The 210,983-nt window shown below is 62.3% G+C and carries 186 protein-coding genes and 2 tRNA genes (1 of these 188 only partly in view); 71 read left to right on the top strand and 117 right to left on the bottom strand.

The annotated features are described in order from the left end of the window. The 4 genes from FHR70_RS23760 to FHR70_RS15385 form a co-directional block, all read left to right on the top strand. Window positions 1-207 (top strand): hypothetical protein (locus FHR70_RS23760; RefSeq protein WP_210277619.1); only part of this gene is annotated, 207 nt, incomplete at its 5' end. A 675-nt stretch (window positions 208-882) separates the two neighbouring features. Beyond that, window positions 883-2,409 (top strand): PAS domain-containing sensor histidine kinase, encoded by a 1,527-nt coding sequence (locus tag FHR70_RS15395; RefSeq protein ID WP_246408211.1) that lies wholly within the window; start codon window positions 883-885, stop codon window positions 2,407-2,409. After that, window positions 2,399-3,010, top strand: coding sequence for a response regulator FixJ (fixJ, locus tag FHR70_RS15390; RefSeq protein ID WP_183451603.1), 612 nt, complete (start codon window positions 2,399-2,401; stop codon window positions 3,008-3,010). The genes FHR70_RS15395 and fixJ overlap by 11 nt, the downstream gene beginning before the upstream one ends. Before the next feature lie 111 nt (window positions 3,011-3,121). Further along, the gene (locus FHR70_RS15385; RefSeq protein WP_183451601.1) at window positions 3,122-3,490 is read left to right on the top strand and encodes a response regulator transcription factor; all 369 of its coding nucleotides are present in this window, start codon (window positions 3,122-3,124) and stop codon (window positions 3,488-3,490) included. A 171-nt stretch (window positions 3,491-3,661) separates the two neighbouring features. On the opposite strand, the gene FHR70_RS15380 is transcribed toward FHR70_RS15385, so the two are convergent. The 10 genes from FHR70_RS15380 to ccoN form a co-directional block, all read right to left on the bottom strand. Then, window positions 3,662-4,348: a helix-turn-helix domain-containing protein gene (locus tag FHR70_RS15380; RefSeq protein ID WP_183451598.1), complete on the bottom strand. Its 687-nt coding sequence runs from the start codon at window positions 4,346-4,348 to the stop codon at window positions 3,662-3,664. 138 nt (window positions 4,349-4,486) lie between these two features. After that, window positions 4,487-5,602 carry a hypothetical protein gene (locus FHR70_RS15375; protein WP_183451597.1) on the bottom strand — a complete coding sequence of 372 codons (1,116 nt, stop codon included), beginning with the start codon at window positions 5,600-5,602 and terminating at the stop codon, window positions 4,487-4,489. Continuing rightward, entirely contained in the window at window positions 5,599-5,748 is a 150-nt protein-coding gene (ccoS, locus tag FHR70_RS15370; protein WP_183451595.1) for a cbb3-type cytochrome oxidase assembly protein CcoS, read from the bottom strand. The genes FHR70_RS15375 and ccoS overlap by 4 nt, the downstream gene beginning before the upstream one ends. Window positions 5,749-5,752: 4 nt before the next feature. Continuing rightward, on the bottom strand, window positions 5,753-7,993 hold the full coding sequence (locus FHR70_RS15365; protein ID WP_183451594.1) for a heavy metal translocating P-type ATPase: 2,241 nt from the start codon (window positions 7,991-7,993) through the stop codon (window positions 5,753-5,755). Window positions 7,994-8,006: 13 nt separating this feature from the next. Then, a complete protein-coding gene (locus FHR70_RS15360) occupies window positions 8,007-8,504 on the bottom strand; it encodes a FixH family protein (protein WP_183451593.1) in 498 nt (165 codons plus the stop codon). An 11-nt stretch (window positions 8,505-8,515) separates the two neighbouring features. After that, window positions 8,516-9,979 (bottom strand): cytochrome c oxidase accessory protein CcoG, encoded by a 1,464-nt coding sequence (gene ccoG, locus FHR70_RS15355; RefSeq protein ID WP_183451591.1) that lies wholly within the window; start codon window positions 9,977-9,979, stop codon window positions 8,516-8,518. 134 nt (window positions 9,980-10,113) lie between these two features. After that, on the bottom strand, window positions 10,114-10,998 hold the full coding sequence (gene ccoP, locus FHR70_RS15350) for a cytochrome-c oxidase, cbb3-type subunit III (RefSeq protein WP_183451590.1): 885 nt from the start codon (window positions 10,996-10,998) through the stop codon (window positions 10,114-10,116). 4 nt (window positions 10,999-11,002) lie between these two features. After that, the gene (locus tag FHR70_RS15345) at window positions 11,003-11,158 is read right to left on the bottom strand and encodes a cbb3-type cytochrome c oxidase subunit 3 (protein WP_183451587.1); all 156 of its coding nucleotides are present in this window, start codon (window positions 11,156-11,158) and stop codon (window positions 11,003-11,005) included. Window positions 11,159-11,170: 12 nt separating this feature from the next. After that, window positions 11,171-11,905, bottom strand: coding sequence for a cytochrome-c oxidase, cbb3-type subunit II (gene ccoO, locus FHR70_RS15340; protein ID WP_183451585.1), 735 nt, complete (start codon window positions 11,903-11,905; stop codon window positions 11,171-11,173). An 11-nt stretch (window positions 11,906-11,916) separates the two neighbouring features. Then, complete coding sequence (ccoN, locus tag FHR70_RS15335) at window positions 11,917-13,551, bottom strand: cytochrome-c oxidase, cbb3-type subunit I (protein WP_425487870.1); 1,635 nt, start codon at window positions 13,549-13,551, stop codon at window positions 11,917-11,919. Window positions 13,552-13,810: 259 nt separating this feature from the next. Between ccoN and FHR70_RS15330 the strand changes: the two genes are divergently transcribed. Further along, on the top strand, window positions 13,811-14,659 hold the full coding sequence (locus tag FHR70_RS15330; protein WP_183451581.1) for a 3-oxoadipate:acetyl-CoA acetyltransferase: 849 nt from the start codon (window positions 13,811-13,813) through the stop codon (window positions 14,657-14,659). Here the strand turns inward: FHR70_RS15330 and FHR70_RS15325 are convergent. Beyond that, window positions 14,647-15,429 carry an IclR family transcriptional regulator gene (locus FHR70_RS15325; protein WP_183451579.1) on the bottom strand — a complete coding sequence of 261 codons (783 nt, stop codon included), beginning with the start codon at window positions 15,427-15,429 and terminating at the stop codon, window positions 14,647-14,649. The two genes, FHR70_RS15330 and FHR70_RS15325, sit on opposite strands and share 13 nt — an antisense overlap. Before the next feature lie 216 nt (window positions 15,430-15,645). Here FHR70_RS15325 and pcaD point away from each other — a divergent pair, with 216 nt between their 5' ends. The 8 genes from pcaD to FHR70_RS15285 are packed head-to-tail and all read left to right on the top strand — an operon-like array spanning window position 15,646 to window position 22,190. Continuing rightward, a complete protein-coding gene (gene pcaD, locus FHR70_RS15320) occupies window positions 15,646-16,440 on the top strand; it encodes a 3-oxoadipate enol-lactonase (protein ID WP_183451577.1) in 795 nt (264 codons plus the stop codon). 31 nt (window positions 16,441-16,471) lie between these two features. After that, entirely contained in the window at window positions 16,472-16,840 is a 369-nt protein-coding gene (gene pcaC, locus FHR70_RS15315) for a 4-carboxymuconolactone decarboxylase (protein WP_183451708.1), read from the top strand. 53 nt (window positions 16,841-16,893) lie between these two features. After that, window positions 16,894-17,619 (top strand): protocatechuate 3,4-dioxygenase subunit beta, encoded by a 726-nt coding sequence (gene pcaH / locus FHR70_RS15310; RefSeq protein ID WP_246408175.1) that lies wholly within the window; start codon window positions 16,894-16,896, stop codon window positions 17,617-17,619. Beyond that, on the top strand, window positions 17,619-18,245 hold the full coding sequence (gene pcaG / locus FHR70_RS15305; RefSeq protein ID WP_183451573.1) for a protocatechuate 3,4-dioxygenase subunit alpha: 627 nt from the start codon (window positions 17,619-17,621) through the stop codon (window positions 18,243-18,245). The genes pcaH and pcaG overlap by 1 nt, the downstream gene beginning before the upstream one ends. 22 nt (window positions 18,246-18,267) lie before the next feature. Further along, on the top strand, window positions 18,268-19,113 hold the full coding sequence (locus FHR70_RS15300; protein ID WP_183451571.1) for a CoA transferase subunit A: 846 nt from the start codon (window positions 18,268-18,270) through the stop codon (window positions 19,111-19,113). Between the two features lie 2 nt (window positions 19,114-19,115). After that, window positions 19,116-19,904, top strand: coding sequence for a CoA-transferase subunit beta (locus tag FHR70_RS15295; protein ID WP_183451569.1), 789 nt, complete (start codon window positions 19,116-19,118; stop codon window positions 19,902-19,904). A gap of 1 nt (window position 19,905) precedes the next feature. After that, the gene (gene pcaF, locus FHR70_RS15290; protein ID WP_183451567.1) at window positions 19,906-21,111 is read left to right on the top strand and encodes a 3-oxoadipyl-CoA thiolase; all 1,206 of its coding nucleotides are present in this window, start codon (window positions 19,906-19,908) and stop codon (window positions 21,109-21,111) included. 11 nt (window positions 21,112-21,122) lie between these two features. Continuing rightward, window positions 21,123-22,190 carry a 3-carboxy-cis,cis-muconate cycloisomerase gene (locus FHR70_RS15285; RefSeq protein ID WP_425487867.1) on the top strand — a complete coding sequence of 356 codons (1,068 nt, stop codon included), beginning with the start codon at window positions 21,123-21,125 and terminating at the stop codon, window positions 22,188-22,190. A gap of 218 nt (window positions 22,191-22,408) precedes the next feature. On the opposite strand, the gene FHR70_RS15280 is transcribed toward FHR70_RS15285, so the two are convergent. Continuing rightward, window positions 22,409-23,314 (bottom strand): helix-turn-helix domain-containing protein, encoded by a 906-nt coding sequence (locus FHR70_RS15280; protein ID WP_183451565.1) that lies wholly within the window; start codon window positions 23,312-23,314, stop codon window positions 22,409-22,411. 140 nt (window positions 23,315-23,454) lie between these two features. Between FHR70_RS15280 and pobA the strand changes: the two genes are divergently transcribed. The 5 genes from pobA to FHR70_RS15255 all read left to right on the top strand — a co-directional run bounded on the left by pobA (window position 23,455) and on the right by FHR70_RS15255 (window position 30,351). Further along, complete coding sequence (pobA, locus tag FHR70_RS15275) at window positions 23,455-24,624, top strand: 4-hydroxybenzoate 3-monooxygenase (protein ID WP_183451563.1); 1,170 nt, start codon at window positions 23,455-23,457, stop codon at window positions 24,622-24,624. A gap of 285 nt (window positions 24,625-24,909) precedes the next feature. After that, the gene (locus FHR70_RS15270) at window positions 24,910-26,994 is read left to right on the top strand and encodes a TonB-dependent siderophore receptor (protein ID WP_183451561.1); all 2,085 of its coding nucleotides are present in this window, start codon (window positions 24,910-24,912) and stop codon (window positions 26,992-26,994) included. 8 nt (window positions 26,995-27,002) lie between these two features. Continuing rightward, window positions 27,003-28,277: an MFS transporter gene (locus FHR70_RS15265; protein WP_183451559.1), complete on the top strand. Its 1,275-nt coding sequence runs from the start codon at window positions 27,003-27,005 to the stop codon at window positions 28,275-28,277. Next, window positions 28,274-28,987: a siderophore-iron reductase FhuF gene (gene fhuF / locus FHR70_RS15260; protein WP_183451556.1), complete on the top strand. Its 714-nt coding sequence runs from the start codon at window positions 28,274-28,276 to the stop codon at window positions 28,985-28,987. The genes FHR70_RS15265 and fhuF overlap by 4 nt, the downstream gene beginning before the upstream one ends. 68 nt (window positions 28,988-29,055) lie before the next feature. Further along, on the top strand, window positions 29,056-30,351 hold the full coding sequence (locus FHR70_RS15255) for an NAD(P)/FAD-dependent oxidoreductase (RefSeq protein WP_183451554.1): 1,296 nt from the start codon (window positions 29,056-29,058) through the stop codon (window positions 30,349-30,351). A gap of 62 nt (window positions 30,352-30,413) precedes the next feature. On the opposite strand, the gene FHR70_RS15250 is transcribed toward FHR70_RS15255, so the two are convergent. From FHR70_RS15250 to FHR70_RS15240, 3 genes are all read right to left on the bottom strand, one after another. Then, on the bottom strand, window positions 30,414-31,526 hold the full coding sequence (locus tag FHR70_RS15250) for an amino acid ABC transporter permease (protein ID WP_183451552.1): 1,113 nt from the start codon (window positions 31,524-31,526) through the stop codon (window positions 30,414-30,416). 3 nt (window positions 31,527-31,529) lie between these two features. Then, on the bottom strand, window positions 31,530-32,702 hold the full coding sequence (locus FHR70_RS15245; RefSeq protein WP_183451550.1) for an amino acid ABC transporter permease: 1,173 nt from the start codon (window positions 32,700-32,702) through the stop codon (window positions 31,530-31,532). A gap of 66 nt (window positions 32,703-32,768) precedes the next feature. Then, window positions 32,769-33,806: an amino acid ABC transporter substrate-binding protein gene (locus tag FHR70_RS15240; protein WP_183451548.1), complete on the bottom strand. Its 1,038-nt coding sequence runs from the start codon at window positions 33,804-33,806 to the stop codon at window positions 32,769-32,771. 191 nt (window positions 33,807-33,997) lie between these two features. Between FHR70_RS15240 and FHR70_RS15235 the strand changes: the two genes are divergently transcribed. Then, window positions 33,998-35,635: an amidohydrolase gene (locus FHR70_RS15235; RefSeq protein ID WP_183451546.1), complete on the top strand. Its 1,638-nt coding sequence runs from the start codon at window positions 33,998-34,000 to the stop codon at window positions 35,633-35,635. Between the two features lie 118 nt (window positions 35,636-35,753). Here the strand turns inward: FHR70_RS15235 and FHR70_RS15230 are convergent, their stop codons facing one another. The 4 genes from FHR70_RS15230 to hydA form a co-directional block, all read right to left on the bottom strand. Beyond that, on the bottom strand, window positions 35,754-37,205 hold the full coding sequence (locus FHR70_RS15230; RefSeq protein ID WP_183451544.1) for an amidohydrolase family protein: 1,452 nt from the start codon (window positions 37,203-37,205) through the stop codon (window positions 35,754-35,756). 16 nt (window positions 37,206-37,221) lie between these two features. Further along, a complete protein-coding gene (locus FHR70_RS15225) occupies window positions 37,222-37,893 on the bottom strand; it encodes an aspartate/glutamate racemase family protein (RefSeq protein ID WP_183451542.1) in 672 nt (223 codons plus the stop codon). 7 nt (window positions 37,894-37,900) lie between these two features. Then, window positions 37,901-39,349 carry an amidohydrolase family protein gene (locus FHR70_RS15220; RefSeq protein WP_183451540.1) on the bottom strand — a complete coding sequence of 483 codons (1,449 nt, stop codon included), beginning with the start codon at window positions 39,347-39,349 and terminating at the stop codon, window positions 37,901-37,903. Window positions 39,350-39,422: 73 nt separating this feature from the next. Next, window positions 39,423-40,880 carry a dihydropyrimidinase gene (gene hydA / locus FHR70_RS15215; RefSeq protein ID WP_183451538.1) on the bottom strand — a complete coding sequence of 486 codons (1,458 nt, stop codon included), beginning with the start codon at window positions 40,878-40,880 and terminating at the stop codon, window positions 39,423-39,425. Window positions 40,881-41,605: 725 nt separating this feature from the next. Here hydA and FHR70_RS15210 point away from each other — a divergent pair. Genes FHR70_RS15210 through FHR70_RS15200 form a run of 3 tightly spaced genes read left to right on the top strand, consistent with a single transcriptional unit; the run spans window position 41,606 to window position 44,533 of the window. Further along, a complete protein-coding gene (locus tag FHR70_RS15210) occupies window positions 41,606-42,004 on the top strand; it encodes a HigA family addiction module antitoxin (RefSeq protein WP_183451536.1) in 399 nt (132 codons plus the stop codon). Next, window positions 41,946-43,442 carry an ATPase domain-containing protein gene (locus tag FHR70_RS15205; protein WP_183451534.1) on the top strand — a complete coding sequence of 499 codons (1,497 nt, stop codon included), beginning with the start codon at window positions 41,946-41,948 and terminating at the stop codon, window positions 43,440-43,442. The genes FHR70_RS15210 and FHR70_RS15205 overlap by 59 nt, the downstream gene beginning before the upstream one ends. After that, window positions 43,439-44,533 (top strand): sensor histidine kinase, encoded by a 1,095-nt coding sequence (locus FHR70_RS15200; RefSeq protein WP_183451532.1) that lies wholly within the window; start codon window positions 43,439-43,441, stop codon window positions 44,531-44,533. The genes FHR70_RS15205 and FHR70_RS15200 overlap by 4 nt, the downstream gene beginning before the upstream one ends. A gap of 71 nt (window positions 44,534-44,604) precedes the next feature. Here the strand turns inward: FHR70_RS15200 and FHR70_RS15195 are convergent. Then, a tRNA-Ser gene (locus tag FHR70_RS15195) sits at window positions 44,605-44,694 on the bottom strand. Window positions 44,695-45,208: 514 nt separating this feature from the next. On the opposite strand from FHR70_RS15195, the gene FHR70_RS15190 reads away from it, so the two are divergent. The 9 genes from FHR70_RS15190 to FHR70_RS15150 all read left to right on the top strand — a co-directional run bounded on the left by FHR70_RS15190 (window position 45,209) and on the right by FHR70_RS15150 (window position 54,379). After that, window positions 45,209-46,225, top strand: coding sequence for a septal ring lytic transglycosylase RlpA family protein (locus FHR70_RS15190; RefSeq protein WP_183451530.1), 1,017 nt, complete (start codon window positions 45,209-45,211; stop codon window positions 46,223-46,225). A 126-nt stretch (window positions 46,226-46,351) separates the two neighbouring features. Further along, window positions 46,352-47,563 carry a D-alanyl-D-alanine carboxypeptidase family protein gene (locus FHR70_RS15185; protein ID WP_183451528.1) on the top strand — a complete coding sequence of 404 codons (1,212 nt, stop codon included), beginning with the start codon at window positions 46,352-46,354 and terminating at the stop codon, window positions 47,561-47,563. Next, complete coding sequence (gene tmk / locus FHR70_RS15180; RefSeq protein WP_183451526.1) at window positions 47,563-48,252, top strand: dTMP kinase; 690 nt, start codon at window positions 47,563-47,565, stop codon at window positions 48,250-48,252. Before FHR70_RS15185 ends, tmk begins: the two co-directional genes overlap by 1 nt. Beyond that, window positions 48,242-49,306: a DNA polymerase III subunit delta' gene (locus FHR70_RS15175; RefSeq protein WP_183451524.1), complete on the top strand. Its 1,065-nt coding sequence runs from the start codon at window positions 48,242-48,244 to the stop codon at window positions 49,304-49,306. Before tmk ends, FHR70_RS15175 begins: the two co-directional genes overlap by 11 nt. A gap of 58 nt (window positions 49,307-49,364) precedes the next feature. Beyond that, a complete protein-coding gene (metG, locus tag FHR70_RS15170) occupies window positions 49,365-50,915 on the top strand; it encodes a methionine--tRNA ligase (RefSeq protein WP_183451522.1) in 1,551 nt (516 codons plus the stop codon). Window positions 50,916-50,962: 47 nt separating this feature from the next. Then, the gene (locus FHR70_RS15165; RefSeq protein ID WP_183451520.1) at window positions 50,963-52,294 is read left to right on the top strand and encodes a family 1 glycosylhydrolase; all 1,332 of its coding nucleotides are present in this window, start codon (window positions 50,963-50,965) and stop codon (window positions 52,292-52,294) included. Window positions 52,295-52,357: 63 nt separating this feature from the next. Continuing rightward, the gene (locus FHR70_RS15160) at window positions 52,358-53,164 is read left to right on the top strand and encodes a TatD family hydrolase (protein WP_183451518.1); all 807 of its coding nucleotides are present in this window, start codon (window positions 52,358-52,360) and stop codon (window positions 53,162-53,164) included. Then, a complete protein-coding gene (locus FHR70_RS15155) occupies window positions 53,164-53,964 on the top strand; it encodes an MBL fold metallo-hydrolase (protein WP_183451516.1) in 801 nt (266 codons plus the stop codon). Before FHR70_RS15160 ends, FHR70_RS15155 begins: the two co-directional genes overlap by 1 nt. Before the next feature lie 64 nt (window positions 53,965-54,028). Next, on the top strand, window positions 54,029-54,379 hold the full coding sequence (locus FHR70_RS15150; protein WP_183451514.1) for a hypothetical protein: 351 nt from the start codon (window positions 54,029-54,031) through the stop codon (window positions 54,377-54,379). A 232-nt stretch (window positions 54,380-54,611) separates the two neighbouring features. On the opposite strand, the gene FHR70_RS15145 is transcribed toward FHR70_RS15150, so the two are convergent. Continuing rightward, the gene (locus tag FHR70_RS15145) at window positions 54,612-55,052 is read right to left on the bottom strand and encodes an OsmC family protein (RefSeq protein WP_183451512.1); all 441 of its coding nucleotides are present in this window, start codon (window positions 55,050-55,052) and stop codon (window positions 54,612-54,614) included. A gap of 134 nt (window positions 55,053-55,186) precedes the next feature. On the opposite strand from FHR70_RS15145, the gene mazG reads away from it, so the two are divergent. Continuing rightward, window positions 55,187-56,032, top strand: coding sequence for a nucleoside triphosphate pyrophosphohydrolase (gene mazG / locus FHR70_RS15140; protein WP_183451510.1), 846 nt, complete (start codon window positions 55,187-55,189; stop codon window positions 56,030-56,032). On the opposite strand, the gene hflX is transcribed toward mazG, so the two are convergent. The 7 genes from hflX to dusB form a co-directional block, all read right to left on the bottom strand. Next, window positions 56,027-57,421: a GTPase HflX gene (gene hflX, locus FHR70_RS15135; RefSeq protein WP_183451508.1), complete on the bottom strand. Its 1,395-nt coding sequence runs from the start codon at window positions 57,419-57,421 to the stop codon at window positions 56,027-56,029. The genes mazG and hflX overlap by 6 nt on opposite strands. A gap of 1 nt (window position 57,422) precedes the next feature. Then, window positions 57,423-57,677, bottom strand: coding sequence for an RNA chaperone Hfq (gene hfq / locus FHR70_RS15130; RefSeq protein WP_009491222.1), 255 nt, complete (start codon window positions 57,675-57,677; stop codon window positions 57,423-57,425). Window positions 57,678-57,912: 235 nt separating this feature from the next. Further along, complete coding sequence (gene ntrX / locus FHR70_RS15125) at window positions 57,913-59,283, bottom strand: nitrogen assimilation response regulator NtrX (RefSeq protein WP_183451506.1); 1,371 nt, start codon at window positions 59,281-59,283, stop codon at window positions 57,913-57,915. Further along, on the bottom strand, window positions 59,280-61,532 hold the full coding sequence (locus FHR70_RS15120) for a sensor histidine kinase NtrY-like (protein WP_183451504.1): 2,253 nt from the start codon (window positions 61,530-61,532) through the stop codon (window positions 59,280-59,282). Before FHR70_RS15120 ends, ntrX begins: the two co-directional genes overlap by 4 nt. A 100-nt stretch (window positions 61,533-61,632) precedes the next feature. Beyond that, the gene (gene ntrC / locus FHR70_RS15115) at window positions 61,633-63,099 is read right to left on the bottom strand and encodes a nitrogen regulation protein NR(I) (RefSeq protein ID WP_183451502.1); all 1,467 of its coding nucleotides are present in this window, start codon (window positions 63,097-63,099) and stop codon (window positions 61,633-61,635) included. Between the two features lie 9 nt (window positions 63,100-63,108). After that, on the bottom strand, window positions 63,109-64,212 hold the full coding sequence (locus FHR70_RS15110) for a two-component system sensor histidine kinase NtrB (RefSeq protein WP_183451500.1): 1,104 nt from the start codon (window positions 64,210-64,212) through the stop codon (window positions 63,109-63,111). Beyond that, window positions 64,209-65,228, bottom strand: coding sequence for a tRNA dihydrouridine synthase DusB (gene dusB / locus FHR70_RS15105; protein WP_183451498.1), 1,020 nt, complete (start codon window positions 65,226-65,228; stop codon window positions 64,209-64,211). Before dusB ends, FHR70_RS15110 begins: the two co-directional genes overlap by 4 nt. 110 nt (window positions 65,229-65,338) lie before the next feature. Here dusB and FHR70_RS15100 point away from each other — a divergent pair, with 110 nt between their 5' ends. Both FHR70_RS15100 and FHR70_RS15095 read left to right on the top strand, forming a co-directional pair. Then, the gene (locus FHR70_RS15100; RefSeq protein ID WP_183451496.1) at window positions 65,339-66,532 is read left to right on the top strand and encodes a bifunctional 2-C-methyl-D-erythritol 4-phosphate cytidylyltransferase/2-C-methyl-D-erythritol 2,4-cyclodiphosphate synthase; all 1,194 of its coding nucleotides are present in this window, start codon (window positions 65,339-65,341) and stop codon (window positions 66,530-66,532) included. Further along, entirely contained in the window at window positions 66,529-67,017 is a 489-nt protein-coding gene (locus FHR70_RS15095) for a CinA family protein (RefSeq protein WP_183451494.1), read from the top strand. The genes FHR70_RS15100 and FHR70_RS15095 overlap by 4 nt, the downstream gene beginning before the upstream one ends. Here FHR70_RS15095 and FHR70_RS15090 read toward each other — a convergent pair whose 3' ends face one another. Genes FHR70_RS15090 through lipA form a run of 3 tightly spaced genes read right to left on the bottom strand, consistent with a single transcriptional unit; the run spans window position 67,018 to window position 68,988 of the window. Further along, a complete protein-coding gene (locus tag FHR70_RS15090) occupies window positions 67,018-67,485 on the bottom strand; it encodes a type II toxin-antitoxin system RatA family toxin (RefSeq protein ID WP_183451492.1) in 468 nt (155 codons plus the stop codon). 3 nt (window positions 67,486-67,488) lie between these two features. After that, window positions 67,489-68,013, bottom strand: coding sequence for a P-loop NTPase family protein (locus tag FHR70_RS15085; RefSeq protein ID WP_183451490.1), 525 nt, complete (start codon window positions 68,011-68,013; stop codon window positions 67,489-67,491). 15 nt (window positions 68,014-68,028) lie between these two features. After that, window positions 68,029-68,988, bottom strand: a complete 960-nt coding sequence (gene lipA, locus FHR70_RS15080) for a lipoyl synthase (RefSeq protein WP_183451488.1) — start codon at window positions 68,986-68,988, stop codon at window positions 68,029-68,031. Window positions 68,989-69,226: 238 nt separating this feature from the next. Between lipA and FHR70_RS15075 the strand changes: the two genes are divergently transcribed. Then, window positions 69,227-71,200 carry a sensor histidine kinase gene (locus FHR70_RS15075; RefSeq protein WP_343058820.1) on the top strand — a complete coding sequence of 658 codons (1,974 nt, stop codon included), beginning with the start codon at window positions 69,227-69,229 and terminating at the stop codon, window positions 71,198-71,200. A 31-nt stretch (window positions 71,201-71,231) separates the two neighbouring features. Here the strand turns inward: FHR70_RS15075 and FHR70_RS15070 are convergent, their stop codons facing one another. The 9 genes from FHR70_RS15070 to eno form a co-directional block, all read right to left on the bottom strand. Beyond that, window positions 71,232-71,687, bottom strand: coding sequence for a GFA family protein (locus FHR70_RS15070; RefSeq protein WP_183451484.1), 456 nt, complete (start codon window positions 71,685-71,687; stop codon window positions 71,232-71,234). A 97-nt stretch (window positions 71,688-71,784) separates the two neighbouring features. Beyond that, window positions 71,785-73,119 (bottom strand): dicarboxylate/amino acid:cation symporter, encoded by a 1,335-nt coding sequence (locus FHR70_RS15065; protein ID WP_183451482.1) that lies wholly within the window; start codon window positions 73,117-73,119, stop codon window positions 71,785-71,787. A 138-nt stretch (window positions 73,120-73,257) separates the two neighbouring features. After that, the gene (gene lpdA, locus FHR70_RS15060) at window positions 73,258-74,697 is read right to left on the bottom strand and encodes a dihydrolipoyl dehydrogenase (protein WP_183451480.1); all 1,440 of its coding nucleotides are present in this window, start codon (window positions 74,695-74,697) and stop codon (window positions 73,258-73,260) included. Window positions 74,698-74,803: 106 nt separating this feature from the next. Further along, window positions 74,804-76,237 (bottom strand): pyruvate dehydrogenase complex dihydrolipoamide acetyltransferase, encoded by a 1,434-nt coding sequence (locus FHR70_RS15055; RefSeq protein ID WP_183451478.1) that lies wholly within the window; start codon window positions 76,235-76,237, stop codon window positions 74,804-74,806. A gap of 30 nt (window positions 76,238-76,267) precedes the next feature. Continuing rightward, window positions 76,268-76,564, bottom strand: coding sequence for a DUF5076 domain-containing protein (locus FHR70_RS15050; RefSeq protein WP_183451476.1), 297 nt, complete (start codon window positions 76,562-76,564; stop codon window positions 76,268-76,270). A gap of 4 nt (window positions 76,565-76,568) precedes the next feature. Continuing rightward, a complete protein-coding gene (locus FHR70_RS15045) occupies window positions 76,569-78,020 on the bottom strand; it encodes a pyruvate dehydrogenase complex E1 component subunit beta (RefSeq protein ID WP_183451474.1) in 1,452 nt (483 codons plus the stop codon). A gap of 63 nt (window positions 78,021-78,083) precedes the next feature. Further along, the gene (pdhA, locus tag FHR70_RS15040; protein WP_183451472.1) at window positions 78,084-79,145 is read right to left on the bottom strand and encodes a pyruvate dehydrogenase (acetyl-transferring) E1 component subunit alpha; all 1,062 of its coding nucleotides are present in this window, start codon (window positions 79,143-79,145) and stop codon (window positions 78,084-78,086) included. Window positions 79,146-79,317: 172 nt separating this feature from the next. Further along, window positions 79,318-79,632 carry an FtsB family cell division protein gene (locus FHR70_RS15035; RefSeq protein WP_183451470.1) on the bottom strand — a complete coding sequence of 105 codons (315 nt, stop codon included), beginning with the start codon at window positions 79,630-79,632 and terminating at the stop codon, window positions 79,318-79,320. 184 nt (window positions 79,633-79,816) lie between these two features. Continuing rightward, a complete protein-coding gene (gene eno / locus FHR70_RS15030) occupies window positions 79,817-81,100 on the bottom strand; it encodes a phosphopyruvate hydratase (protein WP_183451468.1) in 1,284 nt (427 codons plus the stop codon). 144 nt (window positions 81,101-81,244) lie between these two features. Here eno and queF point away from each other — a divergent pair, with 144 nt between their 5' ends. Continuing rightward, window positions 81,245-81,694, top strand: a complete 450-nt coding sequence (gene queF / locus FHR70_RS15025) for a preQ(1) synthase (protein ID WP_183451466.1) — start codon at window positions 81,245-81,247, stop codon at window positions 81,692-81,694. Here queF and FHR70_RS15020 read toward each other — a convergent pair. Beyond that, the gene (locus FHR70_RS15020; RefSeq protein WP_183451464.1) at window positions 81,679-82,848 is read right to left on the bottom strand and encodes an MFS transporter; all 1,170 of its coding nucleotides are present in this window, start codon (window positions 82,846-82,848) and stop codon (window positions 81,679-81,681) included. The two genes, queF and FHR70_RS15020, sit on opposite strands and share 16 nt — an antisense overlap. 109 nt (window positions 82,849-82,957) lie before the next feature. Beyond that, window positions 82,958-83,806 (bottom strand): 3-deoxy-8-phosphooctulonate synthase, encoded by an 849-nt coding sequence (gene kdsA, locus FHR70_RS15015; protein WP_183451462.1) that lies wholly within the window; start codon window positions 83,804-83,806, stop codon window positions 82,958-82,960. Window positions 83,807-84,016: 210 nt separating this feature from the next. On the opposite strand from kdsA, the gene FHR70_RS15010 reads away from it, so the two are divergent. Further along, window positions 84,017-84,286, top strand: a complete 270-nt coding sequence (locus FHR70_RS15010) for a transcriptional regulator (protein ID WP_183451460.1) — start codon at window positions 84,017-84,019, stop codon at window positions 84,284-84,286. Between the two features lie 30 nt (window positions 84,287-84,316). On the opposite strand, the gene FHR70_RS15005 is transcribed toward FHR70_RS15010, so the two are convergent. The 5 genes from FHR70_RS15005 to tpiA all read right to left on the bottom strand — a co-directional run bounded on the left by FHR70_RS15005 (window position 84,317) and on the right by tpiA (window position 88,855). After that, window positions 84,317-84,718 carry a DUF350 domain-containing protein gene (locus FHR70_RS15005; RefSeq protein ID WP_183451458.1) on the bottom strand — a complete coding sequence of 134 codons (402 nt, stop codon included), beginning with the start codon at window positions 84,716-84,718 and terminating at the stop codon, window positions 84,317-84,319. 56 nt (window positions 84,719-84,774) lie between these two features. Beyond that, complete coding sequence (locus FHR70_RS15000; protein ID WP_183451456.1) at window positions 84,775-85,638, bottom strand: VOC family protein; 864 nt, start codon at window positions 85,636-85,638, stop codon at window positions 84,775-84,777. Between the two features lie 192 nt (window positions 85,639-85,830). After that, complete coding sequence (gene pyrG / locus FHR70_RS14995; RefSeq protein ID WP_183451454.1) at window positions 85,831-87,459, bottom strand: CTP synthase; 1,629 nt, start codon at window positions 87,457-87,459, stop codon at window positions 85,831-85,833. Between the two features lie 105 nt (window positions 87,460-87,564). After that, entirely contained in the window at window positions 87,565-87,969 is a 405-nt protein-coding gene (secG, locus tag FHR70_RS14990; protein ID WP_183451452.1) for a preprotein translocase subunit SecG, read from the bottom strand. Between the two features lie 118 nt (window positions 87,970-88,087). After that, window positions 88,088-88,855 (bottom strand): triose-phosphate isomerase, encoded by a 768-nt coding sequence (gene tpiA / locus FHR70_RS14985; RefSeq protein ID WP_183451450.1) that lies wholly within the window; start codon window positions 88,853-88,855, stop codon window positions 88,088-88,090. 136 nt (window positions 88,856-88,991) lie between these two features. Here tpiA and FHR70_RS14980 point away from each other — a divergent pair, with 136 nt between their 5' ends. From FHR70_RS14980 to FHR70_RS24365, 8 genes are all read left to right on the top strand, one after another. Then, window positions 88,992-90,887 (top strand): SurA N-terminal domain-containing protein, encoded by a 1,896-nt coding sequence (locus FHR70_RS14980; protein ID WP_183451448.1) that lies wholly within the window; start codon window positions 88,992-88,994, stop codon window positions 90,885-90,887. 3 nt (window positions 90,888-90,890) lie between these two features. Next, the gene (gene trpE / locus FHR70_RS14975; protein WP_183451446.1) at window positions 90,891-92,411 is read left to right on the top strand and encodes an anthranilate synthase component I; all 1,521 of its coding nucleotides are present in this window, start codon (window positions 90,891-90,893) and stop codon (window positions 92,409-92,411) included. 58 nt (window positions 92,412-92,469) lie between these two features. After that, window positions 92,470-93,099: an anthranilate synthase component II gene (locus tag FHR70_RS14970; RefSeq protein WP_183451444.1), complete on the top strand. Its 630-nt coding sequence runs from the start codon at window positions 92,470-92,472 to the stop codon at window positions 93,097-93,099. Window positions 93,100-93,104: 5 nt separating this feature from the next. Then, entirely contained in the window at window positions 93,105-94,118 is a 1,014-nt protein-coding gene (trpD, locus tag FHR70_RS14965) for an anthranilate phosphoribosyltransferase (protein WP_183451441.1), read from the top strand. Window positions 94,119-94,125: 7 nt separating this feature from the next. Then, entirely contained in the window at window positions 94,126-94,926 is an 801-nt protein-coding gene (gene trpC, locus FHR70_RS14960; protein ID WP_183451439.1) for an indole-3-glycerol phosphate synthase TrpC, read from the top strand. Further along, window positions 94,923-95,399 carry a cyclic pyranopterin monophosphate synthase MoaC gene (gene moaC / locus FHR70_RS14955; protein ID WP_183451437.1) on the top strand — a complete coding sequence of 159 codons (477 nt, stop codon included), beginning with the start codon at window positions 94,923-94,925 and terminating at the stop codon, window positions 95,397-95,399. The genes trpC and moaC overlap by 4 nt, the downstream gene beginning before the upstream one ends. Beyond that, window positions 95,396-96,652: a molybdopterin molybdotransferase MoeA gene (locus FHR70_RS14950; RefSeq protein WP_183451436.1), complete on the top strand. Its 1,257-nt coding sequence runs from the start codon at window positions 95,396-95,398 to the stop codon at window positions 96,650-96,652. The genes moaC and FHR70_RS14950 overlap by 4 nt, the downstream gene beginning before the upstream one ends. A gap of 205 nt (window positions 96,653-96,857) precedes the next feature. Further along, on the top strand, window positions 96,858-98,165 hold the full coding sequence (locus tag FHR70_RS24365) for a calcium-binding protein (RefSeq protein ID WP_183451434.1): 1,308 nt from the start codon (window positions 96,858-96,860) through the stop codon (window positions 98,163-98,165). A gap of 320 nt (window positions 98,166-98,485) precedes the next feature. Here FHR70_RS24365 and FHR70_RS14940 read toward each other — a convergent pair whose 3' ends face one another. The 3 genes from FHR70_RS14940 to FHR70_RS14895 all read right to left on the bottom strand — a co-directional run bounded on the left by FHR70_RS14940 (window position 98,486) and on the right by FHR70_RS14895 (window position 110,785). After that, entirely contained in the window at window positions 98,486-102,166 is a 3,681-nt protein-coding gene (locus FHR70_RS14940) for a cadherin domain-containing protein (protein WP_183451432.1), read from the bottom strand. A gap of 92 nt (window positions 102,167-102,258) precedes the next feature. Further along, window positions 102,259-108,792, bottom strand: coding sequence for a hypothetical protein (locus FHR70_RS24085; RefSeq protein WP_246408172.1), 6,534 nt, complete (start codon window positions 108,790-108,792; stop codon window positions 102,259-102,261). Window positions 108,793-109,432: 640 nt separating this feature from the next. After that, window positions 109,433-110,785, bottom strand: a complete 1,353-nt coding sequence (locus FHR70_RS14895; protein ID WP_183451430.1) for a calcium-binding protein — start codon at window positions 110,783-110,785, stop codon at window positions 109,433-109,435. 336 nt (window positions 110,786-111,121) lie between these two features. Here FHR70_RS14895 and lexA point away from each other — a divergent pair, with 336 nt between their 5' ends. Then, complete coding sequence (gene lexA, locus FHR70_RS14890; RefSeq protein ID WP_183451428.1) at window positions 111,122-111,826, top strand: transcriptional repressor LexA; 705 nt, start codon at window positions 111,122-111,124, stop codon at window positions 111,824-111,826. Here lexA and FHR70_RS14885 read toward each other — a convergent pair. Beyond that, entirely contained in the window at window positions 111,804-114,056 is a 2,253-nt protein-coding gene (locus tag FHR70_RS14885) for a ComEC/Rec2 family competence protein (protein WP_183451426.1), read from the bottom strand. The two genes, lexA and FHR70_RS14885, sit on opposite strands and share 23 nt — an antisense overlap. A gap of 164 nt (window positions 114,057-114,220) precedes the next feature. Here FHR70_RS14885 and gltX point away from each other — a divergent pair, with 164 nt between their 5' ends. Both gltX and gltA read left to right on the top strand, forming a co-directional pair. Beyond that, entirely contained in the window at window positions 114,221-115,651 is a 1,431-nt protein-coding gene (gltX, locus tag FHR70_RS14880) for a glutamate--tRNA ligase (protein ID WP_183451424.1), read from the top strand. A gap of 169 nt (window positions 115,652-115,820) precedes the next feature. Beyond that, complete coding sequence (gene gltA, locus FHR70_RS14875; protein ID WP_183451422.1) at window positions 115,821-117,113, top strand: citrate synthase; 1,293 nt, start codon at window positions 115,821-115,823, stop codon at window positions 117,111-117,113. A gap of 97 nt (window positions 117,114-117,210) precedes the next feature. On the opposite strand, the gene lpxB is transcribed toward gltA, so the two are convergent. From lpxB to FHR70_RS14695, 36 genes are all read right to left on the bottom strand, one after another. Further along, window positions 117,211-118,383: a lipid-A-disaccharide synthase gene (gene lpxB, locus FHR70_RS14870; protein WP_183451420.1), complete on the bottom strand. Its 1,173-nt coding sequence runs from the start codon at window positions 118,381-118,383 to the stop codon at window positions 117,211-117,213. Then, on the bottom strand, window positions 118,376-119,242 hold the full coding sequence (locus FHR70_RS14865) for an LpxI family protein (protein ID WP_343058818.1): 867 nt from the start codon (window positions 119,240-119,242) through the stop codon (window positions 118,376-118,378). The genes lpxB and FHR70_RS14865 overlap by 8 nt, the downstream gene beginning before the upstream one ends. After that, the gene (gene lpxA, locus FHR70_RS14860; protein ID WP_183451699.1) at window positions 119,239-120,051 is read right to left on the bottom strand and encodes an acyl-ACP--UDP-N-acetylglucosamine O-acyltransferase; all 813 of its coding nucleotides are present in this window, start codon (window positions 120,049-120,051) and stop codon (window positions 119,239-119,241) included. The genes FHR70_RS14865 and lpxA overlap by 4 nt, the downstream gene beginning before the upstream one ends. Then, window positions 120,048-120,512 (bottom strand): 3-hydroxyacyl-ACP dehydratase FabZ, encoded by a 465-nt coding sequence (gene fabZ / locus FHR70_RS14855; RefSeq protein ID WP_183451418.1) that lies wholly within the window; start codon window positions 120,510-120,512, stop codon window positions 120,048-120,050. The genes lpxA and fabZ overlap by 4 nt, the downstream gene beginning before the upstream one ends. Before the next feature lie 40 nt (window positions 120,513-120,552). Continuing rightward, on the bottom strand, window positions 120,553-121,617 hold the full coding sequence (gene lpxD, locus FHR70_RS14850) for a UDP-3-O-(3-hydroxymyristoyl)glucosamine N-acyltransferase (protein ID WP_183451416.1): 1,065 nt from the start codon (window positions 121,615-121,617) through the stop codon (window positions 120,553-120,555). 38 nt (window positions 121,618-121,655) lie between these two features. Next, on the bottom strand, window positions 121,656-123,950 hold the full coding sequence (bamA, locus tag FHR70_RS14845) for an outer membrane protein assembly factor BamA (RefSeq protein WP_183451414.1): 2,295 nt from the start codon (window positions 123,948-123,950) through the stop codon (window positions 121,656-121,658). Window positions 123,951-124,117: 167 nt separating this feature from the next. Further along, entirely contained in the window at window positions 124,118-125,281 is a 1,164-nt protein-coding gene (gene rseP / locus FHR70_RS14840) for an RIP metalloprotease RseP (protein ID WP_183451411.1), read from the bottom strand. A gap of 18 nt (window positions 125,282-125,299) precedes the next feature. Further along, window positions 125,300-126,484, bottom strand: a complete 1,185-nt coding sequence (dxr, locus tag FHR70_RS14835; RefSeq protein WP_183451409.1) for a 1-deoxy-D-xylulose-5-phosphate reductoisomerase — start codon at window positions 126,482-126,484, stop codon at window positions 125,300-125,302. A gap of 6 nt (window positions 126,485-126,490) precedes the next feature. Then, complete coding sequence (locus tag FHR70_RS14830; RefSeq protein ID WP_183451407.1) at window positions 126,491-127,345, bottom strand: phosphatidate cytidylyltransferase; 855 nt, start codon at window positions 127,343-127,345, stop codon at window positions 126,491-126,493. 2 nt (window positions 127,346-127,347) lie between these two features. Further along, window positions 127,348-128,055 (bottom strand): isoprenyl transferase, encoded by a 708-nt coding sequence (locus FHR70_RS14825; RefSeq protein WP_246408169.1) that lies wholly within the window; start codon window positions 128,053-128,055, stop codon window positions 127,348-127,350. A 90-nt stretch (window positions 128,056-128,145) separates the two neighbouring features. Further along, window positions 128,146-128,706: a ribosome recycling factor gene (frr, locus tag FHR70_RS14820; RefSeq protein WP_183451402.1), complete on the bottom strand. Its 561-nt coding sequence runs from the start codon at window positions 128,704-128,706 to the stop codon at window positions 128,146-128,148. A 70-nt stretch (window positions 128,707-128,776) separates the two neighbouring features. Further along, entirely contained in the window at window positions 128,777-129,490 is a 714-nt protein-coding gene (pyrH, locus tag FHR70_RS14815; protein WP_425487866.1) for a UMP kinase, read from the bottom strand. A gap of 72 nt (window positions 129,491-129,562) precedes the next feature. Next, window positions 129,563-130,492 (bottom strand): translation elongation factor Ts, encoded by a 930-nt coding sequence (tsf, locus tag FHR70_RS14810; protein WP_183451400.1) that lies wholly within the window; start codon window positions 130,490-130,492, stop codon window positions 129,563-129,565. A gap of 105 nt (window positions 130,493-130,597) precedes the next feature. Beyond that, window positions 130,598-131,620, bottom strand: coding sequence for a 30S ribosomal protein S2 (locus tag FHR70_RS14805; protein WP_183451398.1), 1,023 nt, complete (start codon window positions 131,618-131,620; stop codon window positions 130,598-130,600). A gap of 732 nt (window positions 131,621-132,352) precedes the next feature. Further along, window positions 132,353-135,826, bottom strand: a complete 3,474-nt coding sequence (gene dnaE, locus FHR70_RS14800; protein WP_183451396.1) for a DNA polymerase III subunit alpha — start codon at window positions 135,824-135,826, stop codon at window positions 132,353-132,355. 392 nt (window positions 135,827-136,218) lie between these two features. Continuing rightward, on the bottom strand, window positions 136,219-136,914 hold the full coding sequence (locus FHR70_RS14795) for an ABC transporter ATP-binding protein (RefSeq protein ID WP_183451394.1): 696 nt from the start codon (window positions 136,912-136,914) through the stop codon (window positions 136,219-136,221). A gap of 2 nt (window positions 136,915-136,916) precedes the next feature. Next, complete coding sequence (locus tag FHR70_RS14790) at window positions 136,917-138,206, bottom strand: lipoprotein-releasing ABC transporter permease subunit (RefSeq protein ID WP_183451392.1); 1,290 nt, start codon at window positions 138,204-138,206, stop codon at window positions 136,917-136,919. A gap of 6 nt (window positions 138,207-138,212) precedes the next feature. Further along, window positions 138,213-139,541 carry a proline--tRNA ligase gene (gene proS / locus FHR70_RS14785; RefSeq protein ID WP_183451390.1) on the bottom strand — a complete coding sequence of 443 codons (1,329 nt, stop codon included), beginning with the start codon at window positions 139,539-139,541 and terminating at the stop codon, window positions 138,213-138,215. Window positions 139,542-140,038: 497 nt separating this feature from the next. Continuing rightward, window positions 140,039-140,374 (bottom strand): DUF1467 family protein, encoded by a 336-nt coding sequence (locus FHR70_RS14780; protein ID WP_246408167.1) that lies wholly within the window; start codon window positions 140,372-140,374, stop codon window positions 140,039-140,041. 10 nt (window positions 140,375-140,384) lie between these two features. After that, window positions 140,385-140,789: a methylmalonyl-CoA epimerase gene (mce, locus tag FHR70_RS14775; RefSeq protein WP_183451693.1), complete on the bottom strand. Its 405-nt coding sequence runs from the start codon at window positions 140,787-140,789 to the stop codon at window positions 140,385-140,387. 28 nt (window positions 140,790-140,817) lie between these two features. Next, the gene (locus FHR70_RS14770) at window positions 140,818-142,491 is read right to left on the bottom strand and encodes a ribonuclease J (RefSeq protein ID WP_183451388.1); all 1,674 of its coding nucleotides are present in this window, start codon (window positions 142,489-142,491) and stop codon (window positions 140,818-140,820) included. Next, window positions 142,491-143,318, bottom strand: coding sequence for a biotin--[acetyl-CoA-carboxylase] ligase (locus tag FHR70_RS14765; protein WP_343058817.1), 828 nt, complete (start codon window positions 143,316-143,318; stop codon window positions 142,491-142,493). The genes FHR70_RS14770 and FHR70_RS14765 overlap by 1 nt, the downstream gene beginning before the upstream one ends. 2 nt (window positions 143,319-143,320) lie before the next feature. Continuing rightward, on the bottom strand, window positions 143,321-144,760 hold the full coding sequence (nuoN, locus tag FHR70_RS14760; protein WP_183451386.1) for an NADH-quinone oxidoreductase subunit NuoN: 1,440 nt from the start codon (window positions 144,758-144,760) through the stop codon (window positions 143,321-143,323). A gap of 7 nt (window positions 144,761-144,767) precedes the next feature. Further along, window positions 144,768-146,279 (bottom strand): NADH-quinone oxidoreductase subunit M, encoded by a 1,512-nt coding sequence (locus FHR70_RS14755; RefSeq protein WP_183451384.1) that lies wholly within the window; start codon window positions 146,277-146,279, stop codon window positions 144,768-144,770. Next, entirely contained in the window at window positions 146,279-148,315 is a 2,037-nt protein-coding gene (gene nuoL, locus FHR70_RS14750) for an NADH-quinone oxidoreductase subunit L (protein ID WP_183451382.1), read from the bottom strand. Before nuoL ends, FHR70_RS14755 begins: the two co-directional genes overlap by 1 nt. A gap of 25 nt (window positions 148,316-148,340) precedes the next feature. Next, entirely contained in the window at window positions 148,341-148,649 is a 309-nt protein-coding gene (gene nuoK / locus FHR70_RS14745) for an NADH-quinone oxidoreductase subunit NuoK (RefSeq protein WP_027316571.1), read from the bottom strand. A gap of 11 nt (window positions 148,650-148,660) precedes the next feature. After that, a complete protein-coding gene (locus FHR70_RS14740) occupies window positions 148,661-149,275 on the bottom strand; it encodes an NADH-quinone oxidoreductase subunit J (protein ID WP_183451380.1) in 615 nt (204 codons plus the stop codon). A 138-nt stretch (window positions 149,276-149,413) separates the two neighbouring features. Continuing rightward, on the bottom strand, window positions 149,414-149,902 hold the full coding sequence (nuoI, locus tag FHR70_RS14735) for an NADH-quinone oxidoreductase subunit NuoI (protein WP_183451378.1): 489 nt from the start codon (window positions 149,900-149,902) through the stop codon (window positions 149,414-149,416). 12 nt (window positions 149,903-149,914) lie between these two features. Further along, window positions 149,915-150,940 (bottom strand): NADH-quinone oxidoreductase subunit NuoH, encoded by a 1,026-nt coding sequence (gene nuoH / locus FHR70_RS14730; protein ID WP_009491123.1) that lies wholly within the window; start codon window positions 150,938-150,940, stop codon window positions 149,915-149,917. 12 nt (window positions 150,941-150,952) lie between these two features. Further along, a complete protein-coding gene (nuoG, locus tag FHR70_RS14725) occupies window positions 150,953-153,031 on the bottom strand; it encodes an NADH-quinone oxidoreductase subunit NuoG (protein WP_183451376.1) in 2,079 nt (692 codons plus the stop codon). 8 nt (window positions 153,032-153,039) lie between these two features. After that, window positions 153,040-154,341, bottom strand: a complete 1,302-nt coding sequence (gene nuoF / locus FHR70_RS14720) for an NADH-quinone oxidoreductase subunit NuoF (protein WP_183451374.1) — start codon at window positions 154,339-154,341, stop codon at window positions 153,040-153,042. A gap of 14 nt (window positions 154,342-154,355) precedes the next feature. After that, the gene (gene nuoE / locus FHR70_RS14715; protein WP_183451372.1) at window positions 154,356-155,414 is read right to left on the bottom strand and encodes an NADH-quinone oxidoreductase subunit NuoE; all 1,059 of its coding nucleotides are present in this window, start codon (window positions 155,412-155,414) and stop codon (window positions 154,356-154,358) included. 114 nt (window positions 155,415-155,528) lie between these two features. Continuing rightward, window positions 155,529-156,719 carry an NADH-quinone oxidoreductase subunit D gene (locus tag FHR70_RS14710; protein WP_183451370.1) on the bottom strand — a complete coding sequence of 397 codons (1,191 nt, stop codon included), beginning with the start codon at window positions 156,717-156,719 and terminating at the stop codon, window positions 155,529-155,531. 20 nt (window positions 156,720-156,739) lie between these two features. Continuing rightward, the gene (locus FHR70_RS14705) at window positions 156,740-157,342 is read right to left on the bottom strand and encodes an NADH-quinone oxidoreductase subunit C (protein WP_183451368.1); all 603 of its coding nucleotides are present in this window, start codon (window positions 157,340-157,342) and stop codon (window positions 156,740-156,742) included. Window positions 157,343-157,356: 14 nt separating this feature from the next. Next, complete coding sequence (locus FHR70_RS14700) at window positions 157,357-157,941, bottom strand: NuoB/complex I 20 kDa subunit family protein (RefSeq protein WP_183451367.1); 585 nt, start codon at window positions 157,939-157,941, stop codon at window positions 157,357-157,359. Next, window positions 157,932-158,297 carry an NADH-quinone oxidoreductase subunit A gene (locus tag FHR70_RS14695; protein ID WP_183451365.1) on the bottom strand — a complete coding sequence of 122 codons (366 nt, stop codon included), beginning with the start codon at window positions 158,295-158,297 and terminating at the stop codon, window positions 157,932-157,934. Before FHR70_RS14695 ends, FHR70_RS14700 begins: the two co-directional genes overlap by 10 nt. 346 nt (window positions 158,298-158,643) lie before the next feature. Here FHR70_RS14695 and FHR70_RS14690 point away from each other — a divergent pair, with 346 nt between their 5' ends. Further along, window positions 158,644-159,546 carry a hypothetical protein gene (locus tag FHR70_RS14690; RefSeq protein ID WP_183451363.1) on the top strand — a complete coding sequence of 301 codons (903 nt, stop codon included), beginning with the start codon at window positions 158,644-158,646 and terminating at the stop codon, window positions 159,544-159,546. Window positions 159,547-159,575: 29 nt separating this feature from the next. Here FHR70_RS14690 and FHR70_RS14685 read toward each other — a convergent pair whose 3' ends face one another. The 8 genes from FHR70_RS14685 to FHR70_RS14650 form a co-directional block, all read right to left on the bottom strand. Beyond that, window positions 159,576-160,004 carry a low affinity iron permease family protein gene (locus FHR70_RS14685; RefSeq protein ID WP_183451690.1) on the bottom strand — a complete coding sequence of 143 codons (429 nt, stop codon included), beginning with the start codon at window positions 160,002-160,004 and terminating at the stop codon, window positions 159,576-159,578. Window positions 160,005-160,190: 186 nt separating this feature from the next. Then, window positions 160,191-160,267, bottom strand: a tRNA-Asp gene (locus FHR70_RS14680). A 153-nt stretch (window positions 160,268-160,420) separates the two neighbouring features. Further along, complete coding sequence (locus tag FHR70_RS14675; RefSeq protein WP_183451688.1) at window positions 160,421-160,921, bottom strand: MerR family transcriptional regulator; 501 nt, start codon at window positions 160,919-160,921, stop codon at window positions 160,421-160,423. Window positions 160,922-160,941: 20 nt separating this feature from the next. Next, window positions 160,942-161,253, bottom strand: a complete 312-nt coding sequence (locus FHR70_RS14670) for an integration host factor subunit alpha (protein WP_152709275.1) — start codon at window positions 161,251-161,253, stop codon at window positions 160,942-160,944. Between the two features lie 125 nt (window positions 161,254-161,378). Then, window positions 161,379-162,356: a beta-ketoacyl-ACP synthase III gene (locus FHR70_RS14665; RefSeq protein ID WP_183451361.1), complete on the bottom strand. Its 978-nt coding sequence runs from the start codon at window positions 162,354-162,356 to the stop codon at window positions 161,379-161,381. 92 nt (window positions 162,357-162,448) lie between these two features. Beyond that, window positions 162,449-163,483: a phosphate acyltransferase PlsX gene (plsX, locus tag FHR70_RS14660; RefSeq protein ID WP_183451358.1), complete on the bottom strand. Its 1,035-nt coding sequence runs from the start codon at window positions 163,481-163,483 to the stop codon at window positions 162,449-162,451. A gap of 142 nt (window positions 163,484-163,625) precedes the next feature. Continuing rightward, window positions 163,626-164,141, bottom strand: a complete 516-nt coding sequence (locus FHR70_RS14655; protein WP_183451356.1) for a YceD family protein — start codon at window positions 164,139-164,141, stop codon at window positions 163,626-163,628. Continuing rightward, complete coding sequence (locus FHR70_RS14650) at window positions 164,141-164,743, bottom strand: ubiquinol-cytochrome C chaperone family protein (RefSeq protein WP_210277618.1); 603 nt, start codon at window positions 164,741-164,743, stop codon at window positions 164,141-164,143. The genes FHR70_RS14655 and FHR70_RS14650 overlap by 1 nt, the downstream gene beginning before the upstream one ends. A gap of 43 nt (window positions 164,744-164,786) precedes the next feature. On the opposite strand from FHR70_RS14650, the gene FHR70_RS14645 reads away from it, so the two are divergent. After that, entirely contained in the window at window positions 164,787-165,245 is a 459-nt protein-coding gene (locus FHR70_RS14645) for an outer membrane protein assembly factor BamE (protein WP_183451354.1), read from the top strand. A 125-nt stretch (window positions 165,246-165,370) separates the two neighbouring features. Here FHR70_RS14645 and FHR70_RS14640 read toward each other — a convergent pair whose 3' ends face one another. The 12 genes from FHR70_RS14640 to FHR70_RS14585 all read right to left on the bottom strand — a co-directional run bounded on the left by FHR70_RS14640 (window position 165,371) and on the right by FHR70_RS14585 (window position 177,860). Beyond that, window positions 165,371-167,497 (bottom strand): sodium-translocating pyrophosphatase, encoded by a 2,127-nt coding sequence (locus tag FHR70_RS14640; protein WP_183451352.1) that lies wholly within the window; start codon window positions 167,495-167,497, stop codon window positions 165,371-165,373. 149 nt (window positions 167,498-167,646) lie between these two features. Further along, window positions 167,647-168,885 (bottom strand): MFS transporter, encoded by a 1,239-nt coding sequence (locus FHR70_RS14635; RefSeq protein WP_183451350.1) that lies wholly within the window; start codon window positions 168,883-168,885, stop codon window positions 167,647-167,649. Next, window positions 168,860-169,849: a thiamine-phosphate kinase gene (gene thiL / locus FHR70_RS14630; protein ID WP_183451348.1), complete on the bottom strand. Its 990-nt coding sequence runs from the start codon at window positions 169,847-169,849 to the stop codon at window positions 168,860-168,862. The genes FHR70_RS14635 and thiL overlap by 26 nt, the downstream gene beginning before the upstream one ends. A gap of 23 nt (window positions 169,850-169,872) precedes the next feature. After that, window positions 169,873-170,352 (bottom strand): transcription antitermination factor NusB, encoded by a 480-nt coding sequence (nusB, locus tag FHR70_RS14625; protein WP_183451346.1) that lies wholly within the window; start codon window positions 170,350-170,352, stop codon window positions 169,873-169,875. 2 nt (window positions 170,353-170,354) lie between these two features. Then, complete coding sequence (gene ribH / locus FHR70_RS14620; protein WP_183451344.1) at window positions 170,355-170,843, bottom strand: 6,7-dimethyl-8-ribityllumazine synthase; 489 nt, start codon at window positions 170,841-170,843, stop codon at window positions 170,355-170,357. Window positions 170,844-171,019: 176 nt separating this feature from the next. Continuing rightward, entirely contained in the window at window positions 171,020-171,655 is a 636-nt protein-coding gene (locus FHR70_RS14615) for a riboflavin synthase (RefSeq protein ID WP_183451342.1), read from the bottom strand. Beyond that, entirely contained in the window at window positions 171,655-172,803 is a 1,149-nt protein-coding gene (ribD, locus tag FHR70_RS14610) for a bifunctional diaminohydroxyphosphoribosylaminopyrimidine deaminase/5-amino-6-(5-phosphoribosylamino)uracil reductase RibD (protein WP_183451340.1), read from the bottom strand. Before ribD ends, FHR70_RS14615 begins: the two co-directional genes overlap by 1 nt. Beyond that, on the bottom strand, window positions 172,800-173,309 hold the full coding sequence (nrdR, locus tag FHR70_RS14605; RefSeq protein WP_183451338.1) for a transcriptional regulator NrdR: 510 nt from the start codon (window positions 173,307-173,309) through the stop codon (window positions 172,800-172,802). Before nrdR ends, ribD begins: the two co-directional genes overlap by 4 nt. 15 nt (window positions 173,310-173,324) lie before the next feature. Beyond that, entirely contained in the window at window positions 173,325-174,629 is a 1,305-nt protein-coding gene (glyA, locus tag FHR70_RS14600; protein WP_183451336.1) for a serine hydroxymethyltransferase, read from the bottom strand. 179 nt (window positions 174,630-174,808) lie between these two features. Beyond that, window positions 174,809-176,080: a L,D-transpeptidase family protein gene (locus tag FHR70_RS14595; protein WP_183451334.1), complete on the bottom strand. Its 1,272-nt coding sequence runs from the start codon at window positions 176,078-176,080 to the stop codon at window positions 174,809-174,811. A 269-nt stretch (window positions 176,081-176,349) separates the two neighbouring features. After that, a complete protein-coding gene (locus FHR70_RS14590) occupies window positions 176,350-176,808 on the bottom strand; it encodes a DUF6163 family protein (protein ID WP_183451332.1) in 459 nt (152 codons plus the stop codon). Beyond that, the gene (locus FHR70_RS14585) at window positions 176,808-177,860 is read right to left on the bottom strand and encodes an enoyl-CoA hydratase/isomerase family protein (protein WP_183451330.1); all 1,053 of its coding nucleotides are present in this window, start codon (window positions 177,858-177,860) and stop codon (window positions 176,808-176,810) included. Before FHR70_RS14585 ends, FHR70_RS14590 begins: the two co-directional genes overlap by 1 nt. A gap of 249 nt (window positions 177,861-178,109) precedes the next feature. Between FHR70_RS14585 and hemB the strand changes: the two genes are divergently transcribed. The 5 genes from hemB to FHR70_RS14560 all read left to right on the top strand — a co-directional run bounded on the left by hemB (window position 178,110) and on the right by FHR70_RS14560 (window position 183,437). Next, window positions 178,110-179,153 carry a porphobilinogen synthase gene (gene hemB / locus FHR70_RS14580; RefSeq protein ID WP_183451328.1) on the top strand — a complete coding sequence of 348 codons (1,044 nt, stop codon included), beginning with the start codon at window positions 178,110-178,112 and terminating at the stop codon, window positions 179,151-179,153. A gap of 89 nt (window positions 179,154-179,242) precedes the next feature. Then, entirely contained in the window at window positions 179,243-180,535 is a 1,293-nt protein-coding gene (locus tag FHR70_RS14575; protein WP_183451326.1) for a branched-chain amino acid ABC transporter permease, read from the top strand. A gap of 142 nt (window positions 180,536-180,677) precedes the next feature. Next, a complete protein-coding gene (locus tag FHR70_RS14570; protein WP_183451324.1) occupies window positions 180,678-181,919 on the top strand; it encodes a threonine ammonia-lyase in 1,242 nt (413 codons plus the stop codon). A 10-nt stretch (window positions 181,920-181,929) separates the two neighbouring features. Continuing rightward, the gene (locus FHR70_RS14565; RefSeq protein ID WP_183451322.1) at window positions 181,930-182,409 is read left to right on the top strand and encodes an RDD family protein; all 480 of its coding nucleotides are present in this window, start codon (window positions 181,930-181,932) and stop codon (window positions 182,407-182,409) included. A 281-nt stretch (window positions 182,410-182,690) separates the two neighbouring features. After that, window positions 182,691-183,437, top strand: a complete 747-nt coding sequence (locus FHR70_RS14560) for an arginyltransferase (RefSeq protein WP_183451320.1) — start codon at window positions 182,691-182,693, stop codon at window positions 183,435-183,437. Window positions 183,438-183,539: 102 nt separating this feature from the next. Here the strand turns inward: FHR70_RS14560 and parC are convergent, their stop codons facing one another. Next, a complete protein-coding gene (gene parC / locus FHR70_RS14555) occupies window positions 183,540-185,786 on the bottom strand; it encodes a DNA topoisomerase IV subunit A (RefSeq protein ID WP_183451318.1) in 2,247 nt (748 codons plus the stop codon). A gap of 66 nt (window positions 185,787-185,852) precedes the next feature. Beyond that, window positions 185,853-186,584, bottom strand: a complete 732-nt coding sequence (recO, locus tag FHR70_RS14550; RefSeq protein WP_183451316.1) for a DNA repair protein RecO — start codon at window positions 186,582-186,584, stop codon at window positions 185,853-185,855. 195 nt (window positions 186,585-186,779) lie between these two features. Here recO and FHR70_RS24080 point away from each other — a divergent pair, with 195 nt between their 5' ends. Further along, window positions 186,780-188,648, top strand: a complete 1,869-nt coding sequence (locus FHR70_RS24080) for an OmpA family protein (RefSeq protein ID WP_246408165.1) — start codon at window positions 186,780-186,782, stop codon at window positions 188,646-188,648. A gap of 48 nt (window positions 188,649-188,696) precedes the next feature. Here FHR70_RS24080 and FHR70_RS14540 read toward each other — a convergent pair whose 3' ends face one another. Next, complete coding sequence (locus tag FHR70_RS14540; RefSeq protein WP_183451314.1) at window positions 188,697-190,472, bottom strand: adenylate/guanylate cyclase domain-containing protein; 1,776 nt, start codon at window positions 190,470-190,472, stop codon at window positions 188,697-188,699. Between the two features lie 317 nt (window positions 190,473-190,789). On the opposite strand from FHR70_RS14540, the gene FHR70_RS14535 reads away from it, so the two are divergent. Then, the gene (locus FHR70_RS14535) at window positions 190,790-192,538 is read left to right on the top strand and encodes a methyl-accepting chemotaxis protein (protein WP_183451312.1); all 1,749 of its coding nucleotides are present in this window, start codon (window positions 190,790-190,792) and stop codon (window positions 192,536-192,538) included. Here FHR70_RS14535 and era read toward each other — a convergent pair. From era to FHR70_RS14510, 5 genes are all read right to left on the bottom strand, one after another. After that, entirely contained in the window at window positions 192,535-193,449 is a 915-nt protein-coding gene (gene era / locus FHR70_RS14530; RefSeq protein WP_183451310.1) for a GTPase Era, read from the bottom strand. The two genes, FHR70_RS14535 and era, sit on opposite strands and share 4 nt — an antisense overlap. Next, entirely contained in the window at window positions 193,436-194,146 is a 711-nt protein-coding gene (gene rnc / locus FHR70_RS14525) for a ribonuclease III (protein WP_183451308.1), read from the bottom strand. The genes era and rnc overlap by 14 nt, the downstream gene beginning before the upstream one ends. Before the next feature lie 3 nt (window positions 194,147-194,149). Further along, window positions 194,150-194,890 carry a signal peptidase I gene (gene lepB, locus FHR70_RS14520; protein ID WP_343058815.1) on the bottom strand — a complete coding sequence of 247 codons (741 nt, stop codon included), beginning with the start codon at window positions 194,888-194,890 and terminating at the stop codon, window positions 194,150-194,152. 236 nt (window positions 194,891-195,126) lie between these two features. Next, a complete protein-coding gene (gene acpS / locus FHR70_RS14515) occupies window positions 195,127-195,525 on the bottom strand; it encodes a holo-ACP synthase (RefSeq protein WP_183451306.1) in 399 nt (132 codons plus the stop codon). Continuing rightward, entirely contained in the window at window positions 195,522-196,280 is a 759-nt protein-coding gene (locus FHR70_RS14510; RefSeq protein ID WP_183451304.1) for a pyridoxine 5'-phosphate synthase, read from the bottom strand. The genes acpS and FHR70_RS14510 overlap by 4 nt, the downstream gene beginning before the upstream one ends. Before the next feature lie 136 nt (window positions 196,281-196,416). On the opposite strand from FHR70_RS14510, the gene FHR70_RS14505 reads away from it, so the two are divergent. Further along, window positions 196,417-196,692, top strand: coding sequence for a hypothetical protein (locus FHR70_RS14505; RefSeq protein WP_183451302.1), 276 nt, complete (start codon window positions 196,417-196,419; stop codon window positions 196,690-196,692). A gap of 43 nt (window positions 196,693-196,735) precedes the next feature. Here FHR70_RS14505 and FHR70_RS14500 read toward each other — a convergent pair whose 3' ends face one another. After that, complete coding sequence (locus tag FHR70_RS14500) at window positions 196,736-196,924, bottom strand: hypothetical protein (protein WP_183451300.1); 189 nt, start codon at window positions 196,922-196,924, stop codon at window positions 196,736-196,738. A gap of 32 nt (window positions 196,925-196,956) precedes the next feature. Here FHR70_RS14500 and rpsF point away from each other — a divergent pair, with 32 nt between their 5' ends. The 13 genes from rpsF (at window position 196,957) to FHR70_RS14435 (ending at window position 210,119) form a co-directional block, all read left to right on the top strand. Next, complete coding sequence (gene rpsF, locus FHR70_RS14495) at window positions 196,957-197,361, top strand: 30S ribosomal protein S6 (protein ID WP_183451298.1); 405 nt, start codon at window positions 196,957-196,959, stop codon at window positions 197,359-197,361. Window positions 197,362-197,363: 2 nt separating this feature from the next. Further along, entirely contained in the window at window positions 197,364-197,624 is a 261-nt protein-coding gene (gene rpsR / locus FHR70_RS14490) for a 30S ribosomal protein S18 (RefSeq protein ID WP_036353512.1), read from the top strand. Between the two features lie 130 nt (window positions 197,625-197,754). Next, window positions 197,755-198,720: a DUF2232 domain-containing protein gene (locus FHR70_RS14485; RefSeq protein WP_183451296.1), complete on the top strand. Its 966-nt coding sequence runs from the start codon at window positions 197,755-197,757 to the stop codon at window positions 198,718-198,720. Between the two features lie 23 nt (window positions 198,721-198,743). Further along, window positions 198,744-199,310 (top strand): 50S ribosomal protein L9, encoded by a 567-nt coding sequence (gene rplI, locus FHR70_RS14480; protein WP_183451294.1) that lies wholly within the window; start codon window positions 198,744-198,746, stop codon window positions 199,308-199,310. 257 nt (window positions 199,311-199,567) lie between these two features. Further along, the gene (locus FHR70_RS14475) at window positions 199,568-201,061 is read left to right on the top strand and encodes a replicative DNA helicase (RefSeq protein WP_183451292.1); all 1,494 of its coding nucleotides are present in this window, start codon (window positions 199,568-199,570) and stop codon (window positions 201,059-201,061) included. Next, window positions 201,058-202,224, top strand: a complete 1,167-nt coding sequence (gene alr, locus FHR70_RS14470) for an alanine racemase (RefSeq protein WP_246408163.1) — start codon at window positions 201,058-201,060, stop codon at window positions 202,222-202,224. Before FHR70_RS14475 ends, alr begins: the two co-directional genes overlap by 4 nt. After that, a complete protein-coding gene (gene radA / locus FHR70_RS14465; protein ID WP_183451290.1) occupies window positions 202,224-203,636 on the top strand; it encodes a DNA repair protein RadA in 1,413 nt (470 codons plus the stop codon). The genes alr and radA overlap by 1 nt, the downstream gene beginning before the upstream one ends. A 144-nt stretch (window positions 203,637-203,780) precedes the next feature. Next, a complete protein-coding gene (locus FHR70_RS24360; RefSeq protein ID WP_281381345.1) occupies window positions 203,781-205,007 on the top strand; it encodes a cadherin domain-containing protein in 1,227 nt (408 codons plus the stop codon). Window positions 205,008-205,188: 181 nt separating this feature from the next. Then, window positions 205,189-206,205 carry an NADP-dependent oxidoreductase gene (locus FHR70_RS14455; protein WP_343058814.1) on the top strand — a complete coding sequence of 339 codons (1,017 nt, stop codon included), beginning with the start codon at window positions 205,189-205,191 and terminating at the stop codon, window positions 206,203-206,205. A gap of 149 nt (window positions 206,206-206,354) precedes the next feature. Beyond that, on the top strand, window positions 206,355-206,960 hold the full coding sequence (locus tag FHR70_RS14450) for a CvpA family protein (protein WP_183451286.1): 606 nt from the start codon (window positions 206,355-206,357) through the stop codon (window positions 206,958-206,960). 130 nt (window positions 206,961-207,090) lie between these two features. Beyond that, window positions 207,091-208,578 carry an amidophosphoribosyltransferase gene (purF, locus tag FHR70_RS14445; protein WP_183451284.1) on the top strand — a complete coding sequence of 496 codons (1,488 nt, stop codon included), beginning with the start codon at window positions 207,091-207,093 and terminating at the stop codon, window positions 208,576-208,578. A 6-nt stretch (window positions 208,579-208,584) separates the two neighbouring features. Further along, window positions 208,585-209,328, top strand: coding sequence for an SDR family NAD(P)-dependent oxidoreductase (locus FHR70_RS14440; protein ID WP_183451282.1), 744 nt, complete (start codon window positions 208,585-208,587; stop codon window positions 209,326-209,328). Between the two features lie 17 nt (window positions 209,329-209,345). After that, on the top strand, window positions 209,346-210,119 hold the full coding sequence (locus FHR70_RS14435) for an SDR family oxidoreductase (protein WP_183451280.1): 774 nt from the start codon (window positions 209,346-209,348) through the stop codon (window positions 210,117-210,119). On the opposite strand, the gene FHR70_RS14430 is transcribed toward FHR70_RS14435, so the two are convergent. Beyond that, on the bottom strand, window positions 210,120-210,983 hold the 3' portion of the coding sequence (locus tag FHR70_RS14430; RefSeq protein WP_183451278.1) for an NAD(P)H-dependent oxidoreductase. Its footprint extends 447 nt past the window's final position; only the last 864 of its 1,311 coding nucleotides appear in the window; the start codon falls outside the window, past its right edge; it ends in the stop codon at window positions 210,120-210,122.

Here is a 210,983-nt window from a genome sequence, read left to right as displayed (position 1 = left end):
GATCAGGTCGGTATCTATTCACCCGGCTCCAAAGAACCGGCGCAAGGACACCGCCGCCTACGCTTCTCTTCCCCTCTCAACAATGTCAAAGAGCAAAATTCCCCGCCACAAGACGAAGAAGAGAACCTCAAACCATCCCAGTCGCCCAAAGCGCTCAGGATCCTCAAGGCCCCGTCAGGCCAGCCACTCAGTGGCCGCCGTCGATGAAGATGTTCTAGTCCAAGGCCCGGCCGCTGTCAACAGCATTCGAAAAGAATTCCGAAGTTCTTTTCGAGAGAATGCTGTGGCCGCACAAGTACAGATACAGTCTTCCCGTTCACAGAAATGAGATCATTTCTGCGCTGACCTTGCTGCCAGGCCAAAACCCGCAGCCCATGCCGGACAAGAACCGCCAGAGGAGCCACACCAGCGCGCCCGACCCCGTCGAACCGCCAAAGCTCTTGGACAAACCCGGATGAAACCCAGGCCCACCCCGCACAGCACACCCGGCCCGAAGCGCAAAGCCCCAGACCCACCATGCCCGCCATGCAGGAGAAAGCCCCTCAGACCCCAATCAGCCCAAAGGAAGCGCCGATATAAACACCCCACCACACTTTGCAAGGACTTTGTGAAAATACAGAGGAAGGAGCCAAAGGGCAGGACGTGAGCGCTTGGGAGTTCCGGTTGAACCCCTAAAGGGATATGGTGTTTCTCTGTGTACATGTAGGGTTTGCCTCAACGCCTGATCCACTCCTCGGAGTGCGTTCGAGTAGGAGCATGATGAGGTTCTGTCGTGCGGGAGATGTCGTGCTGGAGGTATGCTATAGAGCGAACCGCTCGCCGCCTTTCGGGACACAGCCAAGCAACTACGCCCCGCACGGATGATATGAGGTTTCATTGACGCTGCCACCCGCCACTCAATCTTATCCCAACGATGTAACTGCCGAGCTCATCGTCGATGCGGTCACGGACATAGCTCTTGTTACCCTGAATGCTCATGGAATGATTGCCACGTGGAACCGGGGAGCGGAGCTCATCTATGGCTGGACCAAAGGTGAGATGGTCGGGCAACCGATCACCCTTCTTTATGGAAATGAAGCTCCATCGCCTGACAGGCTGCTCCAGGAACTCCAGGTGATCCGGGAAAGAGGACGCTACGAGGCTCAAGGGTTAAGATCACGCAAGGACGGCTCCACCTTCATGGCAAGGGTTACGCTCACTCCGGTAACAGGGCGCGACGCCGCGAGCGGCGGCTTTGCCATGGTCACCCGCGACATAACGGAGTGGATCACGGCCGAGGAGGCTCTGAGGACGCGAGAAGCTCATCTACGTTCGATCCTGGAGACGGTTCCGGACGCCATGGTCGTGATTGATGAGCAGGCTCGCATCCAATCGTTCAGCGCGACGGCGGTTCGCCTCTTCGGCTACGAACCGGAGGAGGTGATTGGCGAAAACATCAAGATCCTCATGCCGGATCCTTATCGGGAACAGCACGACGGCTACATGCATCGATATCTGAGCACGGGGGAAAGACGGATCATCGGGATCGGGCGTGTCGTGGTCGGGCAACGCAAGGACGGCTCTACCTTTCCCATGGAATTGGCCGTGGGGGAGATGCGATCCGGAGGCATCCGCTACTTTACGGGCTTCATTCGGGATTTGACCGAGCGGCAGCAGACAGAAACGCGGCTGCAGGAGCTTCAATCCGAACTTGTCCATATGTCACGCTTTACCGCACTGGGCGAGATGGCTTCTACGCTGGCCCACGAAATCAATCAGCCACTGACGGCAATTACCAACTATCTCAAAGGCTGCCGCCGGATCCTGGAGCGGATGGACGGGGACGCGGTTCCCATGCTTCGTGATGCGGTCAACGAAGCCGGCGAACAGGCGTTAAGAGCGGGGCAGGTGATCCGTCATCTGCGCGAGTTCGTCGCTCGAGGCGAGAGTGAGCGCCATGTCGAGAATTTGCCCAAGCTCATCGAGGAAGCCAGCGCATTATCCCTCGTCGGGGCCAAGGAGCAGGGTGTGCGGGTCGTCTTCCAGCTCGACCCGGAGGCTCCCTACGTCCTGGCAGATCGAATTCAAGTTCAGCAGGTTCTGCTCAACTTGATCCGGAATGCCATCGAGGCCATGCAGGAGAGCGCGCGGCGGGAGCTGAGGATTGCGACGGCTTTGGTCGATGATAATCACGTCGAGCTGATTGTGGGGGATACAGGGCCAGGGCTTGCTCCTGAGGTTGCCGCGCAGTTGTTTCAGCCCTTTGTGACCACAAAGAAGCACGGCATGGGCGTCGGGCTCTCGATCTGCCGGACCATCGTGGAGTCGCATGGTGGGAAGATCTGGGCGGATTCGAAACAGGGTGAGGGAACGACGTTTCACTTTACTCTCAGGATGATCAAGCGAGAGGAGATGACGAATGCCGAGTGATGTGGCCGTGCATGTGGTTGATGATGACGTTGCGGTACGTAAGTCGCTCGCCTTCCTGCTGGCATCAGAAGGCCTTCCTGTGCGCCTTTATGAATCGGCATCGGCCTTCCTTGACGAGGTTGCAGGCGCAGAGGCAGGTTGCATCGTCACGGACGTCCGAATGCCCGGCCTTGATGGCATCCAGCTGATCAGGCACCTGAAGGAACGAGCCATTGCGTTGCCGGTCATCGTGATCACAGGGCACGCTGACGTGCCGATGGCGGTCGAAGCCATGAAGGAAGGAGCAATCGACTTTCTTGAAAAGCCTTTCGGTGACGATATCTTTCTGGCCACCGTGCGTGAGGCCCTCTCACGTTATGAGAAGAACAGCCACCAAGGCGCTCAGACAGCCGAGATCCAATCCCGGTTTGAGGCCCTCTCGGAGCGAGAACGGCAGGTTCTAGACGGGCTTGTCGCTGGCAAGGCCAATAAGGTCATTGCCTACGATCTCGGCATCAGCCCCAGGACGGTGGAAATTTACCGCGCCAACGTTATGGCAAAGATGCAGGCCAGAAGCCTCTCCGAACTGGTCCGCCTGGCTATGCTCATAGATGTGGCTTAAGCCCTTAAGGGATATTCCTGAATAGAGAATTGGTCCACTTCGTACATAATACGGATGTGGCAGGTTGCGCTCGGCTCTGTCCACATTCGAGGATCAGTCAGGCTCTTAACGATGTCCCAGCTCACGGGACCGGTCATCGTCGTAGACGACGATGCCGCGGTCCGAAACTCATTGAAGTTTGCCCTGGAGCTAGAGGGCCTGTCCGTCCGCCTGTTCAAGGACGGCGCCGAACTCCTGGCTGCGACCGATCTGCCGCAGAACGGGTGCTTTGTCATCGATTACAACATGCCGGGAATGACTGGAATCGAGCTCGTCGCGAGGCTGCGGCAGCGCCACATTGACAGCCCGGCGATCCTCATCGCATCCCAAGTCAGCGATGATCTTCATGGCCGGGCGGAGAAGTCCGGCTTTCGCAGGGTTATCGAGAAACCCCTCCACGACAGCGATCTGCTCGACAGCATTCATGCTGCCCTAGCGTGACTTCAAGAAGCAAGCCTGAGACTTTCCTGGCCTGCTCGAGTGGGCAAGGATGGCCCAGCACGTAAAATCGAACTGCTATGACAACACGTAAGCCCTGCAGCATTCTAGCGGCTGCAGGGCTCTTGATATTGTTGGTGTCATCAGAGTTGGAAAAGAAACGCGCCTCTCGGGCTATGCGTTCAGACGCTCCAAGGCCGCCTTGTTGCTCAGCACGACGTGGCGTGCGGAGGGAAGATCGATGATCCCCTGGCGCTCCAGCTGCGTAAACGAGCGTGAGACGGTCTCGATCGTCAGGCCCAAATGGTCGGCAATGTCGGTGCGTGACATGGGTAGGTCAAGGGCATCATCGCCGGATGTGCGTTCAACCATTTCGAGAAGGAACGTCGCGATCTTCTCGATAGCCGACTTGCGGCCCAGCAGAAGCATGTGATTCTGGGCCCGGACGAGAGAGCGCATCATCCCTATCGTAATTTCCTGCGCAAGCTGCGCATCATTGCCCATCGTTGCACTGAGATTGTTGCGACGGTAAGCGATGACGACGCACTCACCGACCGCCTCGGCACAGAAGCGGTACTCGTCACCGGCCTCAATGCCGAAGATATCGCCCGCCAAGTGGAAGGCATCGATCTGACGGCGGCCATCGCTCAGGAGCTTGGAGGTGCGAACGACACCTGAGAGCACCTTGTAGACATAAGCGGCGCGGTCACCCTCGGCGAAAATCTCCTCCTCCTTGGCATAGGAATGGACCGAGCCAACGGCCGGAGTGGCGGCATCGCCAGCCTTGCGAAACTGCGGAGCCTCCAGGGTGAAGAGCGGAAGGGCCGAAGAGGAAGCCTTGGTGAGGAGCGCAGTCTGCATCGAACCCTCGTGATCTCGTGTAGTGACGTTGGATCATGGGTACTGCTGAACAGGCTGGGCTAAAATTCAGGTCTGATACCTAAGGGGTTTACCGGAGGTGAGGTCTTGAGGCCTTCGGGCCTCCTTTACTTCAAAAGATCATGCCAAAGCGCTGGCCGCGAAAGCACCTAGAACTGCTCCTGCCAGGAGTGTGCCGTCATGGGCGCCAAGGAGCCAGCGGGGGACGGGACCATGGCCGTTCACCCAGAGCGTGGTGCCGAGCATGATCAAAGACCACCCGGCTCCAACCAGAGCGGCTGAGGCCGAGAAGCCGCCGACTGAACTCGAAAAGGCAAAGGCGATGGCGCCGACTGCCAGAAGAAGGCAGCCTCCCGCGGACAGGGGAACAGGCCGGGCAGCCCGGGGAAGAAAGGTTAGACACAGGGACGGTGCGTACATGGCCATGACATGCCATGCTACAGTGCCGACCACAGCCTCCGAGGGAGCGCAGCCGATCACCGCGATGGGAGTGGCGCCCATCAAGGCTGTCATGGCAAACCATCCGATGCTACCGATTGCGGTAGGAAGAAGGATCGAGCGGCAGCCCAACTGGACAGCAGCCTCAGTCTTCTGCTCCCGTCGGCTTTGATAGGGCAGAGCTGCGGTCGCCGCGAGAGAAGCGACATGGGCCAATGCCGCTGCCGCGGCTGTGCCGGCGAAAGTCCGAGAAAGGCCTGCTGCTTCGGCCAAGCCAGCGACGCTGGGAGCCGCTAGGCCAGCCAGGGTTGCCGCTCCGAAGACGATCAGGAGCGCAGTGACACCCCGGCTTCCGACTGGCACGGCCGCGTGGCGGTAGAAGAGGCTGAAGCCACCTGCAATTCCAAGCCAGAAGGCGCCAAGCACCAGGGCGCCGAAATGCATGGAGACGAGTGCCCAGACAAGCACCAGGCCACCGGCAGCTCCGAGGCTTGCACCCAGCGAGAATGCGGCGCGGCGGCCGAAGGAGTCCAGGAGGAGAGAGGCGGGGAGGCTCGCCAGGGCGGCCCCGATATAGAAGGCAGCGTAGGGCAGGCTCGCCAAACCCTGGCTGGGAGCCAGCGACAGGCCCGCCAGAGGCAGGATGCTGAGGGTCAGGACCTGGGCGAGCACGGAGAAGGCGAAGCCGGTCGCCAGAAGCAGCGTGCCCCGGCGGTCCATAGCATTCTCACCCAAGGCTCCGGGTTCGCAGATGCATTCGAGCTGCCCCGCCCGGGGCATGGCGGCCAGGGAGTTCATTTCCGGACATCGTCATCCGACAGGACGCGCAGGGCCGCACCCTGCACATCGTCATACTGACCATTCTTGAGCGACCACATGAAGGCCGCGAGCCCTGTCAGTCCGAGCAGCAGGGCCATGGGAACGAGGTAAATCAGAACGTCCATGGGATCAGGCTCCTTGGGGCGCCGGAACGGCATCGGCAGGGTTAGTTTGCTCAGCCGGGGCAGCAGGCGTGCGGCCCCTGGCTCGAAGTGCGTTGAGGGTCACAAGAGTCGAGGACCCGGACATGGCAAGTGCCGCCACGAGGGGAGTGACGTAACCGAAGAAGGCGAGCGGCACCGCGATAAGGTTGTAGACGAGCGCGATCCCCAGATTTTGTCGCATTAGGCTGTGGGCACGGCGGGAGATCTCAATGGTCTCCTGTACTGGCTTGAGCCTGTCGCCGAGGAACACCGCGTCGGCCTGAGCCTGGGTCAGATCGGCAGCGCTGATCGGGGACAGCGACACATGGGCGGCGGCCAGGGCCGGAGCATCATTCAGGCCATCGCCGACCATGAGCACCTTGCGACCTTCCCCCTTCAGGGCTTCAAGCGCCTCGATCTTCTCGGCGGGTTTGCAGCCCCCGTTCCACATCGTGATGCCGAGAGCCGCTGCGATAGGAGCCACGGCTTCGGGTCTGTCGCCGGAGAGAATACGGCAATCGAAACCGCGCTGGCGCAGTTCCGTGACGACGGCAATTGCATCGGGTCGCAGGGCTTGGCGAACCAGCAGCACGGCGCGCTGATCTCCCCAAGAGAAGGCGATGGCAGAAGCGGTAGGATCGGCCTCGGCGGCTTCCTTTGCCACACCCTCGGCGTCACAGAAGACGGGGCTGCCGAGGCGCATCTCGACTTCACCGACGATGGCTCGAACACCCTGACCGGGCTCCTCTACGGCGGCATCATAAGGGCGCCGATCCTGAGCCATCTGCGCCACGGCCGCGGCCAGCGGATGGTGGCTCGAAAGGGCCAGGCGACTTGCGGCCTGCAGGAGAGCGGGCTCCAGGTCCCCCACATTCACCACACTCATGGTCGGGAGGGTCAGGGTGCCGGTCTTGTCGAACACGATGGTATCGACCTTCGCCAGCCGCTCGAAAGCATCGCCCGCATTGAGGAACACGCCAGCGCGGAAGAGAGCCCCTGAGGCCACCACCTGGACCACAGGCACGGCAAGGGCGAGGGCGCAGGGGCAGGTGATGATGAGCACCGATATCGCGATGATCAGTGAATCGTGCACCGAAGCGCCGCTCGAGATCCACGCGATGGCGGTGAGAACCGCCGCCGTATGCACGACAGGGGCATAGACCTTGGCCACGCGGTCCGCGAGCTGCACGTAACGGGATTTCGCCGCGGCCGCGTTCTCAAGTAGGCGCTCGACCTCGTCGAGAAGGGTGCCCTTGCCCGAAGCAGTCACGCGCAGGGTCAGGGTGCCGTTGTAGTTCATACTCCCAGCATAAACCTGGCTCTCGGCCCTAACCGCCCGATGGGCCGTTTCGCCGGTCACGAGGCTCTCGTCGATCTCAGAGGAGCCGGAGATGACGACGCCGTCGACGGCGATGCGCTCGCCCGGACGGACGAGAACCCGGTTGCCGGTCTTGAGCGCGGCTGTGGGAACCAGGACGACCTCGCCATTATCTTCAATCCTGTGCGCGACCTCGGCTCTGTAAGCGGCGAGATTGCCTGCTACGGCACGGGTCTTGCGGCGCATGGCCTGATCGAGATAGCGGCCGCACAGCAGGAAGAACAGGAGCATGACCACCGAGTCGAAATAGGTGTGCTCGGCGGAGTTAATGGTCTCAACCACGGACATACCGAGCGCCAGCAGGATGCCGATGACGATCGGCACGTCCATGTTGGTCCGGCCGTTGCGCAGGGCCCCCATCGCGCTTTGAAAGAAGGGCTGCCCCGCATAGGCCACCGCCGGCAGGGCGATGAGAGCCGCAAGCCAGTGGAAGAAGTCCCGGATCTCGGGCGTGATGTCCGTGACGTTTCCGGACCAGACCGACACTGCCAGCAGCATGATGTTCATGGAGGCAAAGCCCGCCACCGCCAGGCACTTCAGCAACCACTTGGCGCGGCGGGTCTCCTCTTCCTCAACGAGACGGGACTGGAACGGGTGAGCCCGATAGCCGAGCCGGTGCAACTCCTCAACCACAGCAGCGGGAGACAGCTCTCCATCCCGCCATTCCACGGCAAGGCGGTGATTGGTGTAGTTCAAGCGTGCTTCGACCACACCGGGCAGTCGGCACAGCCCGCCCTCGATTTCATCGATGCAAGCGGCGCAGTCGATCCCCTCGATGGCGAGATCGAGGTGGGATGTGCCGTCGTCCTGGCGCTTGACATAGATGGAAAGATCGAGGGTTTCGGTCATCGGGAAGGGATCCTTAGAGCGAGACACGGCTCTTCGAGCGGAAGACCGTTTCCGTTTCGCGCCTGAGGCCGATAACAAGATCCCACGGGCCATTCGGCATGGGGCTGAGGCTCTTGAACTGGCCGGGTGTCAGCTCCACGAGCTCCACCATCAGGTCGCGACGTTTATCGGTAGGATGAGCAAGGCGCACCTCGGCGGTCAGACCCGCCAGCGCCTGTCCCTGGGCATCGCGCGCGGTGATAATCACACCCGGATTGTCGCCGCGCTGAAGGTTAGCTTCGACCGACCAATGGCGGGCATCCTGGGCCTGAGCGGCGGCGATGTCGTTCTTGAAGGAAAGCCCGGCTTTGTAGGAGCTTTCAGTCTCGACGCCGCTGAAGCTCGATACGGCGACCCGCACCATGTAGAAATTCATGGCGAAGACGATGCCGAAGAAGCTGAGGAAGTAGATCAGGACGGTGCGTCCGGTGATCGGCCTAGAAGCCCGAGTTGTGGTGGCAATGGAGGACATGGCGTCAATCCTTAGGGAGCCTTGAAGTGATCGCTCGTGGCGGCTTTGTCGCCGTTGGAGAGATCGGTCAGGATGAATTCGAGATCGGTCGATGAAGAGGCTACTGAAGCCGTATCCGTGACGAGCACCCGTGCCTCCAAGGTCTGATCCGGTCCGACGGTGACGATGGCACGCCCCTGCTGATCAACCTCGCCGCCCACCACGTCGACCTTAGCATCCGTCAGCCCCCTGACCGTGAGGGCATAGCGGCGCTCGTCGAGATGCTTGTTGGCGACGCGGACCGTGAAGCCGTTGCGGATCGCGCCATCCGAGAGGCGCACGAAGAGCGGATTCCGATCGTGCATCACGCTCAGATAGATGTTCTGCCGCATGGCAAGCGATGTGATCATGATGGCACCAACCACGGCAATGAGCCCGGCATAGAAGAGGGTGCGGGGACGCACGATGCGGCGCACCTCCGGCCGGCCCTCCATGCGGGCCTGGACATTCATGTCCGTGTCGTAGGCGATCAGCCCCTGCGGACGGCCGATCTTGACCATCACATTGTCGCAGGCATCCATGCACAGGCCGCACTGGATGCAGTCGAGCTGAAGGCCCTTGCGGATATCGACGCCGGTGGGGCAGACATTGACGCATTGGTTGCAGTCGATGCAGTCACCCGCAGGCAGCCCCTGCAGCTTCAGAACCTCATTTTTCTTGACCGAACCGCGAGGCTCGCCCCGGTCGTAGCGATAGGTGACGTTCAGGGCGTACTCGTCCGTGAGTGCAGCCTGGATGCGGGGCCAGGGGCACATATAGGTGCAGACCTGTTCGCGCATGAATCCAGCGAGTGTGTAGGTCGTGAAGGTGAGGATCCCAATCCAGACATAGGCGACGACCGACGCCTGAAGCGTCGCCAGTTCATAGACGAGCGTCGGAGCATCGGCGAAGTAAAGTACCCAGGCGCCGCCGGTCCACCAGGCGATCATGAGCCAGATGAAGTGCTTCAGGCCTTTCTGGCTGGCGGTCTTGAGGGTGAGCTTCTGCTGGTCTTTGCGCATACGTTCGCGGCGATCGCCTTCGATCCAGCGCTCCACCGCATAGAACAGATCCGTCCAGACGGTCTGAGGGCAAAGATAGCCGCACCAGACCCGGCCAGCGACGGCATTCATCAGGAAGAGCGTGAGCGCGGCCAGAACCAGGAGGCCTGTTATGTAATAGACTTCCTGCGGCCAGATTTCGATGAAGAAGAAGTAGAAACGGCCGTTGGCCAGATCGACCAGGATAGCTTGGTCCGGGGCGTTAGGACCACGATCCCAGCGGATGAAGGGCAGGAAGTAATAGATGCCGAGGGTGATGGCGAGCACGACCCACTTGATCGTGCGGTAACGGCCCTTCACGGCCTGCGGATAGATCTGCTTGCGAGGAGCATAGAGCGGCGCGTCCACGTCAGAGGCCACAGCTCCAAGAGGATGGGGAAGAAGGGCGTCAGCCATCGAATCCGTCGCGATCACCAAAATATTGATGACGCTGGGATACGATGGCACCGCCAAGGCCGCCTTGATTCAAATCAAGCTGCGGCCGGAGGTTGCCCCCCGGCCGCCTGTCCATTCAGCAGTACCTGGACTTCTCAGGGGCGCTGATCTCCCCCCAGAGAATGGACGTAGAGGGTCAGGGCCTTGATGGTCGTGTCGTCGAGGCGACCGTGCCAGGTCGGCATCACGCCGCCGCGGCCATTGTGCAGCCCTTCCATGATCGTGGCCTTATCCGCGCCGAACAGCCAGATCTTGTCCGACAGGTTGGGAGCACCGAGTTCCTGCATGCCTTGACCCTTGTCGCCATGGCAGGCGGCGCAGTTGTCGGCATAGACCTTGGCGCCGGCGTTCAGGTCGGCTGTCTTGTCAGTCGGTAGGCCCGACAGGGAGCGGACGTAGTCCGCCACATGGGAGATTTCCTCCCGCTTGAGCATGCCGTCACGGCCGAAGGCCGGCATGGTGCCGGAATGGCCTTGGTCGCTGGTGGAGCGGGCGCCGTAGCGGATCGTGTGCTCGATCTGGGCAAGCGAACCGCCCCAGAGCCAATCGTCGTCGTTCAGGTTCGGGTAGCCCTTGGCACCTGCACCGCCTGCGCCGTGGCAGGGCGCGCAGTTGTCGCCGAAGGAAGCCTTGCCCTGAGCCCGCGCGAAGGCGAACATCTCGGGATCCTGCTTGATCTCGTCCAGCGAGCTCGCGGCAAGCTTTGCCGTCATGCCGGAGCGCTGTTCTTTCAAGGCCGCGAGATCCACCTCAACGGCCTCTCGCGACTGCCACCCGAGTACGCCCTTGGTGTAGGTCGACACCATGGGGATCGCCGGATAGGCGATGGCGTATAGCACGGACCAGAAGATGGTCAGGTAGAAGGTCCACAGCCACCAGCGTGGCAATGGGTTGTTGAGCTCCTGGATGTCATCCCAGGTATGGCCGGTTGTGGTGACGCCTGTGACGGCGTCCACCTGTTCATGTGTCTCATGGGCCATGGGATCAGTCCTCCTGGAGAGGCATGCGGGAGGCCGCGTCGAAACGGTCCTTCCGTGAGGGGGCGAGGGCGTAGATCAGCACTGTCAGGAAGACCCCCACGAAGTACAGGAGCCCCCAGGTCTGGGCGAATTCAGCAAAGAACTTGTATGCGGCTGGCATGATCGTCGGTCCTCAGCGCACGTTGGCCTTGTTGTCGTAGAGCTTGAAGTCGACCTGCGTGCCGAGCATCTGCAGGTAGGCAATCAGGGCGTCCGCTTCGGTGACCTTCTGCGGATTTCCGTCGAAATTGCGCGACTGAGCGTTCGGATAGCGCTGGGCGAGATCGGTCGTGTTCGGATCATCCGCGTTGGCTTGAGTGCGGATGTCGCTCTCGGCCTTCTTCAGCATGTCCTCGGAGTAGGGAACGCCGAGGGTCGCCTGAACCTTCAAATCCTGCGCGATGGCCTTTGCATCAAGCTCGTTCTGCTCGAGCCAAGGATAGCTCGGCATGATGGAACCCGGAACCACGGCGCGTGGATCCTTCAGGTGATCCCGGTGCCAGTCGTCGGAATACTTGTTCCCGAGACGGGCGAGATCCGGGCCGGTGCGCTTGGAGCCCCATTGGAACGGCCGGTCGTACATGCTCTCGGCCGCGAGCGAATAGTGGCCGTAGCGCTCGACCTCGTCACGCAGAGGACGAACCATCTGGCTGTGGCAGTTGTAGCAGCCTTCGCGCACATAGATGTTGCGTCCGGCCAGCTCGAGTGGGGTGTAGGGCCTGACGCCCTCCACCTTCTCGATGGTGCTCTTCAGGTAGAAGAGGGGCACGATCTCCACGAGACCGCCGATCGAGATGACGATCAGCACGCCGAGGACGAGGATAATCGAGTTGGTCTCGAAGATTTTATGACGGGACCAGAAAGACATGGTCGTTTCCTTTACTCCGCAGCGATCAGCGCGGGCTGTGTGGCGTGCGACAATTCCTCAGCTTCTTGCCCGGCCGAGATCGTCTTCCAGACGTTCCAGGCCATGATCAGAGAGCCGGCCACGAAGAGCGCGCCGCCGAGTGCACGGATGACATAGAAGGGATGCATCGCCTCGACCGTCTCGATGAACGAGTACTCAAGGAAGCCAAGGCCGGTATAGGCGCGCCACATAAGGCCCTGAAGGATGCCGGCGACCCACATCGACGAGATGTACAGGACGATGCCGAGGGTCGAGATCCAGAAATGCCAGGAGACGGCCTTCATGGAGTAGAGCTCCTTCTTGTTCCACAGCCACGGAACGAGGCAGTAAATCGCCCCGAAGGACACGTAGGCCACCCAACCGAGAGCGCCGGAGTGAACGTGGCCGATGGTCCAGTCGGTGTAGTGCGACAGGGAGTTCACGGCCTTCACCGACATGAGCGGGCCTTCGAAGGTCGACATGCCGTAGAAGGCGACCGACACGACCATCAGGCGGAGTACGGGATCCGTACGGAGCTTGTCCCAGGCACCCGAGAGGGTCATGAGGCCGTTGATCATGCCGCCCCAGGAGGGCATCCACAGCATGACTGAAAACACCATGCCGAGCGTCTGAGCCCAGTCGGGCAGGGCGGTGTAGTGCAGGTGGTGAGGACCTGCCCAGATGTACATGAAGATCAGCGACCAGAAGTGAATGATGGAGAGGCGGTAGGAATAGACCGGCCGCTCGGCCCGCTTCGGGATAAAGTAGTACATGATGGCCAGGAAGCCCGCGGTGAGGAAGAAGCCGACCGCATTATGGCCGTACCACCATTGCACGAGGGCATCCTGCACGCCCGACCAGACGATGTAGCTCTTGGGCGAGAAGATCGAAACCGGGATGGTCGCGTTGTTGCCCAGGTGCAGGACAGCGATGGTCAGGATAAAGGCAAGATAGAACCAGTTGGCCACATAGATGTGGGGTTCCTTGCGGCGCATGATCGTGCCGAGGAAGACCAGGAGGTATGCAACCCAGACGATTGTCAGCCACAGGTCGGCATACCACTCGGGCTCGGCATATTCCTTGCCCTGGGTGATGCCGAGCAGGTACCCCGTGCCCGCGATCACGATGAAGAAGTTGTAGCCCAGCACTACGAACCAGGGGGCGATGTCGCCGACCATGCGGGCGCGGCAGGTGCGCTGAACGACGTAAAAGGAGCTGGCGATCAGCACGTTGCCGCCGAAGGCGAAGATCACCGCCGAGGTGTGCAGCGGTCGCATCCGGCCGAAGGACAGCCACGACGTGTCGAAGTTGAGAGCCGGAAACGCCAATTGGAGGGCGATCAGGAGGCCGATGGTGAAGCCGGCGACTCCCCAGATCACGGACGCGATGGTCGCGAACTTGACCGGCCCCATATTGTAGTTCGGCTTGCCGCCAATGGTCTGCGGAGGCAATTGAGCGGGACGTTCATAGTACCGGTTCACGATCGCGAAAACGGACGCGACGCTGGCCGCTGCGAAAAGATAGGCATGGAAGGCGTATTCAGGCGTATAGGCCTTCGCCGCGATGATGATGCTGAGAAGTGCCAATCCGGCGAAGGCAAGGGCTGAGCCCGCTTCGCCGAAGGTCATTCCCTTTGAGGGTGCTACCGCTTGAGCCATAGGCTTCGACCTTTTGAGATTATCGGCAAAGCCGTGAGCTTTACCGTCAGTAGACTCCTTTAGGAGGGGGGGCGGTAGGGAGCATTGATGCAGATCAAACCGGTCATCTGCCCCAAGGCGATGATCTGCAGGGATAGATCTGACCCTACTGGCGGGAGACTGTTCTCCTTGGGCTTCCGTGCTCTATGTCTCCTGATGGGGTATTGGAACTTGAGGTCGGAGAAAGGGCGTGAAACCTGTCGTCATTGCCATCGCGATCACGGGATCGGTTCCGCGCAAGAAGGACAACCCGGCCGTGCCGATCACGCCGGCCGAGCAGATCGAATCGACGCGGCAGGCCTATGAGGTCGGTGCCACGCTCGTCCATATCCATGTGCGCAACGACGACGAGACGCCCTCTTCCGATCCCGAGCGTTTCGCAGCCGTTCAGGCCGGAATCGCCGAGCGGTGCCCTGGCATGATCGTTCAATTCTCAACCGGCGGGCGGGGGCGGGATCCGAGCCAGCGCAGCAGTGCGCTTCATCTGCGCCCGGACATGGCTTCCCTGTCCACCGGCTCCGTCAACTTCCCGACCATCGTCTACGAGAACCACACGAGCCTCGTTGAGGACATGGCCGGCAAGATGAAAGATCTCGGGATTCGGCCGGAGATCGAGATTTTCGACCTTTCCCACCTCCACGCGGCACGGCGCCTCGCCGACAAGGGGCTCATGGACGAGCAGCCGCATATCCAGTTCGTCATGGGCGTGCAGAATGCACTGCCCGCCGAGGAACGACTGCTCGATATTCTCCTGAAGGAGGCCAAACACCTTTTCCCAACCTGCACTTGGACGGCCGCGGGCATCGGCCGGCACCAAGCCAAGGTGATGGATTGGGCTCTTGCCCGTAGCGCCGATGCGGTCCGCACCGGCCTCGAAGACAACATTCGCATCACCAAGGACCGCCTTGCGGTGAGCAATGCCGAACTGGTGGAACATGCGGTGCTCGCTGTTGAGAGGCATGGGCACCGCGCCGCCACGCCCGACGAGGCGCGGATGCTCCTGGCATGCCGCCCGATCGCTGCGGCTCAGAGCATGTAGCGCAGCGTCTCGCTGGCGGATCTGAGAAGAGGCAGGAACCGCTCCTCCATCTCCTCGGCCGAGATACGCCCGGCCTGGGCGCTGAGATTGAGCGCGATGGTCACCTTGCCGTTCCTTTGAACGACCGGCACCGCGATGGAGCGAAGCCCATACTCAAGCTCCTCGTTCACCACGGCATACCCCTGGGCGCGGGTTTCTTCGAGGAGGGCCTGAAACTCGGCCTTGTCCGTAACGGTTTTGGGCGTGCGAGCTTCGAGGTGAACACGATGCAGATAGGCACCGAGCACGTCGCCCGGCTGGTGAGCCAAGATCGCGCGGCCCAGAGCGGTGCAGTAGGCGGGGAGCCGGCTTCCCACCCCGAGCCCGATCGACATGATCCGGCGCGTGGCCGAGCGGGCGATGTAGACGATGTCATCGCCATCAAGGATCGCTGCCGAGCTGGATTCTCCTGTCTCTTCGGATATCCGCTCCAAAAAAGGCTGGACTTGCATTGAGAGCGAGGCGGAGGAGAGGTAGGCATAACCGAGGCGTAGAATGCGTGGGGTCAGGCTGAAGTAGCGACCGTCGGATTCGGCATAGTTCAGCTTGGTAAGGGTCAAGAGATAGCGCCGGGCAGCCGCGCGGGTCATGCCGGTCAGCTTGGCGACATCGGACAGGGTGAGCCGCGGCCGGGCGGCATCGAAGGCCTCGATCACGAGCAGTCCCTTCTCGAGACTTGCAACGAAATCCCGGTCCGCACCAGCCTGAACATCAATCGAAAAGTCCTGCATTCACTCTCCAAATGCGGCGGCTGGACTTTGGTAGCCTTGACAGCCTGTCTTAGGATCGTACTACATGTGCGATATGATATTCAATGTTCGCATGGCGCACACAACCTTGAACTTTTGGGTGAGGTTCCAATCCCTGATAGGGTTGAACCGTGTTGTGCTGAAGGGTTGTGTACAGACTGGCTTCGCTACGCGTCGGCTCGTTGCATGAGGTGAGAAATGGCATTCGCACGCGTCAACGGCATCGTTCTTCACTACCAAGTGTTCGGACCGTCCCATGGACCGGCTCTCGCCTTCATCAATTCTCTCGGAAGTGACCTGCGGATCTGGCAGGAGGTCGTTCCGGCTTTCACGGATCGGTTCAGGGTCGTTCTCTACGATAAGCGAGGACACGGTCTCTCCGATGCGCCGCCGGCGCCTTACACCATCGACGATCACACGAACGATCTCCTCGCGCTCCTCGACCACCTTCAAATCGCTAAGGCATCTCTCGTCGGGCTCTCCGTCGGGGGTATGATCGCACAGCGCATGGCCGTGCGGGTGCCCGACAGGGTGCAGTCCATCGCCCTCTGCTGCACGGCGGCCAAGATCGGCACAGCCGAACTCTGGGCCGACCGGATCGGCGCCGTCGAAGCGGGCGGTATCGAGCCGATTGCCCACGCCGTCCTCCAGCGTTGGTTCACCCCATTGTTCCACGAGACACGGGCGGATGACATCGCCGGGTGGCACAACATGCTGGTCCGCACCCCGGCCCACGGCTATGCGGGCACCTGCGCGGCAATCCGCGATGCGGATCTGAGGTCGGATGCTGGACGGATTGCAGTGCCGACGCTGTGCGTGGCAGGGGATCAGGACGGTTCGACGCCGGCAGACGTCGTCAAAGGAACCGCCGATCTGATTTCCGACGCGCGGTTCGCCCTCATCAAGGGGGCGGGACACATTCCCTGCGTCGAGAAGCCTGCTGAACTCTCAAGGCTCATCAAACAGCATCTTCAGGAGGCCGGACTTGTCTGAGAAGAACGAGAGCGAGCGCTACAAGGCCGGCATGGCCGTTCGCCGCCAGGTGCTGGGCGATGCCCATGTGAATCGGGCGACGGCCCAGATGACGGACTTCGACTCCGACTTCCAAACCTTCATCACCGAGGGGGCTTGGGGCTCGGTCTGGTCGCGGCCGCACTTCACCAAGCGGGAGCGCTCCATTGTGACCATCGCGCTCCTGGCCGCTCTCGGGCAGGACGATGAAGTTGCGATGCATGTCCGCGCCACGCGCAATACGGGCGCGACGAAGGACGACATCAAAGAGGCATTGATGCACGTAGCCGTCTATGCGGGCGTGCCCGCGGCCAACCACGCCATCAAAATTGTCAAGAAAACCTACGCGGAAATGGAATCAGATTCCGATCACCGGGAATAACGGGTCGGGTCGGTGGCGTTGTGCCTTGCTGGCGCAGCATGGGAGAGCCAGGAATGTCGGATCAGGGATCATTCTATCAGCGCGATCGGAGCTGGCATCCGGCCGCGTTCACGCCTCAGTACAAGACGTCGGTGCTGCGCTCGCCGCAATACCCCCTGCTGTCGCTGGACAACACCATCTCGGAAATGACTGGGCCGCGGTTCGGGCACAACAAAATTGGGCCGCTCGATAACGACCTCATCCGCAACTTCGCGAAGACGGGTGACCCCATCGGGCAGCGCATCATCGTCTATGGCCGCGTGCTGGACGAAAATGCCCGCCCGGTTCCAGGCGCATTGGTGGAGTTCTGGCAAGCCAATGCCGGAGGGCGCTACCGTCACAAGAAGGAAACCTATCTGGCCGCCATCGATCCGAATTTCGGCGGCTGCGGGCGTGCCATCACTGATGAGGAAGGTCGCTATTGGTTCCGGACCATCAAGCCCGGTGCCTATCCCTGGCCGAACGGGGTCAATGACTGGCGCCCGGCGCATATCCACTTCTCGATCTTCGGCCATGCCTTCGCCCAACGTCTCATCACACAGATGTATTTCGAAGGCGATCCGATGATCTGGCAGTGCCCGATCGTCTCGACCATTCCCGACAAGGCAGGCATTGAACAGCTCATCGCCGCGCTCGACCGCAATACGACACTGCCCATGGACTCGCTTGCCTACAAGTTCGACATCGTACTGCGCGGACGCCGCTCGACCATGTTCGAGAACCGGATGGAGGGGAACTGATGGTTCAAAAGCTCACGACGCTGAGGGAATCCCCTTCGCAGACCGCAGGTCCCTACATCCATATCGGCGCCACCCCGAACTGGGTCGAGATCACAGGCGTCTGGGAGGAGGACCTTGGGCTCATGATCGTCGGCCCGGACACGAAGGGTGAACGGGTCATCATCAAGGGACGTGTGTTCGACGGCAGCGGAACGCCGCTCAAGGACGCCCTGATCGAAATCTGGCAGGCGGATACCGATGGGCTCTACAACAGCCCGGAGGAGAGGCGCGGCAAGGCTGATCCCAATTTCGTCGGATGGGGGCGGCAGCCGACGGACGGCGTCACGGGCGAATACCGCTTCGAGACGATCAAGCCCGGTCTTGTACCTTACAAGGACGGGCGCCCGATGGCGCCGCATATCACCTTCTGGATCGTCGCTCGCGGCATCAACATCGGCCTGCACACCCGGATGTATTTCAGCGACGAGGAGGCGGCGAACGCGCAATGCCCGGTTCTCGCCCGCATCGAGCACAAGCATCGGGTACAGACCCTGATCGCCACCCGCAGCGAGGAGAACGGGCTGCCGACCTACACCTTCGACATCCACCTGCAGGGTGAGAAGGAAACCGTGTTCTTCGACATCTGACCATCGATCCCGAAAGCTCATCATGGCCAAATTTCAGAGCCTCCGCGAGGCTGTTACTGAGAACCTGCGCGACGGTGATACCGTCGCGTTCGAGGGTTTCACCCATCTCATTCCTCATGCCGCCGCCCATGAGGTGATCCGACAGGGGATCAAGGATCTCACCCTGATCCGCATGACCCCCGACATCATCTATGACCAGATGATCGGCATGGGCTTGGCCAAGAAGGTGATCTTCTCCTACGCGGGAAATCCGGGTGTCGGCCTCCTGCGCCGGATGCGTGATGCCATCGAGAACAGCTGGCCCCGCGCCATCGGAACCGAGGAGCATAGCCACGCAGCTATGGCTAACGCCTATGAGGCGGGCGCAGCAGGGCTGCCCTGCGCCGTCTTCCGCGGCTATCGCGGGGCGGGCCTGAAGGAGGTCAATCCCTCGATCAAGAGCATCACTTGTCCGTTCACCGGCGAAGAACTCGCGGTGGTGCCGGCCCATCGGCCCGATGTCGCAATCATTCACGCCCAGAAGGCCAACCGGCGCGGCGACGTGCTGATTGAGGGCATCATCGGCGTGCAGAAGGAAGCCGTGCTGGCCTCCAAGCGTTCGGTGGTTACGGTCGAGGAGATCGTGGAAGATTTCGACGACCTCCACCCGAACCTCTGCGTGCTGCCGCACTGGACCGTATCGTCCATTGCTCATGTTCCAGGCGGCGCCCATCCATCCTACACGCACGGCTATTACGACCGCGACAACGCGGCCTACCTCGAGTGGGACAAGATCTCCGCCGACCGTGACCTCTTTACGGCTTGGATGAAGGAGAACGTGCTGGAAGTTGGGCCCGAGGCCTTCGCGAACCGGGTGAAGGGATTGTAATAATGACGAACCTCTCCGGCTTCACCCCCAACGAGATGATGACGATTGCTGCGGCGCGCGCCCTGTCGAACGACGACGTGTGCTTCGTCGGCATCGGCGCTCCGTCGGCCGCCTGCAACGTGGCGCGGCTCACCCATGCGCCGGACATCACCCTGATCTATGAAAGCGGTACTATAGGCACAGCGCCCAACGTGCTGCCGCTCTCCATCGGCGACGGCGAACTCTGCGAAACGGCGATCACCACCGTGTCTGTGCCCGAGATGTTCCGGTACTGGCTCCAGGGTGGGCGCATTTCCATCGGCTTCCTGGGAGCCGCCCAGCTCGACCGCTTCGGCAACATCAACACCACGGTCATCGGCGACTATCATAAGCCGAAGGTGCGCCTGCCCGGTGGCGGTGGGGCCCCTGAGATCGCCACCTCCTGCAAAGAGGTCTTCATCACCATGAAGCAGACGACCCGCGGGATGGTCGACAAGATCGAGTTCTACACCTCCTTCGGCCATGGCGAGGGTGGCAATCATCGCGAGCGCCTGGGCATCACCACGAAAGGGCCGACGCTCCTGATCACGGATCTAGCCATCTGGAAGCCGGACCCGGAGACGAAGGAGTTCACGGTCGCGTCGATGCATCGCGGCGTGACCCGCGATATCGTCCAGGAGACCTGCGGCTGGAAGGTGCGCTTCTCCGAGCGCCTTGAGGAGACACCTCCACCCTCCGAACTCGAACTCACCACCTTGCGCGAGCTTCAGGCCAGAACCGAGCGGGCGCATGGGCGCAAGAAGGGAGCTTAAGATGCGTGAAGCCTATATCTGCGCCTATGTGCGCACGCCGATCGGTCGTTATGGTGGTGCCCTGTCGAGCGTGCGGGCCGACGACCTCGCCGCGGTGCCCCTGAAGGCACTGCTGGAGCGCCATCCGAAACTCGACTTCGAGGCGGTCGACGATGTGATTTATGGCTGCGCCAACCAAGCTGGCGAGGACAACCGCAACGTGGCCCGCATGGCGGTGCTGCTCGCGGGGCTTCCTGGCTCCATCGGCGGCACGACCATGAACCGTCTCTGCGGCTCGGGCATGGATGCCGTCATTGCCGCGGCCCGCGCGATCAAGGCGGGTGAGGCCGAAATCATGATCGCCGGCGGCGTCGAATCCATGTCGCGGGCGCCATTCGTGATGCCCAAGGCGGATACGGCTTTCTCCCGTAATGCCGAGATTTTCGACACCACCATCGGCTGGCGCTTCGTTAATCCGCTTATGAAGCAGCAATACGGCATCGATTCCATGCCGGAGACCGGCGAGAACGTGGCGGCGGATTTCGGCATCTCGCGCGAGGATCAGGATGCGTTCGCCCTGCGCTCGCAAAAGAAGGCTGCAGCGGCCCAGACCAATGGACGCCTGGCGCAGGAGATCGTGCCGGTCACAATCCCAAGGCGGAAAGGCGACCCGGTTGTGATCGACAAGGACGAGCATCCCCGCGGCGACACCACCCTGGAGCAGTTGGCGAAACTCCCCACTCCGTTCCGCAAGGAAGGATCGGTGACGGCCGGCAATGCCTCCGGAGTCAATGACGGTGCGGCAGCCCTGATCGTCGCCTCCGAGGAGGCGGTGAGGAAGTTCGGTCTTGAGCCGATTGCCCGCGTGGTCGGCGGAGCGACGGCCGGTGTGCCGCCGCGGATCATGGGCATCGGACCGGCACCGTCCACGAAGAAACTCTGCGCCCGCCTGGGCCTCAAGCCGACGGACTTCGACGTGGTTGAGCTGAACGAAGCTTTCGCCAGCCAAGGCCTTGCGGTTCTTCGCGAACTTGGCATCCCGGAGGACGCCGAGCATGTGAACCCGAACGGCGGCGCCATAGCCCTAGGACATCCGCTCGGCATGTCGGGCGCCCGCATCACCGGCACGGCCGCGCTCGAACTGAAGCTCAGAGGCAAGAAGCGCGCTCTGGCCACCATGTGCGTTGGCGTAGGGCAGGGCATTTCCATCGCCCTCGAGGCTGTTTAAGCTTCCACATCATGATGGCAACGACGCTCCCATACCCCTTGCTGCAGGCTCTCGTCGGTGACGAGGAGGTGGGGGCGTTGTTTTCTAATGAGGCCGAGCTCTCGGCGATGCTGCGCGTCGAGTCTGCTCTTGCTCAGGCCGAGGCGCAGGCCGGATTGATCAGCGATGAAGCGGCAAGGCGAATTGCAGAAGTCTGCGGCTCCTTTCAAGCCGATTGGCCTGCGTTGGCTGCAGGTCTGGCACAGGACGGAGTGATTGTTCCGGCCTTCGTCAGGCAGCTTCGAGCCGCTGTCGGCGAGACTCACGCCAAGGCCGTGCACCTGGGAGCGACGAGCCAGGATATCATCGACACGGCTCTCATGCTCCGATTTAAACGGGTGATCGAGATCTTCGGGCTTCGGCTCGATGTGTTGATTCATTCCCTTCGGGGGCTGAAGGATCGTGATGGTGCGACCTTCCTGATGGCGCATACCCGTATGCAGCAGGCACTTCCGTTTACCGCCGCCGACAAGCTCGAAACTTGGCTCCATCCGCTGGAACGGCACCGGGATGCCCTTGAGGCGCTTGCGCTACGGTTTCTGGCGATTCAACTCGGCGGGCCTGTCGGCACCCGCGCTGAGTTGAAGGGACATGGCGATGCCGTTGCAGACGTAATGGCTGAGATCCTCGATCTACGCTCGGCGCCATCCTGGCACTCTCAACGCGATCGGATCGGCGAATTCGCGTCCCTCATCTCACTCCTGTCCGGAACCCTGGGGAAGATCGGACAGGACATTGCCTTGATGGCGCAAAATGAGGTGGGCGAGGTGCGTCTCGCAACGGGCGGCGGCTCCTCGGCGATGCCGCACAAGTCCAATCCCGTTCTGGCAGAGGTACTCGTGACCCTGGCCCGATTCAATGCAGGCCTTCTCGGCACCCTGCATCAGGCTCTCGTCCATGAGAACGAGCGGTCCGGCGCCTCCTGGACTCTCGAATGGATGGTTCTGCCGCAGATGGTTGTTACGGCGGCCGCAGGCTTGAGAAACGCCCAAGCAGTGGTCCGCTCAATGAGCTTCTCCGCCTCGAAGGCCAAGAACTGACGGCCTTCAAGCATCGCCCACGATAGCGATAATCCGACCTGAACCGCCGCAATCCAGACAGGACTTCTCACCCTGGCGACCGGATCCGCTGCAGCTCGGGCAGATGTTTTCTCCCGTCTGCTTCGTGCCCGGCGCATCCTCATCCCCGGGGTTCTTTCGATCTGTATCGGACATGGGCACCTCCTCGCGGAGGTAACGTCATTTGGCTCCGGGGGTTTCTACCGGGTAGGCGCCTCAGCCGTCGTGTTCTGCTGCATTGACCGGAACGCCAAAGGCGAAACGCCTGTCTGCCGTTTGAAGAAGCGCGTGAAATAAGCAGGGTCCTCGAAGCCGAGTGCAAGTGCGATCTCCTTAGCAGTCAAGGTCGTGAAGGTGAGGTAGCGCTTGGCCTCAAGGATAAGCCGCTGGTGAATCATGCCCAGCGCCGTGTCACCGAAATGCTCGCGGCAGATCCTGTTGAGGTGAGGCGGGGTCAGGCCCAGCCTGATGGCATAAACCTCCACGCGCTGATGGCTGCGGTAGTTCTTCTCAATGAGTTCGCGGAAACGCCAAGCATGTCCACGAGCCCTCTGACCCGGCCCATAAAGGGTACCCTGACCTGAACCTTGGATCCGATGCAAGGCGATAAGAATGAGCAGTAGTCGTGCCTCGATCGCTTCCAGGCGTCCAGAGGCTCGACCTGCAAATTCCGCCGCGAGAGATGCCATATCGGCTGCCAAGGCTTGCGCAAGGTGCTCATGTTCGTGAAGACGGATCAGTTGCACCGACCGAAAGATGTCCCGGACGCCGCTCATGTCGGCGAGGATCTGCGATAGGCGGCTTTCGAAGAGTGTCACAACCGTGCCGCTGACGTCGGGCGAGAACGCATAGCCATGCACAGCCATCGGCGGCAGGGTGATGGCGAAGGGGCCGCTGAGTTCGGTGCTCCGACCGTCGATGAGGATCTCGGCCATGCCGCCTGTGAGATGAAGGATCTGGAATAGCTGCTCGTGCCGGTGAGGCTGAATCCTGTAATTGTGCAAGTGACTGCGGGTCTGAATCGCCTCGCAATGGACCCACTCGGCACTAGGATCGTCACCAGGTTCTCCATAGAGAGCATAGCTTGGAATGGTGCCGCTGGCCACGAACGTTCGCTCCGTCAAGTTCCGCCGTATGTTCGAAATGTCCAACCCTATGCGTGCTTTGTCTATTGGCCAATGGACTGTAGAGGTTCATCCTGAACTAACAGAAATGGATGTTTCAGTGACCCGCAGGGGAGATTGCCATGCGTACGAAGGTTGCCATTATCGGCTCGGGCCCGGCCGGGCTCCTGCTGGGAAGGCTTCTGGAGAATGCCGGGATCGAAACTGTCATCCTAGAGCGCCGCAGTCAGGAATATGTCCTGGGTCGCATCCGGGCCGGCGTTCTGGAACAGGGCACGGTCGAACTCCTGGATAGGGCAGGGGTCGGCGACAAGCTGCATGCGGAAGGTCTCGTCCACGACGGCGTCGAGTTCTGCTTCGATGGCAACCGGCACCGCTTCAACTTCCGGGAACTGATCGGCCGCACGGTCACCGTCTACGGACAGACAGAGGTCACCCGCGACCTTATGCAGGCCCGTGATAGCTCGGGCCTGACGACCATCTATGAAGCGGAGAACGTCTCTCTGCATGCCTTCGATGGAGACGCGCCGAAGCTACGGTACGTCAAGGATGGTGTCGAGCATCAGCTTGCCTGCGATTTCATTGCTGGCTGTGATGGATACCATGGGGTCTCCCGCGCCAGTGTTCCTCAGGACGCGCTGCGAACGTTTGAACGAGTCTATCCCTTTGGCTGGCTCGGGATTCTCGTCGACAGGCCGCCAGTTGCCGATGAACTGATCTATGCCCATCACGAGCGCGGCTTTGCCCTCTGCTCCATGAGGTCCCCCTCCCGCAGCCGCTACTACATTCAGGTACCGTCCAGCGACAGGGTCGAGGAATGGTCGGACCAGCGCTTCTTTGACGAACTGCGACGGCGCGTTAACGAAGAAACGGCCGATAAGCTCCTGACAGGTCCGTCAATCGAAAAATCCATTGCACCTTTGAGAAGCTTCGTGGCCGAGCCCTTGCGTTTCGGCCGCCTTTTCCTTGCAGGGGACGCAGCTCATATCGTGCCGCCGACGGGAGCCAAAGGCTTGAACCTCGCCGCCAGTGATGTTGCCGCTTTAGCCGAGGCCCTGATCGAGGTCTACACTGAGCGATCCTCAGCCGGAATCGATAGCTATTCCGCCCGTGTGCTGTCACGGATTTGGAAGGCTGAACGGTTCTCCTGGTGGATGACATCCATTCTCCACACCTTTCCGGATACGGATGCCTTTGGCAGGCGCATTCAAAGAGCGGAGTTCGAGTACCTCAGAAGCTCCACGGCTGCGTCACGCTCGCTGGCCGAGAACTACACTGGGCTGCCCCTCTGAGCCCGCTTGACTAGTGGGTCGTCGCTCATCAGTCGGCCTAAAAATCTTTGTGTATTTCTTCCTGATGTTTGAATGCCGCTCTCTTTAGAAACAGCACTGAGTTGGCGGTTGGACCGTTTAAGGGTATGCGGCCAGATCGCTAGAATATAGAACCCTTCTAATTTAAATTTAGAATGTGTATAAATTTGATATCTCAAGTTATAATAATTAAAAACTAAAGTATTTGACTCATATTAACTGTCACTGCTAGGCGGAAACTATCGTTGTGTAATGAAGGTTTCCACTGTGAAGCTCCCTTTTGTGCTCCTTGCATCCACTGCCCTTGCATTTATCCCAGAAAAGACGCTCGCTCAGACCAGTGAGCAGCGGGTCATCCAGCTCGAGGAGGTGACTGTCGAGGGAAAGAGAGAAGGTGAGGGCGGCCCGATCACGGCCAGCGGCTATGTCGCCACGTCATCGCGCAGCGCAACAAAAACCGACACACCGCTTCTTGAGACGCCGCAATCCATCTCAACCGTCACCCAGCAGCAGATCGAGGATCGCAAGCCGCAGACACTGTTGGATGCTGTCTCCTATACGCCAGGAACGCGGGTTGGAAATTACGGGTTCGACCCGCGATATGATGCGTTTTCCATTCGCGGCGTCGATGTCACCTACACCGGCGTGTTCCGCGATGGTCTGCGCCAAGTCAACAGCCCTAACGGCCTGTTTCGTCTCGAGCCCTACGGCCTTGAGGGGATTACGATCCTGAGAGGTCCTGCCGCCTCAATCTATGGGGCAAGCAGTACGGGCGGAATTGTGGATCTGATCTCGAAGCGTCCCACCTTCCTGCCGTTCCGGGAGGTCGAAATTCAGACCGGATCATATGATCGCCTGCAGGGCAGCTTCGATCTCTCCGGCCCGGTCGCATCCGACAATACTCTCCTGTACCGGCTGACAGGTCTCGTCCGGCATGCTGGAACCGAAATCGCTGCCGTTCCCGATGATCGCGTCTTCATTGCCCCAGCCTTCACTTGGCGACCGAGCGACGCAACGACCCTGACTATCCTCGGCGAGTACATGGACTCGAACACGGGCGGTACTGCAGCCTACATTAACAACTATGCGACGGATGCGTCCGGCAATCCTACCAGCCTCTCGATCGGAGCGACCAGGGTTTACGCTGGCGACCGTCGCTACAACGACTTCCGGCAGCAGCAAGGTCGGATTGGTTACGAGTTCGAGCATCGCTTCAGCGACATGTTCACTCTGCGCCAGCGCACACGTTTCTCGGCACTCGGCACAAATCAGGAATACGTCTATGGAGGCTCGGGACTGACCCGCGAGAACAACTGGGGCATCGTCAGTGATACCCATCTCGAAAGCCACCTGAGGACCGGAGAGATCGATCATACGATCCTGACTGGCTTGGACATCAGCCGCCTAAGCTATATCTCCAAGCAGGGTTTCGATGCCACCATTCCGATTGGAGTGGACCCGGCTCTCTCCTATCGGGAAGAGCAAACACAGACCCTAACCGGGATCTACATCCAGGATCAGCTCAAGTGGCGGAAGTGGCGCCTGACCCTCGGCGGTCGTCACGATTGGCTGACGAGCGAGTATGACACTGCCGGATTTGAGTATGACCGGAGCGATGCGAAATTCACCGGCCGAGCCGCCCTCGGCTATGTGACGGACTTCGGCCTTGCTCCCTATGTGAGCTATGGAACCTCATTCACGCCCAATCCCGGCACCGTCCTCAACGGCGGCGTCGCCGAGCCGACAACTGGCGAACAGATTGAAGCCGGCGTGAAGTATGACATCCCTGGCATGAACGCATCCCTTCGCGCTGCGATCTTCGATCTTCGCCAAGATAATGCAGTGATCTATCAGGTCGTTGACGCAACCAACCAGCAGGTTCAGCTCGATCTGCGCTCCCGGGGATTCGAACTTGAAGGCGTCGCCACTCTGGCTGAAGGTCTGAGCGTCCAAGCCTCATACTCCTATACGGACGCACGCATCCTGAGGCTCACTCCTGAAACGGAGGGAAATCAGCTGACGAGCGTGCCCTATCACATGGCTTCGCTCTGGCTTGATTATACGGTTCAGGACGGGTCAGCGAGGGGGCTCGGTATCGCTGGTGGCATCCGCTACGTCGGCGAGAGCTTTGGCGACAATCTCAATCGTCCTGTGATCGAAAATGATGCCCGTGCCTATCTCGACGCGGCCATCCGCTACGATCTGGAGAACATCAATCCCAGCCTCAAGGGGCTGCGGTTCCAGGTGAACGCCACCAACCTCCTCGATGAGGATGGGCAGGTCTGCACGTCGAACTACTGCTATTTCGACGAAGGCCGCAAGTTCATCGCGAGCTTGCGTTACCGGTGGTGAGCAGAGTCATGTCTCAGAACGCCAGAGGGCGAGGTCTCGCATCACCCGCAGCAATCGTCTTGGCTGTCGGTGGGCTGTATGTCGGGCAGAGCATCATCAGCGGAGTGACGTTCACCGCGCTCCCGAGTGTTCTTCGTGAGCAAGGAGTATCTCTCGACGACATCGGCATGACCTATCTTGCGGTCCTGCCCTGGGTTCTGAAGTTTTCGTGGGCACCCGCGCTTGAGCGCTTTCGCCTGCCGGAAAACGGCCCAAGCCGTTCGCGGTCGATTGTGCTGATTGGCGGGCTGATCTCCGCATCCGGTCTCGTCCTGGCCGGCCTGATCAGCCCGACGAATATCTGGCCGATCATGGCAACCTTCATGGTGATTGCCTTCGCGGCTTCGACCGTCGACATCGCCTGTGACGGTCATGCCGTCGAGAGCCTCCATCAGCGGCACCACGGTTGGGCTAACTCCGCGCAAGTTGGAGGAGCCTATCTTGGTGCGGCAATCGGATCGGGATTGTTCCTCCTGCTCGTTGCACAGGTGGAGTGGGCCTGGGCGATGATCTCCATGGCTGTGCTCCTCAGCTTGCTCGGCTTGCCATTCCTGCTGTCACCTTCTTCGAAGCCAGAAGCTGCGCGTCTGCAACGACCATCAGTTACGAACGCCCTCAGGCGTGTCGAGATGCGCAAGGGCCTCGTTCTTGCCGCCTTTTATGCTGCATCGCAGAAATGGGGGCTCTTCATGCTCGGACCCTTTCTTATCGATGCAGGTGTCGATCTGGGGTCGCTTGGAACGATCAATGGAGCAGGCGGCATGATCGTCGGTTTCGGTTGCGCGATTGCGGGAGGTGCCTGTGTCAGAGCGTGGGGCTCACGGGGGATCATGATCCTGGCGCTCATCTTGCAGACAGTTGCTTTGTCAGGTCTCGGATTGGCGGCATGGACGGGCAATACGACGCAATCGCTCCTGATCCCACTGGCCCTGGCAAGTTCATCCGGGATCATGGCAATTGGCTTCGTTGGGCTCTACGCTAGGTTTATGGAGCTCTCCGATCCACGCCAAGGGGGCGTCGACTTTACGCTCTTTCAATGTACGGACGCTCTCGTCAGCATGATAGGCGGCGTCGGATCGGGATGGATCGCACAGCATTTCGGCTATGGTGCCTGTTTCGGAGCCGCAGCAGCCTTTACGGCATTGACTCTTCCCGTCGTTGTCTTGCTAGGCCAGCGACCTCCTTCTCTCTCTGAGGAAAATGGGATCAGCCACTCTTCAGGGGCAGTGGCGCGACAGCTATGATTCCTTCGCTTGCACCATGCTTCACCGGAATTTTCGTTCACTACAAGGATGCCTTGGCTCTTCCGGGAGAGCATAGCTCCGTCATCTCTGGCCGCGACCTGCTCGACCAAAGCATCTCAGAAAACCTTCTCGCTCGATTTGCGGAGGTTCACGTGGGAGGTGACCGTCGGGCAATCGTGTCCATGTGGACACAATGGCATTTTGGGGCTCTCATCATCCCAACGACCGCAGCTATGCTATTGCTGGGTCGCGGTCTACAAGTGGAACTGGACCGGATCAGCCTTGCCGTAGACGAAAAAGGGAAGACCGCAGCCATCGTTCTCCCCAATGCGGAACCCTCAGAAATCCTTGACTCCGATGGCTGCTTCTCAAGTCTCTTTCAGAGCCATGTTGAACCTCTGATCCGGAACTTCGCCGGGCTGTTCAGAGTGTCGCCCCGCCTTTTATGGAACAATGCAGCCGACATCTTCGAGTGGGCCCTCGACCAGGCGGAGGCGATTGGCATTACCCGCTCTGACGCCCTGCAGGAGGGGCGTTCACTGTTGTCCAATCGCCTGGATAGAAATGGTCAGGCCAATCCCATGTACGGTCTGGTGCGGTACCTGCCGCAGGATAATGACACAGTCCGGCAACGAAAACTCTGCTGCCTTCGCTACCTTCTGCCAGGAGTTGCATGTTGCGGGAGCATATGCCCTTCGCCGCCGGATTAAGCCATTCTAAGTTCATCAAGATTAGGCTAGGATTATAAATAGGAGATCAGAACAATCAGGGGCCTTTCATGACCGGGTACGGGGATACCTACTACGCTCGAACCCTGACGGATACGTCACAGCGCTCATCCCTCAATGGAACGGTGAATGCTGATGTGGTCGTTGTGGGGGGAGGGCTCGCAGGGCTCACAGCTGCTCTCGAGTTGTCGCGATCCGGTCGCTCTGTTGTAGTGCTGGAGGCTGAGCGGGTCGGCTGGGGAGCGTCCGGTCGCAATGGCGGGTTCGTCGGTCCCGGCTATGCAACGAGCCTTGCTAACATCACTCGCATGGTGGGTGCCGAAAGGGCTCAGTCCTTATACCGTCTTTCGATGGAAGGTGCCCGTATCGTCGAGGAGAACATCAACAGTCTTGCCATGACCGACAATCCGCGGGTCTACGGCAAGATAAGTGTGCTTCGATATGACGATCCGGATGGCCTCAGGCGGCAGTGCGAGACAATGCAGAGGGAGTTCGGCTATCGCCTCGAAGTGATGCAGACCGATGCCGTGCGAACTGTTCTCCAATCTACGAAGTATTATCAGGCGGTTTATGACCCTGCGAGCTTTCACTTCCACCCCCTCAACTACGCACGCTCACTCGCACAGGCTATCGAAGCCCAAGGTGGGCAGATATTCGAGAAGTCCCGCGTCCTAGGATGCGATCTGGATCGGCCAGGGAAGATCGTCAGAACTGCCCAAGGTGAGGTCAGGGCGCAAGACGTGATCTTGGCAGGGGGAGGGTACACAGATGGCTTGTTGCCTCGCCTGCGCCGCAGCATCTTGCCGATCGCGACCTATGTGCTCTTGACGGAGGCGGCACCTGAGAGGATCGCGGAGGCGGTACGCACGCCTATGGCGATCAGCGACAATCGTCGTGCGGGGGACTATTACCGCCTTGTCGACGAAGGAAGGCGCCTGCTCTGGGGCGGGCGTATCACAACACGGACAACGGAACCGCGCCGTCTTGCGGAGATGATGCAAAGGACGATGGTCGCCACCTATCCGCAGCTCAAAGATGTGCGTGTGGAAACGGCATGGTCGGGCCTCATGGCTTATGCACGCCATTTGATGCCTCTTATCGGACAGCTCCAACCGGGGGTTTGGTATGTGTTCGGTTTCGGCGGGCGTGGCATGAACACGACGGCTATCGGAGGGCGCGTGATCGCAGAGGGAATCCTCGGATCGAGTGACCGTTACCGTCTCTACGAACCTTTTGGTCTCACATGGAGTGGTGGTCCATTTGGCATTGCCGCAGCACAGCTCACTTACTGGACCTACCAAGCCATGGATTTTGCCAAGGAGCATCGCGCGGCACGCGCTTCCTGACGCAGAGTGTCGCCCGCAAGCTCTGCATTCTGGGCACCTCGATCAGAGGTCCCTTGAATGGTTCAATCGTGCCCGAGGCGCATACGACGCTCCAGGAATCGGCTGTAGGAGCCCATTCCATAGGAGAAGACCAGGAACACGACAGCTGCGAAGACGTAGCCTTCCAGCACGGCGATGCCTACCCAGTTCGGATCCGTCATCGCCGTACGCACGGTGGAGAGGAAATCGAGAAGTCCGATGATCGTAACCAGGGTCGTATCCTGGAAGAAGCCGATGGAAATGTTCACCAGCGGCGGGATTGCGATCTTCAGCGCCTGAGGCAGAACAACGAGGCGCATGGACTGCCAGTAATGCAACCCCATGGCACTGGCCGCTTCGTGCTGTCCTCGCGGGATCGCCTGCAGTCCTCCGCGGACAGCTTCTGCGATATAGGCGGCTGCGAAGATGATGATTGCGATTTGCGCGCGCAGCAGCTTGTCGACCGTGATCCCGCTAGGCATGAAGAGCGGCAGCATGACCGAGGCCATGAACAGGATGCTGATGAGCGGCACGCCTCGGATCACCTCGATGAAGACGATGGCGATCACCCGGATGGCAGGAAGCTTCGAAGAGCGGGCCAATGCCAGCACGACCCCCAGGGGAAAGCCGAGTGCCAGCCCGACGGCCGAGAGAAGGAACGAAAGCGGCAGGCCGCTCCATTGCGTCGTAGGCACATAAGAGAGGCCGAGGACACCGCCCCCGATCAGCACTCCCGTGGCCACAATCGTGATGGCCCAGAGCATGAGGAGTTTTCGATTCCAAAAGCGCGGGATCATCGTAACGGCGATCGCGCCCAGGAACAGGACCATGGCGAGTGCAACGCGCCAATGCTCATCGTAAGGATAGACCCCAAAGACCATGAAGCGAAGTTTGGCTTCGTAATAGGGCCAGCACGCACCTTGCCCCACCTTACAGGCCTGCGCGCCTCCCTCGGTGACCGCACGGGTCACGAGCCAGCCATAGGCACCCTTGACTCCAAGCCACATGATCCACAAGCAGACCAGGGTGATCACCGCGTTGAGCGGAGTCCCGATGAGGGGCTTGAGGGTGCGATGAAGCAGGCGGCGACCCACATCCGGGTCGCGCCGGACCGGCATCTTCAGTTGGGCTTCGGCTATGTCGGTTGCTGTCGTCATGTCCTAGCGCTCCTTCAGAGCAACGCGACTGTTGTACCAGTTCATGAACAGCGAGATCGCAATCGACAGCCCAAGATAGACAAGCATGAAGATTGCGATGCCTTCGATCGCCTGCCCCGTCTGGTTCATGGTGGTGTTTGAAACCATTACGAGATCCGGGTATCCAATTGCGATCGCGAGCGACGAGTTCTTGAAGAGGCTCAAATAGCTGCTTGTGAGCGGAGGGATGATGACCCGCAATGCTTGGGGAAGAACGACGAGCCGCATGGCCTGCCCGTCTCTCAGACCCAGGGCCCGCGATGCTTCCCACTGGCCCTTGCGAACCGACAGAATGCCGCTTCGCACGATCTCGGCAATGCCGGCAGAGGCGGAGAGGGCGAGGCCGACGAGCAGAGCTGTGAATTCCGGAGTGAGTTGTGAGCCGCCGGTCAGGCGGAAACGTCCCTTTTCGGGAAGACTGACTGTGAAATCTGGCTGGAGAATCAAAATCGCGAGGGCTGGCGGGATCAGGAGAGCAAGGCCGATCAAGGGCCAGGAGGTCCGCTCCTTGCCGGTTGTGATGCGCTCAGCTGTCATGCGGCGGCGAATGGCAAATGCCAGAACTGCTCCGAGAACCAGCGCGCCGATGATGATCGTATAATCACTGGTCCAGACAAGGGATGGAACCGTCAATCCACTGTTGCTCAGGAACACATGGGGTAGCACTTCCCACGCTTCCCTGACGGCCGGCAGGCCGGTGACGATCAGAGCATACCATAGGAAGAGATAGAGCAGGAGAGGGACGTTCCGCAGTGCCTCCACGTAGAGGAAGGCGAGAAGAGCGAGCAAGGGATTGCGCGACAGGCGCGCGATGCCGACGACAAGACCGAGAACGGTCGCAAGCACGACACCCCAGGCCGAAACCCAGACAGTGTTGGCGATACCGGCCAGGATGGCCCGGCCGTAGGTATAAGTCGGCTTATAGTCGATCAGGCTCTGGCTGATGACGAATCCGGCCTCGCGGCTCAAGTATCCGAAACCCGTCGCGATGTTCTGCTCTGCCAGCTTCTGGGAGACGTTCGTGAAAAGATACCACCCTAGAAGGACAATGCTCCCGACGGCGAGCACTTGGTAAAGGATCGCCCGGAAGCGAAGGTTGTAGAGGAGGCTCGTTCCACTCAACGCATCGATGCGCATGATGATCCTTTCCGGAGAATGCCGAGGATGGAACGGGCGGCCTTGCGGCCGCCCGCTGATCTCAGACTACCGGAAAGGTGGTGCGTAGAGCAGGCCGCCCTTGGTCCAGAGCTCGTTGGGGCCTCTCGACAGGCCCAGACGGGTCTTGGGTCCGAGATTGCGATCGAAGACCTCAGCGTAGTTTCCGACGGACTTGATGATGTTGTAGCCCCACTTGTTGTCGAGGCCGAGCATCTTGCCGAAGTCGCCATTCACGCCCAGCATGCGCTGAACCTCAGGATCCTCGCTCTTAAGATACTCATCCACGTTCGCCTGGGTGATACCCTTCTCCTCGGCGCCGATGAGGAGATAGACGGACCAGTTCAGGATATCGCGCCAATTGGGATCGTTCTGGCGGATCGTGGGCGCTAGCGGCTCCTTCGAGATCGTTTCCGGGAGCACCACATACTGTGCAGGATCATTGGCGATGGCACGCACGGAGGCGAGATCCGAGCGATCAGTCGTGATGGCATCGCAGCGTCCGTTGAAGAACGCATTGCGCCACTCGTCGGAATTCTCGAACACCACAGACTCGTACTTGATGTTCTTAGGCCGGAAAAAATCTTCCAAATTCTGGAGCGTCGTCGTGCCCGGCAGCAGGCAGATCGCTGCATCTGCAAGTTCGCTTGCGCTCTTCACGTTGAGCTTAGCGGGAGCCATGAGACCTTGCCCGTCGTAGAACACCACAGGTCCGAAATCGAGGCCGAGGGACGCATCGCGCGAGAAGCTCCATGTGTTCTGGCGAGACAGGATATCGACTTCGCCGGACTGAACGGCTTGGAAGCGAACATTAGTATTGAGCGGAACAAACTCGACCTTATCAGGATCGGCGAAGATCGCCGCCGAAACGGCACGGCAGATATCGACGTCGAAGCCACGTCGGACACCCTTGTCGTCGGCATAGGAGAATCCGGGAGCGACAGGTGAGACGCCGCAGAGAATCTTGCCGCGTTTCTTGACGGTATCGAGTGTTGCCTGGGCAGAGGCCGGTGCGGCCGACACGGCGGCAACACCGGCGATAAGGCCCATCGCAAGCCAGCGGGTCAAAGATCTGGATTGTGTCATTGTATTCCCTCTTTCCGTGCGCCTTATGTGGCCGCTACCCGGTAAAGCTAGACCTGAAACAACTGGAGTTTCAAGGGCGGATTTTCCCACGGATAAGCGTCTGAGAACTTGATGACTAACTAAAAGGTATGCAAACCTGCCTCTCCTCAACGCATCCGTTGCCGCAACTCCGCTCTTTGTGAGAGACGCTTATGCCCATCCTCCCCACAGCCGACATCGTCCTCACGAACGGGCGCGTCTTTCGAGGCTTCAGCGAACAGGTGACGGAGGCCGTAGCTTTGTGGGCCGGGCAGGTCTTAGCCGCCGGGTCGGCAGGGGACATGGAACCTCTCATCGGTCCGAAGACCCGTGTGATCGATCTCGCCGGACGGCTTGCTACCCCGGGGCTGTGCGACTCGCACATGCATCTTCTCCCATATGGCGTGATTATGGGCCATGTGGACGTGCGACCTGCTTCTGCGCCAACACTTGCGGCATTGCTCGAAAGAGTTCGGCAACGCGCAGTGGTCACGCCTCCGGGCCAATGGATCCAGGGACGCGGATATGACCAGTTCGAGCTTGATGTCCGTCGCCACCCTCTTCGGGAAGAACTGGACGCGGCTGCCCCCGATCATCCGGTCGCCATCGTGAGAGCCTGCGGGCATGTAACGATCTGCAATTCCAAGGCCCTGGAGCTGGCAGGCATCAATGAGACGACGCCCATTCCACAGGGAGGCTCCATCGAGCAGCGGGACGGGCGGCTGACAGGCCTGCTGGCCGAGACCGGGCGCGATCGATTGAAGGCGGTTCTGCCGGAGCCGACGGATCAGGAACTGGTTCAGGCCATCGATGATGCCGGCCGAGCATGCCTGTCCTATGGGATCACCAGCGTGATGGATGCAGGCGTCGGCATGAGGGCCGGCTACCGCGAGGTGGCGGCCTACCGCACTGCCCAACGTCTCGACCGCTTACCTGTGCGGACGACCCAGTGCCTGCTCGGGGGACCGGGAGGCATCGTGGAACAGGCCTATGCGGACGGGGTGGTGACGGGCGTGGGTGACTCCATGCTTCGCGTCGGCCCCGTGAAGATTTTCACCGACGGCAGCGCCGGCGGCCGGACGGCAGCCATGAGCGAGCCCTATGTCGGGGAACCGAAGACCACCGGTTTGATGCTCCTGCACGACAACGAGATGAACGAACTTGTGCATGATTACCATGCGAAAGGCTATCAACTGGCAGTGCACGCCATCGGCGATGCGGCCATCGAGCAGACACTGAATGCCTTTGAGCGCGCTCTCGAGGCGATGCCGGATCCTGACCGCCGCCACCGAATCGAACACGCCGGCTATGCAAGACCCGACCAGAACACCCGTATGAGGCGTCTCGGCGTTCAGCCGGTGCCGCAGCCCGTGTTCATATACGATTTCGGTGACCTGTACGTTTCCGTTGTGGGCGAAAAGCGGGCAAAGCCCTCCTATCCACTCAAAACCTGGATCGATCTCGGTTTCAAGCCAGCAGCCGGCAGCGATGCCCCTGTCTGCGACATCAATCCCTTCCCGAACTTCTTCTCGATGCTCACCCGCAAGACCTCCCATGGCACCGTCATGGATGAGCGGGAGGTGGTGTCCATCGAGGAGGCCATCACGGCCTTCACGGAATTCGGGGCTTACGTGAACAAGGCCGAGCACGAATGGGGCCGCCTTGTTCCAGGCATGGCAGCGGACGTTGCGGTCTTCTCCCGTGATCTCCTGACAGCCTCTCCCGAGGAAATCCTCCATGACACCCGCTGCGATCTCACGATCCGTGGCGGTGATGTCGTCTTCGACCGCCACGGGGAGACGGGCCGCTGATCCTGGTTACGCTGAGGACAGGAGCGCCCGACAATAGGCAGGACCCAAGGGTTGGCCTCGGGTCCTTCACATCTCATGGATAAACGGCAGGGAAGGTGGGGCCGGTCTCACCCGCCCGTCAGCTGCGGATAGGGAATACGCGCGGGCTCAGTTGCTCAAGAGTGCGGCCTGCCCAGTCCCGCTGAGGCGCTGCGGCAATCGCTTCGGCCTGACCGCGACGCAGCATCTCGATGTCATCGCTGATGTCGAAGTCCAGCACCTCCCCGTCACGGACAACTTGGCGGCCGTCGACATAGACGTCCTTGATGGCCCTGTCGTTGGCCGAGTAGACGAGGCTGCGAATGGGCTCGTAGTCGGGCTGCATATAGGGGTCGCTCATGTCAACGACCGAGAAATCCGCTTTGCAGCCCGGAGCAAGACGCCCCAGATCCGGCCGGCGGATCATGTCGGCGCCGACGGCCGTCGCTGCCATGAACGCATCCCTTGTGGTCGATGCCGTGAAACTCCCGGCGATGATGCGGCCCGCATAGCAGGCCATGCGGAGTTCATCGAGCATGTTATGGGGGAAGCTGTCCGTGCCTATGCCGACACGGATGCCCGCATTCACATAGCGGCTCAGGGTGTTCAAGGCGATGCCACGCCGGGCGAAGACAACCGGGCAGTGGGCGACCTGAGCCCCGCTGTCGCGCAGGCGCTCGAAATCGTTGGCATGCGGCCAATGCAGCCAGGGGTGGTCGTTCAGGAAGATGCAGTGGCCGATGATCGTGTCAGGCCCAAGGGCTCCGATCTTATCCAGCCATTCGATGGGCGTGCAACCGTAACGGCGCATGATCTCCTGGAACTCCACGATGCTCTGGGCTGCGTGGATCTGGATCGGCTGGTTCCGCTCGCGGGCCGCGTCCAGCGCATCGCGGATCTGGCCCTCCGTACAGGTATCGATCTGGGCAGGACCGATATAGCCGGTGATGCGCCCACTGGGATGCTTCGAGGCAACATCGGCGATCTCGATGGCCTCACGCAGCAAACGGTCGCCGGTCGCCGGATCGAGGTTGTATTCCACCGAATGGCCATTGGTGGTTTTCCAGGGGCCGGACCGGAACATTCCCCACAGGACGGCGCGGATGCCGGTTTCTGCATATTCGTCGGCCCAGGTCTCGCGCGGCCTGCCGAGATCGCAGATGGTGGTGACACCGCTCTTCAAGAGCTCCGATGCGGCGACACGCAAGGCCGGACGGGTGTATTCCGGGCCGATCTGGAAGACCGGCATGAACTCGTAGAGCGAGCTTTGGCCAAGACGCGGGCTGCCCAATTCCTCCAGCATGCCCTTCCAGCCGGGCTCATGGCCGGGATGGCTGTGGATATCCACGAAGCCCGGGATGATCATCATCCGGCTGGCATCAACCTCCACATCCGCCTGGCCGGTATAGCCGCCCCCGACATGGACGATGTCAGCGCCCCGGATCACGAAATCCGAGTTGCGGAGATAGACATGGGACCGGGCCGTCTCGTCCCAGGCGACAATCCAGTCGCAGTTCCGAAACAGAGTCGTCTTGGCGGCATCAGAGGTCATTTCGGGCTCCGAAAACTTAATAAGTGGCGGGTGCAGAGAGGCGAACATGGCCGACTGCCATGGCAACGGCCGCCTGGGTCGGCTCGACGACCGGGATCCCAACGGCTTCTTCCAGGGCAGCGCGATAGCGAGCCATGCCGGCACATCCCATGACAAGGACATCGGCTCCATGGGCTGCTTTCAGCGTATGCCCGACCTCAACCATGCGAGTGAACGTTCGTGTCTCATCGGAGAGCTCCGCAACCCCGAGCCCGATCGGCAGATCGGCCGCAAAGCGCTCCATGACGCCCATCGCGCCGAAGTAACGGAGATGTCTTGGAACAGAGGTCGGCAGGATGGCGATTACCCCAAATCGCTGTCCGAGAGTGAGCGCCGTCAGCACACCACACTCGGCAATCCCAAACACACGACGGCGGCTCTGTTCCCGCAGGGCGTGAAGTCCTGGATCGGAGAAGCATGCAATGACGAACGCCCCTGCGCGGTCTTCCAACTCGGATGCCTTGCGCAGCATCGGCATGATCACCCCGTCTACATCCCGTTGGGATTGAATCCCGGGCGGTCCCTCATCCAGGGACATGCAGACGATGTCCGGCCCATCAGCACTTCTCAGGGGGACGACCGCCTTGTCGATGGCCGCCGTAACGACCTGTGAGGAGTTCGGGTTGATCACATAAACCGCGGGTCCCATGGTCGTCTCACTCCTGAGCCGCTAAAGGGAGCGAGTAGGGTGCCAAGACGGAGAGAGGGCGCCCCTGCGGATCGCCCTTTTCAGCCCGCCGACAGGCATGCTTCTGGGCATCCTGCAACTCGCGAACCGCTCCCTCGTAATCCAGATTGACGATACGGTGGCCCTTCACGACAGACCGGCCGTCCACGTAGACATCGCGAATAGCGCGCTCCGCCGCGCAATGGATCAGATTGCGTAGCGGATCATGAACCGGCTGCATGGCCGGGTGGCTCAGATCCACGAGGGATAGGTCCGCTTTGGCACCCGGTGCCAGCCGCCCGATGTCGCTGCGACCGAGAGCCGTTGCGCCGCCAACCGTTGCTGCTGAAAACAGGCCTCCCGTGTCGAGGTCGAAGACGCTGCGTCCGGCGACCCGTGAGCAGATCAGAGCCTCGCGCAGCTCTTCGAGCATGTTGAAGGGATAGCTGTCGGTACCAATACCGACATTCACGCCCGCTCGCTGATAGGCGCCGAGGCTTTCAAGCGTCATTCCGCTGCGCGCGAAGGTGACGGGGCAGTGAGCGACCGACGTGCCGCTTCGGGCAAGACGGACGAGATCATCCCGGCTGCGCTGACGTGTCCAGGAATGGTGGTCGAGGAAGATGCAATGCCCTAGGATCAGATCCGGACCGAGGACGCCGAGGCGCTCCAGCATGGCGGGGGCCGTTTCCCCCGTCCGCCGAAGAAGCTCCTCGTGTTCAGCCATGGTTTGCGCCGCGTGAATGGTGATCCGCATCCTGCGGCTGCGTGCCTGAGCGACAGCCTCCTGGATCAGCTCCTCCGAACACGTTTCGATCTGGGAGGGCGCAATCACGCCGTCGATTCGGCCGCTTGAATGCGCACGTGCTTGGTCCACGAAGGCAAGGGCTTCAGCATACCGCTCTCGCCCTCGCGCCTCGTTCCATTCGAAGTCGAGGCGGTGACTGCCCGCCATCCGCCATTGTGCTTCGCGGAAGCCGGGAGCGAGATAGGCCCGCATTCCGCTCTCCGCAGCCAACGAGAGCCATTTGGAATGGGGCGATGCGATGTCGAGATGCGTTGTGACACCACTGCGCATCAGATCGCCCAGCATCACTGTCTGGCAGGCGGCTTTGGCATCATCATCGGCGTCGATGAGAGCTGAATACTCGTAAAGGGCATTACCCCAGAGAGTCGCGGTGCCGACATCCTCGAACAGACCCTTGGCGATTGGCTCATCCCCTGAGTGACAGTGGATGTTCACCAGACCAGGCATGACCATGAGCGCGCTGCCGTCGATCTCCTCATCTGCCTGACCCGCATAGGTCGAGCCTATGGAGAGAATGCCGGTTCCCGAGAAGGCGACATCGACGTCCTGTCGATAGACGTGCCGGGCAGAGGCCTCGTCCCAGGCAACCACCCATGCGGCTTTTCGAACAACCGTTACTCTGTCAGTCATGATGTGCCGCACCGCTGAAAAATATGGTGAGGATCGGGAGGCCATGCGGCCGGTGGGATCTGGGAGTTGGAGCTCACAGCAATTGAGCGCCGAAGTTGACGCTCGGGTCGAATTCCGGGCTCAGCCTCCCGGTCGGCCGCATGGAGGCGGAGCAGCCCCGCAGTTGCAGCTGGCCTGACCCGGGCCGGGCTTGAAGCTCTCCATCGGCAACGATCACTTCCCCCCGGCGAAGAACAAGTTCGGGCCATCCCCGGATCTTCCGTCCTGCGTACGGATTGTAGCCGACATTGTCGTGCAGCCCATCCTCAGTGAGGGTGACCTCACGGTCAGGGTCCCAGATTGCAATATCTGCATCCGCGCCGACCGCGATCGCACCTTTGCGCGGATGAAGCCCGTAGATCTTCGCCGGGGCCGTTGCAGTCAGTTCGACAAACTTCTCCAGGCTCGACCGGCCTTGGCTCACCATGGCGTCGAACATAAGCGGCAGCCGGGTCTCAAGCCCTGGCAGGCCGTTGGCGATCTGCTTGAAATCCGGATTGGGACCTGCCGAGAGCTTGCCGCGTTCATCGTACCGATAAGGCGCGTGATCGGAGGAGATGACCTGAAGGTCGCCGAGTTCGAGCGCTCGCCACAATGCCTCCTGGTCCGCCACCGAGCGTGGAGGCGGACTGCACATCCACTTGGCGCCCTCAAGACCGGGCCGGTCCAGATCCTGCGCCGTCAGGAACAGATATTGAGGGCAGGCTTCGGCAAAGACCTTGATGCCCTCGCCCCGAGCCCGGCGAATGGCGGCCGCCCCTTCAGCAGTCGACACATGGAACAGCATGATCGGCTGGTCGAGAAGCTGAGAAAAGCGGATGAGGCGCTCAAAGGCTTCGATCTCGCACACCCTTGGGTGACTGACGCCGTGGAATTTCGGTTCGACGTAGCCCCGGGACACGAGCCTGTCGGCCATCCATTTGATCATCCCGTGGTTTTCGGCATGGGCACAGACCAGGGCACCATATCTGCGGGCCACCATCATCACGTCCAGAACCTGCTCGTCGAGAAGGCGGACCCGATCATAGGTCATGAAGATCTTGATAGACCGGTGCCCGCGCTCGATCAGTTCGGGCAGGTCACGCTCCAGCGTTTCCGGCGTCGGATCGGATATCCAAAGATGAAAGGCGTAGTCCGTCACCGCGCCGGTCGCAGCAAGATGCGAGTAGTTCTCCACGACCTGACGAAGGCTGTCTCCGCGATGCTGCGCTGCAAAAGAGATGACGGTTGTCGTCCCCCCAAATGCAGCCGAACGGGTGGCTGTCTCGAATGTATCGGCATTCATCAACCCGCCGCCGGAGAGCTGCTGAATATGACAATGAGCGTCCACACCGCCTGGAATTACGAATCTTCCCGTGGCATCGATGGTGCGGCGGGCTGAAAGGTTCAGACCCAGCGCGGCAATCACACCATCCTGAATCGCCACATCCATGGGCGAGACGCTTTCAGTGGTTACGACATTCCCACCTTTGATGACGATATCGTATTCCACCGGTTGGCTTTCCTACCTCTCAGGAGACTGAGCTGATTCAGCGTCAGGGCATTGTGCAATGTATGCAGATGGCACAAAGCTCAGCAAGGAGAAGTTGATCGTAGCGACGAACGCAGAGTTCAGCCCGTTCAGGTCCCGATTCTGGGGAGCAGCTTCCTCAGCTGGAAACGCTTACCCTCGTGGAAAGCTGGGTCGAGAAAGATCAGTCTTCGCCCGGTACAGCGACGGCCTATAACATCGAAACGAACACGCTCAGCGACTGCGGAGCATGCCGGCCTGCCTCTATCCGTCATAGCGAAGTACAATGGCTCCGGAGTTCATAACTGCGTCGAGAACTTCACCTGCGAGAAGCGTTCTGATCCACTCGCGTTTGACCTTAAACCTTAATGTGTGTCTAAGCGGGCCGCCCTGAGCCACAGCTCTCTGCAGCTTTGTACGATGGCAGCGCACCTGAGACGTAAGCGCTTGGGGCACTCAAGTACCAACGCTCGTGAAGCCGTCGGAACGTGAAATTTTGACCCGGAGCTGGCATTTTACAGCGCCCCCTTGGCGGCATGCCGCCGATCAGCCTGGCATGCCCACTTCAGGTCCAGCCATTCGAACCTGCCCTTAGAGGCCTGCGGCACCTGCATTCCCAGGAAACTGCCCAGCCGAGCACGGCCACCTCTTGTTTTCCGGACACTGTCATCCATAACGCTACAGTCAGATTTACCGAAAGCAGGATCATGGCTTCCACGCACGATGCCTGCCCTCAGGCCCCGCTCCATCCCGGTGCGATGCTGCGCGATCAGGTGCTGCCTGGCCTCGGCCTTTCCGTGAGCCAGGCCGCCCGCGATCTTCGCATCGCTCGGCAGACCCTCCACCGCGTTCTCGCCGGCACGGCGGCGGTCAGCCCCGAGATGGCCGCCCGCCTGGCCCGCCTGTCGGGAACTACCCCGCAGTTCTGGCTCGATCTCCAGCAGCGCTATGATCTCTGGCACGCCGAGCAGGCGCTGGCCGGGGTGTTGACGCTGATCCCGCCCCACATTCTGCCTCCGGCCGTTCAGGCCGAGATTGGACTGTTGCATGACCTCACAATCCAAGCCCCTCCCCAAAGCGCAGACCGGGGTAGAAGGGCTCGATGACATTCTCGTCGGGGGGCTTGCTCCCGGCCATGTCTACCTCCTGGAGGGCAGCCCCGGCACCGGCAAGACCACCATCGCGCTCCAGTTCCTGCTGGAAGGCGCCAAGGCGGGCGAGACAGGCCTCTACATCACCATGTCGGAGACCGAGCGCGAGCTGCGCGAGGGGGCAGCCTCCCACGGCTGGTCCTTGGACGATGCCATCCATGTGTTCGAGCTCGTGCCGCCCGAGAGCCTGCTCGACGAGGAACACCAGCAGAGCCTGCTCTACTCCTCCGACTTGGAACTCGGCGAGACCACCAAGGCGGTATTCGAGGCCATCGACCGGGCCAAGCCGGTGCGGATCGTCCTCGACAGCCTGTCCGAGATCCGCCTGCTGGCCCAAAGCTCCCTGCGCTATCGCCGCCAGATCCTGGCGATGAAGCACTACTTCGCCCAGCAGGGGGCCACCGTCCTGATGCTGGATGACCTGACCACCGACACCAACGATAAGACCGTGCACAGCATCGCCCATGGAGTGATCCGGTTGGAGGAGATGACCCCGACCTATGGCGCTGAGCGCCGCCGCTTGCGGGTGATCAAGTACCGCGGCCAGAGCTTCCGGGGTGGCTTTCACGACTTCATCATTGCCGAGGGTGGGGTCCAGGTGTTCCCGCGCCTGATCTCCAGCGAGCACAAGACCGGCTTTGCCCGCACCGTGCTGGCCAGCGGGATCCGGGAACTCGATGCTCTGCTGGGCGGGGGCATCGAGCAGGGCTCTAGCACCCTGGTGATGGGGCCGGCTGGCACCGGCAAGTCGCTTCTCGCGGTTCAGTTCGCGGTTTCCGCCGTTCAGCGGGGTGAAAAGGCGGCCTTGTTCGTCTTCGACGAGGAGCTCGGCCTGCTACTCGACCGCACCCGGCTGATGGGCATTGACCTGGAGACGCTGTGCGCGGCCGGAAACCTGTTCATCGAGCAGGTCGACGCTGCCGAACTCTCGCCGGGTGAGTTTACGCACAAAGTGCGTACCAGGGTTGATAGTCATGGCGTCAAGACCGTCGTGATCGACAGCCTCAACGGCTATCAGGCGGCCATGCCGGAGGAGCAGTTTCTGGTGCTGCACATGCATGAGCTGCTGCAATACCTGAACCGGCAGGGTGCCTCGACGTTCCTACTCGTCGCCCAGCATGGCCTTGTCGGCGACATGAAGGCTCCAGTCGATGTGACCTATCTGGCCGATACGGTGATCCTGCTGCGCTACTTCGAGGCCTTCGGGCAGGTGCGGCGGGCCCTGTCCGTCGTCAAGAAGCGGTTCGGCTCGCATGAGAACACCATCCGCGAGATCCGGGTCGACAGCAGCGGGATTGCTGTCGGCGAGCCGCTCAGGGGCTTCCAGGGAATCTTGCGCGGTGTGCCGGTGATGGCCGCCGAGGATCGCGCCTCTCTGCTGGAAGACCGATGAGCATTGATGCCTTGTCCCATCCCCACGCAATGCGAGCCGTCATCCTGGCGCCGCACGGGCGGGATGCCGCTGTCGCTGCCGACATTCTGCACACGGTCGGGATCATCGCTGAGGTCTGCCCGAACCTGCTGGCTTTGGTCCAGGAGCTTGAAAGAGGGGCTGGCTTTGCGCTCATCACGGACGAGGCTCTCCGCACTGCCGACTTGAGCGATCTGTCCCGCTGGCTGGCGGACCAGCCTCCCTGGTCTGACTTTGCCTTCGTGCTGCTGACCCAGCGGGGCGGCGGGGTCGAGCGCAATCCTGCCTTGGCGCGTCTGACCGAGATCCTGGGCAAAGTGACCTTCCTGGAACGCCCCTTCCACGCCGGAACCCTGGTCAGCGTGGCCCGCACGGCCCTGCGCGGGCGGGAGCGGCAATACGAGGCCCGGGCTCGCCTGACCGAAATGCACACGGCGGAAAAGCGTCTGACGGCCGCGCTTGACCAGGCCAAGCGCGCCGCCGAGCACCAGCAGTTGCTCATTGGCGAACTGAACCACCGCGTGAAGAACACTCTGGCCACCGTACAGTCCATCGTGACGCAAACCCTGCGCACGAATGCTGCCTCGGAGGATGCGAAAGAGGCGGTTCAGATGCGGCTGCTTGCCCTGTCACGAGCGCACGATGTGCTCACCCGCGAGAGCTGGGAGGGGGCCGACCTGGTCGAGGTCGTCACGCGAGCGCTCGAGCCATACCAGACCTCGAACGAAAACCGGCTGCACATTGCCGGGCCGCATGTGCGGCTCACGCCACGCATGTCTTTAGCCCTTGCCATGGCATTGCATGAACTGGCCACCAACGCGGTCAAGTATGGGGCTTTGTCCAACAAGGTCGGCATCGTTGATGTGTCGTGGACGGTGCAGAACGGGGCAGCGCCGCCCCGGCTGCGCCTGCGCTGGACGGAAAGCGGCGGTCCGTCCGTGAAGGCGCCGTCTCGCCGCGGCTTCGGCTCGCGTCTCATCGAGCGCAGCCTGGCGCAAGACCTCGACGGTCAGGTGGAGATCGCTTTCGCGCCGACAGGGGTTGTGTGCGAGGTCGATGCCCCAGTCGCGTAGGGCGTAGCGCCATCTCGGCTAGCGATCTTCAGCGACGTCGCGAAGTGGCACGAGACTTCAACTGAAAGAAATGGCGGAAGGGGTGGGATTCGAACCCACGGTGGGCTTGCACCCACGGCGGTTTTCAAGACCGCTGCCTTAAACCACTCGGCCACCCTTCCTGATCGCCCGAGGCAGGCTCGGAACTGCGCCAATCTCTAAGGCTGCAAACCCGAAGTCGTCAACTCGGATCGTCTCCCTTGCAGCAGGGCCGATTCAAAGAAGGTGGCGGACGCAGCACTCATTCATTAACCATGATCGATTCTGCCGTCCGCAGATTGCGCGATTGGCACGGCTAATCGGATCCATAAGGACCAGCTGGCCCCGGAGGAAGGTCGTCGAACTAAACAACTGAAACTTCACTGGATTTTCCTCACCCGACCCCGGACCATATCTCAGATTCGCGGAGTTCTCATAGAGAACGCTCCTTGGATCCAGATTCCCAGGAAGTTGCAAGCGGATGAAATGATTGTGTTTTCACGCTCTTATGATACTTAGTATCAAATCCATTAGCTTTGCCATTGACAAGCGCGGCCGTTTAACTTTCCTTTAAGGGCTGAAAAGCACTTTGGCTTGATGTCCGGGGCAAACGGGGACTGAGCCATGCTCCGTGCTGACAACAGGATGCGAGACGACATGCGTTGCAACCGCGCTGAAGCGATCACCGGGCTGAGGGAAATCCTTCCTTCCTTCACTCAACGGACTCTGCTCCGCGTTGCTGGCGTCACAGCCATCGCCCTGATGGCTGCTAACTGCTCCTCGAACGTCAGGGGCGGGATTGATCCGAAATACGGCGTCGCTCCGAGCCCGAAGGTGGTCGCCGATGGGCAACCTGTGCCGAAGGGCGGCGGACGGGAGATGGTCGGCAAGCCCTATACGGTTGCTGGCCGCACCTATGTTCCCGATGCCACCCCGCGCCCGACCGAAGGCCTTGCCTCCTGGTATGGGGCGAATTTCCATGGCCGCATGACGGCGAATGGCGAGGTCTTCGACCGGGCCTCCATCGCAGCCGCCCATACCACGATGCCGCTGCCGAGCTATGCCCGTGTGACGAACCTCCAGAACGGTCACTCCATGATCGTTCGCGTCAACGATCGCGGGCCGTTCCATGGCAACCGGGTGATCGACGTCTCCGAACGCGCCGCCATGGCTCTCGGCTTCAAGCAGCAGGGCACGGCACGGGTGAGGGTGGAGTATGTGGGTCGAGCCTCCACCAACGGAAGCGACGATCGCATCCTGATGGCCAGCCTCAGAACTGACGGCCAGCCCGCCAGCCTCACCAACACGGCTCCGACCATGATCGCCCAGGCAGCTCAGCAGCCGAACGCGCCGCGCCAAGCTATCGCTCTGCGCAGCTTCCAGCCTGACAGTGAGGCCTATCAGACTCCCGCTCGGTCCGCTCAGCCTTCGGCGATGCCTAGCGCTGTCGCCAGCAATGTTCCGCTGCCACCCGAGCGCCCCTTCGACCTGGGAACGATTCCGGGTGCGGCAAGCCCTGTAGCCAGGGTCAGTTCGGCAGCTCCGAGCCAAGTGGGGGCGTCGCGCCCGGTGGTTGCCAGCCTATATGAGACACCTGCAAGCATGACGCCCTCCGGATTCGAGCGGAACGGCTCATCTGCTGTTCCCTCTGCGCAGAAGTTCGTTCTCCGCTAGGCTGGGACATCGTCTTTCCTCAGCCTCGCGCCTCCGCACACAGTCCAGCGTAGCTGGATGTTGATTTGCTGTTGACGCGCCACAGATTTGGGATCTCCTAGGGGAAGAGCCTGGAGATTGTGAGCTATGCGTCAGCCTCGAGCCGCCCGAGTCCTTGCGGCCTTTGCCTTTATGGTCAGTGGTTTGTTCCTTGCGTCTCAGGTGACGCAGGAGGCGCGAGCCCAGGGATTCCAGACGGCGGCTCCGACAGCCATCCTGATGGATGCCGGAAGCCATGCGGTTCTCTTCGAAAAGAGCGCGGATGAACCGACGGCGCCAGCCAGCATGGCAAAAGTCATGACGGCCGAGGTCGTGTTCAATGAGATCAAGAACGGCCGCTTGAACTTCGATAGCGAGTTCATGCTGTCGGAGAATGCTTGGCGGAAGGGGGGAGGTGGCTCCGGCGGCTCTTCCATGTTCGCCAAGGTGAATACCCCTGTCCGCCTTGAAGACCTCCTGCGCGGCCTGATCGTTCAATCGGGCAACGATGCCGCCATCGCCCTTGCTGAAGGGATCGCCGGAACCGAGGAAAACTTCGCCCGCATGATGAACGAGCGGGCCAAGCAGATTGGCCTCACCAAGTCCACCTTCCGAAACGCCACCGGCTACGGGCATCCTGAGCAGAAGGTCACGGTTCGTGACTTGGCCAAGCTCGCGCTGTACGTCATCGAGACCTATCCGGATCTCTATAAGATCTTCGGTGAGCGCGAATTCACCTGGAACAAGATCCGTCAGCAGAACCGGAACCCTCTGCTGTTTGCCGATATCGGGGCGGATGGGCTGAAAACAGGAAATATCGATGAATCCGGCTACGGGCTGATCGGCTCTGCCGTTCAGAACGACCAGCGTCTGATCGTCGTCGTGAATGGCCTGAAGACAGCCAAAGACCGGGCGGCGGAATCCAGAAAACTCCTGGATTGGGGCTTCCGGGCGTTTGAGACCCAGCAGCTCTTTACGGAAGGGCAGGTTGTTGGTGAGGCTCAGGTTTTCGGTGGAAACATGCGCTCTCTTCCCCTTGTCGCGAAGAAGCCTGTTCGTGTACTTGTCCCGCGAGGAGACGGCGAGCGGGTGACCGCCCGCATCGTCTACACCGGTCCGCTCAAAGCTCCTATCCAGAAAGGAGCCGAGGTGGCCCGGCTTCAGGTCAGCCGTGGTGACATGCAGGCTCTCGACATGCCGCTCTACGCCAATGAGGACGTCCAGCAAGGCACGCTCAGCCAGCGGGCGCTCGATGGCTTGCTGGAATTCAGCACGGGCTGGGTTCGCCGTGCATTCTCGAGCCTCGTCGAAAGCATTTGATGGCAGGTTGCTTTATCACCTTCGAAGGCGGGGAGGGCGCAGGCAAGTCGACCCAGATCGAGCGGCTCAGGCAACGGCTGGGTGGCCTCGCTCAACCGACCCTGGTGACACGTGAGCCAGGCGGATCGCCTCATGCGGAGGAGATCCGCGCCTTCATCCTGGGCGGGCACGCCAAGCACCTCGGGCCTTTCGCAGAGGCCCTTCTATTCGCCGCAGCCCGCATCGACCACCTGGACAAGACGATCGTGCCGGCTCTCAATCGCGGCACTCATGTCCTCTGCGACCGTTTCGCGGACTCGACCAGAGCCTATCAGGGTTCGGCTGGAAACATCGACGAGGCGCTTATCGACCAGCTCGAGCGGGTGACGCTTCGTGGCGTCAAACCCGACCTGACCTTCATCCTTGACCTGCCGGCTGAAACCGGCCTCGCCAGGGCTCGGGAACGCCAAGCGGGCAAGGGGGAGGGTGCGGACCGGTTCGAGGGGGAGGATGCCTCCTTCCATCATTCCCTGCGCCAAGCGTTCCTGTCGATCGCTCGCAGCGAACCAAGACGGTGTGTGGTGATCAATGCCGATCAGGAGCCCGACGAGGTCGAGGCTGCCATATGGGCTGCCTTGCGCGAAAGGCTGCCTCAGCTCGCCGAGAATCGCTTGCCGGACAACGCCGTGAGGCCGCTCGATGTCGCGTGACGGTCAGGACGTGATCGAGCCCGACGGGTTCGAGGGCGCGCCGCATCCGCGGGAGCAGTTCGCCTTCTTCGGTCACCGGGAAGGCGAGGAGGCTTTTCTGGAGGGGCTCCGCAGCGGCCGCCTGCACCATGCCTGGCTGATCGGCGGTGCTCAGGGCATCGGCAAGGCCACGCTCGCCTACCGGGTCGCCCGAGCCGTCCTCGACCCTCAGAAAGCGGGCGACAGGTCCCTGACCAGCTTGGACGTGCCGACCGAATCCCAGGTGGCCCGTCAGGTCGCAGCCCTGTCCCATCCCAATCTGGCCGTGCTCAGACGGTCCCCGCCCACGGACAAGAAGGCGGCTTCGACGACGATTCCCGTGGATGCGGTGCGCCGGGCGCTGAACATGTTCGGCTCGACGGCCGCCAATGGCGGCTACCGGGTCTGCATCGTCGATAGCGCCGAGGATCTCACCATCTCGAGCGCCAATGCGCTGCTCAAGGTGATCGAGGAGCCGCCCCCGCGCTCGCTTTTCCTGATCGTGAGCCATGCTCCGCAGCGGGTTCTGCCCACCATCCGCTCCCGATGCCGGCGTCTGCTGCTGCGTCCCCTGGGAGACCAGGAGATCAGGGCAACCATTGGCTCGCTTGGCTCTCCCTGGTCCGACATTCCGCGGGACTTGGTCGATCAGGCGCTCCGCTATGGCGAAGGATCGGTCCGCCGCACCCTAGAGCTGCTCGATGCCGAGAAGGTCGCCTTCATCGATCAGGTCACGAAGCTCCTCGACGGGCTGCCGAGGACCGACACGAAGCAGATCCTCGCTCTGGCGGAGGCGCTCGCCCGTCGCGATGCGGACGACAGTTACGAGCTAACTCTGGAAACCGTGCAACGCTGGGTCTCCGAGCGTCTGCACGACCGGGCAGGGCTCGGCGCCTCCCGCCTTGCGCCTTTGGTGGAGGTGTGTGAGAAGATCGGCCGTTCGGCGCGCGAGATCGACGTGTTCAACCTCGACCGCCGGCCCTTCATCCTGACGATGTTCGACGATCTTGCCGACGCTGTTCGGCGAGCGGCCTGAAGCCTCCGCCGTCCGCAGGAGCCGAAGGGTTTTTGAAGTTCAGGATCAGGGATTCGACATGGCCGACAAGCAAAAATTCTACATCACCACGGCTATTTCGTACCCGAATGGGGCTCCCCATATCGGTCATGCCTACGAGGTCGTCGCCTCCGATGCGATCGCACGCTTCAAGCGCATCGACGGCTATGACGTGTTCTTCATGACCGGCACGGACGAGCACGGCCTGAAGATCCAGCAGACGGCGGATAAGAACGGCACCACGCCAAAGGACTTCGTCGACCAGATGGCCGCCAAGTTCCAGGCCATGGCCGACCGGCTGGACTGCTCCTATGACCGGTTCATCCGTACGACGGACGCCGACCACCTGCCCTCGACCCAGGAACTCTGGCGCCGGATGCAGGAAAAGGGTGACATCTACCTCTCAAAGTATTCCGGCTGGTACTCGGTCCGTGACGAAGCCTATTACGACGAGGCCGAGCTGACCAAGCAGCCCGACGGCAGCTGGCGCGCGCCCACCGGCACTCCGGTCGAATGGATCGAGGAGGAGAGCTACTTCTTCCGCCTCTCCGCCTATCAGGACCGGCTGCTGGCCCACTACGAGGCCTATCCGGACTTCATCAGCCCGGAAACCCGCCGGAACGAGATCGTGAGCTTCGTCCGCTCCGGCCTGCAGGACCTCTCGATCAGCCGCACCACCTTCAACTGGGGCCTCCCGGTGCCGGGTGATCCGAAGCACGTCATGTATGTGTGGATCGATGCCCTGAACAATTATGTGACTGGGTGTGGCTTCCCGAACGAGAACGATCCGCGCTGGCATTACTGGCCGGCCGACGTCCACATCATCGGCAAGGACATCGTTCGCTTCCACACGGTCTATTGGCCTGCCTTCCTGATGTCGGCCGAGCTGCCGCTGCCCAAGCGCGTCTTCGGGCACGGCTTCCTGCTCAACAAGGGCGAGAAGATGTCGAAGTCGGTGGGCAACGTGGTCGATCCGTTCGACCTTGCCGACACCTATGGCGTTGACCAGATCCGCTACTTCTTCATGCGGGAGGTACCTTTCGGACAAGATGGCAACTACTCCCACGAAGCTATCGTCAACCGCATCAACGCAGATCTGGCCAACGATCTCGGCAACCTGGCGCAGCGCTCCCTGTCGATGATCGCCAAGAACTGCGACGCTTCCGTGCCGCAGCCGGGCGAGCTCACCCAGGCCGACCAGGACATGCTCTGGCTGGCCGATGCCCTGCCGGCGAAGACGAGGGCAGCCATGAAGGATTTCGCCCTTCATACGACGCTGGCCGAAATCTGGGCCGTAGTGGCCGAGGCCAACCGCTATTTCGCCTCCCAGGAGCCCTGGGTGCTGCGCAAGACCAATCCTGAGCGCATGAACACCGTGCTTTACGTAACGGCCGAGGTTCTGCGCGCGGTCGGCATCCTGGCACAGCCCTTCGTGCCGACGGCTGCGGCCAAGCTGCTCGATCTTCTGGCTGTTGCACCGGAGGGCAGGGGGCTTGCAGAGGTTGGGCCGGAGCATCGTCTGGCAGCCGGCACGGCCCTGCCGCAACCGGCTCCGATTTTCCCGCGTTATCTCGAAGCGGAGGTGTCCTGACGCGTCCGCTTCGATCGGCCCGAAAGGGCCCTCAGCGGAAGCGTAATATGTACACCACCTTCATGTTCGCCACCGGGATTGAGAACAGCATCCCGACCATCAACAATAGCCGCACCCGCATCGATCAGATGGAGAAGTGCGGCCACTACAAGTACTGGCGGACGGACTTCGACCTCCTCGAAGAGCTCGATATTCAGGTCCTGCGCTATGGGCCGCCGCTTCACACCAGCTTTCTGGGTCCCGGCCGCTACGACTGGTCCTTTGCGGACATGACCTTCGAGGAAATCCAGCGCCGTAACCTCATTCCCATCGTCGATCTCTGCCATTTCGGCGTTCCCGACTGGATCGGCAATTTCCAGAACCCGGATTTCCCTGATCTTTTCGCAGCTTATGCGGAAGACTTCGCGCGACGTTTTCCCTGGGTTCAGCTCTATACCCCCATCAACGAGATGTTCATCTGCGCCCAATTCTCAGCCGCCTATGGCTGGTGGAACGAGCAGATGCGCAGCGACCAAGCCTTCGTGACGGCGCTCAAGCATATCGTGAAGGCCAATGTGCTGGCGATGGAACGAATCCTGAAAGTTCGCCCGGATGCGCTGTTCATCCAGAGCGAGTCGTCGGAATATTTCCACGCCGACAACCCGGCCGCCATCAAGCCGGCCGAAATCATGAACGCCAGGCGCTTCCTGTCCCTCGATCTGAACTACGGCCGCAGGCTCGATTCCGAGATGTACGAGTTCCTGATGGACAACGGCATGAGCCGGGACGAGTACCACTTCTTCCTCAGTCGGTCCTCGCTGAGACATCACTGCATCATGGGGAACGACTATTACATCACCAATGAGCACCGAGTGCAGGCGGATGGGATGACGAGGGCTGCGGGCGATGTTTTCGGGTACGACGAGATCACCCGGCAATATTATGACCGCTACAAGCTGCCGGTCATGCACACCGAAACGAACCTTATGGAAGGTCCGCATGGCGACGAGGCCGTGAACTGGCTCTGGAAGCAATGGGCCAATGTGTTGAGGGTACGCAATACGGGCGTGCCCATCGTGGGCTTTACCTGGTACTCGCTCACCGACCAGATGGATTGGGATACAGCCCTGCGCGAGGAGAACAATCGCGTCACGCCGGTCGGTCTCTATGATCTCGACCGCAACATTCGTCCTGTCGGACGCTGCTACAAGCAGCTCATTCATGACTGGTGTGATGTGCTTCCCGCGCAAAGCGTCTGCCTGACCGTTCCCGTCGTCCGGCCTCAGGAGATGGACGAACTCCCGATCCGTAGTCACCAGGACCGGCTCCGCAGAATGCGTAGCAAGGAAAGTAAAGAAGACGACGAGCCCGTGGCGACTGCTCAGGGTGTGCATCGGTAGACGAGAGCGCTGATCCGATCTATGCAGCCGTGCCGCTAGCCGCAGAGGAGGGCGCCTTCACCGATGTTGGTCGATAGCCATTGCCACCTTGATTTCCCGGATTTTCAGAGCCGCCTGCCCGAGGTGCTCTCTGCAGCCTCAGGGGCTGGCGTCGACCGGATGGTGACCATCTCGACCCATGTGGCGCGTATGGAGATCTACCGAGCCCTGGCTGAGGCGCATGAGAGCGTCTTCTACACGGTCGGCACCCATCCCCACAATGCGGCGCTGGAGCCGGATGTGCCGGCGGAGCGGCTTATCGCGCTGTCACACCACCCGCGCTGCGTCGCAATTGGCGAAGCCGGCCTCGACTACCACTACGACAAGAGCCCGCGCGATGTGCAGCAGCGGGTCTTTCGCACCCATATCGAAGCGGCTCGTGAAACCGGCCTGCCGCTGGTGATCCATTCCCGCAACGCTGACGAGGACATGATCCAGATCTTGTCCGAGGAGATGAGGCGAGGGCGCTTCGATGCGGTCCTCCACTGCTTCTCGTCTGGTGAGAAGCTCGCCCAGATTGGCGTCGAACTGGGTCTCTACGTCTCGTTTTCGGGGATACTGACCTTCCGGAACTCGGAGGAGATTCGCCGGATTGCCGCCGCCGTTCCCCACGACCGGCTGCTGGTCGAGACCGATGCACCCTATCTGGCCCCCGTTCCATACCGCGGGAAAACCAATGAACCGGCCTATGTGGCCCATACTGCCCGGGTCCTCGCAGAGGTCATCGGCGTGACGGATCACGAGATCGCCCAGCTCACGACCGCCAATTTCTACCGGCTGTTCGCCAAGGCCGCGGTTGCCGATGCTGAATTCAGGCGGGCGCCCGCATAATGGCGTTGCGTTTGACGATCCTCGGCTGTGGGTCTTCCGCTGGCGTGCCGCGCGTGGGTGTCGGCTGGGGGGCCTGCGATCCGGCCAATCCAAAGAACCGGCGCAGACGCTGCTCCGTGCTGGTGGAACGAACCGGGCCGGACGGCGCCGTCACCACCGTGCTGGTCGATACCGGTCCGGATGTCCGCGATCAATTGCTGGGTGCCGATGTCCGCCGTCTGGATGCGGTTCTGTACACCCACGAGCACGCCGATCACATCCATGGGATCGACGACCTGCGCCCGCTCGCTATCGTCCAGCGCCATCGCATCCCGGTTTATGCCGATCGGATGACCAGCGAGCTGCTGCTGATGCGCTTCGGCTACTGCTTCGACACACCGGCCGGGAGCAGCTATCCACCCATTCTCAAGATGCACCATCTGAAGCCCGGGATCCTGGCCTCGGTGCAAGGACCGGGCGGCAACGTAGAGGCGCTTCCGTTCAGAATGGTCCACGGGGATATCGATACCCTGGGCTTCCGGTTCGGCAGCATCGCCTATGCTCCGGACGTGAGCGCGATGCCTGAGGAGAGCCTCCGCTATCTGGAGGGACTGGACGTCCTGATCCTCGATGCCTTGCGCTACACGCCGCATCCCACCCATTTCTCGGTGTCGGAGGCGTTGGACTTTATCGCGAAAGTCAAACCGAAGCGCGCCATCCTGACGAATCTGCACACGGATCTTGACTATGAGACGCTGCGGAGCGAACTGCCGCCGCATGTCGAACCTGCCTATGATGGGATGCAGATCGAAGCTCGCTGACTGTGCGATCACGCAGTGATGGAGCCTGACGACCTTTAGGAGCTGGTCGTGCTGAGAGGAGCCCATGAGCCGCGCGCCATCCACCGATCCGTATCCGCGCACCCCGGATGGCCGCTATTTCGTGGTTCGCGGCCGCTTGTGGCGCCTCAGCAATCCCGATCTGGAACCTCTAGAGCGTGAGCGTCTCGTCAAGGAGCTGATGGCGGCCCGCCGGGCGATCCGCAATGTCAGGGACGATCCACAGGCATTGAGCCAAACCCGTGCTCGGGTAGACGCTGCAAAGCGGGCCCTTGGTGAGCGCGGTCCAGTCTGGTGGAGTGACGGTGCACCGGACTACAATCGGCGGCTGGTAAGAGATACGCCATATGCCGAATGGTATCTTTCACTCGAACCGAAATCACAGGCCGATAGGTAGGCATCAAAGGCCCGAGCATCCTGAGGCTTAAGTTCCATAATATATCTTATGCGAATTTCATATAAAGAGCTGCCGACCTCTCCCCTCGGACCTCAGGCGATCTGCTTGGAGCTTCTGGCGAAGAATGCACGGTTGGCCATGAGCGGTTGCCAGGACCGCTCATGGCGCAATGTCTGTTCAAGGATGTTCGATCAGACGCAGCCCAGGTTGTCGGTTCTCCTGAACGATTGTCCTAGGATGCCGTCTCAGGCTCTGCCGTCTCATCTGAAGCTGTCCAGCTATGGGTGATCTCGGCCACGGCACCGAGCATGATCGAGGCCGAGCAGTACTTCTCCTTGGACAACTGGATCGCCCGTTCGACCTTCGCCGGTACCAAGTCCTTGCCCACGACCCGGTACTCGAGGTGGATCTTGGTGAAGACCTTGGGATCAGTCGCTGCACGCTCGGCGGCTACCTCGACCTCGCAATCCGAGATCTGCTCACGGCCCTTTCTAAGGATCTGCACGACGTCGAAGGCGGTACAACCGCCGAGCCCGATCAGGAGCATTTCCATGGGACGGATCCCGAGATTGCGCCCGCCATATTCAGGCGCGCCATCCATGATGACAGCATGTCCGCTGCCGGACTCGCCCACGAACATCATCCCGTCGACCAGTTTGACCCGCGCTTTCATCGTACCCTTCCTCAATGATCACAAAGAATTCTGCTGACTTCATACACCGCTACTGCAGGGAGATGGCGCAAATCCAGCTAGCCGTGGGTTTTGTCCTCAGGGTATGAGACTGACCTAGCGAGCAGGAATTAACCATGAAGCCTTCGACCGACATCACACGCCTCCTGGAGATCATGGCGGCCCTGCGCACGCCGGGAACAGGATGTCCTTGGGATCTCGAGCAGAATTTCGCGTCGATCACGCCTTATACGCTTGAGGAGGCCTACGAGGTCGTGGACGCCATCGAGCGTGGCGATCTGGCGGATCTCCGGGACGAACTTGGCGACCTGCTGCTCCAGGTGGTTTTCCACGCCCGCATGGCCGAGGAGCAGGGTGCCTTCGCCTTCGGCGATGTGGTCGAGGCGATCACGAAAAAGCTCATCCGGCGCCATCCCCACGTCTTCGGAAGCATCGAGAACCTGTCGCCCGGGGATGTGAAGCACCTTTGGGACTCGATCAAAGCCGAGGAGAAGGCGGAAAGAAAGGCAGAGCGAGCCAAAATGGGCTTGTCAGCAGAGGCGCATGAGGTGGGCTTTCTCGGCAGCATTCCGACGGCCCTGCCCGCCCTGACACGAGCCCAGAAACTGACAGCCAAAGCTGCCAAGGTCGGCTTCGACTGGCCAGACGCTGCCCAGGTCGTCGATAAGATTCACGAAGAGTTAGAGGAAGTTAAAGAAGCCTCTTCATCTGGAGACAGAGACAAGGTCGAGGATGAAATCGGCGACCTGCTCTTTTCCGTGACGAACCTCGCTCGTCATTTCGGCATCGATCCTGAGCAGGCTCTGCGACGCACGAACGCCAAGTTCGAGCGCCGGTTCCGGGCTGTCGAGCAGGGCCTCGGCGAGCAGGATCGCAGCCTCGATGACGCTTCCCTTGAAGAGATGGAGCGGCTCTGGGTTGCTGCGAAGATGGCCGAGCGAGAGCCGGGCGCCACCTCATAGGACGCGGGCTTCGGGGAAGCGGTTGAGAAAGCGGGGCTCCTTGCCGGCAACAAGGCGCACCTGAAGCACGGTATGCCCATTCTCCTTCGTCTGGCGGTCGAGGATCTCCGTGTTCTCATGGAGCCATGCGAGCCCCTGCCCGTCCTCAGCCGCCACATCGACCTCGTAAGTCAGCCGCCCTAAGGCTAAGTGCTGCTCGATGGTGGCGAGAAGTTCTGGGATCCCGTCTCCTGTGAGGGCCGAGATGAGAATTGGCCGCCTCTCCTCGCCGGTTCGCTGCGAGGTGGCGGCGAGCCGCTCCCGATCATCCGCCGAGAGAAGATCTGCCTTGTTCCAGACCTCGATGATACGCCGCGTGTCTTCTGGGTCGATCCCGAGTTCCCGCAGCACCACGGCCACGTCGCCGGCCTGAGCTTCCGTCTCCCCGTGAGACACGTCGCGCACGTGCAGCAGCACATCCGCTTCGACGACGTCCTCTAGGGTGGCCCGGAAAGCCGCTACCAGCATGGTTGGCAGATCCGAGATGAAGCCCACGGTGTCCGACAGGATGGCTTTCTCGCCGTGAGGAAGCTCGATGGCCCGGGATGTGGGGTCGAGGGTCGCAAACAGCATGTTTTCGGCCAGTACATCGGCCTGCGTCATGCGGTTGAAAAGCGTGGATTTGCCGGCGTTGGTGTAGCCGACGAGAGCGATGATCGGATAGGGCACCCGCCGCCGGCTCGTCCGGTGCAGGGACCGGGTCTTCACGACCCCTTCCAGATCCCGTTCGATCCGGTTCATCCGCTCCTGGATCATCCGCCGATCGGCCTCGATCTGCGTCTCTCCCGGGCCGCCCAGGAAGCCGAAGCCGCCACGCTGGCGCTCCAGATGGGTCCAGGAGCGGACCAGCCGGCCCTTCTGATATGACAGGTGAGCCAGCTCGACTTGGAGCGTGCCTTCCTTGGTCCGAGCACGCCGGCCGAAGATTTCGAGGATCAGGCCCGTCCGATCGATGACCTTGGCGCCCCAGGCCTTTTCGAGATTCCGCTGCTGCACGGGACTAAGGGCACAGTCCATGACAACGAGCCCGATCTCCTCGGCCCGGATCAAGCCCGCCAGTTCTTCCACCTTGCCGCTTCCGATAAAGGTGGCGGGGCGGGGAGACGACAATGGAGCGATGAGTGAGCGAACAACAGTCAGGTCAATCGCAAGTGCGAGGCCGGCGATCTCATCGAGCCGGGCATCGGGAGGGCGAGGGTTGCCCCCCTCGCCTTCGGAATCTGTAGAGACGCGCCGTTTGCGCGTCATATATGGCCCGACAACGAGCGTCCTTGTACCCGCCGCGACCTCTTTCTCAGGTTCGGCGAGTTGAGCGAGACGTTCTTCCCCCGGCGTCCGTGGTTCCGTCACCTCAGGCCTTCTCGCCAGCCTCGTCGATCTGATCGAACAACTGAACAGGCTGTCCCGGCATGATGGTGGAAATGGCGTGTTTGTAAACCAGTTGTGAGTGACCATCTCTGCGCAGAAGAACGCAGAAATTGTCGAACCAAGTGACGACTCCCTGGAGCTTGACGCCATTCACGAGAAAGATCGTCAGGGGTATTTTCTGCTTCCGGACGTAGTTGAGGAAGGTGTCCTGAAGGTTCTGCGCGCGATCGCCCGCCATTGAAGTTGCCTCGCCAGCCCATCGCCGCCGGTCTTGGCTATGGGGCCGCCTTGATATGATTGTCCGCTTTCGTGCGGTCGGTGACCGGCCTACTTATTACAGGGCGAACAGCCGCGTTCGGCAAGGGGGACGCAACGGTTCTACCTCCTCGGGGCGCATTTTCCCGTGGATTGGTAGGTTTTAGTTCCAGGCCTGACGACAGCACGTGACCCATCGGAACATCGGCAGCAGGTCGTCAGCCGCCGATCCCCAGGGATTTCAGCTTCCGGTGCAGGGCCGACCGCTCCATGCCGATGAACTCCGCCGTCCTAGAAATGTTGCCGCTGAAGCGGGCAATCTGGGCCAGAAGGTACTCCCGCTCGAAGATCTCACGGGCGTCGCGGAGCGGCAGGCTCATGAGCTTTTCGCCCCCTGCCCCGCCAGGCGTACTCGGAACGAGCGCACCGATCTCGGACGGCAGCATGTCGGCCGTGACCTCCGCGTCGGGCTCACCGGACGTGAGGATCATCAGGCGCTCGACGTTGTTCCTGAGCTGGCGCACATTGCCCGGCCAGTCATGCGACTGCAGCACTGCCATCGCATCCTCGGCGATTCGGCGCTTGGGCAGGCCTGTCGTCGACGAGATCTGCTCCATGAAGAAATCGATGAGCTCGGGCACATCCTCCCGGCGCTCGGCCAAGGACGGCACCCGAATCGGAATAACCCCAAGGCGGTGGAAGAGATCCTCGCGGAACCGGCCAGCGGCAATCTCAGCCGGCAGATCGCGGCTGGACGACGAGACGATACGGACATCCACATGAACCCGGGTCGTTCCGCCGACACGCTGGAAGTTCTGGTCCACGAGAACGCGCAGAATCCGATTCTGCGTCTCCCGCGGCATGTCGGCGATCTCGTCGATATAGAGAGTTCCGCCATGGGCCTCCTCAAGCGCGCCGACGCGGCGTCCACCGCCTGCTCCACCTTCCGTACCGAAGAGCTCGGCCTCCATGGTGTCCGGCGTAATGGTCGCGGCCGAGAGCACCACGAAGGGACCGTTGGCGCGGGTGGAAAGCCCGTGAAGGGTTCGGGCCGTCAGCTCCTTGCCAGAGCCGGGTGCGCCGGTGATCAGGATCCGGGCATTTGTCGGGGCCGCCCGCTCAACCGCTTGGCGAAGCTGGTTGATCACGATGGACTTGCCGGCAATGCGGCTCGCCTGAACGGACCGGGAGCGCAGGTCGCGCACTTCTCGCTTCAGTCGCGATGCCTCAAGGGCACGCTCGGCCACGAGCACGAGCCGATCAGCCTTGAACGGCTTTTCGATGAAGTCGTAGGCACCGGCCTTGATGGCCGAAACTGCGGTTTCGATGTTGCCATGGCCTGAGATCATCACCACCGGCAGGTCCGGGTGCTGGCTCTTGATGATCTCGAGCACCTGGAGACCATCCAGGCGGCTTCCCTGCAGCCAGATATCCAGGAAGACGAGGTGGGGACGCCGCGTCTCGATAGCAGCCAGGGCCTCGTCGGAGGTCCCAGCCGTGCGTGTCCGGTGGCCTTCATCCTCAAGAATACCGGCCACAAGTTCGCGAATGTCGACTTCGTCGTCGACGACGAGAATATCAGCGCTCATGAGCTTGCCCTGCGAGAGTCATGTCGGCTGGAAACGGCCGATGTCTCTTCCGATGAAATCTGTTTCGTCTTTGGGATCCACATGCGAACCTGCCCACCTCTTCCGGCAGGATTGTCGGCGAGTTCCATGCCGCCCCCATGGTCTTCCAGGATCTTTGCGACGATCGGCAATCCTAAACCGGTTCCACCCTCGCGGGTCGTCATATAGGGCTCCAGAAGGCGCTGCCGCCCTTCAACAGGGAAGCCCTTGCCGTTGTCGGTCACGGCCAGGATCAGATAGTCCGGGTGCGTGTCGTCCAGAAGAATGGCGATCTGCCCCTGCCCTCGCTCCTCATCTGGCACTGCCGCAATGGCTTCCGTCGCGTTCTTGACGATATTGGTCACAGCCTGGGACACGAGACGGCGGTCGAACGGCGCCACAAGAGGCCCCTGAGGAAGCTGATCGGCAAATTCGATCTCAGGGTGGGCAATCTTCATCATGAAGACCACCTGCCGGATTGTCTCGGCCAGATCCTCGTTTCCGATGGTCGGCTTGGGCATGCGGGCGAAGGATGAGAACTCGTCGACCATCCGCTTGATGTCGTCGACCTGCCGCACGATCGTGTCCGTGCACTGATCGAACACCTCACGATCGGTGGTGATCACCTTGCCGTATTTCCTGCGGATACGCTCGGCCGAGAGCTGGATCGGGGTCAGCGGGTTCTTGATCTCGTGCGCAATCCGGCGCGCCACGTCCGCCCAGGCGGACGTCCGCTGCGCCAGGACGAGATCCGTGATGTCGTCGAGGGTGATCACGAGATCCCGCTTCTCGCTGCGGGTCTGCTCGCTGGTCACGCGGACATTGATCGTGCGCTCTTTGCCGCGGCGGGCGATATGGATCTGCTGCTGCATGAGTCGCTGGCGCCCGTGGCTCATCTCCTCCACCAGGGAAGTGACCTCCGGCAAGATCATGGTGATCGACTTGCCGAGCAGCTCCTCTCGCGAAGCCCCGAGCAGGGACTCCGTCGAAGGGTTGACGATGGTGATCACACCCCGGGCATTCACGCCGATCACCCCGGCCGAGACACCGGCGAGAACTGCCTCGGTAAAGCGGCGACGACGATCCATGAGCTCGCTGGCTGTGGTGAGGCCATCATGCTGGCGGCGCAACTCCGAGGTCATCTTGTTGAAGGTCTCGCCGAGATGGCCAAGATCCCCCTCGCCCCGCTTGACGGGAACCTGAACATAAAAGTTGCCGGTTGCCACTTGGTCCGTCGCATGGATGAGGCGTCGGATCGGCGCCACGAGGCGGTTCGCGAAATTCAGCCCGAACCAGACTGCGGAGAGCAGGACGATCAAGGCGATCAGCGTGAACATGGACGCAAAGGCGATCTGAATGCCGGCCTTCTTCTGGTCAAGCGCTTCGTAGAAGGCCACACCGGTTTCAGCCACCTGGGGAAACTCGATGGCTCGCGGATCCACCTCACGCGCCACGTAGAGGACCCGCCCACCATGGGCATCGAGCTTCAGGGCGGAACGGAAAATGTTGCCGCTCCCTCGGGTGAAAAGACAGAGCGCTTCCTGGGAGCTCGCTTCCTGAAGATCTGCCTGAGAGGGCGGAGGAATGTTCTCAACCTTCTTCACTTCGATCCGCTCAACCACCGTACCGTCCGGATCGACGAGCATGGCAAGTGGGAAGCCGAGGAAGACCGCGCGGGAATTCATGAATTCCCGGAACAGGTTGCGGTCGGCATCGAAGAGAACCTTCGCGCGATTGAGGTCAGCTGCCATCAGCTGAGTCTCGCGCGCCAGTGTCCGGCACTGCATCTCCCGGTAGGAGTGGGCGATGGACACTGTGTTGTTCATGAGATTCTTAAGTGCGCCCGTGAACCATGGATCAAGACCACGCTCGAGGGTCACCGTCGCGACACCGGCGACAAGAATGGCCGGCAGGACGGCCACTAGGCTGAAGAGCCCGACGATGCGCACGTGGAGTCCGGCTGCCGCTGCCCCTGCCCTGCGCTCCCGCACCAGCTTCCGGGTCTGCCAGGCCACGATTCCAAGGAGGACAGCAATGAGAACGCCGTTCAGCGTGAACACCCACACGACGACATTGTGGGTCGGCAGGATCGGCGTCGCACCGGCGAGAATCAGGAAAGTGGCTAGAGCCGACGCCAGAGCCGACAGAACGGCTCCATAGCCCAGCCAACCGAGACCGGTCTGGGACGGCTCTGCCGCCTGACGCTGTGCAATGGTGTCCTGGTTGATCAAGACTGAAGCCCCACGAGATCGGGCGCCTTGAGGACGGCACCCTGCCCTGGGGTGATGCACCAACACAACACTGTGGTCAAATTATTACAGCTCAGGCTGGTCAGGCTCTGTTTGACCGCACGACCATAAGGTCCAGGTCCCGAACCTTCTTCCGCAGGGTGTTGCGGTTGACCCCAAGCAGCTCCGCCGCCCTGATCTGATTGCCCCGCGTTGCCGCCAGGGCCGCCCCGATCAAGGGACCTTCGATCTCGCGCAGGATCCGGTGGTAGAGGCCGGGAGGCGGAAGCGAATCCCTGAACCCGGAAAAGTATTCGTTCAGGTGCCGCTCCACCGCGTCGGAGAGGCCCTCTGAGGCTTGCAGGGTTGGCTGGCCGGGTTTTCCGGCAGGCTGCGGCGCGAGGAGCGGCTGGGAATCGAGCTCCGCGTCGACGATGGCGCCCGTGATCGTGTCCTGGGGGTAGAGTGCAGCCAAGCGCCGCACCAGGTTCTCCAATTCGCGAACATTGCCGGGCCAGCGGTAACGCTTCAGCCGGTCCATAGCCTCAACATCAAGCTGCTTGCGGCCAAGCCCCTCCTTCTCCACCAGCACGAAGAAGTGGCGGACGAGATCCGGGATATCCTCGACCCGTTCGCGAAGAGGCGGAAGCCGCAGCGGAACTACGTTCAGCCGGAAATACAAATCCTCGCGGAAGAGGCCCTGCTGAATGAGAACCCGCAGATCCTTGTTCGTGGCGGCCACGATGCGGACATTGGTCTTGATCGGCACACGTCCGCCAACGGTCGTATACTCGCCCTGCTGGAGGACGCGCAGGAGACGCGTCTGCGCCTCCATGGGCATGTCGCCGATCTCGTCGAGGAAGAGTGTTCCCCCCTCGGCCTGCTCGAAGCGGCCCGTATTGCGGGCGGTCGCCCCGGTGAAGGCGCCCTTCTCATGGCCGAACAGCTCAGATTCGATAAGCTCCCGCGGGATCGCCGCCATATTGACGGCGACGAAAGGCCCCTGTCGGCGCTTGCCGTAATCATGCAGCGCCTTCGCAACCAGTTCCTTGCCCGTGCCGGATTCGCCCGTGATCATCACGGTGAGGTCGGTGGGCATGAGGCGCGCCAGCGCCCGATAGATCTCCTGCATCGCCTGCGAGCGTCCGACGAGCGGGATATCCTCGTTTTCCGGTACCGGCTGGGCACCGGTGGGCACGCCGCGCGGGCGGGAGAGCGCCCGGCCGACAACGGCCACCAGTTCCTTTAGATCGAAGGGCTTGGGCAGATACTCGTAGGCACCGCGCTCAGAGGCCTTGATCGCCGTCATGAACGTGTTCTGCGCGCTCATGACAATGATCGGAAGCTCCGGCCGAAGCTTCTTGACGCGGGGCAGGAGGTCGAAGGCGTTCTCGTCGGGCATCATCACATCGGTGATGACAAGATCGCCCTCCCCTTGAGACACCCAGCGCCAGAGGGTGGCGGCATTGCTCGTGGAGCGGACCTCGTAGCCCGCCCGCGACAACGCCTGGTTCAGGACGGTCCGGATAGCTGCATCGTCATCGGCGAGGAGGATCTGTCCGCTCGGCATAGGTCAGCCTTATAAATCAGCCCCGCGACCGTCGCCGGCGCGGTGCATGGGTAAAAGAACTCGGAAGGTGGTCCGCCGGGGAGCCGGTTCGCATTCAACGATGCCGCCATGGTCGCCCACGATCTTGGCGACAAGGGCGAGCCCAAGGCCGCTGCCTTGGACCTTCGTGGTCACAAAGGGATCGAAGAGCTCGCTCATCAACTCCGGTGGAATCCCAGGTCCATTGTCCGTGACGCTCAACTCGATTGGCAGGCTCACACGCTCCTGCGAGCCTGGCACCTGGAGCCTGACGCCGGTCCGGAAGGCCGTCGACAGGATGATCTCTCCATCCGGTGCATCGATGCCAATGGCTTCGGCAGCATTCTTGACGAGGTTCAGGATGACCTGGATCAGCTGATCCCGATTACCGAGGACGGGGGGGAGCGATGGATCATAGTTTTCAGCAAAGCGGATGTGGCGGGCGAAACCCGACTGTGCCAAACGCTTCACGTGGTCGAGTACGCCGTGGATATTGACGGCACCTCGCTCCACGGGCCGCTCTTCGCCGAAGACCTCCATGCGCTCCACGAGCTTTACGATGCGATCGGTCTCGTCGCAGATGAGTCGCGTCAGCAACCGGTCGTCCTCGTTCGCCGATTGCTCGAGAAGCTGCGCGGCGCCGCGGATGCCGGAGAGCGGGTTCTTGATCTCGTGCGCCAGCAGGGCACCGAGAGCCGTGATCGACCGGGCCGCCCCGCGATGAGTGAGCTGACGGTTCATCTTGTCGGCGATGGTCCGTTCCTGGAGCATGACGATCACGTTGTCGCGGTCGTCGCCAAGAGGACATGCCGAGACGTCTACGATGCGCTCGGCGCCGAGACGTGGGCTGCCGATATCGACCCGGTGCTCGCTGACGCTGGAGCCCCTCTGGCGAACATCTTCGACCAAAGCCATCACCGGTGAGCCGAAGGGCAGCAGGTCGCTGAGCTTCTGGCGCTGCATCATGCGCAGGCTCATCTCGAAAAACGACTCGGCCGCCGCATTGGCGTGCGCGATCCGATGCTCCGGCCCTACGGTGAGAACCGGGATCGGCAGGGCATTCATGATCAGGTCATTGATGGGAAGAGCCGTCATGCAGCGTCTCGCTCCAAAGAGCTGTAAACTGATCGCAGGAGCGCAATCACGGTTCCGGGCTCCTCCGATGTGACGAGCCCCATGCGAACTCGTGGAGGAACCTGGAAACCCGAGGCGATCGCCACATCCGCATATGCCGCCAAGTGCTTGCGAGCATGACGGACTCCTGTCTTCTCTCCATAGAGTGAGAGCAGTCCCTCATAATGCTCGACGGCAATAGCCGTCATCTCTTCCGGGGAGGGGTCAGGAATGGTGCGTCCCTGCAGGGCTGCGCCGATCTGGCCGACGAGCCAGGGACGCCCGACGGCCGAACGTCCGATCATGACGGCAGCCGCTCCCGAGGCGGCCAAACAGCGCCTCGCGTCATCCACAGAGCCGATGTCGCCGTTGGCGATCACCGGAATGCCCACCGCATCCGCGACCGGCGCGATGGCGCCCCAGTCGGCCTGTCCCTTATAGAATTGTTGGCGGGTACGACCATGGACCGTCACCGCTTTCACGCCAAGAGCTTCGGCCCTGCGGGCGAGATCCGGCGCATTGATATTCTGGTGATCCCAGCCGAGCCGCATCTTTACCGTTACGGGAACGCTGGCAGCCTGCACCGTCGCCTCGATCAAACGGGCAGCGTGATTAAGATCGCGCATGAGCGCCGATCCGGCAAAGCCGCCGATCACGCGCTTTGCCGGGCACCCCATATTGATATCGATGATGCGTGCCCCTGCCCCCTCGGCCACGCGGGCGGCCTCCGCCATCCAGCGGGGCTCGCATCCGGCGAGCTGGACAACGTGCGGCTCGATCCCAGCGCCTTCGGCACGCAGCTGCGCTTCTTCGGAGCCTTGAACCAGCTCGTCTGAGGCCACCATCTCGGAAACTACGAGCCCTGCCCCCAAGCGCTTGGCGATACGCCGGAAGGCAACATCCGTTACGCCCGATAAAGGGGCCAGGATGGCATTGCATTCGATCTTCAATGATCCAATACCGAAGCCATAAACGCCTATTTTTTGATCAAGTGCCATTGTGCTCAATTAATAGCCATTTTTAGATGACGTGCAAGCTATTCCGCGCGGGTATTTGCCTTCTGGGGCCGCCGCGTTAAGGAGAGCACCTGTTACGGAGAGCCTTCCCGATGTCAGTTGCCGCCCTGATCGTTGCCGCAGGCCGTGGATCACGAGCGGGAGAAGGTCTTCCAAAGCAGTACCGAGATCTCCAGGGCCGATCAGTCCTGGCACGAACACTCGCCAGTTTCCTCTCGCATCCAGGCATCGATCAGATCCTCGTCGTGATCCACCCGGATGATGACGCTTTCTATGAGGGAAGCATCGCGGCCTTTGTACCCCTGCCTTCGGCACTTCTGCCATGCGTTCATGGCGGCGCTACGCGCCAGGATTCGGTGCGGAATGGCCTTGAGGCTCTCGCCTCTTCAGCCCCCGAGATCGTCCTGGTTCACGACGCGGCAAGACCCTTCGCCAGCCCGGAACTCATCGACAGGGCGATCCAGGCAGCAAGACGCTGGGATGGGGCAGTTCCCGGAATTTCGGTGACCGATACGATCAAGGTGATCGGCCATCAGGCCGAGGTCATCTCGACCCCCGAAAGGGATAGTCTCAGGGCCGTACAGACGCCGCAGGCTTTCCGTTTCTCCTTACTGCTTGATGTCCATCGCAAGGCGACAGCTGCAGGGATGCATGCCTTCACAGATGATGGCGCCCTGGCCGAATGGGCCGGGATGCCGGTTCACGTGTTCGAGGGCGACAGCGAGAACATCAAGCTCACCCATCCGGCCGACTTCCTGGAAGCCGAGCGGCGATTGAAAGGCCCATCCATGACCTACATCACCAAGCTAGGCACAGGCTTCGACGTTCACGCCTTTGTCGATGGCGACCATGTCTGGCTCGGCGGAATCAAGGTGCCTCATGACCGGGGTGTGATCGCTCATTCCGACGGTGACGTGATCCTGCACGCCCTGACCGACGCCATCCTTGGCGCCCTCGCCGACGGGGACATCGGCACCCACTTCCCACCGAGCGATCCGCAATGGCGCGGCGCTTCCTCGGATCAGTTCCTGGCCCATGCGGTAAGCATGGTGCGGGAGCGCGGCGGCGTTGTCGACCATCTCGATACCACCCTTCTCTGCGAAAGCCCCCGGCTGGGGCCGCACAGGGAAGCCATGCGCCAGCGTATCGCCGAGATTGCCGGGCTCCGTCTCGATCAGGTTTCGCTCAAGGCCACTACCACTGAAAAGCTCGGCTTCACCGGCCGTAACGAGGGTATTGCCGCCCAGGCCGCCGCAACCATCCGCCTGCCGGAGGTGAATTCATGATTCCGGATCTGAGAGACCGCGCCGCCGCTCTTCTCGATGCTTATCGCCGAAGGGGCCTCAAGATCGCAACGGCCGAGTCCTGCACCGGCGGTCTGGTTGCCGCCATGCTGACCGAAATTTCCGGCTCCTCAGCCGTGGTGGAGCGCGGCTTCGTGACCTATTCGAACGAGGCGAAGACCGAACTGGTCGGGGTGCCCGCCGACCTGATTTTCACCCATGGAGCAGTAAGCGAACCAGTAGCTCGAGCCATGGCCGAGGGAGCCCTCGCCCACTCGCGGGCCGATATGGCCGTGGGTATAACTGGTGTTGCAGGCCCGACCGGCGGAACCGCGACAAAGCCCGTCGGTCTCGTTCATTTCGGCCTAGCACGCAAAGGAGCCCCAACAATCCACCTGGAACGCCGCTATGGCGATCTTGGTCGGGAGACTGTCCGCCGCCGGGCGGTTGAGGATGCGCTCTCGCTGTTGGAACAGGCTATCGCCTGATCAGGCGCGGGCCCGGGAGGGTGCGCCATAGATCTCGTCCGCCCGCTCCTCGAAGGCCCCGGTGAACTTGCGGAAGGCCTTGTCGAAGACGCTACCCATGAGGAGCCCAAGGGCGAAACTCTTGAATTCGTAATTGATGTAGAACTCGACATCGCAGCCGCCCGGCACCTCTCGGAAGGTCCAGCGGTTCTCGAGATACTTGAACGGCCCATCCACGTACTCGACCGTGATCTTCCGGCGCGGATCGTCCAGAGTCACGCGGGTGGTGAAGCTCTCCTTGATGGCCTTGTAGCCCACCGACATGGTGGCCACGAGCGTTTCGATGCCCTCCCCGCTCTGGACCCGGCGCATGACGCGCAGATCCTCGCACAGGGGCAGGAACTCCGGATAACGCTCCACATCGGCCACGAGGGCGAACATCTGAGCGGGCGTATGCTTCACGGTCCGGGTGGTGCGGAAGGTCGGCATGGCTCAGGCGGCCTCTCTGAAGGTTTCAAGCGCGGCCTCCAGGGCCGGAATGTCGGATCGGGAGCGCAGGGCGTAAACGCGCTGGTCCGGACGCAGCCGCTCCAGCATACGCACGGTCTTCGGTCGCATCTTGTTCCGGTAGGACCAGATCCAGCGCAAGAAGGAAAAGTCTAAGCGCTCGATGCAGGTGGGCCCAAGGTCAGGCCGCGTACGCCCGTAATTCCTGGTAACCCGCCATACCACGCCGCCCAGGCACTGCCAGCGCGGCAGGTCGAGCCAGACGATCACCGTGGCACGGGGCACCCGGATGTCGAAGGTACTGGCGTAATTTCCATCCATGATCCAGGCCGGGCGCGCGGCGAGCATCGTCACATGCTCGCGCCATTCCGGCTTCGTCGGAGTGGTCCAGCCGGGGCCGAAGTATTCCCGGTCGAGGTGGATCAGCGGCAGGCCGAGACGCTCGGCAAGGCGGCTCGCCAGGGTGCTCTTGCCCGCGCCCGGGCTGCCGATGACCAGAATGCGCTGCATGCCTCGTCCGGTTCGTTAGCCGAGCTTCGCGAGACGGGCCGCCTTCAGCTTGGCAAAATCCTCACCGGCGTGATGCGAGGAACGCGTCAGCGGGGTCGAGGAGACCAGGAGAAACCCCTTGGCATAGGCTGTGGTTTCATAGGCCTTGAACTCGTCCGGCGTGACGAAGCGGATCACCTGATGGTGCTTCTTGGTCGGCTGGAGATACTGGCCAATGGTCATGAAATCCACGTCCGCCGAGCGAAGGTCGTCCATGAGCTGGAGCACCTCGTTCCGCTCCTCGCCCAGGCCCACCATGATGCCGGACTTGGTGAAGATGGTCGGATCCATCTCCTTCACCTGCTGCAGCAGGCGGATGGAATGGAAGTAGCGGGCCCCTGGGCGCACCTTCAGGTACTTCGACGGCACCGTTTCGAGGTTGTGGTTGAACACATCGGGCTTGGCCGCCACCACGACCTCAAGCGCGCCGGGTTTCCTGAGGAAGTCAGGGGTGAGAATCTCGACGGTGGTCTTCGGCGAGCGGGCCCGGATCGCATGGATCACATCGGCGAAGTGCTGAGCGCCGCCGTCAGCGAGGTCGTCCCGGTCGACGGAGGTGATGACCACATGCTCAAGGCCGAGCTTTTCAACGGCTTTTGCCACGCTCTCGGGCTCGTTCGGGTCGAGCGCCTGCGGCAGGCCGGTCTTCACGTTGCAGAAGGCGCAGGCCCGGGTGCAGGTGTCGCCCATGATCATGAAGGTGGCGTGCTTTTTTTCCCAGCACTCGCCGATATTGGGGCAGCCGGCCTCCTCGCAGACCGTTACGAGCTTGTTCTCGCGCACGATGCGGTTGGTCTCGGCCCATTTGGGCGAGCCCGGCGCCTTCACGCGGATCCATTCGGGCTTGCGCTGCTGAACCGGCTGGTCCGGCCGGTGCGCCTTTTCCGGATGGCGAGGACGCTGATCCTTATTCAGAAGGTCGAGAACGACAGCCATGAAGCTAAACCTCTGGGGCGAAGGGACCCCGCCCCTTCCTGACATGCGCTTGATTTAAGGCTTTCGAGGCTCGACCGCAAATGCTCAGATCGCGGAGCAGGCCTTCCGTCCAGGCTTTCTGTCTGCTGAGGGCCGCTCCGATCTGCCGGAACACCAGCAAAGTATGACGACCGGCAACTTCTGAGTTTCTACCTGAACCGAAGCCCATGATACCCGTTACTAGCCTGTTCATTCCAAGATGTTGGGACATAGACCTATGAACAGGACGTCGGAGAGGAACGGGATCGTGGCGATTCCGCCTGCCGAGCATGTCCTGGATGCTTTGGCTGGCCCGATGGCCGTGCTCGACCAGTCCGGCACCATTATTGCTGTCAACCAGGCTTGGCGTGATTTCGGCCAGGCGAACAGCGCCAGCGGCATTCGACATATAGGAATGAACTACCTCGATATCTGCGATCGCGCCGTCGGGGTAGAAGCGGCCTGTGCGCAGGCCGCTTCTGTTGGCATCCGGTCTGTGCTGGCGGGTCAGTCAGACTTCTCGCTCGAATATCCGTGCCATTCCCCTGCAGAGAAGCGGTGGTTTCAGCTCCGTGCTTCGCGGCTTGAGCATGAGGGACATACCTATGCCGTGGTGGCTCACCACGATATCACCAACCGTATTCTGGTCGAGCAGGAGCGACAAGGTCTCCTGGCGAAGGCCCATCGATACCAGGAGCAGTTGAGAGCCCTGGCGGCAGTGACGACCCGGATGGCCGCGACGGATGCCCCCGAAGATATCTTTCACGAGATCTCGGATCAGGCGCGCCTGATCATCGGTGCTCATTGGGCCGCAATCCATACGCTTCCCTATGCCTTATGGCCGAGTGAGCCCGTAATTGTCTCGGTTTCGGACAAGTACCGCAACTATCCTGCATCCAGCCTGGGGCAGAGCAGTGCTGCCATTTACTCCCATGTGGGCCAGCTTGGACATTCGCTTCGGCTCACTGGGGCCGAACTCAAGTCTTATCCGGAACTGCAGGATGCCTGGCTCACAGAAGCAGTCTCTCCGGGACTGCCGAGCGTGCTTGCTGTTCCGGTGATTGGCCCCCAAGGCGGCACGTTGGGCGTGCTCATGCTGCTGGATAAGCAGGATGGTGACTTCACCGCTGACGATGAAGCCATCCTCACCCAACTCGCCCAGATCGCGTCGGTCTCCGTCGAGAACGCCGTTCAGACCAGAGCCGAACGGGAAAGCCGTGAGCGGCTCTGGGCGACCCATGAGCATGCCGGCGTCGGCATCGCTGAAACAAATGCTGCCGGCAAACTTCTGACCGTCAACAGGGGGCTATCCGCTATCACCGGTTATTCCCGCGGCGAGCTTCTCGGCTTGAACATCTTCGATCTCATTCACCCTGATGATTCCGGGGCTGAGCGCGACCTTTACGAACGACAGGTCGCGGGCGAACTGAAAACCTATTCGTTGGAGAAGCGCTCGATCCGGAAGGATGGCTCCAGTGTCTGGCTGAATGTCTCATCGACAGCAGTCTTCAATGAGCAGGGAAAATTTCAATACAGCGTGCGGGTCATTCAGGACATCGACGAACGGAAGCGGTTCGAGCAACGCCAAACATTGCTGGTGCGGGAGCTCCATCACCGGGTGCGCAACACCCTCGCGGTCGTTCAAGCTCTGGCAAGCGCGACGGCCCGTACGGCAACCAACATGCGGGATTTCAACCGATCCTTCTCATCGCGGGTCGCTGCCCTTGCCAAAACCCAGACCCTTCTGACGGAGGATTACTGGCAGACTGCGCCTTTGCGGGAGATGCTGCAATGTGAGCTTCAGCCTTTCTGGGGTAGCAGACACGAGCGCTTCAGGCTGGAGGGGCCGGAAGTGAATCTTTCGGCGGATCTCGCCATCCCGCTGAGCATGGCTTTTCATGAACTGACAGCGAATGCCGCGCAATACGGTGCCCTATCTGTGCGCAAGGGGTGTGTAGCCGTCACATGGGAGCTTGTAGTCGAACACGGCCGGAGGGAGCTCCACCTCGCATGGGTGGAGAAGAATGGCCCTCCTGTCGGGAAGCCGGCGCACAGCGGCTTTGGGTCATTTCTCATGGAGCGTGTTCTGCCGGCCCAATGTAACGCGAAAGCGCATCTGAGTTTCGATCCGGCAGGGCTCCGGTGCGAGATCCACATACCTCTGGTTACGCATCGACTCGTGCCCGAATATTGATCTATTGATTTAAGCGCCCATCCGCGCCGGTTCAGGTCAAGCCTCGCGCGAAATCGTCGACCAGTTGCGCATAGCGTTCCATAGGCGGGAATTTCTCGAAACTATGGACCGCCGGCGTCTTGGCCCAGGGCAGCGCCTCGCTGGTGTAGGTCTCAATGAAGGGGGTAAAACCCCTTGCATCATCGAACATCGTCGCACGAACGTTGACGAACCCGTCGAGACCCTCCGGCCGCGTGAACAGCCAGCTCATACAATGCGGGCAGAAAAAATGTCGGGTGGGACCATGCAGTCCACCGATGACCGGGGCGCCCTGCACCACCTCGAAGCGTTCGCTCGGATAGAGTGCGCTCAGCGAGAAGGCGCTTGCGGTCATGCGCTGGCAGCCCGTGCAATGGCAGGCCATGGTGATGATGGGAGCGCCACGAACCCGAAACCGCACCTGTCCGCACCGGCATCCGCCTTCCTGCACAGCCCTATCGTCCGCCATGGCGTGTCCCCGCTTCGTCCTGCCGAGTTTAGCCGTCGCACGCACCCTTGTCAGCCCAGAGGAGCATGGAGTGGCATCATGGGCAGACGGTTGGCGGCTAATCCGTCGTTACGGCCGTTTCGATATCGGACGGGTCGATCCGCCGGTTGAGACCGGCTTCGAGCTTGTCGCGGTCGAGTTCGCCCTCCCACCAAGCCACCACGATCGTGGCCACGCCGTTGCCGATGATGTTGGTGAGCGCGCGCACCTCGCTCATGAACTTGTCGATGCCGAGAATGACGGCCATGCCGGGCACCAGGGCCGGGTTCACCACCGCCAGCGTAGCCGCGAGGGTGACGAAGCCCGCGCCCGTGACACCGCTGGCGCCCTTCGATGTGAGGAGGGCAACCAGGAGAATCGTCAGCTGCTGGCCGAAGGTGAGATCGAAGTGCAGCGCCTGCGCAATGAACAGGGTCGCGAGCGTCATGTAGATATTGGTGCCATCGAGATTGAAGGAATAGCCGGTCGGCACGACGAGACCGACGACCGATCTCGAGCAGCCGAGCCGTTCGAGCTTCTCCATCAATTGCGGCAAGGCGCTCTCGGACGAACTCGTGCCGAGCACGATGAGCAGCTCGTCCCGAATATAGCCGAGGAACTTGAAGATGCTGAAGCCGGCCATGCGAGCGATTGCGCCTAAGACCACGAAGACGAAGAGCGCCGCCGTAGCATAGAAAGTCGCAATGAGGCCGATGAGGTTGCCGAGGGCCTGCGGCCCGAAGCGGCCGATGGTGTAGGCCATGGCGCCGAAGGCGCCGAGAGGCGCGGCCTTCATGACGATCGCGATCACCCCGAACATGGCATGCCCCGCATCGTCGATGAGCCTGCGGATTGTCGCGCCGCGCTCGCCAAGCACGAGCAAAGCGAAGCCGAACAGGATCGCGAAGAGGAGCACCTGCAGGATATCGCCCTGGGCAAAGGCCCCCACCACGCTGTCGGGGATGATGTGGAGAATGAAATCGACCGGCTTCTGCTCGGCCGCCTGTTTGGCATAGCCAGCGACCGCGGCCGGGTCTGGCGTCCCGGCAAAGCCGGCGCCCGGCTTCACGAGATTGCCGACGAGAAGGCCGATGACGAGGGCGAAGGTGGACACGATTTCGAAATACACCAGCGCCTTAACGCCGACCCGCCCCACCTTCTTGGCGTCCTGGATATGGGCGATGCCGGACACGACCGTGCAGAAGATGATCGGCGCGATCACCATCTTGATCAGCTTGATGAAGCCGTCGCCGAGGGCCTTGACCCAATCGTTCTTGGCAAGATCCGGCAGCAGCCAGCCGATCAGGGCGCCAAGAACGATAGCGATCAGGACCTGAATGTAGAGAACCTTGTACCAGGGCTTCTTGCGAGATCGCGTGTCTCCGATCCCGTCTCTCACTGCGACGCTTGTCATCGTCGCCTCCTCATGGACGCTTCGCCGGCGGCACTTCGTCCCGAAATGAAAACAGCCAGGACCTCGAAAAGGTCCTGGCTGTTTGATTCCTGAAGCTCAACTTTGGCCCCGCAGGACCCAAATCGTGCCGCCCTACCGTCAGATGTGGATCACGCGGTCATAGGCATCGAGCACGCTCTCGTGCATCGTCTCGGAGAGCGTCGGGTGCGGGAAGACGGCGTGGATCAGCTCTTCCTCGGTGGTTTCCAGGTTCATGGCGATCACGAAGCCCTGGATCAGCTCGGTCACTTCCGCGCCGACCATGTGGGCACCCAGGAGCTGACCGGTCTTCTTGTCGAAGATTGTCTTCACGAGGCCGTCCGGCTCACCGAGTGCAATGGCCTTGCCGTTGCCGATGAAGGGGAAGCGGCCAACGCGGATGTCGAACCCCTGCTCCTTGGCCTTGGCCTCGGTGAGGCCAACGGAGGCGATCTGCGGGTTGCAATAGGTGCAGCCCGGGATCTTTGCCTTGTCCATGGCGTGGGTGTGCATGCCCTTGATGGTCTCGACGCAGATCACGCCCTCGTGCTCGGCCTTGTGCGCCAGCATGGGCGGGCCCGCCACGTCGCCGATGGCATAGATACCGGGCACGTTGGTGCGCCCCAAGCCATCCGTGACAACGACGCCGCGCTCGATCTTCACTCCCAGCTTCTCAAGGCCGAGATTTTCGATGTTGCCCACGACGCCGACCGCCGAGATCATGCGATCCGCGGTGATCGTCTGGGTGCCGCCCTTGCCATCGTCGATGGTGGCGGTGATGGAATTCGAACCCTTTTCAACCTTCGTGACCTTGGCGCCCGACAGGATTTTCATGCCCTGCTTTTCGAAACGCTTGCGGGCCAGACCTGCGATCTCCGCGTCCTCGACGGGCAGGATCTGCGGCATCACCTCGACCACCGTTACCTCCACGCCCATGGTGCGATAGAAGGAGGCGAACTCGATGCCGATGGCGCCCGAGCCCATGACGATCAAAGACTTCGGCATGGCGGGCGGCACCATGGCCTCGAAATAGGTCCAGATCAGCTTGCCGTCCGGCTCGATGCCAGGCAGAGCGCGCGGACGGGCGCCGGTCGCGACGATGATGTTCTTGGCCGCATAGGTGCCGGGCTCCAGCACGCCCTTCGGCACCGGGTTCTGCGGCTGCATGGCGGGCTTCTTCGGCGCCGTTACCACGACCTCGCCGGGCTTGGAGATCGCCGCCTCACCCCAGATCACATCGACCTTGTTCTTCTTGAGCAGCATGCCGACGCCGCCGTTGAGCCGGCCGGAGACGCCGCGCGAACGGTTGACGATGGCCGCCGCATCGAAGCCGATCCCTTGAGCGGAAAGGCCGTAATCCTTGGCGTGCTCCATGTAGTGGTAGATCTCGGCCGAGCGCAGCAGCGCCTTGGTCGGGATGCAGCCCCAGTTGAGGCAGATGCCCCCGAGATGCTCGCGTTCCACGACCGCAGTCTTGAACCCGAGCTGCGCCGCGCGGATCGCCGCCACATAGCCCCCAGGACCGCCGCCGATGACGATGATGTCGTATTGGTTTGCCATGGAACTCCCCCGTCATGCCCGGGCTTGGCCCGGGCATCCACGTCCTCGTGGAGCGGGCCGTTAAAGACGTGGATGGCCGGCACGAGGCCGGCCATGACGATCGATATTAAACCAGCATCCCCATCGGGCTTTCGATGAGCTGCTTGAAGGCGGCGAGGAGTTCCGCGCCGAGCGCTCCGTCGACCACGCGGTGGTCGCAGGAGAGCGTCACGGTCATGGCCTGGATGACGGCGGGAGCGCCGTTCTTCACCACCACTCGGCTCTCGCCGGCGCCGACCGCCAGGATCGTACCCTGGGGCGGGTTGATGACGGCCTGGAAGTTCTTGATACCGTACATGCCGAGGTTCGACACGGCCGTGGAGCCGCCCTGATACTCCTCGGGCTTCAGGCGACGGTTGCGGGCGCGGCCCGCCAGATCCTTCACCTCGGCCGAGATAGCCGTGAGCGTCTTCTGCTCGGCCTTGCGCACGACCGGCGTGAACAGGCCGCCCTCGATAGCGACGGCCACGCCCACGTCCGAATGCTTCATCTTCAGAATCCGGTCCTCGGCCCAGACTGCATTGGCGGCCGGTACGCGCTGGAGCGCGATGGCCAGCGCCTTGATGATAAAGTCATTGACCGAGAGCTTGTAGGCGGGCTTGCCGTCCTTGTCCTTGCCGGCGGCCGCGTTGATCTGCTCGCGCAAGGCCATAAGCGCGTCGAGTTCGCAATCCAGCGACAGGTAGAAATGCGGCACCGTCTGCTTCGACTCAACGAGGCGCTTGGCGATGGTCTTGCGCATGCCGTCGAGGGGCACTTCCTCGTAGGTGCCGGCCTCGAACATCGCCTTGACCTGTTCGGCGCCCATGCTCTGAGCCAGTTGCGGCGCTGCCGGCTTCGCAGCGGTTGCCGGAGCTGCCGCAGCGGCAGGAGCCGGAGCAGGCTTCGTGCCGCCACCCTGGAGCGCGGCGCGCACATCCTTCTCGACCACGCGGCCATGAGGGCCGGAGCCTTGGATCGACGCGATGTCGACACCGGCTTCCTTAGCGACCCGCTTGGCGAGCGGCGAGGCGAAGACGCGGTTGCCGGAAGCCTGCGGCTGCCCTGCCCCATTGGGCTTCGCGGCCGTCGCGGGCCCCTGGGGAGCTTGATCGACGCGGGCATAGGACATGTGGGCGTTCGGGTCGCCCTGAACGGTGTTGGCCTGCGGCTGCGGCGCCACTGCCGGTGCAGCAGGAGCCGGAGCAGCTTCCGCCTTCGGCGCAGGCGCCGGGGCGCCGCCGCCGGACGCCGGAGCCGTGACACTCTTAGGGTCCTCGCCTTCAGCGGCGATCAGAGCAATGAGCTCATTGACGGGAACGTCCGCCGTTCCTTCGGGCACCACGATCTTGGCGAGGATACCTTCATCCACCGCCTCCACTTCCATGGTGGCCTTGTCGGTTTCGATCTCGGCGATGACGTCGCCGGACTTCACCGTGTCGCCTTCCTTCTTCAGCCACTTGGCAAGGTTGCCCTTTTCCATGGTGGGAGACAGGGCGGGCATCAGGATATTGATGGGCATGGCGTTTTAGATCCTGACCTGATCTGGAATTCAGTTGATGGCCTGCGTCGAGCCGGGATCGCTCGGATCGTCCAGCTCGGCCTGAAGGCCTGCGGTGATCTCCGCCATGGCCTCCTCCTCCGAGAGGTCCGTTTCCATGGCATAGACACGCGCGGCGTGGCGGGCGAGATCCACCAGGAGCACGCCCCAGGTGAACGGATCGTCGAAGGCACGGCGCAGCGCGATGCTCACCGCCCCATCGACCACCGAAGCCCTCAGGATCTCGATGCCACCTTTTTCAAGCGCATCCGGCGGAACGTTGAGGGCTTCGAATTTCCGTTCAGTCATGAGGTCACCTGTAGCAAACGGCCTTCGCCGCCTGCACGACTTCGGCCACGTTCGGCAGCGCGAGCTTCTCGAGGTTGGCCGCATAAGGCATGGGAACGTCCTTGCCGGTGACGCGGATCACAGGTGCGTCAAGATAGTCGAACGCATTTTCCATGATGCGCGTGACGATCTCTGCGCCGACACCGGATTGTGGGAAGCCCTCTTCCACCGTGACACAGCGGCCCGTCTTCATGACCGAGGCCACGATGGTGTCGGTGTCCATGGGACGGATCGTGCGCAGGTCTATGACCTCGGCGTCGATCCCTTCCTTTTCCAGCTCCTGGGCGGCCTTGAGTGCATAGGTCATGCCAATCGAGAAGGACACGATGGTGACGTCCTTGCCCTGGCGGTGGATTCGCGCCTTGCCGATCGGCACCGTGAAATCATCGAGCTTCGGCACCGGGAAGGATTGTCCGTAGAGGATCTCGTTTTCCAGGAAGACGATGGGGTTCGGATCGCGGATGGCGCTCTTGAGGAGCCCCTTCGCGTCGGACGCCGTGTAGGGAGCGACGACCTTCAGCCCCGGAACGTTCGAGTACCAGGCAGCATAGTCGTGGCTGTGCTGCGCACCTACGCGGGCCGCGGCGCCGTTGGGGCCGCGGAACACGATGGGCGCGCCGAGCTGGCCGCCGGACATGTAGAGGGTCTTGGCCGCCGAGTTGATGATCTGGTCGATCGCCTGCATGGCGAAGTTGAAGGTCATGAACTCGACGATGGGGCGCAGCCCCGTGAAGGCCGCGCCGACGCCGACGCCGGCAAAGCCGTGCTCGGTGATGGGCGTGTCGATCACGCGCTTGGCGCCGAATTCCTGCAGCAGGCCCTGCGTGACCTTGTAGGCGCCCTGGTACTCGGCCACCTCTTCGCCCATGACGAAGACGCTGTCGTCCTTGCGCATCTCCTCGGCCATGGCATCGCGAAGCGCTTCGCGCACGGTCATGGAGACCATCTCCGTGCCTTCCGGAATCTCCGCCATCGCATCATGCGCGGTGCGATTCTGGATCACGTAGGGAGACGCGGGCTCCGCCACTGGCTTTGCGTCGGTGCCTGGGATTGAGTCGGCCGACGGCCGGTCAGCCATCCCTTCACGCTCCATATCGGGAGTCGGCGCAGGTTGTGCTTCCGGTGCCGGGGCAGCTGGCGCCTTCGCCGAGGAGGCTGCGGCCGACACGTCCTCACCCTCGCCCGCGAGGATCGCAATGGGGGTGTTCACGGCGACATTGTCGGTTCCGTCGGAAACCAGGATCTTGGCCAGGACGCCCTCGTCGATGGCCTCGACCTCCATGGTCGCCTTATCGGTCTCGATCTCGGCCAGCACATCGCCGGGCTTGACCTGATCGCCCTCTTTTTTCAGCCACTTGGCCAGTTTGCCCTGCTCCATGGTGGGCGAGAGGGCAGGCATGAGAATATCGATCGCCATTAAAAGACCTGTTTTGATTGTCGCAGCGGCGAGATTCAGGGAGAAGCGGCGTCAACACGCCGCTTAGAGAAGAATGTCCGTATAGAGCTCGGACGGATCGGGCTCTGGATCGTGCGTGGCGAACTCGGCCGCCTCGTTGACGATCTCGCGCACCCGGCTGTCGATCGCCTTCAGCTCGTCTTCCGACAGCTTCCAGCTCTCCAACAGACGGCGGCGGACCTGCTCGATCGGATCGTGCTCCTCGCGCATGCGGGTCACCTCGTCCTTCGTGCGGTACTTGGCCGGGTCGGACATGGAGTGGCCGCGATAGCGGTAGGTCTGCATCTCGAGGATGTACGGCCCTTTGCCCGAGCGGGCATGCTCGATGGCGCGCTGCCCGGCGGCGTAGACTGCACGGATGTCCATGCCGTCGACCTGCTCGCCCGGAATGCCGAAAGACACGCCACGCTTGGAGAAGTCGGTCTGGGCCGAGGCACGCGACACCGCCGTGCCCATGGCATAGCGGTTGTTCTCGATCACGTAGACCACGGGCAGCTTCCAGAGCTGCGCCATGTTGAAGCTCTCGTAGACCTGACCCTGATTGGCCGCGCCGTCGCCGAAATAGGTCAGGCAGACATTGCCATTTTCGCGATAATGGTTGGCAAACGCAATGCCGGTGCCGAGCGACACCTGAGCGCCGACGATGCCGTGGCCGCCATAGAAATGCTTCTCCTTGGAGAACATGTGCATGGAGCCGCCCTTGCCCTTCGACAGGCCGCCCCGGCGTCCGGTCAATTCGGCCATGACACCCTTCGCGTCCATGCCACAGGCGAGCATGTGACCGTGGTCGCGATAGCCGGTGATCACCTGGTCGCCCTCTTTCGTCGCCATCTGCATGCCGACGACGACAGCTTCCTGGCCGATATAGAGGTGGCAGAAACCGCCGATCAGACCCATGCCGTACATCTGGCCGGACTTCTCCTCGAAGCGCCGGATCAGAAGCATGTCGTTATAGGCGGTCAGATCTTGGTTCTTGTCGAATTGTGGGGAATTGAGAGCAGCTCCGCGTGTGGAGCCTTTAGTGGAAGTGGTCTTGTTAGCCGCGCCTGCACCGGCACGGCCCGCCTTGCGGGCAGCAACAGCCATCGGGTCCTCCGAAGGGTTTCCTCGACGAAAGTTGTAGCGCAGACGAAGGGGGAAATCGAGTGGGCTAAAAGCGGTTTTGCGGTGCACAATGAAACAGGCAAGCGTCTGTTTTTGTTATCAAAATTTCAATTAACTTGATTCAAGTTAAGCAGAACTTTTGGGCTATGCTTAATCAGGGACCCGTGATGATGACAAGGTCGTTCTTGTGCACACGTCCTAACATTACGCGTGCTCTTTCCTCGAGCAGATCCCGGTCGATCTGATCGCTCCGCAACAGGGCGATGCGGCGCTCCCAGTCGGAGCGCTGAGTCTTTAAACCCGCAAGCTCGTCCGAAAGTTCGGCAACCTGGGCCTCATATTTTTGTCGAGCCTCAATACCGCGTGCACCGCTATGGGCGTGATGCACGAAGTAGCCGGCCACAGCCGCTGAAATGCTATAAAGCACCAGCGGGATCAGGAATCGTCGTGCGCGTCTGCGGATTACCATGAGGCTGAGTCTTACAGCAGCATGGTTAAGAAGGCGTTGAGAGTTGCGCGCGAAGCGCTATTGCCCCCTCGATGTCATGCCCGGCCTTGTGCCGGGTTATCCACGTTTTGAACCCGGAAAACGTGGATGGCCGGGACGAGCCCGGCCATGACGAAGAGTAAAAGTTCTTTTGTCTCGGGTAGGATCAGGCCAATGCCTTCAAAGCCGTGCGGCCTGCGTACTGCGCCTGGGAGCCCAACTCCTCCTCGATGCGGATGAGCTGGTTGTACTTCGCAAGCCTGTCCGAGCGGGCGAGTGAGCCGGTCTTGATCTGCCCGCAATTCGTGGCAACGGCCAGATCCGCGATGGTAGCGTCCTCCGTCTCGCCCGAACGGTGCGACATGACGGCCGTATAGCCGGCGCGGTGGGCCATATCGACAGCCGCCAGAGTCTCGGTGAGCGAGCCGATCTGGTTGACCTTCACCAGAAGCGAGTTGGCGACCCCCTGTTTGATACCCTGTGAGAGGCGGCTCACATTGGTGACGAAGAGATCGTCGCCTACGAGCTGACACTTGTTGCCGATGAGATCCGTCACGGCCTTCCAGCCCTCCCAATCGTCCTCGGACATGCCGTCCTCGATGGTGGCGATGGGGTAGGCGGAAACGAGCTTGGCGAGATACTCGGCTTGCTGCTGCGGGGAGAGCTTCTGGCCCGTGCCCTCGTAATGGTAGGCGCCGCTCTTGAAGAATTCGGTAGCGGCGCAATCGAGGCCGATCACCATGTCCTTGCCGGGTATGTAGCCGGCCTGCTCGATGGACTTCATGATGAAGTCGAGGGCAGCCTCTGCGGACGGCAGGTTCGGGGCGAAGCCGCCCTCGTCACCCACATTGGTGTTATGGCCGGCATCCTTCAGGGCTTTCTTCAGGGTGTGGAACACCTCGGCACCCATGCGCACGGCTTCGGCCAGGGTCGGCGCGCCGACCGGCATGATCATGAATTCCTGGAAGTCGATCGGATTGTCCGCATGCGCTCCGCCGTTGATGATGTTCATCATCGGCACCGGCAGGACGCGGGCTTGCGTGCCGCCCACATAGCGGTAGAGCGGCAGCGTTGAAGCTTCGGCCGCCGCCTTGGCGACCGCCAGCGAGACGCCCAGGATGGCATTGGCGCCGAGGCGTGCCTTGTTCGGCGTGCCGTCGAGCTCGATCATCGTCTCGTCGATGGCGACCTGCTCTTCTGCATCCATGCCGCCGATGGCGTCCAGGATCTCGTTGTTCACGGCATCGACGGCCTTGAGCACGCCCTTGCCGAGATAGACCTTCTTGTCGCCGTCACGCAGTTCGACCGCCTCATGGGCACCGGTGGAGGCACCGGAGGGTACGGCAGCGCGACCCATGGAGCCGTCTTCGAGAGTGACATCCACCTCGACGGTGGGGTTGCCTCGGCTGTCGAGGATCTGGCGGGCAAAGACGTCGATGATCGCGGTCATAAAGCAGGCTCCTGCTGGCTGAAGTGCGGCCGGATCAACCCGGAAGCGGGTGCGGCCTCAAGTCATGGATTGGCTTATTGACCGAAATACCCAGGTGAGCAAGGACGGCAAGAGCTTCATCCCCTCGATCCAAGGCGAAATCATATGACAGAAACCACTCTCCAGCTCGGTCAGGCAAGCGCCCTCCCCGATTCACCCGAGACGGCGCAGCTCGACCGGGTGCCGAACCCGCATCCCGACACCGACTATCTGGCTCGCTTCACAGTGCCGGAATTCACCTCGCTCTGTCCGGTGACGGGCCAGCCGGATTTCGCCATTCTGGTGATCGACTACGTGCCAGGACCCTGGCTCGTCGAATCGAAGTCGCTGAAGCTCTACATGCACAGCTTCCGCAACCACGGCGCCTTCCATGAGGATTGCACGGTCGCCATCGGCAAGCGTTTGGCGGATCTGCTGGAGCCCCGATATCTGCGCATCGGCGGTTACTGGTACCCGCGCGGCGGCATCCCGATCGACGTGTTCTGGCAGACCGGTGAGCTGCCGAAGAACCTTTGGCTCCCGGACCAGGGCGTTGCTCCCTATCGCGCCCGCTGAGCCGCCTGCCGCGTCAGGACGATGGATGCCGTGAGGCCGACGCCGAGGATGACGAGGGCGGCACCAGATGTCGCCCCCGTCAGCCCGATGTTACGCAGGCCGAGTCCCATCAGGACGACGCCCAAGGCCTGACCACAGAAGAACGAAAACGCATGAAGCGCCACGGCCGACGCTCGGGCGCCTGGAGCCACCTCCGTCACCTGAGCCTGGAAGGTGTTGTGGAGCATGTAGAAGCCGAGGCCCATGAGCACCAGGGCCGCCGCATCGAGCTTCCAGTCTCCGCCCAGGCCCAGAATCACCAGCGCGGCACCGGCAAAGAAACCTCCGCCCAGGAGGATCTTGCCGATGCCCATACGCCTGAGCATCCAGGTCACCAGGACGGAATAGACAAGGCCACCGACGGCAAATCCGCCGATGGCGAAGCCGGCTTCCGCCGCCCCGCCTCCGCCGCGCTCCTCGAGCAGCGGCGCTATATAGGGAAAGATCCCGAAGACCGCGATGCCCTCCACGAAGACGAGGCTGAACAGGGTCAGTGCGCGTGGGTTGGAGAGAATGTCCCGGTAGCGCAAAAGAGCGCTTCTCATATCGAACTGACCGCCCGGCGGCGCGTTTCGGAAGCCTAAGACGATGGTTGCCAAGGACAAAGCCACCATGAGGGTCGAACATGTAAAGACGCCACGCCATCCAACCCATTCTGCCATCAGCCCTGCAAGGGAGGATCCCGCCAGCTGACCGATGATGACGGCGACCATGTAGCGGCTCAAGGCCACCTGACGTTGGGCCATTTCAACCCGGTCGCCGATCAGCGCCAGGGAAACCGGGATGGATCCGCCGGCTGCCGCGCCAGCAATGACGCGAAGAGTGAAGAGCGTTTCGGCATTCGGCGCGAAGATGGAGCAGGCCAGGGCCAGGAAGAGCAGAGCCAGCGCCACTTTCATGACGCTCTCCTTGCCCAGCGCATCTCCGATGGGGCCCAGAATCGGCTGGATGAAGGCGTAGGGCAGCGCGAAGGCGGCTGAGAGCAGCGCGATGGTCTGCGGCGCGGAGCTCAAGTCCCGGGCGATGACGCCGACCATGGGTTCGACCGCGCGGCCGGAAAAGGTGCTGGCAAAGCCGCTGGTGGCGAGGATCAGGATCAGATTGCGCGAGGACATGAAATCCTACGAATGAGGCCGCGAAAGCACTAACTGCTTATCACGGCCTCGCCGCAACGCGAGGGAGCAGGAACGCAGACCTGCTCTCCTGAAAAATCATGGAAGGACCTTAAGCCACCCTACCCTTAGCCAAAGCGTCGAAGGCCTTCAGCTGAGCGAGCAGCGCCTCGATCTCCTTGAGGGGAACCATGTTGGGGCCGTCGGATGGTGCCTTGTCCGGATCCTGGTGCGTCTCGATGAAGACGCCGGCGACGCCGACCGCCACGGCTGCGCGGGAGAGAACGGGCACGTATTCCCGCTGCCCCCCGGAGGTCGTGCCCTTGCCGCCGGGCTGCTGCACGGAGTGGGTAGCGTCGAAGATCACCGGGGCGCCCGTCTCGGCCATGATCGGCAGGCTGCGCATGTCGGACACGAGGGTGTTGTAGCCGAAGGAGGCGCCGCGCTCGGTGAGCATCACGTTCGGGTTGCCCGCCGCCTTCACCTTCTCGGCGACATTCGCCATGTCCCACGGGGCGAGGAACTGGCCCTTCTTGACGTTAACCACCCGGCCGGTCTTGGCCGCCGCGACCAGAAGATCCGTCTGGCGGCAGAGGAAAGCCGGGATCTGAAGAATATCGACCACTTCTGCCACCGCGGCGCATTGGTCGTTCTCGTGTACGTCGGTAATGACTGGAAGCCCGTACCTTTCCTTCACCTCGGCGAAGATGGCGAGTGCCTTGTCCAGCCCGATGCCGCGGGCGCTGGAGATCGATGTCCGGTTCGCCTTGTCGAATGACGACTTGTAGACGAGACCCAGGCCCAACCTCCCGGTGACCTCCTTGAGCGCAGCGGCCATTTCCAGCGCATGATCGCGGCTTTCCATGGCGCAGGGCCCGGCGATGATGCTGAGAGGCAAATGGTTCCCGAAGCGGACGGAGCCGGCCTCGACGACGGCAGGGTGCTGTTTGGTATCGGTCATGCGTCGTCACTAGCCTTTTTGCTCCGAAAGGCAAAGTGGCGATGTGCCATGGGGCCCCGAGTTCCGAGGCGACGGCGATTCTACGAGGAAGCGCCGATTTTTACCGTAAGCACTGAAAACAGTAACCTTCCCTTAGATAATTGGCTAAAGACTATAGAAGTCACTGCAAACACTAAGAAAATTTACCGCTGGCGCTCGGGAGGCGCTCCGATGTCAGATCAGGACAAAATGCAGGAACTCGTTGCGATCCGGACGGCTCTTGGCTTCACTCAGAGCAGGATGGCGCATGAGATCGATATGAACCTGCGCGATTATCAAGCCTTCGAGTGGGGAGAAGTCGAGATTCCAGATCTCTATCTCAGGGCTATCGAGCGGATTGCGATGCTCCACGCGGTGCGCCACAGGAACCCGATGATGGTGCCGCCCGCCATGCGGGCAGAAGCCCTTCAATTTGCCCGGCTTGTCGATATGGAGGCCTGACCGGCAGGCCTCCCATAATCTCAGCGAACCTTAGAACGTCATTGCCGCGGCATTGATGATGCCGGCTGACAGCGATGAAGCTCCGAGAAACAGGGCCGCCGCCATCTCGCCTGCGGCGATGCGCTGCGAGAGGTTGGGCATGACGATCCGTACCAGCCAATAGACGACGATCTGCACGGCCAGAGCGACAAGGCCCCAAACGAGACAATCGACGATCGTCTGGGCATGCACGATCGCGCTGGCGAGCGGAAGGGCGAAGCCGACAAGGCTGAAACCAAGCGCCGTGGCCGCCGAGATCACGTTCTCCCGGATCAGGGCGAATTCGTTGTGCATGGTCGCAAGGGTGTAGATGGCGAGATAGAGCCCCACCAGAGCGACGGCGAGCACGAAGAAGATTAAGAAATCGGGCAAGCCCGCGAGAGAAGAAGCCACGGGAAAGTCCCCCACCGGTTGTTTATTTTCAACCGCTTAAGGGAACATAGTTAAGATTACGTTGGCTCGAACGCGATTGCGACCCCGAAAGCAGCGCTCGCCGGTATGATGAGCCGGCTGCCGATATGCTGATAAGGAATCTCGGCGGCATCGAGCGACTTGGCCTGATGGTGGATGTCCGCGACGCGAACCGCGAAGGCGACGAAGGAAGGCTCGTCGAGTTCGGCCTCCACCGAGCCATAGATCTCCGCGGCATCGTCAGGCGTCAGGACGTCAACATGGCTTTCGCCCAAACGGAATGACAGGTCATCCCCATCGGGGCTTCCGGGTTGCACGCCGGTGAAAGCGCTCAGAAAGGCGCGTAGCTGCTCCGGCTCTGGGGAGGCCAGAGTGACGGACGAAATGTGAGTCGCCTGGTTGTCGTGGCGCTGGAACTCCGGGTTCCAGAAGTTCTCAGGATAGTGCTGCTGGCAGACGAAGAAGCCGGCCTTAGGGGAGAGTTCCGCTGACGCAAAGGCCAGAGTGAAGGCGACCTTGGTCTCACTGCCGTTGGGCCGGCGTCCGGTGCGCTCGAAGTGAAACGGCTCGAAGGCCCCGATGCCTTTCTCGGAAAAGAGAGCGGCGTCGGCCTTGGCATCCTGGCTGTCGAGCACCAGCATGGCCAGACCTTCGCGGGACCGAAGGTAATCCTGCACGAAGGCTCCGAAACTGAAGGCGCTCGCCTGGTGGGGCGCGATGGCCGCCCCCTCGCCTAGGGAGATCAGTTCGATGAAGGAGCCGGGAAACTGGATGATCCGGTTCTCTGTGCCCCAGGGATGCCGGTTGCGCGATCCAACCTGAAATCCGAGACGCTGGTAGAAATGCCCGGCTTGATCAAGATCCTGGACGGCAACAACGAGATGGTCGATACGGCGGGTCATCGGGCTCTTTCCAACAGTGAGAGCATAGACTTAGAGCGCCGTGCAGGTTTTGACCAAGATGCCGGCTTACACCTTATCGAAAATCGACACATCGTGGCCGGGCTTGTCCCGGCCATCCAGGTTTGAGCGTGCACGACGTGGATCTCCGGAACAAGACCGGGGATGACGAAAGCGGGGATGCCGGGGCTTGTCCTAAACCAGTCGGCTTTGCTCCACAGCCGCGTGGATGAAGCTCTTGAAGAGTGGGTGCGGCTCGAACGGACGCGACTTCAGCTCGGGGTGGTACTGCACGCCGATGAACCAGGGATGGTCCTCGTACTCCACGATCTCGGGCAGGATGCCGTCCGGCGAGACGCCGGAGAAGCGCAGGCCTTTCGTTTCCAGCCTGTCGCGATAGGACATGTTCACTTCGTAGCGGTGCCGGTGGCGCTCGGAGATTTCCGTGCCGCCATAGATCTCCGCCACCTTGCTGCCCGGCTTGAGCGAAGCCTGATAGGCGCCGAGCCGCATGGTGCCGCCGAGATCGCCGCTTGCCGTGCGCTTCTCAAGCTCGTTGCCGCGGAGCCACTCGGTCATGAGGCCGACCACCGGCTCCGGCGTCGGGCCGAACTCGGTGGAGCTGGCATCCTGAATGCCGGCGAGCGACCGCGCCGCCTCGATGACCGCCATCTGCATGCCGAAGCAGATGCCGAAATACGGCACCTTGCGCTCACGGGCGAAGCGAGCTGCCCGGATCTTGCCCTCGGCGCCACGCTGGCCGAACCCGCCGGGTACCATGATCCCGTGGATACCCTCCAGGAATGGAGCCGGATCCTCATTCTCGAAGATCTCACTCTCGATCCACTCGAGGTTCACCTTCACCTGATTGGCGATGCCGCCATGATGAAGCGCCTCGATGAGCGACTTATAGGCATCCTTGAGGCCGGTATACTTGCCGACGACGGCGATAGTGACCTCGCCCTCCGGATTGTGGACGCGCTCGGAGATGTTCGTCCAACGGGAGAGGTTCGGAGCTTTCGCGGTATCGAGACCGAAGGCCGCCAGAACCTCGCTGTCGAGACCGGCCTCGTGATAGGCCAACGGCACATCGTAGATCGAGCGGGCATCCCGCGCCTCGATCACGGCCGTCTCGCGCACGTTGCAGAACAGAGCGAGCTTGCGACGCTCATCCTTCGGGATTTCCCGGTCTGTCCGGCACAGCAGGATGTCGGGCTGTATGCCGATGGAGCGCAGCTCCGCCACCGAATGCTGGGTAGGTTTGGTCTTCAGCTCACCGGCCGAGGGGATGAACGGCAGCAGCGTCAGGTGGACATAAATCGCCTGCCCCCGCTCCAGATCGTTGCCGAGCTGACGGATGGCCTCGAAGAACGGCAGGCCTTCGATGTCGCCCACCGTGCCGCCGATCTCGACTAGGACGAAATCGAAGCCTTCATTCCCGGTGAGCACGAAGTCCTTGATGGCATTGGTGACGTGCGGGATCACCTGGATGGTCGCGCCGAGATAATCGCCGCGCCGTTCCTTGGTGATGATGTCGAGATAGATGCGCCCCGTCGTGATGTTATCGGCCTTGGTGGCCGGCACGCCGGTGAAGCGCTCGTAATGGCCGAGATCCAGATCGGTTTCAGCGCCGTCGTCGGTCACGAAGACCTCGCCATGCTGGTAGGGACTCATCGTCCCCGGATCGACGTTGAGATATGGGTCGAGCTTGCGAAGCCGAACCTTGTAACCGCGTGCTTGGAGAAGCGCTCCCAGAGCCGCCGAAGCCAGACCCTTGCCGAGCGAAGACACCACGCCGCCGGTGATGAATACGTACCGCGTCATGGACCCCTATCCATAAATATCGGGCGCCGATTCGCAATCGCGAACCGAACCACCCGAAAGCCATCCACAAAAAGAGAGGGCCGGAAGCACCGGCCCTGGTTTCGTTTACTGCTGAGGCGCTGCGGGCGCCGGCGCCGGAGAGCTCGGAGCCGGCGTCGCCGGCTGATCGCCCTGGAGGCGCTGCAACTGCTCGAGCACGTTCCCACCGCCCTGAGCCGGAGCCGACTGACCCGGAGCCGCCGGCGCAGCACCGTCGAGGATCGAGCGCGGAGCGCGGGTCGAGGTCGCCATGACGGTGAGCGCAATGCTCGTCAGAAAGAAGAGGCCTGCCAGAATCGCGGTCGCGCGGGTGAGCGCATTAGCCTGGCCGCGCCCGGTCATGAAGCCGGAGACACCGCCACCTCCACCGCCGCCGAGGCCCATGCCGCCACCTTCGGAACGCTGTAGGAGAACCACTCCGATCAGGGCGAGCACGATGATCAGGTGGACGATGATGAGAACTGTTTGCATTGTTTAAAAACCTCAAGCGGCTGCGCACAAGGCGTCAGCCGCTCGCAATCCGTTCGTTGCCGCGGCCTGTAGCATAGGTGGGCGCAGGATCAAAGGGCCGCAAGCCGCCTTTTCGCACTTACCCCAGATAAGCCCCTGCAATGGCCAGGAAATCGGCCGCCACGAGGCTGGCGCCGCCTACCAGGGCGCCATTGACGTTGTCCACCGCCATCAGTTCGGCGGCATTGGAGGGCTTCACGGAGCCGCCATAAAGGATGCGGACCTTGGGCGCCTCAGACTTCCCGACGAGACGGCGCAGCTCCTCGCGGATGGCGGCATGGACCTCCGCCACGTCGGCGGCCGTCGGGGTCAGGCCCGTGCCGATGGCCCAGACAGGCTCGTAGGCGACGACGAGGTTGTGGCTGTTCGAATCGACCGGGATCGAGCCGCGGAGTTGCTTCTTGACCACTGCGAGAGCCTTGCCGGCTTCGCGCTCCTCCCGGGTCTCTCCGACGCAGACTATGGCGGTGAGGCCAGCCCGGTGGGCGGCAACCGCCTTGGCACAGACATCTGTGTCCTTTTCCCTGTGATACTGGCGGCGCTCGGAGTGGCCGACGATCACATAGGTCGCGCCGGCATCGGCCAGCATTTCGGCAGACAGGTCGCCGGTGAAGGCCCCCGATTCCTTGGCGTGGCAGTCCTGGCCGCCGATGGCGACCCGGGAGCCGACCGAGAGCTGTGCGAAATGACCGATCAGGGTCGCGGGCGGACACACGGCCAGTTCAACCTTGGCCTTGAGGCCCGGGGTGTAGCCGGCGTGGATCTCCTCCAGGACGTTGGACGAGGTCTTCAACCCGTTCATCTTCCAGTTGCCCGCAACCAGCGGGCGCGGCCTATCGACGCTCATGTAAGGCTCTCCTGTCACGCTTGATAACTTGGCACTAGCAGAGGCTTGAGCCCCCTTTCAACCAGACTTGCCCTTTTCGTGGAGGCGCTGATCGTTTATCGGCAGGTTTAACGAGTTTTTGGAAAACGGGTTCACGATGCTTCGGAACATGCGCAAGGCTGGGCAGACAGTCGTCGGCAAAGCCATCGCCACCATCTTTTTCGGCGCCCTTATCGTCAGCTTCGCCATCTGGGGCATCGGCGACATCTTCCGTGCAACGCCTGCTTCCACAGTAGCCACGGTCGGCGACACGACGATCACGGTGGATCAGACCCGCACTGCCTACACCAACGAACTGCAGCGTCTCGGACGTCAGTTCCGAACGGTCATCAGCCCCGAGCAGGCCCGTGCCTTCGGCCTTGACCAGCAGGTGGTCAACAATCTGGTGACCGACGCCGTCCTGGCTGAGAAGGCCCGGGAGATGGGCCTCTCCGTCTCAGACCAGCTCGTCGCGGCCTCGATCGTCAACAATCCCGCCTTCAAAGGCACGGACGGCCAATTCAACCGCGCCCTCTTCGATCAGGCTCTGCGCAACATCAACTTGTCCGAGGCCGGCTTCGTTCAGGAGCAGCGCTCCGCCATGGCGCGGCTTCACCTCGCCGAGGCGATCGCCGGCGATATCAATGTGCCTTTGGCCGCCAAGGAGGCTCTGCATCGCTATGCCAGCGAACGCCGGGCAAGCGCCTACTTTGTTCTGACGGCAGCCATGGCGGGTGACATCCCGGCTCCCACGGCTGAACAGCTCCAGACCTTCTTCAATGAGCGCAAGAGCTCGTTCCGGGCTCCTGAGTACCGGGCCGTGACGGCGATGACCCTCGATGCAGCCGCTCTGGCGAAGCCGGATACCGTGTCGGAGGCTGATGCCCACCAGCGTTACGAGCAGCAGAAGGCGAAGTACGGCAGCCCGGAGCGCCGGACGATCCAGCAGATCACCTTCCCGTCCCAGGCCGAAGCCGAGGCCGCCGCCAACAAGATCAAGGAAGGTGCGACCTTCGAATCCGTCGCGGCGGAACGCAACGTGTCCCCGCAGGATCTGGAACTCGGCACCTTCACGAAGGCCGAGATGCTCGATCAGGGTGTGGCGGACGCTGCCTTCAGTCTGGAACAGGGCGCGGCAAGCGCTCCGATAGCCGGCCGCTTCGGCCCCGTGATCCTGAGGGTGACGCAGATCCAGCCGGAAGCCGTGCGGCCGTTCGAGGAGGTCGCCGCGGAGCTTCGCCAGGAAGTCGCCCTAGAGCGGGCCCAGGGCCAGATCGAGCGGATCCATGACGAGATCGAGGATCTGCGCGCCGGCGCCAAGCCACTGGCGGACATCGCCAAGGAGAAGGGCCTGACCCTGGTGCAAGCCCCCGCGGTGGATGCCAACGGCCTCGATAAGGCCGGCAACCCCGTCGACATCCCCCAGAAGGATGCCTTGGTGAAGGCAGCCTTTGCGTCGGATATCGGCGTCGATAATGAGGCGCTGCGCACCGGCACCGGCTATGTCTGGTATGACGTGACCGGCATCGAGCCCTCCCGCGAGAAGAACCTCGACGAGGTCCGCGATCAGGTCGCCACCCAGTGGCGCGAGGATCAGGTCGCCCAGCGTCTCTCCGAGAAAGCGCGCGGGCTGACGGAGCGCCTGGAGAAGGGCGAAGCCATCGAAGCCGTGGCCCAGGAGGCCGGCGCAACGGTGAAAACCGCTACCGATCTCACCCGAAATGCCGCCAAGGACGATCTGACCGCCGAGGCCGTGAACCGTATCTTCGCCGTTCCGGTCGGCAAGGCGGGCCATGCCACCAACGGCACGGACGCGCGGGCGGTCTTCAAGGTCACCTCCGCCACGGTACCGCCCCTGGTCACCTCGACCCAGCAGGCGCAGAACACCGAGAACCAGCTCCGCACCGGCTTCGGCGACGACCTGATCAACCAGTACATCGCCCAGGTGCGCCAGGATCTCGGCGTGACCATCAACCAGCAGGCGCTGCGCCAAGCCACCGGCGGCGAATTGTAAGCCATGACGGTCGCGCCCGCCTTCGACACGTTCGCCTCAGCCTATGAAGCCGGCGAGGCGGGCGTGCTGCGCGCCACTCTTGTGGGCGATCTGCTGACCCCCGTCGCGGCCTTCCTCAAGCTGCGGCATGGGAGGAAAGGCTCGGCCTTCCTGCTGGAATCAGTCGAAGGCGGCGCGACCCGCGGGCGCTACTCCATGATCGGCCTTGACCCCGATCTCGTCTGGCGGTGCCAGGATGGCGTGGCATCCATCGACCGTCAGGCGCTGAGCGGGGTGCAGGAGTTCCGGGTGGACGAGCAGCCGCCCCTAGAGAGCTTGCGCGCGCTCATCAAGGAAAGCGCCCTGCCCCTTTTCGACGATCTGCCGCCCATGGCGGCTGGGCTCTTCGGATATCTGGGCTATGACATGGTCCGGCTCATGGAGCGCCTGCCAGAGCCTAACCCTGACGTGCTGGAGGTGCCGGACGCCATCCTGATTCGGCCCACCGTGATGGTGGTGTTCGATGCGGTCAAAGACGAGATCTCGCTCATCACGCCTGTGCGTCCTCGGGCGGGCATCTCCGCGCGAGCGGCCTATGAGGTGGCGCTGGCCCGCCTCGACGAGGTCACGGCCGCGCTGGAGCGCCCACTGCCCATAGACGACCGCACTGATCCGACGCACATTCACTTCGAGCCCCCGGTCTCCAATACCACGCCGGAGGAGTTCGAGGCGATGGTCGCCACGGCGAAGGATTACATTCGCGCCGGGGACATCTTTCAGGTGGTGCTGTCCCAGCGCTTTGAATCCGCCTTTCCCCTGCCCGCCTTCGCACTCTACCGGTCCCTGAGGCGGGTCAATCCGGCGCCGTTCCTGTGCTACCTGGATTTTGAAGACTTTCAGATCGTCTGCTCCTCGCCTGAGATCCTGGTGCGGGTCCGCGACGGCAGGGTTACGATCCGGCCTATCGCCGGAACCCGCCCGCGCGGTGCAACAGCCGCCGAGGACCGGGCCCATGCAGAGAGCCTGCTGGCCGACCACAAAGAACGTGCCGAGCACCTGATGCTGCTCGATCTCGGCCGCAACGACGTGGGTCGCGTCGCCGAGATGGGATCCGTGCAGGTGACGGATTCCTTCTTCCTCGAATATTACAGCCAAGTGATGCACATCGTGTCGAACGTGGAAGGTCGCCTCGACCCGAGCTTCGATGCACTCGATGCACTCATCGCGGGTTTTCCGGCCGGCACGGTCTCGGGCGCGCCGAAGGTGCGCGCCATGCAGATCATCGACGAGCTGGAGAAGGATAAGCGCGGGCCTTATGCCGGGTGCATCGGCTATTTCGGCGCTAATGGGGAGATGGACACCTGCATCGTGCTGCGCACGGCTGTCGTCAAGGACGGACGCATGGCCGTCCAGGCAGGCGCCGGGATCGTGTACGATTCTGATCCGGCCTCAGAACAGCAGGAATGCATCAATAAATCGAAGGCTCTGTTCCGGGCCGCCGAGGAGGCTGTACGCTTCGCCAGCCAGGCGAGGATTGGGCAATGAGTTCAGCATCAAGGCTTCCCTTGACCGGCGCCGCCTCATACGCGAACGTCGGCGCGCCATGACCCGCGTTCTCGTCATCGACAACTACGACAGCTTCACCTGGAATCTGGTGCATCTGCTCGGCCCTCTCGCCACGTCCGTCGACGTGGTCCGAAACGATGCCATCTCCACGGACGAGGTGCTCAGCCATCGGCCGGATGCCATCGTGATCTCACCCGGTCCGGGTACGCCGAATGACGCGGGAATCTGCCTCGATCTCGTGAAGCGCGCCTCGCCCGAGATCCCGACCTTCGGCGTGTGCCTGGGCCTTCAGACGATCGGCCAAGTCTTCGGCGGCACCGTCTCACGAGCCCCTCTGCCCATGCATGGCAAGGTCTCGGAGGTGGAGCACAATGGGCAGGCCGTCTTCCGGGGCATCAACGGATCCTTCAAGGCCACCCGTTATCATTCTCTCATCGTGGATCGGGAGAGCTGCCCTGACGACCTTCTCGTCACCGCAGAGACCGCAGACGGACTCGTGATGGGCCTGTCCCATCGGTCGCTTCCGGTCCATGGCGTGCAGTTCCATCCCGAAAGCATCCTGTCGGAGCATGGGGTGACGATCATGCGTAACTTCTTCGAGCTCGCGACGGATTGGAACGCCAAGCACCGCGCGACCGGCGGCACAGCCGCCCCAGCAGGACTGTAAAACCGATGGAATCGTTCAAATCCTACCTCGCCAAGGTTGCCACCGGCGCGTCCCTGACGCGGGATGAGGCCAGGGATGCCTTCGACGATCTGCTCTCCGGCGAGGTCACTCCCGCTCAGGGTGGCGCCTTCCTAATGGCGCTCAGGGTTCGGGGCGAAGCCCTCGACGAGATCATCGGCGCTGTTACCGCCATGCGCGGGCGCATGCTGCGGGTCAACGCTCCCGAGAAAGCCGTCGACATCGTCGGCACCGGCGGTGACCACAAGGGCAGCTACAACATCTCGACGCTCGCCTCGATCATCGTAGCCTCCTGCGGTGTTCCCGTTGCCAAGCACGGCAACCGGGCAGCCTCCTCCAAGTCAGGCACGGCGGACGTTCTATCGGCGCTCGGTGTGAAGCTCGGCCTCACCCCTGAAGGCCTAGAGCGCTGCCTGTCTGAGACCAAGCTCTGCTTCATGTTTGCCCAGACCCACCACGCCGCCATGCGCCACGTGGCCCCGGTGCGTGTGGAGCTTGGCACGCGCACGATCTTCAACCTTCTCGGCCCGCTCGCCAACCCGGCCGGAGCCAAGCGCCAGCTTCTTGGTGTCTTCTCAGAGGCTTGGCTTGAGCCTCTCACGCAAGTTCTGAAAGAACTCGGCTCTCACAAGGTCTGGACCGTGCACGGCTCCGACGGCCTTGACGAGATGACCACCACGGGCCCGACCTTCGTGGCAGCGCTGGAGAATGGCGCCATCCGTCGTTTCACCGTCACGCCGGAGGAGGTTGGCCTGCCGACCGCATCCCTGGATGACCTCCGAGGCGGCGATCCCGAGCACAACGCGGCTCAGCTGCACGCTGTTCTCGACGGGGCCCGCACAGCATACCGCGATGTCGCTCTGCTCAATGCCGCCGCTTCCCTCGTGGTGGCGGACGAGGCTGCCAACCTGCGCGACGGCCTTGAGCGCGCGTCCCGGGCCCTCGACAGCGGTGCCTCAAAGGCCACCCTCGAGCGTCTCGTCCAAGTCTCGAACGGTTGAGCAGACCATGAGCGACGTTCTCAGCCGGATCGAAACCTACAAGCGCCGAGAGATTGCAGCCGCCAAGGCCGCCGTGCCGCAAGCCGAGATCGAGCGACAGGCCCGCGAGGCCTCTCCTCCGCGCGGCTTCGCGCAGGCCATAGAGCGACACCTTGCCGAAGGGCGGCCTGCGCTCATCGCCGAGGTGAAGAAGGCGAGCCCCTCCAAAGGGCTGATCCGCGTCGACTTCGACCCACCGAGTCTCGCCCGCGCCTATGCCGAAGGCGGCGCCACATGCCTGTCCGTCCTCACCGACGAGCCATCCTTCCAGGGCAGGCCCGAATATCTCAGTCAAGCCCGTGAGGCCTCAGGGCTCCCCGCTCTGCGCAAGGACTTCCTGTTCGAACCCTATCAGGTCTACGAGGCGCGCGCCTGGGGTGCCGACTGCATTCTCGTGATCATGGCGAGCGTCACGGACAAGGAGGCCCGGGCGCTGATCGACACAGCTCACAACCTCGGCATGGACGTGCTGGTCGAAGTGCATGACCGCGCAGAACTGGAGCGCGCCCTGCCGCTCGGCACCAAGCTCATCGGCATCAATAACCGCAATCTTCGCACGTTCGAGGTCTCGCTGGATGTCAGCGAGGAGCTGGCGCCCCTGATCCCCTCCGACCGCATCGTTGTCGGCGAGAGCGGCATCTTCACAATCCAGGATATCGAGCGTCTGACGAAGGTCGATATTCGTACCTTCCTGGTGGGCGAGAGCCTGATGCGGCAGGCGGACGTCGTGGCGGCCACCCGCAGGCTCCTTTTCGGCGAGGTCGCATGACGAAGCTCACGCATCTCGATGCATCGGGTCAGGCGAGCATGGTCGACGTCTCGGACAAGGGCGTCACCACCCGCACCGCAATCGCCGAGGGATGCGTAGTCATGGAGGCAGAAACCCTTGACCTGATCCGCCACGGCGAAGCGAAGAAGGGCGACGTTCTGGGCACGGCGCGCCTTGCCGGAATCATGGCCTCCAAGCGCACGCACGAACTCATTCCGCTCTGCCACCCCCTCCTCATCTCCAAGGTGAGGGTGGACTGCACCCTCGACGAGAGCCTTCCCGGCGTGCGCGTCAGCGCCGAGGTGAAGGTATCGGGCCAGACTGGGGTCGAGATGGAGGCGCTGACCGCCGTTTCCATCGCCTGCCTGACAATCTACGACATGGTGAAGGCTGCCGATAAGGGCATGCGGATCGAGAACGTCCGCCTGCGCCGGAAGAGCGGCGGACGATCGGGGGATTTCGAGGCGCCATGAGCCTGATTTCGGTCGAGGACGCCCTGTCCCGGGTGCTGGCGAGTGTCGAGAAACCACTCGAGACCGAGCAAGTCCCCCTCGCCTCCTGCGCGGGGCGCACCCTTGCCGAGGATCTGAGCGCCCTGCGCGACCAGCCGCCCTTCCCGGCCTCCGCCATGGATGGCTATGCCGTACGCAGCGCCGATTGCGCGCAGGTCCCCATAACCTTGCAGGTGGTCGGCACGAGCGCTGCCGGATCCCGCTATTCTGGAACTGTGGCCTCCCTGGAGGCCATTCGGATCTTCACAGGCGCCCCCATGCCGGACGGCGCCGATGCAGTGGTGCTGCAGGAGGACGCGGACCGCAACGGCGATGGGGTGACGATCAAGGAAGCGCCCCGCCCCGACCGCCATATCCGCACGGCCGGGCTCGATTTCCGTGCCGGCGATGTGCTGCTGCAGGCGGGTCTGCGCTTGGATTCCCGCCATGTCGCCTTGGCTGCCGCCATGGGCCATGGGGTGCTTCCCGTTCATCGCAAGCCGCGTGTTGCCATTCTCGCCACAGGAGACGAACTTGTGCGGGCGGGCGAGTCTGTGGGCCCTGATCAGATCACCGCCTCAAGTCTTCCGGCTACGATCCTGATGGCCGAGAAAGCCGGAGCCGAAGCCATTGACCTCGGCATTGCCCGCGATACCCTCGAATCCCTCGATGAGCGAATTCAGGCCGCGCGCGATGCGGGTGCTGACATCCTCGTCACCCTGGGCGGCGCCTCGGTGGGCGAGCACGACCTGGTGCAGAAGGCCCTGAGCCGCCAGGGCATGAATCTCGGCTTCTGGCGCGTGGCCCTGAGGCCGGGTAAGCCCCTGATGCACGGACGCCTCGGCTCGACCCTGCTCCTGGGCCTTCCCGGCAACCCGGTCTCCTCCCTCGTCTGTGCCGTCCTCTTCCTCGTGCCCGCAATCCGTGCCCTCTTGGGCGACCAGAGAGCCTCCGAGGATCCGGCGGAGGATGCAATCCTCGGAGCGGATCTGCCGCCCAACAAAGAGCGGCAGGACTACATGCGGGCCTCGCTTGCACTGCAGGACGTGCCCTTGCACCTCGCTCATGGGCCCACCCGAGTGATGCTGCCGGTTGCAACCCCGCATCTGCTCCAGGATTCTTCCATGCTGAGCATCCTGGAACGCTCCGACGCTCTGCTGGTCCGACCGCCGCACGCTCCGGCGGCGGCCGCAGGGGAGCCCTGCCGGGTTATTAGGTTGGGGCGGTTTTGCTAGGAACTACATAGCCACTTTTACAAGCATTATCTCTTAGCAGAGACAGAACTTTTGGGCCTGAATGGGCACCGGCTTCTAACAAGCGTTTTCCACCACAAACGATAGACATGTGCGTTCCAGGCAATGGCAGTTGCTTAACTACCCACATTATGAAACTATATAATATTAAATAAGCTAGGCCTTTAAAGTTTTATAAGGGGTACAAATGGCTGTCGAAATCATCAATGGCTCTGAAAATGCCGATCTGTTTGATGTCATCGCACTCATATCAGGTCAAGATGGGCTAATTTACAACGGTTTGAATGGTGATGACGTTTTCAGGGTTAATGCAGGCGTGTCACAAACCAGCATCTATGGAACTAATGGAGCTGGTGACTTCGCGGATACGCAATTCGATACCATCGATCTCTTAGGCTCTGCTCATTTCAACTCAATCGTCGGAATCGACGTCCTAAGATTCGCGCCCCTGAATTTTGCAACAACCCTGAGCTATAACGCCAACAGCTCTTTCGGTGTATCGAAGGTAGTCGGATCCGCGACTGGCATCGACATGATTCACTTTGCTAGTGCTTCTGAATCTGTCGACCTCGATCTTTCAAAGACCGTATTTGAAAAATGGAGCCGCGCCAATCAGACCATTCTGGTCGAGATGAATACCGATACGACAAGGATCAACGATGATCGCTTTGTGGGGAGCGCCGCTGGCGAACGAGTCACAGCCGGAAACGGTCGCGACCTGCTCTATGGTAACGCAGGTAACGATTATCTCGATGGTGGCGATGGCATCGACGTGCTCGACGGCGGTGAGGGCAACGACACCCTGATCGGCGGTGGAGGCGAAGGCCCGAACATTCTTAAGGGCGGCAACGGCAACGACGTCTATAAATTCAACGAGAAAGTCGACATCGTCATCGACACCGGCGGCCTCGATAGCCGGATGGTGTCCAAGACGACAACCATGTCCTCTAAGGACAAACTCGAGGGCTTGGCCGCAGATGAGACCGCTGGAGGCAAGTCGATCAATCTGACCGGTAATGCCAAAGCGAACCTGCTCATCGGCCATGCCGGCAAGAACTCCCTCAAGGGCATGAACGGCAACGACATCCTGGAAGGACGCCTTGGGGTTGATCAATTGGATGGTGGCGCCGGCAATGACCAGCTCTGGGGTGGGCTCGGAAACGACAGGCTCACTGGCGGCGCAGGAAGGGACACCTTCTATTTCGACACGGCCTTGGGCAGCAATGTCGACAAGATCATCGGCTTCTCGACGAAGGACGATCGGATCGCACTCGACCGTGACATCTTCACCGCCCTCAGCGGCGGCAAGCTCGCCTCGTCGGCCTTCTATATCGGCTCAAAAGCGAAGGATGCTGGTGACCGGATCATCTATAACAAGTCGACCGGCGCCCTCTCCTACGATGCGGACGGCACCGGCACGGCTGCCGCAGCCATCAAGTTCGCCACGCTCGACAAGAACCTCAAGCTGACGGCTTCAGACTTCATCCTCGTCTGAGAACTTACACCTTCTCACGGTTTGCAGCCCGCCTTGGTTATAACCAAGGCGGGCTTTTTGTTGCCTGTCACTGGCGCAGGAAAACTCTGGCAGCCGACCGTGATCGCCCAGACTCTTTGCATGCCGGGCTGATCACTCGTCTCGGCTCTGCCGCTCGCGGAATCACGCAAAGCCTCAATGGCTTTGCATCCGCCCGCCATGTCATGGCCTGGAAACGTATCCATCCTTCGCAACTGCTCGCTCGATGATATACGCATGGAAAAACCGGCCTCCCTTGCAGGAAGGCCGGCCTGATGTTGTCTAATATAACGTATCTTACGTTAGATAAAGAAGAGCTCACCAGCCTTGAAGTTCTTCAAGGCCTTGTTGTTGGTGAAGGTTGCCAGTTCGATCGCAGCCTTCGACCCAGAGCCATCGGCGTCGTAGTAGAGCACGCGCTTCTTCGTGTCATAAACGAAGTAGTCGTCCGCTTGCTTCGCCTTGTCCCCCACAGTGAAGAACTTGCTCGCCAGTTTCACCGGCTTGGTCTCGGTGCCCTTCTTGATCGCTGCGTAAAGCGACTTGTTGCTCTTGAACAAGGTGTTCTCCAGCCAGATCGAGTCGTCCTTCACGCTGTAGTCCTTGATCGTGTCGAAGTTGACCTTGCGATCCGTCTTGGACGTGCCGAGCTTGCCGTCGAACACGAACACGTCCTTGCCCGTGCCACCCCAGAGCGTGTCGTTGCCGTACCCGCCCCAGAGCTTGTCATTGCCGGCACCGCCATAGAAGACGTCCTTATAGTTCTTGGTCTTATTGCCCTTGATCACGTCGTTGAGGGGGCTGGCCATGGCGGCCGTCATCCTCTCCTGGGTCACATCCGTGACGCCGATGGTGATGTTTTCCTCATAGGAGAGACCGGTGCCGTTCTTGTCCGTTACACGCACTCTCACCGTGTGAGATGTCGCCTGCTCGAAGTCGAGCATGACGCCGTTGGCGACGACGAGCTGGTTGCCACTGATCGCGAACCGGCCATCCGGATTGACGAGGGAGTAGACAAAGCCTCCCGTGTCATTGGGATCCGTTGCGCCGAGCGTTGCCACGGGAACACCCGATCCGGTGAGTTCCGCCACTGTCCCACCGCTCAGGACAACGATGTCGTTCGGCCCTTGGTTCTGTGGTTGAACGGCAGGAGCCTCGGCATTCACGCTGACGTTCGTGTTTGTGGTAACTCCATTGTCATTGTCGTCGACGGTAATCGTGAAATTTGTCGCCTCGGCGGCCGATCCAGGCGCTTTATCCCGCGCATTGAAAATGAGAGCCTTCAGTGCGTTTGTGACGAACAGCGCCGTTCCTTCGATCGTGTAGGTACCGGCACTTCTGTCATAATCTCCGCTCCCAATGAACGACCCCTTCGAAGGATCGTCCATTTTTACGACAACAGTGAGAAGGTTGGAATCTGTGTCTGTGATCTTCAGACCCGAGAACGGTTGAATGTCAGTTCGATCTGATGTCGTTTTCACAACCGGATTCGCAGCCCCGGAGATGACCGGCGGGAGGTTGCCCGCTTCGTGGACTGTGACGTTGACGCTGAACCGGCCCGAAACGAGGGGGCCGTCATAGGCCTCCACAATCAAGTTCTTCAGCCCTACATCGCTCGCCGTCACAGCGCGGGCTGTGGTGATCTCCCCAGTCACCTCATCGATCTGGAACAGACCGTTTGAATTGCCAAGAAGCCGATACCGATTGTTTTGATAGGCCGAAGCCGTATCCGGATCGATAGCCGTGGCCACGACAACGTCAGCACCAGCTCCGGTCACGCCCGCTTGGATCGTGCCGGACGGTTCGGAGAATGTGATGGATGCTGCCGCCTCGTTGACGTCGTTGAGATAGACCTTGATCGTAGTGATCGGTGACTGCAGGCCGCCTGCACCGCTCTCCTTCGCCCGCACCTGAAGCTCGAAGTACTTCAGATTGCCTTCGGTTTTCAGAAGGTTGTTGCTCTCGAAATTCTGCGCCGAACCGGTGAAGGTGATCTGGCCAGAGTTGTTGATCGAGAACAAGCCGCCCGGATTGGTAACAAGCTCATATTGCAGCGTCGTGCCGCCGATATTGTCGTCACTTGATAGAACTGCGGCAATACTGAGCGCCGTCGGGTTTCCAGCCTGGTTTTCATTGATCGTCGCGACCGCTCCTGCATTCTGCACGACAGGTGCAGACGGAGGCGTGTTGACTGTAGAATCGTTGACGAAGATCGATACCGTTGCACTACCGCTCGACTGCAACGTTCCGTCCGAGGCGCGTACATGGTGGGTGAATGTTCCACCGCCCGGGGAGACCTGGATCTTGCTCGCATCGTGCACGACGATCTGCCAGATTCCCTGTGGCGTCTGGGTAATTCGGAATGCGCCATCCGCGCTGATCAGCCCTGAAGTTTCCTCAAAGACGAAGCTAGGCGTCGTCCCGTCCGGGTCGGTAGCTGTCAGAGTGCCCACCACATGGCCGTTCTGCTCAGACTCGCTGATTGGCCCACCGCTCGTATAGGTTGGAGTGTTCGGCGCCTCGTTGACGTTGTTGAGATAGACCTTGATTGTAGTGATCGGTGACAGCTGACCGCCTGTGCCGCTCTCCTTCGCCCGCACCTGAAGTTCGAAGTACTTGAGGTTGCCCTCGGTCTTCAGGTTGGGATTGTTCTCGTAGTCCTGCGCCGAACCGGTGAAGGTGATCTGGCCGGTGGCGCTGTTGATCGAGAACAGGCCACCCGGATTAGCAACAAACTCATAGGACAAGGTGGTGCCGCCGACGTTATCGTCGGAGGACAGTACACGGGCTATGTTGAACGACGCACCGCCCGCCTGGTTCTCGTTGATCGTCGCGACCACTCCTCCGTCCTGCACCACAGGCGCAGACGGAGGCTGGTTCGGTGTTGCGACAGGATTGACCGTGACCGTGACGGGTTGGACATGGGACAGCCCACTTCCATTCTTATCCGTCACCCTGACATAGACAGTATAATTCGTGGTCGTGGCGATATCAGGCAAGCCGGAAGGACCGACCGTAATCGCTCCAGTCGTGGCATTGACGGAAAAGTTCGTCGCAGTGATCGGGTTGCCCTGCGCATTGACCAGAGCATAGGCAAAGTTGCCGTTTTGGGCAGGACCGTCCGGATCGTCAACCGTGGCCGAACCCGTGAAGGCATCGCCGGCAGCTGCATTCTCTGAGAGAGCATTGTTGACAGTGTAGCTGATGCCCGTGGGCTTCTCGTTGACGTCGTTGAGGTAGACCTTGATCGTTGTAGCGGTCGATGTCAGGCCGCCGGCACCGCTCTCCTTCGCCCGCACCTGAAGTTCGAAGTACTTGAGGTTGCCCTCGGTCTTCAGGTTGGGATTGTTCTCGTAGTCCTGCGCCGAACCGGTGAAGGTGATCTGGCCGGTGGCGCTGTTGATCGAGAACAGGCCACCCGGATTAGCAACAAACTCATAGGACAAGGTGGTGCCGCCGACGTTATCGTCGGAGGACAGTACACGGGCTATGTTGAACGACGCACCGCCCGCCTGGTTTTCATTAATCGTCGCGACGACACTATCCTGCACAACAGGCGCGGACGGAGGCTGGTTGAGCGTCCCTCCTTCGTTTACGATATCTTTGAGATAGACATCGTAAACGCCTTCGTGGACAGTTTCGGCCTGACCAGGAGCAAATACGTCTACTGTGATCTGACCGTGAATTGGTCCTTCAGGATCTTCGTAGTCAAACCTTGTAGGCCCACCGTCCTTTACTACCAGGAAGAAGCCATTGATGCGGTCTCCGATCACCTCGTAGCGATCATCGCCCCGAACTGAAAAAGTCAACTGGCCGGTCACAGGCCATGATGCCTCCCAGCCCTCGATGCGTCCGATGACAGTACCTGCCCCAACGTTTTCATTGATCTGGACAGAGTATGGATCATTGACGTTATCAGGGTTGCCTTGCGAGGCGCCGGTCTGCGCATTGGGGATTGACTTGATGGTGAGATTGAAAGCCATTATCCGGCTCCTGCCAATTTTATGTTACGATATAAAGTTATTATATAGCGTCATGAGAGGGCCCTGTGAAGACCCTCTCTACTGCACTCTCGTTACACGATGAAGAAACTCGTGTTCGTAAGATTGTTGGGCTTGGTACTTAGGGTTGCGAATTCGAGCGAAGTAAAGCTGCCGCCTGAGCCATCAGCATCGTAAGATAGAACTCCGGTTGTCTGGTCATAGATAATCCGATGCTCAGTTGTCGCTGCATGAGAGCCAATAGTGAATGCTGTTGACTTAAGACCACCAACATCACTTACACCAAAGGCCGTAAACATGCTTCGCGCCAAGTCGATCCTATCATCCGCAACGTTGAAGTCGGTGATAGTATCTTTGTTGAGATCACCAGCCTGTTGATTGAATACGAAAGTATCCTTACCGAAGCCACCGGTCAGTTGATCGTTGCCGAGCCCACCGATAAGGCGGTCAGCTCCTTGGCCGCCGATCAGCACGTCATTACCACCTGCTCCGTTCAGGATGTCGTTACGAGCCCCACCTCTGATAGTATTGGCATCCGCTGTTCCAGTGACGTTTTCAATCGCGACATTGCGCACACCGATATCGAAATCCTTTGTGACGCTCTCTTTTCCATCGGAAACACGGATAGATACCTTGAGCTGACGTATGTCTTCGAAATCAATTCGAGTGTTGTCTACAACCTTAAGCCTCTGTCCATCGAGAACAAAACGACCATCGGCATTGTCGACAAGAGTATAAGTAAGTGGATCGCCATCCTCATCTGTTGCTGAGAAAACGCCAACTGTCGTACCCGCATTAGCATGCTCGCGGACGGTTGTAGCGTCAAATGCAACAACGGGCAGTTTATTACCGCCAGGCTCTTCCGGACGGTCGATCACACCGATTTGGATATTTCTCTCGGTATACTGGTTCCCATCGATATCGGTCACCTCGATGTCGACGAAGTGGAACTCGTTGGTCTCGAAGTCCAGGGTAGCGCCTTCGCGCAGCCTGAGCACCCATTGTCCGGCGGCCGGTCCGCTGGTCAGTCGGATGACTTCGAACTTCTCATCCGCATCACCGACAAGACTGTACTTGAAGGGTCCGTGGACGCTATCGGTCGCGCTCAGCACGCCGACGATGGCGAGGGCCCCGGCGTCCTCGGCGATCTCGTAGGAACTCAGTGCAATATCGGTTGGGTCGCCCTCGCCTTGCCCATCCGATGGCGGTGGCGGCGGCGTAATATTCCGATAGACATAGTCGATGCCCATCGACTTGAGATAGGCTTCGAACAGGTCGGCCTCGGCCGCTTTTCCTTCGAAGAGATCATCCCAAATATAGGCAACATCCATGTCGCCGCCGGTGTCGGCTGCTGAAAGATCATCGCCTGTACTGGAGAAGATGTAGGTATCGTTGCCGTCACCGCCCTCGAAGCGGTCAGGCCCACCGGCACCACCATGCAGATAGTTTCTGCCGTCGTTGCCGATAAGATGGTTGCTGAGGTTGTTGCCGAACAGGTGGATCGCACGGGTACCCTCAGCCGCCTTCAGGATCTCGACCTCGGAGTTCTCCTCCAGGGCGTAAATGCTCCCTGAGACGATGACAGTATCAGTGGCTCCCTCCCCAGCACCCTCGGTAACCTTGTCGCCAATACCGACATAGTAGGTGTCGTTTCCTTCTCCGCCAACGAGCGCAACGCCCGAGTTATTGCCATAAATCGTATTCGACAGCTGGTTCCCGAGAATCGCTTCAAGCCCTGTCGCGTCTTGAGCATCAAGGATCTCGACACCATCAGCCATGATATAAACCGACAGGCCGGCTTCCGTTTCGAAGTCACCACGCAGGACGATGGCATCGCCATTACTGGTGCCGTTCTCATTGATGGTAGCAGTGAGCGAGGTCACGATATAGACGTCGTCACCCTCGCCGCCTTCCAGCGTCTCGTTGGCACCTCCGCTTTCGAGCGTATTCGCAAGCTCGTTGCCAATCAGATGGGTCGAATTGTTGGCGCCAGCCGGGCGACCGACGAGCCAGATATTCTCGACACCGGCCTCAGCCTTCAGGATTTCGACCTCATCATGACCTTCGAGGCCGTGGGTGCCGGACGTGACCACCATCAAGGTGTCGATGCCGGATTCGTCATCGATGATGTCTTCCGCGCCAGCGTAATAGACGTCGTTGCCGGCACCGCCACGGAGCGTATCGATCCCTCCGTCGCCTCCCTTGAGGACGTCGTCACCCTCACCGCCGGTCAGGGAGTCGTTGCCGACACCGCCGATGATCGTGTTGTTCAGGCTGTTGCCATCGAGAGTGACATCGAAATCCACTCCCTCACCAACCTCAAGGATTTCGATACCGATCGTATCGTTCAGCGCATACTCGCTGATGAAGATGTAGGCCTTATCTGTGCCGCCCGATGCTTCTATCGTCTCGACGACAGAATCCTCCTCCTGGCGGATGTAATACACATCGTCGCCATCGCCACCGACCATGGAGTCGTTGCCCAGGCCGCCTTCGAGCGTGTCATGGCCCAGGCCACCTTCGAGCGTATCGTCTCCCACGCCGCCATCGAGGCTGTCGTCACCGTCGCCGCCGACGAGGCTGTCGTTGTCATCGCCGCCGTTCAGGGTGTCGTTGTTGGCGCCGCCGCTCAGGGTGTCGTTTCCTTCGCTGCCGTAAAGAACGTCTTCACCCTGGTTGCCATTGACAACATCGTCGCCGACGCCGCCGTCGAGGGTGTCGTTGCCTTCACCGCCGTTGAGCGTGTCGTTGCCGTCGCCGCCGATCAGGCTGTCGTCCCCGCCATGGCCGTTGATGCTGTCATTGCCCCTGCCGCCATCGAGGGTATCGTTCCCTTCCGACCCTTCGAGTGTATCGTCACCGTCGGTACCCTCCTCTTCGAGACCGTCGACAATCTCGACGTTTTCGATCGCCTTATTGTCGCGAAGATCCCTGATGTAGTCGTTGAGCGCCACCGTGTCATCGCCGAAGGTGAAGCGATAGACATAAGCCGTATCGATGCCAGACTCGTCGATCTCGACATTGTCCCCTTTGCCGACATAGTACACGTCGTTGCCGGAGCCGCCTTGAATCGTATTCGTACCGTTGCCGGCCCGTAAAGTATCGTGCCCGTCACCACCGACGAGGGTGTTCTCACCGCTTCCGCCGATCAGGATGTCGTCGTTCTCGCCCCCATAGAGAGAATCGTTACCCTCTCCCCCATAGAGACGATCATCTCCCTCGCCACCATCGACAGTATCATCGCCCTCATCGCCATAGAGGACATCGTTGCCGTGAAGCCCTCGAATGAGATCATTTCCTCCGGCTCCGGCGAGAGTATTATCTATCTCATTGCCGTCTAGAACGTTCTCTGAATTGCTGCCGGTCAAAGTAACACCAGAGACTCCTGTGCCGATGCGACCGTCTTCGATACCCTCCCCGAGGAGGTACGATCCACTGGCAACCGCAATCACCGTATCCCTGTCGCCGCTGGCGCCACTGTCGATTGCTGTATCGCTGCTATCGATATAGTACGTATCGTGTCCATCACCGCCGTCCAGGACATCGCTGCCTTCGCCGCCGCTCAGGATATCGTCGCCCTTTCCACCTATCAACGTGTCATTGCCGTTCAACCCGTAGAGGGCATCGTTGTTGTCTCGCCCCTCCAAGACGTTGCCCGCTCCGTTACCCCAGAGCTGGTCAGCGTGTGCAGAGCCAATCAAATTCTCGATGGAATGATATTGATCGCCTGCGGCATCGCCCGTGTTCGTCCCTTTGGTCGGATCGAGGTAAGCCTTCACGCCTGCCGAGGCATTCTCATACGACGCTGAGTCATTCCCGTCGCCACCGACGAGAACATCTGCGCCCGCGCCGCCGATGAGCTTGTCAGCGTGATCACCGCCATTCAGGTAGTCGCCACTGGTACCACCAATCAGAGTGTCATTGCCACCGTTTCCGTTAAACTCGTTATAGCTGTTCAATCCGACAATACGGTCGGAAAAGTTCGTGCCGCCATATGCGGTGATCTCTATGAACACGTCGCCTTTGGCTTCACCGGCATCGTTGGCGCGATTGAGGAGATCGAGCACGATGCCGTTGGTATCGGTAGAGTACTCATAGGTGGCATAGTTCCACTGCCCACCGCCGACAAGCGTGTCGCCAGCAGTACCGGCACCGCCATAGAGCCAATCGTCGCCGTTACCTCCTTCAAGTCGGTTCGCCGCCGCGTTTCCGATGAGAATATCCCTGTGCGCGGATCCGCGCACATTCTCGATGCTGATCAGCTCGTCGCCCAGCGCCTCGTCACCGGCATGCTGGTTCGTCTTGAGGTTGATGCGAACGCCGTTGCCGTTCGCATCCGCCTTCGCGTCACGATAGATCGCCCAATCGTTGCCGGACCCGCCGTCGAGCTTGTCCGCGCCGGCCCCGCCGATCAGATCGTCATCGCCGTCCATGCCTTCAAGCGTGTCGTTACCGGCCTGACCGAAGAGCCCATTGAAACCCGTAGCACCTGTCAGAATGTCGTTGAAGGCAGTTCCGGCGAGGTTCTCGATACCATCATAGGTATCGCCCGCGGCCTCACCCGTATTTTTGGAGCGGTCCGTCATGTTGGCGATGACACCTTGCGCACCCTCGTAGAGTGCCATGTCCTGAGTGCCGTCTCCGCCGATCAGCCTGTCCGCGCCCAATCCGCCGACTAGAATGTCATTGCCAGTTCCGCCGACGAGGCTGTCAGTACCGGCGCCGCCACGGAGAATGTCGTTCTCACCACCTCCATCAAGGGTATCGTCTCCGTCCTCGCCATAAAGGATATCAGATCCTAAACCGCCCTCGAGGGTGTCATTCCCGAAATAGCCCCTCAGATCATCGTTTCCGCTCTCGCCGTAAAACTTGTCGTTGAGATGACTACCGATGGCGACATCATTCCCCTTTCCGCCGTGGAATGTACTATCAAGGCCGGCAACGAAATGATCGTCCCAGTCACTCCCGACAAAGATCTCGATGCTCTCATAGACATCGCCGGAGGCCTCCCCGGCGTTTTCCGATGGGTCGTCGAGATTGATCGCGACCCCTACACCGGCAGTGGAATATGCAAAGGTGACTGTATCGATTCCGGCCCCGCCTACAAACCGATCTCCTACGGAGCCTGCTCCCCCATAGAGCACGTCATCACCCTGCCCGCCCGTAAGCGTGTTAGACTTACCATCCCCGTGCAGCTCGTCGCCATAGGCGCTGCCTTTGAGATTCTCGACATTGTAATAGGAATCTCCGAAAGCGGCTCCAGAGTTGCGGGCACCGAAATCCGCTAAGCTTGCCGTGACGCCGGCGCCCACCCGTTCATAGCTGACAGTGTCGATGTTCGCACCGCCGTCATATTTGTCGCCCGCTTGGGTGGAAATCCCGCGGCTTTCTAGATCGATCAGAAGGTCATCGCCGCCGTTGCCATACAGCTCGTCGCCACCATAGGACGATGCGACATAGATATCGTTGCCGGATGTTCCGTTGACCACGACGCCGGATGCGCGCGCGTCGAAGACCTGCCCTTTAGCGATGTGGGTCTCACCCACACCCTCCTCGGACCACGCGACCATGAAGCGCCCGTCCCGAAGAACGCTAATACTCGGCGAAACCGCCGATCCAGCGGAGGGGGCGTTGACGACGAACTCCGCCTCGCCCGCGCTCGGCGTTCCATTCGCGTCGAATACCTGAGCACGGATGCTCCATTTGTCGGTCGCGGTAACGCGATGCATGACAGCGACAACAAAGCGTCCATCGGTTAGAACAGCGACCGAAGGCTCGGCATACTCCCCACTATCGGTCATCTTGAAGTCGAGATTGGTCGATGACCCAATTATACGACCCCGAAGAAGCGACTGCCCGGGCACAGCACCCGTATCGATGAAAGCAGCAACGAGATTCCCATTCGAAAGAGATGCCAGCGCGGTTGAACCTTGGCCCCCAGCGCCACCGGCCAAAATTTCTTCAGCCGAAGCAGCCCTTCCGTCGGGAAGATAGCTTCGGAAGCGCGTATCTCCGCCATATTCCCAGCTTACAGTGAGCTGCCCATTCGGACGCTGCACTATCTGCGGATCTCTCATAGGAACAGGGCCAGTCTGGGGGTTGATCCCACCAGGTATCAGCAAGTTGGAGCGCAGGGTTCCGTCCACATTAAAAAGGCCGACATTGACCGCATAGGCACTCATTTGCTCCGGCGGCTTCGACGCCATCAAAGTCGCAAATCCTCCGTCGGCAAGCGCTATGACGGATGGGGACAGCTGAGTTTCATCGACGTCGCGCACAAAGAACTCGTCGGACTTTACCGCGCCGTCGGGCGCGAAGCGACGCCCCTTGATGTCGTTAAAAGCCGTATCCCGCCACAAGATGACGACATCCCCATTCGTCAGGACGGCGACGTCGTGATCGACTTGATCACCGGACTGGGCGAAAGTGCGGGAATTGTTCGTGACGCGCCCCAGAGCGTCACGAAACTCGAACCAGACGTCCTGCCCTTCGAAATCACTCTGATAAACCACCACGTAGCCGCCGTTCGGCAAGGCCTTTACCTTCGGCTGCGTGCCATGCGCATTGTTTGAGCTGAAGGTGATTTCGCCATCGAAGCGGGTCGCCATAGTGCACCTTACGGGTAATTTAACGTTATACTACATCATTGATACAAGGTTTCTTTCCATGAGTAAACTCCCCTTAAGCATCTTTGGTGTTATGGTTTACGAGGACCGCTTGGCGTCGAACCACCGACTGATCCAGGTCTTCGCCTCAGTCGTTTTATGATACGCTAAGAATATAGCCCTGCCTTTTCACGCGGGTCGTCTGGATTTAGCTTCTTCTTCTTTAGTCAATCTCAACAATCATATTTTAAGATTATTATCCTAATAATAGTTATTATTTATATTTTCTTGGACAAGAACGACCTTTTGTATTGTCTCAGATTATTGACATCATCAGGATATATGAGGCTTGTGCATCACGGCACACGAATTTCTTATAGGATTATTTTCAAGAAAACTTCTTTATCGAAAGGAGTCAGGACTCCAAATCCGTCCTTTGAGGGACCCTCGATTTCCGGAAGTGTCCGCAGCCAGCTTATGGGGGATCTAGTAAGAGGGCATTCGGCAGGATGCTCTGCTTGTCAGAAATACGAACAAGCAAAGAAAAGAGAGCAGTTTCCCGTCAATAGAAACAGCTCACTCGATCCATAGCTGGGAATGTCGGTCACTGCCCCGACGTGCTGGTCACCTGCATAGGACCCCATCATATCACGAAGAAATCGTGGTAGGAGATTTTGAGCTTCTTATCCAAAGTCGCAATCTTGATCTTCGCTGCCGAACCTGTGCCGTCCCTGTCATAATAAAGGGAACCGGTTTTCTTGTCATAGAGGATCCTGTCAGATGAATCTTTGGCCTTGCTGTCGAGCGCGAACATGCTGGATTTCAGCTTCTGCGGCTTCGACAGAGTGCCCTTTCCGAGCTTGGTGAACACCGCATTGTCGAGCCAGATCGTATCGTCCTTTGGATTGTACTTGTAGATCCGATCGAGATTCGATTTGTTTGGCCTAGTGTCGAACACGAAGGTGTCGCGGCCCGCTTCGCCATAGAGCCTGTCCGAGCCCGCACCGCCAAACAGAGTGTCATTGCCGGTGCCGCCATAGATCACATCCTTGCCGGCTCCTGCCTGGATGATATCGTGCCCACCATATCCTCTAAGCAGATTTTTCCCAGCATTGCCGGTGATCACGTTGGATGAATCGGAGCCGCCGAGATTGTAAGATGCTTCACTGGCAACATCCTCAAATTTCAGCACCTCGATCTCGGCGTCTCTCGCGAGAAAATACGACGAGGACGCAAGGACGATATCGAAGCCCCCGGAGACGGCATCCCTGATCTGATCTCCCTGCTGGTCAACCCTGTAGACATCGTCACCAAGACCGCCCACCAGAGTGTCGGCTCCGCTCCCTCCATCAAGGATATTGCCTCCCCGGTTACCGATCAGAACGTTATTCGAGCTGTTGCCGGTCAGGTTCAACGCAGCACTTCCGGCGGGATCGAGCGCCACGAGGTTTTCAATGGTCGAGTTGTCCGCGAGAGAATGGCTTCTGCTCGTCCGGATCGTATCGATGCCGCCGCTGTCGATGATGACGTCGCCGAAAGGATCGATATACACATCGTCGCCAGCGCCTCCCTCGAGCGTGTCAATGCCGGCACTGCCATCGAGAGTGTCGCTGCCCTCGCCGCCGATGAGATGATCGTGGTCGAGGCTTCCCATGATCCAATCGTTGAAGGCCGAACCGATGACCCCCTGGATACTGTCGTAAAGGTCACCTGCCGCTTCCCCCGTGTTCAGGACCGGGCTGGAAAGCGAGATCGTCAGTCCACCTGTCGCCTGTGCATACGAAGCGAAATCGAAGCCTAATCCGCCCTCCATGAGGTCGCGCCCCAAGCCGCCGGTGAGCGTATCGAGACCGTCGCCGCCTTTGAGAGTATCGTTTCCTGCTCCGCCGGAGAGCTGGTCGTTTCCACCGGCCCCATCAAGAGTGTCATCGTTTTCGGTGCCGGTGTGGATTTCGTCGACATCGGTACCGGTCCAATTCGCTCCCGGAGCCAGCACGGCGACAGAAGTTGCAGACGTTCTTGCAGAATTGTCGTCTCGACTAACAACTTTTGAAATAGCGGATTCAACAGCCATTCTGCCCTCTGCCCGAAGTAACGATACGTTAATATGTATCAAAGGAGTGTGCGGAAAAGCAACTCTGAACTCCGTAACAATGTCGAGATTAATGATCGCCCTGAAGCGGGCCTAAGCCAATAATGCTAAAAAAACAGCCTAGCTGGCGCAGTACTTTCACTACAACCTGAGCAGCGCACTTGCGGAACACAGCGAGAACGGCTAACTTGTTCTCGATTTGTTTCAGAATCGCCCATTTGTGGGCAGTAAGGGCCAGCCATGCTGACGCGCAAACAGCACGAATTGCTCCGCTTCATTCATGAGCGGCTGCGTGAAACCGGGGTTCCGCCGTCCTTCGACGAGATGAAGGATGCGCTGGATCTCAAGTCGAAATCCGGTATCCATCGCCTGATCACGGCGCTCGAGGAGCGCGGCTTCATTCGACGCCTGCCGAACCGCGCCCGGGCCCTGGAGGTGATCCGCCTGCCTGAGAGCACCAGCGGTACCGGCAGCCAGCGGCGCTTCACGCCGAGCGTCGTCGAAGGTGGTCTCGCCGGCAAAGCCAAGGCTGCGCCGCAGCCGGCCTCCGATCCGCGGGATCGCGAGATGTCGATCCCGGTCATGGGCCGTATCGCCGCCGGTGTGCCGATCTCGGCCATCCAGACCCGCAGCCATTCCATCACCCTCTCGGGCGACTTCCTCTCTCAGGGCGACCATTTCGCCCTCGAGGTGCGTGGCGACTCGATGGTGGAAGCCGGCATCCTCGATGGCGACCTCGTGGTGATCCGCCGTCAGGACACGGCCAATACGGGCGACATCATCGTAGCGCTGATCGACGAGGAAGAAGCGACCCTGAAGCGCTTCCGCCGCCGCGGCTCGTCCATCGCGCTTGAAGCCGCCAACCAGGCCTATGAGACCCGCGTGCTCGGCCCCGATCGGGTCAAGATCCAGGGCAAGCTCGTCAGTCTGGTTCGCCGGTACTGATCTCGTCTTCAGGAAGATCCTGCTCAGGGACAGGCCTTGCAGGCCTCGGCCTCCCCTGAGCGGGCGCTCCCGCAGACTGAATTGACTGGCCGCCGGGCCAGGCCATGACCTCGCGGCCTTTCCTCACGGATGTGACCTCGACTGCGTGCGGGCCAAAGCGCAGGGTCGTGGCTCCGCGCTCATTCAGCGCCTCACCGTCGAGGACGAAGGGCTGCCGGCATGTGGGAGGGGCTTGCAGCCGCGTGACGATCACGTTCGCCCGTCGGCAATCCTCCTCGAAGGCTGCATAATCCTGGATGAAGGCAATCCGCCGCCCATGCCCAGCGATGACGACGCAGCCGGTGCCGTCGCAGCGTGCCTCATGTCTGAGGCTGCCATCATCCGCGTTGCGTGCGTCACCATCGGCGCGCAGCCATTGCTCGATCACGAAGTCCGATGGCCGTCCGACAAGAACCAGCCGCCCTTGGCGGCCGCGAATGGCAGCCCCCGCCCCTTCGCGATCGATGAACATGTCATGGCGATCCGGAGCCGTCGCGAAGGCAAGCCCCATCCCGGCCGGCATGAGAGCGATCCACCGCAACGACGAGGCCGGAATGGTCAGGGTGAGCAGGCCCAGGCTCAAAAACGCCAAAGCGGCGATGCTCAGCGCCGGCACCACCACGGTCGAGCCGCTGAAATTTCCAACCCAGGCTGACACGGCAAGCACCTGCTCGACGGCCGCTCCCATCATCTGCCAGACAGGACGGTCGAGGCCGAACGGATAGGCCAGCACGCCCAGAACGGCAGACGGCATGACCACAACCGAGACGAGCGGCAGGGCAAGCACATTGCCGAGAAGACCGTATGGGTTCAGCGACTGGAAGTGATAAGCGGCGAAGGGAGCCGTGGCGATGCTGGCCACCAGGGTTGTGGTCACGAGCCCGAGCATCGCCTTGCTGCTCCAGCGTAGGCCTCGTTCGAGAACGGTTGCAGTTGTTCCCTCAGTAGGTTTGCGCTGCATCAGCGGCACCAGGGCCATCATGCCTGCGACAGCCCCGAACGACATCTGAAAGCTCGGCCCCAACAGCGCCTCAGGCTCGCGGGCGAGGACGATCAGAGCGGCGATCGACAGATTGCGGATGCTCAATGCGGGACGGTCCGCCAGCACCGCGCCAAACATCACGAGGGTCATGATGAGCGACCGCTCGGTCGCGACATCGGAGCCGGAGAAGATGCAGTAGATCGTCGCTCCGATCATCGCCGCCACGGCAGCAATCTTCTTCACCGGCCAGAGCAGCGCGACCGTCGAACCCAAGGACAGAAGCGCACGAACCAGCCAGAAGAACGTGCCGGCGGCCAGCACCATATGAAGGCCGGAGATGGACACGATGTGGTAGATCCCGGCTCCGCGCAGGATGTCGTTCGTGGGCTCCGGGATGAGCCCACGCTTGCCGGTCACCAGGGCGGCCCCGACACCGCCGGCCGCACCGCCGATGGACGTCGCAATGCGTTGGGTCAGCGCATTGCGGGCTTCGTCCACCTGGGCAGCCAATGTCAGCGACCAATCCGGCGGACTTGGCGGATCAATCCGCCTCATCTGCCCCACCATGGAGCCGACGGCGCCGATCCTCTTGTAATAGGCATCGCGGGCGAAATCATAGCCGCCGGGCCATGCCGCCTCCGGTGGCGGCAGCAAGCGGGCGGTGCCGGTGACGAACTCGCCAGCCCTCAGCCCTGCCCCGGCGCGAATGGATACCCGCACGAGACGCGGACGCTCAGCCGGCGTAACATCCTTCATCTCGACGATACGGATCAGGAGCCTCTGCCCCTGTTCCCGCTCCTCCACCGCCTCGATGAAGCCTGCAATGGTCGTGATGATGATGCGGGTGATGGCTGGAGCGGAGACGGTCCGGGTGCGGATCACTCCCGCCGAGAAGCCTGCAAAGACAGCTGACAGTACGATCATGGCGACCAGCGCCGTCATGTGCCGGCGCAGGGCGATGCCAGCGGCACCGCAAACGGCGAAAGCTCCCAACGGCGCCCAGAGGGCGGGCGCGCTGTCAACCTGGAAGAACAGGAGGATGCCGATACCGAAACAGACGGGGATCCAGGGGAAGAGCCGGCGCTGCTCGATCTCGCGGGTGATGGCCTTAGACAGCCAGCCACGCCCGTCGAGGAGCCTCCACTCGATGCTGGTGCCCCAGGACGAGGGCAAAGCCATGACCCGCGCAGCACTGCGCGGGATCCTCATGGGTTTTCCTCGGTTGTCTTGCATTGCGGCTTCGGCTTAACGCGGGTTCCGTTGCATGCTAGACGACCGCACGCTCCGCCCCAAGCCGCCCTGTGGATTGAGTCGGAAGGCTGCGGCAGCACGGCCGCGCCCCTCAGGTTTCTTCTAGTCAAGGTTCCCCTGCGATGACCGTCGTCACCCGCTTCGCCCCCTCTCCGACCGGCTTTCTCCATATCGGAGGGGGACGCACGGCCCTGTTCAACTGGCTCTATGCCAAGCGGCATGGAGGCAAGATGCTGCTGCGCATCGAGGATACAGACCGGGAACGCTCCACGGATGCAGCCATCGCGGCCATTCTCGACGGCCTGAAATGGCTTGGCCTCGATTGGGACGGCGATGTGGTCTACCAGTTCTCCCGCGCCGCCCGCCATAAGGAGGTCGCCGAGAGCCTGCTCGCCCAAGGCCGGGCCTATTACTGCTATGCCTCCCAGCAGGAACTGGAGGAGATGCGTGAGACCGCCCGCAAGGAGGGCCGTCCACTGCGCTATGACGGTCGCTGGCGCGACCGCGACCCGTCCGAGGCGCCTGCAGGCGTGAAGCCGGTCATCCGCCTGAAGGCGCCCATCGAGGGCGAGACGGTGGTCGAGGACGAGGTTCAGGGCCGCGTCGTGTGGCAGAACAAGGACCTCGACGACCTCGTGCTCCTTCGCTCGGATGGTACGCCCACCTACATGCTCGCCGTGGTCGTGGATGATCATGACATGAACGTCACGCACGTCATCCGCGGCGACGACCATCTCACAAACGCGGCTCGTCAGACGCAGATTTATCAGGCGCTCGGCTGGGACGTGCCAAGAATGGCCCATATCCCGCTCATCCACGGGCCGGATGGCGCCAAGCTCTCCAAGCGTCATGGAGCCTTGGGCGTCGAGGCCTATCGCAGCATGGGCTACCTGCCCGAGGCCGTCCGCAACTATCTTGTACGGCTCGGCTGGAGCCATGGCGATCAGGAGATCTTCTCCACCCAGGAGATGATCGATGCCTTCGATCTCGGCAGCATCGGCCGTTCGCCGGCCCGGTTCGATTTCGCCAAGCTTGAGAACCTCAACGGGCATTACATGCGCCAGTCCGATGACGAGCGGTTGGTGCAGGCCTTGGAGGATCTGCTGCCGGAATTGGACAAGGACGAGCACCATCTCGGCCGCACCTTCAAGCCCGCCCTGCGGCAGAAGCTGATCACAGCCATGCCAGGCCTGAAGGAGCGCGCCAAGACCCTCGTCGAGCTCCTCGACAGTGCCTATTACCTCTATGCTCAGCGCCCGCTTCATCTCGACGAGAAAGCCGCCAGCCTGCTGGATGACGGACGGGCTCGCCTTGTCGGCATTGCCGAGAAGCTCGAGGCTGTTTCTGATTGGTCAGCCCAGAGCGTGGAAGCCGTTGTGCGCGAGCATGCGGAAGCTCTCGGGGCGAAGCTCGGGCAAGTGGCGCAGCCGCTTCGGGCGGCACTGACTGGCCGCGCCACCTCGCCCGGACTTTTCGACGTCATGGCGGTTCTTGGCAAGGACGAAACTCTGTTGCGCCTACGCGACCAGACCAAGGATGCAACCGCTGCATAGCGGGTGAATCTCGCCTTTAGACGTGCTTGCCCCCTTCCTATGGATAAGCTACCGAAGGCGCCATAAACCGACCGACCGGCAAACCCTGGTTCGGCAGCCCCGAGGGCCTACTCCGCTCCCCCGGTTGCTCTAGGTTCTGCCCGGCCTCCTTTTGAAAGGGCCACGACGCATGAGTTCCAGCACCAGCACCATTTCAGTCGACGGCAAGTCCGTGGAGCTGCCGGTAAAAGAAGGCACCATCGGCCCGAGCGTCATCGACATCTCCAAGCTCTATGGCCAGACCGGTATGTTCACCTACGATCCGGGCTTTACCTCCACGGCGGCTACCGAGTCGAAGATCACCTATATCGATGGCGACAAGGGCATCCTGCTCTACCGCGGCTACCCGATCGACCAGCTCGCGGAGCACGGCGACTTCCTCGAGACCTGCTACCTGCTCCTCTACGGAGAGCTGCCGACCGCCGCTCAGAAGGCCGATTTCGATTACCGCGTCACGCGCCACACCATGGTGCACGACCAGATGAACCGGTTCTTCACCGGCTTCCGCCGCGATGCGCACCCGATGGCAATCATGGTCGCCTGCGTCGGCGCATTGTCAGCCTTCTATCACGATTCCACGGACATCTCGGATCCGCACCAGCGCATGATCGCGTCCATGCGCATGATCGCCAAGATGCCGACCTTGGCTGCCATGGCGTACAAGTACTCCATCGGCCAGCCCTTCGTGTATCCGCAGAACGATCTGGACTACACTTCCAACTTCCTGAAGATGTGCTTTGCGGTCCCGGCCGAAGAGTACAAGGTCAACCCGGTGCTCTCTCGCGCACTCGACCGCATCTTCATCCTGCACGCCGATCACGAGCAGAACGCCTCGACCTCGACGGTGCGTCTCGCGGGCTCCTCGGGTGCGAACCCGTTCGCCTGCATCGCGGCCGGCATCGCCTGCCTGTGGGGCCCTGCCCATGGCGGCGCCAACGAGGCGGCGCTCAAGATGCTGGAGGAGATCGGCACGCCTGATCGCATTCCTGAATACATCGCCAAGGCGAAGGACAAGAACGATCCGTTCCGCCTCATGGGCTTCGGTCACCGGGTCTACAAGAACTACGATCCGCGCGCCCGCATCATGCAGAAGACCACCCACGAGGTGCTCAACGAGCTCGGCATCAAGGACGATCCGCTCCTCGACGTGGCCGTGGAACTCGAGCAGATCGCCCTGAAGGACGAGTACTTCGTCGAGAAGAAGCTCTACCCGAACATCGACTTCTACTCGGGCATAACCCTCAAGGCGATGGGCTTCCCGACCTCCATGTTCACGGTGCTGTTCGCGCTGGCCCGCACAGTCGGCTGGATCGCCCAGTGGAGCGAGATGATCGAAGATCCGTCTCAGCGCATCGGCCGCCCGCGCCAGCTCTACACGGGCGAAGCGGCGCGCGATTATGTGACGGTCGCCCAGCGCGGCTGATGACATCGACGCGATGACAGTGAAAAGGGGCCGACAGGCCCCTTTTTCATGCATATTCGAGGCATCGCGCAGCTTCAATGGCGCCTCGGTGACTGGATCACTTTTGCGCTGAAAGCACCTCTTCAACGATCCTTGACGCCCGCTCACTTGGGGCTTCTTCGCCAATCCTCATGAGGGTATCGAGCCTGCCGAAGGCTTCGATTTGCCGTTGGCGTTCCGGCGTATCGCTGAGCAGGGGCAGAAGTGCCTCGACCAGCTTCTCAGGCGTGCAGTCCCACTGGATCAATTCCGGAATCACGTTCTCACCGAGCACCAGATTTGTGAGCACGATGGAAGGCGCCTTGATCAGATATTTCAGCACTTCCTCGATCTTCGAGACCCGGTAGGCCACCACCATCGGTACACCGGAGATCCCCAGTTCCAGCGTGACGGTGCCGGAAGCGGCAAGTGCGACATCGGCCTGCCGGAAGGCAACCCATTTGGCCTCCTCCCCCTCGACGATGCGCGGCTTCACGGCCCAGCTCTCTGCCCGGGCTCTAATCTCATCCGCCACATGCGAAACCGCGGGAATCGTCACCTCGAACGGATGTGGCGAGCGTTCGTTCAGTAGTGCCAGAGCAGCACCAAACGGCTCCATCAAACGGCTCACCTCCGAGCGGCGACTGCCGGGCAGGACGAGCAGCTTGATCGGCCGGCCTTCGTCGCGCTGCCGTTCCCCGGGCGATGGTCTGATCTCATCCAGCCGCTCGATGAGCGGGTGTCCGACATAGGTCGTCGGCGGGCCGCCTAAACGCCGATGCGCCTCAGGCTCGAACGGCAGCAGCGCCAGGAGATGATCCACATAGACGCGCATTTTCGGAGCGCGTCCGGGACGCCATGCCCATACAGAGGGGCTGACGTAATCGACAATGGGAACGTCCGGCGCACGCTGGCGCACGGCTCTGGCGACACGGTGTGTGAAATCCGGGCTGTCGATGATGACCAGCATGTCGGGCTTTGCCGCGACTATCGCGTCTGCCGTCATCCGAATGCGTTTGAGAATTGCAGGCAGTCGCGCGATCACAGCAGAAAAGCCCATGACGGCGATCTCCTCCAAGGGAAAGAGAGAGTTCAACCCCTCCTTCGCCATGGCATGGCCGCCAACGCCACCGAAGCGCAGACGCTCGGCTCCGAGTCGGGCCTTCAGGGAACGCATCAGCTTGGACCCAAGTTGATCGCCGGACTCCTCGCCTGATACGATCCAGATCGTCAGCGGCTCATTCTCAGCCAAGAGACTTCTCCATCCAGGGCAGATCAACGGCGATGAGGAAGAGACCGAGGCGGTCGGCAGTCCGCAAGGTCTCCTCCTGCTCCAGCACGAAGGTGGAACCCGCACCGATCGCGATGCCGGCAAGTCCCGCCTTGGCTGCTTCCCTCACCGTACGAGGCCCAATGGTCGGCATATCGACTCGCAGATCCTGACCGCGCTTGGCGGCTTTGATCAGCACGCCGCCTTCCTCGCGGCGGCGAAGGCCGAACCACGATTGGCGCAGGCTCCTCACCCGTCGGATCATCCGGTCTGTGCCTTCCGGTCCCTCAATGGCCAGGACATGCCTCCGGTCGACAACGGCCCCCTGCCCGATGTCGAAGTCCGACAGGGAGGCAAGAAGCTCCAACCCGAAGGCAATTGCATTATGATCGTCGGCTCCCGGCCGCCGAGACCCAGTGAGCATGTTGGAGGCCACGAGGTCGGGGGCAAGCTCATGGGCGCCGACGACCCGGTGCCCATGCTCCTCGAGGAGCATCACGGCGCCGCGCAGCACCTGATCGTCCCCGCGGGCAATGACCTCCTTCACCTCGTGCATGTTGCGCAGCAGGGAATAGGCACTCAGAAGCGCTGAGAAGCCAGGGCGGCGCACAGCTCCAACGAGGGAAACGGCCTGCGGCCGCCAGCCCTCGAGGGTGCTCATGATGGTCTTGAGATCGAGAAGGTCGACAGTGGCGTTGGCGCGGCGCTGCAACTCGGCCTCCGCGAAGCCGCGGAAAGCCAAGACTCGGACGTCCTGCCCCGCCCGCTCCAGATGGCTCAAGAGCTGGATCGGAAGCTGCCCGGCCCCGGCGAGGATTGCGATGGGGCCTTGAGGCATCATCCGGACGAGCTGACGGGGTCCCGCGGGGTGCAGATTGCGCGATCCCCGCGGTCGCGGATGAAGTCGAGAATCTCGTGCACGAAGGGATGATCGTCGAACTCGCCGGCCACGTCCTCGACCCGCTCGGCCAAAGTGCCCTCGTCGGCGAACAGAAGACGGTAAGCGCGGCGGATGTCGTGGATCTGCTCGCGGGTGAAGTTACGGCGACGCAGACCGATAATGTTCAGACCAGCCAGATGTGCGCGATTGCCCATAGCCATGCCATAGGGAATGAGATCGTTCTCAAGACCGGACATGCCGCCAACGAAGGCGTGGGAGCCAATCCGGGTGAATTGGATCACGGCGGAACCACCGCCGAAGATCACGAAATCGCCCACAGTGACGTGGCCCGCCAGCATCACGTTGTTGGAGAGGATGCAGTCGTTGCCGACCTTCGTATCGTGGCCGACGTGGGAGTTCGCCAGGAAGGCACAGCGATCGCCGATCACCGTGCGCAGACCGCCACCCTCGGTGCCGGGATTCATGGTCACGCCCTCGCGGATCATGCAATCGGCACCGATCTCGAGCGTCGAGGCCTCGCCCTTGTATTTCAGATCCTGCGGAATGTGACCGATGGAGGCGAAAGGAAAGATCCGCGTCCGAGGGCCGATGGTGGTGCGCCCTGCCAAAGCCACATGGCTCAGGAGCTGGCAGCCCTCGCCGAGTTCCACCTCAGGTCCGACGGTGCAGAACGGACCGATCTTCACGCCCGGACCGATCTTGGCACCGTCCTCAACGACGGCGCTCGGATGAATCGCCGTTTCCATCAGTCGTTCACCAGCATGGCGCTGACTTCGGCCTCACAGACGAGGACACCGTCCACCTTCGCCTCGCCCTTGTACCACCACATATTGCGGCGGTTGTTCAGCTTGCGCATATGGAACTCGACCCGGTCACCCGGCTCCACCGGCTTGCGGAACTTCACCTTGTCGATGGTCATGAAAAACACCTGCTTCGGCTTGGCCTGCTCGGCCATCTTGGCCTTCACGCAGATGGCTCCCGCCGTCTGAGCCATCGCCTCGATCAGAAAGACGCCCGGAAAGATCGGACGCGAGGGGAAATGGCCCGTGAATTGTGGCTCATTGAAGGTGACGTTCTTGATGCCGATGCACGAATTGTCGCCGTCGATCTCAATGATCTTGTCGACCAGGAGAAAGGGATACCGGTGCGGCAGCAGCTCCAGGATCTCCATGATATCGGCGGTTTGAAGCGTGGTGGGCGCTTCGGACATGACGGGAACTCCGAACGGTAGGGAATGTCTTCAACAAACGTTATGAAGACGCATCGTCGTCTTTGGCGGAATCGCCCCCGGATGCAAGCTTTTTCAGCGCGGTAATCTCCCGGAACCACTCGCGCATGGGCCGGGCCGGAATGCCGCCCCAGCGAGCTCCTGCCGGAACATCGCCATTCACGCCGCTGGTGGCGGCGATCTGGGCGCCCATGCCAATGCGGACATGGCCTTTCACGGCCACCTGGCCGCCGAGGGCCACGTAATCTTCGATGGTGGTCGAACCGGCGATGCCGACCTGGGCCACGATCACGCAATGGCGGCCGATGACGACGTTATGGGCGATCTGAACCAGATTATCGATCTTGGTGCCCTCGCCGATCACCGTGTCGCGGCTCGCACCCCGGTCGACCGTCGTATTTGCCCCGATCTCCACGTCGTCCTGGATGATAACACGTCCGACCTGCGGCACCTTCAGGTGCCCTTGCGGGCCCATGGCAAAGCCGAAGCCGTCCTGCCCGATCCGGACACCAGGATGGAGAATGACCCGGTTGCCGAGATAGGCATGAGTGACGGTGACGTTCGCCGCGATGGAGCAGTCACGCCCGATCTTCACGTTAGGGCCGATGACCGAGTGCGCGCCGATCAGGGTTCCCGACCCGATCTCCGCATGCGGCCCGATGACGGCACCAGGATCGACGCGAACCCCGTGCTCCAGCCGTGCTGACGGATGAACAAAGGAGCCAGGCGAGATACCAGTCGCGGCAAAGGAGGATTCCGGCCGCAGGGCGGACGGAAACAGGACTGCCAAAACCTGGGCGAAAACCCGATAGGCCTGGGGCGTGATCAGCGCGACAGTCCCGGACGGCACCTTGGAGGCGTAGCGCGGCGTCACCAGACACGCAGCAGCCTGGGTCGTTGCCAGAGCCCCAACATAGGCGGGATTGTCCATATAGGCCAGATCGCCAGGACCTGCGCTTTCGAGAGGGGCAACCCCACGAAGCAAAAACTCCCCGTCGGTACCGTCGGGGAGCATTATATTTGCCATCTCCGCCACCTGACGCAGATTGAGCGTCTGGCTATGCGGGAAGAAGTTCGATTCAGCCATGAAGAACAAGTGAGGGCGCCGTTCGGCGCCCTCCCCAATTAGAAGCGCGTTCCGCCCGTGAACCGGAAGGCCTGGGTGCGGTCGCCACCGACCCGATTGCCATTGGCGTCCAGGATACCCTCTTCCTTGGTGAGAGCGAACGCATAATCGAAGCGGATCGGGCCAAGCGGCGACGTCCAGAGGATCGAGGCACCCACCGACGAGCGCAGCTTGCTGCTGTCGAAGACATCGATCGACTCATCGTCGAACGTGGTCGGCCCGTCATAGCCATAGAGCGTACCGGCATCGGCGAAGACAGCGCCCCTCAGGCCCAATTCACGCGGCAGGACCGGAATCGGGAACTGCACTTCGAGCGAACCACCGAAGTAGGTGGTGCCGCCAAGAGCGTTTGCCCGGCTGTCAGCGGTCGAGATGTCACGCGGACCGATGCCGTTCGGTGCAAAGCCGCGCACCAAGGACGGCCCCATGAAGAACTGGTCAATGATGCGAAGATCGCCGCCGTCTCCACCATTGTCGCCGAAGCCCATGATGTGACCGCCCTGAACGCGGGCGATACCGATCACGTCCTCGTAGAGTTCGCGGTAGTAGCGAGCGTCGCCGGTCACGCGGAAGTAGTGAGAATCACCGCCAAGCCCGGCAAAGTCCGTCTTGACCTCGGCATAGAAGCCGTTGCGGGGATTACGCGTGCTGTCGAGAGTATTGTAGTTGAAGGTCAGGCCCGCCAGAGAGGTGATCGTCTCACCCTGCGCGTTCTTGATCGCGAGAGACGCCTCACCGTTCGTTTCACAGTTGAAAGGAGTCGTGACGCCTGGGATCGGCACCGAGCAGTCGTTATAAGGCTGATCCGCGTCGTTCGGGATCGTCACTTCCTGCTGATAAAGCGAGTAGCGAGCCGTAATCGTGAACTCTTCCGTGAACGGCAGCCCTAAGCGCAGCGTACCGCCGGTCATGCGGTTTTCGTAGCGGGAGTACCGGGTCTGGTCGCTGAACTTCGAATATAGATCGATACCCGCCGACATCCGGTAGCCCAGGAAGTACGGCTCAGTGAAGGAGAAATCGACGCCGTGGGCGCGCTGACCGAGCTGGCCCGCAAGACGCACGAACTGACCGCGGCCCAGGAAGTTGGTCTCGGTGACGGAAACCTCGCCGATGAAGCCATCGGCCGTGGAGTAGCCGCCCGAGATCGAGAAGGCGCCGGTGGACTGATCCTCGACGTCCACGTTCACGACCACACGGTCGGCCGAGGACCCAGGCTCATTGGAGACACGCACCTGCTTGAAATAACCGAGGTTGTTCAGGCGACGCTCGGCACGATCGATCAGCACCTGGTTGTAGGCATCGCCCTCGCCAAGTTCGAATTCGCGACGGATAACGTAGTCGCGGGTGCGGCTGTTGCCGCGAACGTTGATGCGCTCGATGTAGATCCGCGGAGCTTCCTCGACCACATAGGTCAGGTTGATCGTGCGGGTCGAAGGATCGCGGCTGCCCACAGGACGCGCGAGGGCAAACGGGTTGCCCTGGCGCGCGACGTTCGAGGTGAGATTCTGAACCGACTTCTCGACGGCTTCGGCGTTGTAGACAGAGCCTTCCGAGGTCGAAATACCCCTCCGCAGAGCCTCAGGATCGACTCCAGGAAGGCGCGGATCGACGCTCACGCTGCCGACCCGGTACTGTTCGCCTTCTTCAACCGCAATCGTGACGACGTAGCCGCCTGCATTGGCGTCGAATGCGACATCGCTAGAGACGATGCGGAAATCCGCATAGCCGTTCTTCAGGTAATAGCGGCGGATCAGCTCCAGATCGTTGGCGATGCGGGCCGGATCATAAACGTCGGTGCTCTTGAGGAAGCTCAGGAGATTCGTCTCGGTCGTCTGCATGACACCGCGCAGGCGGCTCGACGAGACCTGATTGTTGCCGACGAAGCGGATTTCCTTCACGCCCGTCTTGTCACCCTCGACCACGGTGTAGACCACGTCCACCGTGCCATTGGGGAGATCGACCACGCGCGGCGTAACCTGGGCAAGACCCCGGCCGGACTGCCGGTAGATCTCAAGGATGCGACCCACGTCTGCATCGACGGCGGCCTGGCTGTAGGGAGCGCGGGCACGGGCCTGGAACTGATCCTGGAAGGCCGCGCTATCGACCTTCTTATTCCCCTCGATCACAACACGGTTGACGATGGGACCTTGCGCGGCCGAGGCACGGCGATTCCTTGGGGCCACCTGCTGCGCGAAGGCGCTCTCCGCGACAGTAATTCCAGCCATCAGCGCGCTGATCGCGATAACGGCGGCGGTGGCCGGCTTCTTCCGGCGAGGCGTGGTCGTCGACATCATCAACTGGCCCGTTCTTTGTCTTTATATCCCTAGCAGGGGTGTCCCCGCAGGCTGGAGACGCGTGCCCCCAACCTTATCCATGTGAAGCGCTTGTACAAACTTTCGCCGCTATTGCAAACGGCGCGTCCACAACAGAGTAGCGATTTTTATCCTGCGTGGCGTCCTTGTCACGATCCCGGGCTCATAAAACTGGTGCCAAGGTGAACAAGATCATTCCAAGTGGCGAACAACATGAGCATCGCCACCAGGGCAAACCCGATTCTGAAGCCAATTTCCTGGGCTTTTTCGCTTAGAGGACGGCCGCGCACAGCCTCAATGGCATAGAACAGAAGATGGCCGCCATCCAGCAGGGGAATGGGGAAAAGGTTAATAAGGCCGATGGAAACCGACATGAAGCCGATCAGGCTGACCAGACTGTAGACCCCGCCGATGTCGAAGGCGGTGCCGGAGGCACGGGCGATTCCAATGGGCCCCGAGAGCTGATCGGCCGATTCCACCCCCATCACCAGACGGCGGATGAAGTTGAGCGTGCGCTCGACGAGGTTCCAGGTTTCAACCACGGCGGCCTTCAAGGCGCCCCAGGGGGAATAGGTCAGGCGCTTGATCGCCGAGGGGTCGCGAGAGGCCTCAACCCCCAGCAGGCCGATCCGCTGCTTGCCGAACGGGCTGGTCCGCTCGACGAAGTTCGGAGTTGCCGTTAGGGCAACCGTTTCGCCATTGCGCTCCACCGTGAACGCAAGGGGTTCACCTGCGCTGGAACTCACGATGAGCTGCATATCCGCAAAGGTCTGTATGGTCCTGCCGTCGACGGTCAGAATCAGGTCCTTGGGCTGGAAGCCCGCCTTCTCGGCCGCGCTCCCGGGTTGAACCGCCTCGATCCGAGGCTCCAGAACTGCCCGCCCGTTGAAGTAGTTGAAACCCGCAAAGATCGCGATTGCCAGGATGAAGTTGGCGATCGGGCCTGCCGCTACGATGGCGGCCCGCTTTGCAACATTCTGGTGAGGGAAGCTGATGGCACGCTGCTCGACGGGCATCTGATCGAGTTGGCCCTGATCCGGGACGCTGGCGGCGTTGAGATCGCCGACAAACTTCACGTACCCTCCAAGAGGGATAGCGGAGATCTTCCAGCGCGTCCCCTTCTTGTCCGTCCAGCCGATCAGCTCGCGCCCGAATCCGACGGAGAAAGCCGTGACACCGACGCCGCACAGCCGCCCGACCCAGAAATGGCCGAACTCGTGGACGAAGACGACTACCGTGAGCACCACGAGGAAAGCGATCAGGGTCAGGAACAAGGAGCCCGTCGCACCGCTGATCATCGAAAGAAATTCCATCTGTGTCCCTTTCGCGCCCTATCGAACCTGCACGGCCTCAACAGGGGCTGGAATGAGCCTGCACGCCGTCTGCCGGGCCTCCCGATCAATGGCCAGGGCCTCCGCGACGGTCGCAGGTGTTGAAATCTGTCTTCCAGAGAAAGTCGAGCAAACTCTCTCAACCGTCTCCGGGATATCATAAAATCCGATTGAGCCTGCCATGTAGGCCTCTACGGCGATCTCGTTGGCGGCATTCAAGACCGTGGGAATCGCCCCTCCGGCCCGGAGCGCCGCCTTTGCCAAGGCCAGGCACGGAAAACGGTCGTCATCGGGTCGCTCGAAGCTTAAACGGCCAATCGCGGCAAGATCGAGACGAGGCAGCTCCATTCTCAGGCGCCTGTCGCCCCGGAGAGCATTGGCGATAGGAACCTTCATGTCCGGCAGAGCGAGCCCTGCAGTCACGGCACCATCGGTCCATTGAACCAAGCCGTGAACGATGGCTTCCGGGTGGACGAGGACATCGAGGCGCTCTGCGCCGAGACCGAACAGGTGATGAGCCTCGATCAGTTCCAAACCCTTGTTCATCAAGGTGGCCGAGTCGATGTTGATCTTCGATCCCATGGACCAGACCGGATGAGCAGAAGCCTCCTTGGCGCTGGCGCTTGAAATCCGCTGCCGGGACCAAGTCCGGAATGGGCCGCCCGAAGCGGTGATCACGGCCTTCTCCACATCCCGGTTGAGACCGGCGGCCAAGGCGTGCTCCAGAGCGTTGTGCTCGGAATCGACCGGCATGATCTCGACATTGAGGCGGCGAGCATCCGTCATGAAGGCGTCGCCGGCACAGACAAGGCTTTCCTTATTGGCCAGGGCAATGCGCCTCCCCGGTTTAAGGGCGGCATAGGTCGGCACAAGGCCTGCAGTTCCGCTGATGGCGGCAAGGATAATGTCGGCCTCACGCTCGACGGCTTCCAGTACAGCGCTCTGTCCTGCTCCGCTCTCGATCCCTGTCCCCGAGAGCGCCTGCTGCAAGGTCGCGGCTCCGCCCTCATCGGCAAGTGCTGCAAATCTCGCCCCAAGCCGGCGGGCGACCTCCGCCAAGGCCAGGGCATTGCGGCCGCCGACAACAGCCTCGACCCTGAACTCGTCGCGATGCGCCAGCACGACATCCGCCGTCGAACGGCCGATCGAGCCGGTTGCTCCAAGAATCGTGAGGGAACGGGTCATCAGGGCCTATACGGTGGGATCAACGGTCAGCAGAACAAGGGCGACGATGAGGCAAACAGCCCAGAAGCCGTCGAGACGGTCCATCACGCCGCCATGGCCTGGGATGAGATGGCTCGAATCCTTGACCTGACAATGACGCTTGAGGGCCGACTCGCCTAAGTCGCCAACCTGACTGGCGACGGATGCCACGACTGAAAGAGCGGCAATGCCAGGAAGAGTCAGAGGCAGGCTGGCGCCATAGCGCTGGCCAAACGATGCGACAAGGAGCCCGGCTACCGTCGCAGCAACGACCCCGCCGATGAAGCCGGACCACGTCTTCTTAGGGCTGATGGGGGGACAGAGCTTCGGCCCTCCGAGGGCACGACCGGTAAAGTAGGCTGCAATATCGGTGGCCCAAACCACGGCGAACATCCAGAGCAGACCGAGGATCCCAAGATCGGGATGGTCGCGCACGATCGGCGGAACAAGGACGATCGGGGCCGCATAGATAAAGCTCGAAACGGCCCAAACTCGCTTCTGAGCGCCTGAGGCGATAAAGGCACCGGCTGCCAAGAAGGCAAGGCTTACGGCAGAGGTCAGCCAAAATCCGGCACCGAGCAGGAAGAGGAGCGTCAAGGCCACAAGGCCGAGACCAAGGATCCCCTGAACAAGGCGCCTGGGCTCGATCCCTGTCATATCGGTCCATTCGACCACGATGGCGATGCCGGCCGCCAGCCAGAACAGGGCAAAGGCCCAGCCGCCCAGATAGGCTGTGAGCAGCGCGGCGGCTACCATGACAAGGGCCGATAGAACTCTGGTCGATAGTTCCCTGGACGGGACCGGCTTAGGGTGAGGCGGCGATGAGCCTTCGTCCGCAACCATCGTCAGACAGCCCGGGCGCTCAGCCCACCGAACCGGCGGTCTCGTCTGCAATACTCATCGATGGCCGATTTGAACGCGGTCTCGTCGAAATCAGGCCAGTAGCACGGCAGGAACACGAACTCGGAATAGGCTGTCTGCCACGTCAGAAAGTTCGAGACCCGCTGCTCCCCGGACGTCCTGATGACCAGATCCGGATCCGGTATGCCATGGGTGTCGAGAGCTGCCCCAACCGAATCCATGTCGATATCGGCTGGATCGAGACTGCCTTCCTTCACTCGCCGTGCAAGCGCCCGCATGGCGCCGACGATCTCCTGCCGCCCACCGTAGTTGAAGGCAATGACCAGGGTGAGACCCGTGTTGGAGCGGGTGAGCTGCTCGGCTTCATCCAGGAGGAGGCGGATATCGGAGGCCAGCCCGTCCCGCTCGCCGATGATCCGAACCCGGATGTTGTTGGCATGGAGTTCGGCCAGATCGTGCCTGACGAAGCGCTTGAGGAGGCCCATGAGGTCCGAGACCTCCTCAGCCGGGCGCCGCCAGTTCTCGGCGGAGAAGCTGTAGACTGTCAGGTACCGGATCCCCAAGGCTCCCGCTATGCGCACGGCCCGGCGGATCGCCTCGACACCGCGCCGGTGCCCTTCGAAGCGAGGCAAGCCCCGTTGAGCAGCCCAGCGGCCATTCCCATCCATGATGATGGCAACGTGGGCCGGCATCCCCTCGCCTGCTTCCCTGCAGGCAAAGCCTGGATCCAACCGTTTGGCTTCGCCGCTCATGATGTCCTGTTCCAATGCACGCCTTAAGGATCAGACGTGCATGATTTCCTTTTCCTTGGCGACCAGAATGGTGTCGACCTCGGCCACGAACTGATCCGTCGCCTTCTGCACCTGATCGGCATGACGCTTGCCGTCATCCTCGCTGATCGCGCTGTCCTTCTCAAGCTTCTTGAGCAGGTCCAGGCCGTCGCGGCGCACGTGGCGAACGGCGATCTTCGCCTCTTCGGCGTATTTGTGCGCGACCTTCACCATTTCCTTGCGGCGCTGCTCGTTCATCTCAGGGATGCGCAGGCGGATCACCTGACCTTCCGTCTGGGGGTTGAGGCCGAGATCCGACTCGCGGATGGCCTTTTCCACGGCGGCGACCATGCCCCGGTCCCAGACCTGGACGCTGAGCAGGCGCGGTTCCGGCACGTTGACAGTGGCCACCTGCGAGATCGGCATCGATGCGCCATAGGCATCGATCTGGATCGGGTCGAGCAGGTTCGGCGAGGCGCGGCCCGTCCTGAGGCTGCCCAGGTCGTTCTTGAAAGCGTTGATGGCGCCCTGCATGCGGCGCTTCACATCGGCGATATCAAAGGTCGTAGCCATCGGTTTTGTCCTTACGCGAACTTTCTAAACGGGCTTACGCCCCCCAGGGTCCAGCATCAAGACCCCTGGATCAAGGGGCAACAACCGTGGAGGGCACTTTCCCCTGGAGAAGAGCCGTCACTGAGCTGGGGGCATGCACCGAGCCCACGATGATCGACAGCTTGCTCTCGCGGGCCAGAGCGAAGGCTGCCGTATCCATCACCTTCAGGTCCCTGGCGATGGCCTCGTCATGGGTCAGTCGGTCGAATCGGACCGCGTGCGGGTCTTTCTTGGGATCGGCCGAGTAGACCCCGTCCACCTGGGTCGCCTTGAGCACCGCATCGCAGCGCAATTCGGCGGCACGCAGGACAGCGGCGGTATCGGTGGTGAAGAACGGGTTGCCGGTGCCGCCGGCCAGAACCACCACTTGGCCTTTATCCAGGTGATGCAGGGCGGGCTGGCGGGCATAGGTCTCGCAGATCGTCGGCATGGAAACCGCCGACATGGTGCGGGCCGGCACACCAGCGGCGTTCAGGGCCGTTTCGATGGCAAGCGAGTTCATGACCGTGCCGAGCATGCCCATGGAATCGGCCGTGGGACGGTCGATCCAGCCGGCGGCACTCATGCGAGCGCCGCGAATGATGTTGCCGCCGCCGATGACGACGGCGATCTCGAAGCCGGCGCGGGTGGCCTGGGCCAGATCTTGAGCCAGGGATGACAGGATCTGAGGATCGAGCCAGTAGCCGTCGGGAGCCATCAGGGCCTCGCCCGAGAGTTTTACCAGGATGCGCCGGAACGTCGCCATCGTCAGACCTTTCTTTTCGAAGCCTCTCATGAAAACGGCGGCCCGAGAGCCGCCGTCTTACTTGGGTTCGATTTAGGCCTTGAGACCGGCCTGGGCGGCGACTTCCGCCGCGAAGTCCGGAGCCTCTTCCTTCTCGATGCCCTCGCCGAGGGCATAGCGGACGAAGGCCTTGAGGGTGACCGGCTTGCCGGCCTTGGACTCGGCTTCCTTAAGCACCTGGGTCACGGTCTTGGATGGATCGTGCACGAAGGGCTGCTCCAGGAGGGTGACTTCCTTGAAGTAGCTCTTCAGGCCGCTCTCGATGATCTTCTGCATGACATGGTCCGGCTTGCCGGCGTTCTTGTCGCGCAGGATTGCGCTCTCGCGCTCGATGGTCGCCTGATCGACACCGGAGGCATCGAGGGCCACCGGGCTGGTGGCAGCCACATGCATGGCGATCTGGCGGCCGAGCGCGCCGAGGACCGTGACATCGCCCTCAGATTCGAGCGCAACGAGGACGCCGATCTTGCCGAGGCCTTCAGTCACGGCGTTATGGACGTAGGTCGCGATCACGCCCTTGGAGACTTCCAGCTTGGCGATACGGCGCAGGGTCATGTTCTCGCCGATGGTGGCGATGAGCTCCTGCAGACGGTCCTTCACGGTCGTCTGCGAACCCGGGAAGTGAGCAGCTTCCAGCGACTCGATGGTGCCATTGCCCATGAGACCGATCTTGGCGGCTTCGCGGACGAAGGCCTGGAACTGGTCGTTGCGGGCGACGAAGTCCGTCTCGGAGTTCACTTCGAGGATCGTCGCGGTGTGGCCCGACGACTCGACGGCCACGAGGCCCTCGGCGGCGACGCGGCCAGCCTTCTTGGCAGCCTTCGAGAGGCCTTTCTTGCGCAGCCAGTCGATGGCGGCTTCCATGTCGCCGTTGGTCTCGGCGAGGGCGGCCTTGCAGTCCATCATGCCGGCGCTGGTGGTCTCGCGCAGCTCTTTCACCATCGCAGCGGTAATGTTCGCCATGGCATTTCCTTTCAAAGGTTTACGCATAGAGGGAGCCCGGCGCTCGTGGAACGCCGGGCTCGGTCAATCGTTCAAGCGGCGCTGCATTCTGCGGCGCCGTAAGGCTTACGCAGCAGCGGCTTCGATCATCGAGCGGGCCTGGTTGATCCAGCCATCGCGCTCGAGGCGGCCGTTCAGCTTCAGGTCCTTGTCGAGCTGGGCGGCATCGGCCGGCTGCATGGCAGCAAGCTGCCAGTAGTGGAAGATGCCGGCCTCGTTGAGCTTCTTCTCGAGCTGCGGGCCAACGCCGTTGAGCTTGGTCAGGTCGTCCGGAGCGCCGCGGGGAGCCGCCAGACGCTCGAACTGCTCGCCCTCATAGGCAGCGGTTGCAGTGTCGTTGGCCGGAAGCTCTTCAGCCATCGGGTTCTCGGATGCACCGATGTCGATGCCCATGTCGCCGGCACCGCGGGAGATGCCGTCAAGGGCAGCGCGGGCCACCAGATCGCAATAGAGCGAGATCGCACGGCCGGCGTCGTCGTTTGCCGGAACCGGGAAGGTGATGCCGTCCGGATCGCAGTTCGTATCGACAATGGCCGCCACCGGGATGCCGAGGCGCTTGGCCTCCTGGATCGCCAGCTGCTCCTTGTTGGTGTCGATGACGAAGATCAGGTCGGGCGTGCCGCCCATGTCCTTGATGCCGCCGAGGGCGCGCTCGAGCTTTTCCTTCTCGCGGGCGAGCATGAGGCGCTCTTTCTTCGTGAGGCCTTGGCCGCCGCCGGCGAGGATCTCGTCCACCTTGCGCAGGCGGGAGATGGAGCCGGAGATGGTCTTCCAGTTGGTCAGCATGCCGCCGAGCCAGCGGGAATTCACGTAGTACTGGGCCGAACGCTTGGCCGCATCGGCGACCGCATCGGAAGCCTGACGCTTCGTGCCGACGAAGAGCACGCGACCGCCCTTGGCCACCGTGTCGCTGACGGCCTGGAGGGCGCGGTGCAGCATCGGAACCGTCTGGGCGAGGTCGATGATGTGAATGTTGTTGCGGGTACCAAAGATGAACTGACCCATCTTCGGGTTCCAGCGGTGGGCCTGGTGGCCAAAGTGAGCGCCAGCCTCAAGCAGGCTGCGCATCGAGAAATCAGGAAGCGCCATAATCTATTCTCCGGTTAAGCCTCCGCGGAACAGTGGACCGGACATTCCGGCCACCGGGGTTTCCTCATGGGATATGAGGGGATTCCGCGTGTGGGATGCGGGCGCATATAGGGGGAAACGCGAGGAAACGCAAGCGGGGCGTTCTCCTGCCGGGGCATGGCGCCGTCTACTCCCCGGTGTCATCCTCGCGCAAGCGAGAATCCAGAAGCGCCAACGTTTCAAACTATGTCGATCAGCGTTGCACCTCTGTCTGCACCGTCGGCGGCGATGGACCCCGGGCTCGGCTGCGCAGCCCCGGGATGACGGTGCTGGACTGGTCCTGCGATCCCGGATCTGCGCTGCGCTTCGTCCGGGATGACGTGTGTGATGGCCTGTCAAACAACCAGCGCCTTCGGGCCCGCAGCGGGTGGGCTGCGAGCCGTCAGGTCAGTCGAGGGAGGCGTGCTGGGCAGCCCGGCTCGATGGGTGTGGTGAGAAGCGAAGAGCCAGACCTGCTCGTCACGCGCGGTTTGTTTCAGCGGACCTGGATCTGAGCCAGGATCGGCCACCCGCGATCACAGGCGTGCGAGACCTGCGGCGAGACCGCGCCTCGTCCCGCATCTGCGACGCCTCGCGAGCGCGCCCCTCTGTGGACGAGGATGAACCATGATATAGCCCAGCTTAGGAGAATTGTCAAGAACAAAGTGGGAACATTGCGTAGCCCTCTCTGGTAGTGAGGACCTCCGCACTGCCTCAATTCATATGCACGTCCACGACCCCCGGCACCGCCCGGAGAGCGCCGGCAATCTGGGGCGAGGCCATGTACTTGCCGGGAAGCTTGACCTCAACCTCGCGGTCGCCATCGTCGAGAATCAGGACCAGGGATACCTCACCCTCGCCTCTCGCCTTCAGACGCTCCTGCACACTTGAGATGGGACGCTCGTCTCTCAGGAAGATCCGCATGCCCTTCTGGTGCTTGGCGAGAGCCTCTTCGAGAGGCTCGGCGATGCCGATTCGCGCCCTCACCTCCTCGCCTTCCATCCCGGCCTGGAGCATCAGGACGACGGCGGCGCCGGGCTCGAGCACTTCTCGGAAACGCATGAGGCCCTCCGAGAAGATAATGGCCTCGAACTGCCCGGTCTGATCCGAGAGCATGAGAATGCCCATCTTGTTGCCGGTCTTGGTCCTGCGCTCCTGCCGGTCGAGCACGGTGGCGGCAACCCGGCCCACGGAATTGCCCGCTTTCACCGAGCGGCAGAATTCGACCCAGGTCTGCACCCGAAGCTTCTTGAGAAGGTCGCCGTATTCGTCGAGCGGATGGCCTGAAAGGAAGAAGCCGACCGCGTCATATTCCCGCTGCAGCCGCTCGGCCGACGGCCAGGGATCGTAAGGGCCGATCCGCAGTTGAACATCGGCCGAAGCAACGCCTCCGAACATGTCCATCATGCCGCCATTGGCGGCTTCGTGGGATTGCTGGGCGAGGCTCATCATGGCGTCGATGGAGGCACAGGCCTTGGCCCGGTCCGGCTCCAGTTCATCGAAGGCCCCGGCAGCGATCAGGTTCTCCAGCGTGCGCTTGTTGAGCATGCGCGGATTGATGCGCCGAGCGAAGTCGGCGAGATCCTTGAAGGGCTTGTCCCCGCGAGCTTCGACAACGCTCTCGATGGCCTGCCGGCCCACGCCTTTCACGGCGGCCAGCGCATAGAGAATCTGCCCCTGGCCCTCCGCATCGTATTGCACATCGAACACCACGCCGGACCGGTTGATGGAAGGCGGGATGACCTTGAAACCGAGCCGCTGCGCCTCGCGGCGGAATTCCGACAGCTTGTCGGTGTTGTCGAGATCGAGCGTCATGGACGCGGCCAGGAACTCGACCGGGTAGTTGGCCTTCAGATAGGCGGTCTGGAACGCGACGAGCGCGTAAGCGGCCGCGTGGCTCTTGTTGAAGCCGTAATCGGCGAACTTCGCGAGCAGGTCGAAGATTTCGTTGGCCTTCGCCTTGTCGAGACCGCCCTCCTTCGCGCCCGAGACGAAGCGCTCGCGCTGCGCATCCATCTCAGCCTTGATCTTCTTGCCCATGGCGCGGCGCAGAAGGTCCGCGTCGCCGAGCGAGTAGCCGGAGAGGACTTTCGCTACCTCCATCACCTGCTCCTGGTAGACGATGATGCCGAAGGTCTCGCGCAGGATCGGCTCGAGCTTGTCGTGAGGGTACCAGTCCTTCTTGTTGTGCTCGTCCTTGCCCAATTTGCGGGCGCAATAGACCGGGATGTTCGCCATAGGACCCGGACGGTAGAGTGCCACGAGGGCGATGATGTCCTCGAAGCGGTCGGTCTCCATCTCGACGAGGGCTTTGCGCATGCCCGCCGATTCCACCTGGAACACGCCGACCGTCTCACCGCGCCGGAGCATCTCGTAGGTCTTGCGGTCGTCGAGCGGCAGGGACGATAGATCGACCTCAATGCCTTTCAGCCGGATCAGGTCCACGGCGGTGCGCAGAACCGTAAGCGTCTTCAGCCCCAGGAAGTCGAACTTCACGAGGCCTGCCTGCTCGACCCATTTCATGTTGAACTGGGTCACCCGCATCCCGGTCTTCGGGTCTCGATAGAGCGGCACCAGTTCCTGCAAGGGGCGGTCGCCGATCACCACGCCGGCCGCGTGGGTCGAGGCGTGACGGTGCAAGCCTTCGAGCTTCTGCGCAATTTCGAGCAAGCGCTTGACGACAGGCTCCTCCTCGATGGCAGCCTGCAGCTTCGGCTCGCCCTCGATGGCCTGCGCGAGCGTCACCGGGTTGGCTGGGTTCTGCGGCACGAGCTTGGTGAGCTTGTCCACCTGGCCGTACGGCATCTCGAGCACACGACCCACGTCGCGCAGCACACCACGGGCAAGCAGCGTACCAAAGGTGATGATCTGCGCGACTTGCTCCTCGCCGTAGCGCTGCTGCACATATTGGATGACGCGCTCGCGACCTTCCACGCAGAAGTCGATGTCGAAGTCGGGCATCGATACGCGTTCGGGATTCAGGAAGCGTTCGAAGAGAAGGCTGAACCGCAGAGGATCGAGATCCGTGATGGTGAGCGCATAGGCCACGAGCGAACCCGCACCGGAACCACGGCCCGGACCCACGGGAATGTCGTGGTCCTTCGCCCATTTGATGAAGTCCGCCACGATCAGGAAGTAACCGGGGAACTGCATCTTGCGGATGATGCCGACCTCGAAGGCCAGGCGGTCGCGGTAATCCTGCTCGGTCAGCCCTGGGGCCGGGCCGTGCGCGGCTAAGCGCTTGGCGAGACCTTCCTCAGCCTGGCGCTGCAACTCCTCTCCTTCGTCGAGAGTGGCGGCGTCCGGGCCGGTGCCGAAACTCGGCAGGATAGGCTTGCGGGTCCTCACGCGCGTCGCGCAGCGCATGGCGATCTCGACGCTCGCCTGCAGCGCATCCGGCAGATCTGCGAACAGCTCCATCATCTGCTGACGCGTCTTGAAATGGTGCTCCGGCGAGAGGCGGCGGCGATCCGGGTTGGAGACGATCTGCCCTTCCGCAATGGCGAGCAGCGCATCGTGCGCCTCGTAATCCTTAGCCGAGGAGAAGAAGGGTTCGTTGGCGGCAACGATCGGCAGACCATTGCGGTCGGCAAGCGTCAGCAGCTCGCCCTCAATCAGGCGTCCATCTTCCAGTCCATGACGCTGGATCTCCACATAGAGCTGATGGCCGAAGGCTTCCTTCAGGATATTCAGCCGCGCCTGCGCCAGATCTTGGCGCCCGCCATTGCGCAGGGCGCTGTCAAGGGGCCCGGTGAAGCCGCCCGTCAGCGCAATCAGCCCTTCGCTGTGGGTCGACAATATCGGAGCCGCAACACGCGGGTTCTCGCCGAGCGGCACGCCGAAATAGGCTTGGCTCACGAGGCGCATGAGGTTGCGATAGCCCTCCTCGTTCTGGGCCAGCAGCACGATATCGGCGGGCTGAGGGACCACGCGGGCCACCGGGTCCGCCTCCTCAAAACACACCGAGAGCTGAACGCCGGCGATCGGCTGGATGCCGGAGCCCGCCATCTTCTCGGAGAACTCAAGGGCGCCGAAGAGATTGTTGGTGTCGGTGAGCGCCAGTGCCGGCTGCTTGTCGGCAGTGGCAAGTTTCGCTAGTTGCGCGACCTTCAGGGCACCCTCGAGCAGCGAATACGAGGAGTGAACATGCAGATGAACGAAGCCGATATCCTGAAGAATGCGCGCCATGAAACTCTACTCACCCAATGGCACGCATAGTGGCACGATTCTTCCCCCAGAAATCCTAACCCGGGACGTCGAGGACTATGTTCCTGTGAATCGCGGTGGGTTGTTGTGGATTCCCGGTATCAAGCGATGGGAGAAAGGACCAGAGCCCAGATTGCCACGGCGGAGCCGAACATGGCCAGAGAAGCGATTTCGGCGGTGGTCTCGATGATGAAGCGAAGCATGGTCTGATCTCCGTGTTCCCAATATGTTCATCCTTGTTCATTGGATGTTCTGTGTAAAGCGTGTGCAGAGCCCGCCTTTGGGACGGAGTCAACGAATGGTTAAGGCGCAATCAGGCGCAGACAGGCACGCCTAGGAGGCGCCTGTTGCAGTCTCGGTGAGAGAGTGAAACCTCAGGGCAGCTGAACGATCAGCCCATCGCGGATGGTCACGCGCCGGTCCATGCGGGCGGCGAGATCCATATTGTGGGTAGCGATGAGGGCCGCGAGCTTCGACGCGCGGACGATGGCCACGAGGGTCTGAAACACCCGGTCAGCGGTATGAGGATCGAGGTTGCCGGTCGGCTCATCGGCCAGCAGCAGGCGGGGCGCATTGGCAACCGCGCGGGCAATGGCGACGCGCTGCTGCTCGCCGCCGGAGAGTTCGCCGGGGCGGTGGTCCAAGCGCTTGCCCAAACCGAGGAAGGTCAGGAGCTGCCTGCCCCGATCCTGAGCCTCCGTTTTCGGCAGGCCGCGGATGAGCTGCGGGATCACGACGTTTTCGAGAGCCGAGAATTCAGGCAGCAGGTGGTGGAACTGGTAGACGAAGCCGAGCTCCTCGCGCCGGATGCGCGTGCGCTCCTGGTCGTTCATGGCGGCTGTCTGTTTCGAGCCGACGAACACCTCGCCGCCATCCGGCTTCTCGAGCAGACCCGCAAGATGAAGCAAGGTGGACTTGCCGGTGCCTGAGGGCGCAATGAGCGCTACGATCTCGCCCGGCCAGATTGCAAGGTCTGCCCCACGCAGCACCTCGAGGAAGCTGTCGCCCTGCGGGTAGCGACGCTCGACTTTCGACAGGTACAGGGCGGGCTGGGATTGGGCTGGCGACATACTCAACCGTAACGCAGGGCTTCGACGGGATCGAGCTTCGCGGCCCGCCAGGACGGGTAGAGGGTCGCGAGCAATGAGAGCACCATCGCCATGATCAGGATGGTCGCCACCTCGGTTGGATTCACATCGGCCGGCAGGCGGCTCAGGAAGTAGAGCTCCGCCGGGAAGAGGTTCGTGCTCGTGAGCCGCGAGATGACATCGCGGATAGTCTCGACATTGAGTGCGAGCAGGAGGCCAAGACCGAAGCCGGCAATCGTGCCGACGATGCCGATGGAGGCTCCGGTGATCAGGAAAACCCGCATGATGGCACCGCGCGTCGCACCCATGGTACGCAGGATCGCAATGTCCTCCGACTTGTCCTTCACGAGCATGATGAGGCCGGAGATGATGTTGAGCGCCGCCACGAGCACAATAAGCGTGAGAATGAGGAACATCACGTTGCGTTCGACCTCGAGCGCGCCGAAGAAGGTTCGATTGCGCTGGCGCCAGTCGGTCATCAGAATCGGCCGGCCGGCTGCCTCGTCGATGGCCGCACGCGCCTCGTCCACCCGGTCGGCATTGTCGAGATAGACCTCGATCAATTGCACGTCGCCCTGGCGGTTGAAGTAGTTCTGAGCCTCTGTGAGCGGCATGAACACGAAGGTGGAGTCGAACTCCGACATGCCGATCTCGAAGATCGCCTTCACCGGGTAGCCCTTCACCCGTGGCGCCGTGCCGAAGGGCGTGGAAGCGCCGCGCGGGGTAATCAGTGTGAAGGTATCGCCCGCCTGGAGCGAAAGGGCATCGGCGAGCCGCCGGCCGATGGCCACCCCCTCGCCTTCGTCGAAATCATCAAGCGTGCCCTGGCGGATATTGCCGGAGATATGCTCGATCTTCCGCAGGTCCTCAGGGCGGATGCCACGCACGAGAACACCGCTGCCATTATACTGCGAGGAGCCGAAAGCCTGGCCTTCCACCAGCGGAATGGCACGCCGGACGCCCGGCACGGCGGCAATCCGCGCCGCGACCTCTGGGTAATCTGTCAGTGGGCTCTCCAGAGGCGCTACGAAGATATGGCCGTTGATGCCGACGATCTTGTCGAGCAGCTCTTTGCGGAAGCCGTTCATGACCGAGAGCACCACAATCAGCGTGGCAACGCCGAGCATGATTCCCAGGAACGAGAAGCCGGCGATGACCGAGACGAACCCCTCCCGCCGCCGTGTGCGCAGGTAGCGCCCGGCGAGCATCCACTCGAAGAGCGAGAAGGGCTTCGTCCCAGTAGGTGCCGCTTTGGCTTCCGGTGCCTTGGCCATGAGAGCTTATTTTTGGCCGACGAGGCGCGCGGCCACGTCGTCGAGAGAGAGCGTTTCACGCTCGCCGGTGGCGCGGCGCTTGAGTTCCACCTTGCCTTCGGCAAGACCCTTCGGTCCGATCACCACCTGCCATGGCACGCCGATGAGATCGGCCGTGGCGAACTTGCCGCCGGGACGCTCGTCGCGATCGTCGTAGAGCACATCGCGACCAGCGGCGGAGAGCTCGCGATAGAGACGCTCGCAGGCGGCATCGGTCCCGGCATCTCCCGCCTTCAGGTTGAGGATCGCCACATCGAAGGGCGCCACGGCCTCGGGCCAGATGATGCCATTCTCGTCGTGGCTGGCTTCGATGATTGCGGCGATCAGGCGGCTCGGGCCGATGCCGTAGGAGCCCATATGCACGGGCCTCTCCTGCCCGTCCGGCCCCATCACCTTGGCGCCCATGGGCTCGGAATACTTGGTGCCGAAATAGAAGATGTGACCGACCTCGATGCCGCGTGCCGACATCTTCTTGTCGCCGGGCACCGCCTCGAAGGCACCTGCATCATGCATCTCGGACGTGGCGGCATAGAGCGACGTCCATTTGTCGACAGTGCTCTGAAGCCCCGGAATGTCGTCGAAATCGGTGTTCTCGGCCGGGATGTCGAAGTTCAGGTAATCCGCATGGCAGAACACCTCGCTCTCGCCGGTGGAAGCCAGGATGATGAACTCGTGGCTCAGGTTGCCGCCGATCGGGCCCGTATCCGCCCGCATCGGGATCGCCTTCAGGCCCATCCGGGCGAAGGTGCGGAGATACGCCACGAACATCTTGTTGTAGGAATGCACGGCGCCGGCCTGATCCAGATCGAAGGAATAGGCGTCCTTCATCAGGAACTCGCGGGAGCGCATGACCCCGAAGCGCGGGCGCACCTCGTCGCGGAACTTCCACTGAATGTGATAAAGGTTCAGCGGCAGGTCCTTGTAGGAGCGCACGTAACCCCGGAAGATCTCCGTGACCATCTCCTCGTTGGTGGGGCCGAAGAGCATCTCACGCTCGTGCCGGTCCTGGATGCGCAGCATCTCCTTGCCATAGGCGTCGTAGCGGCCCGACTCGCGCCACAGATCCGCCGACTGGATCGTGGGCATGAGCAGCTCGATGGCGCCGGAGCGGTTCTGCTCCTCGCGGACGATGGCATTGACCTTGTTCAGGACCCTCAAGCCTAGCGGCAGCCAAGCATAGATGCCCGCCGCTTCCTGGCGGATCATGCCGGCGCGCAGCATCAGGCGGTGGGAGACGATCTCCGCCTCCTTCGGCGTTTCGCGGAGGATGGGGAGGAAGTAGCGGCTCAAACGCATGGGACGCCTTTTAAGGTCTCGATCTGAACAGAGGCTGAGTAACGACTCGTTTCCCGCACACAACACAGGCCCCGGGCAAAAGACAAGCTGTCATCGGTTCGCAGGGCCTGCGGCAAGGCGGATTAGACCAAAGATGAATACATGAAATGCCGAAATTTGCATCATCGGCGGCCTAGGAACGGTGACACCCCAAGGGAAGGTGACTATAAACAAAGTCCTAACGTCTTGAGACCTTGAAAGGTCAGAGGCTACGGTCCGAGTTTCGGGAGGAACAAGACCCCTAAGCGCCAGACAGGCGCCGGCCTGAGAAAGCCAGGGGTCAAAAATTGCCAAAAGGCAGTTTAGGCAAGGCGAAAGCCTTGCTTTTCTTTTTTGGTGAGCCGTCCGAGGCGCGTAAAGGCATCGGCCGTGAATCCCAACTCACGTTCGATGCTATAAGTTTCTGGTTTGACGCATCTTTCCACGCAAGACCGCTGCCCACTTTTGCGTTCGATGCTCTAAAGTCCTGCCAGAGGGAAGACCGCCGCGACGATGATCAACACCACTGAGGCCACGAGTGTGGTCCAGATCGCCTTTTCCCGCAGGGCAGGAAGCGCAGGCGCTCCCGGCTCGCTGCCCCGAACCACCTCACCAGCCTCCGTCTGACTGCGGACGCCGAAGGGCAGAACGGCAAAGAGCAGGATCCACCAGATCACGAAGTAGAGGGCCAAGCCGCCGCTCAGGCGCAGGTCGAAGCCGTTGACCACGACGGCAATGGCGATCGCGGAGATGACCACCACCACGCCCAGAGTGGACCAGAGCGAGCCGGAAAGAGTTTTTACAACGTTTATCAACAGCTTGTCCTCAGGCTTGTTCAAGCTCGATCAGAGTGCCGTTAAAATCCTTCGGGTGCAGGAAAAGCACGGGTTTTCCGTGCGCTCCGATCTTCGGCTCGCCGGAGCCGAGCACCCTGGCCCCGGAATTCACAAGCTGATCTCGGGCAGCGTTGATATCGTCAACCTCATAGCAGATGTGGTGCATGCCGCCGTCCGGATTCTTCTCAAGAAACCGGGCAATAGGAGATTCGGCGCCGAGAGGCTCCAACAGCTCGATCTTGGTGTTGGGAAGCGTGATGAAGACGACAGTGACGCCGTGCTCCTCGAGCGGCTCGGGCGCAGAAACCTGAGCGCCAAGGGTGCTGCGATAGAGTTCGGAAGCCGCCGCGATATCGCGCACGGCGATGGCCACATGGTTGAGACGTCCGATCATCATGGTCCTCTCAGAGAATTCGCCGTTCTTATGCCTCGATGACGAGCACATGGCAGGCCGGCTTCTTGCCCCATTCTTGATTCACCGCCGCGCGGACAGCCCGATGGACCGCGTTTTCGACAGCCTCGGGGTCCCGGCGCTTGGCCTTAGGCAACCCGTCGAGCAGGTCCGCGACCGTATCGGCGATTATGTCGGTCAAATCACGGCCCTGACGGTTCTTGTCCGGCAGACCCATGGCGTCGATGACCGGATCGCCGACGAGTTCGCCTCGGTCGTCAATGGCGATCGCGACCGTCACGATGCCGGCAAAGGCAAGCTTGCGGCGCTCCGGCAAGGCCCGCTCCCCTGCCCCGATGATGATGTTGCCGTCCTTGTAGAGACGTCCGGCCGGAATATTGTCGATGATCTCGGCCGGGCCGGGTGAGAGGCGCACCAGGGTTCCGTTCTTTGCGCGGACCACCTCCTGCACGCCCTGCTGGCGGGCGAACTTCGCATGCTCGCTCAGATGCAGGGGCTCGCCGTGAGCCGGAATTGCGATGCGAGGCTTCGTCCACTGGTACATCTGGGCGAGCTCGCCCCGGCGTGGATGGCCTGACACGTGAACCAGCTCCGTGCGGTCGGTGATGACCTCGATGCCCTGCTCGATCAAGCTGTTGATGATGGACCCGACGGCCTTCTCGTTGCCTGGGATCGCCCGGGAGGAGAAGATCACCCGGTCGCCGGCGGAGAGCGCAATATCCGGGTGCTCGTCCTGGGCGATGCGGGCCAGGGCGGCACGGGGCTCGCCCTGAGAACCCGTGAGAATGGCCACGACCTTGTCGCGCGGCATGTAGCCGAAGTTCTCCGCCGAGCGGAACTCGGGCAGGTCATCGAGGTAGCCACACTCCTTCGCCACGTCGACCACCCGGTCCATGGCGCGGCCGACAACGATCACTTCGCGTCCGCACTCGCGGGCAGCCTCTGCGACCGAGCGGATGCGGGCGACATTGGACGCGAAGGTCGTGACGGCAACCCGGTGCGGCGCATCCTTGATCAGGGCAGCCAGGTTCTTCGAGACATCGGCCTCGCTCGGGCTCGTGCCTTCGCGCACCACGTTTGTGGAATCGCACACGAGGGCGAGTACGCCCTCGTCGCCGAGAGCGCGGAAGGCCTCCTCGGACGTGAGGCTGCCGAGGTAAGGTGTGCTGTCGAGCTTCCAGTCGCCGGTATGCACCACAAGGCCATGCGGTGTCCGGATGGCCAGGGCGTTGGACTCCGGGATCGAGTGGGCAACAGGCACATACTCGATATCGAAGGAACCGAGCTTCAGACGCTGGCCCGGCACGATTTCCCTGAGGTCGACCTTCGGTGCGTTGGGCTCCGACAGACGGCGCGTTTCAAGGAGGCCGATAGCGAACTTCGTGGCGTAGACGGGTGCCTGAAGACGCGGCCACATCTCGACAAGGGCGCCGATATGGTCCTCGTGAGCATGGGTGATGAAGATACCCAGAAGGTTATGGCGCTCCTCTTCGATGAAACGCAGATCCGGATAGACGAGATCGATGCCAGGCAGGTTCTCCTCACCGCCGAAGCCCATGCCGCAATCGACCAGAATCCACTGCCGGTCGTCCTCAGGCCCGAAACCGTAGAGGGCAGCGTTCATACCGATCTCGCCGAGACCGCCAAGAGGGAGGAAAACCAATTCGTCCTGGTGGGAAGCCATTAATCCTGAGACCTTTTCGTGCCAGCGCCCGGCGTGGCTATATCGTGCAGCAAATTGGGAAAATAAAGGTCGCCGGCGTCGATGAGTTCCACGCTGGCGCCTTTGAGTTGCAGGCGCCCAAATTGATCGAGCCCTTCGAAGATGCCGCGCTTCTCGCCTGAGGGCAGTCGCAGGGTGACTTCCTGCCCGACTCCGGCGGCGCGCTCGAGCCAGAGCTTGCGAATGGCGCCGAACGGATCGGACATATTCATGCGAGATGATGCCCGCCACGCGGCAAACGTCTTGGCAAAGGCGGAAGAGAGAGCGGTGAATACCTCGTCGCGGGTCAGTTTCGCCTTGACCTGTTGCAGGCTTGCTGCCGGATACGGTGTCCCTGACGGAGCGAACGCAACGTTGACCCCGAAGCCGATCACAATGGCGAGCGGCCCCTCAGGCTGAAGCCTGTGTCCTTCCAGAAGAAGGCCCGAGATCTTGGCACCATCCAGCAGAAGATCGTTCGGCCATTTGAGGGCGAGACGCGGAGCGCCAAGGCCGGTGACTGCCTCGATGGCTTCGTGCAAGGCAAGCCCTGCCACGAAGCCGAGCTGCGGCGCAGAGGCCACGTCGCAAGGATCGATCAGCAGAAGGCTGGCATAGAGGTTACCTGGAGGCGACGACCATTGCCGACCGTGCCGCCCCCTGCCTGCAAGCTGCTCGGCGGCGACGATCCAAAGCTGACCCGGATCACCCAACCGGGCTGCCTGAAGGGCGTCGTCATTCGTCGAGCCTGTCGCCTCGAGGGAGAGCAGCCTGTATCCGGCGGACTCGGTCTCGGGCGACAGGTGCACGATCAGAACAGGGAGCTCGCGGCAGCCCGCGCGGCCGCCACCAGCGGTGCCGGAACGATGCCGAAGAGGACGACAAAGATGCTGCACAGGGCGAGCACGAGCTTCACGCCCGCGGGCATGGCGTCGTAGCGCTCGGCCGGCTCATCGAAGTACATCACCTTCACGATACGCAGGTAATAATAGGCGCCGATGACACTCGTCACCACACCGATGATGGCAAGCGCCACCAGGTCGGCCTCGATGGCGGCGTTGAAAACCGCGAACTTGGCGAAGAAGCCGGCAAGCGGCGGAATACCGGCAAGCGAGAACATCATCATACCGAGGCAGAAGGCGAGCACCGGATGGGTACGGGCCATGCCGGACAGGTCCTCCACCGTCTCGTACATCACGTTGCCGCGGCGCATGCCCAGGATGACCGCGAAGGTGCCGAGCGTCATGGCGAGGTAGATCGCCATGTAGACGATGACGCCCTGGACACCCTCAGCCGTGCCGGCGGCAAGGCCGATGAGCGCGTAGCCCACGTTACCGATGGAGGAATAGGCCATCAGGCGCTTGATGTTGCGCTGACCGATCGCCGCGAAGGAGCCGAGCGCCATGGAGGCGATCGAGATGAAGACGATGATCTGCTGCCACTGCACCAGGATGCCCGGGAAAGCATCGATGAACACGCGGGTGGCCATGGCCATGCCGGCCATCTTGGGAGCGGCGGCGAAGAAGGCGGTGACCGGCGTCGGCGAGCCCTCGTAGACGTCGGGCGTCCACATATGGAACGGCACAGCGGAGATCTTGAAGGCGATGCCGGCGGCCACGAAGACGAGACCGACGATGGCGCCGATGCCGACATTGCCCTGCAGGATCGTGGCGATGGCCGGGAAGGACACGCTTCCGGAGAAGCCATAGACCAGCGACGAGCCGTAGAGCAGCATGCCGGACGAGAGCGAGCCGAGCACGAAGTACTTCAGGCCCGCCTCGGTCGAGCGGACGTTGTCACGGTCGAAGGCGGCGATGACGTACGAGGACAGGCTCAGCAGCTCGAGACCGATATAGAGGGCGATCAGGTCGTTGGCCGAGATCACCATCATCATGCCGATGGTCGAGAGCACGATCAGGATCGGATACTCGAAGCGGCTGATCCCCTCGCGGCGCATATAGTCCAGCGAGAGGATGACGCCGCCGGCAGATGCGATGAGCGTCAGGGCCTTCATGAACTTGGCGAAGCCATCGATCACGAAGGAGCCGCCCATAGTCTCGATGCGCTCGTTCGGCAGCATCAGCACCGCCACGAAGGTGACGACGAGAAGCGCCAGGGCGATGATGTTCATGGCGTAGCCCGGTCGCTCGCCACGGATGGCGCCGAACAGGACCATGATAAGGGCGCCAGTCGCCATGAGGATCTCTGGCAGCACCGGGCCGAAGGCAGGAATGGTGAGGGCGGGGTTCATCGTGACCTCAGTGTGCGGCGACAGCGGCCGTTTTCACGGTGGCAAGCGCGGCCTGAACGTTGTTGAGAAGCGACTCCGTCGGCACCGCGAAGGCATCGAGGATCGGACCGGGCTGCACGCCGTAATAGATGATGAGCAGGATCAGCGGCGCGAAGGTGATGATCTCACGGCGGTTCAGGTCGGTGATCGTCTGGAGCGCCGGCTTGTCGAGTTCTCCGTACACCACACGACGGTAGAGCCAGAGCGCGTAAGCCGCCGAGAGGATCACGCCGGTGGTCGCCAGGAAGGCCACCCAGGTGTTGGACCGGAAGGCCCCCATCAGGGTCAGGAACTCGCCGATGAAGCCCGAGGTGCCCGGCAGAGCCACGTTGGCCATGGTCAGGATCAGGAACACCACCGCGTACATGGGCATCCGGTTCACGAGGCCGCCATAGGCCTTGATCTCGCGGGTATGCATCCGGTCGTAGATCACGCCCACGCAAAGGAAGAGCGCGCCTGACACGAGACCGTGGGAGATCATGGTGAACATGGCCCCCTGAATGCCCTGCTCGTTCATGCTGAACAGGCCCATGGTCACGAAGCCCATATGCGCCACCGAGGAATAGGCGATGAGCTTCTTGATATCCTCCTGCATCAGAGCGACCAGCGAGGTGTAGATGATCGCGATGACGGAGAGGGCGAAGACCAGCGGGGCGAAATACTCCGAGGCCTCAGGGAACATCGGCAGCGACACACGGATGAAGCCGTAGCCGCCCATCTTCAGAAGGACGCCGGCCAGGATCACCGAGCCCGCTGTCGGCGCCTCTACGTGAGCGTCCGGCAGCCAGGTGTGGACCGGCCACATGGGCATCTTCACCGCGAACGACGCGAAGAAGGCGAGCCACAGCCAGATCTGCAGGTTCGAGGCGAACTTGAAGGCCAGCAGCGTCGGGATGTCGGTGGTCCCCGCCTGCCAGTACATGGCCATGATGGCGAGCAGCATCAACACGGAGCCGAGCAGCGTGTAGAGGAAGAACTTGAAGCTCGCGTAGATGCGCCGCTTGCCGCCCCAGATGCCGATGATCAGGAACATCGGGATCAGGCCGGCCTCGAAGAACAGGTAGAACAGCACGAGGTCGAGGGCGCAGAACACGCCGATCATCGTAGTCTCGAGAACCAGGAAAGCGACGAAGTACTCCTTCACCCGGTGCCCGATCGACTCCCACGAGGCCAGGATGCAGAACGGCATCAGGAACGTGGTGAGCAGGATAAGCGGCATGGAGAAGCCGTCGACACCGAGCTTGTATCGAATGGTTTCGGTCAGCCAAGCATGGCTTTCAACGAGCTGGAACGATGCCGTGGCCGTGTCGAAACGGGCCCAGGCGACGAGCGAGAGGATGAAGGTCGCAATCGTCGTGGCGAGCGCCGCCCAACGGGCGTTGGAGCGAGCGGCCTCGCTGTCGCCGCGCAGGGTCAGGATGAAGGCCGCCCCGACGAGAGGAAGGACGAGAAGGCCGGAGAGGATGCCGAAGCCGAACATTAGTGGGCTCCCCTGAAGAGATAGAAGGTCACGAGAGCCGCAACGCCGATCAGCATCGCGAAGGCATAGTGGTAGACGTAGCCGGTCTGCACCCGCACCACGCCGCGCGTCACATCGAGAACGCGGGCGGAGATGCCGTCAGGACCGAGCCCGTCGATGATCCGCTGGTCGCCGGTGCGCCAGAAGAAGCGGCCGATGGCCATGGCGGGACGGACGAAGATCGCATCGTAGAGTTCGTCGAAGTACCACTTGTTCAGGAGGAAGCGGTACAGGATCGGGTGATCGGCCGCGAGCTTCGCAGGCTGCTTGTTGTCGATGATGTACATGTACCAAGCAAGACCGAAACCGAGGACCATCATGATGGTCGGCAGCAGCGGCACCCAGCCCGGGAGATGGTGCATCTCTTCCAGGATATGGTTCTCGGGACGGGTGAACAGGGCACCCTTCCAGAATTCCTGATAGCCTTCGCCGATGAAGGCGCCGTGGAAGATAATGCCGGCGAGAACCGCGCCGATGGCGAGCACCAGCAGCGGGATCAGCATCACGAGCGGGCTTTCATGGGGCGTGTGAGCCCCATGGTGGCCATGCTCATGCTGGGCATGGCTTGCAGGCTCCACGTCACGGTTATGATCGTCGTGCTCCACGCCCTCGTGGGAATGCGGGGCATGGGCATGATGATCGTGATGGCCCCAGCGCGCGCTGCCCTCGAAGGTGAGGAAGAACAGGCGCCACGAGTAGAATGAGGTCATGAACGCGGCCACGACCGTGGCCAGGAAGGCGAAGGAGCCGGCCGAGGAATGCGCCGCGTAGGCCGCCTCGATGATCGCATCCTTCGAGTAGTACCCTGCCGAGAACGGGAAGCCGGTGAGCGCCAGCGTGCCGACCGCCATCATGGCCGTGGTGAACGGGATGTAGCGGCGCAGCGCTCCCATGTGGCGGATATCCTGCTCATGGTGCATGGCGTGGATCACCGAGCCGGCGCCCAGGAACAGCAGGGCCTTGAAGAAGGCGTGCGTGAACAGGTGGAACACGCCCGCACCGTAAGCGCCGACGCCCAGACCGACGAACATGTAGCCGAGCTGCGAGCAGGTCGAATAGGCGATGACACGCTTGATGTCGTTCTGCACCAGGCCGACGGTCGCGGCGAAGAAGGCCGTGATGCCGCCGATGACGGTGACGACGGTCAGGGCCGCCGGAGCATATTCGAAGATCGGCGACAGGCGCGCGACCATGAACACGCCTGCGGTCACCATGGTAGCGGCGTGGATGAGGGCCGAGACCGGGGTCGGGCCTTCCATGGCATCGGGGAGCCAGGTGTGGAGCAGGAACTGCGCCGACTTGCCCATGGCGCCCATGAAGAGCAGCAGGCAGGCAATGGTCAGGGCATGCCATTCGATGCCGAGGAAGTGGAACTTGGCATCGGCGAACTCGGCAACGCGCGGGAAGATCGCATCGAAGGTGACGCCGTTGAACAGGACGAAAACCGTGAAGATGCCGAGAAGGAAGCCGAAATCGCCGACGCGGTTGACGATGAAGGCCTTCATGGCCGCCGCGTTGGCGGAATCCTTCTGATACCAGAAGCCGATGAGCAGATAGCTCGCGAGGCCCACGCCCTCCCAGCCGAAGAACATCTGGACGAGGTTATCGGCCGTCACTAGCATCAGCATGGTGAAGGTGAAGAGAGACAGATAGGCAAAGAAGCGCGAACGGTGCGGATCCTCGTGCATGTAGCCGATGGAATAGAGGTGCACGAGCGCCGACACCGTGTTCACCACCACCAGCATCATGGCGGTCAGCGTATCGATGCGGAACGCCCAGTCGACCTGGAGATCGCCGACCGACATCCATTGTGCGATCTGGATCCGGGTGGCGCCGTCACCGAAGCCGACCTGGATGAAGGAGACCCAGGACAGGACGGCTGCCACAAACAGCAGTGCCGTCGTGATGATCTCGCTCGGTCGGGGACCGAGCACGCGTCCGAAAAGGCCTGCGATGAGGAAGCCGACGAGCGGCAGGAAGACGATTGCGTGATACATGGTCTTTTACTTCGCCGTTCGGGCGTTAGCCCCTCATCATGTTGACGTCTTCAACCGCGATGGAACCGCGGTTGCGGAAGAAGACCACCAGAATGGCCAAGCCGATGGCCGCCTCAGCCGCCGCGACCGTCAGGATCAGCATGGCGAAGATCTGGCCGACGATGTCGTTCAGGTGGGTCGAGAAGGCGACCATGTTGATGTTCACGGCGAGCAGGATGAGCTCGATGGACATCAGGATGACGATCACGTTCTTCCGGTTGATGAAGATGCCGAACACACCGAGCGTGAAGAGGACGGCGGCGACGGTGAGGTAGTGACCCAGTCCGATAACCATGGCGTGCCTCCTTAGATGCCCTGGCGGAAGGGGACCTTCCGCACCTCGACGGCCGTTTCCTGCGTTCGGGCGTTCTGCTTGGTGATGTCCTGGCGCCGCACGCCGACCCGCTCGCGCAGGGTTAGGACGATGGCGCCGATCATGGCGACCAGCAGGATCAGGCCGGCAGCCTGGAAGAAGTAGAAGTAGCGGGTATAGAGCACCTGGCCGATGGCCTCGGTGTTGGTCATGACGTCGGCTGCCGGAATGGGCACAGCCGGGGACCGGACCAGACCCGGATCGATGGTGTAGGTGCCGACCACGAGGATCAGCTCGAGCAGCAGGATCAGCCCGATCAGCCCGCCGATGGGCAGGTACTGCAGGAAGCCCTGGCGGAGCGCCGCGAAATCCACGTCGAGCATCATGACGACGAAGAGGAAGAGCACCGCGACCGCGCCCACATAGACGATCACCAGGATCATCGCCAGGAACTCGGCTCCCATCAGCAGGAACAGGCCCGCCGCGTTCACGAAGGCCAGGATGAGGAACAGCACCGACTGCACGGGATTGCGGGAGGCAATCACCATGAAGCCGGAGGCGACCGTGATCGTCGCGAACAGATAGAAGAAGGCGGCGGTTACCGTCATGCTCGAGCTCAGCCGCTAAGAAGCGGCCCCTTCCGACGTGGCCCCGGAGAATCCGGCGGCCTGTCTATAAATTCCGAATCCGGCGGGGACAACCCGCCGGAGCTGCTTGCCCCTGCCCTCACCGGGCCAAAGGCGCTCTTACCGGTACGGGGCGGTCTTCGCGAGGTTTCTCGCGATCTCACGCTCCCAGCGCTCCCCGTTCTCGAGAAGCTTGGCCTTGTCGTAGTAGAGTTCCTCACGGGTCTCCACGGAGAACTCGAAGTTCGGCCCCTCCACGATGGCGTCCACCGGGCAGGCTTCCTGGCACATGCCGCAATAGATGCACTTCACCATGTCGATGTCGTAGCGGGTCGTGCGGCGGGTGCCGTCGTTGCGGCGCGGGCCAGCCTCGATGGTGATGGCTTGGGCCGGGCAGATGGCCTCGCAGAGCTTGCAGGCGATGCAGCGCTCTTCCCCGTTGGGATAGCGCCGCAGGGCGTGCTCACCCCGGAAACGGGGCCCGCGATGGCCCATTTCGAACGGGTAGTTGAGGGTCGCCTTCGGCTTGAAGAAATATTTCACCGTCAGGATGAAGCCTGAGATGAATTCCTTCAGCAGGAGGGATTGGGCAATGCGGTCAAGCTGCATGGCCGATCTCCTTTAGCGGACGCCCGGCGCATTGCCGGTCGCCATCAGGACAGCCGCCACGATCACGACCATGGCGAGCGACAGCGGCAGGAACACCTTCCAGCCGAGGCGCATGAGCTGATCGTAGCGATAGCGGGGCACCAGGGCTTTCACCATGGCGATGAGGATGAAGAGGAAGCTTGCCTTAAGCACGAACCAGATCACGCCCGGCACCCAGGTGAAGGGCGCGAACGGGATCGGCGACAGCCAGCCGCCGAGGAACAGGATCGTGCCGAGGGCGCACATGGTCATGATGGCCACGTACTCACCGAGCATGAACAGCAGGTACGGGGTGGAGGAATACTCCACCATGTAGCCGGCCACGAGCTCGGATTCGGCCTCCGGCAGGTCGAAGGGCGGACGGTTCGTCTCGGCCATGGCCGAAATGAAGAACACCACGAACATCGGGAAGAGCGGCAGCCAGTACCAGCCCAGGATGCCGAGGCGGGTGTTCTGCGACTCCACGATGGCCGACAGGTTCAGGGTGCCGGCGCACATGAGCACGGTCACGATCACGAAGCCGATCGAGACCTCGTAGGACACCATCTGGGCGGCAGAACGGAGCGCGCCGAGGAACGGGTACTTCGAGTTCGAGGCCCAGCCGCCCATGATGACGCCATAGACGCCGAGAGACGAGATCGCGAAGATGTAGAGGATGCCCACATTGATGTCGGCGATCGCCCAGCCGGCATTGAGCGGAATGACCGCCCAAGCCGCGAGCGACAGGGTGCACATCACCAGCGGAGCCAGCAGGAACATGCCTTTGTTGGCCGGGGCCGGGATCACCGGCTCCTTCAGCACGAACTTGAGCAGGTCGGCGAAGGATTGGAGCAGGCCCCAGGGGCCTACCACGTTCGGGCCGCGACGGAGCTGAACCGCCGCCCAGACCTTGCGGTCGGCATAAAGCGCGTAGGCGATGAAGATGAGAAGCGCGACCAGCATGAGCAGGCTCTTGCCCAGCATGATCGCGACGGCGAGGAGGATATCCCCAAATTCCATGATCCGTTCCTCTTACTCAGCCGCCTCGAGCTTCAGCTCACGGGCGAGCGCGGAGCACTCGGCCATGACGCCGGAGGCGCGGGCAATGGGGTTCGTCAGGTAGAAGTCCTTCACCGGGCTCATGAAAGCCTCGCGGCCCAGGGTGCCGCCGATATTGGCGAGCGCCTGGATGGCGGCGAAACCATCAGCCGGCTGAACCGTCTCGACCGCGGCGAAATGCGGGTACTGCGTGTAGAGCTTTGCCCGCAGGGCATTGAGCGAGTCAAACGGCAGGCGGTGGCCCAGCACGTCGGAGAGAGCGCGCAGGATCGCCCAGTCCTCCCGGGCCTCGCCCGGCGCGAAGGCGGCCCGGTTGGCGAGCTGCACCCGGCCCTCCGTGTTCACGTAGGTGCCGGATTTTTCCGTGTAGGTCGCGGCCGGCAGGATCACGTCGGCACGGTGTGCGCCGCGGTCGCCATGGGTGCCCTGATAGATCACGAAGGTTCCGGAAGCGATGTCGATCTCGTCAGCGCCGAGATTGAACAGTACGTCCACCTCACCCTGCGCCATGGTCTGGGCGTTCAGACCCCACTCGCCCGGCACGAGGCCAAGATCGAGGGCGCCGACGCGGGACGCGGCAGTGTGCAGCACCGAGAAGCCATTCCAGCCATCCTTCACTGCACCGACATCACGGGCGAGCTGAGCGACAGTGGAGAGAACCGCCAGACCGTCGGGACGGGAGAGAGCCCCCTGCCCCACGATGATCAGCGGACGCTCGGCGCCGCGGAGCTTCTCGATGAAGCTGTGGCGACCAGCGGCAAGTTCGGAGAGCGTCTCGGGACCGGCGCCGAGGTACTCGTAGGGATAAGTCAGGTCTGCATGTTCGCCGATCATGGCGATCGGCGGCGGAGCCGCGCGCCAGCGCTTGCGGATGCGCACGTTCACGAGCGAAGCCTCGATGCGCGGGTTCGAACCCACGATCAGGATTGCGTCCGCGTCCTCGATACCGGCGATGGTGGTGTTGAACAGGTAGGAGCCGCGGCCATAGACCGGGGTCAGCACGCTGCCATCCTGGCGGGCGTCGATGTTGGTGACGCCGAGGCTCTCCATGAGGAGCTTCAGGGCGTACATCTCCTCCACCGCGGCGAGATCTCCTACGATGGCGCCGATGCGCTTTGGGTCCGTGCCCTTCACGCGGCCGGCAATGGTGGCGAAGGCCTCTTGCCAGGACGCCGGGCGCAGGCGGCCGTTCTCCCGCACGAAGGGGCGGTCGAGGCGCTGAAGGCGCAGGCCGTCCACGATCTGGCGGGTCTTGTCGGTGATCCACTCCTCGTTCACCGCCTCGTTCACGCGCGGCAGAATGCGCATGACCTCGCGGCCGCGGGAATCGACCCGGATCGAGGAGCCGACCGCGTCCATCACGTCGACGGAATCGGTCTTGGTAAGTTCCCAAGGACGATAGTGGAAGGCTTCCGGCTTGTGGGTCAGGGCGCCGACCGGGCAGAGATCCGCCACGTTGGCCTGCAGCTCGGAGCCGAGGGCCTTCTCGAGATAGCTCGTGATCTCCATGTCCTCGCCACGCCACAGGGCGCCGAGATCCGGCACGCCGGCCACTTCGGCCGTGAAGCGCACACAGCGGGTGCAGTGGATGCACCGGTTCATGGAGGTGCGCACGAGCGGGCCGAGATACTTGTCGGTCACCGCGCGCTTGTTCTCGTGATAACGGCTGGTATCGACGCCGTAGGCCATGGCCTGGTCCTGCAGGTCGCACTGGCCGCCTTGGTCACAGATCGGGCAGTCGAGCGGATGGTTGATGAGGAGGAACTCCATCACCCCTTCCCGCGCCTTCTTCACCGTCGGAGACTTGGTGGAGATTTCAGGAGGTTCGCCGTTCGGGCCCGGACGGCAGTCGCGCACGCCCCAGGCACAGGAGGCCACCGGCTTCGGCGCACCCTTCACCTCGACGAGGCACATGCGGCAGTTGCCGGCGATCGACAGCCGCTCGTGGTAGCAGAAGCGCGGAACTTCCGCCCCGGCCGCCTCGGCGGCCTGGAGCAGGGTGTATTCCGCGGGAACGTCGACCTCGACGCCATCAACGATGATTTTCGCCATCTTCAATCTCACTCCGCCGCGATCATGACGGATTCGGAATGCGGGTTAGCCGCGTAATCGTCGATCCGCTTCTCGATCTCGTGACGGAAGTGGCGGATCAGACCCTGAACCGGCCAGGCCGCCGCGTCGCCGAGCGCGCAGATGGTGTGGCCTTCGATCTGGGTCGAAACTTCGAGGAGCATGTCGATCTCGCGCTTCTGGGCGCGGCCCTCCGCCATGCGGTTGAGCACACGCCACATCCAGCCCGTGCCCTCGCGGCACGGGGTGCACTGGCCGCAGCTCTCGTGCTTGTAGAAATACGAGATGCGGGCAATGGCACGCACGATGTCGGTGGACTTGTCCATCACAATCACGGCGGCGGTGCCGAGACCGGATTTCAGGTTCCGCAGGGTGTCGAAGTCCATATAGGCATCGGCGATCTCATGGGCCGGAACGATCGGCACCGAGGAGCCGCCCGGGATGACGCCCAGCAGGTTGTCCCAGCCGCCGCGGATGCCGCCGCAATGGCGGTCGATCAGCTCGCGGAAGGTGAGGCCCATGGCCTCTTCCACGTTGCAGGGCTTGTTCACGTGGCCCGACACGCAGAAGAGCTTGGTGCCTACGTTGTTCGGGCGGCCGATGCCGGAGAACCAGGAGGCACCGCGGCGCAGGATCGTGCCGGCAACGGCGATCGACTCGACGTTGTTGACGGTTGTCGGGCAGCCGTAGAGGCCCATATTGGCGGGGAACGGCGGCTTCAGGCGCGGCATTCCCTTCTTGCCCTCCATGCTCTCGATGAGAGCCGTCTCCTCGCCGCAGATGTATGCGCCTGCGCCGTGGTGGACGTAGAGGTCGAAGGGATACCCGTGGATGTTGTCCTTGCCGATGAGCTTAGCCTCGTAGGCCTCGTCCACCGCCCGCTGCAGCGCATGGCGCTCGGCCACGTACTCGCCGCGGATATAGATGTAGGCCGCATGGGCCCCCATGGCGAATGAGGCGATGAGACAGCCCTCCACGAGAAGATGCGGATCGTTCCGCATGATCTCGCGATCCTTACAGGTGCCCGGCTCCGACTCGTCGGCGTTCACGACCAAGTAATGCGGACGCCCGTCCGATGCTTTCGGCATGAAGGACCATTTCAGGCCCGTGGGGAAGCCGGCGCCGCCGCGGCCGCGCAGGCCGGACGCCTTCATTTCGTTGACGATCCAGTCGCGGCCCTGCTCCAGGAGGAACTTGGTTCCGTCCCAGGCGCCGCGCATCTTCGCGGCCTGGAGATCCGGCGAGTGGAAGCCGTAGAGATTGGTGAAGATACGATCTTTGTCCTGAAGCATTCCCGATCACTCCATCAGGACGTCTTGTTGTCTTTGTCGACGGTCACGCCCGGCTTGCTCTCGCTGCCGTCGCGGCGGGTCTCGGCTTGGGCAGGCGGCGTACCGGCTTCGGGGGTCGTCGGGCTCTTGGGCACAGCCTCGCCGTCCTTCGTCGGGGACGCCACATAGGACTTGCCGCTCTGTGGAGCCGGGCGAGCACCGGACTCCGTGTGCGAGTCGCCCTTGGTGGCCTTCGACGGATCGGCAGCTTCCTTTTGGTCACTCGGATTGATCGGCGTCTGGCCTTCCTTCGCGCGCTTGGCCGGCGTATCGGCTGCATCGCTCTCAATCGGGCGACCGGCCGCTGGCTTTGCGGCTTTCACTTCCTGAGGGATGGAAGCCATCGCGGCGGCCGGTTCAGCCGTTTCGGCGGCCTTCGCCTGCTCGTCGAAGCGCTTGCGCCAAGCACCCACAAGGGAGCCGTCGTAGAGCGCCGGATCCTGGAGGGTGTTCACCGCCTCATGGGGCTCCGACCGGTTGCGGCCGATCTGCGAGCCCGTCTTCACGGGGCGGCCGGCGGCGAGATCGTCGAGGAGCTTCTCGAAGTTCTCGGTGGTCAGGTCCTCATAGTAGTCGTCGTTGATCTGCACCATCGGCGCGTTGGAGCAGGCACCCAGGCACTCGACCTCAAGCCAGGAGAAAGTGCCGTCCGGCGAGACATGGTTCTGCTCACCGACGCGGCGCTCCAGGACTTTCCTGATGTCTCCCGCACCGCGCAGGACGCAGGGCGTCGTGCCGCAGAACTGGATGAAATACTTTCCGACCGGCTCGAGGTTGAACATCGTGTAGAAGGTCGCCACCTCCATCACGCGGATCACCGGCATGTCCAGCTTCGCAGCCACGGCCTCAATAGCCTTGCGCGGCAGCCAGCCGCCCGCCTGCTGCTGAGCCTTGCCCAGGAGAGCGATCACCGCCGAGGCCTGGCGGCCCGACGGATACTTGGCGATTTCCTTGTCCGCAAAAGCTTCGGTCTCAGGGGAGAGAACGAAGCTCTCGGGCTGCATGTCTTCAGGCGCGAGCTTACGAACGGCCATACACTCTTCTCCTCATCGTCATGGCCGGGCTTGAGGCCCGGCCATACGACTTGAACCATTTCAGCACGCCTCAAAGAGCGTGGCTCCCTGCCCCGGCTTCGGGGCAGGTATTCCTTAGCGGTCGACCTCGCCGAACACGATGTCGATGGACCCCAGGACGCCTGCAACGTCGGCCAGCATGTGGCCGCGGCACATGAAATCCATGCCCTGCAGATGGGCAAAGCCCGGAGCGCGAATCTTGCAGCGGTAGGGCTTGTTGGTGCCGTCCGACACGAGGTAGACGCCAAACTCGCCCTTCGGAGCCTCCACGGCGGCATAGACCTCGCCCGCCGGGACGTGGAAGCCTTCCGTGTAGAGCTTGAAGTGGTGGATCAGCGCCTCCATCGACCGCTTCATGTCCTTGCGCGACGGCGGCGCGACCTTGCCGTCGAGCGTCGTCACGGGTCCCTGTCCGTCCGGCGCCCGCAGCTTGTCGAGACACTGGCGCATGATCCGCACGCTCTGGCGCATTTCTTCCATGCGGATGACCTGACGGTCATAGTTGTCGCCGTTCTTGCCCACGGGGATGTCGAAGTCCATCTCCTCGTAGCACTCGTAGGGCTGCGACTTGCGCAGGTCCCAGGCCACGCCGCAACTGCGGACGATAGGACCCGAGAAGCCCCATTTCCAGCAATCGTCCAGCGTAAGAACGCCGATATCGACATTGCGCTGCTTGAAGATGCGGTTGCCGATCACAAGAGTGTCGAGATCGTCCAGCACCTGCAGGAACGGATCGCAGAAGGCCTCGATGTCGTCGATCAGCTCCGGCTGGATGTCCATGTTGACGCCGCCGGGCCGGAAATAGTTGGCATGCATCCGGGAGCCGGAGACGCGCTCATAGAAGATCATCAGCTTCTCGCGCTCCTCGAAGCCCCAAAGGGGCGGCGTGAGCGCGCCGACGTCCATGGCCTGCGTGGTCACGTTGAGGAGGTGCGAGAGCAGGCGCCCGATCTCGGAGAACAGAACGCGGATCAGCTGGGCTCGCCGGGGAACCTGGATGCCGAGCAGCTTCTCGATCGCCAGGCAATAGGCGTGCTCCTGATTCATTGGGGCGACGTAGTCGAGCCGGTCAAAATAGGGATTGGCCTGAACGTAGGTCTTGTACTCGATCAGCTTCTCGGTGCCGCGGTGCAGCAGCCCGATATGCGGATCGACACGCTCGACCACCTCGCCGTCCAGTTCCAGCACGAGGCGCAGAACGCCGTGTGCCGCCGGATGCTGGGGGCCGAAATTGATGGTGAAGTTGCGGATGTTATGCTCGCCCATGGGTCGCCCTTTCCGCTCCTTTAAGCCTTGGCCTTCTCGTCACCCGGCAGCACGTAATCCGTGCCTTCCCAGGGCGAGAGGAAGTCGAAGTTGCGGAATTCCTGGTTGAGCTTGACAGGCTCATAGACCACACGGCCCTGCCCGTCATCATAGCGAACCTCGACGTAACCGGTCATCGGGAAGTCCTTGCGGAGCGGATGCCCCTCAAAGCCATAATCCGTGAGGATCCGGCGCAGGTCCGGATGGCCCGAAAACAGGATGCCGTAGAGGTCGTAAGCCTCGCGCTCGAACCAGTTCGCCGCCGGCCAGAGACTGACAAGCGAAGGAACCGGGGTCGCCTCGTCCGTCATCACCTTCACACGAATTCTGCGGTTATGATGAGGGGCCAGGAAATGGTAGACCACATCGAAGCGGTTCTCACGTGCCGGGTAGTCGGCGCCGCAAATGTCGATGAAGCAGACGAACCGGCACTGCGGATCGTCGCGGAGGAAGGACGCAACACGAACGATGTCCTCGCGGCGCGCGACGATCGTCAGCTCATCGAACGCGATGGCCCGATCCTCGATCGCTTCGCCAAGAGAGGAAGCGATGTGATCGCTTAAGGCTTGGAGCTCAGCACTCATGCAATGACCTTTGCTCAGCGCTCGATGGTGCCGGTGCGGCGGATCTTCTTCTGCAGAAGCAGCACACCGTACAGAAGGGCCTCAGCCGTGGGCGGGCAGCCCGGTACGTAGATATCGACCGGGACAATTCGGTCGCAGCCACGCACCACGGAATAGGAATAGTGATAGTAGCCGCCGCCATTGGCGCAGGAGCCCATGGAGATGACGTAGCGCGGCTCGGGCATCTGGTCATAGACCTTGCGAAGCGCAGGGGCCATCTTGTTGGTGAGCGTACCGGCCACGATCATCACGTCGGACTGGCGCGGCGAAGCGCGTGGCGCGAAGCCGAAGCGCTCCACGTCATAGCGCGGCATGGACATCTGCATCATTTCGACGGCGCAGCACGCCAGGCCGAACGTCATCCACATGAGCGAGCCGGTGCGCGCCCAGGTAATGAGATCCTCGGTCGAAGTGACCAGAAAGCCCTTGTCGGACAATTCCTCGTTGATGGAAACGAAGTAAGGATCCGTCGAGCCGAGCGGTTTGCCGGTGTTCGGGTCAATGATGCCGCGGGGGGCAGGAGCGACCAGGGTCGACTGGTTGTCAGAGATCAATCCCATTCGAGGGCACCCTTCTTCCACTCGTAGATGAAGCCGATCGTCAGGACTCCAAGGAAGATCATCATGGAGATGAAGCCGAACCAGCCGAGATTCCCGAACGTAATGGCCCAGGGAAACAGGAACGCCACCTCAAGGTCAAAAATGATGAAAAGAATGGCCACGAGATAGAACCGCACGTCGAACTTCATGCGGGCGTCGTCGAACGCGTTGAAGCCGCACTCATAGGCAGACAGCTTCTCCTGGTCCGGACGGCTATAGGCGACGATGAACGGCGCCACGAGCAGCGCGACCCCGATCAGGAGCGAGACGCCGATAAAGATGACGAGAGGCAGGTAGTCGGCGAGGAGATTCGTCATACGACACCCAGAAGGACAGGAATCCGGCTCAGGGCCGGCAATCTGCAACGCATTTAAGCCTCAGAAAGGCCCAAAACAGCCCCCTGCGACATCACGCTGATTGCGCCGGAGCCTTAGCGGAGTTCCCTTTCCGTGACAAGTGTTTGCACTGCCGCAAAAAGAATCATTCCAAACTAAGCTGATGTCCGTAGGGCAGCCATTTTCCCTTATTTTTCGGCCACATGCGCTTCCGGAGCAGGCAGGCCATGTTTCCAGTGCAGGAGCAAAGCCATACCGGATCCGACCCCTAGCTCGTCGAGCTGGGTTAGGTTAAGGTAACGCCCTATCATTACCCTGCGGAAACAGCATGCGAAAAATCTCTTACCTTACAAGGGCCTTGGCGTTTGCGTGCCTTTATCCTCTGACCGTCGGGGCTCAGGAATCAGGCCGGGATCCCTTCGCCGGAGCGCCAAAAGGACGCCTTTTCCTGACCATCGAGCTGAAAGGGTCGGGACGAAAGGATCTTCCCAACAAGGTCGAGTGGTATCGCCTGACGTCAAATCGCAAGCTCGAACTTGAACTTGCCATGCTCGTGCCGGTGAAGAGCCCTGTTCCCATTGTCAAGGTTGGCGGGAGCGACAAGGACAATGCTCCCATGCCTGCCGGTTTAGCCGCAATGGCTAAGATTCTCGAACCCTGCAAAGGAGACGAGGAGTGCCAGAGAAAAGCCATGATGGCCTATGGTCAGCAGCTCATGGCCAATCCTCAGGCGCTCGGCGCCATGAAACAGGATGATACCCGCTTCGAGAACTGGGTCGCCGACCGTCGCGGCCCCTGTGCGAAAGGGACCCTGATCGTGGAGGATGAAGGCGACGGCATGAATATCTCACCGCCCAATCCTGCCAAGCCCTACAAGTTCAGGCGATCCGGTCGGCTGGACCTTCTGGCACAGGACATGGAGATGATGGACCGGGCCTGCCAGACCGAAATCTCTGTCGACCGGCAGTCCGGGCTTCTCAGCCTGAGGATCAACCATCTCAACATCCCCGTACCGGTTCAGATGTCCGGTCAGGCCTATACCTTCGAGAAATCCGTCCTGTTCCTGGAGGGACGCAGCAAATTCGAAATTTTTGACCAGAAAGTCGACGCGGGGGCATCGTCCTGGATGGGCCAGGGAAGATTCGATAAGGCAGGATCGGTTTCCCACAATTCAGGCCAGACCGTCGCGCCCATGTCCGCCACTCTGACATGGCGCTTCGAGCGCAGCTGAGCTCTGGAAGCATCATTTAAGGGAATGGCCTAGGAGGTCGCCTCTTCGGCGGCCCGCGCCGCCTTTCGGTTGGCCGCAGCTTCAGCCCTGCCCGCAGCAGTCTCCGCTTTGGCCTTGGCCTCGCATTTGGCCCGAATCTCGTCCAGCTCTTCCTGGGTCAGGTGCTCGATACCGATAAACACGTTCTGCGCGGCGCTGGCACGGATCAGTTCATCAAGCTTGGCCTGAATGGCGGCCCCGTCTCGATTCTGGGTGTTCTGGATCAGGAACACCATCAGGAATGTAACGATGGTCGTCCCGGTGTTCACGATCAGCTGCCAAGTGTCGGAGAAGCCGAAAAATGGCCCCGAAAACGCCCACACCAGGATTACCAAGAGGCAGAACCCGAAGGTGATAGGCCGACCGGTGACCTGAGCAACCCAATTGGAAAAACTGGTGAACCATCTGGACGTCGACATGAAGCAAGCCTCTCGTATTTCTCCTGATAACGTCCAGCTTCGCCAAACGATTCCAAAGTGGAGAGAGAATGCATAGCTTGGGCAAAAGTGCCGCTTGGCGGCAAACCATCGGTGACGATACGCCAGCGACAGCAACACGAACCCGCAGGATCCGTCTGAGTTCTAGATTCTTGAGAAGGGGAGAAGTGGCGCGGGCGACGGGGCTCGAACCCGCGACCTCCGGCGTGACAGGCCGGCACTCTAACCGACTGAGCTACGCCCGCGCATTGGACCGCCGAAGCGGTGTGGGTGCGGTTTAAGAGCCCCCCATCCCCCTGTCAAGGGTGCAAAGCTTTCATTTTCCATTGCTCTACCAAAACAGCTGTCATGCAGGCCGGATTGCAAGCCAAAGCCGCATCGGGCTGGCTGACAAGCGGCTATTCCACCGCAGCAACATCCCCAGGGCTCCTCAAGGAGGTGAGCACCCGGTCGCACTCATAGAGTTCCTCCAGAGCGCCTTGAAGACCGCGGAGTGCTTCCCGCGACAGTTCACGTTGTGGCGGAGGCGGCAGTTCGTCTTCTTCGGGCAGTAAACCCTCGGGGATCGAACCACTCTCATCGGGGTGCGCAATATCGCGCTCGGGATGAAGCTCAGCAAGGGTTTGCTCCCCCCGGCCGATCCCCTGGACGAAGCGAACACCCTCCTCCTTCAGGATCCGCTGAACACCCTTGATCGTATAGCCTTCGCCATAAAGAAGATGTCGGATCCCCTTGAGCAGGTCGATGTCATCGGGACGGTAGTAGCGGCGACCGCCTCCCCGCTTGAGAGGCTTGATGTGATTGAACCTTGTCTCCCAGAAGCGCAGCACATGCTGGGGTACATCGAGATCGTCGGCGACCTCGCTGATCGTGCGGAATGCGTCGGGGCTCTTGTCCATGACGCCGCTCGCCATCCGGATCAATCCTCGCCTTCGAAGGTCTCACCATTGATATGAGCCTTCAAGACGTTCGAAGGCTTGAAGACCATGACCCGGCGTGGGTCGATCGGAACCTCGACCCCGGTCTTGGGGTTGCGGCCGACTCGCTCTCCCTTGCTGCGCACGATGAACGAGCCGAAGGAGGACAGCTTGACGGTCTCGCCCGCTGCCAGAGAGTCGCAGATTTCGCCTAAGACCCGCTCCACCAGCTCAGCCGATTCGGTCCGCGACAGGCCTACCTTCTGGTAGACTGCCTCGCTCAGATCCGCTCTCGTTATCGTTTTGCCAGCCATTGAGCTCCCCAGCGCACTTGAGTTCGTTGGTCTTGTCGTCGTTAACGACGCTATGCAGATGGCTCCCTACGGTCAACCGCCAAGGTACGACTGACCGATACCACCAGAGTTGAATTGTCTCGCCGCTACCAGCGGATCAAGGCGCTTCCCCAGGTGAAGCCACCCCCGATTGCCTCGATCATCACGAGGTCGCCGTCCTTGATCCGGCCATCCTTCCGGGCAGCATCAAGAGCGAGCGGGATCGAAGCGGCCGAGGTATTCCCGTGCTTGTTGACGGTAATGACGACCTTCTCCTGAGCGATCCCGAGCTTGTCGGCGCTTGCCGTGATGATACGCCGGTTGGCCTGGTGCGGCACGAACCAGTCCAGCTCCTCGGCGCTCGTACCCGTCGCCCTGAAGGCGTCCTGAACCACGTCGGCCACCATGCCGACGGCGAACCTGAAGACCTCGCGGCCCTCCATCTTGAGCACCCCGGTGGTCTTCGTGGAACCAGGGCCGCCATCCACGTAGAGCTTGTCCCGGTAGCGCCCATCGGAGCGGAGATGGGACGTGAGGACCCCACGGTCTGCGGAGGTACCCTCCCCCTCCTGGGCTTCGAGCACGAGGGCACCCGCGCCGTCACCGAAGAGCACGCAGGTGGTCCGGTCGTTCCAATCCAGAATCCGAGAGAAAGTCTCGGCTCCCACCACAAGAGCGCGCTTATGCGAGCCGGATTGCAGGAACTTGTCCGCAGTGGCCACCGCATAAACGAAGCCCGTGCAGACCGCCTGCAGATCGAAGGCGGCACCGTGCGTCATGCCGATGCCGGTCTGGATCATGGTTGCCGTCGACGGAAAGGTATAGTCGGGGGTCGACGTGGCGCAGATGACCAGATCGATGTCATTGGCCGTAAGCCCGGCATCGGCAAGCGCCGCCTCGGCGGCCTTGATGCCGAGAACCGACGTGGTCTCATCGTCATCGGCGATGTACCGCTCTTCGATGCCGGTCCGCTGCACGATCCAATCGTGAGAGGTGTCCACCAGCTTCTCGAGATCCTGGTTCGTCAGCTTGCGCCTCGGCAGATAGGAGCCGATGCCGCGTACGATGGAACGGGTGCGTTTCAAGATGCGCCTTCCTACAGCATGATCCGGACGACGGGGAGCCGGTTGCCCGAAAAGATCATGCTATTCCAAAAAGTTACGAGCATGCACATGCTCTAAGCAGTCTGCCCGACCGGATCATGATCGAGCATGCTCCGGATGGTGTTCATCAATTCGAAGTGCGCCATGTCATAAGCGACATCGATGGCGCTGGCGAAGCCGAGATCGTCGGTTCCGCCGTGGCTTTTCACCACAACCCCTTCAAGGCCCAGGAACACGCCGCCATTGACCTTGCGGGGGTCCATCTTGTCCCGGAGAGCGTTAAAAGCCTGTTTCGCGAAAAGGTAGCCGATCTTGGCCATCAGAGTCCGGCTCATGGCCGAGCGGAGATACTGGCCGATCTGCTTGGCGGTGCCTTCGGCGGTCTTGAGGGCGATGTTGCCCGTGAATCCCTCGGTGACCACCACATCGACGGTTCCCTTGCCGATATCGTCCCCTTCGACGAAGCCGCGATAGTCGAGATTCGGGAGGCTCGTCTCCTTGAGGATCCGACCGGCCTCCTTGACCGCCTCGATCCCCTTGATCTCCTCCGTTCCGACATTGAGGAGCCCGACGGTCGGGCGTTCGAGATCAAAGACGATCCGGGCCATGGCAGCGCCCATGATGGCCATATCGACCAGATGTCCCGCATCGGCACCGATCGTCGCTCCCACATCGAGCACGATGCTCTCGCCGCGCATGGTCGGCCACATGGCAGCGATTGCCGGGCGCTCGATATGCGCCATTGTCTTCAAGCAGACCTTGGCGGTCGCCATGAGAGCTCCGGTGTTGCCGGCCGAGACCGCAGCATCCGCCTCGCCGTCACGAACGGCCTGCACGGCGCGCCACATGGAGGATTTGCCCCGCCCCATCCGGATGGCCTGGCTGGGCTTCTCGTCCATGGAGATAGCCATCTCGGTATGCCGCAGCTCCGTGGCCGCCTTCAGCCGGGGGTGCGCATCCAACAGAGGCGCGATCACCGTCTCGTTGCCGAACATCAGGAAGCGCAGGTCGGGGTGACGCTCCAAGGCCAAGGCAGCGCCTGGGATCACGACGGATGGACCATGGTCGCCCCCCATCGCATCAAGCGAAATACGCACCGGCTTCGGCATGAACGGTTGTTCTTTCTTTTAAGTCATTCAACAGGGTGCGGAAAATAGCGGTTTGCGGAGGCTCCGCAACTGAATTCTGAACTGCCTGGAAGTGGTCAGCGGGAGGCGCAAGCCATCACGCAAGAGCCTCCAAAACAGCTCTCTACTTGCCTTCCCTCAGCTTGTTCAGGGCCGCAAAGGGCGAATCCTTTTCATCGGAAGGATCCCGGTAGTTGAAATCGACCCCGGGCTTACGCGGGTAAGGGTCGAGCCCGAGCGCCAGGAACTCGGCCGTGAGGGCGCCCAGGTCGATCTGGCCGTTCACGATCTCATCCGGGGGCTCATACTCGTTGATATCCGTCGGCGGTTCGGCCGGCATGCCCGAAGGCTCGGCGAAGTCGACCTCCACCTCCTCCTCGATGGCGGAATCGAAGGGGTCCAGGGTCATGACGCAGATCTGGGTGATCGAAGCCTTCACGACTCCTGTAACGTGAATTCCCTTGGCCGAGGTCTTCAAATGATAGTCGCCGCTGAGCGACTGAATCCCAGGAAGCCCGAAATCCTGCGCAAGGGCGGCGCATTCCTCGGCGGTTGCTTCCACATGCACGTCCTGCCCCCGCGGAGGGATCTTCATGACATCGATGAGCCGCGACAATGGCCCTACGGTTTCGGGTGTCATCACGCGCCCTCCTTTCCGAAGGCTTCGGGCTTGGGAAAAACCGGACCCGTGTCCAGAAGCGCGTCAAGGCTGCCAGCCTTGAGCTTCTGGTCGGCCGCCAGGGCATAACGCGCGAGGGCAGTCGCCGGTGCCTCGCTGCCATAGGCATTCCGGCCGAGAGCCGATGCAAGACCCGCCTCGTCGGAATCGTTGAGCGGCCCGTCGTAGGCTTGAGCCCGCCCAAAGAAGGATTCGGCAATCTTCTTCATGCGCTTCGGCACGACCGTGTCACCCACGCCCATTTCCCTCAAGGACGCATCCATGTCCCGGAAAAAGGCGTCGGTCAGGTCCTTGGCCACCTCGTCAGCCGGCGGCGGCAGGTCGCGCAGGGCCCTGAGCAGCAGGATCATATGGAGCGACAGAGCCTCGAACCGCCCCTCGAGGGTGTCCGGGATGCCGAGCGACGCGTAGAGCCCTGGCTCACGGGATGCAGTCGCAACTCTCTTGTAGAGCGTCGCGATGATTGTGCGCCGGGGATCCTTGCGGAAGAGACTGAAGATCACAGCCCTGCCCTTCCAAAGCTTGTCAAAATCGTAGCCTCGGGTTACGCCATCACGGTCCATAGGCGCAAGCTTATCCGCGCCGCATTTCTGGAAGAACCGTACGATGCGTCGATATCATCCTCTTTTGGTGCGCCTGGCTGCCGCAACTGTTCTCGTCTCGTCCCTGGCCGCCTGCACCGGCGTGGGCGAGGAGTTCCAGCGTGGCTACGTGGTGGATGAGCGTGCCATCTCTCAGGTGAAGAAGGGGATGAGCGCCGAGCAGGTTCTGCAGACCCTCGGAACGCCCTCGACCGTGTCTACCGTGGGCAACCGGAACTGGTACTACATCAGCCAGAAGTCCCGCCGCTCCCTGCAGTTCATGGGCGAGCAGGTGGTCGATCAGCAGATCACGGCGGTTTATTTCGACAGCGGTCTGCGGGTCGAGCGTGTGGCGCTCTACGGCCTGCAGGATGGCCGTGTCTTCGATTTCATCAGCCGCACCACTCCGGCCGGCGGCGAAGAGTCGAGCTTCATCGGCCAGCTCTTCCGCGGCGTGGGCAGCTTCAACCCGTTCGGGACCTAAACAGAACCGACACTGCTTTGCGATGGCCGGGCTTGGACCCGGCCATTTTCGTTTTTCGGCGGTCATCAAAGAAAAGGCCCCGCGGGACGACCGCGGGGCCATGAGGCTTAGAGTTTCTTGGCTTCTCAGGAATGCGCCAGGATGGCCAGGAGAAGCAGGGCGATGATGTTGGTGATCTTGATCGCCGGATTCACGGCAGGGCCTGCCGTGTCCTTGTAGGGGTCGCCGACAGTGTCGCCGGTGACGGAGGCCTTGTGAGCGTCCGAGCCCTTGTGATGGGTGGTGCCGGAGGCATCCGTGAATCCGTCCTCGAAGGACTTCTTGGCATTGTCCCAGGCGCCGCCGCCCGAGGTCATCGAGATGGCGACGAAGAGGCCCGTGACGATCACGCCGAGCAGCATGGCGCCCACAGCGGAGAACGCTTCGGACTTGCCTGCCACCCAGTAGACCACGAAGTAGGTCACGATCGGGGCCAGCACCGGCAGCAGCGATGGCACGATCATTTCCTTGATCGCCGCCCGGGTCAGCATGTCGACGGCGCGTCCGTAATCGGGACGATCCGTGCCAGCCATGATGCCGGGCCTCTCGCGGAACTGGCGGCGCACCTCCTCGACCACGGAACCCGCCGCACGGCCCACGGCCGTCATGGCGATGCCGCCGAAGAGGAAGGGAATGAGGCCGCCGAACAGAAGCCCGACCACCACGTAGGGATTGGTCAGGGAGAAGTTCGGAGCCACGCCCTGGAAATACGGATATTGCGCCGCGTTCTGGGTGAAGTAGTTCAGGTCCGAGGTATAGGCAGCAAAGAGCACCAGGGCGCCGAGACCTGCGGAGCCGATGGCATAGCCCTTCGTCACCGCCTTGGTGGTGTTGCCGACCGCGTCGAGAGCGTCCGTGGACTTGCGGACCTCCTTCGGCAGACCGGCCATTTCGGCGATACCGCCCGCGTTGTCCGTCACCGGACCGAAGGCGTCGAGAGCCACGATCATGCCCGCAACGCCCAGCATCGCCGTCACCGCAATGGCAATGCCGAACAGGCCGGCCAGCTTGAAGGCCACGACGATGCCTGCGATGATGACGATGGTTGGGAGCGCGGTGGATTCCAGCGAGACCGCGAGGCCCTGGATCACATTCGTGCCGTGACCCGTCACCGAGGACTGGGCGATCGACCGCACCGGGCGGAAGCCGACACCGGTATAGTACTCGGTGATGACCACGATCAGCGCCGTCACGGCCAGACCGATGATTGCGCACCAGAACAGCGACTGACCGGTGAACTCGGATCCCGTGATCTGTCCGAAGCCGATCATCTGCCAGGTCACAAGACCGATGGCGATGGCAGACAGAACGCCGGTGACGATCAACCCCTTGTAGAGCGCGCCCATGATGGACTCGTTCTGACCGAGCTTGACGAAAAAGGTGCCGAGGATCGAGGTCACGATGCAGGCCGCGCCGATACCGAGCGGATACATCAGCATGGTGTCGAGATTCGCCTGACCGGCGAAGAAGATCGCCGCGAGAACCATGGTGGCCACCACGGTCACCGCATAGGTCTCGAACAGGTCGGCCGCCATGCCGGCGCAGTCGCCGACATTGTCGCCCACGTTGTCGGCGATGGTGGCGGGATTGCGCGGATCGTCCTCCGGAATGCCGGCTTCGACCTTGCCCACGAGATCGCCGCCCACGTCGGCGCCCTTGGTGAAGATGCCGCCGCCGAGACGGGCGAAGATGGAGATCAGCGAAGCGCCGAAGCCCAAGGCCACAAGGCTGTCGATGACCACACGGTCTGACGGAGCCAATCCGTCGATGCGGGTGAGATAGCCGTAGTAGAGAGCGACGCCGAGCAGGGCGAGGCCGGCGACGAGCATCCCCGTAACGGCACCCGCCTTGAAGGCCACGTCGAGGCCGCCGCCAAGAGACTGGGTTGCAGCCTGGGCCGTACGAACATTGGCGCGAACGGAGACGTTCATGCCGATGAAGCCGGCAACGCCTGAAAGAATGGCCCCGATAGCGAAACCGATGGCGACCCTGATGCCGAGGAAGTAGGCAATCACGACGAATAGAACGATGCCGACAATCGAAATCGTAAAATACTGCCTGCGCAGATAAGCCTTCGCGCCTTCGGCAATTGCCCCGGCAATTTCCTGCATACGCTGAGAACCGGCGTCCCGCTTCATCACATCGCTGATGGCCCAGAAGCCATACGCAATCGAAAGAAGCCCGCCCAAGATAATTAGGGTGAGTGCCATCATGCCATCCTTGTTATGGGAAAGCAGAAAGCCGCTCCTCAAGGCTCGTTTTCTGGCCTTGAGCGGCCCCTACCCCCAGCGAACTTCATATTTGGTGGCAAAAAACTAGGCAGTTCGCAACAATCCTGCGGAAAGAACCCACAGGAAGACCTTTATACTTTAGCGGGTACGATCACCTTGGCCTTTTGCTGCCAAGCTAGAAGAGCTAGGGCGACGACAACAGGGGGGAAGACCATCCAGTTCACGCTCTCCCATCCGCCGGCGCTCAAAAGCTTCCCGGAGGAGAACGAGGCCAGGGCAACCGAGCCGAAGATCAGGAAGTCGTTCGCCGCCTGGACTTTGGCGCGTTCTTCGGGACGATAGCAGTCGGTCACCAGGGACGTGGCTCCGATGAAGCCGAAGTTCCAGCCAAGGCCGAGCAGGATCAGCGTGATCCAGAAATGGGCGATGGTGATGCCCGACAGCCCGATTACGGCGGAGATAGCGATCAGCACGAGTCCAACGGCGGTCACTGGCCCCTTGCCGTATCGGGAGATCAGGCGTCCGGTGAAGAAGCTCGGGCCGAACATGGCCAGGATATGCCACTGGATGCCGAGCGCAGCGGCTCCGACCGAATGGCCGCAGCCGATCATCGCCAGCGGGGCCGACGTCATCATGAAGGTCATCAGGCTGTATGACACCAGCCCCGTGACGGCTGCCACGATGAACCGGGGCTGCCGCACGATTTCGAGCAAAGGCCTGCCGCCCCCTGCCGTCGTGGAGGCAACGCTCACCGGCGCAGGCCGAAGGAACCACACGACGATCATGGACAGGAAGGCAAGTGCCGCCTGCCCCAGGAAGGCTCCGGCGAAGGGGGCAGCCTGAACGGCATCCCGGGTCCAGATGACGGTCTGCGGCCCGACCACGCCGGCAATCAGCCCGCCGGTCATGACCCAGGAGATCGCCCTCGGCTTGAAGGCCTCGGAGGCCGCATCGGTCGCGGCAAAGCGGTAGCTCTGGTTGAAGGAGCCATAGCTGCCGATGATCAGGGTGCCAAGGCAGAAGAGCACGAAGCTGTAGGAGGCGATGCCGAAGGCTGCGAGGCAGCCGCCCAGGAGACCGATGCCTGCCCCGACGACATAGCCGGTGCGGCGTCCCGCCTTGCGCATCAGCATGGCGGCCGGGATGGTGCCGAGGGCCAGCCCGAGATTGAGCAGGCTCACGGGAAGGGTCGCCAGCTCCTTGTTCGAGGCGAGCGCCTGTCCGACGAGGCCGCCGAGCGAAACGACGATCGCGGGGCTCGAGCCGCCCAGCGCCATGGCAGCGGCCAGCACCACGGCGTTGTGTTTGGCGATGCTGTCGCTGGAAGGAGCCTGGAAGGAGGTATCAGAAATGCTGGTAGGAGCCGACATCGTAGCGTCTTTCGAGACCGTTCATCCGAAAGACCGGCCGGTCGTGCCCTGAGACGACTCGGCCGATGACGGACAGGGGGATCCCGATCCTATCGGCCTCCTGTCGAAAACTGTCGAGGGCCTTTTCCGGGACCGTGCAGAGAATCTCGTAATCGTCGCCGCCGGTGAGGGCCACATCAAGAAGGTCCGAGGACGTCTGGACGGCTTTGGCGACTGCAGCCGACAGCGGTACCCGGTCCGCCTCGACCACGGCCGAGACGCCGCTGGCCCGCATCATCTTGGCGAGATCGCCCGCAAGCCCGTCCGAGACATCCATGGCGGCGCTCGCGTGGTCGCGCAGGGCGGCGGCGAGCCGGTAGCGGGGCTGCGGGTGGAGATAGCGGTCGGCGAGATGGGCTTTCTCGTCGGGCGAGAGATCGTTGCTCCAGGCCGGCGCGGCGCGGAGCTTGAGCCCTAGGGCCGCATCGCCGATGATCCCGGTGACGCAGACGAGATCGCCCGCCTGGGCCGTGGTGCGTTGGACCATGCGCCCGGTCGGCACCTGACCCACGGCGGTGACCGACAGGGTCAGCGCCCCCCTCGCCTTCACCGTATCACCCCCGAGGAGGGGGCAGGAAAAATCGCGGGAGGCTTGTCCGAGCCCGACCGCGAAATCGGCGAGCCAGCTCTCTGTCCAGCTATCGGGCAATGCAAGGCTCAGGAGGAAGCCGGCGGGATCTGCGCCTTTGGCGGCGAGATCGGAAACGTTCACGCCCAGCGCCTTGCGGGCGATGGAGCCGGGCGCATCTTCGGGAAGGAAATGGACCCGCTCGACCAGGGCATCCGTCGTGAGGACGAGGTCGTGACTTGGCGTCGGCGTCAGGCGGGCCGCATCGTCCTTGAGACCAAGGCCGCCTTCTCCGGCGATGGGAGCGAAGAATCGCGCGATGAGGCTGTCCTCGCTCGGGCGTTCGCTCCTACTCATCGGCCGACACCCGCCCTCTTGCGTTATCGTCCGCCCTGGCCGGCGGCCTTCTCCAGCTCGCCGGGCCGGACCTCGCGGGCCACCTTGTCGAGCACCGCATTGACGAGACCCGGCTCGTCGTCGCCGTAGAAGCCGTGGGTCACGTCCACGTATTCGGTGATGACGACGCGGGCCGGCACGTCCTTGCGGAACATCAGCTCGTAGCCGCCCGCACGCAGAATGGCGCGCAGCACCGCCTCGATGCGCTTGAGGGGCCAGTCGGTCGCAAGCGCATTGTCGATCCGGACGTCGATATCGCGCTGGTTCTTGACCACGCCCGACAGGATGTCGCGGAAGAAGTTGTTGTCCGACGGCTTGAACTCGATTCCCTCGACCTCGCGGCCGATCCAGAAGGCCTCGAACTCGGCAAGCGCGTCGATGACGGTCTTGCCGGAAATATCCATCTGGTAGAGAGCCTGGACGGCAGCGAGGCGAGCGGCCGAGCGCTCTGCTGGCTTCGTCATGATCAGGCCTCCAGTTTCTGTTTGATGCGCAGGACGGCGAGCGCCGCTTCCACCGCGCCCCCGCCTTTGTTCAATTCATTCACGCTCGCACGGGTCCAGGCCTGCTGATCATTTTCCACGGTCAGGATGCCGTTGGCGAGCGGAATGCGGCGCTCGACCGACATATCCATGAGGGCACGGGCGCTCTCGCCGGCGACGATGTCGTAGTGGCCGGTCTCGCCACGGATCACGCAGCCGAGGGCCACGACGGCGTCATACGGCTTACCCGCCTTCTCGGCGGCATCGAGCGCGATGGCGATCGTGGCCGGGATCTCGAGCGCGCCATCCAGCGTCAACACGTCCATGGTCGCTTGCGCGGCCTCGACAGCCCCTTGCGCGCCGCGCAGAAGCTCATCGGCGATTTCGTCGTAGAAGCGTGCTTCGACGACCAGGATGCGGGCACCGGGAACTGGCGGGCGTGGGCTTTTCGGCTTGTCGGAATGGGCGACCATGAGAAATCCGTTCAGAACTCTGACAGCCCCTCTGTCTCATCCTGAGGAGCCTGCGGAGCAGGCGTCTCGAAGGAGGTTCCAGAGAGAACTGGAAACGCCCTGACCCTTCGAGACGGCCTGCCGGCCTCCTCAGGATGAGGGCTGCGTATGGAATACGGGAAATGCTGGGTGTTCCCCTACCCCGCCCGGCGCGCATCCGCAAGCCGCGCCGCGTAGCGGGCCATGAGGTCGACCTCCAGGTTGAGCTTGTCACCCACCTGCCGGTCGCCCCAGGTGGTGACGGCGAGCGTATGCGGTATGATGAGCACGGAGAACATGTCGTCGTTGACGGAGTTCACCGTCAGCGACGTGCCGTCGAGGCACACCGAGCCCTTCTCGGCGATGAACGGGGCGAGGGCCGGCGGCGCCTTGATGGTGAAGCGGGCCGTCGGCCCCCAGGGATTGTCCCCGGCGGTGATCGCCTCCTTGGCCACGATGGTGGCGACGCCGTCCACGTGCCCGGTCACGATGTGGCCGCCGAGTTCGTCGCCTATCTTCAGGGAGCGCTCCAGGTTGACCTTCGTACCTGCCTGCCACTCGCCCACCGTGGTACGCTCCAGGGTCTCGGCCGCGGCATCAACGTCGAACCAGCTGCCGCCCTTCCGCTCCCCGAAGGCCACGACCGTCAGGCACGGACCGCCACAGGCGATGGAGGCGCCGAGCACGATCGTTGCGGGATTATAGGACGAATGGACCCGCAGGCGCTTCAGGGTCCCTTGAGCCCCTTCCACCGCGGCGATTTCACCGAGATCAGTGACGATACCCGTAAACATCAGGGCCTCTCCCAGAACATGAATAGATCCGGGCCGATCTGCTCTTCGGCCCATAATGCGAGATGCTCCATCCGGTCTTGCAGCTGCAGGCCGAGGGCCGGAACGTCGCCCAGACCCCGCGCGGAGCGGCCGGTGATCAGGACCAGATCATCGATGAGATCGGCACCAGCAAGCGCATCCGCCAGTTCCGGACCGCCCTCGCAGAACACCTGCGTGAGGCCACGCATGCCGAGAAGTTGCAGGGCCTCGGGCAGGAAAACGCGACCGCCGCCATCACTTGAGACCCGAAGAACCTCGACGCCCTGCGCCGTGAGCGCCCTCTCAGTTTCGACAGAAGCCTCGACCGTCGTCAGGATCCAGGTCGGAATCTCCCGCGCGCCGGTCGCGACCCGCGCGGTCGGGGGCGTCTTCAGCTGAGAATCGATAATGATGCGGACCGGCGAGCGATTCTCCAATCCGGGAAGGCGCACATTCAGCAGCGGATCGTCCGTCAATACAGTCCCGACCCCAACCATGATCGCGTCCCCATGGGCGCGCATCAGATGCACCTTGCCGTTGGCGATCTCGCCGGTGAGCATCAGGCGCGGGCCATCGCGCGATCCCGCAAAGCCTTCCGTGCTGCGGGCGAGCTTCACGGTCACGGCGGGCCGCCCTTTCGTGACGCGGGTGATGTGGCCGCGATGAAGCCTCGCGCCTTCCTCGGCCAGACACCCGACATTCATCGGAATGCCCGCAAGGCTGAAACGCTCCAGGCCCTGGCCGGCGGCGTGCGGACTCGGATCGGCGACGCTGACCACGAGGCGCCCGATGCCGGCCGCCACGATGAGGTCCGTGCAGGAGGAGCCATGGGTGTGGCTGCTGCGGGTGGCGCAGGGCTCGAGGGTCACGTAAAGCGTCGCTCCGCGAGCGCGCTTCCCGGCCGCCTCCAGGGCAATGCGTTCGGCGTGAGGGCGGCCACCGGCCTGAGTGATCCCCTGCGCGACGATGACAGGCGCCTCGCCGCTCTCGTCGACCAGCACGGCCCCGACGGACGGGTTGGGCCAGGTCAGGCCGAGATGGCGGGATCCGAGCGCGATCGCGAGGCGCATGAAGCGCTCGTCGCGGCTGATGCGGTCAGGCGGCAGGCTCCTGGCACCAGGATCGCTCATGGCTCGCTCGGGGCGCGCTTTTTCTTCGGCGGAGGAGGCAGGTCATCCACGGTCTCGCCCTCGGCCAGTTTGCCAAGAATCTCCTCGAAGTCCCTGGCTTCACGGAAGTTCTTGTACACGGAGGCGAAGCGCACATAGGCCACGTCGTCGAGGCCTTTCAGCCCCTCCATGACGAGTTCGCCCACCTGCTCGCTCGACACCTCGCCGTCGCTCATGCTCTCGAGCTGGCGCACGATGCCGTTGATCATGCGCTCGACGCGCTCCGGCTCCACCGGCCGCTTGCGCAGGGCCACGTCCACCGACTGCTGTAGCTTGTCCCGGTCGAAGGGAACGCGCCGGCCGGAGCGCTTCACCACCGTCAGCTCGCGCAGCTGCACCCGCTCGAAGGTTGTAAAGCGGCCGCCGCAATCCGGGCAGATGCGGCGACGGCGAATGGACGAGGAATCGTCCGTGGGGCGGGAATCCTTCACCTGGGTGTCCAGGCCCCCGCAATAAGGGCAGCGCATGGGTCGGCTTCAACCTCAGGCGTAGATCGGGAAGCGGCGGGTGAGCTCGTGAACGCGAGCCTTCACCGATTCCTCGACCGAGGCATTGGCCTCGTCCCCGTGCTTCGCGAGGCCATCCAGGGTCTCGACGATCAGCTCGCCCACCTTCCTGAACTCGGCCACGCCGAATCCGCGCGAGGTGGCGGCCGGCGTCCCAAGACGAACGCCGGAGGTGACCATCGGCTTCTCGGGATCGAAGGGCACGCCGTTCTTGTTGCAGGTGATGTGCGCGCGGCCTAAGGCCGCTTCGGCCGCCTTCCCGGTGAGCTTCTTCGGGCGAAGATCGACCAGCATCAGGTGGTTGTCCGTGCCGCCGGCCACGATGGCATAGCCGTTGGCGAGCATCGTGTCGGCCAGCACCTTGGCGTTCTCGACCACGGAACGGGCATAGAGCTTGAACTCGGGGCGCAGGGCTTCGCCGAACGCCACGGCTTTCGCGGCGATCACGTGCATGAGCGGGCCGCCCTGGAGGCCAGGGAAGATGGCCGAGTTGATCTTCTTGGCGAGATCTTCCTCGTTGGTGAGGATCATGCCGCCACGCGGGCCACGCAGGGTCTTGTGGGTGGTGGTGGTCACCACATGGGCGTGCGGGAACGGCGACGGATGGGCGCCGCCCGCCACGAGACCAGCGAAATGCGCGATGTCCACCATGAAGAAGGCCCCGACCTCGTCGGCGATCTCGCGGAATCGAGCGAAGTCCCAGAACCGGGAATAGGCCGACCCGCCGGCGACGATTACCTTCGGCTTGTGCTCGCGGGCCAGCTGCGCGACCTCGTCCATGTCGATGATCTGGTCGCTCTCGCGGACCTTGTAGCTCACCACGTTGAACCACTTGCCGGACATGTTCACCGGAGAGCCGTGGGTCAGGTGACCGCCGCAGGCGAGGTCGAGACCCATGAAGGTGTCGCGCGGCTTCATGAGCGCCATGAACACCGCCTGGTTGGCCTGAGAGCCGGAATTGGGCTGGACGTTGGCATACTTGCAGTCGAACAGGCGCTTGGCGCGCTCGATGGCGAGCTCCTCGGCCATGTCCACGAACTGGCAGCCGCCATAGTAGCGGCGGCCCGGATAGCCCTCCGCATACTTGTTGGTCATCACGGAGCCTTGAGCCTCAAGGACGGCGCGCGAGACGATGTTCTCGGAGGCGATCAGCTCGATCTCGTCGCGCTGGCGGCCGAGCTCCAGTCCGATGGCGCGCGCGATCTCGGGATCGCTGTCGGCGAGGCTTGCTGAAAAGAAGCTGTTTGAGAGATGGCTGTGTGCCGCTTCACTCGCGCTCATGGATTCACCCTCGCCTTCCTGGGAGCCTTAGCCGAAACGGCCGCTCGATCTGCACATGCCGTGGCCTTTACCATGGCGGGCTTCGCCGCGCCAACTGCTCCGGAGACATGCCCACCCGGCTTATGAAATGCAACAGCCCGCCGAAGGGCGGGCTGTCAAAGCTTTCTGAGAGAAGAACCTCAGTTCTGTAGGAACATCTCCTGGTCCGGCTCGGTCGGCACCCGGCTGGCGACCGGGATGGCGTTCCCGAGGCCGTCCTTGTTGTAGATGTCGTCGCGGAACTGCACGAGGCCGTCCGGGGTCGCCCAGGCAGTGACATAGATCCAGTGGATCGGAACGGGCTGCGCCAGGCGGGCATCGATGCGCTCACCCGACTTGAACGTGGCGTCGATCTGCTCGCGGCTCCAGCCGGAGGTGTCCTTCAGGAGCCACTCGATGTAGTCGCGCACGTTCTGGATGCGGATGCATCCCGAGGAGACGAAGCGGAAATCGTCGCCGAAGATGCCCTTGGAGGGCGTGTCGTGCATGTAGACCCCGTGCTGGTTCGGGATGTTGATGCGCACGAAACCCATCGAGTTCAGGTCGCCGCCCGGATCCTGACGGAAGCGGTAGCGGGTCGCCTCGTCCGAGAACCAGTTGATTTGGCTCGAGGGAACCTCCTGGCCGGCCGCATTGAAGATGCGGATCTTGTTCTCGGTCAGGTAGTTCGGCTCCTTCTGCATCTTCGGAATGAGGTCCTTTTTGACCACCGAGGCAGGAGCCGTCCAGAACGGGTTGAAGTTGACCTCGACCACCTTGGAATTCAGCAGGGGCGACTGACGGTCGATCTTGCCGACGCCGGCCGCGTGCCGGGAATGGACGACGCCGCCTTCCACCGCCTCGACGAGAGCGGCCGGGATGTTGGCGACCGCATAGCGGCCGGGCAGCCCGGAGCCGACGAGGCTGCGCAGGCGGGCGACGTTGATCTCAAGCTGACGGATGCGCAGCTCGACCGGGACGTTCATGGCGACCACGGTCGGGCCCGTCATGGTGCCCGTAGAGCTGATGCCGTGGCGGGCCTGGAAGCGGCGGACGGCCGCCTCGACGTAAGAATCATAGATCGGCGACTCGCCGGCTGCCTGATCGAGGTCGCCCGTGATGATGAGGCGCTGGCGCAGAGCCATGACAGCAGGGCTCTTGGAGCCGACGCGCAGACCTTGGACGCCCTGCACGGGCTGCCAGCCGCCGCGGGCCGCGATGTTGCGGTAGTATTCGATCATCTGCTCGGTGGCCGCGAGAGACTCGGCCGAGAGCATGGGAGTCGAGGTCCGCTGGACGCGGGTGCGGGAGACCGCCTCGTAATTCTGCGACCACTCGGCCTGGGTCTGGGCAAACTGCTGGGCCATGGCCCCAGTGGCCGGCGTGAAGATCAGGGCGAGCGATCCAGTCAGAAGGGTACGGCGAGACAACATGAGCGCAGGCTCTTCCCGGTTAGAAGTGGTCATGGCGGGAGCGGCGGACAGCTGCCCGGCCCCTTCCCTCTCCTGGCGATAAGTGCCGGGATAGGATTAAAGAACGGTATCGAAAACGAGGAACATCGGGGCCGTTTTATGGCAAAGCGGCCCATGGAGCGCTCCTCGCACCCCGGAACCGCCCTTGAGCGCTATGTAACTTTGAACTGTTGTGTTGAGGATACACTTCTGCGTGAGGAGCTTGGCCGTCTGGCCCGTTGCGGCTCCCGTCAGTGACCTTCGCGGGCTGCGAGCCAGGAAATGGCCAGATAGACGGCCATCAACGTCAGGAAGAATGCCACGGTCGTCACCCCGCTGGAGAGGATCCCCGGGAAGAAGGCTGCCAGGATCAGGTGGCTCATGATGGCCAGAAGCCACATGATTCCCCCCCAGGTGCTCGCCATCCAGAGGCCTACGGCGGCGATCAGGTCGATGAGGGCGAAGTAGATGATGGTGGCCTGATAGCCCGTGGAGCGGGCTTCGAACTGGCCGACCGGAGTCCAGACGCCCAGAATCACGGCCCAGGCGCTGAGGCCCTTCATGATCCAGAGCACCGCCAGGATGCGCATGAAGCAGGTGAGCACGAAGCTCCAGCGCAGAAATCCCTGAGGCGCGGGGCGCTCCTCGATCCGGTCGGACAAGTACTCCCGTGCCGCGTGGGCGGACGAAGGGCTGCCTCTGTGGGGCATCAGGCGGTCTCCAGCTCGTGCGGCCCGAGGCCTGAAAAGTGATGCTCGATGACGGCTCTGTCCACCTGGTCGAGGGAGGCCGGCTGCCAGCGGGGCTGGTTGTCCTTGTCGATGAGGACCGCCCGGACGCCCTCGTAGAAATCGTGGCCGTCGCCGATGCGGGACACGATCCGGAACTCGACCTTCATGGCCTCCTCGAAATCGAGGGAGGCGCCCCGGCGCACCTGCTCGAAGGCCAGGGTCATGCTGGTCGGCGACTTGGTGCGCATGCCGACGACGGTCTTGGCCGCAAACTCGGAACCCTTGGCGGCAGCCTCGTCGAGGCGCTGCAGGACAGCGGCTACGCTCTCGGCCGAGAAGCAGGAATCGATTACGGCCCGATGGGCCTCCAGCGGCGCGGGGCCGGGATCGGCAGCGGCTCGGGCAAGAGCCTCCTCCACCGGCGCGCCGGCAATCAGCGCATCGCGCAAGGCGGGGATGTCGGCACTCGCCGCCGAGTGCGTCGCCAGCCCCAGCATGACCGCATCCGCCCGCTTCACCCGCTCGCCGGTGAGCGCGAGATACATGCCGGTCTCGCCCGGCAGCCGCGGCAGGGCATAGGTACCGCCCACATCCGGGAAGAAGCCGATGCCCACCTCGGGCATGGCGAAAAGGTAGCGCTCGCCCGCCACCCGATGCGAGCCGTGCAGGGACACGCCGACCCCGCCGCCCATGACGATGCCGTCGATGAGGGCGATATAGGGCTTGGGATAGCGCTTGATGCGGATGTTGAGCTGGTATTCCTCGCGCCAGAAGGCCAGCGCCTCATCGCGCTTGCCGGCCTTCAGGTCCTCGGTGAGCTGCCGGATGTCCCCTCCGGCGCAGAAGGCCTTCTCGCCGGCTCCCTGGACGACAACCCGGGTGACGGATGGGTCCCGCTCCCAGGCGTCCAGAGCCCGGCGCATCTCGCGCACCATGGCGAGGTTGAGGGCATTGAGCGCCTTGGGACGGTTGAGCGTGATGAGCCCGGCCTTACCCTGCTTCTCGCAGACGACTTCGACGCTCTCGTCCATGGACCACTCCTTCATCTCGCTGCGGCTTAAAACAAGGCCGGGACCGGCCGTCAATGCGCTCGTGCCAATCGCGGCCTTCGGCCACCGGGGATGACAGACCGGCGCAGCCGTCAACGCATGGCTGGGTTGAGGGCGATTTCACATGGATCGGGCCATTCTGCGACCTCGAACCCTTTTTTAGAGCGATTTAAATGTGCTAACCCTCAGATAAGCCGCCGGCGCAGCGATGCCGGCCCTGGAATGAGGATCATGTCGAAGCTGTCGCCGTTCCGCCGCCCCTCCCCGGGGGAAGCCCTTTCGTCCTCGCTGAACCTGTCCCACCGCCCGCGCCGCAACCGCAAGGCCGAGTGGTCAAGGCGGCTGGTGCGCGAGAACGTACTCACAGCAAACGACCTGATCTGGCCGATCTTCATCGTCGAGGGCGCGAGCGGCCGCACACCCGTCGCCTCCATGCCGGGCGTCGAGCGGCTCACCATCACTGAAGCCGTACGCGAGGCCGAGCGGGCGGCATCGCTCGACATTCCGGCCATCGCGCTCTTTCCCTATACCGATCCGGCACTCCGCGATCCGACCGGATCCGAGTCGCTGAACAGCCGTAATCTCGTCTGCCGCGCCGCGCGCGAGATCAAGAAGGCGGTGCCGAATATCGGCATCATCTGCGACGTCGCCCTCGACCCCTATACCAGCCACGGCCATGACGGCGTGATGGACGGCGAGCGCATCCTCAACGACGAGACGGTCGCCCTGCTGGTGCGCCAAGCCCTGCTCCAGGCCGAGGCCGGAGCCGACATCATCGCGCCCTCGGACATGATGGACGGCCGTGTCGCGGCGATCCGCGAAGGTCTTGATGGGGCCGGGTTTCAGGACGTGCAGATCATGGCTTATGCGGCGAAATATGCCTCGGCCTTCTACGGTCCGTTCCGTGATGCCATCGGCACCAGCGCCTGTCTCGTGGGCGACAAGCGCACCTACCAGATGGATCCGGCGAATTCCGACGAAGCCATGCGGGAGGTGGCCCTCGACCTCGAGGAAGGCGCCGACATGATCATGGTGAAGCCCGGCATGCCCTATCTCGACATCGTGCGCCGGGCGAAGGACACCTTCGCGGTTCCAACCTTCGCCTATCAGGTCTCCGGCGAATATGCCATGATCCAGGCCGCAGCCGCCAATGGCTGGATCGACGGGGAGCGGGCAATGATGGAAAGCCTTCTGGCCTTCAAGCGTGCAGGCGCGGACGGCATCCTCACTTACTTTGCCCCCCAGGTCGCCGAGAAGCTGAAGAACCAAGGCTGATACCCAGCAACAGCTCAGGCCCGCACGTGTCAGGCTCAAGGTCTCGTAGCGTTTGGCGCTGGGCCGCCTGCCTGCTGGGTCTGAGCCTTTTGGCAGCCTGCTCCCTCACCATCGATGCCGAGCAGGCGCGGGTCTGCCGCTCTGCGCTCCCCGCCCTCAATTCCGGTGCGGTGGTCACGGTCGAGCGGGTACGCGTGGGGCCGGTCGCGCGGAGCCTGCGGATCGACTACATCGCCCAATATCCCGACCGCCCGATCTTGGAACGGTTCGCCATCTGCCAGTTCGCCGCGGAGGGGCTGTCGCCCAACAAGGCGGAGTTGACCGGCCTTGGCACGGAGGAAGGTCCGCTGTCCGGCGCCAGCCTTTACATGCTCAAGCGCTATTATCTCGACACCCCGGAAGGCGCGGCCGGCGATCCCGGCAGCCGCCCCGATGCGGATGTGGCCGAGATCCCGTTAGATGTGGCCTATTGGCTGCAGCAGATCCTCGTGAGCCTGCCGCGAACCGCCATCTATGCCCTGCTTTCGGTTTCCTTCGCGCTGGTCTTCGGCCTGAGCGGCCGAATCAATCTCGCCTTCGGCGAACTCGCCGCCATCGGCTCGGCGGCAACCATTGCGGGCGCCTCGATCGTGCTGGCCTCGGGCACAAGCGCACCCGTGCTCGGGCTTGCGGCAGGCCTCGCCGCCTCGCTTTTCGCGGGCGCGATCCACAGCGCGGTCGGGGGGCACTTCACCATTGGCCGCATCACCGCCGAGAGTCCCCAGCCAAGCCTCATCGCGACTGTCGGCCTCTCGCTGTTCCTCATGGAGTACCTGCGGCTCGTGCAAAGCCCCCTGACCGTGTGGCTGCCGCCGATCTGGTCCGAGGCCTGGCCTCTCGCCCGTGCACAGGATTTTCTCGTCAGCCTGACGCCGATCACGGCGATCACCAGCGGTATCGGCCTGATCGCGGCTCTTGGGCTCCTGTGGCTTGTTCAGGCCACCGCCTTCGGACGGGCTTGGCGGGCTTATGCGGACGATGCGAAAGCGGCCGAGCTCATGGGCGTCAACGGCCCGCGCCTGCTCATCCAGACCCTAGCGCTGGCTGGCGCCATGGCGGGACTCTCGGGGATGCTGATTGTCGCGCAATATGGTGGCCTCGGCTTCGCGGGAGGCTTCCAATACGGGCTCAAGGCGCTGATCGCCGCCATCATCGGCGGGATTGGCTCCATCCCCGGCGCGATGTTAGGAGGTTTCGCCGTGGGCTTGTTCGAGACCCTGTGGTCGGCGTACCTGCCCATCGAGGTCCGCGACATGGCGCTTTATGCGGCGCTCGTCGTGTTCCTGATCTTCCGGCCCGGCGGCCTGCTGGGTTTCCAAGATCCGACACCAAGACCCGTCTAGCGCATCGTGCGGAAAAGTGGACCCGGTTTTCCGCTCAAACGATGCGCCAGACAAAGAAGAGCGACATCGGATCAATCCCAAAAGTGGTTCCCACTTTTGGGGCCGATGCTCCGAGGGCTATAATACGATTCCGGAGGATACCGTGGCCGATTACGCCATCACCATCGACGATGTAACCCGTGCCGCGGAGACGATCCGGGGCCAGGTGCTGCGGACGCCGCTCGTTCCCGCCCCTCGCCTGTCGCAGCTCACCGGCGCCACAGTCTGCGTGAAGCACGAGAACATGCAGCCGACAGGCTCTTTCAAAGAGCGTGGCGCGGTGACGAAGCTGGAAAGCCTGACATCCGACGAGCGCACCCGCGGTGTCATCGCCATGTCGGCCGGCAACCACGCCCAGGCCGTGGCCTACCACGCCCGGCGCCTCGGCATTCCGGCCACCATCGTCATGCCGGAGGGCACGCCCCTGGTGAAGGCGGAGAACACGCGCTCCTACGGGGCCAAGGTGATCCTCTTCGGCGAGACGCTGTATGAAGCCGCCGCCCGCGCCCGCGAGATCGCCGAGGCCGAGAGCCTCGTCTTCGTGCACCCTTATGACGACCCAAAGGTCATGGCCGGACAGGGCACCATCGGGCTGGAGATGCTGGCGGATGCGCCGGATCTTGACCAGATCATCGTGCCTATCGGCGGCGGCGGGCTCATCTCCGGCATCACGGTCGCCGTGAAGGCGCTCAAACCCTCCATCGAGATCATCGGCGTGGAGGCTGCCCTCTACCCGTCCTTCCGCAACGCCATTCTGGGCCAGAACCAGCCCATCGGCGGCGCGACGTTGGCCGAAGGCATTGCGGTCAAGACCGTCGGGCAGCTGCCGCTGCCCATCGTGCGCGATCTCGTGTCCGACATCATCGCCGTCGAGGAGCCGCTGATCGAGCGCGCGGTCAACGCCTATGCCACCCTGCAGCGGACCATGGCGGAAGGCGCGGGCGCGGCGGGCCTCGCGGCCATGATGGCGCAGCCCGAACGATTCGAGGGCAAGCGCGTCGGCCTCGTGCTCTGCGGCGGCAACATCGACGCCCGGATCCTTGCCTCCGTGATGGTGCGCGAGCTGGAACGCGACGACCGCATCACCTCGTTCCGCATCACGTCCAATGACAGGCCCGGCCTTCTCGGGCGCGTGGCGAGCCTTCTGGGTCAGCTCGGGGCCAACATCCTGGAGGTATCGCACGGCCGTCTGTTCCTCGACGTTCCGGCCAAGGGCGTTTCCATCGACATCACTATCGAAACGCGCGACAGACAACATACATTGGAGGTGTTCGAGGCTCTGGCGGCCGAGGGACTCGCTCCGCAGCGGATCGTGTCCCGCAGCCTGCCCGAGACCGCCTTCTGAGGAGAGACCCATGGTCAACCGCCCCTACCCGCCGACCCTGAACTATCCGTCCTACGAGGTCGACCGGGTGACGGAAGGCGTCATCAGCCGCCGCTTCTGGGCTTACCTGATCGACTTGGTCGTGATTGCCCTATGGGTCGTGCTGATCTCCATCGGAATCTTCTTCCTCGGGATCATCACGCTCGGCCTCGGCTGGGGGCTGTTCTTCGCGCTTCCGCTCACGGCGCTGATCTTCATCGTCTACAACGCGGTGACCATCGGCGGCGCGTCCCAGGCGACGGTCGGCATGCGCTACATGGGCCTGCGCGTCATCGATCCGCGTACCGGCCGGGGCGCCTCCCCGCTGGCGGCCGCCGTGCACGCGCTGTTCTTCTACGTGGCGATCTCGACCTTCCTGCTCTGGGCCTGCGACGTGTTCGTGGGCTTCGTCCGTGACGATCGGCGATTCATCCGGGATCTGCTCACGGGGATGATGGTGGTGCGGGCCTGAAACCAATGGGTGAAGTGCAGCCTTTAAGATAAGCCTCATCCTGAGGAGGTGCGTAAGCACCGTCTCGAAGGACGAGGGCGCCTCCAGAGGCCACGGGAGCCTCCTTCGAGACGCCGCTTTCAGCGGCTCCTCAGGATGAGGCCGGGAATTGTGGAGGGATATTTCGGGGCACAGAACACGCCCCTGTGACTACCGATCTCTTTTCCTGGACGTACGGGACACCAATGTTATCCTTCGAGCGTTGACGAAGCGCTCAAGGTTTCTCCACAAGGCTTTCCCGATTGACGAGCCAGCCCCGCGACGCCCCGCAGTTCTACCTCACCTCCCCGTCCGCATGCCCCTACCTGCCGGGCAAGGAGGAGCGAAAAGTCTTCACGCATATCGTGGGACGGCGCGGGCGGGAGCTGAACGAGATCCTCACGCAGGGCGGTTTCCGGCGGTCGCAGACCATCGCCTACCGGCCCGCCTGCGATGCGTGCCGGGCCTGCGTGTCGGTGCGGGTTCTCGTGGATGAGTTCGAGCCCTCGGGCAATCTCAAGCGCGTCCTGAAGGACAATGCCGATCTCATCGGCAACGCCCTGCCCAACCGTCCCTCCTCAGAGCAGTATTCCCTGTTCCGCCGCTACGTGGACACGCGCCACGCGGATGGCGGCATGGCCGACATGACGGTGCTCGACTATTCCATGATGGTCGAGGACAGCCATGTGGACACGAAGCTCATCGAGTACCGCCGGCGCGGCATCGACAGCGGCATCACCGGCAAGGGCTCGGGCGATCTCATCGCCGTCTGCCTCACCGACGAGATGAGCGACGGCCTTTCCATGGTCTATTCGTTCTACGAGCCGGACCTGCACGACCGCAGCCTCGGTACCTTCATGATCCTCGACCACATCCGCCGCGCCAGGGCGATGGGCCTGCCGTATCTTTACCTCGGCTACTGGGTCGAGGGTTCGAAGAAGATGGGCTACAAGGCCCGTTTCAAGCCGCAGGAGCGGCTGCTGGCGCAAGGCTGGGCACGGGTGGAATGATTTTTACGCACGTCATGGCCGGGCAGGCCCGGTCATGACGTGGTGAGTTATGAGAACGATCCCGGATCGGCTCGCGCCGCCCGGGATGACTGTTGATCAGCCTTACTCCCCAAACCTGTTCGACTTAGGGAAACCCTTGGGCGGCAGGCGGCCGGCCTCGGTGCGGTCTCCCATCCAGTCGCGCAGGTCTTCCTTGGCGACCGTCCAGGTGCGGCCCGAGGTGTCCTTCCAGGTCAGTCCTTCCTTCAGCTTGAAGACCTTGGCGTCGGAGACGCCGCCGTCCTTGTAGCGCTGGAGGCGAACGCCCTTGCCGCGGGTCATCTCCGGCACCTGCTTCGACGGGAAGATCAGCAGCTTGCGGTTCTCGCCGATGATCGCGACGTGATCGCCCTCGGCCTCGGTGCAGACCGCCATCTTGGCCGGCGCGTCGAGATTGAGGATCTGCTTACCCTTGCGGGTGTTCGCAGTGATCTCCTCCGTCGGCACGATGAAGCCGCGTCCATCGGTGCCCACGACGAGCAGCTTCGAGCTGGCCCGGTACGGGAAGGCCGCGATGAAATCCGCGCCCTCCTCGAGGTCCACCATCAGGCGGATCGGATCGCCGAAGCCGCGGCCGCCGGGGAGCTTAGAGGCATCCAGCGTGAAGAAGCGGCCATTGTCCGCCACCACGACGATCTTGGACGTGGTCTCGGCGAAGAACGCGACTTTCAGCGCATCGTCGCCCTTGAACTGCACGCCGGAGAGATCCGCCTGGTGGCCCTTCATGGCGCGGATCCAGCCCTTTTCGGACACGATGACCGTGATCGGCTCGCGCTCGATCATGGCCTCCGCGAAGTCGATGTCGGAGGTGTCCGGCGCCTGATCGAAGGTGGTGCGGCGCTTGCCCAGAGCGGTGTCGGGGCCGAAGGTCTTGCGGACCTCCTTGATCTCGGCGGAGATTGTCTTCCACTGCACCTTCTCGGAGTCCAGAAGCTCCTCGATCTTCGCTTTCTCGTCCTGCAGGTTCTTCTGCTCGCGCTTGAGCTCCATCTCCTCGAGCTTGCGCAACGAACGCAGGCGCGTGTCGAGGATGGCGTTGGCCTGGACCTCGGTGAGCTGGAAAACGCGCATCAGCTCCTGCTTCGGCTCGTCCTCCTCGCGGATGATTTTGATCACCCGGTCGAGGTCGAGATAGACGATGAGCAGGCCCCCTAAGATCTCCAGGCGCCGGTCGATGGCGGCGAGCCGGAACCGGGAGCGGCGGATCAGCACCTCGCGGCGATGGTCGAGCCATTCGCGCAGGCACTCGGCGAGGCTCAGGACCTTCGGCACCTTGCCGCCGGCGAGTACGTTCACGTTCATCGGAACTCGGCTCTCGAGCTCGGTGAGCTTGAACAGCGATTCCATGAGGATGATCGGATCGACCGTCTTGGCGCGGGGCTCGAGCACCACGCGGATATCCTCGGCCGATTCATCGCGCACGTCGGCCAGCAGCGGCAGCTTCTTTTCCTGCAGCAGCTCGGCGATCTTCTCGATCAGGCGCGACTTCGGCACGGCATACGGAATTTCGGTGACGACGATCTGCCAGTTGCCGCGACCGAGATCCTCCTTCGCCCAGCGTGCGCGCACGCGGAACGAGCCGCGGCCGGTGCTGTAGGTCTCCGCCATGGCGGCCGGCGTGTCGACGATGATGCCGCCGGTCGGAAGGTCCGGACCCTGCACGAACTGCATCAGCTGCTCGGTGCCGGCATTGGGCTTCGCGATCAGGTGCAGGGCCGCGTCGCAGAGTTCGGCGGCGTTGTGCGGCGGGATCGAGGTCGCCATGCCGACCGCGATGCCCTGCGAGCCGTTGGCCAGCAGGTTCGGGAAGGCGGCCGGCAGCACCACCGGCTCCTCGTTGGCCTGGTCGTAGGTCTCGCGGAAATCGACCGAGTCCTCGTCGATTCCTTCCAGCAGCAGGCGCGCCACTTCGGTCATGCGCGCCTCGGTGTAGCGCATAGCGGCGGCGCCATCACCGTCGATGTTGCCGAAATTGCCCTGCCCGTCCGCCAGCGGATAGCGCTGGGCGAAGTCCTGCGCCATGCGCACCAGGGCCTCGTAGATCGACTGGTCGCCGTGCGGGTGGAACTGACCCATCACGTCGCCGACGATGCGGGCGCATTTCTTCGGCGCCGCCTTCGGGTCAAGCCGCAGGAGCCGCATGGCGTGCAGGATCCGCCGGTGGACGGGTTTGAGCCCGTCGCGCGCATCCGGGAGCGCCCGGTGCATGATGGTCGAGAGCGCGTAGGCGAGATAGCGCTCCTCCAGGGCGTCCTTGAGATTGATGTTCTCGATCTCGCCCCCTGACGGCGGATTGACCGGCTTACCCATAACTCGAAATCCTCAACTGCGAATCGCTTCTTATCATCTGAAAAGAGAACATAACAGAAACAAACTTCATTCGTCCCCAGCCGTGGCCAGTGCGACGAAACGCGCCCGCTCCTCCGGCGCCCGCTGCCCCTGGGGGCCGAAGACGTTCTGATGCAGGAAGAAGTCGGTGAGCGCAAATCCCTCACGGATGTCCTCCTCCCGCGGCCGGTTGGCTCTGGTCTGGCCGATCAGGAACCCGGGCAGCTTGAGCAGGCGGTCCTTGTAGGGCGCTCCGGCCTCGGCCGAGACTGCCCGCCCGCTCCGGGGCGACACATAGGTCAGGTCCCGCTCGGTGCCGGTAGCGGCGCAGCTTGTGAGGTCTAGCCCGAAGCCGAGCTCGGTCAGCATGGCGAGCTCGAAGCGCACGAACAGCGGCGGTGCGAGATCGGGGTCGTCCAGGTGGTCGACCAGGACGGTGAGCGTCTCGTAGAGGGCGAAATGCGGGTCCCGCTCCGGAAAGTAGCGCAGAAGATGAGCGAGCGTCGCCAAACCGTACAACGCCATGGAGGAGCCCATTAGGCGCGCGGCGCGCAGGTTCAGCCCTTCGACCTGGTAGGTGCCCAGATGCTCGTCGAGCCGTGCCCGCCAGGTCGCCTGCACGGTGTTGCCGGGCTGGAGCACCGCCTGAAGGGTCTTGGATCGCCCGCCATGGACAAGCCCCATGTGTCGGCCGTGCTCACGCGTCATCAACTCGAGAATGACGCTGGCCTCCCCGTGCTTGCGGACGCCGAGAACGACGCCTTCGTCAGTCCAGTGCATCAGTCCCGGTAGCCTTCAAAAAGGGATGCCCGAGCTCCTGATGTAGGCATTCAGGGGGCATTCATCCATATTCTCCAACGTTATGGGGCAACTTCTAATATTCTGTTGCAAAAGCCGAAATCCGCTCCGGGGGAACCAAACAGCCCCCCTCACATTGTCGAACACCTTAGTGTGTCTAGTGATGAATTGAGGACCATGAAGCTTTCCAGCCTGTTTCTTGCGAGCACCGCCCTTCCCCTGATGTTGCTGCCAGTCAGCGTATCGGCCCTCCAGCCGGAAGCCGTGACACCTCTCGTCCTGGCCCAAGCCGGACCGAGCGCCGATGAGGAGCTGCCGCCCGGCGCCCGCCCGAGACGGCAGGGCCAGCAGGACGGAGACCAGCCGCGTGGCGGACGCCAGGGCCAGGAGCGCCGGCAGGACGCGCAGGAGCGCAGGCAGGGCGGCCAGGATGCCGGAGGCCCCGGAGCCTCCGAGGAGCGGGGGCAGCGCCCACCCCGCGGCGCCGGCCCGGCGGAACGCGGCGGTCCTGAGGGGCCACGCGGATCCCGCGCGACTGAATCCGATGAGGCTCCGCCGCCACGTCGCGGCGCGGCGCAGCCTGGCGAGCGGCCCACGCCGCCTTCCGGCACGACACCGGCCACGCCTGCGCGCCCCGCGCAGGCTCCTGCAGAACGCGCGCAGCCTTCCGCCGAGACACCTGAGCGTCCTGCCCGACCGGCCGCCCAGGAGCGCGAGCGGAACCGTGATCGTCCCGCCGCCGAACGCCCTGGACAGCAGTCACCTGCTGCCGGAACCCCGCCGAGAGCACCGGCTCCGGCGGCGCAGCCGGCCACACCTCCGGCCCCGGCCCAGCAGCGGCCTGCGGCGGGTGCGCCTCGTCCGACCGATGCGGAGCGGCCCACCCGCCAGGGTGACACCGAGCGACCAGACCGTGATCGCCAGCGCGCCCGCGATCAGCGTCCCGGGCAGGACGCGCCCACCACGACCACAGCCCCGGCGGCTCCCGCGCCTTCCGCGCCGACCGCTGCTCCGACGCCGGCACCGACTGCTCCGGCAACGCGGGCCCAGCCTACGGCACCAGTCCCGGCCCAGACGGAACCTCGGCAGGCAGCCCCCGCCACGGCCCAGCCGCTGGATGCGTCCCGCGTTCGAATCGAGGATCTTCGTCGCGAGCGTCGGGAGCGCCGTGAAGGCGATCGGGTGATCATTGAGGAGCCCGGCAACCGCACGATCATCCGTGAGGGCAACAACGTCATCATCCGCAGTGACGAAACCGAGCGCTTCCGCCGGACCTATCGCGACGCCGACGTCCGCGTGGAGCGGCGCGGTGGAAACGAAGAGGTCACGATCGTGCGCCGTCCTGACGGCTCCGAGATCGTCACCGTGCGCGATGAGGACGGCAACCTGATCCGACGTGTGCGGCGAGAGGCGGCAGGCCGTGAGGTCGTGCTGATCGAGAACCGCCGCAGCGGCATTGAGCGTCGCCCGGGCTATGGCTATGTGGAGGAGGAGGTGATCCGTCTGCCGCCTCCGAGGGTTACCATTCCGCGCGAGCGCTACATCGTCGAGACGGAGCGTGCTTCCGAAGCCGACATCGTCGAGGCCTTCACGGCCCCGCCGGTGGAGCGCATCGAACGCGCTTACACGCTCGATGAGATCCGTCGCAGCCAGCCCCTACGCCAGCGCATGCCGCGGGTCGATCTCGACACGATCACGTTCGAGTTCGGCTCCTGGGAGTTGCCCCCGGATCAGATCGATCAGCTGCGGGTGATCGCGGATGGCCTGCGTCAGGCGATCTCCCGCAACCCGAACGAGATCTTCCTGGTCGAGGGCCACACGGATGCGGTCGGCGCGGACGAGGACAACCTGACCCTCTCCGACCGTCGCGCGGAAACCATCGCGACGATCCTGTCGGAGCGCTTCCAGATCCCCGCCGAAAACCTGACCACCCAGGGTTATGGCGAGCAGTACCTGAAGGTGGCCTCGCAAGGTCCCGAGCGCGAAAACCGGCGCGTGACCCTGCGCCGGATCACCCCGCTGCTGCAGGGCCAGAACCAGCAGTAACCTCAAAGACCGGGAGGGCCTCACCCTCCCGGTTTTCATTTGCGGCGCTTATTCCGGCAAGCCCGCCTGTCGGAGCCCCTCGGCGAACCGGCTCATCACTTCCTTGGTGAAGGCCATCGCCTGTAAAATGTCGGGGATCTTGATTCCGGGGTAATCCTTCATCAGCTCTCCGACACTTTCCCGCGCCTTGTCGGTCTCACCCGCCAGGGCATAAGCTGGCGCGAGCGTGCGATGGATCCAAGCGGTCCTCGGCTTGCTCATGAGTGCCTTTTCCTGCCATTGCGCAGCAAGATCGTACCGTCTTGCGATGAAGTGGGCGCATCCGATTCCGACTTCGCAGTTGAATGCCATGGGGTCGAAGGGGCTCAGGCGCAGGGACCGTTCGAAATGCTGGATCGCGACCTCCGGGTCGTCATGATAGTTGCGCAGCCAGCCGCTTCGGTTCCAAGCCCAAGCCGAGTTCGGATCCAGCGACAGCGCGCGGTCCAGCATCGATGTGGCACGCTGGAACTCTCTCGTGATCGTCAGCGCGGCACCAAGAACCGTAAGGATGAAGGGATCGTCGTGAGCGATGGCCGCCGCGGCCTGGGCCTGGCGCAGGGTCTCGCGCTTGTCTTCCTGAAGGTTCTTCGACCAGTTGTAGACGATCCGCTGGCCGCGACACCAAGCGGCCAAAGCCATGGCGAGCGGATAGCCCGGATCGAGAAGAAGCGCCTTGTCCAGGAGCCTTGCCGCTTCCTTGTTGGCTTCGAATTCGAGAGCCCAGACATAGGGGAGCGCTCGCATCACGAGGTCATAGGCATCGAGATTTTCCGGTCGCTTGCGCCTGGCCCGCTCGATCTCGGCCGCTCTGATCGACGGCTGGATCGAACCCACGACGCTGGCGGTGATCTGATCCTGGAGATCGAACACATCCTCGGCGACACCATCGTAATGCTCGGCCCAGAGATGCATCCCGGTGCTCGCATCGACAAGCTGCGCAGTAATTCGAATCTTCGAACCTGAGCGCCTCACGCTGCCCTCCAGCACGTAGCGGACGCCGAGTTCGCGGCCGATCTGCTGCACGCTGACCACGCGACTCTTGTAGGCAAAGGTCGAGTTCCGGGCGATCACGAAGAACGACTTGAAACGCGACAGAGCCGAGATGATGTCCTCGACGATGCCGTCGGCGAAATACTCCTGCTCCGGATCCTTACTGAGATTGGCGAAGGGCAGCACCGCGATGGAAGGCCCTTCCTGACGGGAGCTGGAGGAGCGGCGCTCCCCCGACCGCTGCCCCGTATCCATTCCCTCCAGGAGGCAGAAGACCCTGATCGGTCGACCGATGTTCTTGAACTGATGCTCCCCCTTATCTTCGAAATCATAGGGAAGCTTGCCTCTGACCTCTTCATAGACCTTTCCGGAAAGGCAGATCCCACCGGGCAGCGCCATCTTCTGCAGCCGGGATGCGATGTTCACCCCGTCGCCGAAGATGTCGCCGTCCTCTTCGACCATGATGTCACCGATATTGATGCCGACGCGCATCTGAAGGGGTTTGGTCGCCTCCTTCTCTGAACCTCCGGCAATCGCCTCCTGAAGATCGACCGCACAGCGAACGGCATCGACCGGACTCGCGAACTCAACCAGGAATCCATCCCCGATGGTTTTCACGAGCCGCCCGTGATGGAGACGGATGCGGGGCTCGATGATGTGACGACGAAGATCCCTGAGGCGGCTGAGAGTGCCTTCCTCGTCTCTCGACATGAGGTCAGAATAGCCTACCACGTCAGCGGCGAGGACAGCTGCGAGACGCCTTTGCGCCGTTTGGTCAGAAGGGCTGCTCATGGCCTCTCCGGGACATCGACGCTGAAACGGCTGGAACGCAACGTCAGAAAGGCCGTGTCCGGAGACAAACCGCCTTTCCATCAACTTTCATGTTAAAGCCCAACGGTTCATCTGGTTGCGTTGCGAAGGCTCTTAAAATGGCGTGAAATAAAGGATTCTCGTCATCGGAATGTGGGCCTGAGGATAAGAAAGGCCTCTCATTCGACCCGCCATGCACAAGATGTGGCGAAAAGAGACGGAAGATCTTGGAGTATTTTCTCTTCATTAACCTTTCAAGATGACGCTGGGTTACTCACAAGAAGAATGGAAGCCCGGCGATGTTTGGTATTCTGCGGCGCGCTCCACAAGCAGAGGCCCCGGACGAAACCGTTCAGGTCGCATCGGAGGAAGAAACGCCCCTGGTCACGCGGGAGAGCCGCCTCGACACCGAGGTGGTGGATTCGCTTGAGGCCGACGTTCTGAAAGCCATCGAGGGCGTCACGCGGGCGATCGCGGTCGCCGCCTCCGACGTCGCTGCCGTGGAGAAGGATCTGGCCGAGATCCGCCTCCATGCCGGAGAGCTTGCCGCCTCGGGCAAGACCGCATCGGCCGAGAGCCTTTCGCTGGCCTCATCCACCGAGGAACTCGCGGTCACATCGGCTGAGATCGGCCGCTCGATGGAGCATGCGAGCACGCGGGTCGACAACGCGATCCAGGCCGCCCGGAAGGCCAGCGACCTGATCATGCAGTTGTCGACTGCTACGGCGGAAATCGTCGGCATCGTGGATACGATCTCGGCCGTGGCGCGCCAGACGAACCTGCTGGCGCTGAACGCCACCATCGAGGCAGCGCGCGCCGGCGAGGCCGGCAAGGGCTTTGCCGTGGTGGCCAGCGAAGTGAAGGTGCTGTCCACCCAGACCGGCAAGGCCGCCGACGACATCCGCCTTCGGATCGACCGCCTGCGCGAAACAGCCCAGGCCTCGACGACCGCCGTGACGGAAGTGGTGGAGGCGGTCCAAGGCGTCCGCCCTGTCTTCGATACGGTGCGCGGTGCCGTCGGGGAGCAGAACTCCGCCATCAGCGAAGCCTCCCGCCTTGCTGGCGAGACATCCTCCAGCGTGGCCCGGGTGAGCGATCGGGCCGGCGACGTGGATTCCATCTCCCTGAATGCAAGCGCCAGGGCCGATGAGGCCGATCAAGCTACCCGGAAGGCTGACGGATTGGCAAAAGCCCTCGGGCAGCGTTTCGTCACCGTGATCCGACAGAGCGAAATCGGCGACCGACGCCGGGCTGACCGTTTTCCCGTCGAACGCTCGGCGACCCTGTGGTTTGCCCATCGCGGCGTTTCCTCCCGGCTGATCGACGTCAGCGCCGGCGGCCTGCTCATGGCGGCCATTCCGAATGTCGATGTGAGGCCGGACATGCCGGTGGAGATCGACATCCAGCATCTCGGCCGGGTCAACGCCAGGATCGTCGCCGTCAGCTCCATGGGCATTCATTGCGGCTTCGACAGGCTCAACGATGAGGCACGCCTGCGCATCGACGATTTCGTCGCGCAGGTGGAGGCAACTTACCGGCCGCGCATCCTGCTCGCTCAGGAGACGGCCCGTCAGGTGGAGAGGCTGATCGAGCAGTCCGTGGCCGATGGCCAAGTCTCGCGGGACAGCGTCTTCGACACCGATTATCGAATGATCCCAGGCACCGACCCGGTCCAGTACGGCACAGCCTATCTGCCCGTTTTCGAGAGGCTCCTGCCCCCGATCATCGAGAAAGTTCTGGCCACGGATTCCGTCATGGCCTTCTGCCTCGCTATCGACCGGAACGGCTATATTCCGGTTCACAACCGGATCTACTCGCAGCCGCAGCGGGCCGGCGACCCGGTGTGGAACGCGGCGAACGCCCGCAACAAGCGGATCTTCGACGATCGCGCCGGCATCACGGCGGCCCGCTCCACGCGGCCCTTCATCGTACAGGCCTATGCCCGAGACATGGGCGGCGGCAAGATCGTCATGATGCAGGAGGTGGACGCTCCCATCCGCGTCCTCGGCCGCCACTGGGGCGGGTTGCGGACGGCGTATCGCGCTTAGCCGCGCGGGAACTCCAGGCCCATCTCGCGGTAGCGCTCGGGATCGTCGCTCCAGTTCTCGCGCACCTTCACGAAGATGAAGAGGTGAACCGGCGACTCGGCGATCTCGGCAATCTCCTTGCGGGCCGCCTGGCCGATGGCCTTGATGGTCTGGCCGCCCTTGCCGAGCACGATCTTGCGCTGACTGTCGCGCTCCACGAACACGGTCTGCTCGATGCGCACCGACCCGTCGGGCCGCACTTGCCACTGATCCGTCTCGACGGTGGACTGATAGGGCAGTTCCTCGTGCAGGCGCTCGTAGATCTTCTCGCGGGTGATCTCAGCCGCCAGCATGCGAAGCGGCGCGTCGGAAATCTGGTCCTCCGGGTAGAGCCAAGGGCCTTCCGGCATCATCTGCGCGAGCTGGCGCTTCATGGTCTCGATGCCGTCGCCCTTGAGGGCCGAGATCATGAAGGTGTGGGCGAAGGGCACCTGCTCGTTGAGCTTGGCGGCCATCTCCAGGAGCTTGGAGCGTTCGATCAGGTCGATCTTGTTGAGGATCAAGACCTTCGGGCGCTTCAGCTCCGGCAGCTTGGCGAGAATCGCCTCGGCCTCCTCGTCGATGCCCTTGCGCACGTCGAGCAGGAGCGCGATCACGTCCGCATCGCCTGCCCCGCCCCAAGCCGAGGTCACCATGGCGCGGTCGAGGCGGCGCTTCGGCTTGAAAATGCCGGGAGTATCCACGAACACGATCTGTGCCTCGCCCTCGATGGCGATGCCGCGCACCAGGGCGCGGGTCGTCTGCACCTTGCGCGACACGATGGAAACCTTAGAGCCGACGAGCGAATTCAGCAGGGTCGACTTTCCGGCATTCGGAGCGCCGATGAGAGCGACGAAACCGGCCTTGGTGGTGGTCTGTTCAGGCTGTTCCATGCTCTTCCTCCGTCCAGACGCCCTCTCTCAAGAGAAGGCTCCGCGCCGCCGCCTGTTCCGCGACACGCTTCGATGTGCCGAGGCCGAACTCGGTTTCCGCTCCCTTGACCTTCACCATCACCCGGAACTTCGGTGCGTGATCCGGCCCGGTTTGCTCGACGATGGAATAGGTCGGTGGCGGCAGGCCACGCCCCTGCGCCCATTCCTGCAGGGCGCTCTTGGGATCGCGGAGCGGACGGCGGGGAGCCTCCAGCAGCGGCTGGAAGGCCCGCTCGACAAGGCTGCGGGCAGCCTCGTAGCCGCCATCCAGGAAGACGGCGCCGATGATCGCCTCGCACACATCCGCCAGGATGGTCTGGTTGCGCCGCTCGCCCGAATGCGCCTCGCCGGCGCCGAGCTTGAGATAGGGTCCGACATCCCACGCGATGGCGATCTCGGCGCAGCTCTCACGCCGTACGAGTTCCGCCAGACGCCGGGAGAGCTCGCCCTCAGGGGCACCCGGAAAGGTGCGGTAGAGCAGGTCTGCGATGGCGAGGCCGAGCACCCGATCCCCTAAGAATTCCAGGCGCTGATAGCTTTGTCCGTCCGCCTTGGGAGCGCTGACATGGGTCAGCGCTTCGTCCAGGAGCGCACGTTTTTCAAAGCGGTAGCCAAGCTTGTTCAGAAGCTCATCGAGGTTCGGCTTGCGGCGTGCCACGGGTCAGCGGATCCCCTCGAAGAGACGGTTCCAGCGGATCTTCTGCGGCCATTCCCAGGGCCGCCAGAGGGACGCCGTCTCGTCGATCGAGAAGAAGATGATCTCGGCGCGGCCCACCAGATTCTCGAACGGCACCTGCCCGACGCTCGCCTCGTCGCGGGAATCGGTGGAGTTGTCCCGGTTGTCGCCCATCATGAAGAAGTGACCGGGCTGCACCGTGTAGACATTGGTGTTGTCCCAGTAGCCACGGTCGTTGTCGCGCTCGATGACAAAGTGGGACACGCCGCCGGGCAGCGTCTCGCGGTACTGCGGCACGCTGACGGTGCGACCATAAAGATCGGTGGTCTTGTAGTCCTCGACCCGCTCGCGCTGGACCGGCTGGCCGTTGATGTGCAGCACGCCGCTGATCACCTGGATCTTGTCGCCGGGCAAGCCGATCACGCGCTTGATGTAATCCGTCGAGTTGTCCTTCGGCAGCTTGAACACGGCGATCTCGCCCCGCTTCGGCTCGGAGCCGAAGATGCGGCCGGAGAAGATGCCCGGGCTGAACGGGATCGAGTGCTTGGAATAGCCGTAGGAATACTTCGAGACGAACAGGTAATCGCCGATCAGCAAGGTCGGGATGAGAGAGCCCGACGGGATGTTGAAGGGCTGAAACAGCACGGTGCGCACGACCACGGCGATCAGAAGGGCCTGGATGATGACCTTGATCGTTTCCCAGAGGCCGCCTTCTTCGTTTTTCACGGTGCTACCCACGTATTTGCTGGTTTTGTCGCTCACGTTACTCGACCTATGCTCTTTGGACAGGGCAGCGGCAGCTGCCTTCCTATGCTGTGACAGTCGAGAGGGGGTTGCACTCAGCCCCGGGTGCAAGCCTCTCTCGATATCGTCCCTGCGGCACCTGATTGCGACCGGGAAGGCCGCTTTGCCGCGCCATGCTCTAACCTAAGCCGCGGCCTGCCGCAACGCAGCCCCTGTAATCACACCGGCAGTGCCTCGATGATCACGAAGGCCTGGGCCATGGGCGGGTCATCGGTCAGGGACACATGGACGACGGCTTTGTGACCGGCAGGCGTCATTGCCCGCAGGCACTCCAGAGCTCCTCCCGTCAGGCGCATCGTCGGGCGCCCGCCGGGAAGGTTGACCACCTCCATGTCCCGCCAGAACACCCCGTGGCTCAGGCCCGTTCCCAAAGCCTTGGCGCAAGCCTCCTTGGCGGCGAAGCGGCGGGCGTAAGAAGGAGCCCGGGCCGCCCGCCGGTCGCTCCTGGCCCGCTCGCCCTCCGTGTAGATCCGGTGCGTGAAGCGGTCGCCGAAGCGCTCGATGGACTTCTCGATCCTGCGGATGTCGCAGAGATCGGATCCGATGCCGAGGATCATGCTGGCACCTGCGCCCGGCCCTCGTCCATGGCGGCCCGCATGGCCCGCACGGCCTCGTCGAGGCCCATGAAGATGGCCTCTCCGATGAGGGAATGGCCGATATTGAGCTCCACGATCTGCGGAATGGCCGCCACCGGCCGGACGGAATTGAGGTCGAGCCCGTGCCCGGCATGGATCTCGAGGCCGATCCTGGCCCCATGTTCGGCCGCACGGCGCAGGCGCTCCAGCTCATGGGCGATCCGCGCCTCGTCGCCTTCGACGACAGCCTCGCAATAGGTGCCGGTGTGGAGCTCGACCACGGGAGCCTGCAACTCGCAGGCGGCATCCATGACCGCAACTTCCGGCTCGACGAAGAGGGACACGCGGATGCCCTCGCCTTTTAGTTCCTTGATCACCGGACGCAGATGGGCATGGGCGCCGATGATGTCGAGTCCCCCTTCGGTCGTGCGCTCCTCGCGCTTTTCGGGCACGAGGCAGGCCGCATGGGGATGAAGCCTTGTGGCGAGGCCGACCATCTCGGAGGTCGCGGCCATCTCGAAGTTGAGCGGCACGAAGAGCTGGCGCTTGAGGCGCTCCATGTCCTGGTCCCGGATATGCCGGCGGTCCTCGCGCAGATGGGCCGTGATCCCGTCGGCTCCGGCAAGAACTGCCAGATGGGCGGCTCTAATCGGGTCTGGATGTGTGCCGCCGCGAGCGTTCCGCACTGTGGCGACGTGGTCGATGTTGACGCCGAGGCGTAAAGGGGGAGCGTTCATAAGGGTGTTTTATATTAAACCGTTGCTCTGACTAGCCTTGCCTCGTTCCGAACACATGGAAGTTTGGACTCATCACAGAGCTTTGCACGAAAATATTGTTGCAATATAGTTCTCGTGTCGACCGTTGAGGAGCCTCGTGATCAAACTCATGTTGAGAGGAACGGCTGCGGTTCTTGTTATTATTGGTACGCTGTTGTGGCTTTGGATCGCTCTGGAGACCGTTTCTGACTCCGATAGTGGCATGGACAGAAGTCTCGACTACCAATTCGCAGTCTTCGCAACGGCGGTCTTCTGCATCTTCGTCATTCCGGCCGGATATCTGGTCTACCGGAGCAGCAGGTTGCCAGCGGCCCTGCTTCTGGCGATCATTCCGTTTCTCCTGCCGTTTCTAGGCATTGCATTGCTGCGCTGATCCCGCAGAAACGCGGGTCACTTGCCTTCCCGACCCAAATCGACTATAGCCCCCGCTTCGCGTTCGCTCCGGCCGGGGGCTGAACGGACGGCATGGCTTGGCCATGCAGGGTTTTGACGAACCCGTCGTCCCGTGTCTCCGCCTTCGACAATCGCTCGGGCCTTGCAGGCTCGAAGGGCTTGGCGCCGATCGGATGCGCGAAACGGCCGAGACACTCGTCAAAAGAGTGCAAGGCTTGTCCTCAAACCCTGAGAAAGGCCCATTATGCCTCTCTATGAGCATATCTTCATGGCTCGCCAGGATGTCACCCCGCAGCAGGTCGAGACCATGGTCGACCAGTACAAGGGCGTCATCGAGCAGAATGGCGGCACCGTCGAGAAGACCGAGATGTGGGGCGTGAAGTCCCTCGCCTACCGCATCAAGAAGAACCGCAAGGCGCATTTCACGATGTTCAACCTCAACGCTCCGGCTCCGGCCGTGGCCGAGATGGAGCGTCAGATGCGCATCAACGAAGACATCCTTCGCTTCATGACCATCAAGGTCGAAGAGCTCGAGACCGAGCCGTCCGTGATGATGCAGAAGCGCGACCGCGACGAGCGCAAGGACCGCGAGCGCCGTGAGCGCGACGGCGGCGGCTTCGACGGCGCCAGCGAAGGCGAGGAGGCTTAATCATGGCATTTGGTGCAACCGGTGGCGCCGCTGGCGGCGGCCGTCGTCCCTTCTTCCGTCGTCGCAAGACCTGCCCGTTCTCGGGTCCCAACGCGCCGAAGATCGACTACAAGGACACGAAGCTCCTGTCCCGCTACATCTCCGAGCGCGGCAAGATCGTTCCGTCCCGCATCACGGCCGTGTCGGCCAAGAAGCAGCGTGAGCTCGCCCAGGCGATCAAGCGCGCCCGCTTCCTGGGCCTGCTGCCCTACGTGATCCGCTAAAACTCTTTGGCTGCCCGTTCTCCAGATCGGGCAGCCATTCTCCTATCAGATCGCCCAGCGGTGGAACCCCGCCGGGTCAGTTGAGGCGGATGCCTCTAACCCTGCCGATGAGCAGCGGGACAGCGAGACGATGAATTTTGTAGCAACAGGCATAGGCGCAGGGCTCGTATCGGCCCTCCTGACCGCGGTGATCGTCAAGGCGACCCCGCTGGCGGCCATGCTGTATCTGCTCGCCCCCATTCCCGTCCTGATCGTGTCCCTCGGCTGGGACCACCGCTCCGGCCTCGTGGCGGCCATCGTCGGTGGCCTCGCCATTGCGCTGATCCTGTCGCCGCTGAGTGGTTTTGGCTTTGCACTGATCACCGCCCTGCCCGCCTGGTGGCTGTCCTACCTTGCCCTGCTCGGGCGCCCCGGACCGGACGGCACCATGGAATGGTATCCGGTCGGCCGACTCCTGGCCTGGACTGCCGCTACGGCTGCGCTCACCATCATCGCCGCCGGCGTGATCTCGACGGGCGGCGATTACAGCGCCTTTGAGCAGAACACCCGCGAGGTCGCCGAGGCCTTCGTGAACGCCCAGTTTGCCGCCACCGGGGCCGAGGGCGGTCTCGATGCCGAGACCCGCGAGCAGCTGATCGCCATCTTCGCGCGACTGACGACCTTCCTGTCGGCTCAAGGCTTCGTCACCGTGCTGGCCATCTACCTCTGGGCCGCCGCCCGGATCGTGCTGGCGTCCAAGCGCCTGCCGCGCCCCTGGCCGCCGGTGCCGGAGCTGGTGATGCCCCGCTCCGCCGCGCTGATCCTGATCGGCGGACTCATCCTGGCAAGTCTCGGTGGTTTCGCTGGCGCGCTGGGCATGGCCTTGTCCGGCGCCTTCCTGATGGCTTTTGCCTTGCAGGGCCTGGCAGCCATTCACGATCGTACGCGAGGCCGTTCGGGCCGCTCCTTCCTCCTGAGCGCCCTCTATGTCCTGATCTTCGTTACCCAGGGCATCCTCATGGTTGCCCTGGCCCTCTTCGGCATCGCCGATTCCACCCTCGGCCTGCGCCGCCGCATCGGCACGCGGCCGACACCACCGCCTACCCTTTCAACCTGATCACGAACCTAAAGGAGACAACCATGGATGTGATCCTTCTCGAGCGCGTCGCAAAGCTCGGCCAGATGGGCGAGACCGTGAAGGTCCGCTCGGGCTACGCCCGCAACTTCCTCCTGCCGCGCGGCAAGGCTCTGCGCGCCACCGAGGCCAACAAGAAGCACTTCGACGCTCAGCGCGCCCAGCTTGAGGCCCGCAACCTCGAGCGCCGCAAGGAAGCCGAGACCGTCGGCGAGAAGCTGAACGGCCAGAGCTTCATCATCCTGCGCCAGTCCGGCGAGACCGGCGTGCTCTACGGCTCGGTCTCCACCCGCGACCTCGCCGAAATCATGACCCAGAATGGCTTCACGGTTGACCGCAACCAGATCGCCATCAACCAGCCGATCAAGACCATCGGCCTGCACAATGTGCCGGTCGCCCTCCATCCGGAGGTCGAGGTTCAGGTGACCATCAACGTCGCCCGCAGCCCCGAGGAAGCCGAGCGTCAGGCGCGCGGTGAGCAGGTCACGACCCGCGAGGAGACCAACCTCGACGACCTCGGCCTTGAGGTTGGCGCGGCTCTGGCTGAAGCTGGCGGCGACGAAGAGCTCTAAGCTGGAGCAATTGCTCCAGTTCCTGTTTTGTTCTAAAGTGGCGCTCTCCGTCGATTCGACGGGGAGCGTTTTTTCTTTGGGTTTCAGGCTTGTGGGAGAGTCAAGCCGCGACGCCTGCGAAAAGATGGACGGTGTGAGAATCGAGGACAGCGAGGACAGCTCGGGGTCTGCCCGGATTCGTGTCGATCCGGCAACCTTTAGGACACCAATTGCGGTCTAAGAGACTCTAACCCTTCTCCTGTTTCCCGGAGCGCCAGATGGCCACCGCCAACGCCCTGATCGCCCGTCTCGAGACCGCCGAACCGCAGTTTCGGACGCCTCCCAGCAACATCGAGGCCGAACAGGCCCTGCTGGGCGCGATCCTGGTCAACAACGACGCCTATTACCGGGTCTCCGACTTTCTCGAGGCTGGCCATTTCATCGAGGACCTGCACCGGCGCATCTACGAGGTGGCCACGAGCCTGATCAAGGCCGGCAAGATCGCGACGCCGATCACCATGAAGACCTTTCTGGGCGATCAGGATCTCGGCGGCATCACGGTGTCCCAGTACCTCGCCCGCCTCGCGGCCGAGGCGACCACCGTCATCAACGCCGAGGATTACGGCCGTACGATCTACGACCTCGCGATCCGCCGCAACCTGATCAATATCGGCGAGGATATCGTCAACAACGCCTTCGACGCGCCCGTCGAGAATTCGCCCCGCGAGCAGATCGAGGAGGCGGAACGGCGTCTCTACGCGATTGCCGAAACGGGTCGCGCGGACGGCGGCTTCCAGCGCTTTTCCGATGCGCTCACGGCCGCCATCGACATGGCCGCTGCCGCCTACAAGCGCGAAGGCGCATTGTCCGGCGTCTCGACGGGATTGATCGATCTCGACAAATCCCTTGGCGGCCTTCAGCCTTCGGACTTGATCATCCTTGCCGGACGTCCGGCCATGGGTAAGACCTCGCTGGTGACGAACATCGCGTTCAACATCGCCAAGGCCTACCGGGCGGAGAAGCAGCAGGATGGCCATTTGAAGACCGTCAATGGCGGCATCGTCGGCTTCTTCTCTCTCGAAATGTCGGCCGAGCAGCTCGCCACCCGTATCATCGCCGAGCAATCGGGCGTACCGTCCTACAAGATCCGCCGCGGCGACATGCGCGAGGACGACTTCTACAAGATCACGGAAGCCGCCCGTGAGATGCAGTCCATCCCGTTCTACATCGACCAGACCGGCGGCATCTCCATTGCGCAGCTCACCGCCCGGGCGCGACGCCTCAAGCGTCAGCGCGGCCTCGACGTGCTCATCGTCGACTACCTTCAGCTCCTCTCCGGCTCCTCCAAGAAGGGCGAGAATCGCGTGCAGGAGCTGACCGAAATCACCACCGGCCTCAAGGCGCTCGCCAAGGAGCTTTCGGTTCCGCTGATCGCCCTCTCCCAGCTCTCCCGTCAGGTGGAAGCCCGCGACGACAAGCGTCCGCAGCTTGCGGACCTTCGTGAATCGGGCTCGATCGAGCAGGACGCCGACGTGGTCATGTTCGTTTACCGCGAGGAGTACTATCTGAAGAACAAGGAGCCGAAGCCCGGCACCGAGGAATACTTCAAGTGGCAGGCGGAGATGGACCAGGTTCACGGTAAGGCCGAAGTCATCATCGGCAAGCAGCGTCACGGACCGACCGGAACCGTCCAGCTCGCCTTCCAGGCAGACATCACCCGCTTCACCGACCTTGCGGATGAAGACAAACTTCCCGATCGGATTGGCGATTGACCAGGAATAATTCTCAGACGAACGCGGCCCGCGACATTCTGGAGAACGCTGCGGGCGGTATCCTCCATATCGATCTCGATGCGCTCGCCTCGAACTGGCGCACGCTGCGCGAGCATGCCGGTGGCGCCGAGACGGCAGCCGTCGTCAAGGCGAACGCCTACGGCACCGGCATCGAGAAGGCTGTTCCTGCGCTCGCCCGCGCCGGCTGCCGCACCTTCTTCGTGGCTCACTTAAGCGAGGCGATCCGTGCCCGCGCCGTGGCGCCCTATGCTGCGATCTATGTGCTGAACGGGCTCTTCGCCGGCACCGGACCGACCTATGCGGAGTTCGACCTGCGGCCGGTTCTCGGATCTTTCGAGGAGGTCGAGGAATGGGCCGGGTTCTGCCGGGCTCAAAACCGCAAGCTGAAGGCCGCGATCCATGTGGATACCGGCATGAACCGCCTCGGCCTCACCGTACCGCAGGGCCTGACACTGAAGGATCGCGGAGAGCTGAAGGATTTCGAGATCGCACTCCTCATGAGCCATTTCGTCAGCGCCGAGGAGAGCGACAATCCGCTGAACGCTCAGCAGATCGAAGCCTTCGAGGCGGTCCGCTCGACGCTTCCCGGCATTCCCGCCTCGCTGCCGAATTCCTCGGGCATTTTCCTGCGCGACAAGCCCGGCTACGACCTGGTGCGTCCCGGCTATGCCCTTTATGGCGGCAACCCGACACCGGATCGGAACAATCCGATGAAGCCGGTCGTCGGCTTGAATGCCCGCATCGTGCAGTTGCGCTGGGTCGAGGCGGATCAGACGGTCGGCTACAATGGCCGCTGGGTGGCGCTGGACAAGCGCCGCATCGCCACGCTCTCGGTGGGCTATGCTGACGGCTATCCGCGTGCGGCGAGCGCACGGGGTCGGAGCGGCGACGAACTGCTGGCCGGCATGGCGCTGGTGGCCGGACACACCTGCTCTTTCGCCGGCAACGTCTCCATGGACCTGATCACCATCGACGTGACCGACGTACCGGAGTCTCAGGTGAAGCGCGGCGACACCGTCACGCTGATTGGCGGCGATCTCACCATTGACGAGGTCGGCCGCCGGGCCGGTACCATCGGGTACGAGATCCTCACCAATCTGGGAGCCCGCTACGCCCGCGCCTATCGCGGGGGAGAAGCCTGATGGCCAAGCAGCGTCATCCCAGCTTCGTCTGCCAGGAATGCGGCGCGGTCTATAACCGCTGGAAAGGCAAGTGCGAGGCCTGCGGCGGCTGGAACACCATCGTCGAGGAATCCGGCTCCGCAAGCCCCATGGCGGGGCCCGCCGCCACACGCCCCTCCCGGGCCAAGGGCCGGATCTTCCCGCTCGAAGGCTTGTCCGGCGAAACGAAGGAAGCGCCGCGCACGCCCTCCGGCATCGCAGAACTCGATCGGGTCACGGGCGGCGGCTTCGTGCATGGATCGATCATCCTGCTCGGCGGCGATCCCGGCATCGGCAAGTCGACGCTCCTCATGCAGGCCTCCGCCGCGCTGGCCAATCGGGGCGAGCGCGTCGCCTATATTTCGGGCGAGGAGGCGGTGGCCCAGGTGCGCCTGCGGGCCGAGCGCCTCGGCCTCGGTCAAGCACCGGTCGAGCTCGCCTCCGAGACCAATGTCGAGGATATCATTGCCACCTTGAGCCAGGGCCGGCCGCCGGCGCTGGCCATCATCGACTCGATCCAGACCATGTGGACCGAGACGGTGGAATCCGCCCCCGGCACCGTCACCCAGGTGCGCGGCTCGGCCCAGGCGCTGATCCGCTTCGCCAAGACCACCGGCACGGCTGTGATCCTCGTCGGTCACGTGACCAAAGATGGCCAGATCGCAGGCCCGCGCGTGGTCGAGCACATGGTCGACGCTGTGGTCTCCTTCGAGGGCGATACCGGCCACCATTTCCGCATCCTGCGTGCCGTGAAGAACCGCTTCGGCCCCACCGACGAGATCGGCGTGTTCGAGATGTCCGACCAGGGCCTGCGCGAGGTGCCCAACCCCTCTGAGCTATTTCTTGCCGGGCGCGACATGGCGACAGCCGGCACGGCGGTGTTCGCTGGCATGGAGGGCACGCGCCCACTCCTCGTAGAGATCCAGGCTCTCGTCGCGCCGTCCTCCCTCGGCACGCCCCGCCGCGCCGTGGTCGGCTGGGACCAGAGCCGTCTGTCCATGGTGCTCGCGGTTCTGGAGGCTCACGGTGGCCTCAAGCTCGGGATGCACGACGTCTATCTCAACGTGGCCGGCGGCCTGCGCATCACCGAGCCGGCAGCGGACCTTGCCGCAGCCGCCGCCCTGGTCTCGTCCCTGTCGGGCAACGCCCTGCCGCCGGACACGGTCTATTTCGGCGAGATGGGCCTCTCCGGCGCCATCCGTCCCGTGGCTCAGGAGCAGGCAAGGCTGAAGGAAGCGGCGAAGCTCGGCTTCTCGAGTGCCGTTTCCCCGCAGCCGAGGATAGACAAGTCCAAGGGCTCAAAAAGCGAGCGCCTGCCGCTGGCGACCTCGTCAATCGGCCACATCACCGATCTCGTGGCAGGCATCGCAGCGCGGCGACGCAAGGCATCATAGCCTCGCTTGCATAGACGCATATACCTAGACCGTTTGGACAGATTGACACTTTAGAACAATTCCATAACAGTCCTGCCATGATACCTCTTTGGAGATACCTCCAACGAGGTGCTGATCAGTCAAAGAGTATTGTAGGGGGCATTTATGGCTACGATTGTTGTTGAAGAAATTATTAACATTGCAGAGAACCCGGAATCTGGCGACGTCGTCGCTACCCTCTCTGTCACTGGCGGAAAAGACGGCGAGACCTTCACCTTTGAACTCGGATATCATTTTGACGACCGTTTCGAGATCGTGGGTGACAAAATCCTGGTGAAGACGGCGAGCCTCTTCGATTTCGAATCTGCCTTGACGTCCTTTGCGCTCGCTATCCTGGCAACGAGCGAAGCTGAAGAGGATGGGACCGAAGTTGACGAAGCGCTGGTTACGGTCAACGTAACTCCCGTGAGCGAATATGCCCCAACGGATATTGTTCTCACGGGTGGCACGATAGCCGAGAATGCGGCAGTCGACACAACCGTGGCAACCCTGTCTGCCGTTGATCAAGATCTTGGCGAGACCTTCACCTACACTCTGGTCGATGCCAATGGCGCAGCCTTATACAACGACTACTTCACGATCGATGGCAGCAGCATAAAACTGAAAGCCGGTCTTGATAACGCTCAGGTCAGTGCGCATACGCTTCGTGTCAAAGTGTCGGATGCCGGCGGCCTCTCCTACACGGAAGAGGTCACTATTACTGTCACGAACTCCGCCGAAACCGCCACTGGCACGCGGAAGAACGACCGCCTCGTCGGAACGGCTGATGACGACATCCTCAACGGCCTTGGCGGCAATGACAAAATCTATGGTCTTGCGGGCAACGACACGATCAATGGCGGTGAAGGCAAGGACATGCTTTATGGCGGCGCCGGCCAGGACACCTTCGTGTTCGACACCGCCGTGAAGAAGGGTCATTTCGACCAGATCATGGATTTCAAAGCCTCGGACGACACGATCCAGATTAGCCTGGCGGCTCTCAAGGCCTTCAAGGTGAAGGGCCCGAAATCGAGCGACGTGCTCTCCAAGAAGGGCGCGGACGACGATAAGGGCAAGCCCGATGACAAGGGCGGTCGCCCCGACAAGGGCTCGAGCAAATCCGTTGGCTTCGACAAGCTCTTCGTGAAAGGGCAGAAGCTCCAGAAGAAGTTCTTCAACGTCGGCACCAAGCTCAACGACACCCCGGACGGTTCGAACGATTACATCTTCTACAACAAGAAGAACGGCTTCGTTTACCTGGATGTGGACGGCTCGGGCAAAGGCAAGGGCATCGAGATCCTCAAGGTGAAGCCCGGCACCACGCTCTACGCCGACGACTTCCTGTTTATCTAAGCTGGCCGACTTGAGACATTCGAGAGGCTCTGGCGGCAACGCCGGAGCCTTTTCTTTTTCTGTAGGGCCATGGAGGTGGAGCCCGAGACTTGACGGGGCAGGACGGCACATCGACCTAATGGGGCGATATACGTCCGTCCACGCTTGGCAGGCGGGCGAGCCCCACCTCAGGAGTCCACCGGTGTCAGAACAGAACCTCCAGATCCTCCTCGCCTCACGTCCGACCGGCCGCCCCTCCCGCGAGAACTTCAAGTTCGTGCGAACGCCCCTTCCTGCTCCGGGCGAGGGTCAGGTGCTGCTCAAAATTCGCTATCTCTCGCTCGATCCCTACATGCGCGGCCGGATGAGCGCTGCGAAATCCTATGCGGCGGCGGTGGAGATCGGCGACGTGATGGAGGGCGGCACGGTAGCCGAGGTCCTGGAGAGCCGCCATCCCGACTACAAGCCCCGCGACATGGTCCTCTCCCATTCCGGCTGGCAGTCCCACGCCGTTGCGGATGCCAAGGCCCTGCGCAAGCTGAACCCGGACCAGGCGCCCGTCACGACGGCGTTGGGTGTGCTTGGCATGCCGGGTTTCACCGCCTATGCGGGGCTGCTGACCCTCGGGCAGCCCAAGTCAGGCGAGACCGTGGTGGTGGCTGCCGCGAGCGGCCCGGTCGGCTCGGCCGTCGGGCAGATCGCGAAGATCAAAGGGGCGCGGGCCATCGGCATCGCCGGCGGGGCCGAGAAGTGCGCCTTGGTGCGGGACGAGTTCGGCTTCGACGCCGCTCTGGACCATCACTCGCCCACCTTTGCCGAGGATCTGCGCGCGGTCTGCCCGAACGGGATCGACGTCTATTTCGAGAATGTCGGCGGTAAGGTCTGGGATGCGGTCTTTCCCCTGCTCAACAGCTTCGCGCGCATTCCGGTCTGCGGCCTCGTCGCGCAGTACAACGCCACGGGCGACTTCGAAGGGCCGGATCGACTGCCCGTCCTCATGCGCGACGTGCTCACCAAGAGCCTGACCATTCGCGGCTTCATCCAGCGCGAGTTCAGCGACCAGCGTCCCGCATTCTACCGCGACATGGCGAGGTGGATCGCCGAGGGTCGCGTGAAATACAAGGAGGATATCGTCGAGGGGCTCGAGAACGCGCCGGAAGCCTTCATCGGCCTTCTGGAGGGCCGGAACTTCGGCAAGCTGATCATCGAGCTCGCCTGAGCCTCCACCTTCCAGGGAGGCGGCGCACGTCGCCTTCCCACGGGGGCTCAACTTCCCTGGGGTGACGAAAGCCTTTCTTAACGCTATAGAGCCAGGCTTCGAACCCGCAAAGGCGGCTCCATTCCTGTTCATCTGCGTAGGCCCGGCCCATGCCCTTTTCCGTTCTGGACCTCGTCGTTATCGGGATTGTCCTGATCTCGGCTCTTCTTGCTGCCGTGCGCGGCTTCACCCGCGAGGTGCTCGCCATCGTGGCCTGGGTGGTTGCCGCCGCTGCCGCCTGGTACCTGCACCCGACCGCCCTTCCGATTGCCCAGCAGTACATCAGCAGCAACACGGTTGCGCTCGTGGCCTCGATCGGCGCCATCTTCGTCATCACCCTGATCATCGTGTCGATCATCACGGTGCAGATCTCCGACCTGATCCTCGATTCCCGGATCGGCGCCCTGGACCGGACGCTCGGCCTGTTCTTCGGAGCGGCCCGCGGCTTCCTGATCTGCGTGATCGGCTGGGCCTTCCTGGGCTGGCTGCTCCAGGGCAAGGAGCCCGAATGGGCCACCGCCTCCAAGACCCGCCCGGCCATGGAGAACACACGCGACAACATCATCGCCATGCTGCCGGAGAATGCCGAGGCCCTGATCCAGCGCCTGCGCAACAAGGATGCAACGCCCGAGGCCGAACCAACCGAGCCCGATCCGCAGCGTCCGGCAGCACCCGCCGCTCCGGCCGCGCCCCAGACACCTCAGCGGCGCAGCTAAGCATCGCGCCAGGGCGCCAGGCGTCTGCCATCACGTTTCCGGCAGCGTCAGAATAGACGTTGGCGTTTGGCGCGAGGATGACTACATAGGGGCGGCGCCGGTGCGGGCGCGAATCCCAAAGGTATGATCGATGTCTGCTTTGTCTGAGACGTGGCAGGTCACCCCGAAGCAGGTGAACCTCGACCTCGACGGCGATACCCTGCGCGAAGAATGCGGCGTCTTCGGCATCTATGGGCACCCGGATGCGGCGGCCATCACGGCGCTGGGCCTCCACGCCCTGCAGCACCGGGGCCAGGAGGCGGCCGGCATCGTCACCTTCAACGGGTCGGTATTCCACTCCGAGCGCAGGCTCGGCCTCGTAGGTGACAACTTCTCCGACCGGGCGACCATCGAGCGCCTGGAAGGTCTGTCGGCCATCGGCCACACCCGCTACTCGACCACTGGCGAGACGGTGTTGCGCAACGTGCAGCCACTCTTTGCCGAGCTTGACGGCGGCGGCTTCGCGGTGGCCCATAACGGCAATCTGACCAACGGCCTGACGCTTCGCCGCAACCTGATCCGCGACGGCGCCATCTGCCAGTCCACCACCGACACGGAGGTGATCGTCCATCTGGTGGCCCGCAGCCGCAAGGACCGGGTGATCGACCGCTTCGTGGAGGCGATCCAGAAGATCGAGGGCGCCTTCGCCCTGGTGGCGCTCACCAACAAGAAGCTGATCGGCGCCCGCGACCCTCTGGGCATTCGCCCGCTGGTGCTGGGCGAGCTCGACGGCCGCTACATCCTCGCCTCCGAGACCTGTGCGCTCGACATCATCGGCGCCCGCTTCGTCCGCGACATCGAGAACGGCGAATGCGTGGTGATCTCGGATAAGGGCATCGAGTCCTTCCGCTACGCGCCGGAGGTGGATCCGCGCCCCGACATCTTCGAGTACATCTATTTCGCCCGGCCCGATTCCGTCGTGAACGGCCGCAGCGTCTATGAGATCCGCAAGGGCATGGGCCGGGAGCTCGCGCTCGAATCCCCGGCGGATGCGGACGTGGTGATTCCGGTACCGGATTCCGGCGTGCCGGCGGCGCTCGGCTATGCCCAGACCTGCGGGCTTCCTTATGAGCTCGGCATCATCCGCAACCATTATGTCGGCCGCACCTTCATCCAGCCGACCCAGTCGGTGCGCGAGCTCGGCGTACGCATGAAGCACTCGGCCAACCGTGCGGCGATTGCCGGCAAGCGCATCGTGCTCGTGGACGACAGCCTCGTGCGCGGCACCACCTCGGTGAAGATCGTCCGGATGATGCGCGAGGCCGGGGCCAAGGAGGTTCACTTCCGCATCTCCAGCCCGCCGATCACGCATCCGGATTTCTACGGCATCGACACGCCGGAGAAGGAGAAGCTGCTCGCCGCCACCCATGACCTGGAGCAGATGCGCCAGTATATCGGGGCGGATTCGCTCGCCTTCCTGTCCATTGAGGGCGTTTATCGCGCCATGGGCGAGACGGGCCGCAACCCGGCGCAACCTCAATTCACCGACCATTGCTTCACGGGCGACTACCCGACGCCGCTGACCGACCTCACCGTCGCCACCCCGCGCCGTCTCGCGGTTCTCGCCGAAGCCGACTGAGGAACCATGGACAAGCCCCTTCAGAACCGCGTCGCGGTCGTCACCGGCGCGTCTCGCGGCATCGGCCGCGCGGCGGCACTCGCCCTGGCCGAGGCCGGCGCGCATGTGATCGCGCTGGCCCGCACGCAGGGAGCACTCGAATCCCTCGACGACGAGATCCGCGCCAAGGGCGGCTCCGCCACCCTGGTGCCGGTGAACCTGAAGGACCTCGAGGCGCTCGACCGCCTGGGCGCCGCGATCTACGAGCGCTGGGGCAAGCTCGACATCCTGCTCGGCAACGCGGGCCAGCTCGGCGAGCTGGCGCCGATCGCCCATATCGACCAGCCGGTCTGGGACGAGGTGATGGCGGTAAACGTCACGGCCAATTACCGCCTGATCCGCTCCCTCGACCCGCTGCTGCGCGCCTCCGACGCCGGCCGGGCGATCTTCATCACCTCGGGCGCGGCCCACAAGCACAAGGCCTATTGGGGCGTCTATGCGGTCTCGAAGGCGGCGCTTGAAGCGCTCGTTCGCACCTATGCGGCCGAGACCGTGACGACACCGATCAAGGTTATGCTGCTGAACCCCGGCCCCCTGCGCACGAGCATGCGCCGCGCCGCCATGCCAGGCGAGGATCCGTTGACCCTCAAGACGCCAGAGGACCTTGCCCCGCACATCGTGAAGCTCGCCCTGCCCGCTTGGGATCAGACCGGCAAGATCTACGACTTCACGCAAGACGGCAAAGTCATCGAGCCGCAGCCGCCGGCCTGACACGAAAGGTCGGACCAATGAACGCCCGCGATTTGTTCGATCTCTCCGGCAAGACGGCGCTGATCACCGGCTCCTCGGGAGGTCTTGGTCTGGCGATGGCGCGGGGCCTCGCCGAGGCCGGCGCGGCCGTCATCCTCAACGGCCGCGATGCTTCCAAGCTCGATGCAGCCGCGCAGGCTCTGATCGCGGCCGGGCACAAGGTCACGACCGCCGTATTCGACGTGTCCAATGAGGCTGCCGTCATGGCTGCTTTCGATGGCTTCGACCGCGCCGGCACGGCCATCGACATTCTCATCAACAATGCCGGCATCCAATTCCGCAAGCCGATGGTGGATCTGGCCGCCGAGGATTGGCGCCGGGTGATCGAGACCAATCTCACCAGCGCCTTCCTGATCGGCCGCGAGTCCGCCCGGCGGATGATCGCCCGTGGGCGGGGCGGCAAGATCATCAATATCGGCTCGCTGACGAGCGAGGTCGCCCGCGCGACCGTCGCGCCCTACACGGCCGCGAAGGGCGGGATCAAGCAGCTCACCCGCTCCATGGCGGCCGAATGGGCCGCGCACGGCATCCAGGCGAACGCCATCGGTCCCGGCTACATCGTCACCGACATGAACACGGCCCTCGTGGAGGATGCCAGGTTCGATGCCTGGGTGCGGGGGCGCACGCCCTCCGGGCGCTGGGGCACGCCGGACGATCTGATCGGGGCCGCCGTGTTCCTGGCCTCCCCCGCATCCACCTATGTCAACGGGCAGATCATCTACGTCGATGGCGGCATGCTTGCCGTTTTGTGATCACCCCTGCCCGAAGCGGCCGACCATCTCGCGGCGCACCCGGACGGCGAGCCGCTCGGGATCCAGCGCCACGTCGTCCTCCGTCACGACCGCCCCCGCCGCCACGTCCCGGGTCAGGCGCACACCATGCGCCAGCCCGATGGGCAGCATACGTGCCGCCTTGCTCCGCAGAGCCGGCGCGAGACGACCATAGACCGTGTAGCCGCCCTCGCCATCCAGCATCTCGCCCACCTTCAGATCCCGCTTGGCCACCGCCACCGCGTCGCCGCGCCAAGCGCGTGTGGAGCCGGTCGGCTCGCCGCGCAAAGCCGCGCTCAGCACCGAGATTGACAGCTCCAGGCCGATCAGGTGGAAGGGCTTGTACATGGCGGCATAGCGGCCGGTTGAATCGACCGGCAGGCCGTATTGCCTGAAGCAGGCGGCGGCGTAATCGTTCGGGGCTTTCAGCACCACATAGACGCCCCAGCGCAGGTCGCGGAACACCGGCCGCCCGTCGCGCTCCAGGGACGAGACCACCTCGACCATGCCGTCGCGATCGAGCTGCCCGCCGACGCTTTTGGGGCGCAGCACCTGGGCGAGATCGTCGACCCCGCAGGGCGGGAAGCGCAGGCCCTCCTCCGGCACGTCGAGATCGCAGGCATTGGCGATGGCCGCCATCTCGATGGCCGACTTGGTGCCGTCGAGAAACGAGTTGAACATCTGCGGGTTCATGCCCCCGGCCCTGGCCTGCTCGGGCGTGAGACCGTAATGGGTCCAGACATCGTCCGGCGTGACCTGATGGTAGGCAGGCAGGTACTTGGTGCCCTTGCCGGCCGCCGCCACGATGAAGCCGGCAGCCCTGGCCCAGTCGACCATCTCGGACAC

It is taken from the genome of Microvirga lupini, from assembly GCF_014191055.1.
GTDB classification, from domain to species: domain Bacteria; phylum Pseudomonadota; class Alphaproteobacteria; order Rhizobiales; family Beijerinckiaceae; genus Microvirga; species Microvirga lupini_A.
The sequence above is the reverse complement of the archived record's forward strand: the minus strand, read 5'-3'. Positions and strand labels throughout refer to the sequence as shown.

Excerpts from the sequence above, each read along its gene's own strand:
- fixJ (WP_183451603.1), top strand. The coding sequence starts at position 2,399 with ATGCCGAGTGATGTGGCCGTGCATGTGGTTGATGATGACGTTGCGGTA.
- FHR70_RS15385 (WP_183451601.1), top strand. The coding sequence starts at position 3,122 with ATGTCCCAGCTCACGGGACCGGTCATCGTCGTAGACGACGATGCCGCG.
- FHR70_RS15380 (WP_183451598.1), bottom strand. The coding sequence starts at position 4,348 with ATGCAGACTGCGCTCCTCACCAAGGCTTCCTCTTCGGCCCTTCCGCTC.
- FHR70_RS15375 (WP_183451597.1), bottom strand. The coding sequence starts at position 5,602 with ATGAACTCCCTGGCCGCCATGCCCCGGGCGGGGCAGCTCGAATGCATC.
- ccoS (WP_183451595.1), bottom strand. The coding sequence starts at position 5,748 with ATGGACGTTCTGATTTACCTCGTTCCCATGGCCCTGCTGCTCGGACTG.
- FHR70_RS15365 (WP_183451594.1), bottom strand. The coding sequence starts at position 7,993 with ATGACCGAAACCCTCGATCTTTCCATCTATGTCAAGCGCCAGGACGAC.
- FHR70_RS15360 (WP_183451593.1), bottom strand. The coding sequence starts at position 8,504 with ATGTCCTCCATTGCCACCACAACTCGGGCTTCTAGGCCGATCACCGGA.
- ccoG (WP_183451591.1), bottom strand. The coding sequence starts at position 9,979 with ATGGCTGACGCCCTTCTTCCCCATCCTCTTGGAGCTGTGGCCTCTGAC.
- ccoP (WP_183451590.1), bottom strand. The coding sequence starts at position 10,998 with ATGGCCCATGAGACACATGAACAGGTGGACGCCGTCACAGGCGTCACC.
- FHR70_RS15345 (WP_183451587.1), bottom strand. The coding sequence starts at position 11,158 with ATGCCAGCCGCATACAAGTTCTTTGCTGAATTCGCCCAGACCTGGGGG.
- ccoO (WP_183451585.1), bottom strand. The coding sequence starts at position 11,905 with ATGTCTTTCTGGTCCCGTCATAAAATCTTCGAGACCAACTCGATTATC.
- ccoN (WP_425487870.1), bottom strand. The coding sequence starts at position 13,551 with ATGACCTTCGGCGAAGCGGGCTCAGCCCTTGCCTTCGCCGGATTGGCA.
- FHR70_RS15325 (WP_183451579.1), bottom strand. The coding sequence starts at position 15,429 with ATGCAGGACTTTTCGATTGATGTTCAGGCTGGTGCGGACCGGGATTTC.
- pcaD (WP_183451577.1), top strand. The coding sequence starts at position 15,646 with ATGGCATTCGCACGCGTCAACGGCATCGTTCTTCACTACCAAGTGTTC.
- pcaC (WP_183451708.1), top strand. The coding sequence starts at position 16,472 with ATGGCCGTTCGCCGCCAGGTGCTGGGCGATGCCCATGTGAATCGGGCG.
- pcaH (WP_246408175.1), top strand. The coding sequence starts at position 16,894 with ATGTCGGATCAGGGATCATTCTATCAGCGCGATCGGAGCTGGCATCCG.
- pcaG (WP_183451573.1), top strand. The coding sequence starts at position 17,619 with ATGGTTCAAAAGCTCACGACGCTGAGGGAATCCCCTTCGCAGACCGCA.
- FHR70_RS15300 (WP_183451571.1), top strand. The coding sequence starts at position 18,268 with ATGGCCAAATTTCAGAGCCTCCGCGAGGCTGTTACTGAGAACCTGCGC.
- FHR70_RS15295 (WP_183451569.1), top strand. The coding sequence starts at position 19,116 with ATGACGAACCTCTCCGGCTTCACCCCCAACGAGATGATGACGATTGCT.
- pcaF (WP_183451567.1), top strand. The coding sequence starts at position 19,906 with ATGCGTGAAGCCTATATCTGCGCCTATGTGCGCACGCCGATCGGTCGT.
- FHR70_RS15285 (WP_425487867.1), top strand. The coding sequence starts at position 21,123 with ATGATGGCAACGACGCTCCCATACCCCTTGCTGCAGGCTCTCGTCGGT.
- pobA (WP_183451563.1), top strand. The coding sequence starts at position 23,455 with ATGCGTACGAAGGTTGCCATTATCGGCTCGGGCCCGGCCGGGCTCCTG.
- FHR70_RS15265 (WP_183451559.1), top strand. The coding sequence starts at position 27,003 with ATGTCTCAGAACGCCAGAGGGCGAGGTCTCGCATCACCCGCAGCAATC.
- fhuF (WP_183451556.1), top strand. The coding sequence starts at position 28,274 with ATGATTCCTTCGCTTGCACCATGCTTCACCGGAATTTTCGTTCACTAC.
- FHR70_RS15255 (WP_183451554.1), top strand. The coding sequence starts at position 29,056 with ATGACCGGGTACGGGGATACCTACTACGCTCGAACCCTGACGGATACG.
- FHR70_RS15250 (WP_183451552.1), bottom strand. The coding sequence starts at position 31,526 with ATGACGACAGCAACCGACATAGCCGAAGCCCAACTGAAGATGCCGGTC.
- FHR70_RS15245 (WP_183451550.1), bottom strand. The coding sequence starts at position 32,702 with ATGCGCATCGATGCGTTGAGTGGAACGAGCCTCCTCTACAACCTTCGC.
- FHR70_RS15240 (WP_183451548.1), bottom strand. The coding sequence starts at position 33,806 with ATGACACAATCCAGATCTTTGACCCGCTGGCTTGCGATGGGCCTTATC.
- FHR70_RS15235 (WP_183451546.1), top strand. The coding sequence starts at position 33,998 with ATGCCCATCCTCCCCACAGCCGACATCGTCCTCACGAACGGGCGCGTC.
- FHR70_RS15230 (WP_183451544.1), bottom strand. The coding sequence starts at position 37,205 with ATGACCTCTGATGCCGCCAAGACGACTCTGTTTCGGAACTGCGACTGG.
- FHR70_RS15225 (WP_183451542.1), bottom strand. The coding sequence starts at position 37,893 with ATGGGACCCGCGGTTTATGTGATCAACCCGAACTCCTCACAGGTCGTT.
- FHR70_RS15220 (WP_183451540.1), bottom strand. The coding sequence starts at position 39,349 with ATGACTGACAGAGTAACGGTTGTTCGAAAAGCCGCATGGGTGGTTGCC.
- FHR70_RS15210 (WP_183451536.1), top strand. The coding sequence starts at position 41,606 with ATGGCTTCCACGCACGATGCCTGCCCTCAGGCCCCGCTCCATCCCGGT.
- FHR70_RS15205 (WP_183451534.1), top strand. The coding sequence starts at position 41,946 with ATGACCTCACAATCCAAGCCCCTCCCCAAAGCGCAGACCGGGGTAGAA.
- FHR70_RS15200 (WP_183451532.1), top strand. The coding sequence starts at position 43,439 with ATGAGCATTGATGCCTTGTCCCATCCCCACGCAATGCGAGCCGTCATC.
- FHR70_RS15190 (WP_183451530.1), top strand. The coding sequence starts at position 45,209 with ATGCGTTGCAACCGCGCTGAAGCGATCACCGGGCTGAGGGAAATCCTT.
- FHR70_RS15185 (WP_183451528.1), top strand. The coding sequence starts at position 46,352 with ATGCGTCAGCCTCGAGCCGCCCGAGTCCTTGCGGCCTTTGCCTTTATG.
- tmk (WP_183451526.1), top strand. The coding sequence starts at position 47,563 with ATGGCAGGTTGCTTTATCACCTTCGAAGGCGGGGAGGGCGCAGGCAAG.
- FHR70_RS15175 (WP_183451524.1), top strand. The coding sequence starts at position 48,242 with ATGTCGCGTGACGGTCAGGACGTGATCGAGCCCGACGGGTTCGAGGGC.
- metG (WP_183451522.1), top strand. The coding sequence starts at position 49,365 with ATGGCCGACAAGCAAAAATTCTACATCACCACGGCTATTTCGTACCCG.
- FHR70_RS15165 (WP_183451520.1), top strand. The coding sequence starts at position 50,963 with ATGTACACCACCTTCATGTTCGCCACCGGGATTGAGAACAGCATCCCG.
- FHR70_RS15160 (WP_183451518.1), top strand. The coding sequence starts at position 52,358 with ATGTTGGTCGATAGCCATTGCCACCTTGATTTCCCGGATTTTCAGAGC.
- FHR70_RS15155 (WP_183451516.1), top strand. The coding sequence starts at position 53,164 with ATGGCGTTGCGTTTGACGATCCTCGGCTGTGGGTCTTCCGCTGGCGTG.
- FHR70_RS15150 (WP_183451514.1), top strand. The coding sequence starts at position 54,029 with ATGAGCCGCGCGCCATCCACCGATCCGTATCCGCGCACCCCGGATGGC.
- FHR70_RS15145 (WP_183451512.1), bottom strand. The coding sequence starts at position 55,052 with ATGAAAGCGCGGGTCAAACTGGTCGACGGGATGATGTTCGTGGGCGAG.
- mazG (WP_183451510.1), top strand. The coding sequence starts at position 55,187 with ATGAAGCCTTCGACCGACATCACACGCCTCCTGGAGATCATGGCGGCC.
- hfq (WP_009491222.1), bottom strand. The coding sequence starts at position 57,677 with ATGGCGGGCGATCGCGCGCAGAACCTTCAGGACACCTTCCTCAACTAC.
- ntrX (WP_183451506.1), bottom strand. The coding sequence starts at position 59,283 with ATGAGCGCTGATATTCTCGTCGTCGACGACGAAGTCGACATTCGCGAA.
- ntrC (WP_183451502.1), bottom strand. The coding sequence starts at position 63,099 with ATGCCGAGCGGACAGATCCTCCTCGCCGATGACGATGCAGCTATCCGG.
- FHR70_RS15110 (WP_183451500.1), bottom strand. The coding sequence starts at position 64,212 with ATGACGGCTCTTCCCATCAATGACCTGATCATGAATGCCCTGCCGATC.
- dusB (WP_183451498.1), bottom strand. The coding sequence starts at position 65,228 with ATGGCACTTGATCAAAAAATAGGCGTTTATGGCTTCGGTATTGGATCA.
- FHR70_RS15100 (WP_183451496.1), top strand. The coding sequence starts at position 65,339 with ATGTCAGTTGCCGCCCTGATCGTTGCCGCAGGCCGTGGATCACGAGCG.
- FHR70_RS15095 (WP_183451494.1), top strand. The coding sequence starts at position 66,529 with ATGATTCCGGATCTGAGAGACCGCGCCGCCGCTCTTCTCGATGCTTAT.
- FHR70_RS15090 (WP_183451492.1), bottom strand. The coding sequence starts at position 67,485 with ATGCCGACCTTCCGCACCACCCGGACCGTGAAGCATACGCCCGCTCAG.
- FHR70_RS15085 (WP_183451490.1), bottom strand. The coding sequence starts at position 68,013 with ATGCAGCGCATTCTGGTCATCGGCAGCCCGGGCGCGGGCAAGAGCACC.
- lipA (WP_183451488.1), bottom strand. The coding sequence starts at position 68,988 with ATGGCTGTCGTTCTCGACCTTCTGAATAAGGATCAGCGTCCTCGCCAT.
- FHR70_RS15075 (WP_343058820.1), top strand. The coding sequence starts at position 69,227 with ATGTTGGGACATAGACCTATGAACAGGACGTCGGAGAGGAACGGGATC.
- FHR70_RS15070 (WP_183451484.1), bottom strand. The coding sequence starts at position 71,687 with ATGGCGGACGATAGGGCTGTGCAGGAAGGCGGATGCCGGTGCGGACAG.
- FHR70_RS15065 (WP_183451482.1), bottom strand. The coding sequence starts at position 73,119 with ATGACAAGCGTCGCAGTGAGAGACGGGATCGGAGACACGCGATCTCGC.
- lpdA (WP_183451480.1), bottom strand. The coding sequence starts at position 74,697 with ATGGCAAACCAATACGACATCATCGTCATCGGCGGCGGTCCTGGGGGC.
- FHR70_RS15055 (WP_183451478.1), bottom strand. The coding sequence starts at position 76,237 with ATGCCCATCAATATCCTGATGCCCGCCCTGTCTCCCACCATGGAAAAG.
- FHR70_RS15050 (WP_183451476.1), bottom strand. The coding sequence starts at position 76,564 with ATGACTGAACGGAAATTCGAAGCCCTCAACGTTCCGCCGGATGCGCTT.
- FHR70_RS15045 (WP_183451474.1), bottom strand. The coding sequence starts at position 78,020 with ATGGCGATCGATATTCTCATGCCTGCCCTCTCGCCCACCATGGAGCAG.
- pdhA (WP_183451472.1), bottom strand. The coding sequence starts at position 79,145 with ATGGCTGTTGCTGCCCGCAAGGCGGGCCGTGCCGGTGCAGGCGCGGCT.
- FHR70_RS15035 (WP_183451470.1), bottom strand. The coding sequence starts at position 79,632 with ATGGTAATCCGCAGACGCGCACGACGATTCCTGATCCCGCTGGTGCTT.
- eno (WP_183451468.1), bottom strand. The coding sequence starts at position 81,100 with ATGACCGCGATCATCGACGTCTTTGCCCGCCAGATCCTCGACAGCCGA.
- queF (WP_183451466.1), top strand. The coding sequence starts at position 81,245 with ATGACAGAAACCACTCTCCAGCTCGGTCAGGCAAGCGCCCTCCCCGAT.
- FHR70_RS15020 (WP_183451464.1), bottom strand. The coding sequence starts at position 82,848 with ATGTCCTCGCGCAATCTGATCCTGATCCTCGCCACCAGCGGCTTTGCC.
- kdsA (WP_183451462.1), bottom strand. The coding sequence starts at position 83,806 with ATGACCGATACCAAACAGCACCCTGCCGTCGTCGAGGCCGGCTCCGTC.
- FHR70_RS15010 (WP_183451460.1), top strand. The coding sequence starts at position 84,017 with ATGTCAGATCAGGACAAAATGCAGGAACTCGTTGCGATCCGGACGGCT.
- FHR70_RS15000 (WP_183451456.1), bottom strand. The coding sequence starts at position 85,638 with ATGACCCGCCGTATCGACCATCTCGTTGTTGCCGTCCAGGATCTTGAT.
- pyrG (WP_183451454.1), bottom strand. The coding sequence starts at position 87,459 with ATGACGCGGTACGTATTCATCACCGGCGGCGTGGTGTCTTCGCTCGGC.
- secG (WP_183451452.1), bottom strand. The coding sequence starts at position 87,969 with ATGCAAACAGTTCTCATCATCGTCCACCTGATCATCGTGCTCGCCCTG.
- tpiA (WP_183451450.1), bottom strand. The coding sequence starts at position 88,855 with ATGAGCGTCGATAGGCCGCGCCCGCTGGTTGCGGGCAACTGGAAGATG.
- FHR70_RS14980 (WP_183451448.1), top strand. The coding sequence starts at position 88,992 with ATGCTTCGGAACATGCGCAAGGCTGGGCAGACAGTCGTCGGCAAAGCC.
- trpE (WP_183451446.1), top strand. The coding sequence starts at position 90,891 with ATGACGGTCGCGCCCGCCTTCGACACGTTCGCCTCAGCCTATGAAGCC.
- FHR70_RS14970 (WP_183451444.1), top strand. The coding sequence starts at position 92,470 with ATGACCCGCGTTCTCGTCATCGACAACTACGACAGCTTCACCTGGAAT.
- trpD (WP_183451441.1), top strand. The coding sequence starts at position 93,105 with ATGGAATCGTTCAAATCCTACCTCGCCAAGGTTGCCACCGGCGCGTCC.
- trpC (WP_183451439.1), top strand. The coding sequence starts at position 94,126 with ATGAGCGACGTTCTCAGCCGGATCGAAACCTACAAGCGCCGAGAGATT.
- moaC (WP_183451437.1), top strand. The coding sequence starts at position 94,923 with ATGACGAAGCTCACGCATCTCGATGCATCGGGTCAGGCGAGCATGGTC.
- FHR70_RS14950 (WP_183451436.1), top strand. The coding sequence starts at position 95,396 with ATGAGCCTGATTTCGGTCGAGGACGCCCTGTCCCGGGTGCTGGCGAGT.
- FHR70_RS24365 (WP_183451434.1), top strand. The coding sequence starts at position 96,858 with ATGGCTGTCGAAATCATCAATGGCTCTGAAAATGCCGATCTGTTTGAT.
- FHR70_RS14940 (WP_183451432.1), bottom strand. The coding sequence starts at position 102,166 with ATGGCTTTCAATCTCACCATCAAGTCAATCCCCAATGCGCAGACCGGC.
- FHR70_RS24085 (WP_246408172.1), bottom strand. The coding sequence starts at position 108,792 with ATGGCGACCCGCTTCGATGGCGAAATCACCTTCAGCTCAAACAATGCG.
- lexA (WP_183451428.1), top strand. The coding sequence starts at position 111,122 with ATGCTGACGCGCAAACAGCACGAATTGCTCCGCTTCATTCATGAGCGG.
- FHR70_RS14885 (WP_183451426.1), bottom strand. The coding sequence starts at position 114,056 with ATGAGGATCCCGCGCAGTGCTGCGCGGGTCATGGCTTTGCCCTCGTCC.
- gltX (WP_183451424.1), top strand. The coding sequence starts at position 114,221 with ATGACCGTCGTCACCCGCTTCGCCCCCTCTCCGACCGGCTTTCTCCAT.
- gltA (WP_183451422.1), top strand. The coding sequence starts at position 115,821 with ATGAGTTCCAGCACCAGCACCATTTCAGTCGACGGCAAGTCCGTGGAG.
- FHR70_RS14865 (WP_343058818.1), bottom strand. The coding sequence starts at position 119,242 with ATGATGCCTCAAGGCCCCATCGCAATCCTCGCCGGGGCCGGGCAGCTT.
- fabZ (WP_183451418.1), bottom strand. The coding sequence starts at position 120,512 with ATGTCCGAAGCGCCCACCACGCTTCAAACCGCCGATATCATGGAGATC.
- lpxD (WP_183451416.1), bottom strand. The coding sequence starts at position 121,617 with ATGGCTGAATCGAACTTCTTCCCGCATAGCCAGACGCTCAATCTGCGT.
- bamA (WP_183451414.1), bottom strand. The coding sequence starts at position 123,950 with ATGATGTCGACGACCACGCCTCGCCGGAAGAAGCCGGCCACCGCCGCC.
- rseP (WP_183451411.1), bottom strand. The coding sequence starts at position 125,281 with ATGGAATTTCTTTCGATGATCAGCGGTGCGACGGGCTCCTTGTTCCTG.
- dxr (WP_183451409.1), bottom strand. The coding sequence starts at position 126,484 with ATGACCCGTTCCCTCACGATTCTTGGAGCAACCGGCTCGATCGGCCGT.
- FHR70_RS14830 (WP_183451407.1), bottom strand. The coding sequence starts at position 127,345 with ATGGTTGCGGACGAAGGCTCATCGCCGCCTCACCCTAAGCCGGTCCCG.
- FHR70_RS14825 (WP_246408169.1), bottom strand. The coding sequence starts at position 128,055 with ATGCCGGCCCACGTTGCCATCATCATGGATGGGAATGGCCGCTGGGCT.
- frr (WP_183451402.1), bottom strand. The coding sequence starts at position 128,706 with ATGGCTACGACCTTTGATATCGCCGATGTGAAGCGCCGCATGCAGGGC.
- pyrH (WP_425487866.1), bottom strand. The coding sequence starts at position 129,490 with ATGGCGACGTTCCGGCGCATCCTGGTAAAACTCTCGGGCGAGGCCCTG.
- tsf (WP_183451400.1), bottom strand. The coding sequence starts at position 130,492 with ATGGCGAACATTACCGCTGCGATGGTGAAAGAGCTGCGCGAGACCACC.
- FHR70_RS14805 (WP_183451398.1), bottom strand. The coding sequence starts at position 131,620 with ATGGCGCTTCCTGATTTCTCGATGCGCAGCCTGCTTGAGGCTGGCGCT.
- dnaE (WP_183451396.1), bottom strand. The coding sequence starts at position 135,826 with ATGGCGCGCATTCTTCAGGATATCGGCTTCGTTCATCTGCATGTTCAC.
- FHR70_RS14795 (WP_183451394.1), bottom strand. The coding sequence starts at position 136,914 with ATGTCGCCAGCCCAATCCCAGCCCGCCCTGTACCTGTCGAAAGTCGAG.
- FHR70_RS14790 (WP_183451392.1), bottom strand. The coding sequence starts at position 138,206 with ATGGCCAAGGCACCGGAAGCCAAAGCGGCACCTACTGGGACGAAGCCC.
- proS (WP_183451390.1), bottom strand. The coding sequence starts at position 139,541 with ATGCGTTTGAGCCGCTACTTCCTCCCCATCCTCCGCGAAACGCCGAAG.
- mce (WP_183451693.1), bottom strand. The coding sequence starts at position 140,789 with ATGATCGGACGTCTCAACCATGTGGCCATCGCCGTGCGCGATATCGCG.
- FHR70_RS14770 (WP_183451388.1), bottom strand. The coding sequence starts at position 142,491 with ATGGCTTCCCACCAGGACGAATTGGTTTTCCTCCCTCTTGGCGGTCTC.
- nuoN (WP_183451386.1), bottom strand. The coding sequence starts at position 144,760 with ATGAACCCCGCCCTCACCATTCCTGCCTTCGGCCCGGTGCTGCCAGAG.
- FHR70_RS14755 (WP_183451384.1), bottom strand. The coding sequence starts at position 146,279 with ATGTTCGGCTTCGGCATCCTCTCCGGCCTTCTCGTCCTTCCTCTCGTC.
- nuoL (WP_183451382.1), bottom strand. The coding sequence starts at position 148,315 with ATGTATCACGCAATCGTCTTCCTGCCGCTCGTCGGCTTCCTCATCGCA.
- nuoK (WP_027316571.1), bottom strand. The coding sequence starts at position 148,649 with ATGGTTATCGGACTGGGTCACTACCTCACCGTCGCCGCCGTCCTCTTC.
- FHR70_RS14740 (WP_183451380.1), bottom strand. The coding sequence starts at position 149,275 with ATGACGGTAACCGCCGCCTTCTTCTATCTGTTCGCGACGATCACGGTC.
- nuoI (WP_183451378.1), bottom strand. The coding sequence starts at position 149,902 with ATGCAGCTTGACCGCATTGCCCAATCCCTCCTGCTGAAGGAATTCATC.
- nuoH (WP_009491123.1), bottom strand. The coding sequence starts at position 150,940 with ATGGAATTTGGGGATATCCTCCTCGCCGTCGCGATCATGCTGGGCAAG.
- nuoG (WP_183451376.1), bottom strand. The coding sequence starts at position 153,031 with ATGGCGAAAATCATCGTTGATGGCGTCGAGGTCGACGTTCCCGCGGAA.
- nuoF (WP_183451374.1), bottom strand. The coding sequence starts at position 154,341 with ATGCTTCAGGACAAAGATCGTATCTTCACCAATCTCTACGGCTTCCAC.
- nuoE (WP_183451372.1), bottom strand. The coding sequence starts at position 155,414 with ATGGCCGTTCGTAAGCTCGCGCCTGAAGACATGCAGCCCGAGAGCTTC.
- FHR70_RS14710 (WP_183451370.1), bottom strand. The coding sequence starts at position 156,719 with ATGGGCGAGCATAACATCCGCAACTTCACCATCAATTTCGGCCCCCAG.
- FHR70_RS14705 (WP_183451368.1), bottom strand. The coding sequence starts at position 157,342 with ATGAGTGCTGAGCTCCAAGCCTTAAGCGATCACATCGCTTCCTCTCTT.
- FHR70_RS14700 (WP_183451367.1), bottom strand. The coding sequence starts at position 157,941 with ATGGGATTGATCTCTGACAACCAGTCGACCCTGGTCGCTCCTGCCCCC.
- FHR70_RS14695 (WP_183451365.1), bottom strand. The coding sequence starts at position 158,297 with ATGACGAATCTCCTCGCCGACTACCTGCCTCTCGTCATCTTTATCGGC.
- FHR70_RS14690 (WP_183451363.1), top strand. The coding sequence starts at position 158,644 with ATGCGAAAAATCTCTTACCTTACAAGGGCCTTGGCGTTTGCGTGCCTT.
- FHR70_RS14685 (WP_183451690.1), bottom strand. The coding sequence starts at position 160,004 with ATGTCGACGTCCAGATGGTTCACCAGTTTTTCCAATTGGGTTGCTCAG.
- FHR70_RS14675 (WP_183451688.1), bottom strand. The coding sequence starts at position 160,921 with ATGGACAAGAGCCCCGACGCATTCCGCACGATCAGCGAGGTCGCCGAC.
- FHR70_RS14670 (WP_152709275.1), bottom strand. The coding sequence starts at position 161,253 with ATGGCTGGCAAAACGATAACGAGAGCGGATCTGAGCGAGGCAGTCTAC.
- plsX (WP_183451358.1), bottom strand. The coding sequence starts at position 163,483 with ATGCCGAAGCCGGTGCGTATTTCGCTTGATGCGATGGGGGGCGACCAT.
- FHR70_RS14655 (WP_183451356.1), bottom strand. The coding sequence starts at position 164,141 with ATGACACCCGAAACCGTAGGGCCATTGTCGCGGCTCATCGATGTCATG.
- FHR70_RS14650 (WP_210277618.1), bottom strand. The coding sequence starts at position 164,743 with ATGGACCGTGATGGCGTAACCCGAGGCTACGATTTTGACAAGCTTTGG.
- FHR70_RS14645 (WP_183451354.1), top strand. The coding sequence starts at position 164,787 with ATGCGTCGATATCATCCTCTTTTGGTGCGCCTGGCTGCCGCAACTGTT.
- FHR70_RS14640 (WP_183451352.1), bottom strand. The coding sequence starts at position 167,497 with ATGATGGCACTCACCCTAATTATCTTGGGCGGGCTTCTTTCGATTGCG.
- FHR70_RS14635 (WP_183451350.1), bottom strand. The coding sequence starts at position 168,885 with ATGTCGGCTCCTACCAGCATTTCTGATACCTCCTTCCAGGCTCCTTCC.
- thiL (WP_183451348.1), bottom strand. The coding sequence starts at position 169,849 with ATGAGTAGGAGCGAACGCCCGAGCGAGGACAGCCTCATCGCGCGATTC.
- nusB (WP_183451346.1), bottom strand. The coding sequence starts at position 170,352 with ATGACGAAGCCAGCAGAGCGCTCGGCCGCTCGCCTCGCTGCCGTCCAG.
- ribH (WP_183451344.1), bottom strand. The coding sequence starts at position 170,843 with ATGGTCGCCCATTCCGACAAGCCGAAAAGCCCACGCCCGCCAGTTCCC.
- FHR70_RS14615 (WP_183451342.1), bottom strand. The coding sequence starts at position 171,655 with ATGTTTACGGGTATCGTCACTGATCTCGGTGAAATCGCCGCGGTGGAA.
- ribD (WP_183451340.1), bottom strand. The coding sequence starts at position 172,803 with ATGAGCGATCCTGGTGCCAGGAGCCTGCCGCCTGACCGCATCAGCCGC.
- nrdR (WP_183451338.1), bottom strand. The coding sequence starts at position 173,309 with ATGCGCTGCCCTTATTGCGGGGGCCTGGACACCCAGGTGAAGGATTCC.
- glyA (WP_183451336.1), bottom strand. The coding sequence starts at position 174,629 with ATGAGCGCGAGTGAAGCGGCACACAGCCATCTCTCAAACAGCTTCTTT.
- FHR70_RS14595 (WP_183451334.1), bottom strand. The coding sequence starts at position 176,080 with ATGTTGTCTCGCCGTACCCTTCTGACTGGATCGCTCGCCCTGATCTTC.
- FHR70_RS14590 (WP_183451332.1), bottom strand. The coding sequence starts at position 176,808 with ATGCCCCACAGAGGCAGCCCTTCGTCCGCCCACGCGGCACGGGAGTAC.
- FHR70_RS14585 (WP_183451330.1), bottom strand. The coding sequence starts at position 177,860 with ATGGACGAGAGCGTCGAAGTCGTCTGCGAGAAGCAGGGTAAGGCCGGG.
- hemB (WP_183451328.1), top strand. The coding sequence starts at position 178,110 with ATGTCGAAGCTGTCGCCGTTCCGCCGCCCCTCCCCGGGGGAAGCCCTT.
- FHR70_RS14565 (WP_183451322.1), top strand. The coding sequence starts at position 181,930 with ATGGTCAACCGCCCCTACCCGCCGACCCTGAACTATCCGTCCTACGAG.
- parC (WP_183451318.1), bottom strand. The coding sequence starts at position 185,786 with ATGGGTAAGCCGGTCAATCCGCCGTCAGGGGGCGAGATCGAGAACATC.
- recO (WP_183451316.1), bottom strand. The coding sequence starts at position 186,584 with ATGCACTGGACTGACGAAGGCGTCGTTCTCGGCGTCCGCAAGCACGGG.
- FHR70_RS24080 (WP_246408165.1), top strand. The coding sequence starts at position 186,780 with ATGAAGCTTTCCAGCCTGTTTCTTGCGAGCACCGCCCTTCCCCTGATG.
- FHR70_RS14540 (WP_183451314.1), bottom strand. The coding sequence starts at position 190,472 with ATGAGCAGCCCTTCTGACCAAACGGCGCAAAGGCGTCTCGCAGCTGTC.
- FHR70_RS14535 (WP_183451312.1), top strand. The coding sequence starts at position 190,790 with ATGTTTGGTATTCTGCGGCGCGCTCCACAAGCAGAGGCCCCGGACGAA.
- era (WP_183451310.1), bottom strand. The coding sequence starts at position 193,449 with ATGGAACAGCCTGAACAGACCACCACCAAGGCCGGTTTCGTCGCTCTC.
- acpS (WP_183451306.1), bottom strand. The coding sequence starts at position 195,525 with ATGATCCTCGGCATCGGATCCGATCTCTGCGACATCCGCAGGATCGAG.
- FHR70_RS14510 (WP_183451304.1), bottom strand. The coding sequence starts at position 196,280 with ATGAACGCTCCCCCTTTACGCCTCGGCGTCAACATCGACCACGTCGCC.
- rpsF (WP_183451298.1), top strand. The coding sequence starts at position 196,957 with ATGCCTCTCTATGAGCATATCTTCATGGCTCGCCAGGATGTCACCCCG.
- rpsR (WP_036353512.1), top strand. The coding sequence starts at position 197,364 with ATGGCATTTGGTGCAACCGGTGGCGCCGCTGGCGGCGGCCGTCGTCCC.
- FHR70_RS14485 (WP_183451296.1), top strand. The coding sequence starts at position 197,755 with ATGAATTTTGTAGCAACAGGCATAGGCGCAGGGCTCGTATCGGCCCTC.
- rplI (WP_183451294.1), top strand. The coding sequence starts at position 198,744 with ATGGATGTGATCCTTCTCGAGCGCGTCGCAAAGCTCGGCCAGATGGGC.
- FHR70_RS14475 (WP_183451292.1), top strand. The coding sequence starts at position 199,568 with ATGGCCACCGCCAACGCCCTGATCGCCCGTCTCGAGACCGCCGAACCG.
- radA (WP_183451290.1), top strand. The coding sequence starts at position 202,224 with ATGGCCAAGCAGCGTCATCCCAGCTTCGTCTGCCAGGAATGCGGCGCG.
- FHR70_RS24360 (WP_281381345.1), top strand. The coding sequence starts at position 203,781 with ATGGCTACGATTGTTGTTGAAGAAATTATTAACATTGCAGAGAACCCG.
- FHR70_RS14450 (WP_183451286.1), top strand. The coding sequence starts at position 206,355 with ATGCCCTTTTCCGTTCTGGACCTCGTCGTTATCGGGATTGTCCTGATC.
- purF (WP_183451284.1), top strand. The coding sequence starts at position 207,091 with ATGTCTGCTTTGTCTGAGACGTGGCAGGTCACCCCGAAGCAGGTGAAC.
- FHR70_RS14440 (WP_183451282.1), top strand. The coding sequence starts at position 208,585 with ATGGACAAGCCCCTTCAGAACCGCGTCGCGGTCGTCACCGGCGCGTCT.
- FHR70_RS14435 (WP_183451280.1), top strand. The coding sequence starts at position 209,346 with ATGAACGCCCGCGATTTGTTCGATCTCTCCGGCAAGACGGCGCTGATC.